The organism is Streptomyces sp. MCA2 (assembly GCF_023544705.1).
GTDB classification, from domain to species: Bacteria; Actinomycetota; Actinomycetes; order Streptomycetales; family Streptomycetaceae; genus Streptomyces; species Streptomyces decoyicus.
In genome coordinates this window covers 113,983-343,419 of sequence record NZ_JAMJFM010000001.1, presented here as the reverse complement: position 1 = coordinate 343,419, position 229,437 = coordinate 113,983, and the positions used below count along the sequence as shown (strand labels likewise).

Sequence of the window (229,437 nt, the reverse complement as noted above, 5' to 3'; positions counted from 1 at the left end):
GGTATGGGCGCGAAGGCCTTCGGGAACTTCGGCGGTTCCGGACGGGAACGCGCCCGCAGGCGGGGGCAGGGCCAGCTGGAAGCCCAGGTCCTGGCCGCGCTGCACCACTCGCCGGTACCGGCCACCGCCGCCTGGGTGCAGGAACGGCTCGGCGGCGACCTCGCGTACACGACCGTGATGACGATCCTGTCCCGGCTGCACGCCAAGCAGGCCGTCACCCGCGAGCGCTCCGGCCGCGCCTACGTCTGGACCCCGGCCGCCGACGAGGCCGGGCTCGCCGCGCTGCGGATGCGCCGCGTCCTGGACGGCGAACCGGACCGGGACGCCGTACTGACCAGCTTCGTCTCCGCGCTCTCCGCGCACGACGAGCAGTTGCTCCGCACCCTCCTCGACCGCGACGCGGCCGACGGCCCCGGTGCGGCCGAAAACCTCCCGACCGCCGACGGCCCCGGCCCGGCCGGAAGCCTCCCGGCCTCCGACGCCCCGGCCGCCGCCGAGGAGCCCCACCCGGCCCCGGCCCCCGGCCGGCACCACCCCTCGGACGAAGCACGCGGAGGCTGACCGGTGGGCGTCTTCGTGTTCCTGCCGCTCGTCCTGCCGCTCACCGCGCTGCCGATCGCCCGGCTCGCGGAGCAGCACCTCCACCCGCGGGCCACCACCCGCCTGCTGACCCTGCTCGCCGCCGTCCTCGGCCTGTGCAGCACGCTCTGCCTGGGCCTGCTGGTGGTCGTCGGCACCGCCCAACTGCCCGGCAATCCGCTGCCCGACGGCTGGTCGGACCCGGAAGTGCGGGCCGCGGTCCCGTTCGCCGAGGTCGCCGGTGTCGCCGCGATCCCCTTGCTGGCCGCCGCGCTCCACGCCTGCGGCGCCGCAGTGCGCCGCCACCGCCGCATCCGGTCCCGTGCCCACCGCGCGCTGGACGTGCTGCCGGCCGGCGCCGACCCCGCGGTGCTGCCGGACGACGATCCCTACGCCTACGCCGTGCCCGGCACCCCGGCCCGCCCCGGACGCCCCGCCAGGCCCGGCCGGATCGCGGTCTCCCGCGGCATGCTGCGCTGTCTGGACGGTGCCGAGCGGCAGGCGCTGTTCGCTCATGAGCGCGCGCATCTGCACTGCCGCCACCACCGCTATCTGCTCGCCGTCCGCCTGGCCGGCTGCGTCAACCCGCTGCTGCTGCCGCTGCGTTCCGCGGTGGCCTTCGCCACCGAGCGCTGGGCGGACGAGGAGGCGGCGCAGGTGGTCGGCGACCGGCGGCTGACCGCCCGCGCGGTGGGCAAGGCGGCGCTGGTCGCGCGGCCCGCGCCGCAACCGGGGCTGGCGCACTTCGCGGGGCCCGAACCGGGGCCTGTGCCGCGCCGGGTGGCGGCGCTGCTCGGGCCCGTACCACCGGCCCGTCACTGGCCGCCGGCCCTGACCCCGGCCGGACTGGCGGCCCTGGTCGCCGCGGCGGGCACGGCCGCCTCCGCACTCTCCGCGCTCAACGCGGCGGTAGCGCTGTTCGTTGTTCTGAAGGCAGCAACGCCGCTCTAGGGGCACACTGACCCTTGACCCTCACCGGGCCTGCGCGGCGCACCGCGCTGTGTGCCGTCCGTACCAGGCAACTTCTACAACACTGTAGAACTTCCCGGTAGAGTGGCGCGCACAGGCGCAACAGGCGCGGCCAAAGGGGGAGATGGCGACGAGGTGCGGACTCCTGACCTGGGACTGCCCGCCTCCAGAGGCGGAGGTGCGATGGGTCTATCAGCCGGTGGAGGTCCAATACCCGGACGGCGGATGGCGGTTGGGCCGGATCAACGCCTGGTGGACGGACGGCGCGGGCGAACTGTGGTGCCGGCTGCGCACGTTGCCCGGCGGTGCGTGTGCGCAGTGGCTGCGTTACGACCCCGAGTCCATCCTGCTGCTGACCAGCACCGGCACCTGACCCGCCGCCTCCGGCCGGCACCGCCGGCCGCCGCTGCCGCGCCCTCCCTCGTAGAGCAGCACGCGCATCACCAGCATCAGAAGGACCAGAAGGGCCATCGGCGTGCATGACAGGCAGACGCACCAGCAGACGGCCCGGCGGGGCACCGGCGAGACACCCGGAGCGTCCCGCGCCACCGGCGACGCCTCCCGCGAGTCCGGCACCCGCTCGCGCCGCAAACCGTCCGGCGGCTCCCGCGGATCCGGCGACGGCAACGGCTCCGGCTCCGGCCGGACGGGCGGTACGGGCGGGACAGGCGGTACGGGCAAGCTGCGGATGACCCGCCGCGGCCGCATCCTCGCCTGGACCGGCGGCACGCTCGGCGTGCTGCTGCTCGGCACGGCCGGCGTCGGGGCGTGGGTCTACCAGCACCTGGACGGCAATATCCGCGGTGTGGACATCGGGGTCGACGGCGCCCGGCCGGTCAACCTCAGCCCCGGCTCCAAGAACATCCTGGTCGTCGGCTCCGACAGCCGCGCGGGTGCCAACGCCAAGTACGGCAGGAACCTCACCACCATGCAGTCGGACACGCTGATGGTGCTGCACATCGCCGCCGACCGTAAATGGGCGACCGCGCTGTCCTTCCCCCGCGACTCCTGGGTGCAGATCCCGGCCTGCACCCGCGGCAACGGCTCGAAGTCGTCCCCGCACCACTTCAAGATCAACGAGGCGTTCTCGATCGGCGGTGACTCCGGCAGCATCCGCAAGGCCGCGGCCTGCACCATCAAGACCGTCGAGAAGAACACCGGGCTGCGCATCGACCACTTCACCTCGGTCGACTTCCAGGGCTTCAAGGGCATGGTCAACGCGCTGGGCGGCATAGAGGTCTGCCCTCAGCACGCCATCCACGACAAGAAGGCCCATCTGGACATGGACGCGGGCTGCCAGAACGTCCGGGACGAGAAGGCGCTCGGCTACGTCCGCACCCGCTACAGCGTCGGCGACGGCTCCGACCTCGGCCGCATCGGCCGCCAGCAGGAGTTCATGAAGGCGCTGGGCGCCAAGGCCCAGTCCAAGCTCACCAGCCCCGGCGAGCTCTACGACTTCCTGGACTCGGCCACCAAGTCCATCACCACCGACAACGCCCTGGCCGGCGTCAAGCCGCTCTACGACCTGGCCGCGACCGTCAAGGACATCCCCACCGACCGCCTCACCTTCCTGACCGTCCCCAACTACTACCGCGAGGCCGACGTCCCCACCGACAAGGCCAATGTGGTCTGGCAGTATCCGCAGGCCGGTCAGCTCTTCAGCGACCTCGCGCACGACCACGAGATCGGCGCCGCCGGAAAGAAGAAGCTCGCCGAGGCCGCCAAGAACCCGGTGACCGCCCGCTCCGTACAGGTCCGCGTCCTCAACGGAACCGGTGCACCCGGCCGGGCCGCCTCCGCCGCCGACCAGCTGCGCAAGCTCGGCTTCACGGTCGTCGCCACCGGCAACGCCCCGGCGACGGACAGGACCACCGTCACCTACCCGGCGGCGCTCAAGACACAGAGCGCGGTCCTCGCCTCCCGTCTCCCCGGCACCAAGGCCACGGAGTCGGCCGGGGCGGCACCGGGCGCGGTGACGCTGACGATCGGGCCGGATTTCCCGGCGGACATGCCTTAGAAAGGTCCTCTAAGGCTTGCGGGCCGAGTGCGGGAACGATGGCGCATCACTGCTTCGGTGTTCCCGCAGCGTGCTGTGCAATACCGCCGTTGCCCGTTCCTGGACGTGTCCACATAGGCCCGGGAGCACCCGGAGCGCAGGCATCGGCCGAGCCTCGCTCCCCCTTCCCAGCACAGGACGAAGGCAAGGCCGCCGGCGGTGACCGCCTTGACCCGGGAGAGCAGATCGGCCGAGTCGGGCACGAAGTGAAGATGGGGCTGAAGCCCGTCATGGGTGGTCACCCATGGGCGAATCGTCGCCGCCGCCAGCAGGTCGTTCACCGCTGAGCACTGCTCGGCGGGGTCGCCGGAACCAAAAGCGCGGGCCAATTGGTCTCGCCAGCGTCGAAAGCCGTCCACATCGGCCGCGACGACTTCCGGGTGACGAATCCCGTGCGCCTCGAACAGCTGCTGAATGCTCGTGGCGCTCATCTCGGGAAGATTGATCAAATCGGCCGACAGCACGGCCCCGAGACGCCCGTAATCGTTCTGCTTCACGTGGCCTTCTCCGGCGTTACGCGACCCCTCGGTGCGCGGGCAGGCGATGTCCCCCCGGGCTCACCTGGATCAGCTGAATGTCGGAGCGGGCAACGAACCAGCCCCTGGTGTGGCACCACAGGTACCGCACCATGCCCTCGGATGTGGAGTGTTCTGATACCGGCCGGCAGGAATCGGAGGAGAGGCCACATGCGGGACACCACCACGATTCACCCGGCAGATCTGGGATTCGCGCCATGTCCGCCAGGGTGCGGTCATGGGTCAAATACATTCAACCATTACATCTGCGGCACGGACCGGGCTCAGCGGACGGCCCGCGCGAGACGGGCACGACGCCCTTCACGAGCCCGCCCGCCGGACGGCGGCCGCTGCGCCGACGTCCCTCAGACGCGCAGCCGTTCCACCGGCCGGGCCGTGTGCACCTCGATGTCGTGCGCGGCCCGTTGCAGCAGCTGGTGGCTGAGGTCGGACATCGCCCGCGCCACCGCCAGCTCGTCCCCGATGGCCGGGACGTTCTCGTCGGCGGGGTTGCAGCGTGCCGCTCCCTCGCCGACCATCTGTCCGCCGTCCTTGCCGCGCAGCCTGGCCTCGGCCCGGACCTCGCTGTCGGTCTCGGTGATGCTGATCTCGGCGTTCCATGTCTTCGTGGCAGTCACCGGAAGCCTCCTCGTCCGCCCCCATAAGCAGCCCATGTACCGCCCCCACAAAAATCCTCGCACCGGCCTCCGCGGCCCGCACCTGGGGCACACCACACCTCGGTCCGGGGGATTTCCCCATGGTGGGGCCGTACCCGCCGCCCTAGCCTCGTCGTGGCGGGGAAGCGGGCGGGGGAGCCCCCTCGCCGCACCAACTACCGAGCTTTCCGGGGGAATTCATGCGCAAGCGCGTCCGCTACATCGGGGTCCTCGCGATGGCCGCCGTCGGGGCATGCGGCATCAGCGCCTGCGGAGTGCTGCCCGGCAAGACCTTGAAGGACGACGCCGAGGTGTCGAAGAAGATCACGGCCATCCGGCTGGACAGCACCTCCGGCGGCCTCACGGTGCACGGCGGCAAGGGCGGCGGCAGGGTCTCGGTCCACCGCTCGGTGCGGTACCACGGCGAACGGCCCGAAGGGGACACACACCGGATCGAGGACGGGGTGCTGGTGCTCGGCGGCTGTGGCGAGGACTGCTCGGTGAACTACACGGTCGAGGTGCCGAAGGGCATCCCGGTCAGCGGTGAGACCTCGTCCGGGGCGGTGGATCTGAGCGGGGTGGGCCCGGTGAAGGTGACCACCAGCTCCGGGGACATCGACCTGGACGGGGTCGCCGGCGCGGTCGACGCACGGACCTCCGACGGCCAGATCACCGGACGCGGCCTGTCGGGCAGGCGCATCACGGCGCAGACCTCCAACGGGGAGATCGATCTGACCCCGGCCGTCGCCCAGAACATCCGGGCGCGGACGTCCAACGGCACCATCACCCTGCAACTGCCGAAGGGCCCGTACCGCGTCGCCGCCCAGACCAGCAACGGCGACAAACACCTGGGCATCGCCCAGGACCCGGCGGGACGCTTCCAGCTGGACCTGACCACCAGCAACGGGGACATCACCGCAAAGCCCGTGTGATGCCGCGGCATCACACGGGCCCGGGAGAGCGCTGACCAGGACGGCATCCCGCCCCGGCCGGGGCGGCGCGGCCCCTGCGTCAGTCCTCCCCCTCCAGCTCCCCTTCGGTCTCCAGGAACGCCTGGCGCAGCGCCGCCAGCGTCTCCGCGTCCGGCTTCTCCCACATGCCGCGGGACTCGGCCTCCAGGAGGCGCTCGGCGATGCCGTGCAGCGCCCAGGGGTTGGCCTGCTGGAGGAAGTCGCGGTTCTCGGGGTCGAGCACGTAGGTCTGGGCGAGCTTGTCGTACATCCAGTCGGCGACCACGCCCGTGGTGGCGTCGTAGCCGAACAAGTAGTCCACGGTCGCGGCGAGTTCGAAGGCGCCCTTGTAGCCGTGGCGGCGCATCGCCTCGATCCAGCGGGGGTTGACCACCCGGGCGCGGAAGACCCGGGAGGTCTCCTCGACGAGGGTGCGGGTGCGGACCGTCTCGGGACGGGTGGAGTCGCCGATGTACGCCTCGGGGGCCTTGCCCTTGAGCGCCTTGACCGTGGCGACCATGCCACCGTGGTACTGGAAGTAGTCGTCGGAGTCCGCGATGTCGTGCTCGCGGGTGTCGGTGTTCTTGGCGGCGACCGCGATGCGCTTGTAGGCGGTCTCCATCTCGTCCCGGGCCGGGCGGCCCTCCAGACCGCGGCCGTAGGCGTAGCCGCCCCAGACGGTGTAGACCTCGGCGAGGTCGGCGTCGGTGCGCCAGTCGCGGGAGTCGATCAGCTGGAGCAGACCCGCGCCGTACGTCCCCGGGCGAGAGCCGAAGATGCGGGTGGTGGCGCGCCGCTCGTCGCCGTGCTCGGCCAGGTCGGCCTGGGAGTGGGCGCGCACGAAGTTGGACTCCGCGGGCTCGTCCAGGCCGGCGACCAGCCGTACGGCGTCGTCGAGCAGGCCGATGACGTGCGGGAACGCGTCCCGGAAGAAGCCCGAGATGCGCAGCGTGACGTCGACACGGGGGCGGCCGAGCTCGGCGAGCGGGATCGGCTCCAGTCCGTTGACCCGGCGCGAGGCGTCGTCCCATACGGGGCGGACGCCCAGCAGGGCGAGGGCCTCTGCCACGTCGTCGCCGCTGGTCCGCATCGCGCTCGTGCCCCACAGGGACAGCCCGACCGACTGCGGCCAGTCGCCGTTGTCGGAGCGGTAGCGCTCCAGGAGCGAGTCGGCGAGGGCCTGACCGGTCTCCCAGGCCAGACGGGAGGGAACGGCCTTGGGGTCGACGGAGTAGAAGTTACGGCCCGTCGGCAGAACGTTGACCAGGCCACGGAGCGGGGATCCCGAGGGGCCCGCCGGGACGAAGCCGCCGTTCAGCGCGTGCACGGCGTGGTCGATCTCGTCGGTGGTGGCGGCGAGGCGCGGGACGACCTGGCGGGCGGCGAAGTCGAGGATGTCGGCGACCGCGGACGAGTGCCCCTCGGCGACAGCGGACACCGCCGCCGGGTCCCAGTCCGCGTCCTCCATCGCCTGGACCAGGCCGCGGGCGGTGGCCTCGGCCTCGTCGGCCGTCGTACGGGTCGCGGCGGACTCGTCGAGACCGAGTGCCTCGCGCAGACCGGGCAGGGCGGACGTACCGCCCCAGATCTGGCGGGCGCGGAGGATGGACAGGACGAGGTTGACGCGGGCCTCACCGGCCGGGGCGCCGCCCAGGACATGCAGACCGTCGCGGATCTGGGCGTCCTTGACCTCGCACAGCCAGCCGTCGACGTGCAGCAGGAAGTCGTCGAAGCCGTCGTCGTCCGGGCGGGCCTCCAGGCCCAGGTCGTGGTCGAGCTTGGCGGCCTGGATCAGCGTCCAGATCTGGGCGCGGATCGCGGGCAGCTTGGCCGGGTCCATGGCGGAGATCGCCGCATACTCGTCGAGCAGCTGCTCCAGGCGCGCGATGTCGCCGTAGGACTCGGCGCGGGCCATCGGCGGCACGAGGTGGTCGACGAGGGTGGCGTGCACCCGGCGCTTGGCCTGGGTGCCCTCGCCGGGGTCGTTGACCAGGAAGGGGTAGACGAGCGGGAGGTCACCGAGGGCGGCGTCCGGGCCGCAGGCCGCGGACAGGCCCGCGTTCTTGCCGGGCAGCCACTCCAGGTTGCCGTGCTTGCCCAGGTGGACCATGGCGTCCGCGCCAAAACCGCCGTCGTCCGCGGAGGCCGCGATCCAGCGGTACGCCGCCAAGTAGTGGTGCGAGGGCGGCAGATCGGGGTCGTGGTAGATCGCGATCGGGTTCTCGCCGAAGCCGCGCGGCGGCTGGATGAGGATGAGGAGATTGCCGCGGCGCAGGGCGGCCAGCACGATGTCGCCGTCGGGGTTGCTGCTGCGGTCGACGAACATCTCGCCGGGCGGCGGCCCCCAGTGCTCCTCGACGGAGTCCCGGAGCTCCTGCGGGAGCGTGGCGTACCAGCGCTTGTAGTCGGCGGCCGGGATACGGACGGGGTTACGGGCGAGCTGCTCCTCGGTGAGCCACTCCTGGTCGTGGCCGCCGGCCTCGATGAGGGCGTAGATCAGCTCGTCACCGTCGCCGGACACCAGGCCGGGAACCTCTTCGGTGCCGAAGTCGTAGCCGTCGGCCTGAAGGCGGCGCAGCAGGGCGACGGCACTGGCCGGGGTGTCCAGGCCGACCGCGTTGCCGATCCGGGAGTGCTTGGTCGGGTACGCGGACAGCACCAGCGCGAGGCGCTTCTCGGCGGCCGGGATGTGCCGCAGCCGGGCGTGCCGGACGGCGATGCCGGCGACCCGGGCGGCGCGCTCGGGGTCGGCGACGTACATCGGCAGACCGTCCTCGTCGACCTCCTTGAAGGAGAACGGGACGGTGATCAGCCGGCCGTCGAACTCGGGGACCGCGATCTGCGAGGCGGCGTCCAGCGGCGACAGCCCCTCGTCGTTCTCCTCCCAGGCGCTGCGCGGCCCGGTCAGGCACAGGGCCTGGAGGATCGGTACGTCGAGGGCGGCCAGCGCGCCCGCGTCCCAGGACTCGTCGTCGCCGCCGGCGGAGGCCTCGGCGGGCTTGGTGCCGCCCGCGGCGAGAACCGTGGTGACCAGGGCGTCGGCGGCCCGCAGCTCCTCGATCAGCTCCGGCTCGGGGGCGCGGAGGGAGGCGACGAACAGGGGCCGGGCGCGGCCGCCCGCCGCCTCGATCTGCTCGCACAGGGTCCGTACGAAGCCGGTGTTGCCGCTCATGTGGTGGGCGCGGTAGTAGAGCACGGCGACCAGCGGGCCGGTCTCGTTGCGGGCTTCCCACTCCAGCGGGCCCCAGGACGGCGCCGGGGCCGGCGGGTCGAAGCCGTGGCCGGTCAGCAGCACCGTGTCGGAGAGGAAGCGGGCGAGCTGGTCGAGGTTGGCGGGCCCGCCGTGCGCGAGGTAGGCGTGCGCCTCGGCCGCGATGCCGACCGGGACCGTCGACTGCTCCATGAGCTGGGCGTCGGGGGCCTGTTCACCGGTGAGCACGACGACCGGCCGGTGCTGGTCCTCGGCGAGCAGCACCTCCAGGCCCTCCTCCCAGGCACGGATGCCGCCGAGGAGGCGTACGACGACGAGGTCACAGCCCTCCAGCAGCGCGGGCAGTTCGGCGACATCGAGCCGGGCGGGGTTGGCGAGCCGGTACGGCACGGGACCCGTGGCCGCGCGGGCGCTGAGCAGGTCGGTGTCGGAGGTCGACAGCAGCAGAAGCATGCGAGCGCAGGCCTTCCTCGGGGTGTCCGCGCCCCGGGTGGTCGTAAGGACGGCGGGAGTTCCTGGCTCGCCCGGCGGTTTCCGGGTTCACAGTGGCGGGACCGCGCCGGATTCTCACCGGGCTTCCTCCCTAGGGCCGTAGGACCCTGCGCCGTCGCTGGCGTCGGTGGGCCAGCCGACCCACCGACCTGCATAGTAAGGGCTGTGGACGGCCGAGGTAAGCGGGCCTCCGGGCAGGCCGGACCGGTGCGGGGGCGCGCACGCCGCGGGCCGGGCGCCTGGCCGGATCCGGCCCGGATCGGCGCCCGCCCCCGTGGGTATGCTCGCGGCCATGCCGCCCTCCCCCTCGACACGGCCCCAGGCCGCCGCACCGCCGCTGCGCGACCGCGGTGACGCCTGCCCGGGAGCGCTGCGGCTGCACCGGGCCGCCGACGGCCATCTCGCCCGAATCCGGCTGCCCGCCGGAGATCTGACGGTTCGTCAGGCTGCTGCCCTGGCCGATGCCGCGGACCTGCTCGGCGACGGCCATCTCTCCCTCACCTCCCGCGGCAACGTCGAGCTCCGCGGCCTCGCGGAGGGCTGCGGCGGCCGGCTCGCCGCGCTGCTGCGCGACGCCGGCCTGCTGCCCTCCGAACGCCATGAACGCATCCGCAACATCCTCGCTTCCCCGCTGGCCGGACTGGACCGCCACACCCCTTCTGACGTGCGACGGTGGGCCCGTGAGCTGGACGCGCTGCTCTGTGCGAGCGAGTCCGCGACCGCCCTCTCGGGCCGTTTCCTGTTCGTGCTGGACGACGGGCGGGGCGATGTGGCGGCGCTCGGCGGAGATGTGAGCTTGCTCGCAGAAGCAGAAGCAGACGCAGAACCGGGAGCGGCCGGGGACCGGTCCGGCCCGGCGGGCGGCGCCCTGCTGCGGGTCGGCGACGATCCGGCGGCGCTGCGGATCGCAGGACCGGACGCTCCGCGTGCCGCGCTCGCCGCCGCCGAGGCCTTCCTGACCGCCGCCGCGGCGAGCGGCAGCGGCGCCTGGCGGGTCCGCGAACTCCCCGACGGACACGGCCTGACGGCCCGGGACGTGGCGGCGGCACTGCGGTCGGCGGGCATCCGGGCCGCTTTTGTGCCCGAGGCTCCCGCACCCGGCACCCGCACCTCCCCGCCGTACGCGGACTCCGCCGCCCCCGGCATCGTCGAGGGCCCCGACGACGACCGCGCGCTCTCGGTCCTGGCGCCGCTGGGCCGGCTGTCGGTGACCCAATGGCGGCTGCTGACCGCGATCGCCGCCGGCGACGGCTCGGGGGCGCTGCGCCTCACCCCGTGGCGCGGCGTCGTCCTGCCCGGACTGCCGGCCGCCGCGGCACCCCGCCGGCTGGCGGAGCTGACCACCGCCGGACTGATCACCGACCCGGCCTCTCCCTGGCACCGGCTCGGCGCCTGTACGGGCCGCCCCGGCTGCGCCAAGTCCCTCACCGACGTACGCGCCGACGCGACGGCCGCGCTCGCCGCCGGCGCGGCCGTCCCGGACGGACTGCCCACCGGCCCCGCCCCCGAGGGCCTCCCCGTGTACTGGTCCGGCTGCGCACGCCGCTGCGGTCACCCGCACGGCACCTGGATCGACGTACTGGCCACGGCGGAGGGCTACCGGGTAGCACTGGTGGGACCGGACACCGCACCGGACACCGCACCGACCGCCGCACGCACCGCGGCACCCCCGCCCACGGCTCCGGCCCCGGCCCCGGCCCCATGAACCACAGCAACCCCAAAGCCCCATGCCCTGGCCCATGAACCACCCGAGCCACCCGAGCCACCCGAGCCACCCGAGCTATGCGAACCACCCGAGCCATGCGAACCACCTGAATTACCCGATCCAGCCGATCCACCCGATTCATGTGAACCACCGAGCCCTCCCGCACCCGACACCCCCGAGGCCAGAGTGACCGCGTTCGACTACGAGAAGGACGGTGCGGCGATCTACCGCCAGTCCTTCGCCACCATCCGCGCCGAGGCGGATCTCGCCGGGCTGCCCGCCGACGTCAGCCAGGTAGCGGTCCGGATGATCCACGCCTGCGGCATGGTCGACCTGGTACGCGATCTGGCCTTCACCCCCGACGTGGTGGCAGCCGCCCGCAAGGCGCTGCACGCCGGTGCGCCGATCCTCTGCGACGCCAACATGGTCGCCAGCGGCGTCACCCGTAAGCGGCTGCCGGCGAACAACGACGTGCTGTGCACGCTCGCCGACCCCTCCGTCGCCGACCTGGCCGCCCGGATGGGGACGACCCGCAGCGCCGCGGCCCTGGAGCTGTGGCGGGACCGTATGGAAGGCGCCGTGGTCGCGTTCGGCAACGCCCCCACCGCCCTCTTCCGGTTCCTCGAAATGATCGAGGAGGGCGCGCCCCGCCCGGCCGTCGTGATCGGCATACCCGTCGGCTTCATCGGCGCCGCGGAGTCCAAGGACGCGCTGATCGCCCACCCGTCGAAGCTGGACCACATCGTGGTGCGCGGCCGTCGTGGCGGCAGCGCCATGGCCGCGGCCGCGATCAACGCCATGGCAAGCGAGGAAGAGTAAGCGTGAGCGAGCAGCAGGCAACCGGTGACGGCAGCGTCGCGAACACGGCCGGCCCTGGCCGCCTCTACGGGGTCGGCCTCGGCCCCGGCGACCCGTCCCTCATGACGGTCCGGGCCGTCCAGGTGATCGACCGGGCCGATGTCATCGCCTACCACAGCGCCCGCCACGGACGCTCGATCGCGCGCTCCATCGCCGCCGAGCACCTGCGCGCCGACCACATCGAGGAGGCGCTGGTCTACCCGGTCACCACCGAGTCGACCGACCACCCCGGCGGCTACCGGGGCGCCCTGGACGAGTTCTACGAGTCCGCGGCGGCCCGCCTCGCCGCCCACCTCGACGCCGGCCGCACCGTCGCCGTCATCTCCGAGGGCGACCCGCTCTTCTACGGCTCCTACCAGCACATGCACAAGCGGCTGGCCCACCGCTACCCGACCGAGGTCATCCCCGGCGTCACCTCCATCAGCGCCGCCGCGGCCCGCCTGGGCAAGCCGCTCGCCGAGGCCGACGAGGTCCTGACGATCCTCCCCGGCACGCTCCCGGAGGAAGAACTCACCGCCCGTCTGGCCTCGACCGACACCGCCGTCGTCATGAAGCTCGGCCGCACCTTCCCCACCGTCCGCCGCGCCATGGAACGCTCCGGCCGCCTGCCGGAGGCCCACTACGTCGAACGTGCCACCATGCCCGGCGAACGCACGCAGATGCTGACGGACATCGACGCCGAGACGGTCCCGTACTTCTCCGTCACCGTCGTCCCCAGCCGCATCGCCGACCTGCCACCCGCGACGATCACCTCGCCCGTCAGCGGAGAGGCCGCCACCCCGCCCGACGACACCGACGAGCTGCTCGCCGCACCGGACGGGACGGGCAAGCCGGCCGCATCGCCCGACGGCCGCGGTGAATTGGTGGTCGATGAAGCGGTGGCCGGTGAAGCGGTGGCCGGTCAGGTGGTGGTCGTCGGCACCGGCCCCGCCGGCCCCCTCTGGCTGACCCCCGAATCCCGCGGCGCCCTCGCCGCCGCCGAAGACCTCGTCGGCTACACCACCTACCTGGACCGCGTCCCGCTGCGCCCCGGCCAGCGCCGCCACGCCTCCGACAACAAGGTCGAGTCCGAACGCGCCGAACTCGCCCTCGACCTCGCCCGGCGCGGCCGTCGGGTGGCCGTGGTCTCCGGCGGCGACCCCGGCATCTTCGCCATGGCCACCGCCGTCCTGGAGGTCGCCTCCCAGGACCCGTACCGCGCCATCCCCGTACGCGTCCTGCCGGGCGTCACCGCCGCCAACGCCGCCGCCGCCCGCGCCGGCGCCCCGCTCGGCCACGACTACGCGGTCATCTCCCTCTCCGACCGCCTCAAGCCCTGGGAAGTCATCGCCGAACGCCTCCACGCGGCGGCCTCCGCCGACCTGGCCCTCGCCCTCTACAACCCCGGCTCCCGCAGCCGCACCTGGCAGGTCGGCAAGACCCGCGAACTCCTCCTGGAACACCGCGCCCCCGACACCCCGGTCATCCTCGCCCGCGACATCGGCGGCCCCGAGGAATCCGTCCGCACCGTCCGCCTGGCCGACCTGGACCCGCTCCAGGTCGACATGCGCACCCTCCTGATCGTCGGCTCGTCCCAGACCCAGGCGGTACGGCGCGACGACGGCACGGAGATCGTGTGGACACCGCGGAGGTACCCGGAGAAGTGAGCCGGACGGCTGCCCAGTCCGCGCTTAGTCCAGACACCTGAGGTACTGCCCGAACCTGTCGAAGGTCGGGCAGTTCCCGTGCCTGCCGTGCGGCGAGGCGGGGCCGGACCTTCGAATGCGTTACCGGGACAGTTTCCTCTCCCGCGGCTGACGCCCCTGCTTGCCCGAACGCTCTTCGTGGCCGGCCCGGACTCGCCCCGCCTTGACTGCCTTGACCGCAGTCTTCGGCGTCGGCGCGACCGGCCGGGCCTTCAGGAGCTGCGATACCCGTTGGAAGGAGACACCGAGGACACGACCGGCGTCCCGTTGGCTCAGTGACTCGGTCAAGGTGGCCGCGGCTTCCTGCATGGCCTTCTGCGCGGCTTTCCTGGCGTCCTCGGCGTCCTTTTCGGCCTTCTCCGCAGCCTTGAGAGCCTGCACTGCCTCCTTGGGCAGCACCGGCTCGATCTCTACCTCGACATCCTCGATCTCGACATCAAGCATGACGGCAATGGCTTCACGGGCTGCCTCATCGGCCTTGTCGAGGCGTTTGGCCTGGCTGAACACCCCCGGGAGGTCAGGGACCTCCAAGGCCCACCAATCACCCGCGCGGCGCGCTGTGACGCGGTAGGCGGTCATCTCCACCACCCTTCTCCGAGCTCCGGTTCGAGCGCCTTACAGATTCCCTGGCCGGTGAGTTCGTTGATTTCGGTGTGCTTGGGGATCACGACGCGCGTGCTGCCGCACACCCAGGTTTGGTGGCTGCCCTTCTGGCGAACCAGGTCGAAGGCGACGCCTCGGGGTTTGGCTGCGTCCCTGATCTTTTTGATCAGGTCCCTGTACTTCATAAGTGTAAGTCCAATGAAACTAGACACGTCAAGTCAAGCATGAATAGACAGACCTTCTCTTGTTGCGCCCACCGCGCGGGATTCCTCGCACCGAAGCGGCCCGGCGACAGGGGCAGACCGTGCACATGGAGACGATTCAACTGGCGGATATCTCACGGCAGTTGTTGTCAGACTCTCGCCGTGAGCTCGGCCTGGCCTTCGACCGGCCTGCCGACCACGGGACTCCTCTTGATCACGTTGCCCGGCGGGGCGACGTGATCAAGAGGAGGGTGCGGCCGGTCAACCGAGCCGGCCGTCCTTCACGCCGCCTATGAAGCCTGACCAGGCAGCGACTGGGAAGAGCAGCACACCACCGGTCGGGTTCTTACTGTCACGGACCGGGACGACGCCGGGGAAACCATCGGAGACCTCAACACAGTTGTCGGCTCCGCCATCGCTGTAGCTGCTCTTACGCCAGGCAACGCTTGCCAGGTTGGGGATCGTCTTCATGGTCTGCTGTCCTCCACTCGCCTCAGTGGAACTGGTCAGCCGTCACGCCACCTATGAAGGCCGACCAAGCTGCGGCCGGGAAAAACAGCACACCGCCGGTCGGGTTCTTGCTGTCGCGGACCGGGACTGCACCGGGGAAACCATCGGAGACCTCAACACAGTTGTCGGCTCCGCCATCGCTGTAGCTGCTCTTACGCCACACGGCGTCGACCAGGTCGCTGGCTGTCTTCATGGTCTGCTGTCCTCCACCAACTGCTCGATGAACGCTGCTGATTCAGACGGCGAGAGGGCCTCGTCGCGGAGCCGATCGTAGGCCAGGCGATATGGCTCAACCTCCTCTGGCTCTTCGATCAGTTCACCCGAGCTGTTGCCTTCGAGGTAGGCAACGGCCCCACCGTCCGCCATCCACAACAGCCAGAGCGAACCACCCACCAGGCTATGCACTCCGGCAGAGAACGGAAGGATCTGAATGGTCATGTGCGGGGACCTGGCAGCCTCCAAGATCCGCACCAGCTGGTCATGCCAGATGACAGGGTCGCGCACCGGCCGTCGAAGCGCCGACTCGTCGAGGATGACCCGAACGTTCGGCGGTCGGTGACGTTGCAGCAACTCCTGTCTGCCCAGTCGGGCAGCGACGTTCTCTTCGATCTCGTCGGGGCTTATGGGCGTTGTCACCGACGACAGCACCACTCGGGCGAAGTCCTCGGTTTGCAGCAACCCAGGGATGGCGCTCGCGTATGTATGCAGGATCGTCGCCTTCGCCTCCAGCTGCATGAACTCCCGGTACTTGTCCTTGAACGCATCCAGCCGTGCCAGCCCCCACAACCGCACCAGCAGCCCGCCCGTGCCGTACGTCCGGTCCAGGGCCTGCATGACCGGCAGCTTCGAGAGTCGTTCGCCGGTTTCCAGGCGGTGCAAGTAGGTGCGGTCGTACTTGATCTCGTCGGCCAGCCGGGCCAGCGACCTGCCGGACGACTCCCGTAACCGGCGGAGTTCACATGCAAGGACCCAACGGGCCGAGCCCTCGTCCTCGGAATTCTTTTCGACCATTCGCCAATTCCCCCATCCCCCTGTTGTCCCGTTCCGACGGCAACGCCAACTCCCTGTCGGAGGCGGCTTGTTGTGACGACTCTAGAACTGCGAAAGGGCTTTGGCAGCCCAGTCAGGACTCGAACGGAGAAGAGGAATGGGAATGGCGGAGCGCAGTCCGGCGGCCGGGAAGATCAGGGACGCGGAGCAGGCGTGCGGCGAGCTGCGGACGGCGCTGAAGGCGGCAGACATCACCCTGCCGTCGCTGGCCGTGGACGTGGTCTCGCTGGCGGAGCACTTTCCGCGGCCGCTCGTGGAGCTGGGCCGCTGCACCCCCGAAGTCGCACGCCGGCTCGCGGACGCGGTGCGGACGTGCGCCCCATGAGCGAGGACAAGGAGAAGGGGGAGAAGGGTGATTCCACGACCGTCCGTGATCCGAGCGGCGACGACGAGCCGAACGACGCGCCAGAGGAATCCGTAACGCCGCCGAGAATGAGCCGAAGCCGCGGAGAATTAGCCGAAAGGGTCCGCGAGGCCAATTACCTCAGCGTGAATTGGCCTCGCTGAAAATGCGGTGGACCCAGTTGGCGGCCTCGTCCGGACCTGCCACCACCGGCACCCCCTCCGGCACCGGCGGCCGCTGTACGACCACCACCGGCACCCCCGCCTCCCGCGCCGCCGTCAGCTTGGCGGCGGTCGCGGCGGCACCGCTGTCCTTCGTGACGAGGACGTCGATGCGGTGGGCGCGGAGCAGCTCCCGTTCGCCGTCCAGGGTGAAGGGGCCGCGGTCCAGGAGGGTGGTCATCCGGGGCGGGTACGGGGGCTCGGGGGCGTCGACCGAGCGGACGAGGAACCAGAGGTCGGTGAGGTGGGCGAAGTGGGAGAGGCCCATCCGGCCGGTGGTGAGGAAGATGCGGGTGCCGAGGGCGGGGAGGGCGGCGGCGGCCTCGTCCAGGGAGGTGACCTGGTGCCATGTGTCGCCGGGTCCCGGCACCCAGCCGGGCCTGCGGACGGCGAGCAGGGGAACATGGGCGGTGGCGGCGGCCTGGGCCGCACTGCAACTGATCGTGTCGGCGAAAGGATGGGTGGCGTCGATGAGCGCGTCCACCGCGTGCTCGCGCAGCCAGCGGGTGAGGCCCTCGGGGCCGCCGAACCCTCCGATGCGTACCTCCCCGGCGGGCAGCCGGGGCGCGGCGACCCGGCCGGCGAGCGAGGTCGTCACGCGCAGGGACGGCTCCGGTGCCAGGCCGGCGGCCAGGCGGCGGGCCTCCGTCGTACCGCCGAGGATCAGTACGTGGCGCGGCGGGCGGGCTGCGTCGGGCATGGGATGTGGGTTCCTCCGTGGCTGAAGCGCAACCGCAGGGTACGGGCAAGGCCGCCGGAGGGCGTAGCGCGCAGCTCGCGCACACCGGGCTGCGGCACGGCTGGACGACCGGTGCCTGTGCGACGGCGGCGAGCACGGCCGCGTACACGGCGCTGCTCGGCGGCGAGTTCCCGGATCCGGTGACGATCACGCTGCCGAAGGGGCAGACCCCGGCCTTCGCGCTGGCGGTGGAGGAGCTCGCGCCGGGGCGGACGGCCGCCATGGCGGGGGTGGTGAAGGACGCGGGCGACGATCCGGATGTGACGCACGGGGCGCTCGTCCGGGCCACCGTGCGGGCGCTGCCCGCCGGATCGGGGGTCGTCTTCAAGGCCGGTCCGGGGGTCGGGACCGTGACCCGGCCCGGCCTGCCGCTGGACGTCGGTGAGCCGGCGGTCAATCCCGTACCGCGGCAGATGATGCGGGAGCATCTCGCGGAGGTCGCCCGGCGCCACGGCGGCGGGCCGGGGGCGACGGCCGACGTCGAGGTGGAGATCTCCGTCGATCACGGGGAGGAGATCGCCCGGAGCACCTGGAATCCGCGGCTGGGGATTCTGGGCGGGCTGTCGATCCTGGGGACCACCGGGATCGTCGTGCCGTATTCCTGCTCGGCCTGGATCGACTCCATCCGGCGGGGCGTGGATGTGGCGCGGGCGGCCGGACGGCGGCATGTGGCCGGGTGTACGGGATCGACGTCGGAGAAGGTCGCCGTCGCCCTGCACCACCTGCCCGAGGACGCGCTGCTGGACATGGGCGACTTCGCGGGGGCGGTGCTGAAGTACATCCGGCGCCATCCCGTGGAGCGGCTCACCATCTGCGGCGGGTTCGCCAAGCTGTCCAAGCTGGCGGCCGGGCATCTGGATCTGCACTCCGCGCGGTCCCAGGTCGACAAGGGGTTCCTCGCGGAACTCGCCCGGCGGGGCGGGGCGGACGAGGCGCTGGCGGGGGCGGTGGCGGAGGCCAACACGGGCCTGGCGGCGCTCCAGTTGTGCGCCGCGGCGGGCGTCCCGCTGGGGGATCTGGTGGCGGCGACGGCGCGTGACGAGTCGCTGGCCGTGCTGCGGGGCGCGCCCGTCGCGGTCGATGTCATCTGTATCGACCGGGCGGGGATGGTGGTGGGACGGGCGGAGCCGCGGGGGCCGGGGGACACCGGCCAGGGAAGCCCTCTCCGTTGAAGGGCTCCCCCACCTCCGCACCTGTCAGGTGCGCAACCCGTACCGGTTCGCCGCACAGTCGTTGCCGCGGCCGGTGAGTCTGCCCAGCACCGTGCCGAGGGCACAGGTGGTCAGCCGGAGCGGGTTGTCGCGGAACCCGGGGCGGCTGGAGCGGCCTTCCCGGCGCTCGCTCATCCGGCTCGGCTGGTCGGTCATCCGGCCCGGGCTGTTGTGCATCCACGGCGAGCTGTCGTGCCGCTGTCCCGGGGTGTCCGTCGCCTGCGCGACATGCTCCCTGCCGTCGGCACCGGCGACATTGCCGCCGAAGAGCGTCAGCAGGACTGCGGCGCCGACCGCACCGGCGGCCAGTCTGGTACGCATCGTGGCGTACTCCTTTGCTTCGGCCCCCCTTGGGTGTCGCAGCTTCCTTACCGGCCCCCGGGAGCCGAGTAACGGACATTCACCCCGATGCGGTCATACAGTCATACGGACGGTCCCGGGAGGCCTACGGACGGGCGATGGGGCGCGCGTAGCGGAAGCAGCGCCTTCCGGTACGGGACTCCACCGAAAGCACGGACGCAGGGGAATTCATTCGCTTCTGGCGGCCTAAAGGATGTTTCAGGGCTCGGCATAAATCTATGACCCGCGTTACGCGGAAAATGCAGACATCTCCTGCCATCACGCTCGGCGGTGGGCACTCGGCGCACCCGGTCCGCGGATTCACCCGAGGACCCCAAGGGGGCATGACGGCCCATTCCATGACCGTTGTCCCGCAGCTGCCACGCAAGGGGGCCGTCCACAGGAATCGGGCAAAGCCGCACGTCAGGGCGGCCGTTGCGGCACATTTCAGGCCGGTGAAAAATCTGGCGATAAGTTGCCGCGAAACCACGTGCCGTGATTGCATTTCATGAACACACGGACGCCATTACGGGTGTCACATTCCCGGTGCCGGGCGACCGTGTTGCGGCCGGATTACCCAGCCACAATTCGGCCTGCGTTGGTTGAAAAAATCCACAGCTTTTACGGGAAGGTCACATCATGCGCAACGGCTTCACCCCTGCCGCCACGGAGATTTCCGACAGCGAGCTGGAGAACATCGCCGGTGGCATCGCCGGCGCCGGTGCCAACGCGGGCGCCGAGATCGCCGGGCACGGCGCCAACCTGAACGTCGGCGGCTTCGTCGGCGGCGGCGCGTCGATCTCCCCCGAGGGCGTCAGCGCGCAGCTCTCCGGCTCCGCCCTGGCCTCGGTGCAGACCAGCGGTCTCTGAGAGCTGAGACCGAAGGGGAACCTGCTCCCCCGGCGGCGCGGCCGCCCACGAGCAGGACGCACCGGAACCCCGGGACCTCCCGTCCCGGGGCTTTGGTGCGTCCGGACTCAGGGAGTGTCCGCGGGCGCGGGGTCCTGCACACCGCACCCGCCGTGCGGCCGCTCGCGGTCCGCCGAATAGAGATGGCTGTCGCGGAACTGCTCGGCGCCCAGGGTGCGGCCGACCATGATGACGGCCGTACGGACCACGCCCGCGGCCTTCACCTGGCCGGCGATGTCGGCGAGGGTGCCGCGCAGCACGAGTTCATCGGGGCGGGAGGCCATGGCGACGACGGCGGCCGGGCAGTCGGCGCCGTAGTGCGGCAGGAGTTCGGCGACGACCCGGTCGACGTACATGGCGGCCAGGTGGAGGACCAGCAGCGCGCCGCTGCTGCCCAGCGTGGCGAGGTCCTCGCCCTCGGGCATGGGGGTGGCGCGCTGGGCGACGCGGGTGAGGATGACGGTCTGGCCGACGGTGGGGACGGTCAGCTCGCGCTTGAGGGCGGCGGCCGCGGCGGCGAACGCGGGGACGCCCGGCACCACCTCGTACGGCACCCCGGCCGCGTCCAGCCGGCGCATCTGCTCGGCGACTGCGCTGAAGACGGACGGGTCGCCGGAGTGCAGCCGGGCGACGTCGTGGCCCTCCTCGTGGGCGCGCACCATCTCGGCGGTGATCGTGTCGAGGTCCAGCTGAGCGGTGTCGACGAGCCGGGCGCCGGGCGGGCACTCGGCGAGCAGCTCGCGCGGCACCAGGCTGCCCGCGTAGAGGCAGACCCCGCAGGAGGCGAGCGTACGGGCACCGCGCACGGTGATCAGGTCGGCGGCGCCGGGACCTGCGCCGATGAAGTGGACGGTCATGGTTGCTCGGTCTCCTGGGGGAGGGAGGACGGGGACGGGGAGACGGTCTGCGGCTTCACGGCCGACCACTGGGTGACCGGCATCGCCTGCCGCCAGCCCGTGAAGCCGCCGACCGGCACCGCATGGGCGACCGCGAGCCGGACCAGTTCGCCGCCGTACTGCCGGTAGTGGTCGGCGAGCAGCGCCTCGGACTCCAGCGTCACGGTGTTCGCGACGATCCGGCCGCCCGCCGGCAGCGCCTCCCAGCACGCGGCCAGCAGACCGGGGGCGGTCAGCCCGCCGCCGATGAACACCGCGTCCGGCGTCGGCAGACCCTCCAGCGCGGCGGGCGCGGGACCGTGGACGATGCGCAGCGCCGTTACGCCGAGCGAGGCCGCGTTACGGCCGATCCGCTCGGCCCGTACGGCGTCCCGCTCGACGCTGACGGCGCGGCAGCTGCGGTGCGCCCGCAGCCACTCGATGGCGATGGAGCCGGAGCCGCCGCCGATGTCCCACAGGAGTTCACCGGGGGCGGGCGCCAGCGCGGCGAGGGTGGCGGCGCGGACATGGCGCTTGGTGAGCTGGCCGTCGTGTTCGTAGGCGGCGTCGGGGAGGCCCGGGACGGTGGACAGGGGCGGGGTGCCGGGCGCGCGGCGGCAGTCGAGGGCGATGACGTTGAGGGGGTCGGCGGGCGGGGCGTCCCAGCCGTCGGCGGTGCCCTCGGCCGTCCGTTCACGGTCGCCGCCGAGCTGCTCCAGTACGCGCATACGGGTCGGGCCGAAGCCGTGGGCGCGCAGCAGGGCGGCGACCTCGGCGGGGGTGCCGGCCCCGGCGGACAGCACCAGCAGGCGGTGGCCGTCGTACAGCGCGCGGGCCAGGTTCTCGGTGGGCCGTCCGACGAGCGTGATGACCTCGGTGTCCTCCAGCGGCCAGCCGAGCCGGGCGCAGGCGTAGGAGACGGAGGAGGGGTGGGGGAGGATGCGGAGCCGAGGCTCCCCCTGGGCGGCCGCCGGCTCTTCCGCCAGCACCTCGGTCAGGGTCCGCCCGATCCCGTAGAACATCGGGTCGCCGCTGGCCAGCACGCAGACCCGGCGCCCGGCGTGCGCGGCCAGCAGTCCGGGGACGGCGGGGCGCAGGGGCGCGGGCCACGGGACGCGCTCACCGGCGCACTCCTCGGGCAGCAGCGCGAGCTGGCGGGGGCCGCCGATCAGCACCTCGGCGGTCCACAGGGCCTGCTGGGAGGCGGCGGGCAGTCCGTCCCAGCCGTCGGCCCCGATGCCGACGACGGAAAGGGGTTCAGGAGCGGCCGGGGCGGGTGGTGCGGGGCTCACTGCCGAGTACCTCAGAGGTCGGGAGGGGCCGGTCCCGGGAAGGGGCGCCGGTCCGGGGGACGGGAGCCGAACTTTACTGACCGGTCGGATCGCACGGTCCCGCTGCCCCCCACGAACCGCAGGCAGGCGGCCGCCCGGACCGGGCCGGACCCCGTCACCTGCCGCGCGCGCTCACGCCAGCAGCGCGATCAGGAACTGCCCCGCGAACAGAAACGCCGCGCAGAAGCCCACGCCCGCCGGGAACCACTGCCAGATGCCGCGCGGGGAGTCGAAGCAGACCAGGTAGCCGAGGACGGCGACCACGCCGGTCAGCGCGCCCAGCCAGAAGGGGAGGCCCTCGTGGTGGGTGGACAGGAGGGCGACGGCGGCCAGCAGGCCGAGCACCGCCAGGATCTGGCCCTTGCCGGGTGCGGGCCGCGCGGTCTCGCCCGTAGCACTCATAGCGCCGGATGCTACCCGGGCGCGGGGGCCTCGACGGCTTCCCACGCCAGCCGGAAGCGGACATCCCAGCTCCGTTTCCCGCGCCAACTCCGCTCCGCTTCCGCACCGCTCTGACCAGGGACGATAGGCCGTTTGACGGTAATGACAACGGTCACCGATGCAGCCTTTGGATCTTTGCCCGAAGTGCGGTTTGCTTCGCACGAGGAGCCAGGAAGGAGCGCGCCCATGACCGAGCACGCCCACAGCCACGGGCACAGCCACGGGCACAGCCACAGCCATGCGCACGGGGTCGCACCGGACGCCGACCGGCGCTGGCTGCGCAGCGCGCTCATCCTGCTCACCGCGTACATGGCGGTCGAGGTCGTCATCGGTGTGGTGGCGCAGTCCCTGGCACTGATCTCGGACGCCGCCCACATGCTCACCGACGCGGTCTCGATCGTGCTGGCCCTGGTCGCGATGCGGCTGGCCGCGCGGCCGGCGCGCGGCGGCTACACCTACGGGCTCAAGCGCGCCGAGATCCTCTCCGCGCAGGCCAACGGCATCACCTTGCTGCTGCTGTCGGTCTGGCTGGCGTACGAGGCGGTCGAGCGGCTGATCTCGCCGCCGAAGGTGACCGGCGGGCTGGTGCTGGTCACCGCGCTGGCCGGGATCGTGGTGAATCTGATCTGCACCTGGCTGCTGTCGAAGGCCAACCGCTCCAGCCTGAACGTCGAGGGCGCCTACCAGCACATCCTCACCGACCTGTTCGGGTTCGTCGCCACCGCCGTCGCCGGTCTGATCGTGCTGACGACGGGCTTCGAGCGGGCGGACGCGATCGCCTCGCTCGTGGTCGTCGCGCTGATGCTGCGGGCCGGTACGGGGCTGGTGCGCGAGTCCGGACGGATCTTCATGGAGGCCGCGCCGACGGGCGTCGACCCGGACGCCCTGGGCGAGCGGCTGGCCGCCACGGACGAGGTCGTCGAGGTGCACGATCTGCACATCTGGCTGATCACCTCGGGGCAGCCTGCGCTGTCCGCGCACATCCTCGTGGCGCCCGGCGGCGACTGCCACAAGGTCCGCCGCAGTCTCCAGGAGCTGCTGAGCGGCGAGTACGGCATCGGCCACGCCACCCTCCAGGTCGACCACGTCGGCGAACAGGGCTCGCCCGACGACGTCCTGACGCTGGGCCCGCGGCCCGACACCGGCCCCGGCACCGGCCCGGAGGAGCAGACCGGCCATTGCGAGGACGCCCATGGCCCGGTGCACCGGTCGGGGCCGCATCGGCGTTGAGGGACGGGGCCGCCCGCCCTCACTCGGGTGAACCCGGCCGGGGAGGAGCCCGCCTGCCGCCGGTGACGGGGGCCGCGGTGCTCGGATGACGGCATGAGAACCGCCGTTGTCTGCGCGCTGCTGTGCGCCGCCACGCTCCCCGCTCCGTCCGCCGCCGCGTCCGCCCCGCAGGCCCCGCCCGCCGTCTCGGTCACGGTGGCCGTCACCGACGGCCGGGACGACGCCGAGTCGGGCAAACGTCTCGACTACCGCATCACCGTGCACAACATGGGCCCCACCGAGGTCCGCGGGGCCCGCATCGAACAGGACATGCCGGCCACCACCACCTCCGCCACCGCGCCCGGCGGCACCGTCGAAGGGCATGAGGTGGGTGAGCAGAAGGTGGTCTGGCGCGCAGATCTGCCCGCGCACGACATCCAGGTGTTCACCGCCTCGGCCGTACTCGGCGCCCGCACCGGACCCACCGCCACCGCGGCCCCCGGCACCCTGCGCGCCGCCGCCACGGTCTGTGTCTACGTGGGCGATTCCTACACCCCCACGGCCTGCTCGGGCGATCTGGACGACTTGCCGGAGACACACGCCGAGGCCGGGGGCGGCGACGGCTGGATGTGGTGGGCGGGGGCCGCCGCGACCGCTGCCCTGTTCGGACCGGGAGTGGTGCGGGCGGTACGGCGGCGGCGCGCCGCGCAGCCGCACTGAGGGCGGCGGGCGCGGGGTCGGTCGGCCGCCGCCGGAGCCGGAGCCGGAGCCGGAGCCGGACCGTGCCCGGTCACCCGTGGGCACGGTCCGGAACCGCGGCGCCCGGTCACCCATGCCCACGCCCGGAGCCGCGCGCCCGTTCCCGGTGCGCACGCCCGGAGCCGCGCGCCCGTCCGTGGTGGGCATGCCCGGTCACCCATTGGCACCGGCCCCGCTCGCGGGCGGCCGGGGTTCGCACTTGCCTGGGAGATGGCCGTAGGGCGCACGTCTTGTGGGTCTCCCCGGGCCCGGCCGAGCCATGGGACGCGCCGCAGTCCGCCGCCGGGCAGGAGGGACCAGACGCGATGGCAGCGAGCGCCCCCGTATGCCAGGACGGGCGGATGACGGAGCGGGAGCGGTCGCCGCGGCGGCGTGGGCGCGCGGTGGCCGGCGGGGTGCTGCTGCTGATGGGGGCGTTGCTGCTGCCGTTGAGTCTGGCCGCCACCTGGGCGCGGGCCGAGCTGACCGAGACCGACAGCTATGTGGCGACGGTGGCGCCGCTGGCCGGGAATGCCGCCGTCCAGGACGCGGTCGTCGACGATGTGACGAACGGGGTGATGGCCCATGTCCGGCTCGACGGGCTGCTGCGTGCCGTACCGCGCGCCGAGCGCCCCGCGCTGCGGAAGCACTTCACCCGCGGTATCCGCGAATTCGTGGACAAGCAGGTGCGGCAGGTCGTCACCGGCCGCCACTTCCCCTCGATGTGGAACGGGGTGCACCGGACCGCCCACCGGACCCTGGACGGGAGCCTGACCGCGTCCGGCCGCTCCGCGGTCACCCTCGATCTCACACCGGTCGTGGAGCGGGTCACCCACCAGCTGTCCCGCAACGGGATGGGGCTCGACATCCTGCGCCGGGTGCCGCGGGCCGGGGTGGAGATCGTGCTGCTGAAGGGCCCGGACGTGCCGCGGATCCGGGCCGTCTACAAGGTCGTTCACACCGGTGCGCTGCTGTTGCCGCCCGCCGCGGCGCTTTGCCTGGCCGGCGGGCTGCTGCTGGTGCGGCAGCGGCGGCGGGCGCTGATCTGTACGGGGCTGGGGTGCGCGGCGGCCGCCGCCCTGCTGGCCGTTGCGCTCGCGCTGGTCCGCAGCCGTGCCCTGGACGCGCTGCCCGCGGTGATCTCCCGGCCCGCCGCGGGCGCCTACGCCGATGCGCTGACCGGTCCGTTGCGCACCGGGGTCTGGCTGGTGGCCTGCGCGGGCGCCCTGACCGCGGCGCTGGCCGCCGCGGGGCCGCCGACGGCGCGGGCACTGCTCCTACGACGGTTCGCCCGCGCCGCCGACGGCCCTTGACCCAGGGCCCTGGCTCCAGGCCCCGGTTCGGGCCCCGACGGCCGCTCGGACCCGCTCAGACCGCCAGGACCGTCTTGCCCTGTGCCCGGCCGGTGCGGCTGGCCTCCAGGGCCTCCGGCGCCTCTTCCAGGCCGACCTCGCGTCCTACGAGGACCGTCAGACGGCCCGCGTCGACATGGCCGGCGAGGATCTCCAGCAGCTGTGGGGAGGGACGGTTGACGAAGTTGAAGCCGCGCAGGTTGTGCTCGGTCAGCTCGTCGGCGTCGGCCGAGCCGATGAGCGAGACGGCCGTCCCCCCGTCGCGTACGGTCCGGGTCAGCCCGGCGAACTCAGCGGGGCCGCCGATCATGTCGATCAGCACATCGACACCGTCCGGATGGGCCGCGAGCACCTGGTCGGCGAGCGGACCCGCGGTGTGGTCGACGGTCTCCGCGGCGCCCAGCGTGCGCATCAGCTCCGCCTTGGCCGGGCGCGCGGTGGCGATCACCTCGGCGCCGCGGCCGGCCGCCAGCTGGGTGGCGAAGGTGCCGACGCCGCCGGTCGCGCCGACGATCAGTACCCGCGTGCCCTCGGTGACCCGGGTCTCCTCGACCAGGTTGTATGCGGTCATGCCGGCCGTCGGCAGCGCCGCGGAGGTGGCGTAGGTGACGCTGCGGGCGGCGTGCGCGAGGCGGCTCTCGTCGGTGACGGCGAGTTCGCAGTACGAGCCGCCGCCCTGCTCCGGCCGCTGGAACTGGCCGAACACCGCGTCGCCGACGGTGAACCGCCGTACACCGTCCCCGATCGCGAGTACCTCGCCCGCCCCGTCCGACCCGAGGACGAGGGGGAAGCCGACCGGCATGGCATCCCCGAACATGCCATCGGCGATCTTCCAGTCGACGGGGTTGAGTCCGGCGGCGGACAGCCGCACCAGAACCTCACCGGGCCCTGGTTCGGGCTGTGGCAGATCCATGAGCTGCGGCTTTTCACCGAATGCGCTGACTGCTACGGCTCTCATCGTGGCGTTCCCTTCCACCCTTCCGACCGGTGGCCGAAGTGGATCGTAAGCACGCCGGTGGGGCCGGACGCGGCAGGAGGAGAGGCGGTGCGGCGGAAGCAACTCGTACGGCCCCTCACCCCGGGGCTGTCCGGCCCTCCGTTCGGCACGGTGCGGCCGTACGGGCACCCGGCCCGGCCCGGCGGTCCGCGCCGTCGGCGTCCCGTGCCCCGTTTCGCCCCGCTCCGGACGCCGGCCGGCTCCAGCGTGGTGAATTCCCTCGTCCGCGGGGAGCGATGAAGGGGGATTGCGGCACCGAAAGGTCCGCCTCGGGTAGATATGACGCCATGCGCGTACTGGTGGTGGAGGCCGAGGAGTTGCTCGCGGACATGATCGCCGCGGGACTGCGGCGTGCGGCGATCGCGGTGGACATCGTCCACGACGGCCGCGCGGCGCCGACCGCACTGCGGCTCGGGGCGTACGACGTGCTCGTCCTGGACCGCGATCTGCCCGGCCTGCCCGGCGACGAGATCTGCCGGCAGATGGCGGAACAGGGGCTGCCCACCCGGGTGTTGATGCTCACCGCCCCCCGCACCGCCCGCGCACGCGTCGAGGACCCGGGGCCGGGCGCCGACGACCATCTGGCCAAGCCGTTCGTCCACGAGGAGCTGCTCGCCCGGGTGCTGGCGCTGGGCCGGCGCGCCCGTCCCGCCCTTCCGCAGGTCATCGAGCGGGCCGGCGTCACCGTCGACACCGCACGCCGGCTGGCGGTACGCGACGGCCGGCCGCTGGCGCTGTCCCGCACGGAATTCGGTGTGCTGGAGGTGCTGCTGCGCGCCCAGGGCGCGGTGGTCAGCGGCGACGAGCTGATCGAGGAGGTCTGGGAGGAGCACACCACCTACCGCACCAACGCCGTACGCGTCGCGCTCGGCAAGCTGCGCGCCAAGCTCGGCGATCCCCCGGTGATCGAGACCGTGCCGGACGCCGGGTACCGACTGGGCGACGGGGCGGGGACGGGCGGCGAGGCGGGGGTGGGCGGCGCGTCGGAGGCAGGCGTGCGGCCGGGAGCGGTCTGACGGCCCGTAACTCATCCCGCCCGCCCGACCGCCCACCCGATTGCCCGCATGACGGGTCCGGTCCCGGGCCGCGGGATTCAATGGCGCAATGATCCGGTTCGACTCCGTCACCAAGCGTTACCCCGACGGGACCACCGCCGTCGACGACCTCTCCTTCGAGGTCGGTGCGGGTGAGTTGGTGACCCTGGTCGGACCGTCCGGCTGCGGCAAGACGACGACCATGATGATGGTCAACCGGCTGATCGACCCCACCCACGGGCGGATCTACGTCGACGGCTCGGATGTCGCGGGCGTCGATCCCGTCGAACTGCGCCGCAGCATCGGCTATGTCATCCAGCAGACCGGTCTCTTCCCGCATCGCACCGTCCTCGACAACACCGCGACCGTGCCCGTTCTGACCGGCTGGAAGAAGGCCAGGGCACGCGAGCGGGCCGCCGAACTCCTGGACCTGGTCGGCCTGGATCCGGCCGTCTACGGCTCGCGCTACCCCGAGCAGCTATCCGGTGGTCAGCGTCAGCGGGTCGGGGTGGCCCGTGCCCTGGCCGCCGACCCGCCGGTGCTGTTGATGGACGAGCCGTTCGGTGCCGTCGACCCGGTCGTCCGCGACCGGCTACAGAAGGAGTTCCTGCGGCTTCAGGCCACCATGCACAAGACGGTGCTGCTGGTCACTCATGACATCGAGGAGGCCATCCGGCTCGGCGACCGGATCGCGGTTTACGGGGAGGGCCGGATCGAGCAGTACGACACCCCCGCGAGCGTTCTCGGCGCCCCCGCCACCCCGTACGTCGCCGAATTCGTCGGCACCGACCGTGCGTTGAAGCAGCTCTCGGTCACCGGTATCGACCGCGACGACCTCGAACGCCCGCCGTTCGTCCGGCTCGGTGAACCCGCCGCGGGCGCCGCGACCCGGCTGCGGGCCGAGGGCGCCCGCTGGGCGGTGGTGCTCGACGAGGAGGGCGAACTGCACGGCTGGGTGGGCACGGAGGAACTGACCGGAGTGGAGGGCACGGTCGCCGATCACGCCCGCCGCATGGAGGCCTGGGTGCCGGTGACCGGCACCCTCAAGGCGGCCTTCAGCGAGATGCTCAAACACGACGCCGGCTGGATCGCGGTCCTGGACGGTCACCGGTTCCTGGGCGTCCTCACCCCGACCACGCTCCATGAGGCCCTGCGCCGCACCATCGACTCGGACGAGCGCGGGGTACCGCGGGAGCGGGCCGAGGTGGATTCGGTTCCTACGCAGTGAGCTCGCGGGGAGGGGCGGGGTGTTTCACGTGAAACGCCCGCCCTGCCTGGCTGCGCGGCGTTTCACGTGAAACACCCCGCCCGCACCGGCGGAGGTCAGCCCTTCGGCAACAGCCCTTTGGACCGGAGGTAGTTGAGGGTCACCTCCGCCGGGAGCCGCCGCCAGCTGTCCACCTGCTCATTGAGGTGCGCCAGGTCGGCCGTGGTCAGGACCTTGTTGAGGCGGTTGAGCGCGGCGGCCGCCCGTGCGCTGCCCACGCGGGCGCGATTGACGACGGGGACGACGTAGTCAGCGTTCTGGAGCTTCTTGTCGTCGGTGAGCAGCACCAGGCCGAACTGGTCGAGGGTGGCATCGGTGCTGGTGGTCAGCACCATCTGGTCCTGCCCGTTCTGCACCGCCTGCTTGGCGGGCGTGGTGCCGACGCCCTTCGGGTCGATGGCGGTGATGTTGATCCCGTACCGCTTCTTGAGCCCCGGCGCGCAGAACGGCCGCTGCACACACTCATCGCCCGCCGCGAGACGCACCGGCAGCTTGGCGCGGCCCAGGTCGCTGAGGGTCTTGAGGTGGTGTGTGCGGGCGTAGGCGGCGCTCACCGCGAAGGCGTTCTGGTCGACGGCCCGGCCCGCCGGGAGGACGGTCAGGCCGCGGGGACCGGCGAGCTTGCGCAGCGCGGCCATGGTGGCGTCGAGGTCCGGCGAGGCGACCGGGGGCGCCTTGGACCCCTTCTTCTTGGCGTTGAGCCAGTCCGCGAAGGTCGCTGCGTACTCGGGGACGACATCGATCTGCCCGGCCTCCAGGGCGGGTTCGTAGAGCTCGCGGTTGCCGACCGTCAGGACACGGGTCCGGTATCCGGCGTGGTCGAGCAGCGCCGCATACATCTGGGCGAGCAGCTCGCTCTCCGTGAAGCCCGCCGAGCCGATGGCCAGATCGTGGCTGTCGCCGGGGGAGGCGGTGATCGCGGAGCGGGTCTCCAGGGAGGGCCCGGTGGTACAGGCCGGGAGCGCGACGGCCAGGAGGACCGTGAGGGCCGCCGTCACCGCCGCCCTCACCGGATCCGTCCCCGCGCCCAGTCCGGTGCGCACCGCTGCGCCAGCTCGAAGACGGCCTCCATCAGCAGCGCGAACACCGCGACCAGCACCGCACCGGCGACCACCTGGGGGGTGCTGGCCAGGTTGAACCCCGCGGTGATGATCCGGCCGAGGCCACCGCCGCCCACCAGCGCGGCGAGCGTGGCGGTGGCCACCAGCTGGACCGCGGCGATCCGGATGCCGGTCAGGACCAGCGGAAAGGCGAGCGGCACCTCGACCCGCCACACCAGCTGCGTCCCGGTCATCCCCATGCCCCGCGCGGCCCGCACCACGTTCTGGTCCACCTCGCGCATCCCGACATACGCGTTGGTCAGCAGCGGCGGGATGGCGAACAGCACCAACGCGATGATCGTCGGCCACTGGCCGTACCGTCCGATGGGGGTGAGCAGAAGCAGGACCAGCACGGCGAAGGTCGGCACCGCACGCCCGATGTTGGCGAGGTTGACGGCCAGCGCGCCACCGCGGCCGAGGTGGCCGAGGGTCAGCGCGACCGGCAACGCGATCAGGGCGCTGATCACCAGGCAGGAGAAGGTCAGCACGAGGTGCTGTTCGAGGCGGTGCCAGACACCGTTCTCACCGGACCAGTTGGCGGCGGTGGTCAGCCAGGTCCACACCGCCGACAGGGTGTTCATGTCCGCCGCCCTGGGGCTGTGACCAGCCGCTTCACTCCCGCCGTGGCCCGGTTTCGCCCCCGTGTCCGCCGGCCGGCCCGGCGCCAGGGAGTGAGCAGCCGTTCCGCGCCGAGCAGCAGCAGATCGAAGACGATCGCGATGATCACGCACAGCACGGACGCGGTGAGCACCTGCGCCTTGAAGAACGAATTCATGCCGGCGTAGATGAGGTTGCCCAGCCCGCCGTAACCGACGATCGCACCGACGGTGGTGAGCGCGACCGCCGAGACGGTGGCGATCCGCAGCCCGGCCATCGCGGCGGGTACGGCCAGCGGCAGCTCGACGGTCAGCAGTTGGCGCATCGGCCCGTACCCCATGCCCCGGGCGGCTTCCTTGGCCTCGGCGGGGACACCGTCCAGCCCCGCCAGGATGTTCCGTACGAGCAGGGTGAGGGAGTACAGGGCGAGGCCCACCACGACGAGGGTGGCCGACAGCCCGTAGACCGGCAGCAGCAGCGAGAACATCGCCAGCGACGGGATGGTGTAGATGACCGTGGTGATGCCGAGCACCGGTCCGACCGTCCAGCGCCTGCGGCGGGCCAGCAGCGCCAACGGGACCGCGATCACCAGCCCGAGCGCCACCGAGATCACCGTCAGCTGGATGTGCTGGCCGGTCGCGTCGAGCAGGATCTGCCGACGGGTGCTCAGGTAATCGCCGCAGATCCAGTCGTTGCGGGCCAGACAGTCGTCCGGCGGCGGTGCGGTCACGGTACGAGTCCACCCCGGCGGGGGCGGGGTGTCGCGGCGGGCGCGTCCGATCGGGGGTGACCGCGGACGGCCTGCGCCGAGAGCCACCCGGCCCGCCCCTTTCCCCCTCCTCCCCACGTACACCGCCACGTACACACGCCGCGTACACATCTCACGTATACATGCAGTGTGTACTCCCTATGTATAGTTCCCTCGAGTCCATTCGACCGCTGTGACCGAGGGTGGGCGCGACACGGCGATGCCTCGTGCGCGCCGGCTTCGCCATGCGCAAAACCGCAGGTCATGGGCTCACCATCCATGGCCCGCGTCCGAGGAGACCCCACATGCCGAAGCAGACTCCCGCGGCCCGCCGCACGTCCATAGCCGGGCTGCTGGCGGCCACGTCCCTGGCCCTGGCCCTCAGCGGCTGCGCCACCTACGACGTCACCGCCCCTGCCGACGCCCGCGCCGACGCACCGGCGGCCGCCGTCCAGGCGAAGGACGCCCAACTCGCCGCGGCCAAGGGCGCGAAGAACGAGGACGGCAAGAACGAGGACGCGAAGGGCTCTCAGGGCGGCGGGCAGGCCACGGGCCCCGGCGGGGCCGGTGACGTCGACTGCCGCAAGGCCAAGTGCGTCGCGCTCACCTTCGACGCGGGCCCCAGCGAGAACACCCCCCGCCTGCTGGACATCCTCAAGAAGGAGAAGGTGCACGCGACCTTCTTCATGCTCGGCGAGAACCACGTCGACAAGCGCCCCGCCGAGGTGAAGCGGATCGACGCCGAGGGCCATGAACTGGCCAACCACACCTGGTCGCACCAGATCCTGACCGACATCGAGCCCGCAGAGGCCGAGCGCGAGCTGTCCCGCGTCCAGGACGCCGTCCGCAAGATCACCGGCAAGACCCCCCGGCTGATGCGCCCGCCGCAGGGCAGGACCGATGAAGAGGTCTCCAAGATCAGCAAGGACCTCGGCCTGGCACAGGTCCTGTGGAGCGTGACCGCCAAGGACTACCAGACCAACGACTCGGCCCTGATCACCAAGCGGGTGCTCGAACAGACCGAGCGCGACGGCATCATCCTGCTGCACGACATCTACAAGGGGACCGTGCCGGCCGTCCCCGGCATCCTCAAGGAGCTGAAGAAGCGCGGCTACACGGTCGTCACGGTCTCCCAGCTGCTGTCCCCGGCGAAGGCCGAGCCGGGGATGGTCTACCGCCCGTAGCGCCCACGGCGCCCGAACGGGGGGGCGGGCGCTACCGGACGGGAGTCAGGGGCAGGGGAGGGAGACGGGGCTACGGGCGGGGAGCCACAGGCACGTGAGGGAGCGGGTGCTACAGGGCGGGCGGAACCGGACGACGGAGGCCCGGTTCCGCCCGTCGGAATCCGCGCCCCGTCACCCCGCCCGGACCTTGGAGGCCCCGGCCTGCCCGACCGGCGCCTTCCCGCTGAGCCGGTGCCACCAGTGCCGGCGCCGCGGATGCACGGCGCGGCCCAGCCGGCACCCCAGCAGCAGATAGCCGATCAGCGCGCCGGCGCAGTTGAGGATCACATCGTCGATGTCGAACGCCCGGCCGGTGATCAACGCCCCCTGCACCAGCTCCACCAGCAGCATCACCAGTGCGGTCGCCACCCCGACCCGGAGCAGCCCCCGCGCCTTGGGCAGCAGCACCGGCAGCAGCACCCCGAACGGCGCCCCCAGCACGACGTTGCCGCCGAGCTGCTTGACCGTGTCGGCCAGGTGCGGCTGCCCCAGGTAGCTGCGGATCGAGTCGCCGGGGCGGAGGTTGGGATGGGTCAGCGGCACCGAGGCCGCCGACGGGGTCAGCGTGACCCGCGCCAGCGCCACCGCGAACGCCACCATCGCGGCGAAGGCCAGCACCAGCAGAAGGATCCGGACGGCCAGCGGGGCCCGCGCGGCCACGGGGGACCACGCCGCCTCGTCGCCCTGTTGCGTACGCGCCATGAGGTCACTCCCCGGTGTGCGAGATGCGCAAGTGCGCCCGATGGGAGGTTCGGTTACCCGGGGTTCGACGAATCATGTGGCAGGCGCGGGGCAGCCACCCCGCCCACCGCATCGGGCAGCCGGACGGGCCCACAGCCCTACGGTGCGCAGTGCCCACCTCGGCCGGCGGCCCCGGCCCCAGCCGCACCGCACACAGCAGGGGCGCCGGATCACTGCTCCGGCGCCCCTGCTCGACTCACTCGCGGCTCACCCCTGGGGGCGCTCCGCCTCCACCCGCCGGCGTCCCTTGTCGTCGGACGCCGACGGCGCCTTGGACGGCCCGGTCCGCCCCGGGGCGCCGCCCTTGCCCGCCCCGGGTCCCTGCTTGCGCGGCGGGGCGACGGCCTGGGTGTCCTGCGGGAACGTCAGCTGCTGGCTCTGCCACTCCAGGGCCGGCACGACCTCGCGCCGCCAGGTCGCGAACTGGTGACTGCCCTGCGGCAGGATGATCGAGTCGACCGTCATCGGCGACTTCGCGGCGTGGAGGAACTTCATGGTCTCGCCGTAATCCGCCTCGCCCTTACGGCTGCTGGCGACCAGCGCGGAGATCTGCGGCACGGGAAGGTTCTTCAGCCGCCACAGCAGATCGTGCTCGCGCTCGCGCTGGGCGCCCTCCGGGCCCGGACCGAAGAGGCTGCCGGTGGTCAGATCGTCCTTGATCGCGTAGTCCCCGGAGAGCGAGACCGCCGAGGTGTAGGCCTTCGGGTTGCGCATCGCCAGCTGCAACGAGCACGTACCACCGGACGAGTACCCGAACGCACCCCAGGCGCTGGGGTCGTGGCCCACCCGGTAGGCGGACTTCATGGCGTCCGGCAGATCCTTGGTGAAGAACGTCTCGGCCTGCGGCCCGCCCGGCACATCCACGCACTCGGTGTCCCGCGGCGGCGCGATCGTCGGCCGGACCATCACGATCACGGTCGGCTGCATCCTGCCCTGCGCGATCAGCTTGCCCGCGTTCTGCGGCACCTGGAGGTGCTGCGCAAGGTTCATGATCCCGCCGGGGTAGCCGCTGATCACGACCATGACGGGGAACCGCTGCCGGCGGAACTGCTGCTGGAAGTACTGCGGCGGCAGATAGACGAAGCCCGGGTTGATGGCCCGCGAGCGGCGGCCGACGATCCGTACGGACTCGACCTTGCCCACCTTGTCGACGGGTCCCTTGGGCAGCCCGGTCACCCGATCGAGGCCCTGCGGACCGGCCGGCTGGACCAGTCCGCCCTTGATGTTGCCGACCGAGGCGTACTGCCCGCCGCCCTGACTCACGGACACCGGGGCCTTGTCGTTGTTGCCCAGCAGCTCGTCCCAGTTGCCGTAGAACTCGAAGTTCGTGTTCACGGCGAGGGCGAGCGCGCACACGATCGACACCTGGGTGACCATGATGGCGCCCAGTCTGCCCAGGACGGGGCGCACGCCGCGCCGCGACAGCCGCGGCCAGAGCCACACCGTGGCGGCGACACAGGCCACCGCCAGCACGATCACCGTGTACTCGAGCGACTGACTGGTCAGCCCCATGCGCCCACATCTCCCGTCACCCTCGTAAGGGTTCTTGCCTTCTTAACGGCCGCCTAAGGCACAACGGACGGCTCTGGACAATGGTCACCGGAGAAGACGGGCACACCTGCGCAACGGATACCTGAGCGACTCAGTTCTTACCCAGCTCTTGCCACATCGTTTCCCCGGCGTGATGTGGGGAAGGGGCTCACGACCGTGGACGGGCCGGAGAGCCCGCGGGACGGGGAGCCGGTCCCCGCCCCACGAGCCCCCGGTGTCCCTCAGATCCCGATGTCCCGTCCGTCCTCGCGCCACACGCTCACCACGGAAGGCCGGACCAACTCGCCTTCCCCGTCCGGCCATTGCGACGCGGGCTTCTCCACACTCGCCCCGTCCACCTCACCCGGGTGCTGCACCGCGACCATCACCCGCCGCTCCTGCACGACCGGCCCACAGGTCTCGGCCCCGGTGGGCACCGTCAGGAACTGCTTGACCTCGCCCCGCCGTTCCCCGGCGGTCGCCACCCCGAACAGCCCGTCATGGCTGCCCAGCGCATTCCCGTCCGTCGATATCCACAGATTTCCGTGCACATCAAAGGTGAGGTTGTCCGGGCAGGAAATCGGGCTGACCTGGTCCTTGGGGAATCCGCCGAAATAGGTGGCCGGGTCCTCCGGATCACCGCAGACGAGGAAGAGCCGCCAGCGGAAACGGTCCGCCGCCGGATCGTCGCCCCGCTCGCTCAGCTCCAGGATCTGCCCGTGCTTGTTCCCGTTCCGCGGATTGACCTCGTCGGCCGGAGCCTTGCCGGTCTTCCCCCGGTCGCTGTTGTTGGTCAGCGCGATGTACACCCGCCCCGTGCGCGGGCTGGGCTCGACATCCTCCGGCCGGTCCATCTTCGTGGCGCCCACCTTGTCGGCGGCGATCCGGGTGAAGACGTACACCTCTTCCGCCGTCATCCCCGGTACATACGAGGTGTCTCCGCTCGCCAGCGGAATCCACTCCCCCGACCCGTCGAACGCGCCGTCCTCCGGCAGCTTCCCGGAGCCGTCGATCTCCCCCGCGCTGTCACCGCTGAACTTGGCGGCATACAGCGTGCCCTCGTCGAGCAACGTCCGGTTGTGCTCCCGCGCGGCCCGCGTATTCCCCCGCTTCATCCGCTTGTGGGAGACGAACTTGTAGAAGTAATCGAACTTCTCGTCATCGCCCATGTACAGGACGGGCCGGCCATCGGCCGTCAGCCGCGGTTCGGCGGCCTCGTGCTTGAACCGTCCCAGCGCCGTCAGCTTCCGCGGCGTCGCGTCCGGGTCGTACGGATCGATCTCCACGACCCATCCGAACCGGTGCACCTCATTCGGCTCACGCGCCACATCGAAGCGCTGGTCGAACCGCTCCCACTTGCGCTGGCTCGCCCCGCCGGTGATCCCGTACCGCTTGAGCCGGGCGGCCGCCGTCGGCTCGGTGACGCTGCCCCCGTTGGCGAAGTACTGGTTGAAGTTCTCCTCGCCGGAGAGCACCGTCCCCCACGGCGTGATGCCGCCACCGCAGTTGTTGAGCGTCCCGAGGATCCGGGTTCCCTCGGGGTCGGCGGACGTCTTCAGCAGGTCGCTGCCCGCGGCCGGACCGCTGACCTCGAACGGCGTGGTGCCGGTGATCCGCCGGTTGAGCCGGTGCCGGGTCACCGCCGTCAGCCGGCCGCTGCGCTGCTCCTCCTGTACGACCAGTACGGACAGCCCGTGCGCCGCCCAGCCGATCTCGGCCTGCTCGCGCGTCGGCGCCTCCGCGTCGTATCCGGCGAACATCAGCTGTTCGTCCGTGTACTCATGGTTGATCACCATCAGCTGCCGGTGCCGCTCGTCCGGCACGTCCAGCACGGCCATGTAGTCGTTGTTGTAACCGAACTGCCCCGCCTGCGCCTTCGCCGACTGCCGGTCCGGATCGAAGGCCGGCGCCCCCCGCAGAATCGGGTCACCCCACCGGATGACGACGTTCTGGGCATGGCCCTCGGAGACGACCACCGCGTCGGCCGTATTAGGCGGCACGGTCGCGAAACGCAGCCCGCGCGCCGCCCGGTGGCCCTTCCCGCCGCGGGATTCCCGGCCGCGCCCCTGCGCCGCGACCGCCGGTGGCGCCACCGCCCCGTCCACCACGCCGCCGGCCGCCGCCGCGACCGTCACGACCGCGGCGGCCCGCACCATCGAACGCCGCGACAGCGCGCCCGCGATGACATCGCCGACATAGTCGTTGCCGCTCACATTCGGCGTCTCATGGAAACAGGCGTCACCACAGCGGTACCGGCACGTCATGGCCGAACGCCCGCCAGGATGCGAGCCGATCAGCGGCAGGAACTTGCGCACACTTCCCCCTCAGTAAGGCTGCGGAACGCACGACGGCGTCCGGTTCGCGATTCGCGAGGTGCGATTCGCGGTGACGCTAAGGGGGCCGCCCCGCCGTATGACGACGCAAACATGAACTCCCGGCGAATCCCGGGATACGACAGGCCCGCGCGGCACCGTACGGGCGGTCAACAGGCTCTTGGGGAGGGTCAGGACGGCCCGGGGAGAGGGCCCGGGGAGGGGGCCTGAGGAGAGCCGGGGAGTCGGTGCGTATTGTCCGGGGCACACGATGCGTACCGTCAGGGCCGGTCGTTGCGTACGGGACGGTCCGTGGGCACGTCCCGTCGGGGTAGGCCGTACGGACTGCCGTGGAGGTTTTGCGGACGGCCGAGGAGGTTCTGAGACGCCGCGGAGGCGGTACGGACGGCCGCACAACGCCGTACGCAGGGCGAACGCACCCGGGCCAGGCCAACCAAAACCCTCCGCCCCGGCAACACCCCCGGATGGCCCACCACACAAGGCGCGGGGTCCCACGATGAGGCCGGTGTCGGCCGCTACCCTTACGTATCCGTCCTGGTCAGGGACATGTCTGTGCTTCACGGACATACGCCGCACCCACCACACGCAAGAGAGGTTCGCCGATGGGCATTCGGAGTCTGCTGCGCAACGCTTTCGGTCGCTCCAAGGCGACCCGTGAAGAAACCGGCGCGGCCCCGAGCGGCGCCGACAAGCCGGAGTCCGCGACCATCCCGGAGGCTCGCGAAGAGTCCGTCCCGGCCGCCACCACCCCGGAAGCCGAGGTCCCGGCCGCGCGAACGGCCCCTAAGGAGACCCCCGACACCGACCCGGCACCGACGACCGCGACGCTGCCGGCACAGGGCGGCCCGGCGGACCGGGGCGACCGTGCGGCGGAGACCTCCACGGCGCGGGCGGACGAAGCCGCGGCCGAGGCTCCCGCGACGGCCGAGCCGTCCGCCGCCGAGCCGTCCGCCGCCGAGCCGGTCGCCGCCGAGTCGGTCGCCGCTGAGCCGTCGGCCGTCGAGGCGACCGAAGCGGCCGAAGCGGCCGAAGCTGCCGAAGCTGCCGAGAAGCCCACCGCGGACACCGCCAAGGACAAGGCGACCGAGGACAGCGGCAACGACAAGGACGAGCCCGCGGCGGTCGAGCCCGCGGAAGAGGCCTCCACGGTCGCCGCCCCGGCCACCTCCGACACCGTCTCCGACCTCGTGAGCCAGGCCTTCGACAACCCGGGCCAGGCGTCGGCGGCTGCCGCCGAACCGGCCGCCGAGTCCACGGAGCCGAAGCCGGAGCCCGAGGCGGAGCCGGTGGCCGAGGCGAAGGTGACGGCTGAGGCGGACGTGACGGCTGAGGTCGTCGCCGAGCCGGTGGTGGAACCGGTGACGGAGCCGGTGGCCGAGCCCGCGGCGGAGGCCGTCGCAGAGCCCGAGGACAAGGCAGTGGCCGAGGCCAAGGCTGACGCCAAGGCCGTTGCAGAGCCGGCGGCCACCCCCGAGCCGGAGGCCGCCCCCGAGCCGGAGGCCGCCCCCGAGCCCGTGGCCGAAGCCGAGGCGAAGGCTGAACCCACCGCAGAGCCGGTGACCGAGCCCGTGACCGAGCCGAAGCCCAAGGCAGAAGACCAGCCCAAGGCAGCGGACGACGCCAAGGCCGCGGCCTCCCTCCCCACCACGGCCCCCGCGCTCCTCAGCCTCTACAAGTCCGCCGCCGCCACCCTGGACAAGCACGGCCTCGCCACCCAGCGCGCCGCCGTCTACCTGGTCCTCGACCGCTCCGGCTCGATGCGCAACTACTACAAGGACGGCACGGTCCAGAACCTCGCCGAGCAGGCCCTCGGCCTCGCCGCGCACTTCGACGACGACGCCACCGTCCCCGTCGTCTTCTTCTCCACCGACATCGACGGCACCGCCGAGATCGACCTCACCAACTACGAGGGCCGCATCGCGGAACTGCACGCCGGTCTCGGCCACATGGGCCGTACGAACTACCACTGGGCCGTCAACGCCGTCATCGAGCACTACAAGAAGTCCGGCTCCACCGCCCCGGCCTTCGTCATCTTCCAGACCGACGGTGCCCCGACCTCCAAGCCGGCCGCCGAGAAGGCGCTCTGCGAGGCAGCCGGGCTCCCCCTCTTCTGGCAGTTCATCGGCTTCGGCGACCCGGACGCCAAGGGCTTCGACTTCCTCCGCAAGCTCGACGACCTGGCCGTCCCGGAGAAGCGCGTCGTCGACAACGCCGGATTCTTCCACGCCGGCCGCGACCCACGTGGCCTCTCCCACGACGAGCTCTACCAGCAGCTGATGGTCGAGTTCCCCGAGTGGCTCGCCGAGGCCCGCACCGCGGGCATCATCAAGGACAACTGACCGCTCCTCCACCCCCGTTACGACACCTCACCGGCCGCGGCCGGGCCCCCGCGGCCCGACCGCGGCCGGTGTCGTGTGCGCACACGACAGGCCACGCGCGGAGCGAGCCGCAGACCCCTTCGCGCGACAGGCCCCCGCCCTCCTCACCACAAGAGGCGAGCCCCCGCCCCGCTCCCTAGGCTGAATGGGTGAAGCGCTCCGTTTGATCCGGTTGCTCCCGGTGTGGGCGGCTGGGGGGCCGGGGTGGCCGTACCAGCCGAGCGAGGCGGGTCGTGATGAGTGACGCGAGCCAAGAGGGAGGCCCCGCTACCCCTCCCCGTTCCCGTACTCCCCGTTGGGCCGCGCGGGCGGAGCCGGATCCGCGGCGCTGGTGGGGGCTCGTGGTGATTGCGATTGCGCAGTTGATGGTGGTGCTGGACGCGACCATCGTGAATATCGCGTTGCCGTCGGCCCAGCGGGACCTGGGGATGTCGGACGCGAACCGGCAGTGGGTGATCACCGCGTACACGCTCGCGTTCGGCGGGCTGCTGCTGCTCGGCGGGCGGATCGCCGACCTGGTGGGACGCAAGAAGACCTTCATGATCGGGCTGGTCGGCTTCGCCATCGCGTCCGGGCTGGGCGGTGCGGCCACCGGGTCCGGGCTGCTGTTCGGGGCGCGGGCGCTACAGGGCACCTTTGCGGCGCTGCTGGCGCCGTCCGCACTGTCCTTGCTGACCACGACGTTCACCATCGGAAAGGAACGGAGCAAGGCCTTCGGGGTCTACGGGGCCATCGCGGGCGGGGGCGCGGCGATCGGGCTGATCGCCGGCGGGCTGCTGACCGAATACCTGGACTGGCGCTGGTGCCTGTATGTGAACATCCCGATCGCCGTGCTCGCCCTCATCGGCGCTGCCGTCTTTCTGCATGACAAGCCCGAGCCAGGGCGCGTCCACCTGGACGCTCCGGGCGTGGTCCTGGGGTGCGGCGGTCTGGTCGCGATCGTCTTCGGGTGCAGTGAGGCGCAGCCGCGGGGCTGGGGGGACGGGCTGGTCCTCGGGTTGCTGGTGGGGGGTGTGGTGCTGCTGGGCGTCTTTGCGTGGTGGCAGACCCGGGCGCGGCATCCCCTGCTGCCGTTGCACATCGTGCGGGACCGCAATCGCGGCGGCGCCTTCCTGACCATGGCGCTGGCGGTCATCGCGCTGTTCGGGATGTTCCTGTTCATGACCTACTACCTACAGACCGTGCTGGGGTATTCACCGGTCAGGACCGGCGTGGCCTTCCTGCCGATGGTGGTGGCGATCGTCGTCGGCGCGACACAGATATCGGCGCGGCTGCTGCATCGCATCCCACCGCGGTTCCTGATGGTCCCGGGCGCCCTGCTCGCCTCCACGGGGCTCTTCACGCTGACGTTCCTGACGGCCGAGCCCGCCTACGTCTCGCATGTGCTTCCGGCCATGCTGCTCGTCGGTCTCGGCATGGGCCTGACCTTCATGCCGGTGATGGCGACGGCCACCTCCGGGGTGGCACCGCACGACTCCGGCGTCACCTCGGCGACCGTCAACACGGCACAGCAGGTGGGCGGTTCGATCGGTACGGCGCTGCTGAACACGATCGCGACCTCGACGAGCGCCGCGTACATCGCGGATCACCTGGCGGACGCGGCCCGGAAGAGCGGGGGCTCGGGGCTCACCCCGGCGGCGCGGGAGGCGATCGTGAAGAGCGGGGTGGTGGACGGGTTCACCGTCGCCATCGGGGTGGGGTCGGCGATCATGCTGCTGGCCGCTCTCGTCGCCGGACTGCTGGTCAACGGCCGGGCCCCGAAGCGCGGCCAGGCGCCGGCGGCGGACAGTGCGGCGTCGGCGGACGCGGCGGTGTGAGGGCGGGGCGGGAGCACGCCTCCGGGGCGCGGGGCACGGGCCGGGCACGTACGGGCGAGGCCCGGGAGTCGGGCCCCGGCGGCCCGGTCCGTAGGGTGCGGTACGGGGCGGTGGCCCCCGGAAAGCACGCGCAGCCACCCCCACCCCGTCCAGTACGATATTGACGTTCCGTAAAGCAAATCCTCACTCACCGTAGCGACTTGGGAGCAGCCGGCAATGGCTCGACACCTCATCACCAGCGCCCTTCCGTATATCAACGGGATCAAGCACCTGGGCAACATGGTGGGGTCCATGCTCCCGGCCGATGTGTATGCGCGGTATATGCGGCAGCGCGGGCACGATGTCCTCTACATCTGCGCGACGGACGAGCACGGCACCCCGGCCGAGCTGGCGGCGAAGGACGCGGGGCAGTCGGTCGACGCGTTCTGCGCCGAGCAGCACGACAAGCAGAAGGCGATCTACGAGGGCTTCAGCCTCGGCTTCGACCACTTCGGGCGGAGCTCGTCGCGGGAGAACGTGGAGCTGACGCAGCACTTCGCGCGCAAGCTGCACGAGAACGGCTTCATCGAGGAGCGGGCGATCCGCCAGGTCTTCTCGGTCGCCGACGACCGCTTCCTGCCGGACCGCTACATCGTCGGTACGTGTCCGCACTGCGGCTACGACAAGGCGCGCGGCGACCAGTGCGAGAACTGCACCCGGGTGCTCGACCCGACCGACCTGATCGACGCCCGCTCGGCGATCAGCGGGAGCGGTGAGCTGGAGGTGCGCGAGACCAAGCACCTCTTCCTGCTCCAGTCGAAGCTCCAGCACGAGGTCGAGGGCTGGCTGGACGGCAACGGCAGCAAGGAGTGGCCGACGCTGGCCTCGTCCATCGCGCACAAGTGGCTGACCGAAGGCCTCCAGGACCGGGCGATCACCCGTGACCTGGACTGGGGCGTTCCGGTGCCGGCCGATGTGTGGCCGGAGCTGTCGGCCGAGGGCAAGGTCTTCTACGTATGGTTCGACGCGCCGATCGAGTACATCGGCTCGACGAAGGAGTGGGCGGACGTCGACCCGGAGAACCGCGACTGGAAGTCGTGGTGGTACGAGGCCGATGACGTCCGGTACACGGAGTTCATGGCCAAGGACAATGTGCCGTTCCACTCCGTGATGTTCCCGGCGACGCAGCTGGGCACCCGCGAGCCGTGGAAGAAGGTCGACTTCCTCAAGGCCTTCAACTGGCTGAACTACTACGGCGGGAAGTTCTCCACCTCCCAGCAGCGCGGCATCTTCACGGACGCGGCGCTGGAGCTGCTGCCGGCCGACTACTGGCGTTACTTCCTGATCGCCAACGCCCCGGAGTCGGACGACACGTCCTTCACCTGGGAGCTGTTCTCGGCGTCGGTCAACAAGGACCTGGCGGACACCCTCGGCAACTTCGTCAACCGGGTGCTGTCGTTCTCCCGGAAGCGGTTCGGTGACGAGGTGCCCGCGGGCGCCGAGGCCGGTGCCGCGGAGCAGAAGCTGGGCGAGGAGATCGCCGGACTGCTGGCGGAGTACGAGGGCCACATGGAGGCCCTCCAGTTCCGCAAGGCGTCGGCCTCGCTGCGTGCCCTGTGGAGCGCGGGCAACTCCTACCTGGAGGAGAAGGCCCCGTGGCTGGAGATCAAGACCGACAAGGACGCGGCGGCGCTGACCCTGCGTACGGCGATGAACCTGATCCATCTGTACGCGGTCCTCTCCGAGCCGTTCATCCCGGCCTCGGCCAAGGCGATGCGGGGGGCGTTCGCCCTGGAGAACGACACCGCGGTGTGGGTCTCCCCGGAGGAGGCGAAGGCGCTGGCCTCGGTGCCGGCCGGGACGCCCTTCACGGTGCCGCCGGTGCTCTTCGCGAAGATCACCGAGGAGGACCTGGAGTCCTACCGCGAGCGCTTCGGCGGCGCGGAGCAGTAGACCCGGCCCCACCCGGGCCCCGCTGCCGGCCGGAGCGCCGGAGCGGTAGGCCCGTCCGAGCCGAAGCGGTAGGCCCGTCCGAGCCGAAGCGGCAGGCCCGTCCGAGCGCGCGCGTGACCGCGGCGCGGACAAGCTGAGGACCGCCCGCGCGCCCGTCCAGCCCTTGCGGCAGGACGGGCGCGCGCATGTCCGGGCGGCGGCGGACGGCCGCCGGGCGGGTCCTGGCTCAGTGCCGGGCGGGCCGGGCGGATTTGGTGGGCCGGGCGGGTTTGGTGCGCCGGGCGGGTTTGGTCGGCCGGTCGGGCCGGGACACATAGGCGCTCAGCGAGGTGAAGTCCGGCACCGCCGGCAGGGCCACCCGCCGCCAGCCACGGGCGTAGGCCGGCGGCTTGTGGCCGCCTGCCACGACGACGGCGACCGGGCGGCCCGCGCCCAGCCGGGCCAGGCCCGCGGGGGTGATGGTGGCGTCGTGACCGGCGGGCTGACGGGACGCACAGCCCGTCCGATAGGCCACCCGTACCGCTTCCTCACCGCTCACCACACAGGGCGGGCGGACGCCGGCCGCGCGCAGCGACGTGGTGATCCGGTCGATCCCGGCCTGGGAGCGTGCGGTGCTCCGCACCATGTTGTGCGCGATCGCCAGTTGGATGGCCTCGTGGCCCGTCAGCACGAGGACGAGAAGGGCCACCGCCCAGGCCTGCCCGTGGCGCGGCAGACGGGTCAGCCAGTACAGGAACCAGGCGGCGGGCATCATCAGCAGCGCGTAGGCGGGCAGCAGGAACCGCGGAGCGGCGTAGTCCACCGTCAGGAGGTAAGGGGCGGCGAGGCAGAGACCGACCAGCGCCGGGAGGATGACGGGGGACGGTCCGTACCGGTGCAGCGGGCCACGCGGGTCGCGGAGGCGCACCACGGACCAGGCGGGACCGGAGCCGTACCGCCCGTCGGCGGGCCCGGGGTCGCCCGCCGGGTCCGGTACGAGGCTGCCCGGCCGGACGGGCGCCAGCCCGAGGGGGTGCCAGGCGCCGCTGCGCGCCGCAGGCCCGTACCCGTGCAGCGCACCGTGGGGCTCGCGCACGCGCAGCACCGCCCGCACCGCTCCGGCGACCGCCAGCGGCAGCACCAGCCACCACACCGCCGTCACCGGATGTTCCCAGGTCAGATGGCAGGGGCGGCACAGCGTCTTGCCCTGGAGTGCCCGTGCGTGGTCGTCGAAGGACAGATGCCAGCCGAGGCCGCCCTGGATCTGGCCGGCCCGCCGCAGCCGCGCCAGAAGGCCGCCGTAGGACAAAGACGCCTCCACGGCCCACTCGGCGCACCCCAGGGCCAGGCCGGCCGGCAGCGCCAGCAGCACGGCGGGGCGCCGCCAGGCCGGTACACACAACGCCGCGGCGAAGAGCGGCACGGCCAGCCAGACGGCGTCGGTGGGGCGCATCAGGGCGGCCACGGCCACCGCGGCGGCGAGCCCGGCGGCCGCGCCCCGGTCGGCGCGCGGGGCCAGTTGGCGGGACGGCTTCCGTACGGCCCGCAGGAAGCAGCCGGTGGCGGCGAGCGCGGCGTAGGCCACCCACAGGTTGGGCATCGCCTGCGGACCGTAGAAGAGCGTGATCCACAGACCGGCGAACAGCGCACCGCCCAGGGCCGGTACGGGGGCGGGCAGCAGGCGCCGCCAGATGCACAGGATGAGCAGGAGCGCGACGCCGGAGAGCACCGCCAGGTAGCAGTGCAGCACGGTGGCCGAGGTCGTCAGGGCGGCCACCGGGGCGAGGAGGAGGGTGACGCCGCGGGCGCGCGGGGCGCTGAAGAACGAGGCCGGCGCATGAGGGTCGACCTGGCTGACGTACACCGTCTCGTCCCATCCCAGGCCGGGGGTGACGAGGGCGGAGGCGAGCAGGCAGGCGGTGAAGACGGCGGCCACGGCGGTGAGCCACCACAGATCGCCGGCCGGGAGGGGCCGCGTCGCATGGGCCGGCGGCCCCAGGGCGGACCTGGCGGAGAGGAGACTGGCTTGCTGCATGGGCACCACAGTGCGGGCCGTGCCGGGGCCCGGCCACAGGAGTGCGGCGGTCGGGGCATGCGGGCCGTGCCGGGGCCCGTTCCGGCGCGCACCCCGCGGCCGTCCGGCCAACACCAAACGGGCCGGGGCGGCGTTTCACGTGAAACGCCGCCCCGGCCCGTTGTGGGGCGGTATCGCCCCTGGGTGCCTACTTCGCCTGCGGCTTGCGCAGAGTGAGGTGCAGCTCCTTGAGGCGCGCCTCTTCGACCTCGCTCGGGGCGCCCATCAGCAGGTCCTGGGCGTTGCCGTTGAGCGGGAAGGCGATGGTCTCGCGGATGTTGGGCTCGTCGGCCAGCAGCATGACGATGCGGTCGACGCCGGGGGCGATGCCGCCGTGCGGCGGGGCGCCGAACTTGAAGGCGCGGAGCATGCCGCCGAACTCCGCCTCGACGGTCTCCTTGTCGTAACCGGCGATCGCGAAGGCCTTGTACATGACCTCGGGCTCGTGGTTACGGATGGCGCCGGAGGACAGCTCGGTGCCGTTGCAGACGATGTCGTACTGCCAGGCCAGGATGTCCAGCGGGTCCTTGGTCTCCAGCGCCTTCAGGCCGCCCTGCGGCATGGAGAAGGGGTTGTGCGAGAACTCGATCTTGCCGGTGTCCTCGTCCTTCTCGAACATCGGGAAGTCGACGATCCAGCAGAAGCGGAACTCGTCCTCGACGAAGCGGCCGACGCGCTTGGCGGCCTCGACACGGACCGCGCCCATGATCTTGGAGACCTCGTCGAACTCGCCCGCACCGAAGAAGACGGCGTGGCCCGGCTTGAGGTCCAGGGCGGCGACCAGCGCCTTGACGTCGTCCTCGGTGAGGAACTTGGCGATCGGGCCGCTGAGCGCGTTTTCTTCGCCCACGCGGACCCAGGCCAGGCCCTTGGCGCCCTGCTGGACGGCGAAGTCACCCAGCTGGTCGAAGAACTTGCGCGACTGGTCGGCGGTGTCCGGCACGGCGAGGGCACGGACGTGCTTGTCGGCGAAGGCCTTGAAGCCGGAGCCCGCGAAGACGTCGGAGACATCGACCAGCTCCAGCTCGGCGCGCAGGTCCGGCTTGTCGGAGCCGTACTTGAGCATCGCCTCGCGGAACGGGATGCGCGGGAAGGGGGAGGTGACCGTGCGGCCGTTGCCGAACTCGGTGAACAGCTCGGTCATCAGCTTCTCGACGGGCCCGAAGACGTCTTCCTGCTCGACGAAGCTCATCTCGATGTCGAGCTGGTAGAACTCGCCCGGCGAGCGGTCCGCGCGGGCGTCCTCGTCGCGGAAGCAGGGCGCGATCTGGAAGTAGCGGTCGAAGCCGGCGATCATCAGCAGCTGCTTGAACTGCTGCGGGGCCTGCGGCAGCGCGTAGAACTTGCCGGCGTGCAGACGTGAGGGGACCAGGAAGTCGCGGGCGCCCTCGGGGGAGGTCGCGGACAGGATCGGGGTCGCCATCTCGTTGAAGCCGAGGGTCACCATCTTGTGCCGGATGGCGGAGATGACGGCGGTGCGCAGCATGATGTTGCGGTGCATCCGCTCGCGGCGCAGGTCGAGGAAGCGGTACTCGAGACGCTTCTCTTCGTTGACGCCGTCGTCCGCGTTGATCGTGAAGGGGATCTGGTCGGCGGCGCCGAGCACCTCGACCTCGGAGACCTCGATCTCGATCTCACCCGTCGGCAGATCGGGGTTGACGTTGTCGGCGCCACGCGCGCTGACCTTGCCGTCGATACGGACGACGGTCTCCTTGGTCAGGGAGCCGAGGGCCTCGTTGGCGGGGGTGCCGGGGCGGGCGACGAGCTGAACGAGACCGTAGTGGTCGCGCAGATCGATGAAGAGGATGCCGCCCAGGTCACGTCGATTGTGCAGCCAGCCGCTGAGGCGGACGTCCGTGTCGACGTCCGCGGCTCGGAGCTCGCCGCAGTTATGGGACCGGTACCGATGCATCGCTCATCCAAGTCGTCGCGAGTCGAGGTGAGGAGTTGTCGGGAGAGGGAGAGGAAAAGGAGTACGGGCTCGGATGCCCGGTCGCTCTCCCCGTGGATCACCCGAAAGGCCACCCCAGGATTGACATAACCGCTCCAGGTTACCGTCCCGGCCCGCACGTCTTCGTTGACATATACGCATCAGCGTCGCCCGGGGCCGGGTGAGGCTTCCCGACTGGGACGATGGTCACGTCCGGCTCGCTGGTCGGGCCCCTCCAAAGGCACATAAAGTGATGCAATGCGCACCGAGGATCTCCTGGCCGCCATCGCGACCGGCCTGTGGCGCTGGGACAACGCATCGGGACGGGTGACCCTCGACGCCGAAGCGGCCCGGCTGCTCGGGCTGCCCGCCGCCCCGGTGGAGCTGACCGAGGCCGCGGTGCGCTCCCGCTTTCATCCCGTCGACTTCGCCGAGATCAACGGGATCGTGCAGCTCGCGGTCGCCGAGAAGACGCTCGCCGAGGCCCGGCTGCGCATCGTGGACGAGCGCGGGCGGGTGCAGCGCATCGTCCGCACCCGCTCCCGCCCCCGGACCGTCGACGGCGGTTTCGAGCTGGTCGGCACCCTTCAGGAGGTGCCCGAGCCACAGCCCGGGACCTCCGCGGCGCACACCCCGATAACGGGCGACTGGCGCCGTTCGCGCGAGGCGTTCCTGCTGGACGCGGGCCGGGGACTGGCCGAGGCGCGGTCCACCGCCGAGGTACTGCGGGTCGCCGCCGGACTGTCGATGCCCGGCTTCATGCCGGACGGGCTGGCGGTCTTCGGCATCGAGGGTGACCGGCTGTCGGTGATCGGCCATCACGGCCACCATGCCGACGACGAGCGGCCGTTCGTCGCCATGACGCGGGAGACCGAGTACCCGGCCGCCGAGGTCATCCGCACCGGCCGGGCCATCTATCTGCCCACGCCCGAGGACTACAGCCGCCGCTACCCCGCCACCTGGCCGCTGGCCGCCCGCTTCCGCCGTACGTCCTGGGCGTTCCTGCCGCTGGTGAACGCGGGCCGGACGATCGGCGCCTGGATGGCGGCGTTCACCCAGCCGGTGGCGTTCACCCCCGACGAGCGCTCGGTGCTGACCACCGTCGCCCGGATGCTGGCCCAGGCGCTGGCCAGGGCCGGTGTGCAGGAGGAGCAGCAGGAGCTGGCGCTGGGGCTCCAGCGCAGCATGATGCCGACCGTGCAGCCGGACATCCCGGGGATGACGGTCGCGGCCCGCTATGTCCCGACCGGCGGCGGGCTGGAGGTCGGCGGCGACTGGTACGACATGATCCCGCTGCCGTCCGGGCGGATCGCGCTGGTCATCGGGGATGTCCAGGGGCACGACGTCCGGGCCGCGGGCCTGATGGGACAGCTGCGGATCGCGCTGCGGGCCTATGCCTCCGAGGGCCACCACCCCGACGCGGTGCTCTCCCGCGCCTCCCGGTTCCTGGCCGGGATCAACGAGACCGAGTTCCGCGGCCACGGCGAGGACCAGCGCTTTGCGACCTGCCTCTACATCGAGGTGGATCCGGCGACGGGACTGCTGGACATCGCGCGGGCCGGCCACCCCGACCCGGCGATCCGGATGAGCGACGGCACGATGCTGGTCCGGCCCACCGCGGGCGGGCTGCCGCTGGGCATCGTCCCGGACACCGACTACCCCACCACCCGGTTCGTCCTGGAGCCCGGCGAGACCATGATGGTGTGCACCGACGGACTGATCGAGACCGGCGGCCACGATCTGGAGACCGGCTGGGCGCGCCTGCGCGACATCCTCGAGGCGCATGAGCCCGGCGAGGACGACGAGGGCCTGGAACGGCTCGCCGACGCCCTGGTCCAGGCCGTGCACGGGCCGTCCTCGCACCACACCACCGGGCCGCTGGTGGACCGCCGCGAGGACGACATCGCCGTACTGCTGCTCCGCCGCGAGGGCGACAGCTGCGGGATCGGCACCGGCGGTCTGCTGGCCCCGCAGCCCGTACGGCGCACCGTGCTCTCCGTCGCGCAGGCCGAGCCGGAGCGGATAGCCGAGGCGCGCCGTCAGGTCCGTGAGGTGCTGCACGACTGGGCCGACCCGGACCAGGTGGACTCCGCGGTGCTGATGGTCTCCGAGATGGTCACCAACGTCCTGCTGCACACCGACGGGGACGCGCTGCTGGTCGCCGAGATCACCGGCGAGCGAGGCGCCCGGCGCATCCGCGTCGATGTCGCCGACAGCAGCGACGAGTTGCCGCACCGCCGCTGCCCCGGCGAACTGGCGTCGTCGGGGCGCGGTCTGCTGCTGCTGGAACTGCTGGCCGGGGCGTGGGGCGTGGATCCGCGCGGGGACGGCAAGTCGACGTGGTTCGAGCTCTACGAGGACGCGGGGGACGCGGCGGGTCCGGTGTCACCGGAGTCCGGGCCCTCGGCGTAGTACGCCCGCAGCTCCTGGAGCACGCCGGTGACGGCGGCGGTCAGCGGTACGGACAGCAGCATGCCGAGGATTCCGGCGACGCTGGCGCCCGCGGTGATCGCCAGCAGCACCGTCGCCGGATGCATATGGACCGTACGGCTCTGGATCATCGGCTGGAGTACATGCCCCTCCAGCACCTGCACGGCCAGGACGACGCCGAGCGCCCAGAGCGCGATCACGAAGCCGCGGTCGGCCAGCGCCACGAGGACCGCCACGGCGCCGGAGATGAAGGCGCCGAGGTAGGGGATATAGGCGCCGACGAAGACCAGCGCACCCAGCCCGACGGCGCCCGGCACCCGAAGGATCAGCAGTCCGACGGTGATGCAGATGGCGTCGATCAGGGCGATGAAGGTGGTGCCCCGCATAAAGCCCTCGATGGACTGGAAGCCACGGCGGGCCATCCGCTCCAGCTGCGGCGCTGAGCTGCCCGGCGCCCAGCGGTTCAACGTGCGCACGGCCTTGTGGGAGTCGCGCAGGAAGAAGAAGGTCAGCAGCAGGGCCAGGACCGCGGCGGCGAGGAACTGGCCGACCGCACTGACACCGGTCAGCAGCCCCGAGGCCGCGGTGCCGCCGAACTTGGTGACCAGCCCCTTGGACTTGGAGGCGAGATCGTCGAGCGAGGCACCGGCCGCGCCGAAGTGCTGGGAGAGGTCCTTGGCGGCTTGTCGGAGCGAGGAGACGATCTGGTCACCGGTATCGACCAGCGCACTGATGACGATGTATCCGGCGCCGCCGACCACCAGCAAAAGGACGGCACAGGTCAGCCCGGCCGCCAGCGAATGATTGAGCTTCATCGCCACCAGCCGCCGGTAGAGCGGTCCGAGCAGCCCGCTGCCGAGCAGCGCCAGCAGTACGGGCGTGACCGCCGCGCTCAGTTCGACACACAGCCACACCACGAGGGCCACCACGGCCGCGATCAGCAGCCCCAGCAGACACCAGGCCCCGGCACGGCGGGCCTGGACCGGCAGCAACGGCTGTGCGGGCAGTGGCCGTTCAGGCTCGGCGCCGCGCCCTTTTCCATCCGAGTCGTTTTGCACCCGGACAGTCCACCACGGCCGAAGGCCCGGGGCGCGGACCCCGAAACGGGTCAAGGGCGGTGTTTCACGTGAAACACCGCCCTTGCCGCCGACACGGCGTCAGTGCTCGCCCGCGGGGATCTTCCCGAGCCGGCCGGCCTGGAAATCCTCGAAGGCCTGGGCCAGTTCGGCATGGGTGTTCATCACGAACGGGCCGTAATGCATCATCGGCTCGCGGATCGGCTGCCCGCCCAGCAGCACCACCTCGAAGTTCGGGCTGCGCGACTCCTGGGACTCGTCCGCCCGGATCGTGATCGAGTCTCCGGTGCCGAACACGACCGCCTGCCCCATCCGGAACGGGCGGCCCTCCGCACCGGCCGAGCCGCTTCCGGCCAGGGCGTAGGCGAGGGCGTTGAAGTCCTTGCGCCAGGGCAGGGTGAGCTCGGCGCCCGGGTTCACCGTCACATGCATCATCGTGATCGGCGTATGCGTGATGCCCGGACCGCTGTGGCCGTCGATGTCACCGGCGATCAGCCGCAGCAGCGCGCCGCCGTCGCCGGAGGTCAGCAGCTTGACCTGGCCGCCACCGATGTCCTGGTAGCGAGGGGCCATCATCTTGTCGCTCTTCGGCAGGTTGACCCACAGCTGGAGGCCGTGGAAGAGACCGCCGGACATGACGAGCGACTCCGGCGGCGCCTCGATGTGCAGCAGCCCCGAGCCGGCCGTCATCCACTGGGTGTCGCCGTCGTTGATGACGCCGCCGCCGCCGTGCGAGTCACGGTGCACGAAGGTGCCGTCGATCAGATACGTCACCGTCTCGAAGCCGCGGTGCGGGTGCCAGGGCGTGCCCTTGGGCTCTCCGGGCGCGTACTCCACCTCGCCCATCTGGTCCATCATGATGAACGGGTCGAGGTGCTTGTAGTCGATGCCGGCGAACGCCCGGCGCACCGGGAAGCCCTCGCCCTCGAAGCCGCTGGGAGCGGTGGCAACGGCCAGCACGGGACGGGTGTGTGCCGCGACGGGCGCCGCCACACGCGGCAGGGTCAACGGGTTCTCTACGGTCACTGCGGGCATGACGGCCTCCTCGGTCGTTCGCTCAACTTAGTTGAATGGTGAACAACCTGCAAGGCGTGCGGCATTCCCGCGCGTATTTCCGCAGGTCGAAGGGGTTGGCCCGGACCGGCTCGGGCGCCGGACCGGCACACACATCGGGCCGGCCCCCGTCCGGGACCGGCCCTCGCATCAGCCGCCGGGGCGGCCATCAGCCATCTGCACAGCAGTGGCGGTCAGCCATACATACGCCGCATCGCGAAGTCGACCATCTGCTCCACGGCCTTCGCGTCGAAGACCATCCGGTGATCACCTTCCATGTCGAGGACGAACCCGTAGCCGGTCGGCAGCAGGTCGAGCACCTCGGCGCCGGTGATCACGAAGTACTTGGACTCCTTGCCCGCGTACCGCCGCAGCTCCTTGAGGGAGGTGAACATCGGGATCACCGGCTGCTGGGTGTTGTGCAGCGCCAGGAAGCCGGGGTTGTCGCCGCGCGGGCAGTAGATCTTGGACGTGGAGAAGATGCCCTGGAAGTCCTCGGCCGACATCGAGCCGGTGGTGAAGGCGCGCACCGCGTCGGCGAGGGAGGGCGGGGACGGCTCGGGATACAGCGGCTGTTCGCCGTAGCCCCCGGGGGCCGCTTGCTGCGGCGGGGGCGGCGCTCCGTACTGCTGCTGCCCTGCACCCGCGTTCTGGTCGTAGCCGTACATGCGCCACAGCGTACTGAGTCGGCGATTCGCCGGGGGACGCTCGTCACAGATGGGCGGTAGGGGTTGATTCTTATTACCGGTGGGTAGCATCATCGTAGGTACTTGCTACTTGCTGGTATTTGCGTTTGAGGTCCTCCCTCCCGAACCCTTACGGAGCCGTATCCATGGGGCACTACAAGTCGAATCTCCGCGACATCGAGTTCAACCTCTTCGAGGTGCTCGGCCGTGACAGCGTGTACGGCACCGGACCGTTCGCGGAGATGGACGTCGACACCGCCAAGAGCGTGCTGTCCGAGATCGCCCGGCTTTCCGAGAACGAGCTGGCCGAGTCGTTCGCCGACGCGGACCGCAACCCCCCGGTCTTCGACCCGGACACCAACACCGCGCCGGTTCCGGACACCTTCAAGAAGAGCTACCAGGCCTTCATGGACGCCGAGTGGTGGCGTCTGGGCATCCCGGAGGAGCTCGGCGGCACCACCGCGCCCCGCTCCCTCCTGTGGGGCTTCGCCGAGACGATCCTGGGCGCCAACCCGGCCGTGTGGATGTACGCGTCCGGCCCCGCCTTCGCCGGCGTCCTCCACGAGGAGGGCACCGAGGAGCAGCACCGCATAGCCCAGCTGATGGTGGACAAGCAGTGGGGCTCCACGATGGTGCTCACCGAGCCGGACGCCGGTTCGGACGTCGGCGCCGGCCGCACCAAGGCCGTGCAGCAGGCGGACGGCACCTGGCACATCGAGGGCGTCAAGCGCTTCATCACCTCCGGTGAGCACGACATGTCCGAGAACATCGTGCACTTCGTCCTCGCCCGCCCCGAGGGTGCCGGTCCGGGCACCAAGGGCCTGTCGCTCTTCATCGTGCCGAAGTACGACTTCGACTGGGAGACCGGCAAGCTGGGCGAGCGCAACGGCGCCTACGCCACGAACGTCGAGCACAAGATGGGCCTGAAGGCCTCCAACACCTGCGAGATGACCTTCGGCGCCAACCACCCGGCCAAGGGCTGGCTGCTGGGCGAGAAGCACGACGGCATCCGCCAGATGTTCAAGATCATCGAGTTCGCGCGGATGATGGTCGGCACGAAGGCCATCGCCACCCTCTCCACCGGCTACCTCAACGCACTGGAGTACGCCAAGGAGCGTGTGCAGGGCCCGGACCTGGCGGCCTTCACCGACAAGACCGCCCCGCGCGTCACCATCACCCACCACCCCGACGTGCGCCGCTCGCTGATGACGCAGAAGGCGTACACCGAGGGCATGCGCGCCCTGGTGCTCTACACCGCCACGGTCCAGGACGAGATCCTCGTCAAGGAGGCCGCGGGCGAGGACGCGAGCGCCGCGATCCGCCTCAACGACCTGCTGCTGCCGATCGTGAAGGGCTACGGCTCGGAGAAGTCCTACGAGCAGCTGGCGCAGTCGCTCCAGACCTTCGGTGGCTCCGGCTACCTCCAGGAATACCCGATCGAGCAGTACATCCGGGACGCCAAGATCGACACCCTCTACGAGGGCACCACCGCGATCCAGGGCCAGGACTTCTTCTTCCGGAAGATCGTCCGCGACCAGGGCCAGGCGCTCACCGCCCTCTCCGACGAGATCAAGAAGTTCCTCGCCGACAACACCGGCGGCGAGGAGCTGGAGCAGGCCCGCGGCGAGCTGGCCAAGGCCGCCGCCGACCTCGAGGCGATCGTCGGCGCCATGCTGACCGACCTCGCGGCGACCGAGAAGGACGTCAAGTCCATCTACAAGGTCGGCCTGAACACCACCCGCGTGCTGATGGCCTCCGGCGATGTCGTCATCGGCTACCTCCTGCTCAAGGGTGCGTCGGTGGCCGCCGAGAAGCTGGCCGGCGCCTCGGCGAAGGACAAGCCCTTCTACACCGGAAAGATCGCCGCGGCGAAGTTCTTCGCGCACAACGTGCTGCCGGGTGTCGGCGTCCAGCGCGGTCTGGCCGAGTCCGTCGACCAGTCGCTGATGGAGCTCGACGAGGCCGCCTTCTAGGAGCATGTTCCGCGGCCCCGCCGCGGCGGCCGTTCTTAGACATCTCTCAGATTGGCCGTTCAGACTGATGGTGCCCGCCTCTCTTCCCCCGGAGAGGCGGGCTTCGTCATGTCCGGTCCGCGGTCGCACCGGCCGCCATGACCGCGCGGCACGTACGCCGGGGACATCGGCCCGGAATCCCGGAATCCCCCGCTCCAGAGGGCTTTCCCGTCCCGAATACGGAAATCCTGGCCGGAAGGGAGCGGAGTCACGATGCATGCGCACGGGGAATGCGGCGTCCGGCTCCTTATGCTGAATCCATGACCAACTCCGCCCGCTTCGATCGCGGCCACACCGACGACCTCATGTCCTTCCTCGCCGCCAGCCCGTCCCCCTACCACGCGGTGGCGAATGCGGCGGAGCGGCTGGAGAAGGCCGGGTTCCGGCAGGTCGCCGAGGTCGACGAATGGGACGGCGGGACCGGCGGAAAGTATGTGCTGCGCGGCGGCGCGATCATCGCCTGGTACGTCCCCGAGGGCGCAAGCGCCTCGACTTCGTACCGAATTGTCGGTGCACACACAGACTCTCCCAATTTGCGCGTCAAACCGATTCCGGACACCGGCTCCCGGGGCTGGCGGCAGATCGCCGTCGAGATCTACGGCGGCACGCTGCTCAACACCTGGCTCGACCGCGACCTGGGGCTGAGCGGGCGGGTGACGCTCGGTGACGGCAGTCACCGGCTCGTCCATGTCGACCGGGCGTTGCTGAGAGTGCCCCAGCTGGCCGTGCACCTCGACCGCTCGGTGAACGCCGACGGCCTGAAGCTGGACAAGCAGCGCCATATGACGCCGATCTGGGGCCTGGGCGAGGTGGCCGAGGGCGATCTGATCACCTTCGTCGCCGAGGAGAGCGGCATACCGGCCGACGACATCAAGGGCTGGGACCTGATGATGCACAGCATCGAGGCGCCCGCCTACCTGGGCCGCGACCGCGAGCTGGTCGCCGGCCCCCGGATGGACAACCTGGTGTCCGTGCACGCCGGCACGGCCGCGCTCACCGCCGCGGCGGCCGCCGGGAGCGAGCTGACCAGCATTCCGGTGCTGGCCGCCTTCGACCACGAGGAGAACGGCAGCCAGTCCGACACCGGCGCGGACGGGCCGCTGCTCGGCACGGTGCTGGAGCGCTCGGTCTTCGCCCGCGGCGGCTCGTACGAGGACCGGGCGCGGGCCTTCGCCGGCACCATCTGCCTGTCGTCCGACACCGGGCACGCCGTCCACCCCAACTACAGTGAACGGCACGAGCCGGGCCACCACCCGATGCCCAACGGCGGGCCGATCCTCAAGGTCAACGTCAATCAGCGCTATGCCACGGACGGCAGCGGACGGGCCGTCTTCGCGGCGGCCTGCGAGCGTGCCGAGGTGCCGTGGCAGAGCTTCGTGTCCAACAACTCGATGCCGTGCGGCACCACCATCGGGCCGATCACCGCGGCCCGCCACGGCATCGCCACCGTCGACATCGGCGTTGCCATCCTGTCCATGCACTCGGCACGTGAGCTGTGCGGCGCCGAGGACCCGTATCTGCTGGCGAACGCCCTGACGGCCTTCCTGGAGGGCTGAGTTGGAATTCTCACTGCTCGGTCCGATCGCCGTGACGACCGGCTCCGCGGAGCTGGCGCTCGGCCCCGCCAAACGGCGGAGTGTGCTGGCGCTGCTGTTGTTGCAGCCCAACACCACCGTCCCACTGGAGCAGTTGATCGACTCCCTGTGGGAGGAGGAACCGCCCGAACACGCCCGTACGGTCGTCCAGGGGCATGTCTCGCGGCTGCGCGCCACGCTCGCCGAGGGCGGCGCGGAGGCGTACGGCATCGAGCTGGCCACCCATGGCTCGGCCTATCTGCTGCGGCTGCCGGAGGAGCTGATCGACGCCCACCGGTTCGGTGAACTGGTGGCGCTGGCGCGCCCCGAGGCGGCGCCGGCCGATGCCGTACCGCTGCTGCGCGAGGCGCTGGGGCTGTGGCGCGGGCCCGCGCTGACCGGCACGGTCACCAGTCCGCCGTTCGCGGCCGCCGCACACGCCCTGGAGGAGCGCCGGCTGACGGCCGTCGAGGCGCTGGGGCGGGCGCACGGCACGCTCGGCGAGCACGAACAGGCCGCGGCCATCCTCTACTCCGCGGCCGTCAACCACCCCTTGCGGGAGGGGCTGATCGCCGGGCTGATGCGCGCGCTGTTCCATACGGGGCGGCAGTCCGACGCGCTGGAGTGGTTCCACCGCACCCGGCGGCTGCTCAACGAGGAGCTGGGTGTCGACCCCGGCGAGCGGCTGCGGGGCGCCTACGAGGAGATTCTGCGGGCGGAGGCGGCCGGCGGGGGACGGACGGGCGCGGCGAAGCCTGCGGGCGGGACGCGCGGAACGGGCGGCCCTTCCGGTGGGGCGTCTTCCAGTGGGACGTCTTCCGGAGACGGCCGGTCCGGAACTTCCGGAGACGGTCGTTCCGCAACGGGCAGTGGAGCACGGCCCGTTGACGGTACGGCTCGGGCGGCCGTACAGGGGAGTGCCGGCACGGACGGTGCGCGCGGTGATGCGGGTGCACCAGATTCCGACGGGACGAGGCAAGGAACACCGGCCGGCGGCCGTGGCGGGTCCGGCTCCGGGCGGACCGGTGCATCGCCGCGGCTGCTGCCCCGCCCGCCGGCCCGCTTCCTGGGCCGGGAGGACCAACTCGCCGCGCTGACCACGGTGCTGACAGACGGTACGACCGGCGAGAGCCCGCTCGCGGTGGTGGCCGGACCGGCCGGCGTCGGCAAGACCGCCTGCGCCGTTCAGTGGGCACATCTGTATGCCGGATCCTTCCCCGACGGGCAGCTCTTCGCCGATCTGCGCGGCTTCGGCGAGGGCGACGAGGCGGCGCCGGCCGAGATCCTGGGCGACTTCCTGCTGGCGCTCGGCACTCCACCGGAGCGGGTGCCGAGTTCGGCGCAGGCCGCATCGGCGCTGTTCAGGTCGCTGGTCGCGGAGCGCCGACTGCTGGTCGTCCTCGACAATGCGCGCAGCTCGGCCCAGGTACGGCCATTGCTGCCCGGCGGTCCGCACTGCGCCACGGTCGTCACCAGCCGCAGCCGTCTCGACGGCCTGGTCGCCACCGACTGGGCCCGGCCCGTCGGTCTCCAGACGCTCGGCCACGAGGAGGGCGCGGCGCTGCTCGGCGCCATGCTCGGCCCGGACCGGGTCGCCGAGGACCCGGCCGCCGCGCGGGAACTGGTCGACCTGTGCGACGGTCTGCCGCTGGCGCTGCGGGCCGCGGCGGCCCAGCTGACCGCCCGGCCGCGCTGGCGGCTGGCCCGGCTGGCGGCCGCGCTGCGCGACGAACGGCGGCGGCTGGCGCTGCTGTCGGCGGAGGACACCGGCATCGCGGCGGCGCTGCGGATGTCCGTCGCCCGGCTGTCCGCGGACGACGCACGGCTGCTCAGCGCGCTGGCCACCAGCGCGGACGGGCACCTCAACGCGTCGCTGGCGGCGGCGCTCGCCGGGTACGACCCGGAGCGCACCCAGGACGGTCTGGACCGGCTCACGGAGATGCACCTGGTGGACGAAGAGGCCACCGACGTCTACACGATCAGCACGCTGACGCAGCTGTTCGCACGGGACGAGCGCGGTGAAGGCGGCGAGAGCGACACGGGCGGAACGGGCGACGGGAGCTAGGGTCTGGGCCTGTCGTTCGGATCAGGCCCTGGGGGAGTGGCGGCCGCGGCTGAGCCGTGGCCGGCCTACCCCTCCCGGCGCGGGGGAACGTTAGGCGCACGTTAGTGGCACGGCAGCGGCGGGCGGCAACCTGGTGGTCAGGCCGGAGGACAACTCACCGGCCGGACCGCAGGACGTACCGCAGCCGCGGCACGGACCACCGACCGGGGGAGACCGGACATGCCGCGCAGCCATACCCGCTCCGAGGCCGTCGTCGAGACGGGCGCCGGCACCGCCACCGGTGTTCCTCCCCGTACCGTCCGCCGCCGGACGCTGCGGATCGCCGCGGCCGGACTCACCGCCGTCGCCGCCCTCGGCCTCACCGCCTGCGGCGGCCAGGACAACCCCCTCCAGACCAGCGCGGCCAAGCCGTTCCACCCGGTGCACCGGGACTCCGACGCCCCGGCCGCGAGGGTTGAGGGTGCCGCCCCGGACGGCGCACGGACCGGCGGTGGCCGGACGGAACAGCTCGCCGCGGGACACGGCGGCAACGGCACCCGGGCGGACGTGGGGACGAGGGCCACTGAGGCGAGCACGAACGGCGCGGGCAAGTCCGCCGACGCCCCCGGCGTCCGGCACCGCGCCTGCGACGCCGCGAAGATCCGCATCGTCGCCGCGCCGCTGAACCGGCCGGTCAACCACCTGCTGGTGAAGGCCACCAACACCTCCGGCGCCACCTGCGACCTCTACTTCGCACCGTATCTGCGGTTCGACGCGGCGCAGTCCCCGCTCCCCGAGCTGCCGGACAGCAAGCCCCAGGCCGTGGTCACCCTCGCCCCCGGCGAGTCCGGCTACGCCGGCGTGCTGACCTCGTCCGCCGACGGCTCCGGCCGCAACGGCCGCACCGTGACCTCGCTGTCGGTCAGCCTCCCCGGCCGTGACGGCAAGGGCAGCATCGGCGGCTCGGCGGCGGTGGCGCTTCCCCTCGGCTCGGTGTACCTCGACGACAGCGCCTGGGTGACCTACTGGCAGTCGGACGCGAGCGAGGCAGCGGCCTGGTGAGCCGCGCCCGGTGCTCCGCCGTCCGGCCGACTGACAGCAACTGAGCGACTGACACCTGCCGAGCGTCCTCCTGGCAGACCGTCACCCACCGATCCCGTCCCACGCCGTCCGATGCCGTCCGATCCCACGACGCCGTCCGATGCCGTCGACGGAGATCCACCCTGAACCAGGGCGCCCGCATCCCCCAGCGGGCGCCCTTTCCCCTGTCCGGCGTCCCGTCATGTCTCGCACAGCGGCCCGCTCTGTCCCGGCATTCTCGTATCTCCGCAGGTCGCAGCCGTTCGACGGGTCGGGACATCTCATGGGACGAGGAACCTCCGGCCGACGCCCGATCCCCGCTCGACGATGGATTCCGTCGCCGCGACCAGACCATCCGGCGGCTCAGCCATCGGCCAACCGGCCGCCTACGGAGGGGAATCGGCATGTACGAGCACAGCAGCACGCACCCGGCGGACACCACGCCCCCCGCGCACCGCGCAGCACCCACGCGCCAGAAGAATTCCCCGTTCCGCAGGACCGTCCTGCGGACGTTCCTGCCCGCGGTCGCCGCCGCCGGCCTCGGCGTCGCCGGGTTCGCGGGGCCCGCCCACGGCAGTGAGGCAGGCTCCGCGGCGGCCGCCGGCGGGCACTCCGCGACCGCCGCCAAGCTCTCCCGCGACTCCTCCGCCACCGGCTCCGCTCTCACCGCCCGCACCGGTTCCGTGAAGCAGGCCGCGGCTGCGGACTTCCGGACATGGGGCACCCGTTGGACAGTGCACGCCACCGCGGACGCCAACTCCCCAGCCGTCGGAATGATCAACAAGACGGCGCCGGGACAGGACCGGATCACTGCCGACTACCAGGTCGACACCGGACACAAGGTGTGCGAGGGCAATACCTGCTCTACGTTCATGGCGCACCTCACCGGGCCGGTGTCCGGCTTCCTCAGCGTGGTCGCGGTGGACATCCCGCAGGACCGGCTGCCGGGTGTACCGGTCCAGGGCGGCGGCGGGCAGCCGCAGCCCGGTGGCTCGCGTCAGGAGATGCTCCACCGCGCCGCCACCTGGCTGACCGCCAACAACGGTGCTCAGGTGCCGTACAGCCAGTCCAAGGTCTGGAAGGACGGATACCGCCAGGACTGCTCGGGCTATGCGTCGATGGCGCTCGGGCTGCCGACGCCCGGAACCAACACCGTGGGCCTGGCCACCAACCGCAACCTCACCCGGCCCCTCTCACTGGGCGAGCTCAAGCCTGGTGACCTGCTCATCGACGCGGCCGGCGACAACAACACCCGGCATGTCGTGATCTTCGAGAAGTGGAACAACGACGCGCACTCCTCGTACACCGCCTACGAGCAGCGTGGCGACCACGGCACCGACCACCGGACGCTGACCTACGGTCTGCCCGGCGGCGACGCCGAGTTCAAGCCCTACCGTCCCGTGAAGTTCGGCGACTGACCCGGTCCGGGACACGAGATCCGACGGAGGATCTCACGCTGTTTCACGTGAAACGTCACCGTCTGGTCCGGGCCCGATCCGGATCGTGTCACGAGGGGCACTTCCGCCACAGGGGAGCGGAGGTGCCCCTCGCGCGCGCATGTCCGCTGTGCTGAAATGCGAGACGTGCCTGGCAATCAGAACCACGGCGCTCGTGTCCGCCGTAAGCCGTTAGCCCCTCTGCCCGACGAACTCTCCGGCCCGATGCGGGACTTCGTCGCCGCTCTGCGCCGTATGCATGGCGAACTCGGCTACAGCCTCAAGGAGCTGGAGGGCCGGCTGCCCGCCAGCCGCTCGTCCCTCTCGCGCTATCTGCGCGGTCAGAGCCTGCCGGACGAACGGTTGTTGGTGCAGTGGTGCAAGCTCTCCTTCACCGGTGAGGACCGGCTGCCCGCCCTGGTCGAACTGCTGCATCGCGCCCTGGAGGCGGCGGATGCGGGCGAGCGGGGAGCGGCGGACGAGGCGACGGAGCGGGACGCTGCGTCCGCGGAGGTGCCGCGGGCCGACGCCGGGGACGGGTCCGACACCGGGGCCGGGGACGGGGACGGGGCCGGGGACGGGGCCGACGCGGAAGCCGGGGCCGGGTCGACGGCCGGGAGGCGTCGGGTGCGGCCGGTGCTCGCCGCGCTCGGGGCCGCCGTGGTGATCGCCGCAGCGGCGCTGGCCGTACCGGCGCTGACCGGCGCGGACGGGGCGACGGACGACGGCGACCGCCGGGCGCAAGGCTCGCAGGCCGAGGCCCCGGCTACCGGTTCCGCCCGGATCACCGTCCACAACGTCGAACGGAACTGCCAGCACCGGCGCACCGAGAACTGCGCACTCGGCCTGGCCGGCGACCCGTACCGGCCCTACCGCCGCTCCAACATCGTGGGCCATGTCCGGCACGGCGACGTGCTGCACGCCGTCTGCCGGATCGCCGACGGAGTCACGGTCACCGACGAGGTGGGCGGGCACAGCAGCATGTGGTTCCGGGTCGATCACGACGGCACGCAGGTGTGGGTGCCGGGCATCCGCATTCGCCCGGAACAGCTGGAGAACACCGAGCTGCCCAGCTGCCCGGACTGATCTTCGACGGCTGTCGCGGAACGGTCCCGACCCGCCCAAAAGCTGATCTTCACGCCCTCTCCACGGGCCGTTTTCGACCCTGCATACCCCCTCTGACCTGCGATGACGCGCCATCGGGCCAAGGCGCGGCGGACCCGCCCTGGCGCATTGCCCGGCAATGGATATCGTGGCCGTGCCATGACAGCCACGCCACGCTGATTGCAGCAACCCACGGGGGGAACCACCCATGACCGCACGCCGCTCCCGCAGCCGATCCGCCGCGTACGCCGCGCTGGCCCTCGGACTTGCCGGTTCGCTCGCCCTGACCGGCTGCAACAGCCACTCGTCGAAGAAGTCGAAGAAGTCCTCCTCGTCGAAGTCGAAGATGTCCTCCTCGTCGTCCTCGAAGAGCAAGAAGCGCAGGATCATCGGTGGCGGCGCGGCCGCGGCGGGAGCGGGCACGGCGTCGCGGCGGGTCCCCGACTGCTACCCCAGCACGTACAAGGTCACGTTCTCCCAGCAGACCGGCCCGAAGAGCCATGTGGCGGTGAAGTTCAAGAACTCCACCAGCCGCGACTGCAAGCTCTACAACGCGCCGCTGCTGCGCTTCAACAACGCCAAGACCCCGCTGCCCCTCCTCCAGGGCACGCCCGGCCACCTCGACGGCACCCGCATCACGGTGCCCGCCCACGGATACGCCTACGCGGTCATCCCGACCAACACCGCGGCCACCAAGGGCGCCGAACAGAAGTCGGTGACCATCGACTTCATGGGCATCTCGGCGAGCTCCGTCACGCACGGTCCGGTCACCGTCAACTTCGCGGAGAAGCGGCTGCACATCTCCGTCGGCAAGAGCAAGGTCACCAACTGGAGCTCGAGTATTCACGGGGCCCAGTTGGCGGGCGGCGTCGGAAACTAACCCGCCGACGCCTCGCCCCGCCCACCGGGCGAACTCGTCCCGGGCCCGGCCGACGGGCCCGGGGTCCCGCTCCTACTCGGCGTCCAGCCCTGCCAGGACGAGCCCCAGCCGGGCCACCCCGCCCTCGGCGATCTCGACCGGCACGCCCCAGTCCTGCTGGTGCACATGGCAGGCCGGGTACTCGATGTCCGGGTCGTCGTCGCAGGACGCGGCCATCGCCGAGACATGCAGCACGCCCTCGGTCACGCCGTCCGCGAGGAGCAGATCCCGTGCGAGATCGGTGCCCGCGCCCGCGCCGTCGGCGAGCAGCTCCGGCGGCGTCGCGCTGACCAGCAGTCGCGTGGAGGGGCCGTAGCGGGTGTCGAGCTTCTGGCCCGCCGGGGCCTGGAAGACCACATCGAGCCTTAGCGCGCCCGGGGCGACCTCGGTGGCCGCGCGCTGGGTGCGGTGCGCCACCGACTCGACGCGGATCGCCTCCTCGGGCAGCCGCAGCCGGGTCAGCCGGTGCCGCGCCGACTCCACCACCACGATGTCGTCGTCGACGAGCACCGCGTCGGACGGCTCGCGCAGATCCGTCGCCAGCGTCGTCACCTCGCCGCTCGCGGGGTCGAAGCGGCGCAGTGCGTGGTTGTAGGTGTCCGCGATGGCGACCGAGCCGTCGGGCAGGGCGGTCACGCCCAGCGGGTGCTGGAGCAGCGCCTGGCCGGCGGCGCCGTCGCGGTGACCGAAGTCGAAGAGACCGGTGCCGACGGCCGTACGGACGACGTATCCGTCGCCTTCCTCGGCGGGCTCCACCCAACGGACCGCGCTGGTCTCCGAGTCCGCGATCCACAGCCGGTCGCCGGCCGCCGCGAGCCCGGACGGCTGGGCGAACCACGCCTCCGCGGCCGGGCCGTCCACCAGGCCCTCGTTGGTCGTGCCGGCCGCGACCTCCACCGTGCCGGCGGCCGGGTCGTAGGTCCACAGCTGGTGCACCCCGGCCATCGCGATCCACAGCCGGTCCCGCCACCAGGCGATGTCCCACGGCGAGGAGAGGTCCACCGCACGCGCCGGTCCGGAGGTCGGCGAGCCCTGCCACCACTGCTTGCCGGTGCCGGCCACCGTCTCCAGCACGCCGGTTTCCGGATCGAAGACGCGCACGGCGTGGTTGACGGTGTCCGCGACGGCCACCCGGCCGTCGGGCAGCAGCGCCAGGCCCTGCGGCTCGTTGAAGGAGTCCGCGGTCAGCCCGCGCTCGCCGGTACCGATGCGGCGCAGCACCTGCTCGCCGTCCGCCGCCAGCTCCACCAGCTGATGCCGGGTGGTGTCCGAGACGAGGAAGCTGCCGCCCGGCAGCCGGACAGCCTTGCCGGGAAAGCGCAGATCGGTGGCGACGGGCTCCGGCGGCACGTACGGGCCGTCACCGCGCCGCAGCGTCCCCTTCGCGCCGTGCTCGGCCTCCAGCTCTTCGACGAGCTTCTCGATGGCGTGCGCATGGCCCTCGCCGGCGTGCTGCGCGACGACATACCCCTCGGGGTCGATCACCACGAGCGTGGGCCAGGCGCGTACCGCGTACTGCTTCCACGTGGCGAGCTCGGGATCGTCCAGGACCGGGTGCTCGACGCCGTAGCGCTCCACGGCGTCCACGACCGCCTGGTGCTCGGCCTCGTGCACAAACTTCGGGGAGTGCACACCGATGATCACGACCGTGTCGCGGTGCCGCTCCTCCAGCTCCCGCAGCTCGTCCAGGACATGCAGACAATTCACACAGCAAAAAGTCCAGAAATCTAGCACGACGCAGCGACCTCGAAGATCGGCAAGCGTGAGGTTCTTTCCGCCCGTGTTCAGCCAGCCGCCCTTGCCGACCAGCTCAGGGGCGCGGACGCGGGCCCGGCGGGGCGTCGGCTGTTCCTGGTTACTCATAGGATCCAGGATGCACCGGGTGTCTTCGAGGGACGGACGCGGGCGGGTGTGACCGCCACGACATGCAAGGAAGCCCCTGTCACGCGCCACGAGGCAGCGCATGACAGGGGCGGTTGGCTACGCCCTCACCGCTCCGTGAGAACGGCACCCCAGCTAAGGGGCGGACCGGGGCGGGAGCCTGAGCGCGTCCACTCAGTCCGGGCACGTCTGCCCGCGCTCGGGGCTTGTCCGGTCGGAGGCGTCGCCAGTCCGGTTCGCTGAGCCGTGTCGCTTGGCATCCGTCAGCGGACCGGGGTTCTATCTCACCTGAAACTCTCTGTGGTGAGGGTGGGGCCGTCGGCATCGTCAGTCGGCCTGGTGTCCAGTGGCAGGGCATCCAGCAGCTTGCCCGCGTCGCCGATCCGGAAGGCTCCCAGATGCACGTACGCACGTCCCGCAGCGGTCACCTGGGGGCGCACCTGTGCCACCTGCGTCTCCGGGATTCCGGCACGCATAAGGGCAGCTCGCAGTAGTGCCGCGATGTGCTCCGCCTCCGCACGGGCGCTCTTGTACCCGGCCATGGGCATCACGAGCGTCGCCCCTTCTTGTGCGGGTGCCGCCGGATCTCGACATTCACGTCTGAGACCTTGGACATGTCTCGCCGGGCATGCGCCTCGTTGCGCTCGCTGGCCAGCGCGCTGCACACGTCACAGTCGGGCACCGGTTCCGGGCAGGCTTCCAGTCTCAGCGGGAGTTCAACGGGTGGACTGGAAGAGGTGGTTGGGTTGGTCATGGGGTCGTCCCCTCGCACGTCTTGGGGGAGTGATCGTCTCGCCGCTCACCGGGACGCAGGAACCTCGTACGTTTCCCACTTTGGGACGTCCCACGGGTGCTAGAACGTCCCTAGCGACGTCCAGCAATGCGGGGTGACACTGACCATGCCGAACGAACGTCTACGGGCTGTCATGGCGGCGGGCGGGTGGACACATACCAGGCTCGCCGAAGTAACCGGGGTAGATCCCAAGTCAGTTGAGCGCTGGGTCAACCTCGGACGCACCCCAAGGCGAGTAACGGCGCTGAAAGCCGCTGAAACCTTGGGGGAAGACGTGCACGCACTGTGGCCATCCCTGCGACAGGCACGAGCGGCGCGAGCGGTGAGCCCTGAGCTGGTCGCGCTGTACGACAAGCGCGCAGACCTCCCCGTATCCGTCTTTGTAGATCTCCTCGCAGAAGCGCGGGAACGCATCGACGTCCTGGTGTACGCCGCCGTGTTCCTACACGAGGCATACCCCCGGCTGAACGACCTTCTCCGGGAGCGCGCCGCAGAAGGCTGCGCTGTCCGTATCGCCCTCGGCGACGCCGACAGCACGAACGTTCAGCAGCGAGGCGCGGAAGAGAAGTTCGGGCACGGAATCGAGTCCCGGTGCCGACTCGCACTCATGCATTACCGGCCCTTGCTCGGGGTGGCCGGCATCGAAGTGCGGACCCATGGAACGACGCTCTACAACAGCCTGTACCGCGCAGACGACCAGGTCTTGGTCAACGCCCATGTGTGGGGTGTAAACGCGTACGGGGCACCCGTATGGCACCTACGGCGCCACACCGACGGAGGCATGTTCGACACCTACACGGACAGCTTCAGCGCCGTATGGGAGACCGCCCGGCCCGTGGAAGGCTGAGCCCATGGCACGGACCGAGTTCTACGACGATCCCGATGCGCCCGAGCCCAACAGCCTCGTCGTTGCGGCCTCCGCCGTTGTCACCGACGAAGCGGGGCGCATTCTGCTCCAGCGACGGCGGGACAACAACCTATGGGCCTTGCCAGGGGGAGGCATGGACATGGGCGACAGCTTGCCCGGATGCGCCGTCCGGGAGGTCAAGGAAGAAACCGGACTCGACGTAGAGATCACAGGACTCGTCGGCACCTATACCGACCCAAAGCACGTCATTGCCTACAGCAACGGGGAGGTACGCCGACAGTTCAATGTGTGCTTTACGGCTCGCGTCGTGGGTGGAGCGCTGGCCATCTCCGATGAGAGCACGGAAATCCGTTTCGTGGAGCCCGGCGAGCTGAACGCCCTCCCCATGCACCACACTCAGCAACTTCGGATTCAGCACTTTCTGGAGCAGCGATCAACGCCCTATCTCGGTTAGGCGTGCAGGCGAAAGCCCTTGATCCTGGGCCTTCACCAGCTCCGGCCCGTCGCTCGTGTTGCGCCGACGGCGCTGGTCACTGCGCTTCGGGACAGGGCCGGGCATGTACCACCTCCAACAGAGCGGGAAAGGTGAGCCGTTCCCACTCCGTTACGGGGCCGTCAGAGCCGGTGGGGGCCGAGCTAAGCGCCTACGGGACCTCAACTCGACATGGGTCGAAACCGGGCGCAGACTTGAGTTAGGTGTCTTCGCGTCCGGTTGGGGATCGTGACATGAAGAAATCACGCAAGTGCCTAGCTGCGAGAGCTAGACGCCTCGCGAGGCTACACCTTCCCCTTGCGGTCGTAGGTCAAGGAGACAGGCGCCGTATCCGTCCGCAGGGAGAAGGAAAATGCCTTATCCCGAATGGGGAGAGACCGACTTCATACCCCTAAATCTCATAGTAGATCGGGACAATGAGGCGCGTTGCCCAAACCACCCAAAGATCCGGCTAGTTGATTACCGGCCGTTTGACGACGCCATTGAATTGACCTGGAATCAGTATGACTTGAATGAGTGGAAGGGTATCGACGATCATACCCACGGCAACGCCTTCAACGTCCAGCGACTTCTTTGCCAGACACTTCCTTCGGAACACCTATGTGCATACCATTTGGGGCGAGGCATGGCGGCAGTAGCCCTTGAGGTTATCGGATTTCCTTGCGCCCAGTACGCGCCCCTGGTAGCTCCGATGTGTAAGTTGATGGAGAGGGTTACGCTCGGGGCGCCGCCATCCTATATCTCCCAAGCCCAAGGGGTATTCACGGACTTCATGGCGGCGGAAGAAAGCGGCGGAACCCAGGGGTTTGCTGCTCGCTACAGAGCAACTGAACCCGTCGTTAAGAAGAAGGTCCCCTGGTGGCAGAGGTAGCCAGTAAGCGTATTGGAGTGGTGGGCGAGTGGCGACGACTCATTCCCTGCTGATCAACGCCTGTGAGAGGGACAACCGCAGCGTGGAGATTTGAAGTCTTGGAGGCTGAGCCATGCAACCAACCTGCACCATCTGTGAGCGACCTACTGACACACTCCTCTGCCTCCGGGGAGGTGGCAAGTGGCTGACAGGCGTCCTGAACGAGCTAGGAGTCCCCCTCAATAAGGCCACATTCATGATCAGTAGGCTTCTTGACTGCGAACCCAGCGAGGTTTTCAACCATCGAAAGTATGAAGATTTGCCACTGCTCTGCTGTCACAAATGCGCAAAGTACGGTGATTTCCCAGCCCCTGAACCCATTGGCATTCCCAACCCCACTATCCTTTGCCAGCCCGACGACTGGGAATAAAGGGGGGCTCCACATGGGTCCGTCACCGGTCGTCGGCCAATGACCAGCCGGAACACTGGCCACTGACGACCTTCAAACCCGTACACCATCCGGGCTGCTATACGCTTGCGGTCCAGCGTGACGCCATGAGGGGGGGCACCCCCAGGGGCTACGCCGTGAGCGTGACCTTCGTGATCGCTGCGGGGTGCGGGTAGCCGAAGCCGACACGCATCGTGCCGCGTACGGCGACCTGGTCGGACTGGAAGTACGCGTCCGCGCTCAGGTCCACCTTCACGTCACGACGCAGCACGACGAACGCGCGGTCCTTGGGCAGGCCCCACACGGTGCCCTGGGTGACCGCCTGGGACACGTACACGGGTACGCCTGCGATGACGCGGCGGGTCGGCGTGGTCGGATCCGAACCGAGCAACGGCCGGTTGCTGCCCGTCTGCTCCTTGAGCTGGGCCAGGGCCAGCGCGTCCGTGGGGTGTGCGGTGAAGCTGGTCAGCGTGGCGCCAACGGTCTCGGCCTGGGCAATGGCCTCAAGGAACGGGTCCAGGCTGGCCCACTTCTTGCCTCCGGTCACGATGGTGGCGCCAGGCACGTCCTCCAGGCCACGCGGCGCAGGGGCGGGCAGGCTGCCGAAGAACGCGGCGTCCACCTGGCGGGCAATCGAGCGGGCCAGGCCGTCCCCGACGATCTGCGCGGCCTGCGGGTTGGAGTCCTCCGCCAGCTCCGAGGAGACAACCGTCAGTCCGGCGACCTTGGCGGGAGTGACGATCTCTTCCCCAAGGGTGGCGTCCTCAACGGGGATGTCGTCGCCCTCGCGAGTCCAGGCGGCGCCCGCGTCCTCCTTCACGATCGGCAGGTGGGTGCGGGTAGCGTCCGTGGTCAGCTGGGTAGCGACCTGGAACGCCACCGATCCGGCCTGCACGGGCTGAACGATCAGCGCCGCGTACTGATCGGGGGTGATGCCTCCGGCACCGGGGGCAGTGGTGAACATGCTCAACTAGGTTTCCGTTCCTCAGAGTTCGCCGTAGTGGCGGCCGTTGCGGCGCTGCTCACGGGCCCGCCGGAACGCGTCCGCCCAGCTGGTCGGGCGTGGGCTCTCGTTCGGGCTGAGCCCGCCCCGGCCGAGGTGAACGTGTCCGGGCGCCGGGCTTGTGCCCCGCTCGTGTAGCGCGACGCTTAGAACGCGGGCGCGTTCCTCCAGCTCCGCCGTGGGGACGTTGCCGAAGGTGCGCAGGATTTCGAGGGTCATGTAGGGATAGCGGCGGGCAAGATCCTGGATTGTGCCCTCCCGCTCCCGTGCCGCCTGCTCCTGCTCCAACTCAGCAATACGCGCGGTGAGTTCGGCGAGGTGGGCGTCCGGGGCGGTGCCTGTGTCCTGGGTGGCCTGCGGCGGGTTGGTTTCCGGGGCGCCGCGGGGCGGGACTTCCGACTCCATCGCGGGGCTCGGCGTGGCCTCAGTCGGTGAAGACAAGGGCGTCCTCCAGGCCGCTGATCGGGGACAGTGCGCTCTCGGCATCCTCGGCGGTGAGCAGTCCATCGCGCTGCCCGCAGATGGTGCGGGCCTTGAGGTCCTGCGCGGCCTGCTGGCGCTTGTCGGCGTAGTAGCGCAGCGTTGTGGCGTCGCGGATCTCAGCTGCCGACCAGACCAGGTCGGACAGGGCGGCGATGTAGCAGCGGGACAGGTTGATGCGGTTGCGGATCTCGTGCGTGTCCAAAGGAGCTCCTTTCAGATGCCGGATCAGGGTGGAGCGGGTGCGGTGCCGATGCACGGCGCATGGTCCGCTCCACCCCTGTAGGTACGGCGTTACGCGGCCTGATCCCCGGTGTCGGCGCGGCGCTGGCGGTAGCGGCGGGCCCGCTCGGCGGCGAGACGACGCCTGCGCTCGGTCTTGCACCCATCGCACACGGTGGGCCACTTTCGGCGCTGCGAGGCCGGACGCCGCACGGTGAACTCCTGCCCGCACTCCAGGCAATCGGCCGTGTAGTGCTTGACGCCTCCGGCCAGAGTCACTGTGCCGCCGGCTGTCTCGTAGCGACGCGGTTCCGTGTCGGCGCGGAGGCGTACCTCCCGCTGCCGCAGCAGGGCCACGTGCAGGCGGGGGTCCATGCGGTCCACGGTCACCTCGGGATAGGGCTGGGCGAAGTCCAGGCGCCGTCCCGCTCGGCGGATCTTCTCCCCTCTCTTGCCCTGCGCGGGGTTGGGTGCGGTGCCCCTGAGCGGGTGGAAGGCGGCACCGTGCAGGTCGTCTCCGCGTGCGGACACGGCCCGGTGGTCGGCCCGTATCTCCGCCGCGCCCTCGTCGCCGACACCGGTCCACGCCAGATGCGCCATGGCATCCTCCTGTGACGTTGGGTCGTAGCGATGTTCGTGGCCGTCCGCGATCAGCGGGACGCCGTATTCCTGTTCTGCCTGGCGGGCCAGGGCCGCGTACAGCTTGGGTGGCACGATCGCCACGGGTTTCCTCCAGGGCATGCGAAAGGCCCGCCAGGGATCAGCGAGCCTTGAGGTCGATATGGGGTTGTCGCAGCAGCGGGGTGGACGCCCTGGGCGCCTTCGGCGCCGAGTGCCGAAACCTCTCCCAACACGCGTATGGGGAAGGTCTGGGAAATGGACACTTGAGGTGTCCATGAGTCCTGGCGTTCTGGGCTGCGCCGCCGCTGCGGGGGTGCAGGAGTTACGCGGGCTGACCGAAGATGTCGGCCTTCTTGGCGCTCACGCCGACCACGCCTCGCTTGCCGCCCTGCTTGCCGGTCTCCGCGTTGAAGTGGCGGGCAATCGCCTTGGACCACGCCTGCGGGCGACCTGGTAGCCGGGGCTGCTGGGCCTCGCCACGCTGCTTGATCGCCGCGCTTGTCACAAACCCGCCAGCCTCGGCCTGGAAGTTGGCTTCCACCCAGTCGGAGAAGGGGTCGGACTCCTGGCGGTACTCGTCGGTGGCCAGGGTGACCCGCTCCGACTCGTTGAGCCCGTGGTGCCACCAGTCCACCGCCCCGCGCACCACCCATGCGGCGATGCCCTCGGCCTCCTGCGCCAGGCGTTCCTTCAGTCCCGGGTCCTCACGGCCCACGAACGACTCGTCCCACGGGACGCAGCGAAAGCGCCGCCAAATCCCGTCATCAGTGCCCCGGATCGTCGGCTTGTCATTCCCGGACATGATCAGCAGGCCGGTGGGTGTGAAGTCGTAGGCGGGCTTGTACTTCTGGTTCGCGGTCATCCGGTCAGCGGCCGTGAACAGCTTGATGAACGCCTCGTCTAGGCGCGCGTCCGTCATCTCGCTGGACAGCACCAGACGAGCCCCATGGAGCTTGGCGACCAGGGAGCCGTTCCGGCCGTGGCGCTGCTTCTCCCAGAACTCCGCTTCCTGCGCCGTGGTGATCGCCGCGAATACCTTGCCCAGGGTCTCGGTGAACACACCCTTGCCATTGCGGCCGGAGCCGTAGAAGAACGCCAGGCACTCCTCCCGCGTGTATCCGCTGATCGCGTACCCGGCCAGGCGTTGCAGGAAGGTGTGCATCTGCGGATCGTCCGGGTGGCTGGACTCCAAGAACGCCTCCCATTGCGGGCACGGCGCATCGGGTTGATAGTCCACTGCGACCAGCCGTGTCACCAACAGCGTCGGGTCGTGGTGGTACCACTCACCGGTGGTCAGGTTCACCGCAACGTTGCGGAAGGCCATCACGTTCGGATGGGCGTCCAACTCGTCCACGCGTCGCCGGATGCCTGGCATCGACTGAAGTTCGGTCAGCGCCGCCGTGATGCAGCGCGAGGTGCGCAGGGCACGCGCCGCGTCGATGTAGGCGTCGGCGCCACCGCTGGCGGCGTAGGCCAGGAGACGGTCCGACACCTCATGGACCATGCTGCGGGCCACCGAGTCGCGGGTGGAGTCGTTGACCCAGACCCGACCGTCCCACGCGTACCAGCCCGGCCCCTCCACGTAGATCAGCCGGCCAGCGACCTGGTCAGCAAGGAACTTAGCCCGGTCCACGTCCGTGCCGTCCTTGAGCGTCAGCGACGGCAGAAGCTCCGGGGCAATCTCCGGCGTGGCCAGCCTCATGCTCCGCCCTCCCATCGTCCGGTCACAGCAGCGAGGTAGGCATCACGACCGACGACGATGCGTCCTCGCAGGTCAGAGAGGGTGAGATCCTTGTTGCCGGTGTTCAGCCAGCCGCCCTTGCCGATCAGCTCGGGGGCGCGGACGCGTGCACGTGAAGCCATGTGCACATTCAACGTCACTCCGGTGCGTGCGCATTCCGCAGGTCCCCGCGGGAACACGTCAGCCATGCAGCAATCTCCCGGGGGGCCGCCCCCGCACTCGGGCAAGTACGTGGTGCGCGACCGCATCTTCGGCATCGGCGACGACTACTGGATCGACGACGAGCACGGGCGGCACGCCTTCCTCGTGGACGCGAAGGCGCTGCGGCTGCGGGAGACCTTCGAGCTGAAGGACACCGAGCGGCGGGTGCTGATCACCATCCGCAAGAAGATGCTCAGCCTGCGCGACACGATGACCATCGAGCGGGACGACCAGCCGCTGGCCACGATCAAGCGCAAGCGGCTCTCGCTGCTGCGCAACCACTACCGCGTCGAGCTGGTGGACGGCACCGAGCTGGATGTCAGCGGAAAGATCCTGGACCGGGAGTTCGCGGTCGAGTACGACGGCGAACTGCTCGCGGAGATCTCGCGGCGCTGGCTGACCGTGCGCGACACCTATGCGGTCAATGTCGTACGGGACGACGCGGACCCGCCGCTGCTGATCGCCGTCGCGGTGTGTGTGATCCGGCTGGCGGAGCGGGAGCACGGGGACGACTGACGAGCGGCCTTCCCGGCCGCACGCCGCACCCCTCTGCGGCCCGGAAACATCGGCCTACGATGGTCATCCGAAAGCACTGCCGGGGTGCCCGTGCGCAGCGTAACTTAACTGCACAGACAGCAGCCCGCGTACGAACCGTCCGAGGGGTCCCGTGACCGTCCATCCCAGCCTTCAGTCCTCCATCGATGCCTGGACTCACTCCATAGAAGCGATAACCGAGCTGGTCACTCCGCTCGTCGAAGGCGAGTGGAACAGGGCGACGGGCCTCCCAGGATGGTCCGTTCGCGATGTGGTCTCCCATGTCATCGGCCTGGAATGCGAAATGCTGGGCGACCCGCGGCCGATCCACACGCTGCCGCGCGACCTCTACCACGTACGCAGTGAGTCGGCGCGGCGCATGGAGGTGCAGGTCGACGTCCGCCGGCACCACACCGCGCCGGAGATGATCAGCGAACTCGAATACACCGTCATCCGCCGCTCGCGGCAGCTGCGCAACGAGTCCCGCCAGCCGGACGCCGTGGTGCGCAGCCCGCTCGGCGAGGACCGTTCGCTGGAATTCGTGCTGCAACAGCGGGCGTTCGACGTCTGGGTACATGAGCAGGACCTGCGCCGGGTGCTCGGCAAGCCCGGCAATCTCGACTCCCCCGGCGCGTATGTGACGCGCGATCTGCTGGTGAAGGTGCTGCCCGGCATCGTCGCCAAGAGGGCCCAGGCGCCCGCCGACTCGGCGGTGGTCTTCGACGTCAGCGGGCCGCTGGAATTCCTGCGCACGGTCCGCCTCGACGCCGAGGGCAATGCCACGATCGACGGCAGCGTCTCGCTCGGCCCGACCGTGACGCTCGCCCTGGACTGGGACACCTTCCACCAGCTGGCCTGCGGCCGGGTCCGTCCGGCGGCCGTCGCCGAGCAGGTCAAGATCGACGGTGATCATGAGCTGGCCCAGGCGATCCTGGACAACTTCGCCATCACGCCATAGCGGGGAGGGCCCGGCGGTGTCCCGGCGAGACGCCACGCCACCCGATGCCCTGACCCTCGGCCGGCCGGCACACGCGGAGTGGGCCCCGGAGTTGAGCCGTTTCACGTGAAACAGCGCTGTCCGTTCCACGTGAAACGGACCGGCCGCCGACCACCCCGGCTCCCCGGGCCTCAGGCCGGCACGTGCACCGCCTCGACGCGGCTGACGACCAGCCGCTCGCGCTCGCGCCGTGCCGCGCGCCGACGCAGCCGCAGAATCTGAGAAACGCCGGTCGCTTCCAGGACGAAGACCGAGGCGAAGGCGATCCGGTAGTTGTCGCCGGTCGCGTCCAGCAGGACGCCGACGGCGAGCAGGGTCGTCATCGAGGCCGTGAAGCCGCCCATGTTGACGATGCCGGAGGCGGTGCCCTGGCGCTCCGGCGGGTTGGCGGGCCGCGCGAAGTCGAAGCCGATCATCGAGGCGGGGCCGCAGGCGCCCAGCACCGCGCACAGCGCGATCAGCAGCCCCATCGGCGCATGATCGGCCGGCCAGCACAGCACCATCGCCCACATCAGGGCTGTGGCGCCGACGGTGCCCAGTGCCAGCGGGGTACGGGCCGCGTGATGGCGGGCGATGATCTGGCCGTAGACCAGGCCCACCGCCATGTTGGAGAGCACCACGAGGGTGAGGAGTTCACCAGCGGTGCCACGGGACAGGCCCTGCGCCTCGACGAGGAACGGCAGGCCCCAGAGCAGCAGGAACACCATCGCGGGGAACTGGGTGGTGAAGTGCACCCACATGCCCAGCCGGGTGCCGGGCTCACGCCAGGCGTCCATGATCTGACGGCGCACGAATCCGGCGCCGGTGTGCTCGGCGGAGGCGGGCGGCGGCTCAAAGCCCTTGGGGTGGTCCTTGAGGAAGAGCAGCAGTACGACCAGCACGACGATGCCGCCGGCAGCGCTGGAGGCGAAGGTCGGAGTCCAGCCGAAGGTGTGCAGGAAGCGGGCGAGGACGAGCGTGGAGATCAGATTGCCCGCCATCCCCACCAGCGCGGCGATCTGCGCAATCATCGGGCCGCGGCGGGCCGGGAACCACCGGGAGCCCAGCCGCAGCACGCTGATGAAGGTCATCGCGTCCCCGCAGCCGAGCAGTGCCCGCGAGCCGAGCGCCATGGCGTACGACGAGGAGAGGGCGAAGCCGAACTGGCCGACGGTGTAGAGCACCACGCCGAGGGTCAGCACCTTCTTGGGGCCGAGCCGGTCGACCATCAGGCCGACGGGGATCTGCATCCCCGCGTACACCAGCAGCTGAAGGATGGAGAACGTCGACAGCGCCGAGGCGTTGATGTGGAAGCGCTCAGCGGCGTCCAGGCCGGCGACGCCGAGGCTGGTGCGGTAGGTGATCGCCACGAAGTAGACCGCAACGCCGATGCCCCAGACGGCCATCGCCTTACGGCCGCCGGGCGGATCGGCGGGCAGCGGCCGGGCGGAGCCGCCGCCTATGCCGGAGCTGCCGGCGCAGTCGGGACCACCGCTCATCGCACGTCCCCCTGCGCGAGATTACGGACCCAGCTGACGTGCCGGTGCACGGCGTCGGTGGCGGCGTCCGCATCCCCTGCGCGCAGGGCTTCGAGGATCTCCGCATGCTCGGTGATGTTCTTGGCGATCCGGTCCGGGTGGGCATGCATCACCGCGACGCCCATCCTCAACTGACGGTCGCGCAGCTGCTCGTAGAGCCGGTCCAGGATCTGATTGCCGGCGCTGCGCACAATGGCGGCGTGGAAGGCGCGGTCGGTGACGGAGACGGCGGCCAGATCACCGGATGCGGCCTGCTCCCGCATCGTCTCCAACAGCTCGGTCAGCTCGCCGGTCAGCGCCTCGCTCACGGGCACCGCCTTGGCCGCGGCATGCTTCTCCACCAGCAGCCGGGTCTCGACGACATCGGCGATCTCCTGCGCGGAGACCGGCAGGACCAGCGCGCCCTTCTTCGGGTAGAGCTTGATCAGCCCCTCGACCTCCAGCCGCAGCAGCGCCTCACGGACCGGCGTCCGCGACACCCCCACGGCGTCGGCCAGCTCACCTTCGGTGAGCAGCATCCCGCCCTCGTAGCGGCGGTCCAGGACGGCGTCCTTGATGTGCGCATAGACCCGCTCGGCGGCGGGCGGCTGCTTGGCGGCGGGCACTCTGGCAGGAGCGGTGGGCGTGGCGGCGGAGGGCATGCACACAGGATAGATACAACAGGTATGCACACGGCAGTCCATTTCGCGATGCGGACAACGGTGCGGGCATTTGCCCTGGTAGGGGCGCTATCGGCGGCGCCCCCACGGCTGAACGGCGGCCGGGCGGCGAGGCGGGCCCCGGCCGGCCGCCGCCCGGCCGCGTGCTCAGCCCGGCATCCGCCCCTGGGCGATCAACCGGTTCACGACCTGTGCGTGGGCGGGGGCACAGCGCTCACGCGCCTCCCGGCGGTCGAACCAGGCGAACTCGGCGATCTCCCGGCCGGGGGCCGGTGCGATGTCCTGCGGCCCGCCGGTGAAGCAGGTCATATGCAGCCGCCGGCCGCCCTTGCCATGGGCGACGTCATGGATGACGAACGCCTCCGACAGCTCCTCGGCGGGCACCACCAGGCCGAGTTCCTCGTGGAGCTCACGCGACAGCGCCTCCCGTGCGGTCTCCCCGGGCTCGTACTTGCCGCCCGGGAGGTAGAACGTGTCATTCCCCCGTGTCCGTACGCTCAGCAGCCGCCCGTCGCGCAGATGCAGCCAGCTCACCGACTTCAGCGGCGCGGCACGCTCCAGGGCGATCAGCGGATGGCCGGTCTCCTCGTCCGTCCGCCGCCCCCGCTCCGTGAAGCCCAGGTGCGCGTAGAAGCGGCGGGCCCGGCCGTTGTCCTCGAAGACCTCCAGGGCCAGCGCCCCGTGCAGCGCCGCCGCATGCTCCAGCAACTCCCGCCCGGCGCCGCCCCCTTGGGCCTCCGGTGCCACGAACAGTCCGCCGACCTCGGCCCCGGGACCACCCCCGTCGCCCGCCCCGGGGCCGCCGTGCAGCAGTCCGAGCAGCCCGATGACGCTGCCCGCACGCTCGGCGACCCAGTTCTCCGCCTGGACGAGGTACACCTCGCGGAGGATCCGGGCCCGCTCCCCCTCGCCTTCCCCGTCGATGAACGGGTGCGCCTGCCGCACGGCCCGGGACCACAGATCGGTGACCACGTCCTGGTCGGAGGCCCGATAACGCCGAATGATCATTTCGCTGCTCATTTCGCCGACCGTAAACACCACGGCCGAGGGCGGCAAACCCTTTCCGCGCCGGGCCCAGGACTCTGCCGAAAGGGGGACCGCAGAGGGATGTCGGGTCCGCCTCAAGTCTGACAAGAGTCCATACCTGCCGCGTACGGCCCGGCGCGGATCCCATGGGTGAATAGAGGCAGGGAGCCGGGGAGGCTCCCACATCCAAGGGGAGTTGACCATGCAGCCCAGGACGAACGCCGGCCGCCGTACGCGGAACACCGTCGTGCTGGCATTGATCGTCGCCGGCCTGTGGGCAGGCGTCGCACTGACCCGCGGCGCCTCACACCCCGACGATTCCGTCCCGGTCGGGCCGGTGGCACACTTCAGCCGCGCGGTGGAGCTCATCCGCGGCTGACCGGGGCGCCGGGCGCCGCGGTCAGCCGTTATGCCTTCCGCGGCTCACCGCGATAGGTGCCGAACGACCAGAGGTTGCCCTCGGGATCGCGGGCGCCGAAGCCCCGCGAACCGTACTCGGTGTCGGTCAGCTCATCGGTGATCTCCGCGCCGGCCGCTCTGGCGCGGGCACACAGTTCGTCGGGGTGCTCGGTGACGACATAGGCCCCGAACGTCCCCGGCCGCAGCGGCCAGCGGTCCTCGTCCGCGTCCTTGACGGAGCCGAGCATGATCCCGCCGCCTTCCGGCCAGGAGAGCTGGGCGTGCTCGACGCGCTCGCCCTCCCCGTAGACCACGGTCTCCTCGAAGCCGAACGCGTCGACCAGGAAACGGATCAGCGCACGGGCGTCGCGGGCCCGCAGCGTCGGCCATACCTGGGGTGCGGGGGCGGTGTCGGACAGGTTCTCGGGCATGGTGGCCGGACCTCCTAGGTCGGACAGGCGACCCCTGGTGAGCCGCTGCCCTCAGCATTCCCCGATGGCATCCCCGGGAGCTTGGACGTTTCGGAACTCCTCGGCGAGCCATTGGCTGGGCGGGCAGCCGGCCGGCGAGCGGAACTCCCGGGCGAGATGGGCCTGGTCGAAGTAGCCGCAGCGCACGGCCAGATCGGCCAGCAGCGGCGGGGTGTCCGAGCGGGCAGCGTCACCGAGCAGCCTGCGGGCCCGGTCGAAGCGGATGACCCGCGCGGCGGTCTTGGGCGTCAGGCCGGTTTCCTGCCGGAAACGGGCGGTCAGATGGCGGGTGCTCCAGCCGACGTCCTCGGCGAGCGTCGCCACCGGTGCGGCGCCCCGTGACCGGGCCAGCAACCGCCAGGCGCGGACGACCTCCGGCACCGGGCCGGCGCCGGGGCCGCGTGGTTCCTGCGACAGGCAGCGCAGCAGATAGGTGTCCAGCAGCGCGAACCGCTCCGGCCAGCTGCGGGCCGACCGCAGCCGTTCCCCGAGGTCCGTGCCCTGCTGCCCGAGCACCGCATCCGCGGGAAGGTCGATGCTTGCCAGCTCTGCGGCGGGCAGCCCCAGCAAGGCGCGGGCGCCCAGCGGATGCAGCCCGACCTGGATGCCGGACTGACGGCCCTGGTGGGTTATCAGTGCGGGGCCGGTGTGCAGACCACCGATGAGGGTGCCGTAGGTGCCGGGGGCCTGCCCGGGGTCGGGGTGGCCGGCCAGCGTGAGCGGCTCGTCGAGAGTGAAGATCAGGGTCAGCCGTGGCGAGGGAAGCCCACGGTGCCGCCCCGGTGGGACCCCGGCCTGCCGGTATCCGGCGTACGAGCTGACGTACGGCCGGAGCGGCGGAGCGGGGCGGGCGAGCGGGTGCTCGTCCACGAGGCCGGGGCGGTCCCGAGGCGGCGTTTCACGTGAAACACCACTCCGAACCGCCCGGCCCCGCATCCTGGCTCATCCCCAGGTGATCAGACGCTTGGGCCGTTCCAGCACGGCCGCGATGTCCGCGAGCAGCTTGGAGCCCAGCTCGCCGTCGATGAGCCGGTGGTCGAAGGACAGCGCGAGGGTGGTGACCTGGCGCGCCTTCACCTTTCCCTTGTGGACCCAGGGCTGGAGCTTGACCGCACCGAAGGCGAGGATCGCCGACTCCCCCGGGTTGAGGATCGGCGTACCGGTGTCGACGCCGAAGACGCCGACATTGGTGAGGGTGACCGTGCCGCCGCTCATCGCGGCCGGGGAGGTCTTGCCCTCGCGGGCGGTGGCGACCAGCTCGCCCAGTTCCTCGGCGAGACGGGGGAGCGTCTTGACTCCGGCGTCCTTGATGTTCGGGACGATCAGCCCGCGCGGGGTGGCCGCCGCGATCCCGAGGTTGACGTAGTCCTTGTAGACGATCTCCTGACGCGCCTCGTCCCAGGAAGCGTTGACCTCCGGGTGGCGCTTGATGGCGACCAGGAAGGCCTTGGCGACGAGCAGCAGCGGGTTGACGCGCAGCCCCGCCATGTCCGGATCCTGCTTGAGATCCTGGACGAGCTTCATCGTGCGGGTCACATCGACGGTGATGAACTCCGTGACATGCGGCGCGGTGAAGGCGCTGTGGACCATCGCCTGCGCGGTGGCCTTGCGTACGCCCTTGACCGGCACCCGCCGCTCGCGGGCGGCCGCATCGACGAGGCCGGGCTCGGGGGCAGCCGCCGGGGCGGAGACCGGCGCGACGGCCTCGGCCGTGGCGGCCGGGGACGGCGCCGCCGCCGGGGCGGCGGCCGCATGGACGTCCTCGCGGGTGATGATGCCGTCCGGCCCGGTGGGGGCGATCGCTGCCAGGTCGATGCCGAGGTCCTTGGCGAGCTTGCGCACCGGCGGCTTGGCCAGCGGCCGCCCGGCGACCCCGGCACCTGCGCCGTTCGCGACCGGGGCCACCGGAGCGGCCGCGGGTGCGGCGGGAGTGATCGCCGGGGCGGCCGTCGGTGCGGGGGCGGCCCGCCCGTTCAGCTCCGCCTGGAGCGCGGCGCTCGCGGGCTCCGGCTGGGCCGGCACCGCCGCCTGGGGCTTGCGCGCCCGGCGCTTGGTCGAGGACGGCGCGGCGCCGTAGCCGACCAGCACCGCCTGCCGGCCCTGCGGCTCGGCGTCCTCCGCCTCGGACGCGGCGGCCTGCTGCGGCGCCTGCTGTGCCGCAGGCGCCGCTGCGGGCCCGGCTCCGGGATCGGTGTCCACGGAGATGATGACGGTGCCGACATCGACGGTGACGCCCTCGCCGAAGTTCAGCTCATGCACCACCCCGTCGTAGGGGATGGGCAGTTCCACGGCGGCCTTGGCGGTCTCGACCTCACAGACGACCTGGCCATCGGTGACGGTGTCGCCCGGCTTGACGTACCACTTGAGGATCTCGGCCTCGGTGAGCCCCTCGCCCACGTCGGGCATCTTGAACTCGCGGAAGCGCTGAGCATTGGCGGTACTTGCAGTCATGGTCACGAACTCTCCTCAAACCCTCAGTACGCCAACGCACGGTCGACGGCGTCGAGCACCCGGTCCAGCCCCGGAAGGTACTCGTCCTCCAGACGGGAGGGCGGATACGGGGAGTGGAAACCGCCGACCCGCAGGACCGGGGCCTCCAGGTGGTAGAAGCACCGCTCGGTGATCCGGGCGGCGATCTCCGCACCCGCACCGAAGAAGACCGGGGCCTCGTGGACGACGACCAGCCGGCCGGTCTTCTGCACCGACGACTGCACGGTGTCGAAGTCGATCGGGGAGAGCGAGCGCAGGTCGACGACCTCGAGCGACTTGCCCTCCTCGGCCGCGACATTGGCGACGTCCTGGCAGACCTTGACCATCGGGCCGTAGGCGGCCAGCGTGAGGTCGGAGCCGGTCCGGGCGATCCGGGCCTTGTGCAGCGGGTCGGGGATCGACTCGGTGTCCAGCCGCGACTTGTCGTGGTAGCGGCGCTTGGGCTCGAAGTAGATGACCGGGTCGTCACCCGCGATGGCCTGCTGGAGCATCCAGTAGGCGTCGGAGGAGTTCGAGGGAGAGACGATCTTGAGGCCCGCGACATGCGCGAACAGCGCCTCGGGGGACTCGGAGTGGTGCTCGACCGCACCGATGCCGCCCGCGTACGGGATGCGGATGACGACCGGCACCTTGACCTTGCCCAGCGCACGGGCGTGCATCTTCGCGAGCTGGGTGACGATCTGGTCGTAGGCGGGGAAGACGAAGCCGTCGAACTGGATCTCGACGACCGGGCGGTAGCCGCGCAGCGCCATACCGATCGCGGTGCCGACGATGCCGGACTCGGCCAGCGGGGTGTCGATCACCCGCTCCTCGCCGAAGTCCTTCTGGAGGCCGTCGGTGACACGGAAGACGCCGCCGAGCTTGCCGACGTCCTCGCCCATGACGAGGACCTTGGGGTCGGCCTCCATGGAGGCACGCAGCGACTCGTTGATCGCCTTGGCAATGGTGATCTTCTCGAAGACGGCCATGGTCAGTTCCCCTCCGCGACGGCATCGGCGTCGGCGAACGACGCCTGGTACGCGGCGAACTGCGCGCGCTCCTCATCGACGAGCGCATGCCCGTCGGCATAGACATTCTCGAAGATCGCCATGTCGTCCGGGTCGGGCATGGCACGGACGGCGTCGCGGACCCGCTTGCCCAGGGCCTCGCTCTCCTCGTCGATCGAGGCGAGATACGCCTCGTCGACCAGGCCCTCGGCCTCCAGGTACGTCCGCAGCCGCAGGATCGGGTCCTTGGCCTCCCAGGCCGCCCGCTCCTCGTCCGCCCGGTACTTCGTCGGGTCGTCGGAGGTGGTGTGCGCGCCCATGCGGTAGGTGAACGCCTCGATGAGCATCGGGCCCTGGCCGGTGCGCGCCCGCTCCAGCGCCGCCTTGGTCACCGCCAGACAGGCCAGTACGTCATTGCCGTCGACCCGTACACCGGGGAATCCGTAACCGCGGGCGCGCTGGTAGAGCGGCACCCGGGTCTGCTTCTCGGTGGGTTCGGAAATCGCCCATTGGTTGTTCTGGCAGAAGAACACGACCGGGGCGTTGTAGACCGCGGAGAAGGTGAAGGATTCCGCGACATCTCCCTGGCTGGAGGCGCCGTCACCGAAATAGGCGATGACCGCGGAATCCGCGCCGTCCTTCTGCACTCCCATCGCATAGCCGGTCGCATGCAGTGTCTGCGAACCGATGACGATCGTGTAGAGGTGGAAGTTGTTGGTGTTGGGGTCCCAGCCGCCGTGATTGACACCGCGGAACATGCCCAGCAGATTCGTCGGGTCGACGCCACGACACCACGCCACACCGTGCTCGCGGTAGGTCGGAAAGACATAGTCGTCGTCGCGCAGCGCACGGCCGGAGCCGATCTGGGCGGCCTCCTGGCCCAGCAGCGAAGCCCACAGACCCAGTTCGCCCTGGCGCTGGAGAGTGGTCGCCTCGGCATCGAACTTCCGCGTCAGCACCATGTCGCGGTAGAGCCCGCGCAGCTCGTCGGCGGAAAGATCGATCGAGTAATCCGGGTGCTCGACCCGCTTGCCTTCGGGGGTCAGCAGTTGTACGAGCTCGTCCTGCTCCGCCTGCTCGGGCCCACCGGAGTTCCGGGTCTTGGCCGGGGACGCCTTCTTGGCCGACGTCGCCTTTTTGGCGGTGGTGCGCTTGCTGCTGCCGCGGGCGTTTTTCCGCTGCGCAGTGCCTTCCACGGTCACGTGCTGCTCCTCCGTCTGTCCGGCCCCCGGGGTCCGCCGGTGGCCGTATTGCGGCTCACCCGGTATCCGATACGGCGCACGGGGTGTGTGCGAACGCGGCCGGATCCGGGTGGAACAAAGCTCCCGGACAGTGGCCTGCTCATTGCACGTTACCCATTGTCAAAGCCGAAGTGGAAACGGCGCTGACCTGCGATTTTGCTTGGATTTCCAAGTAAATCGCTAAGGCTTGGAACAACTCCTGGTCACAGCGTTGCAGGCCGCCGGGACAACGGCACGTTATATCGCTGACCTGGAGCACGGGAAGGGTTGATGTGTGAGACTGGTGAGGTGCGCGAAGACGGAAAAATCACGGTATTCCTGCTCGATGACCACGAAGTGGTCCGGCGTGGCGTCCACGAAATGCTCTCGGTCGAGGACGACATCGAGGTGATCGGCGAGGCGGGTACCGCCGCAGATGCCCTGGTCAGGATCCCGGCGACGCGTCCCGACGTCGCGGTGCTCGATGTCCGGCTGCCGGATGGGAGCGGTGTCGAGGTCTGCCGCGAGATCCGTTCGCAGGACGAGGACATCAAATGCCTGATGCTCACCTCGTTCGCGGATGACGAGGCCCTTTTCGATGCGATCATGGCCGGTGCGGCCGGATATGTCCTCAAGGCCATTCGGGGCAACGAACTGCTCTCCGCGGTACGCGACGTGGCGGCGGGCAAGTCGCTGCTCGACCCCGTGGCCACCGCCCGGGTGCTGGAGCGGCTGCGCGACGGCAACGCCCCGAAGGGCGACGACCGGCTGGCGAGCCTCACCGACCAGGAACGCAGGATCCTCGATCTGATCGGCGAGGGAATGACCAATCGCGCCATCGGCGAACGGCTCCATCTCGCCGAGAAAACGATCAAGAATTATGTCTCCAGCCTGCTGTCCAAGCTCGGCATGGAGCGCCGTTCCCAGGCCGCCGCGTATGTCGCGCGGATGCAGGCGGAACGCCACTGAAACAGCGGGTCGGCACAGAGGAACCGGTAACGCTCCGCCCGGCTCATGGCGATTCAGGACCATCGTCCCGGCCCCTCGGGGCTGCCGGCCCCTACTTGCCGACCGGACCCACCCGGCAAGGTGGTGACATGCCCACCGACAACTACCGTGCCATCGAGCTGTTGAGCCGCACGCCCTACGGGCGCGTCTCGGCCAGTCGGCGGGCGCTGCCCTTCACCACCGTCACCCGCCATCTCATCCTGGACGGGCGGCTGATGCTGCGGCTGCACCGCGGCTACGACTACCACCAGGCCCTGGACGGCAGCGTGGTCGCCTACGAGGCCGACAACGTCAACAGCGGTGAGCGCGACACATGGTCGGTGCAGTTCACCGGCACCGCCCAGGTCGTCGAGCCCACCCCGGCCGAGCGCGAGCTCTTCGGCCGCACCCCCCTGCTGGCCGACGGCGTCCCCTTCGACCCGGTGTTCCTGCGCATCGAGCCGGAGTTCGTGACCCTGCACTACCTCACCGATGTGCCGGTCTTCCGCTATGCGCACTCTGCGTAAATCCATGCGGTACACCCACTCCGACGGGCGCAGTTGATCTAACATCTGGCGCGTGCTGCGCTCATCTGTAGTCCGGACGGCGGCGACGCCCGACAGAGACACGCTCGGATCCCTGCTCCGCCACTACACCGGTGCCGGCGCGCCGCTCTCCTGCGAACCCGTCGCCGAGGGCCTGCTCAACCATGGCTACTTCCTCGCCACCACGCGCGGCCGCTACTTCCTCAAACACCACCTCGACGGCGACCGCGCCGCCCTCACCCGCCAGCACCGCGCCGGCCGCCGGCTCGCCGCGCTCGGTCTGCCAGTCGCCCCGCCCGTCGCCGACGCGGACGGCCGGACCGTCACCGTCCTCGACGGCCGCTGCTACGCCCTGCACCCCTGGGTCGAAGGCCACCACCTGGGCGGCGCCGCCCTGACCCGCGGCCAGTCCTGGCAGCTCGGCGCCCTGCTCGGGCTCGTCCACACCGCGCTGGAACAGGTCATGGCCGACGAGCCGCATCCGCCCCGGCCACCGTGCGCGGACGCCGCCGCCGACCCCGAGCGGACCTTCGAGATGATCGACGAGCTGCTGGCGCTGGCCCGCGGCGCCCGCCCGCGCACCAGCTTCGACGAACTCGCCGAACACCGTCTGCTGGAGCGCCGCGCCCTGCTCGCGCAGCATGCGCACCATCGCCCGGCCCCGGGCGCGGAGCCCCCGGCGGGCTGGGTGCACGGCGACTTCCACCCGCTGAATGTGCTCTACCGCGACGCGGAGCCGACCGCGATCGTCGACTGGGACCGGCTGGGCGTCCAGCCCCGCGCCGAGGAGGCGGTACGCGCCGCCGCGATCTTCTTCGTCCGCCCCTGCGGCACGCTGGACCTGGCGAAGGTGGCGGCGTACGCGGGCGCCTACCGCAGGGCCTGCGGAGCGGGGGCCGATGAGCTCGCGGCAGCCGTCCACCGGGTGTGGTGGGAGCGGCTGAACGACTTCTGGATGCTCACCTGGCGCTACCAGCTGGGCGACCGCCGCACCGATCCGCAGTTCCCGGCGGCGGCCGCACTGGCCGTGTGGTGGACCCGCGAGTACCGGGCCGTACGGAACGCCTTCACCCGCTGAACCGGCGCGCGGGGCGCCGGTCAGCCGGTGATACCGAGTCCGGTCAGCCGGTCGTACCGAGTGAGGTGCCGCTGTCCGTGCCGCTGCCGGCGGTGGCCCCGCTGTCCGTGCCGGTGCTCGTCCCGCCGTCGGCGGCGCCACCGTTCGCGGCACCCCCGTCATCGGTGCCACCGTCCGTGGGACCGCCGTCGGTCGTCCCACCGGTGGGGTCGGTGGACGGCTCAGGCGTCGAAGGCTCCGGCGACGACGGCTCCGAGCTGGGCGACTGCGAGGTCTCCGGCGTGCTGGGCTCCTCGGGCGGCGGCTGGCTGTACGTGCTGTCGTCCTCGCCCGTATCGCCGGGGTCGGTCTCCGGGATGCTGGGCTCCTCCGAAGGCGACTCGCTCGCCTTGTCGTCCTTCGTCGGCTTCGGCGACTGCGACGTGGGGGTCTCGTGCTTTGTGTCCTGACCACCGGTGTTCTGCATCGCGTAGGCCACACCCATGGCGATGGCGATCACCGCGAGCGCCGCGATCAGCCAGACCTTGCCGCGGCCGCCCTTGGCCGGCCGGGGGCCGCCGTCGAAGCCGCCGTCGTCGTCCCGCATTCCGGACGTCAGAATCGGCTGCGCCGTCGTGCGGCCGGCGTCGGAGTGCGGCAGCGCGGTGGTGGCCGCGGTGCCCATGGGGCTGTGACCGCCCTCGTGCAGGGCGACCGGGCCGGTGTTCCAGGTGCCGGTGTGGCCACCCTGCTCGTGCAGCATCTGGAGCGAGTACTGGACCAGGCCGCGCATCTCCTCGGCGGACTGGAACCGGTCGTCGGGGTCCTTGGCCAGCGACCGCATGACCAGGCCGTCCAGCTCCGGCGGCACCGCATTGGCGACCCCGGACGGCGCCACCGGCATGTCCTGGACGTGCTGGTAGACGACGGACAGCGGGGTCTCGCCGGTGAACGGCGGCCGCAGCGTGAGGAGTTCGTAGAGCAGACAGCCGGTGGCGTACAGGTCGGAGCGGGTGTCGACGGTCTTGCCGAGCGCCTGCTCCGGGGAGAGGTACTGAGGGGTGCCCATGACCATGCCGGTCTGGGTCATGGTGGACGCGGCGCCGTGCAGGGCGCGGGCGATACCGAAGTCCATGACCTTGACGGCGCCGCTGTTCGTGATGATCACGTTCGCGGGCTTGATGTCACGGTGCACGATGCCGTGCTGGTGGCTGTAGGCCAGCGCCTCCAGCACACCGGAGACGATGATCAGCGCCTGGTCCGGCGGCGGGGCATCGGCGTTGAGCAGCAGATCGCGGATGGTGTGGCCCTCGACCAGCTCCATCACGATGTACGGCACGGTGTTGCCGCCGACCAGGTCCTCGCCGGAGTCGTAGACCGCCACCACCGCGTGGTGGTTCAGCCCGGCCACGGACTGTGCCTCACGCGTGAAGCGGGCCTTGGAGACCGGGTCCTCGGCCAGGTCGGCGCGCAGCAGCTTCACGGCGACGGTCCGGCCGAGACGTACGTCCTCGGCCGCGAACACCTCCGCCATGCCACCGCGGCCGAGCCGATGCGTGAGCCGGTAGCGGCCATCGCCGACCAGCCCGCCATTGCCCCACATCTCCGGTGCGTCGGGGATATTGGAGCCGGTGGCGTCAGGATCGGACGGGCCCTGTGGGCTCTGCGTCGGTGCCATCGGTCCTCGCCGTCGAATCGATCCGCATGAGAGCGGTAGGGTCATCGGTCTTCGCTAGAGCACGCTACAGGTTCCGCGGCACCCGCCGGTCCGTCGTGGACCGGCCATCGAACCTGCCGAGAGCCAAGAGTCGCAAGTTCACCAGGGGTGATCGGGCGCGCAAAAGTCTCATGGCCGTGACGGGATCTTGCACATCTGGTCACGGAACGGGCACACAGCTTGACGTGTCCGAGGCCTGGGGCAGACTTGGCTGCGGAATTCCAGATTTTGATCGCTCTACGTATGTAGTGCGCCTAGGGGGAAGCGGAACGATGAGTCAGGACGGCACTCAAGGCCAATTCGAGGGCCGTTCGGTCGGCGGAGGACGTTACCAGCTTCGTGATCTTCTGGGCGCCGGTGGCATGGCCTCCGTGCACCTCGCCTACGACAGCGTGCTCGACCGCGAGGTCGCGATCAAGACCCTGCACACCGAGCTCGGTCGCGAGCAGGCCTTCCGTGAGCGCTTCCGCCGCGAGGCCCAGTCCGTGGCGAAACTCACGCACACCAATATCGTCTCGGTCTACGACTCCGGTGAGGACGAGCTCGACGGCGGCATGGTGCCGTACATCGTCATGGAGTATGTCGCGGGCCAGCCGCTGCGCTCCGATCTGGACAACGACATTGCGCAGATTGGCGCGATGCCGACGGAAAAGGCCTTGAAGATCACGGCCGATGTCCTGGCCGCGCTCGAGGTCAGCCATGAAATGGGCCTGGTCCACCGCGACATCAAGCCCGGGAACGTCATGCTGAACAAGCGTGGCGTCGTCAAGGTCATGGACTTCGGCATCGCCCGCGCCATGCAGTCCGGTGTGACGTCGATGACGCAGACCGGCATGGTCGTCGGCACTCCGCAGTACCTGTCGCCCGAGCAGGCCCTGGGCCGCGCTGTGGACGCCCGCTCCGACCTCTACTCCGTCGGCATCATGCTCTTCGAGCTGCTGACCGGTCAGCTGCCGTTCGACGCGGACTCGCCGCTCGCCATCGCCTACGCCCATGTCCAGGAAGAGCCCCCGGTCCCGTCGAGCATCAACAGCTCGCTGCCGCCGGCCGTGGACGCGCTGGTGGCCCGGGCGCTGAAGAAGAATCCCAACGAGCGGTTCCCCACCTCCGAGGCGATGCGGGACGAGTGCCTGCGGATCGTCGGGTCCGGGCAGTCCGGTGCTACGCCGCTGATCATCGGCGAGGGCCCGAAGGCGCGCACCAGCGGCGCGTCGGTCTCGTCCGCGGTGTTCCCCACCGCCTCCGGCAACCTTCAGACCCCGGCCCCGCCGAGCGTGCAGCAGCCGTATCAGCCGACGCAGGCAGTCGGCTTTGGCCCCTCGACGCCCCCGCCGCCGAACAACGCCTACCCGACGCCGGCGCCGAACAACGCCTACCCGACGCCGGCACCGGGTCCCATCCCGGGCCCGGCACCGTTCAACTCGGGCGGCTTCCAGCCCCCGCCGGCCTACACCCCGCCGCCCGTGACGGCCTCGATGCCGTCGGCCGGTGGCCCCGGCCCGCGGAAGAGCAACACCGCGGTGATCGTCGTCTCGGCGATAGTCGGCGTGGTCGTGGTCACCGCGATCGCGATCGGCATCGGTCTGAGCGCCGGCTCCAGCGACGACAACGGCGGGGATGTCACCCCGACGTCGGCGTACTCCGACACCTCGACGCCGTCGCCCACCGAGAGCGTCCGGCCCGAGGACAAGTCGGCGACGATCCTGGCGTCCGAGTGCACCAACCCCACCAAGAGCTACAGCGACAAGGGCAAGATCCTCATCCCGTCGTTCCGCTTCAAGAACCTCGACTCGGTGAAGAAGTGCATCGAGGCCGCGGGCTGGAAGTACAAGGTCGTCGGGCAGGAGGACAGCTCGATCTGGGGTAAGAACACCGTCACGAATCAGACCCCGGCCGCCATCAGCTGGTGGTACCCGAGCAAGTCCGACACCATCGAGCTGACCGTCTCGACCGGCCGCAGCGGCTGACGCCATACGGCCCACGGGCCTCCCGTGGACAGCGGAAGGGGCCGGCACGCGGAATGCGTGCCGGCCCCTTCCGTCTTTGTCAGCTGGTGCCGTACCCGCGCGCGGATGCGCCGGCTCGACGGTGCATGCCCCGGGGACAACGCCAGGGGTGTCTCCCTGGAGGTACGGGCTAGAGGTACGGGCCCGAGCGGGCGCCGCCCTGACCCGGGTGCCCCTCCTCGGCATCCATCGGAACGGCGCCGGGCGGAAGGGCACGGCGCATCGATTCCAGCTGGGCGCGGGCGGCCATCTGCTGGGCGAACAGCGCCGTCTGGATGCCGTGGAAGAGGCCCTCCAGCCAGCCCACCAGCTGGGCCTGGGCGATCCGCAGCTCCGCATCCGTCGGCACCGATTCATCGGTGAACGGCAGCGACAGCCGCTCCAGCTCTTCGACCAGCTCGGGCGCCAGCCCGTCCTCCAGCTCCTTGACCGAGCTGGAGTGGATCTCCTTGAGCCGGACCCGGCTCGCCTCGTCCAGAGGAGCGGACTTCACCTCCTCCAACAGCTGCTTGATCATGCTGCCGATGCGCATGACCTTCGCAGGCTGTTCGACCATGTCCGTCACGGGGGTCTCGCGGGACTCGTTGTCGTCGTCCCCGCCACCGGAGCCGGTGCTGCCGAGTGCCATACCGTCCGGACCGACGACCAGGACGTGCGAATTCTCCTGCGACCGTTCATTCATCGGCATATCCATGCCGCCATTCTCTCGTACGAGGGGTCATGAAGGGTGGTGCCCCTGAGAGAAGGTGATCCACCCTTCTGGGCGGCCCCGGCTGCCGTGGTTTCACGTGAAACAACGGATTCCCACCGTTTCACGTGAAACCACCGAAAAATCAGCTCCGACGCAGCCGAAGGGCGAAGAAGGCCAGACCCAGACCCGTCAGAGCAAGGCCGGCGCCCATCGGAAGGACCCGCTCGACCGGTGCGCTCGGGGCTTCCATGGCATAGGGACTCGCCGTTGCGGCCGATTCGCCATCCGTACTGTCCGGTGCAGAGCGCGCCTCCTCCGTCGGGACGGCAGGGGTCGGGAGCGGCGGCAACGCCTCGTACGGGTGCTGGATGAGCCGGTCAGCGGCCTGGAAGCGGTGCGAGGGGGACGGCCGTGCCGGGGCCCCGTCTCTCGCATGGGGTGTGGGCGCCGAGGGCTTGTGGTGCTTCGGTGACGGGGCACGCCGGCCAGGCCGGGGGTGCGCACGGTCGGCGTCGGGAGAGCTCGCCCCGGCGGACGGCCCGTGATGGCCCGGCCTCGGGTGGTACACGTCGTCGTCGCGCCCCGGGAAGGGGTACCGCGACGCGTCCGGCCCGATGAAGGAAGGGTCGAACGGGTGATGCGGGCGGTGGTACCAGCGCCCGGGCCCACGAAGCCCGCCGAAGTGGTGGTGCGAAGGCCCATGCGGGAAGCCCGGAACGGCGTCCGGCAGGCCGGGGAAGCGGGGCGGCAGCTCCGGGAGGTGCCCCGGGGCCCCCGGATGGCCGGAGTGACCATGGTGGCCCCGGCGCCCTCCGGCGCCCCGCCCGTCGCCCGCGCGGGGGTCCGCATAGTCGTCGGAGCCGTAGCCGTCGAAGTCGTCGCCGCCGGGCCCGGCCTCTTCCTGCGCATAGTCCTCCGGCTGATCGCCCGGCCGGGCGAGCTGCGGAGGGCGGTCGACCGGTGTGGCCCGCCGATCCGCAGCCGCCGCGGAGGCGGCTCCTATCGGTACGGGCAGCACGACGGCGGCCACCAACAGACCGGTGGCAATGCGCGAACGGAAACCTGGAGCGACCACAGTGCCCCTCCCGTGCCGAGCCGTCGAGTGACCACCCCAGCGTCACATGTGATGAGATTCACGGCATCTCGGGCATATCGCCCGGGTTACTCGACGGGAACGCGGGAGGGGCGGGCGCGGGCGGCGCGGGCTACGGGGCGGGGCGGCCGGGGGGGGCTCAGACCGTCAGTACGACCTTGCCGATATGCGTACTCGCCTCCACGATGCGATGCGCCTCGGCGGCCTCCGCCAGCGGGAGCGTACGGTCCACGATCGGCCGCACCTGACCGTTGCTGATCAGCGGCCAGACGTGCTCCCGTACGGCGGCGACGATGGCCGCCTTCTCGTTCAGCGGGCGGGCGCGCAGCCCGGCGCCGGTGATCGCGGCGCGCTTGGCCATCAGGGCGGCGAGATTCAGCTCCGCCTTCACCCCGCCCTGAAGCCCGATGATCGCCAGTCGTCCGCTGACCGCCAGCGCCTTGACGTTCCGCTGGAGATACTTCGCGCCGATGATGTCGAGGATGACGTCCGCGCCCTTGCCGTCGGTGGCCTTGCGGATCTCCTGGACGAAGTCCTGCTCGCGGTAGTCGATGAGGATGTCCGCGCCCAGCTCGGCACAGCGGGCCAGCTTCTCGGGTCCGCCCGCGGTGACCGCCACCCGCGCGCCGACCGCCTTGGCGAGCTGGATCGCCATGGTGCCGATACCGCTGGCGCCGCCGTGGACCAGGAGCGTCTCGCCGGGGCGCAGGTGCGCGATCATGAAGACGTTCGACCAGACCGTGCAGGTCACCTCGGGCAGCGCGGCGGCAGAGACCAGGTCCAGGCCGTCCGGCACCGGCAGCAGCTGCCCGGCCGGGACGGCCACCTTCTCCGCGTATCCGCCGCCCGACAGCAGCGCGCACACCTCGTCACCGACGGCCCAGCCGTGCACACCGGGTCCGAGCTCGATGATCCGCCCCGAGCACTCCAGCCCCGGGTAGAGGGAGGACCCGGGCGGCGGATCGTAGAAGCCCTGGCGCTGGAGCAGGTCGGCGCGGTTCACAGCGCTGGCCGCGACCTCGATCAGGACCTCGCCCTCGGCGGGCGTCGGATCGGGCACGTCCGCCCAGACAAGTGCTTCGGGGCCACCGGGCTCGGGGATAGTGATCGCTCGCATGGGCGCGAGGCTACTCGCCGTCCGCGCACGGGGCGACGGTGCGGGGGCCGACGACTACCGCCGGGTCGGCCACCGGACCCCGCATGAAGTGCGGTTATCCGGCCGTCCGCCCTCCGGGGCGACGCCGCCGCGGAGGAATCGGGGGTCCGCGGCGGGTGCTGGACATGCCGCGGTGCACGGGGTCCGCGGGCCGGTGCGGTGCTTCGGGCAGGGCATCTCGTCGCTCCGCCACCACGTGCCACTCCACCGGGTGAGCACTCCGGCATTGCCCCACCACGGCTCCCCCGCCGGCGGTATCAACGCTCCATGGTCAAGACGTCCGTTCGCATCTTCGCCGGTGCGGCAGAGCCCTGCCGCCGGTCGCCGATTCCTGCCGCGACTGCGGGCGCACGGGCGCCGGCATGCCGGAGCATGGGAGGCATGTCCCCTACGCAGACCGCCGCAGCGCACACCGTTCCGGGAGGGTCGGCCGGATGAGTGACGCGCAGCAACCGCGCCGCGAGACCGGCAGATTCTCGGTCCTCCGCTCCCTCTGGTCCCGCACACGGACCGAGGCCAAGGACGACACCGAGGCCGGCCGCTCCATCGTCCTGCCCGCCCAGGGCATGGCACCGCCGCTCCAACAGGTCCTGCGACGGCTGGTCATGGCGCTCGGGGTACTGGCCGTCACGACGCTGCTCGTCTGGTTCGACCGCGACGGATACCGCGACAACGCCCATCAGCAGGTCGATTTTCTCGGCGCGGCCTACTACGCGACCGTCACCCTCTCGACCACCGGCTACGGCGACATCACCCCGGTCAGCGACAGCGCACGGCTGATCAACATCCTGGTCATCACACCGCTCCGCGTACTGTTCCTGATCATCTTGGTCGGCACCACGCTCGAAGTCCTCACCGCACGCACCCGGCACCAGGTACGCATTCACCGTTGGAGATCCCGTATGCGAGATCACGTCGTCGTCATCGGCTACGGGACGAAGGGCCGCCACGCCATCGAGACCCTGATCGTCCAGGGCATCTCCAAAGAGAAGATCGTCATCGTCGACCCCCAGCAGACGGTCGTGGACGCCGCCAGCAGCGACGGCTTCGTGGGCGTGCACGGAGACGCCACCCGCTCCGACACGCTCACCCGAGCCGAGTTGCAGCGCGCCGCGCGCGTGGTCGTGGCGACCCAGCGCGACGACACCGCCGCCCTGGTCACCCTGACGGCACGGCAGCTCAACAAGCACGCCTCCATCGTGGTGGCGGTACGGGAGGACGAGAACGTACCGCTGCTGAAGCAGAGCGGCGCCGACCTGGTCATCACGAGTTCGAGCGCGGCGGGCCGGCTGCTCGGTATGTCCATGGCCAGCCCGAACGTCGGCACGATCCTGGAGGATCTGCTGACCTACGGGAACGGTCTGGATCTCGACGAGCGGCCGGTGACGAGGAGCGAGGCGGGCCGCTCCCCCCGCGAGCTGGAGGATCTGGTGGTGGCGGTCGTACGGGGTCACCGGGTGCTGAACTACACCGACCCGCAGGCCGCCACGCTCGAACTCACCGACCGTGTGATCACCATCAGGCAGGCGGTACCGAGCAGCTGACGGGGGAGCAGCGGACGGGAACGCCTGGCGGACCGCCGGCTGAGGGGCGGGCGGCCGCCTGGCGCACGGGGTCGTCCTACGCGCCCCCGGGGGCGGTCCAGCCCGTCGACGAAACCGGTGACCAGCCCGCTGACCAGGGCAGTTCCAGAAGTTCAAGCTCGGTGCCGCGCTCCGCGCCACCGGGCGGGACGACGGCCAGCGCATCGGCGGCGGCGATCCCGCGCAGCATGGCAGGGCCGTGGAAGTGCAGCGGCGCCGCCGTCAGACCCTGCCGTTCGTCCTCGCGGTACGCCACCGGAACGAGCCGGGTGTCCTGCGGATGCCCGTGGACGGGGGCGGCCAGCGGCGTACGGTACGGCGCGGCAGGAGGGCGGGCGGCGAGCGTACGGAGCAGCGGTTCGGCGAGCGTGACCAGGCCGGAGACGGCGGCGAGGGGGTTGCCGGGCAGGCCGACGAGATGCCGGTGCGGGGCCAGCCGGGCGAGCAGCATGGGATGCCCGGGGCGTACCGCCACGCCGTCCACCAGCACCTCGGCGCCCAGCCGGCGCAGGGTCGGGTGCACATGGTCGACCGGGCCCGACGCCGTGCCGCCGGTGGTGATCACCACGTCGGCGGTGGACTCCGCGACGGCGGCGTACAGGGTGTCGGCGTCGTCGGCGAGATGGCGCGGCGCGGCCGCCTCGACGCCCAGCGCATGCAGCCAGGGGGCGAGCATCGGGCCGAGCGCGTCCCGGATCCGGCCGTCCTGGGGCAGGCCGTGGTCCAGCAACTCATCGCCCAGGACCAGAACTTCGGCACGAGGCCGGCGGTAGGCGGTCAGCTCGTCGTAGCCGGCCGCGGCGGCCAGGCCGAGAACGGCGGGGGTCACCAAGGCGCCGGCGGGCAGCAGTTGGTCGCCGCGGCGGCACTCCTGGCCCCGCGGCCGGATGTCCTGGCCGGGCGGCGCGGGCTGCGGTGCGTACAGGCGACGGCCGCCGTCGCTCAGCTCACGGACCTCGCCGTGCTCGCTGCGCAGCACGGCGGTGGCGCCGGGCGGGATGCGCGCGCCGGTGGCGATGGGGAGGGCATGGCCGTCGTGCAGCACCTCGGTAGGCGCATGACCGGCAAGGATGCCGGGCGGGGGGCCGGCCTCGGGCGCACCGGCGGGGTGGTCGAGCCGCCAGGGGCCTGGGCCGGACACCGCCCAGCCGTCCATCGCCGAGGTGTCGAACGACGGCAGGTCGGTGAGCGCGGTGAGGGGCGCGGCGAGCGTTCGGCCGAGCGCGTCGCCGAGCGCCGAGGTCTCGGGCGCGGGCGGGCCAGGTACGGCGCGCTCGGCGATGTCCCGGGCGATGTGCCAGGGGAGGGCGGCAGGGGTGGGTCGGGGACCGGAGGCGGTGGGGGCCGGTGGGTCTTCGGGGCCGGAAGGGGCGGAGGGGCCGGAGTGCCCGGGAGGCCTGGAGGCGCTGGAGGAGCGAGAGGTGCTGGAGTTGCTGTTCCCGCAGGCTGCGGGGTCGTCCAGGGAGAAGGGGTCGTCCGGCGTGTAGGGGACGTCGCCGCCGCCTCCGGGGGTGGAGGAGCGGGGTGCCGCCGTCTCACCGGTGGCGTGCGGCACCCGCACGGTCGTGGGATCGGCCCCGGCCCCGGTCTCGGGCCGGACGCGCACCGGTGCGGCCGCGTTGGCCAGCGCGAGTGCCTCGTCGAACGGATCGCCACGTCCCTCGCCCGCCGGCTCGCCCCAGGTCGGGCCCGCCGTACCGGCCGTGCCGCCGGGCTCCCCGCCGAACGCGCCGTCGTACTCGCCGTCGAACTCGCCGTCGGTCATTCCGCGGGCTTCGTTTCGGCACCCGTGGCGTCGGCGTCCGCCGCGCCCTCGGCCGCCCAGCGGTTGGCCAGCGCGGAGGCCCGGTCGGTCAGTTCCTGCACGTCACGGCCCTGTTGGCCCGCCGCATAGCCGATCAGGAAGGTGGTCAGCGGCGCGGCCGGCCGGGCCACGCCGTGCGCCGCGTCCCGCGCGAGATCGAGAAGCGCCGCCGTGTCGACATCGAGCTCGATGCCCAGTTCGGCCTTGACTGCGGTGATCCATTCGTCCAACACGTTTCCATGCTCCCTGATACGGGCGCGTGCCGCGCTGATGTCTTCCCAGGTGTCGCAGTCGAAGGATGCCGTGGTCGTGGCGTCCGGGACCCGTTCGAGCAGCAACCCGGCCATCAGGGCACGCAGCGGCAGACCGGCCAGGGTGCCGTGCTCGGCCCGCACCCGCGCCAGCTCACGGCGCAGCGGCTCGGCCCGATAGGCGGCCACCAGCGGCTGGTCCCGCCCCGAGGCGTCCTGGAGCATCGCGCCGTCGCGGGGGGTGCGGCCGTCGCGGGGTGCGGGGCCCGCGTGAGGCGCACGGCCGTCGCGGGGCGCACGGCCCTCGTGAGGCACACGGCCCTCATGAGGCACAGAACCGCCGCCCGGCGCGGCGGCGCCGTCCGTTCGCGTCGCCGCTTCCAGGAGGCTCTGTACGGTCGCTGCGGTCAGGAACGGGAGGTCGGCGGAGAGGACGAGCACGGTCGGGGCGGTGGTGTGCCGCAGGCCGGCGTCCAGTGCGGCGAGCGGACCGCCGCCCGGCGGGTTCTCCAGGGCGTGGACGACGGCGCGGGTGGCCGGGCGCCGCGGGCCGACGACGACGGTGATCGCCGCATCGGGGCAGGCGGCGAGCACCCGGTCCAAGAGGGGACGGCCGCCGACGGACAGGGAGGGCTTGTCCGCCCCGCCGAGCCGCCGGGCCGCGCCTCCGGCCAGCACGATGGTGTCGTAGTCGGTGAGGTCGTCCACGTCTTGAGTATCGCCGGGGAGAACGGGATCACACCGCTGCCGGAACTGCGGCCGATGTCAGCTCCGCCACAGCGCACACAACCGCCACGGGTGGGGCTGCGCTCTTCTCCCACCCGTAGCGGCTGCCACGGGACTCACCGGCCGCACCGTGTCGCCGGCCTCCCTGCCGTCACAGCGCCCGAAGCAACACCGCGGGCTGTTCCACGCAGTCGGCCACGAACCGCAGGAAACCGCCGGCGGTGCCGCCGTCGCACACCCGGTGATCGAAGGTGAACGAGAGCTGCACGACCTGCCGGACGGCCAACTCCCCTTCGTGCACCCACGGTTTGGCGGCTATCCGGCCGACGCCGAGCATCGCCGCCTCGGGGTGGTTGATGATCGGCGTGGAGCCGTCCACGCCGAAGACGCCGTAGTTGTTGAGGGTGAAGGTGCCGTGCGTCAGCTCGGCCAGGGAGAGCCCGCCGGCCCTGGCGGTTTCGGTGAGCCGGGTGATCTCGGCGGACAGCTCCTCGACCGTACGGGCATGGGCGTCCCGCACGACCGGCACGACCAGGCCGCGGTCGGTCTGCGCCGCAAAGCCCAGATGGACGGCGGGCAGCCGGACGATCTCCTGGGCCTCGGTGTCGACGGTGGCATTGAGCTCGGGGAACCGTGCGAGCGCGGCCGTGGTGATCCGGGCCAGCAGCGCGAGCAGCGACACCTTGGGGGCACCCGGCACATTCATCGCCCTACGGGCGGCGAGGAGTTCGGTGGCATCGGCTTCGACCCAGCAGGTCGCCTCCGGAATCTCCCGACGGCTGCGGCTGAACTTCTCGGCGGCCGCACCGAGCATCCCCTTCAGCGGGATCCGCTCCTCGCCCGCCGCGGCACCCGCTCGCGTGGACCCGGTGGCCTTGACGGCACCGCCGGTCGCGGCCCCCGCCACACCCGTCACACCGGCACCGAGCGTCCGGTCGGCACTGCCCACCCCATGGGCACCAACCGTGGCGACCGCCCCGGCAGCCCCCATCGTCTCCCGCTCCTGCCGGGCCCGGATCGCGCACTCGACGTCCGTACGGAGAATCAGCCCATCCCGCCCGGACCCCGTCAGCTCCCGCAGATCCAGCCCGTTTTCCCGCGCCATCCGACGCACCAGCGGGGAGATGACCGCCACCGTGCGACTACCGGCATCCACCGCACCGGGCCCAACCGAACCGTTCGCCCCAGCCGTTTTGGCCGATCCGCCCACCCCCGTGGCCCCGGCTGCTCCGGTGGCACCGACTGCCCCGACAGTCGCCGCCCCGGCCTCGCCCGCGCCTGCGCCACCGGGCGCACCGTCGACCGCGCCGGTCCCGGCCGAACCGTCCGCCGTCTCTCCGGGCCGCGACACTCCCGCCATGGGCCCCGCGCCGCTCCCCGGCCGGATCCGGCGCCGCCGCGCGGCCGCCGCGCTCGTGCCGTAGCCGACGAGCACATTCCCGGACCCGGCATCCTCCGGGCCCTCCGTGGCCGGACCGGAGGCCCCACCGGAAGGCGGCGCCGAAGCCCCGGCATCGGGTGCACCACCGGGCGCACCTGCCCCGGCGCCCGGCCCCGTCCCGGGGCCGAGTCCCGCCAGATCATCGGGCACGGCCCCCACCGCGACCGTCACCAGCGGTGCCCCCACCGGGACTTCTTCCCCCTCCTCGCCGAAGCGGGCGGTCACCACGCCCCCATACGGGCACGGCACCTCCACCATCGCCTTGGCGGTCTCGACCTCCACCACCGGCTGGTCGATGGCCACCACCTCGCCGACCTCGACCATCCAGTGCACGATCGTCGCCTCGGTGAGGCCTTCCCCCAGGTCGGGCAGGGTGAATTCGCGGACCACGGCCATCACTCACCACGTCCCTCGGTCCAGTCCGACTCCCACTGGAGGCGGGCTACGGTGTCCAGAATCCGGTCCACGCCCGGCAGATGGTGCCGTTCCAGCATGGGCGGCGGATACGGGATGTCGAAGCCGGCGACGCGCAGGACCGGCGCCTCCAGGTGGTGGAAGCAACGCTCGGTGATCCGTGCGGCGATCTCCCCTCCGGGACCGCCGAACCTGTTGGACTCGTGCACGACCACGGCCCGCCCGGTCCGCCGCACCGACGCGCAGACCGTGTCGTCGTCGAACGGCATCAGCGAGCGCAGATCGACCACTTCCAGGTCCCAGCCCTCGGAGCGGGCTGCCTCGGCGGCCTCCATGCAGACCGGGAGCGACGGACCGTAGGTGATCAGCGTGGCACTGCTGCCGCGGCGCCGGACCGCGGCCCGGCCCAGGGGCGCGACCTCGGTGGGTGCGTCGGGCGACCAGTCGGCCTTGGACCAGTACAGCCGCTTGGGCTCCAGGAAGACGACGGGGTCGTCGGAGGCGATGGCCGCACGAAGCAGCCCGTAGGCGTCCTCGACGGTCGCCGGGGTGACGACCTGGAGCCCGGGGGTGGCGAGGTAGTACGCCTCGGAGGAGTCGCTGTGGTGCTCGACCCCGCCGATGCCGCCGCCGTACGGGATGCGGATGGTCAGCGGCATCGTCAGCGCGCCGCGGGTGCGGTTGCGCATCTTGGCGACATGGCTGATCAGCTGCTCGAACGCCGGGTAGGCGAAGGCGTCGAACTGCATCTCGACGACCGGCCGCAGCCCGTACATCGCCATACCGACGGCGGTGCCCAGGATGCCGGCCTCGGCGAGCGCGGTGTCGGTGCAGCGGTCCTCGCCGAACTCCTTGGCGAGGCCGTCGGTGACCCGGAAGACGCCGCCCAGGGCGCCGACGTCCTCGCCCATGACATGGACGGACGGGTCGTCGGCCATGGCGTCGCGCAGCGCGCGGGTCAGCGCCTGCGCCATGGTGGCGGGCTTGCGCGCGGTCGCCGGAGCGGTGGTCGTCATGGCCTGGCCTCCTCGGCGGAGCCGTCGGCGCCCGCTGCGTGCTCGGTGTGCCCGTCGGCCTCGGCGTCCAGCTCGGCGCGCAACTGTGCCGCCTGGGCGCGCAGTTGGCTGGTCTGCTCGGCGAATACGTGCGTGAACAGGTCCATCGGGTCCAGCTCCGGGTCGGCGTTCATCCGCTCCCGGAGGTCGGCCGCCAGCTGCTCGGCCCCGTCCCGGGTGGCACCGACGAATGCGTCGGTCAGCAGATCGCGGGCTGCCAGCTCGTGTTCCAGAAGGGCTATCGGGTCGTGCGCCCGCCAGGTCTCGACCTCGGCGTCGCTGCGGTAGCGGGTGGCGTCGTCGGCGTTGGTGTGCGCCTCGATGCGGTAGGTGACGGCCTCGATCAGGGTGGGGCCGCCGCCCCTGCGGGCCCGTTGCACGGCGTCGGTGAGCACCTCGTGCATGGCAGGGGCGTCATTGCCGTCGACCAGTCGGCCGGGCATGCCGTATCCGACCGCCTTGTGGGCGAGGGAGGGCGCGGCGGTCTGCTTGGCCAGCGGCACGGAGATCGCGAAGCCGTTGTTCTGGACGAGGAAGACCACCGGTACCTGCCAGACCGCCGCGAAGTTCAGCGCCTCGTGGAAGTCGCCCTCGCTCGTGCCGCCGTCGCCCACCATGGCCAGCGCCACCACCTCGTCGCCCTTGAGGCGGGCGGCGTGCGCCAGGCCCACGGCATGCGGGAGCTGGGTGGCGAGCGGGGTGCACAAGGGGGCGATGCGGTGCTCGTGCGGGTCGTATCCGTTGTGCCAGTCGCCTCGCAGCAGGGTCAGCGCCTGTACGGGGTCGAGGCCGCGGGCCACGGCGGCGAGGGTGTCGCGATAGCTGGGGAAGAGCCAGTCCCGGTCTTCGAGCGCCAGCGCCGCGGCGATCTCGCAGGCCTCCTGTCCGGTGGAGGACGGGTAGACCGCCAGGCGTCCCTGCCGGGTCAGGGCCGTGGCCTGGGCGTTGTACCGGCGGCCGCGCACCAGCTGGGTGTACAGCCGGGTCAGCAGTCCGGAGTCGATCTTGGCCGCGGCGTCCGTACCCAGGAGGCGGTACGGCTCCTCGTCGGGCAGGAGGGGCGCGGGGTCGACGCGCGGTCGCCAGGCGGGCGGCGGGCCGGCCAGGCCGCTCTTGTTCCTGCTGCTGCCTGGCTGCTCAAGGACCGTCATGTCGAGCACCTCCTCGTGTCGAAGGGGTGGCGCGATGCGCCTCATGTGGGTGGTGGGCGGACGGCGGGTGGGCAGGATGGAATCGGCCAGGGCGGGTACGCCCTGCCCTACCGATTGTTCGGTCGCCGATGCATTTTGGCTACAGGCGGGCTCAGCCTGTGGACAAACGGTTCTCCACAGCCTGAGATGAAGCCAGGGCGTCCACGAAGGGGAGGCGGGACCATATGCCGGACGAACAGATGGCCAATTCCGGCGGGCAGCCGCCCGCGGCACCCACCCCGCCATCGCCGGCCGCGCGCCCGCTCGACACCATCGACCGTTCGATCCTGCGCATGCTCCAGACCGACGGCAGGGCGTCGATACGCTCCGTGGCCGAGCGGGTGCATGTCTCGCGCGCCAATGCCTACGCCCGGATCAACCGGCTGATCGACGACGGTGTGATCCGCGGCTTCAGCGCCCTCATCGACCAGGAACGCGCAGGTCAGGGCGCCTCCGCCTACATCACGCTGAAGATCGTGCAGAACTCCTGGCGGACGGTGCGCAAACAGCTCACGGCGCTGCCGGGGGCCACCCACATCGCGCTGGTCAGCGGCGACTTCGATGTGCTGCTGCTGGTCCACACCAAGGACAACCGCGAGCTGCGGGAGCTGGTCCTCACCCGCATCCAGTCGATACCGGAAGTGCTCAGCACCCGCACCCTGCTGGTCTTCGAGGAGACCGACCTCGGCCCCGAGGAGGGATGACCCGCCGGCGGGTGGCGGAGAAGGCCCCCGCGGGACGCGGACGCCTCAGGGACGCCCGGATCAGCGGCTGGCTCAGGCACCGGATCAGCGCCCGGACCAGGCTCCGCCCGGTCAGGGTTCCACACAGGTCGGCGCGAGCGCGGATCAGGCCTTGCGCAGCCCCGCGAACGCCGTACGCACCACGGCCTCGGCGACCTCGTCACGGCTCACCGCGCCGCCCCGCCCCGGCCGGTACCACTCGACAATCGAGTTGATCATGCCGAAGAGCAGCCGGGTGGCCAGCCGGATGTCCACGTCGTCCCGGAGGTCGCCGGCGGCGGCTGCCTGCTTGAGCAGATCGGAGACCTCGTGGTCGAACTCCCGGCGGCGCTCCATGGCCCACCGCTCGGTGTCCGTGTTTCCGCGCACCCGCAACAGCAGCGTCACGTAAGGGAGTTCGTCCATCAGCACCTCGGCCACGCGGCGGGTGACGTGCTCCAGCCGCTCGATCGCCCGCCCCTGGACGGCGCCCGGCTCCTCCAGCACACCGAACAGCCCGTCCAGGGCCCGGCTTATGGCGCGGTGCAGCAGCTCTTCCTTGCTGCGGACATGGTGGTAGATCGAGGACTTCGAGATGCCCGCCGCCTTGGAGAGGTGCTCCATGGACGTGCCGTCGTAGCCGCGCTCGATGAACACCTCGACGGCGACCGCGAGCAGCGAATCGGGCGTATAGGTGTCGCGCTTGGCCATGGTCATGATTAGAGCACCTATTTCTCGAGGTCTGCACGGCGCCGCAGCGCCCAGGACGGTACGTAGCGTCCACCGGCGTTCTGGTGATGCATCGAGTCCAGCAGATCCCACGCCCACTGGGCGCCGAGCCGCTCGGCCCACTCCATGGGGCCGCCGGGATAGTTCACGCCCAGCCGCATGGCCGTGTCGATGTCCTCGGGACTCGCGACCCCGCGGGCCGCGGCGTCCACCGCAAAGTCGATGATCATCGCGATCGTCCGGGCGACGATCATCCCCGGTACGTCCTCGACCACGCTGACCTGCTTGCCCATCGCCTGGAACAGCCCGACGGCCTCCGCGAGGTCCGCCTCGGAAACCGCCTCCGAGGCCGCCAGGGCGATCCGGGTCGCGGCACGGTAGTCCAGGGAGAGATCGAAGCGGATGTACTTCCCGTAGACGTCGGACGTCGCCGGATAGCCGTTGGTCAGCGCCAGACAGGCCCCACCGGGCAGCCGGAGGAAACCCTCCGACTGCCCCGGTGTCCGGTCGCGGGTGATCTTGATGCCCGCCTCCTCGATGAGCTCGCGCAGCACCACCGCGGGGCCGGGCAGCTTCGCGTGCAGTCCGACGGACCCGGGCGCAGGACAGGCCTCCGCGGTCCGCGGTTCGGGCCGCCGGGCGCCCTCGGAGTAATCGAACCAGCCGCGGCCTGCCTTACGGCCGTGCAGCCCGGACTCGACCAGCCGGCGCTGCGCCAGGGAGGGGGTGAACTTCGGGTCCTGGAAGAATGCCTGCCATACGGAGTGGGTGACCGCCTCGTTCACGTCCTGCCCGATGAGGTCGGTCAGCTCGAAGGGCCCCATCTTGAAGCCGGCACCGTCGCGCAGCACCGCGTCGATGGTGGCCGGGTCGGCGACCCGCTCCTCGTAGGCACGCAGAGCTTCGGCGTAGAAGGGGCGGGCGAGGCGGTTGACGACAAAACCGGGGGTGTCCGTGCAGCGCACCGGCTGTTTGCCCCAGGCCGCGGCGGTCTCGTACGCGGTCGTGGCGGCGGACTCGTCGGTGGCGAAGCCGCTGATCACCTCGACCAGGGGGAGCAGCGGCGCGGGATTGAAGAAGTGCATGCCCACGCAGCGGCCGGGGTGGCGCAGCCGCCCCGCGACCGCGGTCACGGACAGCGAGGAGGTGTTGGTGGCCAGGAGGCAGTCCGCCGCCACGATGTCCTCCAGGGCGGTGAACAGCTCCTGTTTGGCGGGGAGTTGCTCCAGGATCGCCTCGATGACCAGTGCGGCGTCGGCCAGCTCCGCGAGGGCGGTGGCGGGGGAGAGGCGCTCGCGGGCGGCGTCCCGCTCGTCCGCCGAGATCCGGCCTTTCTCGACCAGCCGGTCCAGCCGGCCCCCGATTGCCTCAGCGGCTTGTCCGGCGCGCCCGGCGGCGGTGTCATAGAGGCGTACGCGATGACCGGCGACCAGCGCCACCTGCGCGATGCCCTGTCCCATGGTGCCGGTGCCCACCACTGCCACGGTGCTGCTGGTTGCGAGAGCCGTCATGCCAGCTGATCCTTCCCGACCGACTTTTCCACAGGCTGGCCGGGCCCTCTTGCCCCGACCGATCGTTCGGTTACTCTAACTCCGTTGCCCTGTCCACTCCCAGCCCCTATCCGCTCTCCGCCCAGCTCGACGAGGAGTTGGTCATCGATGGCCGCCGAAATGACCGCAGCGCGTCCGACCACAGCGCAGTTGATCGAGAAGCACCGCCCGACCCTCGACCAGACGCTGGAGGCGATCCGCACCCGCGCGTACTGGTCCCCGCACCCCGAGCACCCGAAGGCGTACGGCGAGAGTGCCGCGCCCGACGGGCTGGCCGCCTTCGAGGCACTGCGCGGCCGGCGGTTCGAGCTCGACCAGCCCGGCACGGACGACTGGACGGGCGAGGAAGTCTCGCCGTACGGCCTGAAGCTGGAGATCAGCTATCCGCATCCGGACGTGGACGTGCTGCTGCCGGCCATGCGCGCCGCACTCCCCGCCTGGCGGGACGCCGGTCCCGAGGCGCGCGCGGCGGTGTGCCTGGAGATCCTGGCCCGGATCAGCGCGCGGACCCACGAGTTCGCGCAGGCCGTGATGCACACCAGCGGCCAGGCCTTCATGATGGCGTTCCAGGCGGGCGGACCCCATGCCCAGGACCGCGGCCTGGAGGCGGTGGCGTATGCGTACGCCGAGCAGGTCCGCACCCCGGAGCAGGCGCCCTGGTCCAAGCCGCAGGGCAAGCGCGACCCGCTCGAGCTGTCCAAGAGCTTCACGGCCGTACCGCGCGGCGTCGCCCTGATGATCGGCTGCAACACCTTCCCGACGTGGAACGGCTATCCGGGCCTGTTCGCCTCTCTGGCGACCGGCAACCCCGTGCTGGTCAAGCCGCATCCGCGCGCCGTGCTCCCGCTGGCGCTGACGGTCAAGGTGGCCCGCGAGGTGCTCACCGAGGCCGGTTTCCCCGCCGACCTGGTGTGCCTGGCCGTGGACAAGCCGGGCGAGGGGCTGGCCAAGACACTGGCCGTCCGTCCCGAGGTCCGCATCATCGACTACACCGGCTCGACCGCCTTCGGCGACTGGCTGGAGACACACGCCCGGCAGGCGCAGGTCTTCACGGAGAAGGCCGGCGTCAACACCGTCGTCATCGACTCCACCGATGATTACAAGGGCATGCTCAGCAACCTCGCCTTCTCCCTGTCGCTCTACAGCGGCCAGATGTGCACCACCCCGCAGAATCTGCTGATCCCGCGCGACGGCATCACCACGGACGCCGGGCCGAAGTCGTACGACGAGGTCGTCAGCGATCTCGCGGCCGCGGTGAACGGGCTGCTGGGCGACGATGCGCGGGCCAACGCGCTCCTGGGCGCCATCGTCAATCCGCAGGTCAAGGAGCGGATCGACGCGGCCGCCGGGCTCGGCGAGGTGGCGCTGGCCTCCCGTGAGGTGGCCAACCCCGAGTTCCCCGGGGCCACGGTCCGGACGCCGGTGATCGTCAAGCTGGACGGCGCCAAGCCGGACTCCGAGGCGGCCTATCTGTCGGAGTGCTTCGGCCCGGTGTCCTTCGCGGTGGCCGTCGATTCCGCGGCCGACGCGGTGGATCTGCTGCGGCGCACGGTCCGCGAGAAGGGCGCCATGACGGTCGGCGCGTACACCACCTCCGCCGAGGTCGAGCAGCTGGTGGAGGAGGCCTGCCTGGAGGAGTGCGCCCAGCTGTCGCTGAACCTGACCGGCGGCGTCTATGTGAACCAGACCGCGGCGTTCTCGGACTTCCATGGCTCGGGCGGCAACCCGGCGGCCAATGCCGCGCTGTGCGACGGCGCCTTCGTGGCCAACCGCTTCCGCACGGTGGAGGTACGACGGCAGGTATGACCGGTGCCGCCGGGGCCCGGGACATGCTCCTGGGCCCCGCGCCGGGCGGCCGACGGGTCATGGGCTCCGTCAGAGGCCGTCCGGCCCTCCGATCCGCGCATGGCGGCCGATCCAGGCATGCATCGCGATGGCGGCCGCGGCCCCCGCGTTGATCGAGCGGGTCGAGCCGAACTGCCCGATCGAGCAGGTCAGCGAGGCATGCCGGCGCGCCTCCTCGGTCAGCCCCGGCCCCTCCTGGCCGAACAGCAGCACACACCGCCGCGGCAGCTCGGTCGTCTCCAGCGGCACGGAACCGGGGAGATTGTCGATCCCGATGATCGGCAGCTCCTCGGCCGCCGCCCAGGCGGTGAGGTCCGCGGTGTCCGGGTGGTGGCGGACGTGCTGGTAGCGGTCGGTCACCATCGCGCCGCGCCGGTTCCAGCGGCGCTGCCCGACGATATGGATCTCCTTGGCCAGGAACGCGTTCGCGGTCCGCACGACCGAGCCGATGTTGAAGTCATGCCCCCAGTTCTCGACGGCCACATGGAAGTCATGACGGCGGGTGTCGAGGTCGGCGACGATCGCCTCGCGCTTCCAGTAGCGGTAGTGGTCGACCACATTGCGGCGGTCGCCGTTCGCGAGCAGCTCGGGGTCCAGACGGTCGTCCTGCGGCCAGGGTTCCGGGTGCGGTCCGACGCCGATCTGGGTCCCGTACCCCTCGTCGTACTGGAGGGGCTCGGCGGGGGCGGTTTTCTCGCTGCTCACCCCACGAGCGTATGGCCACCGCCGCCGTGCTCCGTACGAGCCTCCGGCTCACCGCCTCCGGCACCCTCGGCCGGCCGGCCCGGACCGCCGCGCGAGAAGAGCCGTTTGCGCAGGCCGGAGACGCGGGCGGAGAGCCAGGTCAGGAAGTTCGTCGGCAGGAAGACCGCGTCGGCGGCGACCATCGCGAGCGAGAAGAACGGCAGCCCGAGCAGGAACGCGATCGAGAGGTGCTCGCAGATCATCGCGACCAGCAGCACATTCTTGAGCCGGCGGTTGAAGAGCGTGAACGGGAAGGCGACCTGCACGATCACCGTCCCGTAGGTGATCAGCATGACGATCACCCCGTTGCTGCCCAGCAGCTCGGACAGCGCCGGCCAGGGGGAGAAGTAGTCCAGGTGCATCGGGTAGTAGACCGCGGTGCCGTCCTGCCAGCGAGAGCCCTGGATCTTGTACCAGCCCGCCGTGGCATAGATCAGGCAGACCTCGATCATGATCACCAGCAGTGCGCCGTTGTGGGCGAGCTTGGCGAGGGTGTCCAGGACGATGCGCGGCTCGCCGGGCGCATACCGCTGCACCGCCCACCACACTCCGTGCGTCAGCCACAGGCCCCACAGCACCAGGCTCCAGCCGATGTGCGGGACCGGGCCGCCCTCGGACCAGTCGAGGCCGTAGTTGCCGCTCAGCTGGGCCACGGCCAGGCCGAGGCCCAGCACGGCCCACAGGATGATGCCGGGGAGATCGCGGGAAGCGGTGGGGGTGCCGCCGCTCTCGTCCCCACCGGACGCGGATGCGGCGGCCGCTGCCCGCTTCGCACGGCGTGCGTCCAGCGACCAGACCTGCCCGCACCGGGTCAGCACGAGATACATCGACATCAGGTGGATGACGTTGTCGCCGCCGTCCCCTATGAAGATGCTGCGGTTCTGAAGCGAGATCACGCCCACCATGAAGAGCACCGACATGGTGCGGGTGCGCCAGCCGAGCATCAGCAGGGCGCTGGCCACGATGGCGACGAGATAGACGCACTCGAACCAGCCGCGACTGTCGGACCAGGGCAGGACGGAGAAGGCGTGGTTGCCGTCCAGGAGCCGGCGCGCCATGTCCAGGCTCCAGGGGCTGTCGGGCCCGTAGAGCACCGCGCGGTGTGGCCATTCACGCAGCAGGAACAGCAGCCAGGTCGCCGAGAAGCCGATCCGGATCACGGCGGTCTGGTACGGGGCCAGCGCACGGCTGGTGACCCGCCCGAAGCCGCGTCCGATGGCCCGCTCGATACGGGTCTCTTCGTAGGGGGCGGGCTCCTGGGGCGTCTGCGGTGCCTGCGCCTGCTGAGGCAACTCGGCCGACTCGGGCGCCTGCGCGGACTGCTGTGAGTCTGGGGCCTGCTGAGCGCCCGGGGTCTGCTGAGGCTGGTGGGGCGTCGGTGAAGTCACTGGTTCTTCGCCCCCTTGGGCAGGTCGTCTGCGGTGACCTGCCACCAGGGCAGCACGCGGTACACGGGCTTCTCGCTGATCTTCTCCGAGCTCCACGGCGGCGGGCGGACCGCCGTCGTCTGCGAGCGGACCTGGATCTGCTCGACCCGGCCGCCGCCCTTCGTCCACTCGCCGTCCATCCGGAGCATCACGATCCGCCGGATATAGCGCTCGGACAGCTCACCGCGCAGGCCGACGGGGCGGTTCTGCGCGTTGTGGGTGTTGAGGAAGAGCTCCCAGCCGCGGCGCAGCTGGTTCTGCTGGGTGTGACTGGGCAGCGGGTTGTGGAGGATGGCCTGGCCGTCGCGAGCGGTCAGACCGGTCCACCCGGTGGTCCGCACGGTGCCGTCCTCGGTGCGCAGCTGTGCACGGACCTGGACCGCGATGTTCTGCTGGAGGGGATTGGGTGCGAACAGCTTCCAGTTCTGTTCGTACTCGGGATAGACGTAGTCGCTGATCAGGGCGCCCTGCTGCTTACTGAGCGTGTTCGACGGCGCGACATGCAGGAACATCATGGCGAGATGAATCGCGACGATGACTGCGATGGCACAGGCCGCCACCCCTATGACGATCCGCGAGGGCAGCGAGAGCGCGGACAATGGCCGCGATTCGTCCCCGTATGACTGCATTCCCGCCCCGTTCCAAGAATCCATGCGGCTGACTCCGCTTCGGAACCGTACCTACGCGGCCGCACCGGGCACACCCTTCCCCTGGTTATCCACAGGCTTGACACCCGCGGTCCGCCCACTCACCATTGAACCGAACGATCGGTCGGTCGGGAGCGAGGGGGTACCACATGACGACGATCGCGCCGGAAGAGACGGCTCGTGAGGCCGTATTCGACGCCACCGTGGCCGCGGACGAGCGCATCGAGCCGCGGGACTGGATGCCGGACGCCTACCGCTCGACGCTCGTGCGCCAGATAGCGCAGCATGCCCACTCCGAGATCATCGGCATGCAGCCGGAGGGCAACTGGATCACCCGGGCGCCGTCCCTGCGCCGCAAGGCGATCCTGATGGCGAAGGTGCAGGACGAAGCCGGTCACGGCCTGTATCTCTACAGCGCCGCCGAGACCCTGGGCACCGGCCGCGACGAGCTGCTCGACAAGCTGCACTCCGGCCGTCAGAAGTACTCCTCGATCTTCAACTACCCGACCCTGACCTGGGCCGATGTCGGAGCCGTCGGCTGGCTGGTGGACGGCGCGGCGATCACCAACCAAGTCCCGCTGTGCCGGTGTTCGTACGGCCCCTATGCCCGCGCGATGGTCCGCATCTGCAAGGAGGAGTCCTTCCACCAGCGACAGGGCTACGAACTCCTGCTGACCCTCAGCCGCGGCACCGACGCCCAGCACGCCATGGCGCAGGACGCGGTGAACCGCTGGTGGTGGCCGTCGCTGATGATGTTCGGCCCGCCGGACGACGAGTCGTCGCACTCCGCGCAGTCCATGGCCTGGAAGATCAAGCGGCACTCCAACGACGAGCTGCGCCAGCGCTTCGTGGACATCTGCGTCCCCCAGGCCGAGGCCCTCGGGCTCACCCTCCCCGACCCGGACCTGACGTGGAACGACGAGCGCGGCCACTGGGACTTCGGCCCGATCGACTGGGCCGAGTTCCGCGAGGTCCTCAAGGGCAACGGCCCCTGCAACGAACAGCGGATCAGCCGCCGACGGCAGGCGCACGAGGAAGGCGCCTGGGTGCGCGAAGCAGCCGCCGCACACGCGGCCAAGCACGGGAAGGCCACCCGATGACGACACCACGCCCCGCCGAAGCCCCCGGGGCCGCCGCAGGGACGGCCGCCGGGCCCACCGACTGGCCCCTGTGGGAGGTCTTCGTCCGCAGCCGCCGCGGCCTCTCGCACACCCACGCCGGCAGCCTGCATGCGCCGGACGCCGAGATGGCACTGCGCAACGCCCGCGACCTCTACACCCGCCGCTCGGAGGGCGTCTCCCTGTGGGTGGTGCCCTCCGCCCAGATCACCGCCTCCTCGCCGGACGAGAAGGACGCCTTCTTCGAGCCGGCCGGTGACAAGCCCTACCGCCACCCGACCTTCTACGAGATCCCGGACGGGGTGCATCACCTTTGATGAACGTCACCGCCACCCCGGCCCTGCCCCTCGGGGACGACGCGCTGGTCCTCTCCCACCGCCTGGGCGAGTGGGCCGGACACGCCCCGGTCCTGGAGGAGGAGGTCGCGCTGGCCAATATCGCGCTGGACCTGCTCGGTCAGGCCCGTGTGCTGCTCTCCCTGGCCGGTGATGAGGACGAGCTGGCCTATCTGCGCGAGGAACGGCAGTTCCGCAACCTCCAGCTCGTCGAGCAGCCCAACGGCGACTTCGCCCACACCATCGCCCGCCAGCTCTACTTCTCCACCTACCAGGAGCTGCTGTTCGGCCATCTCGCCGCAACGGAGAGCGAGTTGGCGCCGCTGGCCGGGAAGGCCGTCAAGGAGGTCGCCTACCACCGCGACCACGCCCATCAGTGGACGCTGCGCCTGGGCGACGGCACCGACGAGAGCCATGCCCGGATGCAGCGCGCCGTCGACGCCCTGTGGCGCTTCACCGGAGAACTGTTCGAGCCGGTGGAAGGACTGGAGACGGTGCCCTGGCCGGCCCTGCACGAGAGCTGGACCGCGCGCATCACCACCACCCTGGAAGAAGCCACCCTCACCGTCCCCGAAGGCCCCCGGCACGGCGCCTGGACGGCCAGCGGGGGCCGGCAGGGCCTGCACACCGAGTCGTTCGGACTGCTGCTCGCCGAGATGCAGCACCTCCACCGCAGCCACCCGGGGGCGACATGGTGACCACCACCGCCCTCGAAGAGGAACTGCTGGCGCTGGCCGGCTCCGTTCCCGACCCCGAGCTGCCGGTGCTCACCCTCGCCGAACTGGGCGTGCTGCGCGGGGTGCAGCTCACGGCCCCCGGCCGGGTCGAGGTGCGGCTCACCCCCACCTACACCGGCTGCCCGGCCATCGAGGCGATGTCGGCCGACATCGAGCAGGTGCTGCACGACCACGGCATACCCGAGGTCGAGGTCCGTACGGTCCTCAGCCCGCCGTGGACCACGGACGCGATCACCGCCGAAGGCCGCCGCAAGCTCGCCGAATTCGGGATCGCACCCCCACGCCCCACGGGACCGGCCGGCGGACCGGTCGCCGTCGACCTCACCATCCGCTGCCCGAACTGCGGATCGACCGACACCACCCTGCTGAGCCGGTTCTCCTCCACGGCATGCAAGGCACTGCGCCGTTGCGAGTCCTGCCGCGAACCCTTCGACCACTTCAAGGAGTTGTGATGTTCCACCCGCTCCAGGTCCGGGAGATCGAGCGGCTCACGGACGACGCGGTGGCCGTCACCTTCGAGGTCCCGCCCGAGCTGCGCACGACCTTCCGGCACACCCCCGGGCAGCACATCGCGCTGCGCAGAGCGGTCGACGGCCAGGAGATCCGCCGCACGTACTCCATCTGCACCCCGGCCACCGACCAGCCCGTATTGCGCGTGGGCATCCGCCTCGTCGAGGACGGCGCCTTCTCGACCTACGCGCTCAAGGAGCTGGCCGTCGGCGACACGGTGGAGGTCATGGCCCCGGCCGGCCGGTTCACCCTCGAACCACGCTCCGGCCATTTCGTCGGCATCGTCGGCGGCAGCGGCATCACCCCCGTGCTGTCCATCGCCTCCACCCTGCTCGAGCGGCAGCCGGACGCCCACTTCTGCCTCATCCGCAGCGACCGCACGGCGGCATCGACGATGTTCCTGGAGGAGGTGGCCGATCTCAAGGACCGCTATCCCCAGCGCTTCCAGCTCATCCATGCCCTCTCCCGCGAGGAACAACAGGCCGGCCTGCCCTCCGGCCGGCTGGACGAGACCCGGCTCCGCTCCCTCCTGCCCGCGCTGCTGAAGACCGACTCCATCGACGGCTGGTACCTCTGCGGCCCCTACGGCCTGGTCCAGGGCGCCGAACGCGCCCTGCGCGCGCTCAACGTGCCCCGCACCCACATCCACGAGGAAATCTTCCACGTCGACAGCGGCACCCCGACCGCCCCCGCCGCCTCCGCCCCCGCGCACAGCACCGTGACCGCCACTCTCGACGGCCGCTCCGGCAGCTGGCCGGTCCACGACAGCGAGTCGCTGCTCGAAGCGGTCCTGCGCAACCGCGCAGACGCCCCGTACGCCTGCAAGGGCGGCGTCTGCGGCACCTGCCGCGCCTTCCTGGTCTCGGGCGAGATCCGCATGGACCGCAACTTCGCCCTGGAAGCCGAAGAGGTCGACGCGGGGTACGTCCTGGCCTGCCAGTCCCACCCGGTCACGGAGAAGGTCGAGCTGGACTTCGACCGATAGCACCGATCCGGGCGGGCGCCCGGCCCGACGAGCCGGCCGGCCGACCGGCGACACCACCCGGTCTCCACCCGGTCGCGGCCCGGCCATCACCCGGTCGCGGCCCGGTGGCCGCCCGTTCGCGGCCCGGTCGCCACCAAGTCGCGGCCCGGTGGCCGCCCGGCTCCCTGCCGGGACCGGGCCCGCAGGCGGCCCGCTGCCGGTCGCTGCCGGTCGCTGCGCCGGACGTACCGGCAGTGGAAGCCGAGCCGGCCCAACAGCTGCGACCGCAGCCGATCCGAGCCCGTTCCCGCCCCGCTCCACCTGCTTCCCCCCCCCGGCCTCCGCAACTCACGCCTCCGCAACTCACTCGGAACTCCCCCCAACTCCCCAACTTTCTCCCCCTTCCGCCGTTTCCGCCGTTGCCGCCATTCCCAATTCCTGGAACCTGTTCTACCTTGACGCATCGTCAGTTCGAGGCGCCGCGTGGGAGGACAGAGCAATGGACTTCACCTTCACCGAGGAGCAGCAGGCCGCCGTCGAAGCGGCAAGGGCCGTCTTCTCGGGGGTCGCTCCGGACAGCGTGCCCAGCCCGGCGCTCACCCCCGGTGCGGTCGCCGACGACTTCGACCGCGCGCTGTGGCGCAAGCTCGCCGACGCCGATCTGCTGAGCCTGCCGATCGCATCCGAGTACGGCGGCGCGGGCCTGGACCCGATCGCGCTCTGCCTCGTGCTCCGCGAGGCGGCCAAGGTGCTGGCGCGGGTACCGCTGCTGGAGTCAGGCGCCGCCGCGCTCACCCTCCAGAATTACGCGGCCGACGAGCTGCGTGCACAGGTGCTCCCCCGGATTGCCGCCGGGGACCTCGTCGTGACCGTCGCCGCCGCCGGCCGCACGGGGCACGAACCGGCCGAACTCGCCGTGGATGCCCGCCAAGAGGGTGCCGACTGGATCCTCGACGGCGCCCAGACGGCCGTCCCCTGGGCCCAGGTCGCGGACCGGATCCTGCTCCCCGCCCACACCCCCGAAGGCCACGCCGTACTCGCCCTCGTCCCCCGCACCCACCCGGGCGTCACGCTCGACGAGCAGACATCCACCAGCGGAGAGCGCCATGCCGAGGTCCGGTTGGATTCCGTCCGCGTCAGCGCCCAGGAAACGATCACCGACCCAGCCGCCTGGGAGTCGCTGCGCAATGTTCTGACCACCGGCACCTGCGCACTCGCGCTGGGCCTCGGCGAGCGCGTCCTCACCATGACCAGCGACTACACCAGCAAGCGCGAACAGTTCGGGTTCCCGGTGGCCACCTTCCAGGCCGTCGCGGTCCAGGCCGCCGACCGCTTCATCGACCTGCGCGCCATGGAAGCCACGCTCTGGCAGGCAGCCTGGCGCATCACCACGGATGCCGCCGGCCCGCTACCGCCCGCCGGCGATGTCGCGGTCGCCAAGATCTGGGCCGCCGAGGGCGTGCGCCGCGTCGTCCAGACCGCCCAGCATCTTCATGGCGGCTTCGGCGCCGACACCGATTACTCGCTGCACCGGTACCACGCCTGGGCCAAACAGCTGGAGCTCTCCCTCGGCCCTGCCGCCGCCCACGAGGAGGCCCTCGGCGACCTGCTCGCGGCACATCCGCTGGGCTGAGGGGAGAGGCAGGAGGCCGAAGGCAAGCAGGCGGAAGACACAGCGGGCGTCCGCTTCACCAAGACCCTGCCATCGACCCGCCCGGCCACGCGGGCCGCCCGGCCACGCGGCCTCCCGGGGCTCCCGGGGCTCCCGAGCTAGACGACCGCCCCGGAGCCGCCCTTGCCATCCGATACGGGGCGGCCGGCGGCCTCCCAGGCCTGCATGCCGCCCGCGACGTTCACCGCGTCGACGCCCTGCTGGATCAGATACTGCGCCACCTGCGCCGAGCGCCCACCGACCCGGCACAGCACGTACACCTTGCCGTCCTCGGGTGCCGCCTCGGTCAACTCACCGTAGCGGGCGACGAATTCGCTCATCGGGATGTGCAGCGCGCCCTCGGCATGCCCCGCCTCCCATTCATCGTCCTCACGCACATCCAGGAGGAAGTCCTCCGACGTGAGAGCGTCGACACCGACCGTGGGCACAGAACCGAATTGCATGGATCCGACGCTACCCGACCAGCTGCGCCAGGTACGTCTCGCGTTCCGCGACATCGGCGAGCAGCTTCTCGGCGATCTCGTCCAGGAGCGCGTCCGGGTCCTCCGGCGCCATCTTGATCATCGCGCCGATCGCGCTCTCCTCCAGTTCGGAGGCCATGGCAGCCAGCAGCTCCTTGCGCTCGGCCAGCCACTCCAGCCGGGCGTAGAGCTCCTCGCTCTCACTGAGCCGCTCCTCGGCCGGCACCGGACCGGTCTCCCACTCCTGGGCGAGCTCCCGCAGCACCGCCACATCACCCTTGCCGTACGCCGCGTTGACCCGCGCGATGAACGCGTCCCGCCGCGCCCGCTCCGCATCGTCCCGCGCCAGGTCCGGATGGGCCTTGCGCACCAGGTCGCGGTAGACCTTGCGGGCCTCCTCGCTGGGCCGCACCTTCTGCGGCGGCCGCACCGACTGCTCGGTGAGCATCGCCTGTGCCTCCGGGAACAGCCCGTCCGAGCCCATCCAGCCGTGGAACAGCTCCTCGACCTCCGGCATCGGCAGCACCGACGCACGCGCCTCCTGCGCCTTACGGATGTCGTCGGGAGCACCCGTACGTGCCGCCACCGCCTCCGCGATCTGTGCGTCGAGCTCGTCCAGCCGCGCGTACATGGGGCCGAGCCGCTGGTGGTGCAGGCGGGAGAAGTTCTCCACCTCCACCCGGAAGGTCTCCACCGCGATCTCGAACTCGATCAGGGCCTGCTCCGCGGCCAGGACCGCCTTCGCCAGCCGCCGGGTCGCCTCGTCCTGAGCCGCCTGCTCACCCGGCGTGGGGCCCGTCTCGGCGCCCGTGGCGGTGCCCGGCTCAGCGCCCGTTTCGGCTCCCGGCTCGGCGCCTGCCCCGGCCTCGGCGGTGGTCGTATCGCCCTGAGCCCCTTGGCCGGCGCCCACCCCCTCGGGGCCCCCGGCCTGATCGTCCGAGCCGCCGCCGTGCCCGAGCCCGGCGCCCTGACCGCCGCCGCGGGCGTCCGGTGCCTGCGGGTCGGCCGGGGCGTCCGGGGTGCCCGGCACGTCCGGTCGGTGCTGACCGTCCTGCGTGTTCTCCGCGTGCGAGTTCGTCACCCGGTCAGCGTACGGCCCACGCCAGGCCCGGCCCTCCACGGCATTCCCTCGTTTCCTGCCGGGTCGACGGCCCGGCCACGCGCCGCCCCCTCACACCCCCGTCTCCGCCGCGATCCGCCCGTTCTTCACCGCTGTGGCCAGCTCCGCATGGTCCGCTTCCGTACGGTCCGCGTAGGCGACCGCGAATTGCGCTAGAGCCTCGTCCAGCTCCTCGTTCTTGCCGCAGTACCCGGCCAGAAGGCGCGGGTCGGCGCTGTGCGCATGGGCGCGGGCCAGGAGAGCGCCGGTCATGCGGGCATAGTCGTCCATCTGATCGCCGGAGAGCTGCGCCGGGTCGACGCTGCCCTTGCGGTTTCTGAACTGACGGACCTGGAAGTGCAAGCCCTCACGCCGGCCGTTCGCCACGGTCGCGCCGCCACCCAGCGACGCCGCGTCCTGCACCGTCGTCCAGCCCAGCAGAATGTCGCTGACCACCTGCATCCGGCGCTGCCCGAGCACCACCCGGCGGCCCTCGTGCACCATCGCCGGCACCGGGAAGCCCGCCCTCGCCACGAAGGACGTCAGCACCGAGGCACGCGCCTCCTTCACCTGGAGGACAACCGGCTCGCCCCGGTGGTCCAGCAGCAGCACCACATACGACCGCAGGCCCACGCTGCCCGTGCCGACCACCCGGAAGGCCACGTCGTGCACCGCGTGCCGAGCCAGCAGGGGCAGCCGGTCCTCGGGGAGCGTCTCCAGATAGCCGGTCAGGGACGCGGCGACGGCTGCGGCCTCCGCATCCGGCACCCGGCGCAGCACGGGCGGAGCGTCCACGAACCGGCGGCCGCCGTCCTCCGTCCGCTCCGTCGCCTTCGCCGCGAACCGCGCGCTGGTGTTCTTGCGCGCCTTGTCCGCGACCAGCTCCAGCGTCCCCACGAGGTCCTTGGCGTCGGCATGCGAGACCAGCGCCTCGTCGGCGATCGCGTTCCACGCCTCGGTCACCGGCATCTTGGCCAGCAGCCGCATCGTGCGCCGATACGCGCCCGCCACGTCCTGCGCCGCCCTGCGACAGTCGTCCTCGCCCGCGCCCGCCTCCCGGCCCGCCAGCACCATCGACGTCGCGAGCCGCTTCACGTCCCACTCCCACGGCCCGTAGAGGGTCTCGTCGAAGTCGTTGAGGTCGATGACGAGCTTGCCGCGGGCGTCGCCGTAGAGTCCGAAGTTGGCGGCGTGGGCATCGCCGCAAATCTGGGCTCCGATGCCGGTCACGGGGCCTGCCGTGAGGTCATACGCCATCAGGCCCGCGGAGCCGCGGAGGAAGGCGAAGGGGCTCGCGGCCATCCGGCCGACCCGTATCGGCGTCAGCTCGGACAGCCGGCCGGCATTGGACTCCTCGACCGCCGCGACCGCATCCGGCCGCCCGGCCGCGATCGACAGCCCGGCCTGCTCGGCACGCGGAACGCGCTCCCGCAACGCCCGCCCTGCGGCCTTGGGCGACGATCCCTGCGCCTCCGCCTTCGCGAACCCCGGTACGTACGGCACACGCGGCATAGCGGGCCACCTCCCCCTTCACGACCTGCGTTCTTGTGTCCCTGTCCGCTGCATTCACCAGCCCGCCGGGCGCTCTCGGCCCGCCGACGAGCAATGACGTTACCGAGATCCCGGCACATCCCGCAGAGCCTGTGGATAACTCTTCGGCCCCAGACCTCGACCTCTCCGAACCCAGCACGCCCACCACCCGCTACACGCCCACGGCCTCCTCCATCTCCATCTCCACATCCGCCCTCGCAGCTTCATCCACGTCCGCCGCCCCCTCACACGCTTCCGTCCCCGCTCCCCCTGCGGCCCGCGCCGACCGCACCGTCGTCCGGCCGTCCCGCTTCGACGTCGGCTCCGGCACCGTCGCCGCCACCGCGGCCGCCGCCACCGCCGCGGCGTTGGCCGCCGCCTCCGCCTCCGCGGTACGCCGCCGCTTCTCGGCCGGCGCCGCCACACCGACCATCAGCAGGCCGGCGACCAGCCACCACACCAGCGTCCAGACATGCCCCGACAGGCCGTAGTTGTCGAAGTAGACATGGCTGCGGGTGCCCTCCACGAAGCCCGCGCCGTTCCAGAAGGAGTGCAGCGCCGCGAAGAATCCGTTCTGCATCTCGGGGCGGAAGATCCCGCCGGAGGAGGTGAAGTTGAGCATCACGAAGAGGGCCATCACGCCGAGCGTGGTCCAGCGCTTGAGGAAGGTGTGCAGACCGGTGCCGATCAGCAGAATGCCGGCGGAGTAGAGCCAGGCCATGGCCCACAGGCCCCGGAGGCCGTGGTCGACGAGGTGGAAGACCGGACCGGCGAACGCCGTCCCGATCAGGCTGACGACGAAGGACGTGCCGATCGCCAGCGCCGCCCGCCACCGGACCGGCAGGACGGCCCCGGCACCGCCGATCACCGCGACCGAGGCGTAGGAGCCGATGCTGATCGCGACCAGCAGGAAGAAGATCCCCTGACCGGTCGGGTCGTCCTCGGCGGTCGGCGCCACGTCCGTGACCTTCAACGGGGCGCCCTGGTGCGCCGCGATCGGGGTGAAGACCTTCTGTACGACGGAGGCGCTGGTGTCGGAACCCGCGCTCGCCACCAGCAGCTCGGGCACCGGCTTCGACGGGCCCGCCGCTGCCCCCTCTGCCCCCGCTGCCCCCTCGGCGCCGGCTCCACCGGACGAACCCTTCGCCGCCCCGGTCGTCGCACCCTTCGCAGGGATCACATACGCACCGAAGATGTCCTGGTGCTTGAGCCGGTCGACCGCCGCCGACCGGTCGCCGACGGTCCGGACCTCCAGGTCACCGCCCGCCTTGTCGTTGATCGACTGGGCGAGCAGCTGTGCGCTCTGGCCCGATCCGACGATCGCGACGGGCAGCTGGTGCGGCGCGGGGTTCGCAAAGGCGCCCAGGTACGCCAGGCCCATCCCGATGCACATCAGCAGCGGGGTGATCAGGTGCGTCAGGACGTGACGCAGCCCGGCGGAGTGGGGGGAGCGCGCGGAACGGTGGCCGCCGTGCTGCTCACTCCGGTGGTCGGGACGTCGGACCGTACTCATGGGGCAGGCCTTCTCAACTCGTCGGCTCAGTTGTCGCCACCAGTGGCCGGAACCAGTAGTTGGCTAATGCAACTCTCAATCCACGTTGTACTATACAACTACCTCTACGAAAGGCAACCCGTGGCCCACCGCGACGACTCCGTCGAGACCATCCAGCAGGAGATGACCGCGTTTGCCCGCCGGGCCCGCGCGGCCGCCGCCCGGATGCACCCCGAGCTGTCACTGGTCTCCTACACCCTGCTGGCGCACCTCGATGACCAGCAAGGATGCCGCGCCACGGACCTCGCCGCGCATTACTTCCTGGACAAGTCCACGGTCAGCCGGCAGATCGCCGCACTGGAGAAGCTCGGCTTCGTCGAGCGCCGCGTCGACCCGGAGGACCACCGCGTCCAGGTACTGCACCCCACCGAGAAGGGCGCCCAGGTACTCGCCAACGTCACCGCCAGCCGCCGCCAGGCGTTCCACGAGCGGCTGGCCGACTGGGACGAGGACGACCTCGACCGCTTCGCCACGTATCTGCTGCGCTACAACGCCGCCCAGGAACGGCTGGGATAGGAAACCGGCCGACGCGGCGGCGAAAACCAGCCACGGCAGGGGCCACTGAAACAGCTACGGAAGCGATCGCCGAAGCAGCCACGGAAGGGGCCGCCGCCCCGCCCACGGAACCACCGCCGAAGCGACCACCGAAGCAGCCACCGGCGCCCCGCCCCCACCCCGGCCCCCGCGCCCTACTTCCGGAACTGCTCCGGACACTGCCCGCCGTCGGCAAGGTAGGTCTCCGCCCAGCGCGCCAGCTCCTTGAGCGCGGGCTCCATCGCCAGACCGGCCTCCGTCAGCCGGTAGGAGACGCGCAGCGGCGGGCCCGGATCCACCTCGCGCACCAGGAGGCCGGTCCCCGCCAGCTCCATGAGGCGGTCGGAGAGCATGCGCTCACTGATCCCGGGGATGGCCCTCCGCAGATCGGCGAAGTGCACGGGGGCCGGCATCAGGGTGGCGACGATCAGCCCCGTCCAGCGCTTCCCGAACAGCTCGAAGACCCGCGTCATGCCGCCGTCGACCTGCCTGCACGTCGCCTCGCCATGGTCCGCCATACAGCCAGGATACCGCCCTGACGTTGGCTACTATAGAAAAGTAAGTCCCTGTGTTATTAATAGGGACGTACGGAATTCAACCAGTGGCCGCGCACCGCCCGGCCGCGTACCGAAGGACCGATCCCCATGGCCACGCTTCTGCTCATCGACTCCTCCCTCTTCCCCGAGGGCGGCTCCGCCTCCCGCTCGGTCACCGCGGCCTTCCGCAAGGCCTGGGAGGAGCAGCACCCCGACGGCACCGTGATCCACCGCGACCTGGCCGCCGACCCGCTGCCGCATCTCGACGGCGTCGGCGCCTCCGCCGCTTTCTCCGACCCGGCCGGCCACACCCCCGAGCAGCAGGCGGCCTTCGCGTTGCGCGTGCAGCTGGCCGAGGAGCTGGAGCAGGCCGACGCGATCGTCATAGCCGCGCCGATGTACAACTTCACGATCCCCTCCACGCTCAAGGCGTGGCTCGACCAGGTGATCATCATGGGGCGCACGGCGGGCGAGCAGCCGTCCGCCAAGGGCACCCCGGTCACCGTCGTCGCCAGCCGCGGCGGTTCGTACGCGCCGGGCACACCCCGTGAGTCCTTCGAGTACGTGCAGAACTACCTGGAGGCCGTGCTCAACGGCGGGATGGGACTCGACGTCGACTTCATCGTCCCCGAGCTGACCATGGCCCCCAGCAACCCGGCGATGGCCGAGCTGGTCCCGCTGTACGAGACCTCCCGCGACAAGGCCCACGAGGACGCGGCGGCCAAGGCCAAGGCCCTCGTCGAGCGTCTCGCCGCCTGAGGGAGCCCCAGCGGCCCGCGAGCGCTCCGGCGCGGCCGGGACCGCCCGGCAGCGCCACCCCGCCGGTGGGTGCGGCCGCACACCGCGCGCCCGCACCCACCCGCACGCGCCCGCCCCGGGGACACCGGCCACCCGGTCCACCCACCGCACACCCGCACACCCCCGGGCCCGCGCCCGTTCCACCCCGCCCCTCACCCCACGCCACGCCACAGGTCAGCGCCCCTCCCGCACCGGCCCGCTCCCCACCCCCACCGTCACCAGCGCCCCCACCGCGAGCGCACCGCCCAGCCACATCACGCCGACCACGCCCCAGCCGTCCGCGGCCCGCCCGCCGGCCAGCGCACCCAGCGCGATGGCCCCGTTGAACACCGCCACGAACAGGGCGGACACCGCCTCCCGGGCGGCCGGCGCGGCCGCCATCAGCCAGCTCTGGGTGCTGACCGAGACGCCCCCGTAGGCCAGCCCCCATACGGCGACCAGGGCCGCCGCGCCCGGTACCCCCGCGCCACGCCCCAGCAGCGGCAGCAGCAACACCGCTCCCGCGAGCACCCCGCAGATCACCAGCAACGCCGCCCGCGGCGAGCGCGCCGCCCCGGCACCGGCCGCGAAGTTCCCGGCCAGGCCCGCGACGCCGAAGGCCAGCAGCAGCGTGCTGATCTGCCCCGCCCCCGCGCCGGCCACCTCCTCGAGCACCGGCCGCACATACGTGTACGCCGCGAAGTGCCCCGTGACCAGGAACGCCACCACCAGGAGCCCGGTCCGTACAGGCGCGTCGCCCAGCAGTCCCAGCACGCCCTTCAGCCGCACCACGGTGGCCTCCGGCAGCGGCGGCAGCAGTACGGCCAGCGCGATGGCCACCGCCCCGCAGACCGCGGCCATCGCCACGAACGACGTGCGCCAGCCGCCCAGTTCGCCCACGAAGGCACCGGCCGGCACCCCCAGCACCGAGGCCGCCGCGACCCCACTGAAGACCAGCGAGGTCGCCGCCGCCACCCTCCGCGCGGGCACCAGCCGCACCGCCAGCCCCGCCGCGATCGCCCACACCCCGCCCATCCCCAGCCCCACCAGCACCCGCGCCGCCAGCAGCACCCCGACATTCGGCGCATACGCCGCGAGGAGGTTCGCCACCGCCAGCGCGCCCGTCAGAACGGCCAGCACCACCCGCCGGTCCCGTCTCCCCACCAGCAGCGTCACCAACGGCGCCGACACCGCGGCGACCAGCCCGGTGACCGTCAGCGTCAGCCCCGCCGTCCCGTCCGAGACCCGCAGCTCCCGGCCGATCGGCGTCAACAGCCCCACCGGCAGCATCTCCGACGTCACCACCGTGAACGTCGCGGCCGCCAGCGCCCCCACCGCCGGCCGGCCCCCCCCCCCCCTCCGCCCCAACTCCCCTGCTCGCGCCGCCGCTTCGGCCGTCCGCGCCGCCGTGCCACCCTCGATGTCCGTCATGCCCCCAGCCAACGCCCGCGCCCCCCGGGGGAACAACGGCCAACTCCTCACCCTTCTATGAGCAGGACTCATCGATCCACCGCCGACGCCCTCGAAGGACACCCATGAGCGGCCCGCCCGCCACGACCGCAGGACACCGCGCCCCCGGCCTCGAACTCCGCGAGCTGGAGTGCTTTCTCGTGCTCTCCGAGGAGCTGCACTTCGGCCGTACCGGCGAGCGTCTGTACGTCTCGCAGAGCCGCGTCAGCCAGCTCCTGCGCGCCCTCGAATCCCGGATCGGCGCCCGGCTCGTGGACCGCACCAGCCGCCGCGTGCGCCTCACCCCGCTCGGTGAGCAGTTCCGTACGTCCCTGCGCCCCGCCTACGAGGCACTGCGCGCCACCGTGGACAGCGCCCGCAGCGCCGCCCGCGGCATCGAGGGCCGCCTGACGATCGGCTTCCAGGGCACCGCGGACGACCGGATCATGCAGGCCATCGACCTCTTCCACCGCCGCCACCCGGGCTGCGCCACGGAGATCGTCGAGATCCCGCTCTGCGACCCCTTCGGCGCGCTGCGCAGCGGAGCGGTCGATGTCGCGGTCACGCTGCTGCCGGTGACCGAGCCCGGTCTCACCCTCGGCACGGTCTTCTCCGCCCAGCAGCAGACCCTCGCCGTCTCCGTACGGCACCCGCTGGCGTCCCGCGCGGAGATCGACGCCGAGGAGCTCGCCACCGTCGCGCTGATCTCCCCGGATCTTCCCGCACCCGCCTACTGGCGCGCGGCCCATGCCCCGGCCGCCACCCCCGGGGGCCGCCCGATACCCGCCGGCCCCGCTGTCAGCACCCTTCAGGAGGGCCTGACCCTCGCCGCGGCCGGCCGCGGCGGCATGCTGCTGTGCCGCCCCACCGCCGACTACCACGGCCGCCGCGACCTCGCCTTCGTCCCCGTCACCGGCCTGCCGGACTCCGTCCTGGGACTGGTCCACCACACCGCGCGGGAGACGGCCCGGGTGCACGCCTTCCGTACGGCCGTGACGGAGGCCACGGAGGGGGTCGGCACCGCGGCGCGGGCCGCGGATGCCGCACATGTGACGTAGACCTCAAGTGATCCCGGCCGAGCGGGCCGTCCCGCGCGGACGCCCCGCGCCCGTGACATACACAACAGCGTGACGAACACGACAAAAGACCCCCGGTCTCCGGATTTCTCCGGAGACCGGGGGTCTCATCTGTGCGCGAGGGGGGAGTTGAACCCCCACGCCCTTTCGGGCACTGGAACCTGAATCCAGCGCGTCTGCCTATTCCGCCACCCGCGCATGGGTGCTGCCGGTTGATTCTCTCACGTGATCCGGGCTGTTCCGTCCGGGTCTTGTGCGAGCGCCTGCCGACATCCAGAACATTAGCACGCTGACGGGGGTGCCTTCACACGCCTTTTCGCCGGTCCCCGCACCGCGGCAGACCCGGGCGGCACCCCTCCGTGCCTCGGTCATTCGCCGAGCACTGCCCAAAGGGTTCACACTCGCGGTAGCCGCCACAGGAGCGGGGCAGCCCGGCCCGCCTCCGTGCCGGCCGCCCAGGTCCGGCACCGCCCGATACCCGACTCCGGCCCCCGCCCGGCGGGAGAGGTCGGCGGTTGCGGGACACTGTCTGCGGGGCACATCTACGATCGCAGTGCACGAGCAGTGGGCAAGGAGCAAGCAAGCACCGGGCAACCCTGTGAGGGGCGACACTCGTCCTCAAGGCGGGAAAGGGGAACCAGCCGATTTCCCTACGCGTGGATACGATCAGTAAGCAGTATCAGGACGACTCGATCAGGACGACCCCGTCGAAGACTGAGGAAGGAGGTGCCCCGTGGGAGTACTGAAGCGTTTCGAGCAGCGTCTCGAAGGTCTCGTCAACGGCACCTTCGCCAAGGTGTTCAAGTCCGAGGTGCAGCCCGTTGAGATCGCCGGCGCGCTACAGCGCGAGTGCGACAACAACGCCACCATCTGGAACCGCGACCGCACGGTCGTCCCCAACGACTTCATCGTCGAGCTGAGCACGCCCGACTACGAGCGGCTCAGCCCCTACAGCGGGCAGCTCGGCGACGAGCTCTCGAGCATGGTCCGCGACTACGCGAAGCAGCAGCGCTACACCTTCATGGGCTCCATCAAGGTCCATCTGGAGAAGGCCGACGATCTCGACACCGGCCTGTACCGCGTCCGCAGCCGCACGCTCGCTTCCAGCTCGTCCCAGGACGCCCCGGCGGCGGCCGACCGGAGCGCCGCGGCGCCCCGCGGCAGCAGTCCCGGCGGCGGCCACGTGAGCCCGCCCCCCATGCCTTCGTCCCCGCCTCCCGGCGGCGCGCAGCCCGTACCCCGTACGGCACCGCCCGGTGCAGGACCGCAGCCCGCCGCGCAGACCAGGCGCTGGATCGAGATCAACGGCAACCGCCACCAGATCTCGCGCCCCACTCTCGTGCTGGGCCGCAGCACCGACGCTGACGTACGGATCGACGACCCGGGTGTCTCCCGGCGTCATTGTGAGATCCGGGTCGGAACGCCCCCCACGATCCAGGATCTGGGTTCCACGAACGGCATCGTGGTAGACGGGCAGCACACCACTCGCGCTACTCTCCGCGACGGCTCGCGGATTGTCGTGGGCAGTACCACCATCGTTTACCGGCAAGCCGAAGGGTGAAGCGGGGGCAATGTCAGAGCTGACCCTCACGGTCATGCGGTTGGGTTTCCTCGCCGTACTGTGGCTGTTCGTCATCGTGGCCGTTCAGGTCATTCGCAGCGATCTGTTCGGCACGCGTGTCACACAACGCGGTGCCGCCCGGCGCGGCGGACAAGAAGCGCGTCCGCAGCGTCAGGCTGCGCCACCGCAGCAACAGCAGCGCCGCCAGGAAGGCGGCCGCGGCAACAATCGTCAGCGGCGCGGAGCACCCACCAAGCTGGTGGTCTCCGAGGGCTCGCTGACCGGCACCACCGTCGCCCTCCAGGGCCAGACCATCTCTCTGGGCCGTGCGCACGACTCCACGATCGTGCTGGACGATGACTACGCGTCCAGCAGGCATGCCAGGATCTACCCGGACCGTGACGGCCAGTGGATCGTCGAGGATCTCGGTTCCACCAACGGCACGTATCTGGACCGGACCCGGCTGACGACCCCGACACCGATTCCGCTGGGAGCCCCGATCCGCATCGGCAAGACCGTCATCGAGCTGCGGAAGTAGTACGACAATGAGCGAGCGGAGCGAGCGAGCCGCGACGGTCCACTCGGCGGACCCGGGCGTGCTCCCGACCGGAGGGTGGGCAGTGTGGCTCGACGAGACCGGCTGTACCCCGAGCCGACGGGTGAGGTGCACATGAGCTTGTCACTGCGCTTCGCCGCCGGATCGCACAAGGGCATGATCCGCGAGGGCAACGAGGACTCCGGCTATGCCGGACCACGACTGCTCGCCATCGCCGACGGCATGGGCGGCCAGGCCGCCGGTGAGGTCGCCTCCTCCGAGGTGATCTCCACACTCGTCCAGCTCGACGACGACGTCCCGGGCTCCGACCTCCTCACCTCGCTGGGCACGGCCGTCACACGCGCCAACGACCAGCTGCGGGTGATGGTCGAGGAGGACCCCCAGCTGGAGGGCATGGGCACGACCCTGACCGCCCTGCTGTGGACCGGGCAGCGGCTCGGCCTCGTCCACGTCGGCGACTCGCGTGCGTACCTGCTGCGCGACGGCGTGCTGACGCAGATCACCCAGGACCACACGTGGGTGCAGCGGCTGGTCGACGAGGGCCGGATCACCGAAGAGGAAGCCACCACCCATCCGCAGCGGTCGCTGCTGATGCGGGCGCTGGGCAGCGGCGATCATGTCGAGCCCGATCTGTCGATCCGTGAGGTGCGGGCCGGCGACCGGTATCTGATCTGCTCGGACGGACTGTCCGGGGTCGTCAGCCACCAGACGCTGGAAGAGACCCTCGCCAGCTACCACGGGCCGCACGAGACGGTGCAGGAGCTGATCCAGCTCGCCCTGCGCGGTGGCGGACCCGACAACATCACCTGCATCGTCGCCGACGTCCTGGACGTCGACGGCAACGAAACGATGGCGGGACAGCTCAACGACACCCCGGTCATCGTCGGCGCCGTCGCGGAGAACCAGAACCAGCTCAGCGACCCCAGCACGATGCAGACCCCCGCCGCCCGGGCCGCCGAACTCGGCCGGGCGGGCGGGCAGCCGTCCGGTCCCGGTGGCGCCTTCGGGCCGCCCGGCAGCGGTGACCAGGACGTCGTCGGGCCACCGCAGGGTTCGTTCGGCGCGTTCATCGACGAGGACTTCGTCAAGCCCCGCCGGCGCGGAAGGTGGATCAAGCGGTCGCTGTTCATCGCGCTGGCGCTGGCCGTCGTCGGCGGTGGGTGCTACGCGGGCTACAACTGGACGCAGACCCAGTACTTCGTCGGTGCCAAGGACAACCACATCGCGCTCTACCGGGGCATCAGCCAGGACCTCGCGTGGATAAAGCTCAACGGCGTGGACGAGGATCACCCCGAGATCGAACTCAAGTACCTGCCGCCGTACCAGCGCAACCAGGTCAAGGAGACGATCGCGGTCGACAGCCGCACGCAGGCGGGCGAAAAAGTCACCGAGTTGAGTCAACAGGCCAATGCCTGCCGTACTAAGGAGCAGCGGGAGGCCGCCGAGCGCGAGGCGGCGCGCCACCCGGGCAAGGGACAGGCGGGCACGCCGGCCAAGCCCGGTTCGCCGTCCAAGCCCGGCTCGTCGTCCAAGCCCGGTTCTCCGTCCGGTTCGCCGAGCGCCAGTTCCGGTTCCGGCGGCAAGGCGGGCAACGCGAGCGGTGCCGGCACGGCCGGCACGCTGGCGGCGACCGTGACTCCGAAACCCACACCGACCACCAGCCAGGCCCCCTCCGAGGAGCAGCAGAAGCTGGAAAGAAATTGCAGCACCCAGCAGTGAGGTCGTAGGGGGCCGTAGATCTTATGAGCAGCACCACCAACACCACCACCATCGGCACCATCGGAGCCCCGAGCCGCCGCAACACCGAGCTGGCAATGCTCATCTTCGCGGTGCTGATTCCGGTGTTCGCGTACGTCAACGTCGGTCTGGCGAAGGACGGTTCGGTGCCGGCCGGTGTGCTGGGCTACAGCCTGGGACTCGGCCTGCTCGCCGGCGTCGCGCATCTCGTCGTCCGCAAGTGGGCGCCGTACGCCGACCCGCTGATGCTGCCCATCGGCACCCTGCTCAACGGTCTGGGTCTGATCTTCATCTGGCGGCTGGACCAGGAGCCCTCGCTCGGCAAGGCGATGGCGCCCAACCAGTTGATGTGGTCGACCCTCGGCGTCGCCTTCTTCCTCGCCATCCTGATCTTCCTCAAGGACCACCGCGTCCTCCAGCGCTACACCTACATCTCGATGGTGGTCGCGCTGGTGCTGCTGGTCGCGCCGATGTTCTTCCCCGGTGTGAACGGCGCAAAGATCTGGATCTCGATCCCGGGTCTCGGCTCGCTTCAGCCCGGTGAGTTCGCGAAGATCATCATCGCGATCTTCTTCGCCGGCTATCTGATGGTGAAGCGGGACGCGCTGGCGCTGGCCAGCCGCCGCTTCATGGGCCTCTACCTCCCGCGCGGCCGTGACCTCGGTCCGATCCTCGTCATCTGGGCGCTGAGCCTGATGATCCTGGTCTTCGAGACCGACCTGGGTACCTCGCTGCTGTTCTTCGGCCTGTTCGTCGTGATGCTGTACGTGGCGACCGAGCGGACCAGCTGGATCGTCTTCGGTCTGCTGCTCAGCGCGGGCGGCGCGGTCGCGGTGGCGACGTTCGAGTCGCACGTCCAGGTCCGTGTGCACAACTGGCTGAACCCGCTGGAGCTGCTCGACGGCGGTGTCACCGAGACCGCCCAGGCCATGTACTCCTTCGGCTCCGGCGGCATCCTCGGCTCCGGTCTGGGCCAGGGCTACTCCCGGCTCATCCTCGGCATCGCGCCGAAGAGCGACTACATTCTCGCCACGGTGGGCGAGGAGGTCGGGCTCGCCGGGCTGATGGCGATCCTGCTGCTGTACGGCCTGCTGATCGAGCGCGGTATCCGTACGGCGCTGGCCGCCCGCGACCCGTTCGGCAAGCTGCTGGCGATCGGCCTGTCCGGCGCCTTCGCGCTCCAGGTCTTCGTCGTCGCCGGTGGTGTGACGGGCCTGATCCCGCTGACGGGTATGACGATGCCGTTCCTCGCCCAGGGTGGCTCGTCGGTGATCGCCAACTGGGCGCTGATCGCGATCCTGCTGCGGATCAGCGACACCGCGCGCCGCCCGGCGCCGGCCCCCGCTCCCTCCACCGACGCCGAGATGACCCAGGTGGTCCGCCCGTGAACAAGCCCCTGCGCCGGGTCGCGATCTTCTGCGGCCTGCTCGTCCTCGCTCTGCTGGTCCGCGTCAACTGGGTGCAGTTCGTCCAGGGTGACGCGCTCAAGAACGACCCGCACAACCGCCGGGTCGCCATCGAGCGCTACAGCACACCGCGCGGCAACATCATCGTGGACGGCAAGGCCATCACCGGCTCCACGACCACCGACAGCGGCGACTTCAAGTACAAGCGCACGTACAAGAACGGCAAGATGTGGGCGCCGGTCACCGGCTACGCCTCGCAGGCCTTCGACGCCAACCAGCTCGAGAAGCTCAACGACGGCATCCTCAGCGGCACCGACGACAGGCTCTTCTTCAGCCGCACGGTCGACATGTTCACCGGCAGCAAGCAGAAGGGCGGCAACGTGGTGACCACCCTCGACGCCAAGGCCCAGAAGGCCGCCTTCGAGGGTCTCGGCAAGCAGAAGGGCGCGGTCGCCGCGATCAACCCGGAGACCGGCGCGATCCTGGCCCTGGCCAGCACCCCGTCGTACGACCCGTCCACCTTCGCCGGGATGAGCAACAAGGACGCCGAGGAGTACAGCGCGCTCCAGAAGAAGGCCGACCCCGACGAGCCGATGCTCAACCGGGCACTGCGCCAGACCTACCCGCCCGGCTCCACGTTCAAGGTCGTCACGGCCTCGGCGGCGCTGGAGAACGGGCTCTACAACGGCGTCGACTCCAAGACCCAGTCGCCGCTGCCCTACACGCTCCCCGACACCTCGGGTATCGAGCTGAAGAACGAGGGCAACATCCCCTGCGAGAACGCCACCCTGCGTGAGGCGCTGCGGGTGTCCTGCAACACGGTGTTCGGCAAGATCAGCGCGGACCTCGGCAACAAGAAGATGAAGGCCGAGGCGGAGAAGTTCGGCTTCAACGACCCGGGAATCAACACTCCGGTCCGCGCCTCGGAGAGCATCTTCCCCAAGGACAACCGGCCGCAGAACGCGATGGCGGGCATCGGCCAGGCCTCCAACCGCGCCACGCCGCTCCAGATGGCCATGGTCGCCTCGGCGGTCGCCAACGGCGGCAAGCTGATGAAGCCGTACATGGTCGACAAGCTGGTGGCGCCGAACCTCAACGTGGTGCAGCAGCACACGCCGCAGGAGATGAGCCAGCCGCTCAGCCCGGAGAACGCCGGGAAGGTCCAGAGCATCATGGAGACCGTGGTCAAGGAGGGCACCGGAACCAACGCCCAGATCCCCGGCGTCACCGTCGGCGGCAAGACCGGTACCGCGCAGCACGGCGAGAACAACAAGGACAACCCGTACGCCTGGTTCATCTCCTACGCGAAGACCGACAAGGGCACCCCCGTCGCGGTCGCCGTCGTCATTGAGGGATCCGACACGCTTCGCGACGACATCGCCGGCGGAAAGCTTGCCGCTCCGGTCGCAAAGCGCGTCATGCAGGCGGTACTCGAAGGCGAGAAGTGACTCGGGTCATGCCAATACCGGTCACGTATCAGGTTGCGGCTCCGGCCCGGTCCGGTACGGCGTGCCGGGTACGGTATGCCCGGACAGCACACCGCCGGACCACACACCGGTGCGGTCGGGACTGACGGAGAGGGCTGGAGAAGCTTATGGAAGAGCCGCGTCGCCTCGGCGGCCGGTACGAGCTGGGCTCGGTGCTCGGCCGCGGTGGCATGGCCGAGGTGTACCTCGCGCATGACACCCGCCTGGGCCGCACCGTAGCTGTGAAGACGCTGCGGGTGGACCTCGCCCGTGACCCGTCCTTCCAGGCCCGGTTCCGCCGTGAGGCCCAGTCGGCCGCCTCGCTGAACCACCCGTCGATCGTCGCGGTCTACGACACCGGCGAGGACTACGTCGACGGTGTCTCGATCCCGTACATCGTCATGGAGTACGTCGACGGCTCCACGCTGCGTGAGCTTCTGCACTCCGGAAGAAAGCTGCTGCCCGAGCGGTCGCTGGAGATGACCACCGGTGTCCTCCAGGCGCTGGAGTACTCCCACCGGGCCGGCATCGTCCACCGCGACATCAAGCCGGCCAACGTCATGCTGACGCGCACCGGCCAGGTCAAGGTCATGGACTTCGGTATCGCCCGCGCGATGGGCGATGCCGGGATGACGATGACGCAGACCGCGGCGGTCATCGGCACGGCGCAGTACCTCTCGCCCGAGCAGGCCAAGGGCGAGCAGGTCGACGCCCGCTCCGACCTGTACTCCACCGGCTGTCTGCTCTACGAGCTGCTCACCGTGCGGCCGCCGTTCGTCGGTGACTCACCGGTCGCGGTGGCCTATCAGCATGTCCGCGAGGAGCCGCAGAAGCCGAGCAACTTCGACCCCGAGATCACGCCGGAGATGGACGCCATCGTCCTCAAGGCGCTGGTCAAGGACCCGGACTACCGCTATCAGTCGGCCGACGAGATGCGGGCCGACATCGAGGCGGCGCTGGACGGCCAGCCGGTCGCGGCGACCTCCGCCATGGGCGCGGCGGGCTACGACCAGGACCAGCCGACCACCATGCTGCGGCCGCAGGACCCGGCCGGCCAGACCTCCATGCTCCCGCCGATGAACCCGGACGACGGGGGCTACGGCTACGACGATCGCGGCGACCGGCGCCGTGGTGGCGGCCAGAAGAAGAGCAACACCTCGACGATCCTGCTGGTGCTGGCCGCCGTCCTCGTCCTGGTCGGTGCGATCTTCATCGGCAAGGCGATGTTCAGCGGCAACAACAAGGGCGGCGGCACGACGCCGGTGCCCAACCTCGTCGGCAAGACCCTCAAGGAAGCCAAGGCCTACGGGCGGAACGGCACCTTCAAGGTCGCCGAGGGCGGCCGCAAGTCCTGCGACAACGTCAAGAAGGGCCAGGTCACCTCCCAGGAGCCGGCAGCCGGCAGGGAGATCGACAAGAACGAGACGGTGACCGTCACGCTGTGCTCGGGTGCCACCAAGGTCACGGTTCCGGACGTCAAGGGCCTCACGTTCCAGAAGGCGGCCGACGAGCTCGGCCGCAAGGGCTTCGACAAGGTCAAGCAGACCCAGAAGGTCTCCGACCGCACGCCCGGCACCGTGATCGACCAGGACCCCCCGGGCCAGAGCGAGGCGACCAAGAACACCGAGATCACGCTGACCATCGCCCAGGAGTCCCCCAAGCGGAACGTCCCGGACGTCAAGGGCCAGGCCTTCGAGGCCGCCGAGAAGCAGCTGAAGGACAACGGCTTCGAGGTCAGCAAGACCGAGCAGGAAGTCACCGACCCGAACCAGGTCGGCAAGGTGCTCGACCAGAGCCCCCTCGGCAACACCCAGGCCAAGATCGGCTCCACGGTGACTCTCACGGTCGGCAAGGCAGGGGCTCAGACACCGGTCCCGGGTGTGGTCGGCCGGACCCTGAAGGAAGCGAAGCAGGCGCTCCAGCAGGCCGGGTTCACCAACATCCAGCTCGTCGGCGGCAGTTCGCAGGACGACAATGCCCGCGTGATCAACCAGGACCCGCAGCCGAACACTCCGTCGGACCCCAAGACCACCACCGTGACCCTGACGACCGTCGGTAGCGGCGGCAACGGCAACGGGGGCAATGACAACGGCGGCATCTTCGGCGGACCGTTCGGAGGCGGCGACTAGCGGTCCCCGTACGGAAGCAACACGGAGCCCCGGCAGCCTTTTCCAGGCGGCCGGGGCTCTCGTCTTACCGTTTACCGTGCCTCTCGTGCGCCGAGCCTGCGCTAGCGGAGTTCCTTCGGCGGCGTGCGGTCCGCGTCGACCTTCTCGGTGCGCTCCAGCTCGCCCCAGACGACGTAACGGTAGTTCGAGGTGAAGACCGGGGTGCAGGTCGTCAGGGTGATGTAGCGGCCCGCCTTGTGCTTGCCGGATTCCTTCGGGATGTCGTCGAGGACGTCCACGTTGTACTTCGAGGTCTCGGGCAGCGTCGCGAAGACCTTGTAGACGTACCAGGTGTCCTTGGTCTCGAAGACGATCGGGTCGCCGTCCTTGAGCTTGTCGATGTGATGGAACTTCGCGCCGTGGCCGTCACGGTGCGCGGCGAGGGTGAAGTTGCCCTTCTTGCCCTTCGGCAGCGCCGACTTGACCGGCTTGGTGTAGTAGCCGGCCACCCCCTCGTTGAGGATCTCGGAGTCGGTGCCCTTCTCGACCAGTACCTCGCCGTTGTTCATCGCCGGTACGTGCAGGAAGCCGATGCCGTCCTTGGTGTCCAGCTTCCCCGGCCCCTTGGGCCCGCTGTCCGCCCAGTGCTGACGCACCTGGTCGCCCTGCTTGTGCGCTTCGCGGTCGGCGAGGACGTTGGTCCACCACAGCGAGTAGGCGACGAACAGGCCCAGGATCAGCCCGGCGGTGATCAGCAGCTCGCCGATGACGCTGATGACGGCGGCGATGGTCCTGCGCACACGGCGCGGCTTGACTGGCGGTGCGGACCGGTCGCACTCCTCGTCGGTTCCGGTTGCGGTCACCGCGTTGCACCCCTCTTATGTTGGCTCAGCCGGCGAGCGCATCCGGTTTGCCCTTGCTCCGCGGCCGCTCGTCGACCATTTTGCCCCAGACGATCATCCGGAAGGTACTGGTGAACTCCGGAGTACATGTCGTCAGGGTGATGTAGCGGCCGGGCCCGGTGAATCCCGAACCGGGCGGCACGGGGCCGATCACGCTGGTGTTGCTCGGAGACGTCTGCGGGAGGATGCTCTCCATCTCGTACGTGTAGTACGAGCTCTTCGTCTCAACAACGATCTTGTCGCCCTTGGTGAGGCGGTTGACGTAGCGGAACGGCTCACCATGAGTGTTGCGATGGGCCGCCACCGCGAAGTTGCCCTTCTTGTCCCAGGGCATCGCAGTCTTGATCCCGCTGTTCTTGTCGTAGTGCCCGACCATGCCGTGGTCCAGCACCTTGTGCTTGTCGATCCCCTCGGCTATCGGCGCCTTCACATCCAGCTTGGGGATATACATGATCCCGAAGCGCTCGCCGTCCGCGAGATTCTTCTTCTCGCCGCCGCCCTTGTCCCACTCGTGCTGAAGGGTGTTGGCGGCGCCGCCCGCCTCCTGCTCGGCCATCACATTCGTCCACCACAGCTGATAGGTGACGAACAGCAGCATCAGCACGCCGAGGGTGATGAACACTTCGCCCAGCGCGCGGCTGGCGATCAGGCTGGGGCTGTCCTTGGCGGCTCGCGCGGCCTGCCGGGCCTCCAGCCGGGACATGGGGGCGGGCGCCGCTTCAGATGCGGTCGCAGCAGCCTCTGTGGTGGCGGCCGCGCCACTGTGGCGTCCGCGCCTGCCACCCCGCTTGGCGGCCCCCTGAGCGGCCTTCCGCCGGGCCGCTCGCCCTCCGGAGGCCGGGTTCGCCGCATCCGACGTCTCGGTTTCACGTGAAACCGAGCCCTCGGTTTCACGTGAAACGGTCTCGCCGCCGGGCTCCTCGGCCTGACGCAGCGCCATGGTCTCGTTGTCGTCCAGCCACGGCGTGGGGGCAGCTGCCGTGGCCGGAGCGGGACGCACGGCCGGCGCGGGGGCAGGCGGTACCGGTGCCTCCGGCGCGGCATAGGTCTGGGGTATCGGGTCGGTCGACGCGGGGCGGGAGTCATGGCCCGAGCCATATCCCTGGCCGTAGGCGGCCGTCTCGGCGCCGTACGACGGGCGGTCCGGCGGGGACGGGCGTTCCGGTTCCAGATGCGGGCGGAACCACGGAGAGCCCTGTCCCCCGCCCTCCTGAGCCGCCTTGCCCCGCCGTCGCCCCCGGCCCGGCTGCCCGTACGCACCGGGCGCGGGCGCCGGTGAAGCCTGGCCCGGCAGCGGATCGTTCAACGGGTCGTCGAGCTGCTCCACCGCCGCCTCGAACGCATCGGGGTGCCGGTACGGATCCTGTCCGTGCGGCTCCTGCGGCGCGTACGACTGCTGCGGGTCGTTCGGCTCGTAGGATCTCCCTTCACGCTCGGGGCGTAGGTCGGTCACGTGCCGGCCTTGCCGACCACCGGGGCCAGCCCCGTAGAGCGCTCCACCGCCCCCTTGTCGCCGCACTCGACGAGCCAGTTGGCGAGCATCAGGTGCCCCCACTCCGTCAGGACCGATTCGGGGTGGAACTGCACGCCCTCGACCGGAAGTTCGCGGTGCCGCAGGCCCATGGCGATCCGTCCGCCGGGGGCGTCCTCGGAGACCGTCCAGGCGGTGACGACCAGCTCGTCGGGGACGGTGGCCGTTTCGACGGACAGGGAGTGGTAGCGGGTGGCGGTGAAGGGGGACGGCAGACCGGAGAAGACGCCGGCGCCTTCGTGGGTGACGAACGAGGTCTTGCCGTGCAGCAGCTCCGGCGCACGGTCCACCACGCCGCCGTACGCGACGGCCATCGACTGCATGCCCAGGCACACTCCGAAGACCGGGACGCCGGTCTCCGCGCAGTGCCGGACCATGTCGACGCAGACGCCGGCCTGCTCGGGGGTGCCGGGCCCTGGCGACAGCAGCACTCCGTCGAAGCCGTCCTGAGCGTGCCGCGGCGCGACCTCGTCGTTGCGCAGCACCTCACATTCGGCACCCAGCTGGTAGAGGTACTGGACGAGGTTGAAGACGAAGCTGTCGTAGTTGTCGACGACGAGAATCCGTGCGGTCATCGGACGGCTGCCATCCCTTGGTCGACAGTGACGTCATTGAAGGGGAGCAAAGGCTCCGCCCACGGAAAGACGTACTGGAAGAGTACGAAGACGACCGCCAGCGCGAGCACCAGTGAAATCAGCGCCTTCACCCACGTGTTGCCCGGCAGATGCCGCCAGATCCAGCCGTACATGCTGTCGCTGTCCCCTTGCCGATGCCGATGACGATGTCGATTGCGACACCAGAGTAAGGGGCGAGGGCGGGCACAGGTGGGTCAGCCGGTCAAAGCCGATGGCCTTCCCTGCGCCGCGGGTTGGGTGGAATCCAGGTGTGCCCAGGCGATCAGCCGGTGGCTGTGGCCCCATTCCGGCTCGCAGGTGGTCAGCGTGAGATAGCGTCCGGGGCCGTTGAAGCCGGATTTCCGCGGTACGGGGTCGATCACCCCGATGTCGGCGGGCAGCGTCGTATAGGGCCGGTTGTCGATGCGGTAGGTGAACCAGGTCGTACCGTCGGTCAGCACCACGGCGTCGCCGGGGCGCAGCCGTGGGAAGTCCTTGAAGGGGTCGCCGTAGGTGCGGCGGTGGCCGGCCACGGAGAAGTTGCCGGTCCGGCCCAGGCGCGCGGTGCGGTCGTAGTGGCCGAGGCCGCGCTTGAGGACGTCGGTCGCGGTGCCTTCGAGCACGGGCTTGGCCCAGTCGGCTCCCAGGCGTGGGATGTACATGACGGCGAAGGAAGCGCCCGGTGCGTAGCGGCGGGGCGGCTCGGCCGGTGTGGACGTGCTGCCGGGGACCGGCTTCCGGTCGGGGGTCTGCTCGCCGCCGGGGCCGGTGACGGAGCCCGTGGACCACTGGTCCTGGAGCTTGCCGATCTCGCCGTCCATGGCGTTATCGGCCCGTACGCCGGTCCAGAAGAGGACATAGACCACGAACAGCACGATCAGCGCGCCGACGGTGACGCAGATTTCGCTGAGCGTCCGCACGATCCATCGCACCGCTGTCCGGCCCCGCAGCGTCATCCTGCCCCGCCCCTCACGCCGCCCCGCGGCGTGCGGGCTACGGCTTCACAGGCTGTGCGTAGTGGAGATCCACTGTGCCGGAGTAGCCGGGAAGAGTCACCGCTTCGTGCTGGTCGACTTTCCAGCCCAGGCCGTAGGCGTTCACGTACTGGAGGTAGTTCTGGATGGCGGGGGAGGCCGTCAGCGCGTTGGTGAGGGCCTCGCGGTCGCCGACGGCGGTGACCTTGTACGGCGGGGAGTAGACCCGGCCCTGGAGGATCAGGGTGTTGCCGACACAGCGCACCGCGCTGGTGGAGATCAGCCGCTGGTCCATGACCTTGATGCCCTTGGCGCCGCCCTGCCACAGGGCGTTCACCACGGCCTGGAGGTCCTGCTGGTGGATGACCAGGTCGTTGGGCTGCGGCTCGGGCACGCCGGGGATCTTGGCGGCGGCGTTCGGCGGGGCGTCGGTGAGGGTGACCGTCACGCCCTGGCCCTTCACCGGCTTGGTGCCGGCACTCTTCTCCAGCCCCTTGACCTTGGCTTCCTCGGCCTTGGAGTGGCCGTTGTCGCGCCGCGCGAGGGCGTCGACATCCTGCCGCAGGGTGGCGTTGCGGTCGTCCTGGGAGCCGTTTTTGTGGCTGCGTTCCTGGATGAGGTCGGACAGCCGCAGCATCGAGTCGTCCGAGCGCAGATTCGTGCCCCGCGCGGTGTCGAAGCTCAGCCAGAACAGCAGTCCGGCGAGCGCGAACACAATCAGGGTGAGAAACCGCACGGGCCGCAGACGGGGACGAGTGGGGCGGTCGGGGGAGTCAGCGGAATTGCTCAACGTACCCTTACTCCTTACGGCGCCGCGGAAGCACTACGCTAACGGACGCCCGGGAAAAGGAATCCGCTCCCCACCGCGTCCGTGCCCCGGCACACATCTCGTACCTCCCCGCGGATGGGGGCACCGCCCGCTCGAGCCTGGTCGAGGGCGGGGGAGCAGCGCATCGACAGGAGAGTTCCTCGTGCCGAAGTCACGGATCCGCAAGAAGGACGACTTCACGCCGCCGCCGGCGAAGACCACCAACCTGAAGATGAGCTCAGGCCGCGGGTGGGTGGCGCCGCTGATGCTGGCGATGTTCCTGATCGGTCTGGTGTGGATCGTGATGTTCTACGTGTCCGAGGGCGATCTGCCGATCGCGGCCATGGGCAACTGGAACATCGTGTGCGGCTTCGGCTTCATCGCGGTGGGCTTCGGCGTATCCACCCAGTGGAAGTAGCGCAAGCCCTGCCCAAGGCCATCCACACGGTTATCCACAGCCGGGGAAAACTTCAGAAGATCTGTGGATAACCTTCCGGAGGTTGACGCCGGTGTGATCGGCGGCACCCCCGCCCGGCCTGCGTCTGCCCGCATCCTTACTGGGGAAACGCAGGTCAGGGCGGTCCGCCACGGACGTCCCGCACAGCATGCACAAGATCGGCCACGCACTGTGGACAACTTGACGCGACGGGCTCCTCAGGCCACCAGATCAACGGTCCGTACCCACACCACCGCACCGACCGCGAGCAGCGCGACCACACACGTCGCGGCCTGCACCAGGGTCCGGCGGTCACGCGGCGCATGCACCATCCCGAACGCCACCGCGGCACCCACGACCAGGCCGCCGACATGGGCCTGCCAGGCGATGTTCGGCCACAGGAACGTGAAGACCAGGTTGAGGCCGAGCAGGATCAGCACCGGCTTCATGTCGTAATTCAGCCGCCGCAGCAGTATCGCCGTCGCCCCGAGCAGCCCGAAGATCGCGCCGGACGCACCCAGCGAGGGCTGGTTCTGCGCGGCGAGGAGATACGACAGCGCGCTGCCCCCCAGGCCTGAGAGCAGGTAGAGCGCGGTGAACCGCAGCCGGCCGAGCGCCGCTTCCAGGGGCGGCCCCAGCCACCACAGCGACAGCATGTTGAAGGCGATGTGCGCGATCTGCTGGTGCAGGAACATCGCGGTCAGCAGGCGGTACCACTCGCCCTCGGCGACGCCGACGAGCTCGCCGCGCCCCGGGTCGAAGGCGAGCCCGAGCAGATCGAGCCGGTTGACCAGCTCGTCGCCGGTCGCCAGCACGGCGACGAAGACGGCGAGGTTCAGGCCCAGCAGGATCTTGGTGACCAGCCGCGGATCGGCCGCGATCGTGCCGCCCGCGATCGTGCGCGGCGCCGTCGCCTGCGGCGCATGGCCGGTGCCGCTGCCGCCGCGTACACAGTCCGGGCACTGGAAGCCGACCGAGGCGCTGACCATGCACTCGGGGCATATCGGCTTGTCACAGCGGGTACAGCGGATGCCGGTCGGGCGATCCGGGTGGCGGTAGCAGCCCGGCAGGCCGTCGTTCCCCTGCGCGTCCTGCGGCTTCTGTGGGCTGCCTGGCACCTGGTCCATCCGTCCCCTCGTCCTCTTCTCCGTCCGGGCGCTTCCACGCTCCACCCGCTCGCCCGGCCCTGGACGAGCCTCGCGCCCCGCCTGATGTACGACCGGGCGGGGCGCAATGGTTCCCCGGACCTGGCCGGGGCGCAAGAGGCTGCTCAGCGGGTCTCGACGACCACCGACTCGATGACGACGTCCTGGACGGGACGGTCGGTGCGCGGGTTGGTCTGGGTGCCGGCGATGGCGTCGACGACCTTCTTGCTCGCCTCGTTGCTGACCTCACCGAAGATGGTGTGCTTGCCGGTCAGCCACGCGGTCGCCCCGACGGTGATGAAGAACTGCGAGCCGTTCGTGCCCGGACCGGCGTTGGCCATGGCCAGCAGGTACGGCTTGTTGAAGGCCAGGTCGGGGTGGAACTCGTCCCCGAACTCGTAACCGGGGCCACCGGTGCCGTTGCCCAGCGGGTCGCCGCCCTGGATCATGAAACCGCTGATCACCCGGTGGAAGACGGTGCCGTCGTACAGCCGGTCCGTGGACTTCTTGCCGGTCGCCGGGTGGGTCCACTCCCGCTCACCCTTGGCGAGCTCGACGAAGTTCTTGACCGTCTTGGGTGCATGGTTCGGCAGGAGCCGAATCTCGATGTCGCCCTGATTCGTCTTCAGGGTGGCGTAGAGCTGCTCAGCCACGATCTACCTTCCATAAGTCTTCGCTGACGGTTCCCGATCCTCGCACGGACCGGCCCTCCAGTCGTCCGACCACGGCCCCGCACAGAGCTTCGCGCCGCTTTTCACCCTCGCCCGGCCACGACCGCCCCCACGAGCCGCACACGGCTTCGCGCGCATCGGCCGGCCCTCGTTTCCTGACATCTTTCGTGCTGATTTCCTGCGCCCGGAGCGGCAAATCGTGGCATTGTCGTCAAGAAGGCTCCGGAAGGTCCGCAATGACCCGGATGCCCGCTCGCACATGCCGTACGGCGCATGAGCGGGCATGATCTTCAAACGGGTGGACAGGCGACACAGCAGACATGGGGGACCAGCCCCCCAAGCCCCGGACACGCCACCGAGGAGGAGGATCCCGTGACCCGCAAGGACAGCGTGCGCGCCGCGACCGGTACGGCCAAGGACAGCGTGCGGCACGCCGCGGAGGTGGTAGCTCCTTATGCCGGTACGGCCAAGGACGCCGCCGTGCATTTCGCTCACGAGGCCCGGACGCGAGCGGCTCCCAAGGTGGCCGAGGCCGCCCACCAGGCACGTGCGCAGTACGACACCCATCTGCACCCTCGCATCGAGCACGCCCGTGGCACGCTGCCGCCCAAGGTGGACGCGGCCGCGACCCGGGCGGCCTGCCGGACCCGTAAGGCGGCCCGCCAGGCAGCCGACTACACGGCACCGCGGCTGGAGCACGCCGTGACCCACGCGCGTGCCGCGGCCGAACCCGTTCGCGAGGAAGCGCTGGCCCGCGGTACCGCCGCGCTCGCCGCACTCCGCGGCCAGGTGACGGCCGCCGAGATCGCCAAGCTCCAGAAGAAGCACAGCCGGCGGGCCAAGTGCGGCAAGCTCGCCAAGCGCCTCGCCGTGCTGGGCATCCTGGCCGGCGGTGCGGTCGCCGCCTGGAAGTGGTGGGACAAGCAGGCCAACCCGGACTGGCTGGTCGAGCCGCCGGCCCCCACCGAGGTCAGCGACCGCGGACGGCTGAGCGCGGTCGACGGCAGCGAGGGCGCCTCGCTCGACCCCGACGTCCAGGCCAAGCAGGCCGAGGCGGAGGCCGACGAACGCGGCGGCGGCACCACGACCTGACCCGCCCACCGCAGGCACTTCACCGGGCCGTGTCCCCACCCCGTACGAGGGGCGGTGGGCACGGCCCGTTCGCATGCGGATCGGCGACACCGCACGAGGCGCACGCGCCAACGCTCCGTCAGGACACACGAAAGCCCCCTGACCAGCGGCTACGCGGATCGGAAGGGCTTTGGGAGTGGAGCCTAGGGGAGTCGAACCCCCATCGCTACCTTCCTGACCTGCGGAAACGCCGGGGAAACAAGGGCGCATTCACCGTATGTCCGGCGGCCGTGAGCCGTTCTGCGTCCTGACGCCTGTTCACCTCGGATACGGAAGCAATGGCCACCCGGACAAGATCGTCGACCACACCAGCGCGCAGGAGCGATGCGTTCTCATGTGGTGAGAACGAGTAGGTGGGTGGCTGCGGTATTGGTCAGTGGCCGCAGCGAAGTTCTTGTGCCCGGCGAGGCGGGCGAGGCTGACGGCAAGGTTCCGGAAGGCGGCCGTAGCACAGGGCGCGTTGCCGGTCCGGACGTGGGAAGTGTCATCGTTGTAGGTGACATCTCGGACGTGGTGCCAGCCTCAACTCCCCAGTTTCCTCAAGTGATCCGAGCAGTGGAGCGGCATCGGCGAGGCGGGCGGGGCGCTGGTGACGCCGACTTCGGCATAGCAGTGGGTTTTGCCCAGCCTTGGGTGCACCGAATCCACCCTCAAACTCCGCGCCTCAAAGACAACAGCGAATTCGACGCGTACGGAGCCTGCCACGTCACCCGCAAGGGTGAATGCCTCTGTCAGGCTTGCCGCAACCCCTGACAACGACGAGGCCGCAGCCCGTAAGAGCTGCAGGCTCGTCGCCTCACGCGCGGTTGCAGAACCGGGGGCCGTAGAGACGTGCAGTCCTACGAGGAGCCTTTCAGCGCTTCTCCCCATCGAACGCTGGCACCGACACGCAGGATGGAGCGCTGGTAGATGCGGCCGGCCAGTACAGCCAGCCCGCCGGCAGCCGCAATCATCAGCAGTGCGGCAAGAATATTGGGCCACAGCCCCGCGGCGTGGACGCTCACCTGCAGGGGCATGACCAACATGGAGAAGGGCGGGATGTACTGGAGAATCCCCACCCACGCCGCGTCAAGATCCTGGGATGCCGCGACAGCGACACCGAAAGGCACCATGGTCGCCATGAGGATCGGCATGACGGCGCTTCCGACTTCCTCAGCGCGCGATACCAGGGATCCAGCGGCCGCGAAGAGAAAGGCGAAGAACAGGAAACCGAGCACGAACCAGCCGACCGCTGCCAGGACGACAGCCGTGGCCGGAAACTGTGCCGGAAGCACGTGGCCGTATTCGACGGCAACCCCGACGGTCGCGCCCAATATCGCTAATTGTAGGACGGCTGCTGCGCCTATGCCAAGCACCTTCCCCACCATGAGTCGCAGAGGGGTGAGCGTCGCTAGCAAAACCTCGACCACTCTGGTTGATTTCTCTTCCACGACACCTTGGGCAACCATCGTTCCATAGCCGAAGAGTTGAAAGAAAAGGATAGTCACGATTCCGATAGCCGCGCCCAGCATTGCTCCGCTTTGACCGCCGGAAACCTTCTGAACCTGCGGAAGAGACGCAGTAACGTCAGCCTGGTATCTCTTCACATCAACGTGCTGATTCTTCAAGGCTTGACCGGTCGCCCACTGCCGGGCGACGGCTTCCACTGCGCCACGTGCCTGAGGGCTGGTGCCCTCCCGCACAATGATGGTCGTGCGAGCCTTATCCATTATCACGGCGGCGTCGGCTTGGCCGTTGGATACGTCCTGCCGGGCGGACCGCGAGTCCGATATGTTCCGCCATTGAACACCATGATTACTGGTGGCCAGCGAGGATGCCGATATCCCGCTGACGGCGACAGTCGCCTGTGGCTCCTCTTTGCCGGATGTCCCGAAAAAGAAGAGTAGCCCCAGGATGACGGCTACGTTCACCAGGGTTCCGATAATGAAACTTCGGTTTGCGATGCGAGCGACGATCTCACGCTTGGTGACAAGGAGTACTGCCGCAGTTGCGGAGGATCGGCCTGTGTCGTGTAGCTGGCTCATGCCGATTCCTCCTCGGCTGCGTCGCTCACATATGAGCGGAACATTTCTGTCAGGGTGGTCTCTCTGCGATGCCAGGTACGTAGCTGCCCTGCTTTTATCGCGGCGTGGAGGAGTTCAGTATCGTCGAACCCGAGCGGAGTCCCGATGACTGTGCCAATTCCCTCTTGACGCCATGAGATGCCGTCAACCCCTGCTGCCCAGCCTTCCGTCGCGCCATCGATCTCGACGTACAGTTCAGTGGAGTCGCCGCGCATGCCGGCCACTGTTCCACAGGCCACCATGGACCCGGACCGCACTATGCCGACCCGGTCACAAAGCCTTTCCACCAGGTCCAGCTGGTGACTGGAGAAAAGTACCGGAACTCCTTCCGATGCCTTTTCGGTGAGGACGTCGCTCATGGTGTCTACTGCGATCGGATCCAACCCGGAAAATGGTTCATCGAGAAGGAGGGCTTGCGGTCCGTGGATCAAGGCTGCGGCAAGCTGCACTCGCTGCTGGTTACCCAGGCTGAGGGAATCGATGGTCTTGTTGCGGTGCTCCGCTATTTCCAGTCGTTCCGTCCATAAGTGCATCGCCTGAACTGCTTCGCCACGGGCAAGTCCATGCAGCTGGGCCAGGTAGACCAACTGTCTGGAGACAGTCATCTTGGGATAGAGACCCCGCTCTTCCGGCATGTAGCCGAAGGATGCCCGCGAGGCCGATCCCACTGGCCGCCCGCGCCACCGAACCTGACCATCGTCAGCACGGAGAACCCCGACCGCGATGCGCATCGTCGTGGTCTTTCCCGCCCCGTTGCCGCCCACGAAGCCGAATATTTCGCCAGGCCGCACAGCGAAGGTCATATTGGAAAGGGCAATGGTATCACCGTACGACTTCGACAGGGAGTCGAACTCCAGCCCTGCTGGATCTTTCATATGTTGGCACTTCCTTGCCCCGCCGCGCTTCCGCCCCGTGGCTGTTTCCAGCGGAGCCGCTGGCCGCCACGGACAGGCATGGCGCGGCAGGTCATTGATGGTTGATATAGTTGGTGCGAGATATCCCTAGGATGCGGCAGAACCTCGAAACACTGATCCCGCATTCGTGCCGTATGGTCTCAAGGTCTGCATAGGGATAGCGTGGTGATCCACCCCCTGCTTTCGGGCTCTCAGCTGGATATACACTTCACCCAGTGCTGTTTTGAGCTCCGCTATCTGGGCGTGAAGTTTTCTTTCACGTTCACTGCTTTGCCGGTCTCCACCCGCAAGCCCCTGGCTTCCGGAAGCGATAAACTGTCGCTTCCAGTTTCCGACGGCTTGTTCGGATACTCCAGCTTCACGGGCCGCCTGAGAGACCGTGATGTCACCCGAGAGCACTCGCAGGACGAGGGCGGCCTTCCCTTCGGCAGGCATTGCTGGTGGGCGTGCCACTTTTTTCTCCTTCTGTTTTTCGGTAGGACGAAAACGCAGAAAGGAATCGAGGAGCCCGTGAGGGTTTTCCTGGCACGACGTAAGCTCCAGAGAGAGCTAAGCCAGGCTGGCGCGGCTGTGACCCCCGGGTCACCCCACCAAAGCCATGCCGATGCGCCCTCAGGGCATCCGCTCGCTTTGTGGTGCCACTGGAGGCGGAACCCTGTCCGCGGACAGGCCAAAAGGACATCGAAGCCCTGTCCGCTGACTCGTCGTCAGTTTGTTTGTGCATAGGCGCAACACTGCAAGCAGCGCAGACGGCACTATCCATAATCAATTCCCCGTTGCGTCTTCGTTTCCTGGCATCAAATGCCAAGGACGGCTTCGCTGTTGCTCCAGATGGTCAGTCTTGAGCAGTGATGTCACTTTACACGGCCGATCAGCGATGATGTCCAGGCCCTACCGCGCACTAGGTCACTTCTTAAGGATCATAAAACCGACCGCCATGCACGTTCTCCCTCATCGTGCGGACTACAGTTCCCGACCCTGTTCAGCGAAGCTTGGATCGCCATTAATCCACCCTCCTCAATGAGGCGTTGGCCGCCTATCAGGAGCACGCCACGTGTGAGTGGCGGAGATGCTTCTGGCCGGCCTGGGGGTTTCGTGGTAGTCGAGTTGATTGATGACTGCGCACACATAGAACAGGTCAGCATCCACTTACGCCATGCCCGGCAGAGATAGGGGCGTGGGCGATCGGACGAGGGTTGGCTGCGTTGACATTGCCGACCTTTCGCGAGGTTCCGTTGAACGCTCCCTACTACCGGCGCCTTGGATTCACTGAGGTCAGCTCAGAGTTGCTCACACCGGGGCTGCAGAGGGTCATCGCCGACGAGAGCGCCTTCGGCATCGATCCGGCGACACTGATGTGTATACGACGCCCACTGATCACCGGCCCTGACATGTGATGGGCTCGGGCCAAGCCGTCCCCTTCGGATCATTCGGACAGTTGTCCGCGTACGTCGCTGACTGATGAACAACGTGCTCGAATCAAGCCACTTTTACCTGATCGGACGCCGAGGCGGGACGGCCGCCGGCGAGATCATCGCCAGGTGATCGAGGCGATCGCCTGGAAGTACCGCACCGGTTCGCCCTGGAAGGACCTCCCCGAGCAGTACGGTTCGCAGAAGGGCGTCCACACCCGGCTGCGGAACTGGACCATCGTGGGCACCTGGGAAGAGGCCTTCGTCGCCCTGCTCGCCCAGGCCGATACAGATGGCGACCTTGGCTGGATCGTGGCAGTGGATTCCACCATCGTCCGAGCTCATCAGCACGCCGCTGGGGCCCGGGGAAAGGGGCCCCAGACAGCGAGCCGCACCACCATGCCTGGGGCCGGTCCCGTGGTGGACTGACTGCGGAGATCCACTTGGCTGCCGACAGCCACTGCCGACCGTCGGCTTTCTCCTCACTCCTGGCCAAGCAGGAGACGCTCCCCGGGTTCCATCACGTCATGGCCGCTCTGCGGGTTCCGCGACCGCTTGGGCGACCGTGTGTGCGGCCTGACGCAGTGCTTGCGGACAAGGCGTACTCGTCCCGCGCCATCCGCAGCCACCTACGCCGGAGACCCCCGCGCGGTGATCCTGCAGCCCGCCGATCAGATCGCCACGCGCACGCGCTGAGGCCGTGTGGGCGGCAGATCACCGGCCTTCGACCGCGACGTCCACACACAGCGAAACACCACCCAACTCATTCGGTGGCGAGGTCTGACCACCCGCTACGACAAGACCGCCACCGTCTACCGTGCCGCACTTCACCCCGCAGCCATCCCCGTCTGGGCTGCCAGGTGATCCGAAAGGATTCCCCTAGGCACATACTTGCCTAGGAGGAAAATATGTGTCAGCGTGTCAGGCATGAGTCAGACACCCTCTCGAGCTCAAGCCGATCTCGACATGGCGCGCACCGCCCGACAGGCCGCGCAGGCGCCGGGCGACCGGCCGGCATGGCAGCCACCCGTTGCCGGCGTACTTTTCGCCGGCGGATTCACCTTCTTCGCCCTGTTCGACTCGCAACCGCGTGCATGGGCATATCTGGCAGGGGGATTCGCCTGTCTGATTGCCTTCCTCGTGGTGATGACGTCCTTCAGCCGAGGTGGCGGCATCACCGTGTGGCCAGCCGGCTCCTACCGTCAGCGAGCGATGCGGCAGCTTCCGGCCCTCGGTGCGGTGGTCGCCGGAGGAGCCGCAGGGCTGGTCTTCGACCTATCCATCGGGCTGGTGGTAGCCGGTGTTGGGCTCGGCGGTCTGACGTGGGCGCGGATGGCGCACACCCGGAATCGGGTGCCCGCGTGAGTGCCAGTGGCCCCGCTCCGCGTTTGGAGGCGGCGATCCAGCACCCGTCTAGGCTCGCTCTGGTGTCATTCCTGTCCGGCTGCGCGGAAGCGGACTTCAAGACGGTGAGGGACCGACTGTCGCTCTCCGACTCCGCGTTGAGCAAGGCAGTGTCGACTCTCGAGGCCGAGGGCATGGTCAAGGTCAGGAAAGGTCATGTCGGCAAACGGCCTCGCACGTGGGCTTCGTTGACCTTCGATGGCAGGAAGCGATTGGCCAGTCACTTGGCTGCTCTGCAACACATCGCCGAGCAGGCTCGCAGCCAGGGCTCGGAAGCCGAATAACCGCCAAGAGCCGCCGTGCCGCCGCAACGCGGGAGATCGGTTGCGGTGACACGACGGCTGGACATGGGCAGGGCGGTGGTGTTCAAAGCCCGAAGGGGAGCGCTGCCGATTCAGATCAGGGCCATTGAGCGGCGCAAGCGCACTGCCGTTACGGCTGTGGGGGCCGCCGACTTGCCCTCGGCGGCCCCCACTTCAATGACTGACGTCAGCAGCCCGCACCGTGCGTGACGGAGACGCTGGTGATCACACCGCTAGCGGCGGTGAGGGAGAACGCGGCGCACTCCGGGGAGGACGCGGTGATGATCGACGGCGTGGTCGCCGGGGCCTCGCCGCCAGCCGAGGCGCCGAAGTCGCCGGCGTTGGTGTATGCGGTGTAGCCGGAGATGAGCTGGTCTGCAGTGTTCATGAGGAAACCTTTTCCATGCGTCGGATAGTGGAACAGCGGCCCTGGTGAGGCATGTCGGACCACCACTGTGGGGAGTTGCAGCGGAAGGTCAGCAGCCGATGTGCGCCGTGGCGCTGATGCTGGCGCCGGAGATCATGCTCGCGGCAGCGCCGCACGGACCGGTCGAGGTCGCGACCACACTCAGGATGGACGGGGTGGTGGCGGGCGCCTGACCGCCGGCGGAGGCGCCGAAGTCCGCGGCGTCCGTGTAAGCGGTGTAGCCGGAGATGAGCTGGTCTGCAGTGTTCACTGCGTTTCCTTTCGGGAAACCGATAGATAGCGACAAAGCCGGAACCCGGATCGCACCCCGTTCCTGCTTTGCTGCATTCATTTCATCAGGGTCGGGACGGCCATGAGCAGGGAAAATAACCGTACGCTTTCCACTGCGAGGCTCTGACCTGCAGATTCACTGGAACACCCAAAGAAAAGAGGCCTGTTCACTCGCGAACAAGGAACGACAACAACCCCTGTAATGAGTGTCAACACATTACAGGGGTTGTTGTCGTCATAGATATAGCTCAGCGACCCGGCAGGCCGCTACGGGCGGTGGCTACGACCTGCTCGGCTCATTTCCGCACTCACTCGATCCCATACCTCCAACTCCGCCCGTGCTTCTCGTAAACCGACTTCCAAGTCGGCCGCCTCGGCCGCAAGGACACTCTCACGTGCATTTCCACCGACCTCTGCGTTGAGCCCGCGCAGAGCATGGGTCATGAAGAGTTGAGACCATTCGTAAAGACACTGCGGACACACCTGCAAGCGTCGGCACACCGCCTCGGCCGATTCCGCACCCGAGAGATACCTCAGCACGGCCAGCCTTCTCAACGCCACTGGTGCACTGCGGCAGTCAACCACTTTGCCGGCTAGACAAGCCCGATAGCGGCAAGGGCCGGGGAAGCAACGTTTCTCGCACAATTCGCCGGGTCGATACCCGCGTCCATGAACGACTCCTCGATCGTCGCCGAGAGGCTGGGGCCGTCGAGCCCGACGGCGTGTTTGACCAACGCCTCGGCAAGGGCACCACTGCGATGCTCTCCGAAGCTGAGGGCCCGCATTCCGGGGCGGGAGTCCTGGGGCTCCCACGCTGCGGCGACTCCCGGTGCAACGTTGTGGGTGAACGGGGAGGTGTCAGCTCCCAGGCCCTCCATCGCGGAGACGCGAGCGGCCACTGCTGGGACGACGCGCCAGGCTGGCGGCCCCAGGTAGACGACGAGGGCATCGCGGCGCGGAAACATCCGCGGGGACGAAGTGATCTTCGCGCGGTAGGGAAGCTGATGCTCCTCCAGAACAGAGAGCGCTGCGTTCCACACCGACGGTGCGGCATCGGGTGACGTCACGTGGATGTACAGACGCAGCAGATAGCTACCGGACGCGGTGCCGGCTGAGCCGTCGGTGAGGAAGAAGCCCGTCGACAGCGCGGGGCGAGCGGCCGGCAACCGCACCGGAGCTGACGCCGGCAGGGGATCTGGCAGAGGGCCGGTGAGGTTCCCCGCCGGCAGGAAGACCCGCAGTCCGTCGACAGTGGCCAGGAGCGTGCTCTCGTCCACCCTCTCGTTAATCACCGCTGAGGCAAGGGTCGTGCGATGGGGCATCGCATCAGCCAACAGCTGGTCGAACTGAGGGTCACGGAGCGTCCGTGGGCGGCTGGATTCGGGCTTGTCCCGTCCTACGTGCACCGTCTGGTAGAGGATCGGCCCCAGCCGCTGGGCAAGCTGGTGAGGGGAGTCAGCCGTGATGTCCTCGCCGCCCACGGTGGCGCTGAGTCCATCGTCGGCCACCTTGATGCCGTCGACGGCCAGGGACAGGAACGGCGCGAGCGCGTCGGATGTGGTGATCAACGAATTTCTCCCAGTCCCAGGACGTCGACATAGCTTTCGGGCGCCAACAGGACAGTTCGACCGATACCGGCGCAGGCTCGGTCCGCTGCGAGAACACGGCCTCCGGCCATCCCCGTGGCGAACATCCTGTCGAACATGTGCCAGCCGGCGTAGGCCGCGGCGCGTGCGACAAAACCCTCGTCGGGAGCCGTGGTGCGGGTGGCCTGGTAACCGGTCCAGAACGCCCTCATCAGCGGTTGGAAGCGATCGAGCGCCCGTGCGCCGACGGTGAGGATCTCCTGGTGGGAGGTCTGGTGCCCGAAGGTGAAACCAGGCTCCTCACCGAGTGCCTTGGGGATGCCCCGCATGGCGAAGTAGAGCCACTCGCCGACGAAGGCACCGACATCACGGGCGGGGTCTCCAAGGCGGAATTCTTCCCAGTCGGTGAGGTAGAGGCGGTCTCCGGAGACCAGGAACTGATCCAGCCGCATGTCTCCGTGAATCGCACACTTGCCCTGAAGATCGCTCTCCAGAGTGCGCACACGGTCCAGGGCCTGCAAGAGCTCCTCGTCGGATTGGATGAGGCGCCAGGTTTCCAGCTCCCCGAACGTCGCGGCGGTGAAGGCTGACAGCGGCAGGGCGTGGAGTTTGTGCGTGGCCGGGAGCGGGTGAGGAGAGGTGTCGAGCAGGGGGGAGTCGGTCGGAAGGCTGTGGAGCGTGCCAGTGATCCGGCCGGCGCGCAGGCTGAGCGCCTCGTCGAAGCTGTCGTCCGCGGTCAGCTCAGCGCCAGACCGCGCATCCTCAAGCAGCTCGAAAGCGACGAGCAGAGACTCTTCATCGGATCCGAGGAACCGGGGTCCGAGCAGTGCGTCGTTTTCACCTCGGCTGGTGAGTGATTCAAATGCAAGCAGGCGCTCGAAGCGCCGCCTGGCGTCTTCCGGGGACGGCCCCGTGAGGCGCTTGACGAACACCCGGGCGCCGCTGGTTGTGGGGCCGGACCAGTTGTCGTTGCGGCCGACATGGGACGAGACGTCCTCCACGTCGAAGGTGCCGAGACCGAGCCTGTTGAGCAGGTCGGTAACTTCCGGAGCCGTCTCCAGTTCCAAGGGGTCGTAGCGGGCCCGGGTGGGCTTCCGTCCCGTAACTGCCATTCCGTCTTCAATCGTCACACGGCAGAATGCTAAAGAAGAATGCCACCAATGAACAGATGGAAACTTTTCAAGTTTTTTTGTTTCTTTTTCTGGACGCCCACCGGAGGCTCCAACCCGCCCACCGGACACGGCTTCCGGCTCGCCGGCGTCCGCGAGTGCTTGGGGTGGGCGGTCCGCAATGCGATGGGGTGCCGTGCCCGAACCTCCGCAGGAATCCTCAAGACCAAAGAAAAAGATCCTGTTTATTAGTTTTCCGAGCCCGCCCGACCTAGGGTCATTCCATGCCCCGCTCTCCTGTGCACCGCTCAACGCTGCCCAACGGTCTCCGACTGGTCGTACAGCCCGTGGACGGCACGACGTCTGTGGGAATCGCGGTCCATTACGACGTGGGTTTTCGCTCCGAACCGTTGGGGCGCACGGGTTTTGCCCACCTTTTCGAGCATGTGATGTTCCAGGGAAGTGCCCGCGTCGGACCAGCCGATCACTTCCGCTACGTGCAGGCTGCGGGCGGTACTGCCAACGGCTCGACGCACCAGGACTACACCGACTACTACCAAGTGGTTCCGGCACAGGCACTGGAGCGCGTGCTGTTCCTGGAAGCAGACAGAATGCAAGCTCTTCGCATCACCGAGCAAACGCTGTGCACACAGCGGTCTGTGGTGAAGGAAGAGATCCGACAGACCGTCACGGACAAGCCCTACGGGGGTTTCCCGTGGACGGTTCTTCCTTCGGTTCTCTACAGCACCTTCCCAAACGCGCACAACGGTTACGGCGACTTCGACGATCTCGACGCAGCCACCGCTGCCGAATGCCGCTCCTTTTTCCACAATTACTACGCGCCCGGCAACGCGGTGGTCACCATATGCGGGGATGTCATTCCGCAGCACGCCTTCGACATGGTCGACCGATACTTCGCTGGCATTCCCGCTCGGCCGGCTCCTGCCCCTGCGGCCCTCGCGGAACCGATGCCCACCGGGCAGCGCTCGGCGGTACACACCGACCGGCACGCGACCCTGGCTGCGACAGCTATCGGTTACCGCATGCCGGATGCGGCAACGGACCTGACGGGCTACCTCGCACACATGGCCCTCAGCGAGATCCTGACCGGCCGCGACACCTCCCGGCTCAAGCACCGACTCGTCCATCGCGACGCACTCGTGACCGATATCAGCACCAGCTGCGGTCTGTTCGGCCCACTACGCGCCAGAGACCCGGAGACCTTCATCTGTGTAGCGATGCACACCCGGCAGACGCCCACCGAACGTGTGCTTGCAGCCATCGACGACCAGATAGCCGACCTGGCCACCTCGGGCCCGTCCGACCGTGAACTCGTGCAGGCCAATGCATTGACCTCGGCAGCCGTCTGGCGTGGCTTCGACGACCTCGTGACCCGCACCAGGGCTCTCGGCGCCTATGAGCTGCTGTTCCGCCGTCCGCAGCTCGTCGAAGACCTCGGGTCCTTGCTCGCCTCCGTCACCGCATCCGACGTGGCAACTGCCGCAGCCGCTCTCCAGCCTGAGCAACGAGCCGTGCTCAGCCTCGACGCCCGAGGAGGCGACGCCCGGTGAACCGCTTCGCTCCCATGCCCGAAGTAGGCCCACCCACGCCGCTGCGCCTTCCTCCGATGGCGGATACGCGTCTGCCGTCCGGACTGCGAGTGGTGGCTGCCCGCTACCCGTCCATCCCGATGGCCGAGCTGCGCCTGGCCATTCCACTGGCCCCCCGTACCTCCCACGAGGCCGCAGTCCATGAGGTGCTGGCAGCCACCCTTCTGCAGGGAACTGCGAGCCGTAGCCATCGCAGCATCGTCGAAGCCCTTGCTGTGACGGGTACCACGTTGTCTGTCGGTCGGACCTCCAGGTGGCTGGTCCTGTCCGCTTCCGGTCCCGCGAGCGCCATGCAGCCGCTGCTGACCGTCCTGTCCGACGTCCTCACCAGCGCCCGGCATAACGACGAGAGGGTCGAAGCGGCCTGCGGCCGTGCCCACAACCAAGTCCTCACCACGCGTCAGCAACCGCACGTGATGGCTTCCGAGGCGCTTCTGGGCCACCTGTACGGAGAGCTGCCCCAAATGGAGGACGTTCCGCAGGTCGCGGCACTCCGGGGTGTCACCGGCGGTGATGTCAGGGCCGCCCACCAAGCGAACGTCCGTCCCGACAGGGCTGTGCTGATAGTGGTGGGTGACATCGACCCGCACCAGGCGGTAGCCGGCGCCTGCGCAGCGCTCCAGCCATGGGCTGCGGGAGGGACGACACTTCCTGCCCCCTGCAGGCCCGTGATCAGCCGTCCCGGAACGGCGTGGATCCGTCGTCCCGGCGCGACTCAGTCCCAGATCCGGCTGATACGCCCCACTATTTCGCGCAACGACCCACAGTACGCCGCACTGACCCTGGCCAATGTGGTGTTTGGCGGGTACTTTTCCTCCCGCCTGGTCGCCGAACTACGTGAACGCCGTGGTCTGGCCTACCGTTGTGAAGCCAGCTTCCGCGACCACCTCGACCAGCTCGTCATCGCTGTCGAGGCAGATACCGCCACGGCGTCCGCGCCGCACACCCTGCAAGGCATCGAGCAGCAGTTGCGCAACATGGCGGAGCACCCTCCGAACTCTTACGAGGTCACGGCTGCGCGGCAGTACGTCACGGGAATGACGGCGCTAGCTGCATCCTCGCAACAGGCTTGGGCCGGCAGCCTTCTCCTGACGCTCACCCTCGGGCAGGAACCGGACCGCATCGCTCAATTCCTCGAGCATCTGACAGGCGTGGGGGATGACGAGGTGGCGGCTGCAGCCGCCCGATTCTACTGCCCCGACGACTACCACGGCATTGTTCTCGGCGATACCGCCGCCCTCTCGGAGACGGACATACCTCAGTGATCTCCCCGCCCACGACGAGTGTCGTTTTCCCCCTGCAAGCCACCGAGCTGTCCAAGGTCACGCTCTTCGCGCGCCTCCTGCAGGACCGCGGGTTCGGACGGCTGTGGCTGGGCCAGTCCCTCGGCATAGAAACGCATCACATCTTCGCTGCCCTCGCGGGGGCCGGCATCCACATCCCCTTCGGATCCTCCGTGGCGCTGGCACCCCTTCGGCACCCTTACGACGCAGCAATGCAGGCGCGGTCGATCGCCCAGCTGTCCGGACTGCCCTACGTCGCCGGCATCGGTCCGGGAGCCCCGGAGTTCCAACGCATGGTCCGGCCGGCGCCTCTGCCCAAGCCGGTGACGGCCACCCGCGAATACCTCAGCACCATGCGAGGTCTCCTCTCAGGGGAGACCGTGGATACCGACACCAGTGAGTACGGTACGCACACCGCTCTCACCTCGATGAGCCATCCGCACGTCGAACTGGGCATGGGAGTGCTGCGCCCTGCCATGGCCAGGGCGGCAGGGCGGGTAGCTGACGTGGCCATTACCTGGCTGACACCTCCCTCGTTCATCAGCGAGGTCATCGTCCCCGCGCTGCACGAGGGCGCCGAAACAGCGAGCCGCCCCCGACCGCGCGTGGCCACCGTCGTCCATGCCGCTGTCTCACGACCGGGGCGCGACATGGCACATGTGGCCTTCGCCGGCACCAGCTCCCACATGAGTGCCGCCCACTACACCGCCATGCTGCGTCAAGCAGGCATTCCGGCTGACCCTTCCGATCCGCAGGGTGGGGCCAAGTTGCTCGTGGACACAGGCACCTACGTCACGGGCTCCCCAGAAGAGATCGCCGAGGGGCTGAACCGCTACCGCAGCCACGGAGTGGACGAAGTCATCATCAATGTCTGCGGTGTCCTCAACGCCCACGGCCTTGGCGCGGCCATCAGGGATCTCACGGACATCCTCGCCGCTACGGATGCCCGCCATGCATGAGACCAGCGCCCATGTGGCTGTCGTTCCTCCCCATCCCGGGATGAGCATCACCACGGGCAAGGCCGACGCCACGACCGCGGCCCCCATGCTGCAGGTCACCGCTGCCGTGAAAAGCCTCCGCACCGCCCCGAGGAGCCAGGAGGACCGGGAGGGCGCAGCGTGAACACACCGGTCCTCGTTGATGCCTTCGCCACCGGCTTTCAAAAGACCCGCATCTACAGACTTTCGCCGGACACTTTTGTCTGGGACCGCCGGCCCGGTGCAGACCGCTCCACCGCAATGGAGGCCCCCGACCCGGCCACCGGTCGACTTCTGACGAGTCTGGCCCCGTCTACCGTGCAACTGAGCCTTCCCGTCGCCAAGAACGGAGGCATGCACTACACCGCCCCGGCAGCAGTGTCCGTCGCCATGCTGCTGTGGGCGGACGTATCGCCAACAGCACACACGAGACTGGCCGCAGCGCTGGAAGGTACCGGCGGACTTCTCCGGCTCATCCACACCCGTACACCCCCGCTGGACGGCCGGACCGGTCCCAGCGGGCCAGCCCGGTTGTCTTCGTGGATGGACAGCGGTGCAGGACCCCGCAGCGCTGCCACGCTGCACCGTGACCTCCGCAGAAAGCTCGGCGAAAGACGCTGGACGACAGTGCGCGATTGGTGCGAGGAGCTGACGCTACGGCGTAGTTGCGATGTCCTGCTTCACGGCGCACCCAGCACCGGATCACTCATCCCGGGCCCACAGGGCGACGACGGCGTGCTGCTCACCGGTGAGGACATCAACCGTGGCTCTGCCACCTTCGACATAGGCTGGCTGCTCGGCGAGTTCCTGGAGCTCAGGATGACGGCACAACACCACGGTGCCGCCAAGCCGTGGCTAGCCGAACTCCCCCGCGCCCTCATGGCCGGATACGGCCCAGCCGGCAGTGACACCGCGATCGGCCGCGCCGCCGTTCTGCGCATCATGACCCATGCCCACGACTTCTCAGCGTACGTGGGCTGGCATTCCGAACTCGACGTGTACGGGGCCTCTCTGCCCCGCTACATCGACAGCGACGGCCAAGCCGCCGTCGACGGCTCAGCCTGACACCGCACGAAAGGTCACCACCGCCATGCGTACCACGCGCCACCTCAACCTCGTCGTCCTGCGCGAGACCGATGACGTTCGCACGGCTCTCGAAGCAGCTCTCGCCCAAGCCGACGCCACCGATGCGCCCGGGCTGCGCCGTGCCCTGGAAGTACTGCACAGCGTCGTAGATGAGGGAGATGACGCACTCAAGATCCGCTGGGCCCGCCAGAGTCTGGAACAGGCAGGGATTCCCGCAGGCGACACCAGCACCCGTGCCATCAAGGCACTGCGCACTGCCGTGCCACACCTCGGCCTGGCCGAAGCAGTGGAACTCGTCCAGCTCGCCGCCAAGCATTGAGATGAGGCAGCACAACCTCGCGGCCGCCCCTGCCCCTCTCCGATTCCACACCGACATCCTCGCCCCCGTGGACGCACGCCATGCCTGAGACCACTCCCGCCGCTGTGCCGGCGCCTCCCGCCTTCACCGCCCGTCGCCTGCTGTACATCGGCACCGGGGCACTCAACGTGATGTTCATGCCCACCTGGCTGAACTGGCTGCGTACCTCCTACCCGGACCTGGAGATCCGCACGGTCATGACCCGCTCCGCCGAGCGGTTCGTCACCCCCCAGGCCGTCGCTCTGTTCGCCGGGCATCCGCCAGAGCGCGACGAGTGGACCGACGAGCTGGAATCCACTGCGCCGCACGTGACGATGGCCGAATGGGCCGACACGGTCATCGTGCACCCCGCCACCTTCCACTTCACCAGCCGATTCGCCCTCGGCGCCGCCGACACCCCCACCCTCCTGGCACTGCAGTGCACCAGCGCCGCCATCGGTATTGCCCCGGCGCTGCCCCCTGGAGCCGTCACTTCTTTCGCCTGGGCCCAGCACACCACCGCCCTAGCCCAGCGCCGGAACGTCACCGTGGTCGCCCCCCAGCGCGGCATCAGCGTCACCACGGGCAAGCATGATGCTTCCCCTGCTGCCCCTTTGACCGAGGTGATCGCCGCCGTCGAGGAGCTCCGCGCCCGGCTGGCGCCCGGCCACTCCGCGGAGGCCTGAGCATGACGTCCACGGTCGTCGATGAGTTCGCCACAGGTTTCCAGCGCACCATCATCTGCTTGCACCCCGACGGCACATACCAGTGGGAACGCAGTGCCGGTCCGGACCGCCCCGCCCCGCTGTCCGCCCCAAGTCTCGCTACCCGCCAAGCACTGGAACCTGTGCGCACCCCCGCCGTCAGCCTCCGAATACCTGAGGCCTCCCCCCACGCCCTGACCTACATCGCGCCGGGACCGCAATCCGTGGCCCGGCTCCTGCAGAGCCGCCTCCTGCCCCTCCAGGCCCGTTCGCTCGCCGAGTTGCTGCGGGACACCGGTGCACTGCTGCGCCGGCTGCACGCCCACGCTCCCGCTGACGCCGCCGCACACCCGGCGCCTACCGGCGTGACTCGGCTGGCACGGTGGATGGAAAACGGGACCGGCCCACGCGCCGCCGCTCTGCTCCACGCCGAGATGCTCCAGTGGCTGGGCGAGCACCGCTGGTCCCGTGTCCTGGCCTGGTGCCGGACCACGACCCGGCTCTCCCCCCACGACGTCCTCCTGCACGGCGCGGCGAGCATCGGGTCTCTGTTACCCGGCACAACACCGGGCGAGGCCGTCCTCCTCACTGGCGAAGACGTCACCCGGGGCCCGGCAACCTTCGATGTGGGGTGGCTGCTCGGCGAGTTCCTGGAACTGCGGATGCTCGCGGCGCAACGCCAGGCCGAGATGCCCTGGCTGCACGACCTTCCCGCCGCCCTCCTGTCCGGCTACGGCCGCGAGCTGGACCCGCAGGAACTGGGACGCTTCGCGGTCCTGCGCATCATGACGCACGCCCACGACTTCGCCGCCTACATGGGCTGGCACTCCGAACTCGCCGTCCACACCTCCACCTTGCCCCGCTATATCGACACCGAAGGCCGCGCCGCCCTCGACGGCACGGCCTGACGGGAGAAACCACCAATGCCTCGTACACGCCACCTGAACCTCGTCGTCCTGCACGACCTCAGCTCCGCCCGCGCCGCCATCGAAGAGGCGGCCGCTGGTGCGGACAGCAGCGAGGCCCCCGGGCTGCGCCAGGCCCTGCACATCATCGACACCGCCTCCCACAGCGACGAAGACATCAAGATTCAGTGGGCCCGGCAATACCTCGAAAAGGCACAGGTACCCGCGGGGGATACCAGCCCCCAAACGATCAAGGCCCTGCGCCAGGCCGCCCCCGAGCTTGGCCTTGCCGAAGCCGTGGAACTCGTCACGCTGGCGGCACAGCGGTGACAACGTCCCACGACACTGCACCGGACCGCACCATCAGCATCGGGGCCGACCTCCTGCATCGCAGGAGACTTCAGCTCGCGATCGCTGGCCTCCTGGCCGTCGTGGCTACCGTCGCGACCCTGGCCGTGCCCCTGGCGGTCAAGGACATCATCGTCGCGTTCGGCCAGGAGAAGTCCGTCACCCGTCCGGCCGTGCTCATGGGTGTCGCCGTCCTCGGCGGCGCCGCGGCTTCCGCCGTTTCGGGGTACCTGCTCGCTCGCATCGGTGAGCACATGATCCTGCGGGTGCGGCGCCGCATCATGGATCACACCTTGCAGCTGCCGCTGTCCACGGTCCGTTCGCACGGCACCGGGAACCTAGTATCCCGCATCACCTCCGACGCGCTGCTGCTGCGCGCCGTGGTTGATGTCGGTGTTGTCCAACTGCCCATCGCGGCCCTGACAGTGGTCTTCACTCTCGTCATCATGGCCATCCTCGACTGGGTGCTCGTCCTGATCACCGTCGTGTCCTTTGCGCTCGCCGGTGCTGCGATCGCGCTGGTCCTCATCAAGGTCCGCCGCAACGCCATCGAGCAGCAGGAAGCCATCGGCGATCTGGCCCAGCGGTTCACCGCACACCTCGCCGCCCTGTCCACCATCAAGGCCTACCGCGCAGAAGGACGTGCCGGAAAGCACCTGGGGGACACCGCCCGGCAGCTGACCGGCACCTCACTGATCGGCGCCCGCCTGCAGTCCCTGATCACCCCGACCATGAGCTTGGGGCAGCAGATTGCGCTGGTGGCCGTCATTATCGGAGGCGGGGTACGCATCTCCAACGGCTCTCTCGACACCCCTGACTTCGCCGCATTTCTGCTCTACCTTCTACAGCTCGTGGCCCCCGTCACACTCGTCGCCACAGGCGTCGGACGCCTGCAGGCCGGACTGGCCGCCCGCGGCCGCTTCAACGAACTCCTCGCCCTCGCACCCGAGAGCGATGCCGACACCCCAAGTACGACCGCGCCGCAGCCCACGGCCGCGGCCGCGGCCGTCGAATTCATCCAGGTCTCCTACGCCTACGCCGGCACGCCGGTCCTCCACCAACTTTCCTTCTCGGCCCCGCGCTCCGGCATCACCGCCATCGTCGGCCCCTCGGGCGCAGGGAAAAGCACAGCCCTGGCCCTCATCGACCGCCTCATGCACGCCGACGCCGGCCATGTGCGTGTCCTGGGCCATGACGTACAGGACTGGCCCTTGGCCGAACTGCGCGGCCGAGTCGCCTACGTCGACCAGCAGTTCACCCTGCTCGAAGGGACCGTGCGCGAAAACCTCCAGCTCGGACGCACCGAGGAGGCCAGCGAACCGGACCTGCAGGCAGCCTTGAGCGCCGTCGGGCTGCGCGAGGACATCGCGGCCCTGCCCGAGGGCCTGGACACCGAGCTGGGCAGGGAGAACGACCTCTCGGGCGGGCAGCGCCAACGGCTGGCCCTCGCCCGCGCCCTGCTCACCGACTCCGACATCGTGCTCCTCGACGAGCCCACCTCCCAGTTGGACAGCATCAACGAGAAGCGATTCCGTCATGCGGTGGATCAGCTCGCCGCGACCCGCGCGGTCCTGGTCGTCGCACACCGCCTTTCCACCGTGCAGCACGCAGACCATGTGGTAATGCTCATCAAGGGCACGGTCGCCGATGCCGGCACCCACCACCAGCTCATGGACCGCTGCACGCCCTACCGCGAGCTCGTGACCAGCCAAAGCCTCGAAGCCGCACCGACCGCCGCCTAGCTGTATTGACCCGCAGAGCGCCCGACCCCAGCGGAGCCGTCGTCATCGAAGCTCACAACCCCGCCGTGGTACACAGCACGCACCAGGACAGGAACCGCGAATCCCTGGTTCGAACACGGCAAACCGGCCCGGCTGACCTCGTACGACGAGATTGACGCCTACGCCCGCAACGCGGGCCTCACACCGGATACCCGGTGCGGCAACTGGCAGGGCGCAGAGTTCACCGATGCCCATCCCATGAGCATCTCCGTGTACCGGAGGCAGCTCTTGCCCGTCCGGCGCGCACAACGTCCCGCTCTCGTCCGGTCAATGCCGTATTGCGCCGCTCTCGTCAATCAGTCCTGCTCGCCTCCGGGGACAGGAAAGAAGTAACAACGGCTCCTCCCGGCCGCCCCTGCACGCAGAACCACTCGTCTCCGGCGCCGGCCGGGCAACCGGCGGTGCTCCGCTTTGCGCTGTCGGCAAGACCATCCGACTCGGCAAGCAAGCACATCGCTCAAGGCCGGCAGCGGTGCCTCCCGTCTTCCCCCTGACGGGGGCGCGCCGCTGCTGCTGCGAGCAACCCGGAACCCGGGGAGCCCGCAACAGGCCACGTTCCATCCCGACACCGGACTGGCTGCACTCCGTTACAGCCCTCACGATCCTGCTGAATCTCGGGCTCGTCCCCGCCCCGGGCGGGGCCCGCCTGGTCGGCCCTCTCGCCGCCGCGGGCTCGAACCCGGCGGGCAGAGCCGTGACGCTGCCTTGCTCGTCCCACTCGCCCTCGATCTGCTGGTCTGGGTGCCGATGCTGGCCCTCACCGGCCCCGCCCGGCTGTGGGACCCCGCCGCCTGCGGCTGCTCTCCGCCGCCACCCAATGCGTCACCACAGGACGGCGCCGCGTCCTCCCCCTGGCGGCACACTGGCCCTGGACCAATGTGATCGCCGCTGCCTGCAACGGCTCGCGGCCCTGCCCGGCTCACCAGCGTCTTCCCATCCCTGCGAGCAGTCCACCCGCCCGGAACCGCGCAACCCGGCGCCCACTCGACGCGACAGCCGGCCCGCTGACGTACCCACCATCAGGCCGAACAGCCGAAACGGCCCGCCAGAGAAGCCGACGGGCCGCTACGAAACATTGACGCTAAATGAACCCCACACCCCAGAATTTGGAATGAAACCCTGCCACAGCGCGGGGCCCCGGTCCCGGCCTCGCCATACCCCGGGAACCACTACAGTGACGCAAAACAACCAGCAATTGCGTGATCGGCGTCCTCCGCACCCGCACCTCACACCATCGGAGCAGATCCACATTTACTCGTCGAGCGCCGCGGCACAGGAGCGCTTTCAGCAGCCCTTGTCGTAGGTGAGAGCGATGGAACCGGCGACGCTGGTAAGGCACACGTGCGACGACGTCGTGACCGTCGGCGTGGTGGCAGGGCTCTGGCCCTCTGCAGACGCACCGAAGTCGGCAGCGTCGGTGTAGGCGGTATACCCGGCAATGAGCTGGTCGGCGTTCTCCATCGGAGATCCTTTCGCCTTGTCCAATTGATAGTGACCGGAAGACGAGTGTTCCGGCGTTTGAAATTTCACCACGCTGAGAACGGTCACAGTGAAAGAGAGGAACGAGTTTCTTGCCCTCATTCGCATCTGACCTGTGGCTTCTTGTGGAATCGGCAAGTAACAACGCTCGTCGTTCGCCCGGCTGGTACGAGTCGTCACTGACAATGGTTCGCTCACGGACGAGGAATTCGTCTCACTGGCGGTGCTGCCGGCGGCCGGCCACGAGACCACCACCAACTTCATCTCCGCCCTGGCGCTCCTCCAACACCCAGCCTCGCCGGCTCCACGGTACGAACCGAAGAACCGGACGCTGCGAGTGGGCTGCGGCGCAGGAGTTCCCGAAGATCAGCGCGATCGGCCGGATCGCCGCCTCCATCTCCCAGGCCAGCCGACCCGGATATGCGCCGGAGCCCACGGGCTGGCGATCACGAAGTGCGCCAGCGACTGCGGTTCCCGTCCTCCCGGGGCTGGGAGGTCATCGGCTCGACCGACTTGTGCAGCGCCCCGGCACAGCCGCCGAGCACCCGGAGATCCACGGGGGAGCCGGGGCCCCTACAAACCCCCGAAAAATCGGCCATAAGGACCCCCGCCAGTATCGCCATGTCAACACGAGAAATCCGAAAAAAAGACCCCTCTAACCGCGTTTCCGCAGGTCAGAGGGGTCTGATCACGTGGAGCCTAGGGGAGTCGAACCCCTGACATCTGCCATGCAAAGACAGCGCTCTACCAACTGAGCTAAGGCCCCTTCGCCGACCAGGGTACCCGGTGTCCGGCCGCTTTCCCGACCGGGTATCGCCGCGCACCGTCGCTCTCCGTAGGATGCTTCGCGAGATTCGCGGCAGCGAAGCGACCGGGGAGACAGGGGAGACGGTATGGACGCAGCACAGCAGGAAGCCACCGCACGGGCCCGGGAACTTCAGCGCAGTTGGTACGGAGAGCCTCTGGGTGCGCTGTTCCGCCGTCTCATCGACGATCTCGGTCTCAACCAGGCCCGGCTCGCCGCTGTGCTCGGTCTGTCGGCCCCGATGCTGTCGCAGCTGATGAGCGGCCAGCGCGCGAAGATAGGCAACCCGGCCGTGGTGCAGCGGGTGCAGGCGCTGCAAGATCTGGCCGGCCAGGTCGCCGACGGCAGCGTCAGCGCCGGCGAGGCCACCGACCGCATGGAGGAGATCAAGAAGACGGCGGGGGGATCGGTGCTCAACAACACCGCACAGCAGACGTCGTCGACGGGGGCGACCACGGTGCGGCGCGTGGTGCGGGAGATCCAGTCGCTGCTGCGGTCGGTCTCCGACGCCGGGGACATCATCGATGCGGCGAACACCCTCGCCCCCGCTCACCCCGAACTGGCAGAGTTCCTCCGGGTCTACGGTGCCGGTCGGACCGCGGACGCGGTCGCCCACTACGAGGCGCACCAGAGTTAGCCACAGGGGACGTTGCGAGTTCAGAAGGCGGACGGGGCGCAATGGGTGAGATCTTCGCCGGTCGGTATGAACTGATCGACCCGATCGGACGGGGTGGGGTGGGCGCGGTCTGGCGCGCCTGGGACGCCCGGCGCCGCCGCTACGTTGCCGCCAAGGTGCTGCAACAGAGCGACGCGCACACACTGCTGCGCTTCGTCCGTGAACAGGCCCTGCGGATCGACCATCCGCATGTGCTGGCCCCGGCGAGCTGGGCCGCGGACGACGACAAGGTGCTGTTCACCATGGATCTGGTGAACGGCGGCTCGCTGGCGCATCTGATCGGGGATTACGGCCCGCTGCCGCCGCGGTTCGTGTGCCTTCTGCTGGACCAGCTGCTGGCCGGGCTGACCGCGGTGCACGCGGAGGGCGTGGTGCACCGGGACATCAAGCCGGCGAACATCCTGCTGGAGGCCACCGGTACCGGCCGGCCGCATCTGCGGCTGTCGGACTTCGGCATCGCGATGCGCAAGGGTGAACCGCGGCTGACCGAGACCAACCTCGTGGTGGGCACGCCCGGTTACTTCGCACCGGAGCAGCTGCTGGGCGCCGAACCGGACTTCCCCGCGGACCTGTTCGCGGTCGGCCTGGTCGCGCTCTATCTGATCACCGGCACCAAACCGGACGCCGACGGCCTGATCCAGCACTTCTCCCGGCACGGCATCCCGAACGCGCCCGAGGGGGTGCCGGAGCCGCTGTGGCAGGTGCTGGCGTCCTTGGTGCACCCCGACCCGGAAGCCCGGTTCAGGACGGCCACGGGGGCGCGCAAGGCCGTCATCGCGACGGTGGAGTTGCTGCCGGACGCGACGATCGAGGAAGAGATCGTCGAAGTCTTCGACCACATAGGCCCGCTGCCGGCCGGCTTCGGGCCCGACGGCCCGCTGCGTACCAAGGATGCCGACGGCCCCGCGACGGCCGGCGCCACCGCAGGCACGGCGACCACCGGGCACCTCTCCATGTCGGACACCGGCAGCTTCCAGCTCGCGCCGCCGGAGCCGAGCATCGCGTCAGGGCCGGGCACCTCGTCGGGACCGGGCACCTCGGCGACGCCCCCGCCGATGCCGGTGCCGGACGGTTCGGCTGCCGGCCAGGGCGGTTCGCTCACGGGGTACGGCGATAGGCCCACGGGCCATGGTGACGGGCCCGCCGGGTACGGGGGTACGCCCACGGGGCACGGCGGTTCACCCACGGGGCACGGCGGTTCACCCACCGGACACGGGAGTTCGCCCACCGGACACGGCACGCCGGGCGGACCCGACACCACGTCCGGCCGGCGCCCGATGCCTCCCCCGCCCCCGGCGCCCTCGTACGAGCCCACGGCCGCCGTCCACCCGGAGCCCGCGACCCGCCCCTATACGGCGGGCCCGCTCCCGGTGCCCGGACCGGCCCTGGGCGGCCCCCCTGCCGTCGCCCAGGCCGCGGCGCGGCCCGTCCCGTACAGGAAGCCGGGACCGCCCGCGAAGGTCGCGATCCCGGTGCTGATCGTGGCGTTGCTGTGCATCGCGGTCGGGGTCTGGGCACTGGTGACCGCCTGAGCGGCCGCCTGAGGGGGCGCCGTGGGGCGCACCACCAGTCGGGCCCACCCGAGCCCTCGGACGCCCGCTACCAGCCCTGTGGCCGCTCGAACTGCCCGTTGGGCTGAGCCTGTTGAGTCGTCTGTGTCGACTGTCCCGGCAGGGAGGGCTGACCGCCCGGCCCGCCCGCCGCGACCGGCCCGGCCGGCGCACCCGCCGCAACGGCCGGGGACCGCCGCGCCATCAGCGTCCACGCCCCCAGCCCCGCCAGCAGCACCACCCCCGTGCCGATGCCGGCGTAGGCCACCGTCATCAGGGTGCCGCTCTTCGCCGCCTCCTGCGCGGTCCGGCCCTCGTGCGCCGTCTCCCGGTCCTCGGGCGTGACGGAGAAGGTGTCGGTCGGCGCGGCGTAGCCGGGCCCCTCCTCGGCGGCGCCACGGACATCCACCCGGAGGGTCAGCTCCGCGCCCTTGGGGAAGTACTTCGCGGCATCGGGGTGCAGGCTGACCTCGATGTAGTACCAGCCCGCGAACCGCATCGCCCCGACCGAGTCGGCCGCGTTGAAGCGGTTGCCGTAGTCGACGGGCGCGGTGAACTGCTTCGCCGCGGCCGGCTTCCCCGTGTACGGGACGAAGCTGACGTGGCCGACCGCACCGCGCGCCGGATTGTAGACACCCAGCCCGAGCACCCTGGTGACGAACCCGGATGCCCCGGAGGACGCGTTCGGCAGCTCCGCGCTCAGGTTGAGCCGCTGTCCCCAGTCCACCGGTACGCGGTAGAACCGGGTCTCGCCCGGCGTGATCCGGTCCTTCCACACCCCGGTGTCGACCGACCCCGCGTCGTTGAAACCGGTGCCGCCCTTGGCGCTGCGCTTGGTGGCGTCCGTGCGCGGGGCCGGCGTGGTGGTGCTCCAGCTGCCCTGGCCCGGCTGGGCGGGGGTGTTGCCCTTGAGCGGGGGCTCGTCGAGGTAGTTCAGTTCGAGCGGCCAGGAGTCGGGGCCGGAGGTCGCCGAACCCTCGCGAGTGATCACCAGGTAGTACGGGCCGGCCTTCTGGCACTCCGTCCGGTCCGCGCCGATGCGACGGGTGGCGTAGTCGGCCAGCGGATACGCCATGCCGCCGCCGTTGAAGGTCGGGCTGGCTCCCGTGCCGCAGGTCGTACCGTCGCTGTCCTGGACGCTGATGGTCAGCTTGTCGCCGTAGTCCTCGACCTTGGTGCCGGGCTTGGGCGCCGCGACGGCCGAGAAGTACGCGCTGGTCCTGTCGTCCAGGGTGACGGCGTAGTGCTTCTGCTCGCCGCGCTTGATGGAGTCGGTGTGCAGTCCGGGCTCGAGCTGCGGCGCATCCGCGGTGCTGGCGGCGCCCTTGACCGCCGTGGCGCCGTCCCCCGTCCGGTAGCCGGGTATGGACTCGGCCGAGGCCACGCCCACCGTCCCCGGCAGAATCGCCACCACGGCGAGCGCCGCCAGTACGGCCATGCCCCTGTTCGTCGTGCGCCCCGTCACCACGAGCCACCCCTCATCGGATCGGAATTCCCGGCGCCGGCCTGCGGCTTCCTGCGAGCCCGCCCGTAGGCCACCGCGAGACCGGCCAGCAGCAGTACGCCCACTCCACCGATGGCGACGGCCACCACACGTCCTGTGGACCATCCTCCACCGCCATCGGGCGTGCCGTCCGCCGAGCGCCCGGAATCGCCCGGGGAGACCTCGGCCCGGACGGCGGACGCCCCGGCCTGCGGGCCGCTCTTCTCCTGGCCCAGCACCGCGATCCGCAGCACCACACCGATCTGCGGGTGCTGCGCGATCTCGGCGGCCTTGGCCCCCAGCGTCACCGCGAGGTAGAAGTCGCCGTTGCGGTGCACGGGGACGACATCGGGGTGCGTCTCGTAGCGATTGGTCCAGGCGACTGGGACCGTCCCCATGCTGAGCGACGCCGGCCGCCCGCTGTAGGACACCTGAGGACTGAACTGGCCGGTACCGCTGCCGACCGGCGCGCGGAACGGTGTGTAGACCTGGGTGCCGCCGTAGGACGTATGCGCGCTGTAGCCCTTGACCGTCGGCTCGTTGGCGAACTCCACGTCGTAGCGCAGTTGCTGACCCCAGCCGACCGGCACCTTGTACCAAAGGGTCTGCGCCGGCAGGACCTTGTCCCGCCAGACGCCCTGGTGCAGCGTACGGGCGTCATTGAAGCCGGTGCCGCCGGTGACGTCCTGGGGCGCGGTGGTGGGCAGCGAGGCGTCCTTGCCGCCCGCGCCGTACTCCGGCTCCGACTGTGCGGGCGTGATGCCCTTCTTCAGCGGATGTTCCACGTGAAACGTCAGCTCCATCGGCCACCGGGCGGTGTCCGACCCCTTGGCGGCCTTGCGCTCGACGACCAGCCAGTACCGCCCGGCCTTGTCACATCCGCCGTTGCCACCCTGCGTGGGGATACGGCTGACGCCCGAGGTCAGCGGTGTCGCACCCTCGTGCTGCCCGAACCTCTCGGAGGTGGAATCACAGGAGCCGGCGGTGCCGTACGCGATCCGGGTGCGCAGCATGTCGAGGGAGTCGACGGCCGCGCCGGTCTGGGGCACCACGGTCGCCGAGAAGTCGGCCGTCGAGACGGCATCCAGGCCGGCGGCGTAGTACCGCTCCTCGTTGGGCCCGATGGTGTCCAGATACTGCCCGGGGGCGATGCCGGGTGCACCGCCTGGGGTCGTCGTCCCGCGGATCTGCTTGCCCTTGAAGCGGTAGCCGCCCGCGGAGAGTTGGCCGGCCCGCTGGAGCTGGCGGGCGAGCGCCCTGGCGTCCGGGGCGTCGTAGTACCGCCCGTTTCCGGCCTTCGCGATGCACTCCAGCTGTGCGCGGGCCCTGCCCGCCACCTGGAAGCCGATGGCATCGATGTGCAGACCGACGCCGGACGCGGCGAGTTGGGCGGCCACCTTGCAGGGCGGCGGCGCCTGGCAGTTGTCCTCGCCGTCGGAGATCAGCAGGATCGTGCGCTTGCCGGTCGCTCCGCCGGCGGGCCGGGGAAGGTCACCGGCCGCCTTGCGCAGGGAGAGCCCGATGGGGGTGTCGCCCTTGGGCCGGACGCCCGCGACGGCCCGCTTGAGGCCCGCCCGGTCGAGGGCGCCGACCGGCTGGGCGAGCCGGGTGTCGTCACAGCCCTTGGCCTTGTCGGCACCGTAGACCCGCAGGCCGGTGGGGTAGCCGTCGGGCAGGGCGTCGGCGACCGTGCCGACGGCCTTACGGGCGGAAGCGATCCGGGTGCTGCCGGAGCCGTCGTCCCCGGCCATCGAGCCGGACGAGTCGAGCACCATCACCATCCCGGTGCCCTCGGCGGCCTGGGCCCGGGCCGGTGTGGTCGCGGTGGCCTGAAGTGGCCCGACGGTCAGGGCCAGCAACAGCCCCCCGAGCAACGCCACCGCCCCTCTGCACGGTCGTTGTGCCATGTCCTGGTTCCCCCTGTGCCCTGCCGGTCACCTCAGAATTTGCTACCGCAATCTACTGATGTGCGATAGCAAACTCAAGAGGGCTGCCGTCACGGTCCTGCAACGAGATCCAGCCACCCTGACACGACCTGCGGCACCCCGGAACCGGACCGCCCCGCCCGCCCCCGGACGCACGAAACCCCGATCACCCAGGGGCAATCGGGGTCCGTACGAACGAACTGTGGGGGGTATCAGACACCCGAACCTGCGGGCACGGAGTCGGTCGCCTCCGTCCACAGATCCTGCTCGGCGCGATCCGCCTGGATCTGGCGGTACACGAGGAGCCCGCCGATGGCGGCCAGTGCGACCAGGAGAAGCTTCTTCACCGCGCGACCTCGTCTTTCGTTGACGTAGGGGACCTATGTCGGCCGATGATACACACCGGCCGATACCGATCGGTTACCTAGCTCGCAGTCGGCAACACCTCGTCCGAGGCATGGCCCGCGAGCCAACTTCCGCCTCCGTACAACGAATCGGCCCGGCCGGGGAGTTCCCCGGCCGGGCCGATGGTGCGGTGCGGCTACCAGGACTTGAACCTGGGGCCTCTTCCTTATCAGGGAAGCGCTCTAACCGTCTGAGCTATAGCCGCGCGTTCGCTGCACCGAAAGATTAGCGCACTTCAGAGGCGTTCCCAAAATCGGTTCCGGGGGCCTCCCGAACGCCCTCCCGTGAGGAGGTCACTCGTCCTCGGCGAGGGTGAGCTCCACACCTCCGACGAAGCCCGCCGACAGGTTGTAGATGAAGGCGCCGAGCGTGGCCAGCGCGGTCGCCAGCACCACGTCGATCACCGCGATGATCGAGGTGAACAGCAGTACCCGCGGCAGCGAGAGGAACGACTGGAGATCGAATCCGGCCCCGTCACTGGAGCCGGTGGCCTCGCTGATCGTCCCGCCGACCGTGGAGAAGACGCCCATCGCGTTCATGACCATCCACAGCACCGCGGCGGCCACGACCGTGCAGATGCCCAGCGCGATGGAGAGCAGAAAGCTGACCTTCATGACCGACCACGGATCGGCGCGTGCCACCCGCAGGCGGGCCTTGCGGGTCCGCGGGGCCGTACTGGCGCCCGTACGCGGCCGGCGCACCGCCTGCCCGCCGCTCTGCCCACCACCGGCGGGATACGCCTGAGGCGGCTGATACGGCTGCTGAGAGCCGCTCTCGGCCTGCCCCTGGGACTGTTGCCGGGGCTGCGGCTGCGGCTGACGGGTATCGGTCACGGGTCCCCCCTGGTGCGAGCCCTCGTCTCGGGGGCCGGTGTCAGAAACAGCGGAGCCACGGGCGCTGTCATCCGTCACGGTTGCGGGTCCGGACGGGGAATCCTTCCCGGCTCCCGGTCCACCCGCTGTAGCGCCCGTGGCTCCACTCACGACCTACTCCTCGTGCTACTCCGCCGCGGGCTGCTCGCCCTCGGTCTCCGTGGGCACGGTCCCCTCGGCCGCTTCGGTCTCGTCGGGCGTCTCGCCCCCGTCGACCTCTTCGGCTTCACGACCGGCCTCGGCGTTCCATGCGATGCCGACGACGGCATCACGCTTGCCCAGGTTGATCAGTTGGACGCCCATGGTGTCACGGCCGGTCTCCCGCACCTCGTTGACCCGCGTACGGATCACGCCACCGCCGAGCGTCACCGCGAGGATCTCGTCGGTCTCCTCGACGACCAGCGCGCCGACCAGCGAACCCCGGTCCTCCACGATCTTGGCGGCCTTGATGCCCAGACCGCCGCGGCCCTGGACGCGGTACTCGTCGACCGCGGTGCGCTTGGCGTAGCCGCCGTCCGTGGCGGTGAAGACGTAGGTGTTGGCGCGAACCACGTTCATCGAGAGCAGCTCATCGCCCTCGCGGAAGCTCATGCCCTTCACACCGGAGGTCGCCCGGCCCATCGGGCGCAGCGCATCGTCGGTCGCCGTGAAGCGGATCGACTGGGCCTTCTTGCTGATCAGCAGCAGGTCGTCGGTCTCCGACACCAGCTCGGCGCCGATCAGCTCGTCGTCCGTGCCGTCCTCCTGCTCGCGCAGGTTGATCGCGATGACACCACCGGAGCGCGGCGAGTCGTAGTCCTTGAGCGGCGTCTTCTTCACCAGGCCGGCCTTGGTGGCGAGCACCAGGTACGGCATGGCCTCGTAGTCGCGGATCGCCAGGATCTGCGCGATCTGCTCGTCCGGCTGGAAGGCGAGGAGATTGGCCACATGCTGCCCTCGCGCGTCCCGCCCCGCGTCGGGGAGTTCGTACGCCTTGGCGCGGTAGACCCGGCCCTTGTTCGTGAAGAACAGCAGCCAGTGGTGGGTCGTGGAGACGAAGAAGTGGTCGACGATGTCGTCTTCCTTGAGCTTCGTGCCCCGTACGCCCTTGCCGCCGCGCTTCTGCGAGCGGTAGTCGTCGGTCTTCGTCCGCTTCACATAGCCGCCACGGGAGATCGTGACGACGATGTCCTCCTCGGCGATCAGGTCCTCGATGGACATGTCGCCCTCGAAGGGCACCAGCTTGCTGCGCCGGTCGTCGCCGAACTTCTCGACGATCGCGGCGAGTTCCTCGCTGATGATCTGGCGCTGCCGCTCCGGGGAGGCCAGGATCGCGTTGTACTCGCTGATCTTGCGCTGAAGCTCGTCGTGCTCGGCTGTGATCTTCTGGCGCTCCAGGGCGGCCAGCCGGCGCAGCTGCATCTCCAGGATCGCGTTCGCCTGGATCTCGTCGATCGTCAGCAGGCCCATCAGGCCCTCGCGCGCCACGTCGACCGTCTCACTGCGCCGGATCAGCGCGATGACCTCGTCGATGGCGTCCAGCGCCTTGAGCAGACCGCGCAGGATGTGCGCCCGCTCCTCGGCCTTGCGCAGCCGGAACTTCGTCCGGCGGACGATGACCTCGATCTGGTGCGTCACCCAGTTGCGGATGAACGCGTCCAGGGAGAGCGTGCGCGGCACCCCGTCGACCAGCGCCAGCATGTTCGCGCCGAAGTTGGTCTGGAGATCGGTGTGCTTGTAGAGGTTGTTGAGGACGACCTTGGCGACCGCGTCCCGCTTGAGGACGATGACCAGGCGCTGGCCCGTACGCGAGGAGGTCTCGTCGCGGACGTCCGCGATGCCGCCGACCTTGCCGTCCTTCACCAGGTCGGCGATCTTCTGCGCGAGGTTGTCCGGGTTGACCTGGTACGGCAGCTCGGTGACCACCAGGCACTGGCGGTTCTGGATCTCCTCGACCGCCACCACCGCGCGCATCGTGATCGAGCCGCGGCCCGTGCGGTAGGCCTCCTCGATGCCCTTGCGGCCCACGACCAGGGCACCCGTGGGGAAGTCGGGGCCCTTGATGCGCTCGATGAGCGCCTCCAGCAGCTCCTCGTTGGAGGCCTCGGGGTGCTCCAGCGCCCACTGGGCACCGGACGCGACCTCGCGCAGGTTGTGCGGCGGGATGTTCGTCGCCATACCGACCGCGATACCGGCCGAGCCGTTGATCAGCAGGTTGGGGAAGCGCGCCGGCAGGACCGTCGGCTCCTGGTTACGGCCGTCGTAGTTGTCCTGGAAGTCGACGGTCTCCTCGTCGATGTCCCGGAGCATCTCCATGGACAGCGACTTCATCTTGCACTCGGTGTACCGCATGGCCGCCGCCGGGTCGTTGCCCGGGGAGCCGAAGTTGCCGTTGGAGTCCACCAGCGGCATCCGCATCGACCACGGCTGCGCCAGACGCACCAGGGCGTCGTAGATCGAGGAGTCGCCGTGGGGGTGGTACGTACCCATGACGTCGCCGACGACGCGGGCACACTTGTAGAAGCCCTTCTCGGGGCGGTAGCCGCCGTCGTACATCGCGTACAGCACGCGGCGGTGCACCGGCTTGAGGCCGTCCCGCACATCGGGCAGCGCACGCGAGACGATGACGGACATCGCGTAGTCGAGGTAGGAGCGCTGCATCTCCGTTTCGAGCCCGACGGGCTCGACGCGCATCCCCACGCCTTCGATGGCGGCAGGGGCGCCCTCGGCGGTCACGCCGTCCGGGGTCACAGGGGGGTTCTCGTCGGCCATGCTGGTTCAAAGTCCTTTCGAGCTGCGGCTGGTATACGGGCCGACAGGGCTCAGATGTCGAGGAAGCGGACGTCCTTGGCGTTGCGCTGGATGAACGAGCGGCGCGCCTCGACGTCCTCGCCCATCAGCACGGAGAACAGGTCGTCCGCACGGGCCGCGTCGTCCAGCGAGACCTGACCGAGGACCCGGTGGTCGGTGTCCATGGTCGTGATGCGCAGCTCCTCGGCGTTCATCTCACCGAGACCCTTGAACCGCTGGATCGAGTCCTCGCGGATCCGCTTGCCGTTCTGCTTGCCGAGCTCGATCAGCGCGTCCCGCTCCGGGTCGGAGTAGGCGTACTCGAAGTCGTCCCGGCCCCACTTGATCTTGTACAGCGGCGGGCGGGAGAGGTAGACGTGCCCGGCCTCGACCAGCGGCCGCATGAAGCGGAAGAGGAACGTGAGCAGCAGGGTGTTGATGTGCTGACCGTCGACGTCGGCGTCCGCCATCAAGATGATCTTGTGATAGCGGAGCTTCTCGATGTCGAAGTCCTCGTGCACGCCCGTGCCGAACGCCGAGATCAGCGCCTGGACCTCGTTGTTCTGGAGGATCTTGTCGACCCTGGCCTTCTCGACGTTGAGGATCTTGCCTCGGATCGGCAGGATCGCCTGGTACTCCGGGTTCCGGCCGGACTTGGCCGAGCCGCCGGCAGAGTCACCCTCGACGATGAAGATCTCGCACTTGGTCGGGTCGTTGGACTGGCAGTCGCTCAGCTTGCCCGGCAGCGACGCCGTCTCCAGCAGGCCCTTGCGGCGGGTCAGATCGCGCGCCTTACGGGCCGCCACGCGCGCGGTCGCGGCCTGGATGCCCTTGCGGATGATGTCCGCGGCCTCGTTGGGGTTGCGGTCCAGCCAGTCCGTGAGGTGCTCGTAGACCACCTTCTGGACGAAGGTCTTCACCTCGGTGTTGCCCAGCTTGGTCTTGGTCTGGCCCTCGAACTGCGGCTCGGCGAGCTTGACCGAGATGATCGCCGTCAGGCCCTCGCGGATGTCCTCACCCGTGAGGTTGTCGTCCTTCTCGCGCAGCAGCTTCTTGTCGCGCGCATAGCGGTTGATCAGGCCCGTCAGCGCGGCGCGGAAGCCCTCTTCGTGGGTACCGCCCTCGTGGGTGTGGATGATGTTCGCGAAGCTGTAGACACCCTCGCTGTACTGGGTGTTCCACTGCATCGCGAACTCGACCGAGAGCTGGCGCTCCTTGTCCTCGGCCTCCACCGCGATCACCGTCGGGTGCACCAGCTCGCCCTTGCGCGAGTTGAGGTACGTCACGAAGTCGACGATGCCGCCCTCGTAGTGGTACCGCACCGAGAGCGGCTTGCCCTCCTCGTCCACATGGTCCGGGCGCTCGTCCGTCAGCGCGATCGTCAGACCCTTGTTGAGGAACGCCATCTCCTGGAAGCGCCGCGACAGCGTCTCGAAGCTGTACGTGGTGGTCTCGAAGATGTCGGGGTCGGCCCAGAACGTCACGGTCGTGCCGGAGTCGTCCGTCGCCTCGTGCTGGGCGAGCGGCGCGGTCGGCACACCGAGCTTGTACTCCTGCGTCCAGCGGTAGCCGTCCGTGCGGACCTCGACCGCCACCCGCTGCGACAGCGCGTTCACGACGGAGACACCCACGCCGTGCAGACCACCGGAGACCGCGTAGCCGCCGCCGCCGAACTTGCCGCCGGCGTGCAGCACCGTCATCACGACCTCGACGGCCGGCTTGTTCTCCGACGGCACGATGCCGACCGGGATACCGCGGCCGTTGTCGACGACGCGGACGCCGCCGTCCGCCAGGAGCGTCACCGTGATGGTGTCCGCGTGGCCCGCCAGCGCCTCGTCGACGGAGTTGTCGACGACCTCCTGCACGAGGTGGTGCAGACCACGCTCGCCCGTCGAGCCGATGTACATGCCAGGGCGCTTGCGGACCGCGTCCAGGCCTTCGAGGACGGTGATCGCACTGGCGTCATACGACTTCTCCACCGCGGAGTCGCCCATGGCGCCGGCAGGAACCCCCTCTTCAGTAGAAGCCGTGTTGTTCTCGTTGAGGTCGCCGGAGTCGGCCACGAAGCGCCCTTTCTGGCACAGCACGAGCCCTTCCGCGCCTGTGGGATTCACCCCTGGGAAGACAGGCGGGAGCGGCTGCGTCGTTCGACATGTTCCGCGAGTGGGCGGGATTGCCATCAGTCTACCGGTAGCGCTGACACTCATGGGGGTTTGCAGGCACCTGAGTCGTCATGTGCCGCCCTGAACTGGCGTCCGCCGACTCCCCATATTCGAGAAGGGGCCTCAGGACGCTCAAGCGGGCACTCAGCGCTTCCGGCTGTCAACCGGCGGCTACCGTGAGCGGGGTCTCACCCGCCTCACCCGTATAGGGGGTGCGCGGGGCTCAGCCGTAGGTGTCGCCGGGGCCCTTGCTTCCCGGGGCCCGCAGCGATCCGTACCGGCGTGCGGGGCCTCCCGGACCGAGCACCTTGAGCATCTTCACGGTGCCGTGGCCCAGGTCCTCGTTGAGGCGGGCCACCAGCGTCGGAGCCAGCAGCCGCAGCTGCGTCGCCCAGGCCGTCGAATCGCACTGGACGGTCAGCACCCGTGCGTCCTCGTCGTACTTCTGCGGCTCACAGTGCTGGGCCACCTCGGGCCCGACCAGCTGCGGCCAGCGCCCCATCACCCCGCCGACCGCGGCCGGGGTCTCCCAGCCGCGCTCCGTGATCAGCCGGTTGATCGCCGCACCGAGCGGCAGCGGATCGCGGCCGTCGGCCCGTGCGCCCGAGCGCAGCCCGCCGCGCCTGGCCTGCTTCTTCTGCTGGGCTGCCGCGCCCCGCGCCCGCGCCTGCTCCTTCGCGGCCACCAGCGCCTGCCGGGCCAGGTCCACGCCGGAGAGCTCCGGAGGCTTGGGCCGCTCGGGCTGCTCCTCGCTCACGGATTCACCTTCTCCGCGGCGCCGTCGGACACCGCATAGCGCGCCCCGGCCAGGACGCCCGGCACATCGTCGTCCACCGCGGCGGTCACCAGCACCTGCTCGCCCGGGGCCACCAGCTCCGCCAGCCGCTCGCGGCGCCGGGCGTCCAGCTCGGCGAAGACGTCGTCGAGCACGAGCACCGGCTCGTTGCCCTCGGCGCGCAGCAGGTCGTACGAGGCCAGCCGCAGCGCCAGCGCATACGACCAGGACTCGCCATGGCTGGCGTAGCCCTTCGCCGGGAGCTGCCCCAGCTTGAGCACCAGATCGTCGCGGTGCGGGCCGACCAGCGTCACCCCGCGCTCGATCTCTCCCTTACGGGCCTCGCCGAGCGCCGCCAGCAGCACGCCGTACAGCTCCTCGCGGGTCGTGGCGTCGGCCATCGCCTCGCCCGCCGAACCGCGGTACTCCAGCGCCAGCGGCCCGCCGCCCGGCGCCAGCTGCTCGTAGGCCTTGTCCGAGAGCGGCTGGAGCGTGGCGATCAGATCGAGCCGCTGGGCCAGCAGCTCGGCGCCCGCGCGGGCCAGATGCTGGTCCCAGACGTCCAGCGTCGACAGATCCATCTGCCGCCCGCCGTGCCTGCGCGCCAACGCCGCAGTTTTCAACAGGGTGTTGCGCTGCTTGAGGACGCGGTCGTAGTCCGAGCGCACCCCGGCCATCCGCGGCGAACGCGCGGTGATCAGCTCGTCCAGGAACCGCCGGCGCTCCCCCGGATCCCCCTTGACCAGCGCCAGATCCTCCGGCGCGAACAGCACCGTCCGGACGATCCCCAGCACATCCCGCGGCCTGACCTGGGAGGAGCGGTTGATCCTGGCGCGGTTGGCCTTGCCCGGATTGAGCTCCAGCTCGACCAGCTGCTGCCGCTCGCCCTGGACGACCGCGGCCCGGATGATCGCCCGCTCGGCGCCCATCCGCACCAGCGGGGCGTCCGAGGAGACCCGGTGGCTGCCGAGCGTGGCGAGATAGCCGACCGCCTCGACGAGATTGGTCTTGCCCTGGCCGTTGGGGCCCACGAAAGCCGTGACGCCCGGATCGAGCGGAACCTCGACCCGGGCGTACGAGCGGAAGTCGGCGAGAGACAGATGCGATACGTGCATTGCTGGGCGCCGACCTCTCCGGCTGCTGCGTGCTGGTGCTGCCTGTTGCTTGTGGTTGCTGTGGTGCTGCTGGCTACTTCTTGCCCTCGACCGCGTGGCCACCGAACTGGTTGCGCAGCGCGGCGATCATCTTCATCTGCGGCGAGTCGTCCTGGCGGGACGCGAACCGCGCGAAGAGCGAGGCCGTGATCGCGGGCAGCGGCACGGCATTGTCGATGGCGGCCTCGACCGTCCAGCGGCCCTCACCGGAGTCGGCGGCGAAGCCGCGCAGCTCGTCGAAGTGCTCGTCGGCGTCGAGGGCGTTGACGGCCAGGTCGAGCAGCCAGGAACGGATGACCGTGCCCTCCTGCCAGGAGCGGAAGACCTCGCGCACGTCGGTGACGGAGTCGACCTTCTCCAGCAGCTCCCAGCCCTCGGCATAGGCCTGCATCATGGCGTACTCGATGCCGTTGTGGACCATCTTCGCGAAGTGGCCGGCGCCGACCTTGCCGGCGTGCACCGAGCCGAACTTCCCCTCGGGCTTGAGGGCGTCGAAGACCGGCTGCACCTTGGCGACATCGTCCTTGTCGCCGCCGTACATCAGCGCATAGCCGTTCTCCAGGCCCCAGACGCCGCCGGAGACGCCGCAGTCGACGAAGCCGATGCCCTTGGCCTTCAGCTCCTCGGCGTGCTTCTCGTCGTCGGTCCAGCGGGAGTTGCCGCCGTCCACGACGATGTCACCCGGCGAGAGCAGCTCGGCCAGTTCGTCGATCGTGGACTGGGTGGCGGCACCGGCCGGCACCATGACCCAGACCACCCGCGGACCCTTGAGCTTGTCCACCAGCCCCTGAAGGCTGTTGACATCCGCCACGTCGGGGTTGCGGTCGTATCCGATGACGGTGTGGCCGGCGCGGCGAATGCGCTCGCGCATATTGCCGCCCATCTTGCCGAGACCGACGAGACCGAGCTCCATCAGAGACCCTCTTTGCACGTAGTCGTTGCTGTTCGTACCCGAGTCCGAGCCTACGCCCGCAGGTCCGTGCACACCTGTGGGCTCAGCCGCTCATCAGGGGCTCTTCAGCCGGTCGCCGCAAGGCCTGTGGCCAGGGCGCTGTCCGGTGTCCGCCGGACAGCGGTCCCTTGGCCGTACGGCCGTCAGCCGGAGAGCCGCACGGGCATGATCAGGTACTTGTACGCGTCGTCCGCCTCGGCATCCTTGGCCGGCCGGCCGCTCAGCAGCGCGGGCTTGGTCGAGGTCGTGAAGGACAGCTGCGCCACCGGGGAGTCGATGGCCGACAGGCCCTCCAGGAGGAAGCCGGGGTTGAAGGCGATCGAGATGTCGTCGCCGTCCAGGTCGGCGTCGACCCTCTCCACAGCCTGTGCGTCGTCGCTGGAGCCGGCCTCCAGGATCAGCACACCCTGCTCGAAGCTCAGCCGGACCGGAGTGTTCCGCTCGGCCACCAGCGCCACACGCTTGACGGCCTCGACGAACGGGGCGGTCTCGATCACGGCGACCGAATTGAACTCGGTCGGGAAGAGCGTGCGGTACTTCGGCAGGTCGCCTTCCAGCAGACGCGTCGTCGTCCGCCGCCCGGCGCCCTCGAAGCCGATCAGGCCCTCGCCCTGGCCGGAGCCGGACAGCGCGAGCGTGACGGTGTCGCCGCTGCTCAGGGACTTGGCGGTGTCCAGCAGCGTCTTGGCGGGGACCAGCGCGACGGCGGAGGCGTCCGGGCTCTCCGGCTTCCACAGGAACTCGCGCACCGCGAAGCGGTAACGGTCGGTGGAGGCCAGGGTGACCGTGTCGCCCTCGATCTCGATCCGGACGCCGGTGAGCACCGGGAGGGTGTCGTCACGGCCGGCGGCGATGGCGACCTGGGCGGCAGCGGCGGCGAAGACCTCACCGGGGACGGTGCCGGTGGCGGTGGGCATCGTCGGCAGGGCCGGGTACTCCTCCACAGGAAGCGTGTGGAGTGTGAACCGCGAGGAGCCGCAGACGACGGTGACCCGTACACCGTCGGTGGAAATCTCCACCGGGCGGTTGGGGAGCGCACGGCAGATGTCGGCGAGCAGCCGGCCGGAGACGAGGACCGTGCCTTCCTCTTCGACCTCGGCGTCCACCGAAACCCGCGCGGAGACCTCGTAGTCGAAGCCGGAGAGGCTCAGCGTGCCGTCCTCCGTCTTCAGCAGCAGGCCCGCGAGGACGGGCACCGGCGGACGGGCCGGGAGGCTCTTGGCCGCCCAGGCCACTGCCTCCGCGAGTACATCGCGCTCCACCCGGATCTTCACCGGAAACCGCCTCCTGCTGTTGCTGGCTCTTCGCCCTGCTGGCCTTCGTCGTCGGCTGGGTTGCCGGAGACCAGTCTGACGCACGCCACCGACAGTCGGTGCGGCTCGGGGTCAAGTCGGCTCGACCGGTGGCGGACGGTCGGCGGCCAACTTGTGCACAGGCCCCGTTTCCGAACGAGTTCCCCGGTAGATATCCGTGGTCGTAGTAGTAGGGGCTGTGGAAACCGTGGACAACTGCTTTTGCGCAGGTCAACCCGGATTTTTTGTCCACTGCCCCTGTGGGTGGCGGTCGTGGATAAGCCGGCGGTTCTGTGGACCGCCAGAAGTTCTGCACACCCGATGCACAGGAGACAGGTACTTCTCCCCAGTGCCATCCCCAGCTTTACCCACGTTCCCCACAGCCCAATCAATCACCTTGGTGTGACCGCTTTCACTCGGCCCGGTGAGAGCGGGTGTTGCGTTGCCGAACAGTGGACAGCGGTGTGGAGAAGCTCGGGATTGCTGGGGACAACAGCGGCTTGCCTGTGGGCGGGCGGTGGACAAGACGCGGCCCCTCCTGTGGACGAATCTTCTGTCCACACCCTGTGGAGGAGGGTTGGTCACAAATCCACACGCGGTTGACCTCCTCCGATGCCCCGTCAGAACACCGGCCTGTGGATCCCACAGGGATAACTTTCCCCTCCCCAGGATGTGGACGGAAGATTCTTGCCCAATCTGTGGAGAGAAGCCGTGACCGGCCGCGGAATCGAACACGGGCGGCGCGCTCCACAGGTTTGGGACGGCGTCGGGACGGATCGGACCGGGGACGGAGAGGGCGCGGAAGAGCCTCGGAACGGTTCGGAACGGGTTCGGGAGACGTCCGTGGACGCGTGCGGAGGCGCCCAGGAGGGCTTGAGGGCCGGCGCGGGAGGAGACGGGGAGGCATGAGGAGCGCGTGGGAGGCACGGGAGGCCCGACGGGCAGGCCCTTCCCACGGCCGCGCCCCGTACGGCGAAGGGCGCTCCGGGAGCGGATCCGGAGCGCCCTGGGACGTCCTGCGGTGGCGACGGGCCGGCGGTGGCCGGCCTCAGCCGTTCTTGATGCGGTTGGTCAGCTCGGTGACCTGGTTGTAGATCGAGCGTCGCTCGGCCATCAGCGCGCGGATCTTGCGGTCGGCGTGCATCACGGTCGTATGATCCCGGCCGCCGAACTGCGCGCCGATCTTCGGCAGCGAGAGATCGGTCAGCTCGCGGCACAGATACATGGCGATCTGTCGGGCGGTCACCAGCACCCGGCTGCGCGACGAGCCGCACAGGTCGTCGATGGTCAGCCCGAAGTAGTCGGCGGTGGAGGCCATGATCGCGGTCGCGGTGATCTCCGGCGCGGCATCCTCACCACCGGGGATCAGGTCCTTCAGCACGATCTCGGTCAGCCCGAGGTCCACCGGCTGCCGGTTGAGCGAGGCGAACGCGGTGACCCGGATCAGCGCGCCCTCCAGCTCACGGATGTTGCGCGAGATCCGGGACGCGATGAACTCCAGCACCTCCGGCGGCGCGTTCAGCTGCTCCTGCACCGCCTTCTTGCGCAGGATCGCGATCCGGGTCTCCAGCTCGGGCGGCTGGACGTCGGTGATCAGGCCCCACTCGAAGCGGTTGCGCAGCCGGTCCTCCAGGGTGACCAGCTGCTTGGGCGGCCGGTCACTGGAGAGCACGATCTGCTTGTTCGCGTTGTGCAGCGTGTTGAAGGTGTGGAAGAACTCCTCCTGCGTCGACTCCTTGCTCGCCAGGAACTGGATGTCGTCGACCAGCAGGATGTCCATGTCGCGGTAGCGCTTGCGGAACGCGTCCGCCTTGCCGTCGCGGATGGAGTTGATGAACTCGTTGGTGAACTCCTCCGAGCTCACGTACCGCACCCGGGTGCCCGGATACAGGCTCCGCGCATAGTGCCCGATCGCATGCAGCAGGTGGGTCTTGCCCAGCCCCGATTCCCCGTAGATGAACAGCGGGTTGTACGCCTTGGCCGGGGCCTCGGCGACGGCGACCGCGGCGGCGTGCGCAAAGCGGTTCGAGGCACCGATGACGAAGGTGTCGAAGAGGTACTTCGGGTTCAGCCGCGCGGTCGGCTCACCGGGGCCGGTCGCCGGCGCGGGCTGCGCGGCGAGCGGGCTGGGCGCACCGCTGGGCGCGGGAAGCATGCTGCCGGGACCGCCCGTGCGGCCGTTGTGCCCGCCGGGCTGGTGCTCGGAGAGGTCGCGCCGCGGCTGGTCATAAGGGGAGCGCGGACCGTCGGAGTGCTGCGGCGGCCCACTGCGGTCGGGCGCCTGCCCGCGGTAGTCGTTCTGCCGCTGCTGATGCTGCGATACATGGGACGACGGCGAGGCGTACGGGTCGCGCTCGGGGAAGCCGCCGAGGTGTTGCTGCTGCCAGCCGTAGTCGTCGCGCGGGCCGGGGCCGCCGGCCATGTGGGAGGAGTGCTGCGGCCAGCCGCCGGGCTCGTGCCGCGGCTGCTGATAGTCCGGGTAGGCGGGCCGGACGCCGGGCAGATCGTCGCCCTGGTGCCCGTAGCCCTGCCGGTTGTCGCGCCGGTTGTCGTGCCGGGCTTCGTAGCCGTCGTAGGCATCGTGCTGCTGTGGTGCCTGATGCGACGGCTGATGGCGCGGGGCGTGCTGCTGGGGCGACTGGTGCTGCGGGGACTCATGCTGGGGCGCGGGCGGTGCGGACTGCGCCGGGGGCTCCTCGGCGGAGTCGTCGACGGTGATCGCGATCCGGATCGGGCGGCCGCACTCATGGCTGAGGGCCTCCCCGATCAGCGGCGCCAGCCGGCCTTCGAGCACGCCCTTGGCGAATTCATTGGGAACGGCGAGCAGCGCGGTGTCGGCGACCAGTGCCAGCGGCTGGGTGCGCTTGAGCCAGTCCTGGTCCTTGGGCTTGAGGCCGTCGGCCTCCGCACGAAGGAGATGGTCGAGCACGCGCGGCCACACTGCGGCAAGATCGGCAGGTACATCAGCCACGGGGCACGCTCTCTCAGCAGTCCCACGAATGTGTGATTCTCAGGACGGGCGGGAAGGAATCGGAGTTCAGCCACGGTAGTCAGGGCGGGCCTGGTGATTCAAGTTGTTGTCCACAGGCTGTGCATAGTGTGTCCTGACAAGCGGCTCGTCGGCGCTGCCGAGAAGCCGGTTTGACCGGATGGCGTAGCCGCGCGTACCGTGACCAGGTCGAGTTGTCGATGGCTGCTGCCGCCTGCCTCCGATGGGCAAAGATCACGCTCGAGTGATCGTGTAGCGGTGCACTTAGGCGTTGCGAGCTACTCGTGGGCGCACGGTGACAGCCAGTCGACGCCCCACATTTGTCTCTGCTGAGGCAACAAGCATTTCTGGAGCCCCCGAGTGAGCAAGCGCACCTTCCAGCCGAACAACCGCCGCCGCGCGAAGACCCACGGCTTCCGTCTGCGCATGCGGACCCGCGCCGGCCGCGCGATTCTCGCGACCCGCCGTGGCAAGGGTCGCGCCCGCCTGTCGGCCTGAGCAGCCTGAACCTAGGTCCATGACGTGCTGCCTACCGAGAATCGGCTGAGGCGGCGCGAGGACTTTGCGACCGCGGTACGCCGGGGACGCAGGGCCGGGCGCCCGCTCCTTGTCGTTCATTTCCGCAGCGGTGCAACGGACCCGCACGGGTCGGGGGAAAGTGTTCCCTCGGCACGTGCGGGTTTCGTCGTGAGCAAGGCAGTGGGCAACGCTGTCGTGCGCAACAAGGTCAAGCGCAGGCTCCGGCATCTCGTGCGCGACCGGCTGGACCGGCTGCCCGCCGGTAGCCTGGTTGTCGTACGGGCCCTGCCCTGCGCGGGTGATGCAGATCACGACCAGCTGGCCCGCGACCTGGATGCCGCCCTTGAGCGGCTGCTGGGAGGGGTGCCGAGAGGCTGCAATCCCCCGGGGGCTGCGACCGACGGCGGATGCGCCGCGGGCCCCCGGAACCCCGGACGGGACCCGGGAGGGAGCGCACAGTGAAGTACCCGCTGCTGCTTTTGATCAAGATCTATCAGTGGACCATCAGCCCCCTGCTGGGACCGGTCTGCAAGTACTACCCGTCGTGCTCGCACTATGGCTACACGGCCATCGACCGGCATGGCGCGGTGAAAGGGACTGCGCTGACAGCTTGGCGCATCCTGCGATGCAATCCGTGGTCGCTCGGTGGCGTCGACCACGTCCCTCCCCGGAAGCGTCCGGTTTGGCATCAGCGGCTGAGGAGCCGCCTGGGCGGGCCCACCGTCCCTGAGCCTGTCGCCCAGCCCGAGACTCAGCCCAACGCCCAAGGAGCCTGATTCGTGGACACGATCCTCGGTCCCCTCTATATCGCTGTTTCCTGGATCATCGTCCAGTTCCACTCGTTCTACAGCCTCATCTTTGACAGGGACAGTGGCGCGGCGTGGGGTCTGTCCATCGTCTCGCTGGTGGTGCTGATCCGTATCTGCCTGATCCCGCTCTTTGTGAAGCAGATCAAGTCGACGCGGAACATGCAGGCGCTCCAGCCGAAGATGAAGGCGATCCAGGAGCGCTACAAGAGCGACAAGCAGCGCCAGTCCGAAGAGATGATGAAGCTCTACAAGGAGACGGGCACCAACCCGCTCTCGAGCTGTCTCCCGATTCTGGCCCAGTCGCCGTTCTTCATCTCGCTGTACCAGGTGCTGAACCACATCGCCCAGAACAAGGTGGTCGGTGTCATCGACCAGCCGCTTCTGGAGAGCGCGCAGAAGGCCCACATCTTCGGTGCGCCGCTGGCGGCGAAGTTCATGGACAGCGCGGAGAAGATCCAGAGCCTGGGTGCTTCCGTGGTCGACGTCCGCGTGGTCACGATCATCATGATCGTTCTGATGTCGGCGTCGCAGTTCTACACGCAGCGCCAGCTGATGACCAAGAACGTCGACCTCACGGTGAAGACGCCGTTCATGCAGCAGCAGAAGATGCTGATGTACGTCTTCCCCATCATGTTCGCCGTCTTCGGCATCAACTTCCCCGTCGGTGTGCTCGTCTACTGGCTGACCACCAACGTGTGGACCATGGGCCAGCAGATGTTCGTCATCCGTCGTAACCCGACTCCGGGCAGCAAGGCCTTCGCGGAGCGCCAGGAGCGGCTGCGGGCCGCGGGCAAGATCGTCGAGGACCCGGCCGAGATCGCCGCGAAGCAGGCCGTCGAAGAGGCGCGCCAGAACCGCCAGCAGCCCAAGCGCCAGACGAAGTCCAAGCGGCAGACCGGCGGCGCTCCGGCCGGCGGTGCGCAGAACCGTACGCGTGCCGGATCGGCGTCGGGTGGCACGGACGCCGATCAGGGTGCTGCGAAGAAACAGTCGCTGGAGAAGAAGGACGCGCAGGACGGCAAGGAGAAGGGCGGCGCCTCCGGGTCCCGCACCACCAAGTCCGGACAGCGCAAGGGCCAGCAGCGCCCCAAGCACCCGTCGAAGAAGTAAGAAGGAGTCCTTTCGTGACGGACACGACCCCTGCCACCAAGGGCACCGACACCATGACCCGCCTGGAGCAGGAAGGCGAGATCGCGGCCGACTACCTCGAGGGTCTGCTGGACATCGCCGACCTCGACGGTGACATCGACATGGATGTCGAGGCCGACCGTGCCGCTGTGTCGATCATCAGTGACTCGACCAGCCGTGACCTCCAGAAGCTGGTGGGCCGCGACGGTGAGGTGCTGGAGGCCCTTCAGGAGCTGACCCGGCTGGCCGTTCACCGTGAGACCGGTGACCGCAGCCGTCTGATGCTGGACATCGCCGGCTTCCGGGCGCGTAAGCGTGAGGAGCTTGCGGAGATCGGTGCGAAGGCGGCCGAGGAGGTCAAGGGCACCGGCGAGCCGCTGAAGCTCGACCCCATGACGCCGTTCGAGCGCAAGGTCGTCCACGACGCGGTGGCGGCGGCCGGGCTCCGGAGCGAGTCCGAGGGCGAGGAGCCGCAGCGCCGAGTGGTTGTCCTCCCGGCCTGACCGCTCAGCGCTCCCGTTTTCTTTGGCCCCGTCTGCTCGCAGGCGGGGCCAAAAGTTGTCAGCGTTCTGTGTTATCCCGGGGGCGTAACCCGGGTTCCCGGCAGGAAAAGCAGTCCAGAGGAAGGGCGGTTCCCGTGACGGAGGAAGCAGCGGAGCTCCCTCCTGCGCCGCAGGCGGCGGAGGAGGTTTTCGGCGAGCGCTTTCCGGAGGCTGTGCGGTACGGCGAACTGCTCGCCGACGCCGGGGTGAAGCGTGGGCTCATCGGCCCGCGTGAGGTGCCACGGCTGTGGGAGCGGCATCTGTTGAACTGCGCGGTGCTCTCCGAGGTGGTGCCCGAGGGTGTCTCGGTCTGCGATGTGGGCTCGGGGGCCGGGCTGCCCGGTATCCCGCTGGCTCTGGTGCGGCCGGACCTGAAGATCACGCTGCTGGAGCCGCTGCTGCGGCGGACGAACTTCCTCCAGGAGGTCGTCGAGCTGCTCGGACTGGATCATGTGACGGTCGTGCGCGGGCGGGCCGAAGAGGTCATGGGCCAGCTTCCCCAGGTGCATGTGGTGACGGCGCGTGCCGTGGCCCCGCTCGACCGGCTGGCCGGCTGGGGCGTTCCGCTGCTGCGTCCTTACGGCGAGATGCTGGCGCTCAAGGGTGATGCCGCGGAGGAGGAGCTCAAGGGAGCCCGGGCCGCGCTGAGCAAGCTCGGCGTGGTGGAGACCTCGGTGGTGCACGTGGGTGAGGGCATCGTGGATCCGCCCTCGACCGTCGTGCGGGTCGAGGTGGGCGAGAGCCCCGGCGGTGTGCGCTTTGCGGCCAAGCGCGCGAAGGCGGCTCGGGTGGGCCGTGCGTCGAGGGGGCGCCGGCGCTGACGTCCTGGTGCCGGAGCCTTGCAGGTCGGCATGGAGGCACCAGTTTTCCGTTCCGCGAGGGAGTGGAACGTGCGAATTTCGTAAATGCCATCAAAACGACACAAGACGGAGTGTCGCGGCTAATTCAGGCGCGACGCTGGCATCGTGTTTCACGTGAAACGTCGTTCTCTGCTGCAAGGGATCATCGGTCGCGGTCGTGCGGCCGCAGCGCCGCGCGACCGTAGACCCACAAGGGTCAGCGAAGTATCCACAGAAGTGGATTCGTCCACAGGAGAACGGACCTCACTGGTTCACGACACCGAAAGCATGGCAGGCTCTGAACACTGTGAGCCTGATGTCGAGGAGAGTGAATCCGTGCGGTCCGACGCCAACATCGCGGGACCGATGACCGATCCGGTCCCCGGTCCCCGTAGCGAGTCGTTCGGGGACGACGTTTCACGTGAAACGCCGCCCCCGATGGATGACACCCCGATCGGTCGTGCAGCTCAGCTGGCGGTGGAGGCACTTGGCCGCGCGGGCGAGGGGCTGCCCCGGCCTGAACAGACGCGGGTCATGGTGGTTGCCAACCAGAAGGGCGGGGTCGGCAAGACCACGACCACGGTGAACCTGGCAGCCTCATTGGCTCTGCACGGTGCCCGGGTTCTGGTGATTGACCTCGACCCGCAGGGCAATGCGTCGACGGCGCTGGGGATCGACCATCACTCCGAAGTGCCCTCCATCTATGACGTGCTGGTGGAGAGCAAGCCACTCTCCGACGTGGTGCAGCCCGTCGCGGATGTGGAGGGTCTGTTCTGTGCGCCCGCCACGATCGATCTGGCCGGTGCGGAGATCGAGCTGGTCTCGCTGGTGGCGCGTGAGAGCCGCCTGGACCGGGCCATCAAGGCGTATGAACAGCCGCTGGACTACATCTTCATCGACTGTCCGCCCTCGCTCGGCCTGCTGACGGTCAACGCTCTGGTTGCCGGCGCCGAGGTGCTGATCCCGATTCAGTGCGAGTACTACGCGCTTGAGGGACTGGGGCAGCTGCTGCGGAACGTCGATCTGGTGCGGGGGCATCTCAACCCCGAGCTCCATGTATCGACGATCTTGCTCACCATGTACGACGGGCGCACCCGGCTGGCCTCCCAGGTCGCCGACGAGGTGCGCAGTCACTTCGGCCACGAGGTGCTCCGTACGAGCATCCCCCGCTCGGTGCGTATCTCCGAGGCACCCAGCTATGGGCAGACAGTGCTCACCTATGACCCGGGATCCAGTGGCTCGCTTTCCTACCTCGAAGCGGCCCGAGAGATCGCGTTGCGTGGGGCCCCGCAAACCGGAGGCCAGGGCCTCAGCGTCAACTATGAAGCACAGCACAGCATCTCGGAGGGGACTCAGTGAGTGAACGACGTAGAGGCCTGGGCCGTGGGCTCGGTGCGCTGATCCCCGCGGCACCGCAGAGCACGGACAATGCAGGGTCGGCGGGACAGGGAGCGGCGTCACCGTCGTCCGCACCGGTCTTGGCTCCAGAGCGAGGAGTAGCGGCCGCCAAGGTGACCTCGCTGCCGGCGCACGGTGTTTCACGTGAAACGGAAGCACCGGCCGGAGCGGAGCCACCGTCGGCGGGTGTCTCCGCGGTGGCAGGAGCGCACTTCGCCGAAGTGCCGCTGGATGCGATCAAGCCGAACCCGCGGCAGCCGCGTGAGGTCTTCGACGAGGACGCCCTTGCCGAGCTGGTCACCTCCATCAAGGAGGTGGGCCTGCTCCAGCCGGTAGTGGTCCGGCAGACGGGGCCGGGGCGGTACGAGCTCATCATGGGCGAGCGCCGCTGGCGGGCGTGCCGTGAGGCCGGCCTGGAGAAGATTCCCGCGATCGTGCGGGCCACGGACGATGAGAAGCTGCTGCTCGACGCGCTTCTGGAGAACCTCCACCGGGCACAGCTCAACCCGCTGGAAGAGGCAGCCGCCTACGACCAGTTGCTGAAGGACTTCAAGTGCACGCATGACGAGTTGGCCGACCGGATCGGGCGTTCGCGTCCGCAGGTCTCCAACACGCTGCGGTTGCTGAAGCTCTCGCCGTCCGTGCAGAAGCGGCTTGCCGCCGGTGTGCTCTCCGCAGGACATGCCCGCGCGTTGCTCTCCGTGGAGGACTCGGAAGAGCAGGACCACCTTGCGCGCCGCATCGTCGCGGAGGGACTGTCGGTCCGTTCCGTCGAGGAGATCGTGACCCTGATGGGGTCGACACCCACGAGCGCAAACAAGGCCAAGGGGCCCCGTGCGGGTACCCGGGTGTCCCCCGCGCTCACGGGTCTGGCTTCCCGGCTTTCCGACCGCTTTGAGACCCGGGTGAAGGTCGATCTGGGGCAGAAGAAGGGAAAGATCGTCGTCGAGTTCGCTTCGATAGACGATCTGGAGCGGATCCTCGGCACGCTTGCCCCTGGTGAGGGGCGCGTCCTGGGCCAGTCGCTGGCCGAGGAGAGCAACGAAGAAGAGTGAGCTGACGCTCTCGGCTCCTGGGCGGGCCGTGTTCCGGAGCCCATACCGGAACACGGCCCGCCCTTTGCTCTCTTGCGGTACCCGTGCCCGTAAAGGGTGGATACGATGCGTTCAGGTATGGCACGCATCCATCTGGAGACACCTCACACCGAGGAGAGAGCCATGCAATCGGTGAGCCGCACCGGACTGTTGGCAGCGGGGTTCGGCCTCGCAGCCGTCGGAGGGTTCGTTGGTGGTCTGCTCAGAGAGCAGGCGGCGCTGACGGCGCTTCGTGGTGTGGCAGGCGAGGGAAGTGAGGACCTGGTTCCATGGGCCGTCGGCTCGTACCGCTCACGTTGGACAACCTTCCGGACCTCCCCAAGCGCTGCCGCTCCTGTGTCTTCTGGGAGCTCGACCCCGTCAGCGGCGAGGCCGCGGTAAAGGCGGGTCGCCCCGAGCTCGAGAAGGAAGCCTGGATCTCGGCAGTACTGCTGGAGTGGGGGTCCTGCGGACGGGTCGTCTATGTCGATGAGGTGCCCGTCGGGTTCGTGATGTACGCCCCGCCGGCGTATGTGCCGCGCTCCACGGCTTTCCCCACCAGCCCGGTCTCGCCGGACGCGGTGCAGCTGCTGACGGCGTGGCTGATCCCCGGCTACCAAGGTCAGGGGCTGGGGCGGGTGATGGTCCAGACGGTCGCCAAGGACCTCATCCAGCGCGGCTTCAAAGCCATCGAGGCCTTCGGCGATGCACGCTGGAGCGAGCCGGCGTGTGTGCTGCCCGCCGATCATCTCCTCGCGGTCGGCTTCAAGACCGTACGGCCCCACCCCCGCTTTCCTCGGCTGCGCCTTGAGCTACGGACCACGATTTCGTGGAAGGAAGATGTCGAGCTGGCGCTCGACCGCTTGCTGGGAGCCGTCCAGAAGGAACCCGCCCTGCGGCCGCTGTGAAGCACGCGGTTTCACGTGAAACAGAGAACGGGCTCGCCCCCTTGATGGGGCGGGCCCGTTTTCCGTGAAACGTCGTAGCGCGACTCAGGCGAGGTAGTCCGCCAGGTCGCGCTCGATCGCGGCCTTCGGCTTGGCACCGACGATGGTCTTCACGACCTCGCCGCCCTGGTAGACGTTCATGGTCGGGATCGACATGACGCCGTACTTGGCGGTGGTTGCCGGGTTCTCGTCGGTGTTCAGCTTGGCGATGACGATCTCGTCGTGCTCGGCGGCAATCGCCTCCAGGGACGGGGCGACCTGGCGGCAGGGACCGCACCAGGTGGCCCAGAAGTCCACGAGGACGGGCTTGTCGCTCTTGAGGACGACCTCTTCGAAGTTGTCGTCCGTGACGGTCACCGTGGCGCCGGCCATGGCAGTCTCCTTACTGGGGTGGGTGGTGGGAAAGCTGGGTGCGGATCAGACGGTCGCGGTCTTGTCCGGCTCGGACGCCTCGCTGTCCGACAGCGCAGCGAGGAACCGCTCGGCGTCCAGGGCGGCGGAGCAGCCCGTGCCGGCTGCGGTGATCGCCTGGCGGTAGGTGTGGTCGACAACATCGCCGGCGGCGAAAACGCCCTGGAGGTTGGTCCGCGTGCTGGGCGCATCGACCTTGAGGTAGCCCTCGTCATCGAGCTTCAGCTGACCCTTGAAGAGCTCGGTCCGCGGGTCGTGGCCGATCGCGATGAAGAGGCCGGTGACGGGGAGCTCGGAGGTCTCGCCCGTCTTGCGGTTGCGCAGCGTCAGACCCGACAGCTTGCTCTCGCCGTGGATCTCGGCGACATCGCTGTCCCACACAAACTTGATCTTCGGGTCGGCGAAGGCACGCTCCTGCATTGCCTTGCTGGCCCGCAGAGTGTCACGGCGGTGGACGACCGTGACCGACTTGGCGAAGCGGGAGAGGAAGGTGGCCTCCTCCATCGCGGTGTCGCCTCCGCCGATGACGGCGATGTCCTGGTCCTTGAAAAAGAACCCGTCACAGGTGGCGCACCAGGAGACGCCACGGCCGGACAGCTCGTCCTCGCGGGGCAGCCCGAGCTTGCGGTGCTGGGAGCCGGTGCTGACGATCACGGTCTTCGCCCGGTGGACATTTCCAGCGGTGTCCGTGACGGTCTTGATCTCCTCGGAGAGGTCGACCGAGACAATGTCGTCCGGCACAAGCTCGGCGCCGAAGCGCTCCGCCTGGGCGCGCATGTTGTCCATGAGGTCCGGCCCCATGATGCCGTCGCGGAAACCGGGGAAGTTCTCCACGTCGGTGGTGTTCATCAGCGCGCCTCCGGCGGTGACGGCACCTTCGAAGACCAGCGGCTTCAGGGACGCGCGGGCGGTGTAGAGCGCTGCGGTATAGCCCGCGGGCCCGGAGCCAATGATGATCACGTTGCGGACGTCGCTCACGGGTGTCTTCCTTGTCTCTGCCGACTGCTTGCTGGGGCTCTCGGAACTCTCACCCCACCCAACGGATCCTACGGGCCGAGCATTCCCGGAGTGTCACAGCGCACTTCTCGTCGCTCAGTCTCGCTGGTACGAGTGAGACAGCAGGACCTTTCCGGGAGCCAGCGGCGTGGCGGAGACGCAAGAGGAACTGACGACATACGCGGAGACGCGCTTCGGATCGGACGGGTTCGGCAGCACCACGAGGTAGGCGTCCGTGCCCTGATATTGAGTGTGGCTGGACGCGAGCGGGGTCTCCGTACGCTTGATCCCGAGGCGGACACACGACGGGATGGTGTCGGCACCGCCGCGCATCGTCGACTCCGGAGAGGTTCGCGTGCCGATCTCCGGGGATTTGTGCGAGCCCTTTGACGCCAGCAGATCGTGGACATGCGATCCCAGGCTGGCGGCGGTCAGGCCGGCCGCACGATCCGTGGTCGCTTTGGGAGTGACGGTGGCCCGGTCAGGACCTTTCGCCTGGGTGCCGTCGACGGCTGCGTTCTGGATGAGCAGGCCGCCGAAGCTGAAGACCGCCGCAGCCGCAGCGCTACCGAGCAGAATCCGGGGCCAGCGCCGTGCACGGGACGCGCGCCCGCCGGGTGACTGGCGACCCGGCCCGGACGAGCCCCGGGGCCGCCCGGACGGCCGGGCGGGCGGCGTGGCCCGGCGGGGCAGCTCGTCGGTTTCACGTGAAACAGCGACGGGGAGGGTGGCTGTTTCACGTGAAACAGCCACGGCGCCGCTGGGGGCGGTGGCATCCAGCAGCGCCTCGGCGGCAAGGGCGGCATCGATGCGACCGGCCACGTCGGCAGGCATCCGGAGTGGACCGGGGAGAGTGCCGAGCAGCGCCCGGATCTCCTCCAGGGATGCATAGACGTCATCGCACAGCGGGCAGCCGGCGAGATGCTCACGTACATCCGCGCTGCGGGAGGGAGAAAGCAGCCCGTCCGTGAGGTCGGAAATCTCGGAGACTTCCGGGTGCTCACCTGTGGGGTGCTCACCCGTGCCGGTCGTCGACGTCACGCTCGCCCACCTCCGCCCTTCACGGCACCTGTGTCCTTCGGCCCTGCCGTCGGTGGGACGGATGTCCCCTGCGCCCGGTTCCTTCCCCCGCTCGCGGGTTTGCTATCCCCGTTGCCGGCGCGCAGATGGGTGACCAAGGGGAGGAGCCGAGCGCGGCCCCGTGCGCACCGGCTTTTCACCGTGCCGGTGGGGATATCGAGGATCGCCGCGGCTTCCGCGACGGGGTAGCCCTGCATATCGACGAGGACGAGCGCGGCACGCTGCTCCTCGGGAAGGGTGCGCAGGGCGCTGAGCAGCTCCCGGTGCAGGTCCTGGCGCTCGGCGGGTGCCGCGGCGGATTCCTCGGGCTCGAGAAGCTGCTCCAGCCGCTCGGTCTCGGCAACGGGCGAGGTGCGCCGAGAGGCGGCTTTACGGGCCCGGTCCAGGCAGGCATTGACCGTGATGCGGTGCAGCCAGGTCGTCACGGCGGACTGCCCGCGGAAGGTGTGGGCCGCGCGATAGGCGGAGACCAGGGCGTCCTGGACGGCGTCGGCGGCCTCTTCGCGGTCGCTGAGGGTGCGCAACGCCACTGCCCAGAGCCGGTCACGATGGCGCCGGACGATCTCCCCGAACGCGTCGGGGTCGCCCTTTACGTGCAGGGCAAGGAGATCGGCGTCGGTTGGTATCGAAGCCTTGTCGCTGTCGGTGGACACGGGCCCCCCGGCCGTAGCTGCCTGATCTCGGTCCAATTGAAGCCCGCCAGGTCATGAATGTAAATGCTGTCGAAAGGCGGCGGTGAGCAGGCAGGTGGCCGATATGCGCCGTTCTCACATGGGCGTTCCGCACAGCAGCAGCGCTCAAGGGTGTGGGGCTCCGGTCCGCATACCGGACCGGAGCCCCACCACTGTCCTGGACGGTCGTGCCGCCTCACCACCTGCTCAGCTGGTGAAGGACACCTCTGTCACACCCTGCCGGTACCCGGCGCCGGTATACCCGTCACCTGGCGCATACGGCATCGCGGTGAGCCATACGACGACGTAGCGCGCCTTTTCCGGCTGCTTCAGCTTGACCTTGGCCGTCGAGTCCGCGGTCCTGCCCGTTCCGAGCTTCCGCATGGAGCTGAGCGGCTCGGACGGGGAGAGCGAATTGGCTGCGTAGAGCGTCACGGTGGTGTGATCGCCGGTGTAGTGCAGACCGATCGACGCGCCGCTTATCTGCTGCTTCGAACCGAGGTCGTAGACGAGGCCCACGCCCTTCTTGAAGGCCGGGTTCAGATCAGGGCCCTCGTGGTAGCCCTTGCTGCCCCAGTAGGTGCTGGGGTTCCCGTCATAGGTGTCCTGCGCCTGATTCGCGTGCTGCGGCTGGCCGTCGGGGTAGTACTCACTACCGTCCACGATCTTGATCGGCTTGCCTTGGGGCTTCTTGGCCCCGCCGTTGCTCGGCTGCGAGTTGCTCGGGTCGTCCTGGTCCTTCTCCCGCTTGAGCAGGGTGTCTGCCAGCTGCCAGCTGCCCAGTCCCAGCGCCGCGATGAGCAGCGCGGAGACCGACCACTTGAGCGCCCGGCCGGTGCGGCTCTGCAACGGGGGCGGCGGAGTGGCGACAGGCTGCGTCGCCCGGGGCGACTGCGCGGCCTGCCCCGGCGACTGCCGGTAGCTGCCCTGCTGGAATCCCGTGCGCTGGTACGGCGGAGGTGTGGTGAAGGAGGTCTCCGGAGGCCGGATACGCGGCACGGCCGCGACGGCCTTGGCCAGCTCCTCCGGGGTGGTGCACGGCTGCTCCTGGCGGGAAGCCGTGGCGCCATCGTTGATCAGGGCACGCATGGCGAGCTCGGACAGCCCGCGGTGAACGCCGGCCCGCACCTGGTCGGGCGCGATGAGTCCGACGCCCTTGGGCAGGCCGGTGAGGCCATGGGCATCGTTCTCGTACGGCCAGCGCTGCGTCAGCGCGGCATAGAGCAGCGCACCGATCGCCTCCGTGTCCGTGCGCTGCGGGTGCTCGCAGGTGATGCCGCGCAGCGCCGCCATGACGGCCAGCCCGCGGATGCGGTACTGCCCGGACTCCGTACGCAGCACCGAACCGGGCGTGATCCGCAGATGGGACAGGCCCTCGCGGTGCGCGGCGGCCATGGCCTGGGAGACCTGGCTGACGAGCTGGTAGGCGTCGTGCGGCTCCAGGGGGCCGTTCGCGAGCACCGTGGTGAGCTCGGTGGCGTCCGGCAGCCACTCATGGACCACGTAGACGAGGTCGTTCTCCTCCACGGCGTCCAGGACCTGGACGAACCGGGGGTCACCCAGCAGTGCCGAGGAACGGGCGGCGGACAGCACCGGCCGTGCCCGCGGGTGGTCGGCGGGCAGGATATGCACGCCGACGGCGCGGCGCAGCTTTTCGTCGACCGCGCGCCAACTACTGAATCCGTCCAGACGGGTGACGCACTCCTCGAGGCGGTAGCGTCTGGCAAGCTTGTGGCCGCTGTGCAGCTCCGGTGGCTCGGCTTCGATCGCCGCGGCACACTCCTCATCGGTGCCTGCGGCGTCCTTTTCCCCGCCGGATACCTTCTCGGCCTTAGCACCGTCGTCCGTGGCCTTACCCGCCTTGGCGGTCAGCGGTTCCTCACCGCTCGTGTCAGCCACGTCGACGGCAGCCGTGCTCCGTTCCGCCACCGTCGTTCCTGCCTCCCCATCCGTTGCAGGCTCAATGAGCCAAGACAATTGTGCCCACAGTCCGCCACTATGCACGACACACGGTGGCAGTCGATGGTTGTGCTCAATCAACGCCCAAGCTTCGACCGGACCATGCCGACCAGGGCGTTCAGTTCCTCAATGCGCATTTTGCGTGCAGCTACGTAGAACACGGCCAGAAGTGCGGCCGAGCCGGCGACCAGAGCGGCCAGCGACCCGAGGAATCCGCTGCCGAGCGTCTGCATGATCCCGTACACCGCGGCGCCCGAGGTGATCGTGGCCGGGATGCTGGCGCCCGCCAGCCGTGCGTAGGTCCGGACGACATGAGCGGTGTCGAGGTCGCCGTCCATGCGCTTGCTCAGACGGCGCCAGGCCACACCCACGCCGATGATGTACGCCAGGCCGTAGGAGGCCGCCATGCCGACCACGGCCCACTGGGCGGGCAGGACCAGGAAGCAGAGACCGGAGGCCGCGGCGTTGACGGCGGCGACGATCACCGTGTTGTAGAAGGGGGTGCGGGTGTCCTCGTACGCGTAGAAGGCACGCAGGACGACGTACTGCACCGAGAACGGGATCAGCCCCACACCGAAGCCCATCAGCATGTAGCCCATCGGGATGCCGGCGCCGGACGAGCCGTAGACCAGCGTGCACAGCGGGATGCCGAGGGAGAGGAAGCCGAACGAGATCGGGACGATGGCGACGGCGGAGGTGCGCAGGCCCTGCGAAATGTCGTCGCGGACGGCTCCGGTGTCACCGTCGTGCGCGGACCGCGCCAGCCTCGGCAGCAGCGCGGCCATGACGGAGACGGTGATGATCGCCTGCGGCATGTTCCAGATCAGCTGTGCGCTGGCGTAGGAGATGAAGCCGGTGCCCGGGTGTCCCTGGTCGTTGGCGGTGTTGCCGGCCCAGGTGGAGAGCTGGGTGACGACGAGCACGCCCGCCTGGTTGGCGAGCACGAACAGCACGGTCCACTTGGCGAGCTTGGCGGCCTTGCCCAGGCCGTGGCCGCGCCAGTCGAAGCGCAGCCGGAGCTTGAAGTCGGCGTCGCGCAGGTACGGGATCATCGCCAGCGCCTGGACGACGAGCCCGAGGAGGGTGCCGATGCCCAGGAGCCGGATGCCCTCGTCGGGGATGGTGGTGACGCCGATGTGCGAGGTGTTCGCCGTGCCGTAGACCCAGATGAACAGGCCGAAGGTGGCGATCATGACGATGTTGTTGAGGACCGGGGTCCACATCATCGCGCCGAAGCGGCCGCGGGCGTTGAGGATCTGTCCCATCACGACATGCAGACCCATGAAGAAGATCGTGGGTACGCAGTAGCGGGTGAACGCGACGGCGACCTCGTTGGCCGCCGGGTCACGGGAGATGTCGAAGGAGACCAGTTTCACCAGGAGTGGCGCCGCCACGACCGCCAGCACCGTCAGCGCGCCGAGAATCACGATGACCAGCGTCAGCAGCCGGTTGGCGTAGGCCTCGCCGCCGTCGTCGTCCTCCTTCATCGCGCGCACCAGCTGCGGGACGAAGACGGAGTTCAGACCGCCGCCGATGGTCAGGATGAAGATCATCGTCGGAAGCTGGTAGGCGACCTGCCAGGAGTCACCGAGCACGGCGCCACCGAGGGCCGCGACGATCAGCGCCGAGCGGACGAAGCCGGTGAGACGCGACACCATCGTGCCGGCAGCCATGACCGCGCTGGACTTCAGCAGGCCGGAGGCGCGGCCGCCGGAGGGCTTGCCGGCCGCCGCCACGGGGGCGGGCTCCGGCTCCGGCGCGGGCTGGTGGGGCACGGCCTCCGGTCCGGGCGCCGTACCGGTCACCGGGGGGCCCATCGGGGCAGGAGCGGGGTGCCGGCCCTCGTAGGACTGCTGGTCCCGGTAGAGATGCGCGAAGGCGTCGGGCTCCGGACGCTCGTCGGCGGCCTGGGTGATCAGGTCGTCGACACCCACGAACTGTGTCGTCGCGGCGGCATCGCCGTACGGGAGATTGCGGGTCGGGCCCTGCGGCTCGGGCGGCGGGGGCGAGGCCCACAGCTGCGGGTCGGGCGTGTGGCGGCCCGCGGCAGGCTGCTGGTAGAGCGGATGCGGGGGCCGGCCCGGGGGCGGCGGGGGGTGCGCGGCGCGGTCGTAGAGCGCCTCGGTCACCGGATCCTGGGCCGTCGGGTCCTGTGCGCGGTGCGGGTCATTGCGGTAGGCGTCCTGGACGTAGGGGTCCTGGACGTAGGGATCCTGGTCCGCGGGCGGCGGGGGCGTCGGAGGGACCGGCCCCGTGGGGTCGCCATTGGCGCCCCGGCCCCGGTCACCGTCGTACGGCGCATTCATCGCTGCCCCACCTCATCCGTCGCCGGCCATCCGGCCCCGCCATCTATCAACGGTCCACTTTCTCACCTGAGCCGGACGGGTCGGAGCTTTCCGATCCGGTGTCCGGCGTGGGGTCACTCGGCTGCTCCGGCTCGTCGCCGTCCGTGCCGCCGTTGTCGCCATCCGTGCCTGAACCGTCATCGGGCTCGTCGCCGTCGGACCCGTTCTCGGTCCGCCGGGCGGCCGCCCGCTTGCGCTGAAGATAGATCCGTACGCCGGCGAGCACGAGCAGCAGCACGCCGCCCGCGATGACGAGCATCACCGTGGCGGTGATCTCCGTGACGTTCACTTGGAACATCATCGGCTCACCGTAGGGCTTTCCGTCCGCCGTGTAGAGCTGGGCGGTCACCCATGCCCGGCCATTGGCGTTCGCGGTGGTGTCGAACTTGAACGACTGGCTGTGCCCGCCGTCCACCGTGATCTGCTGCGACTTCCCCGCGTCCAGACGGTTGGGCTGGGACGAGGTCAGCTTCAGCGTCATGTCCTTGACGCCCTGGACCAGGTTGTTCTGCACCGTCACCGGAATCGTGGCGCTGCGCCCGGAGAGCGTCGCCCCCGACTTCTGGATCAGGCGAACCTTCTTGGTCAGACCGTCGAGGTAGTTGCCTACGGAGTGCCGGAACGTCTTGGCGCCGGTGGCGTTGCCCCGCCACTCCGTCGACATCTCCCGCATCATGGCGTTGCCGAACGGGGTCACCACGCGCTCCGGCTGGGCCAGGATCACCTGGAAGTCGTCCAGCGCGGACTGGGTGCCCTGGATCTGCCGGAAGGCGCTGACGGGGAGTTCCTGCCTGCGCAGTGAGGACGGGTAGGCGGCGCCGCTCGGCACATGACGGGTGGCGGCACGGTCGGGCTTGGCCTTTGCCGCGCCGGCGAGGTTCAGCGACTGGGTCCAGCTCCCGGAGTCGTCCAGACTCCGCAGGGCGGTGGCCATGGCGTGGGCCTGGCTGACCGAGGGCATGCGCTGCGGCGCGACGACGATGCTGCGCTGCCGGCCGGGGTCCTCAAGGTTGATCATCTGGGTCTGGGCGAGGAACTCCTGGACCGCATGGGTGGAGTTTCCGGCCTTCGACATATCGCCTTCGAACGCCCGCGAGAGCTGCGCGTCCGCGACGACTGCGGTGTTGCCGCCGCCGATGGGGCGGGCCGCCGTCGGGGTGTAGGGCAGCCTGTCGGCGTCCCGCAGGCTGTCGCTGCGGGTGATCACGTTGTGCGCACCGGCCGAGGTCGCGACATCCACGATGGACGAGTCGACCGCGCCGTCGACGGGCCAGGCGAAGTCCGTGCGGGGCTTGACTCCGAGGATCGTGTCCACGGTCTTGTCGGCGAGGTCGGTGGCAGGGCCGAGGTGGCTGAGCGCGCTGGGCACGCCCTTGCCGTGGTGGGCGAGCGAGGCCAGGTCGGGGTCGGCGAAGGGCAGCGCGACGACCTCGTGCGTCTTGACCGCTTCTTCGAGGTCGTGCAGCCACTGCTTGGCGACGGCCTGGTTCTTGCCCATGGGCCCGTCCGGGCCGTCCACCCGGTACGACTTGGTCATCGCGTCGACGGTGGCGAGCAGGTCGGGATCGATGACGAAGGTCACCGGCAGGTTCTTGCCGAGCGCGACCATCTGCTGGAGCCGGCCTCCCGGCGCGAGCTCGGCAGCGAGGTCATCGTTGCGGAAGACCGGCGTCTGCTGAGCGTCGGCATCCGTCTCGGCGGTGAGATGAGTGGGGGAGATCAGCGGCCACATGTACGTGAGCTGGGTCTTCTTGTCGGCATTGGCCGTCTGCCAGGGCAGGAACGTCCGGTCGAAGCCGAGGACCTGTCCGTACGGCGCGGCCTGGGAGCGCCCTGACAGAGAGATGCCGATCGGGTACACACCGCTATCGGTGAGCTTGAGGTCCTTGACCGGCACGCTGAGGCTGAAGGGGCGGCTGACGCCGGGCTCCAGCTTGCCGATCTTGTCGGTGTGCCCCTTGATCTCCTCACCGTCCGTACTCGGCTGATAGCCGGTACGACGGGACGCGTTCTCGATGGAGCTACGGCCGCCGAGCGCGGATCCATGGTGCATTCCGACATGCGCGTCCGTGATCGTGCTGCGGCCGTCGTTGGTGAGCGTGCCGGAGACGGTGACCGTGTCGCTCTTGGAGGGAGCTGACGGGGACATGGAGTCGATGGTGACATCGACCGTGCGGGAGCCCGTCGGGGCCGCCTGGGCGGACGAGGCATGCGGAACCTGGAGCAGCCCCATGAGAAGGAGCACTCCAGTGAGCAGTGTCACGGTCCTTCGCAGCCATCGACCACGCGGCCGTTCAGTCCCCTGGAACCCTGCCGCCTCGGCCACGCGCTCGCCCGTCCCTCGTCGTCGTCAGTGGTCGTTCGGAATGTGCGTCCACGAATGGTAACGAGACCCGCTGCGACGAAGTGCCAGGGACTGCTCCACATGATCGCGGCCCCGGGGGGCCCGCGCCCAGCCCGTCCCCTTTATTACGTGACGCCTTGCACTGCGCGGCCACGTACCCTGTTTTGTTGTGCCGAACGCCAACAATGACCTCCCCGCCCCGATCGCCGAGCGGACCCCGCAGTCGACGAACGCGCTGAACCATGTCCAGCGACGTGCCGTGAGCGAGCTGCTGAGGGTGTCCCCCGTCGCGGATGACCTGGCCCGTCGATTCCAGGAGGCCGGGTTCACACTTGCCCTGGTCGGCGGCTCGGTCCGGGATGCGCTGCTGGGCCGGCTCGGCAATGACCTGGACTTCACCACCGATGCCCGCCCCGAGGACGTTCTGAAGATCGTCCGGCCGTGGGCGGACGCGGTCTGGGAGGTCGGCATCGCCTTCGGGACGGTCGGCTGCAAGAAGGAATCGTTCGACATCGAGGTCACGACCTACCGCTCCGAGGCGTACGACCGCACCTCCCGCAAGCCCGAGGTGTCGTACGGCGACACCATCGAGGACGACCTGGTGCGTCGGGACTTCACGGTGAACGCCATGGCGGTGCTGCTGCCGCAGAAGGAGTTCGTCGACCCGCACGACGGCCTGGAGGACCTGGCCGCGCGCGTGCTGCGCACGCCGGGGACGCCGGAGGAGTCGTTCTCCGACGATCCGTTGCGGATGATGCGCGCGGCCCGCTTCGCCGCCCAGCTGGATTTCGAGGTGGCCCCCGAGGTCGTCGCTGCGATGAAGGCGATGTCGGACCGCATCGAGATCGTCTCCGCGGAGCGTGTGCGGGACGAGCTGAACAAGCTGGTCCTTTCCGCGCACCCGCGTGAGGGGCTGCGGCTGCTCGTCGAATCGGGTCTGGCCGACAAGGTCCTGCCTGAGCTGCCCGCGCTGCGGCTGGAAAGTGATGAGCATCACCGGCACAAGGACGTCTACGAGCACTCGCTGACGGTCCTGGAGCAGGCGATCGACCTCGAAGAGGACGGGCCCGATCTCGTGCTGCGGCTGGCTGCCCTTCTGCACGACATCGGCAAGCCCCGGACGCGGCGCTTCGAGAAGGACGGCCGGGTCTCCTTCCACCATCACGAGGTGGTGGGCGCGAAGATGACCAAGAAGCGGATGACCGCTCTGAAGTACTCCAACGACATGGTCAAGGACGTCTCGCGTCTGGTGGAGCTGCATCTGCGCTTCCACGGTTACGGGACGGGCGAGTGGACGGATTCCGCGGTCCGTCGGTATGTGCGAGATGCCGGCCCGCAGCTGGAGCGGCTGCACAAGCTGACGCGTTCGGACTGCACCACTCGCAACAAGCGCAAGGCCAGCGCCCTGTCGCGCGCCTACGACGGGCTCGAGGAACGCATCGCGCGGCTGGAGGAACAGGAAGAGCTGGAGTCGATCCGCCCAGACCTGGACGGCAACGACATCATGCAGATTCTGGGCATCCGTCCGGGGCCCGAGGTCGGCAAGGCGTACAAGCAGATGCTGGAGCTCCGGCTGGAGCACGGGCCCATGGAGCGGGATGCAGCGGTCGCCGCTCTGAAGGAGTGGTGGGCCACGCAGGGCTGATGTTTCACGTGAAACAGGCGGTTGGCGAGCCGCCATGTTTCACGTGAAACGTGGGGCGGTGTTTCACGTGAAACACCGCCCCACGGCTTATCCAGCGCTTTCGGGGCGCGCTACTTCGCCGAGGTCAGACAGAGCACCATGTGCGTGTCGGCCCGCCTGCGACGGTGCACGCTCTTGGTGTACGCCGATTCGTTCGCGGCGCACACGGACGGGTCCGAGGTGTCCTCGTGCACCGCGGACACCTTGTACTGGGCGTCCGAGGTGCCGCAATCCACCACCTCGAGGCCGTCGTCGAGTGCACTGCTGGACTTCTTCACGCAGTCGCCGACCTCGGCGCTGCCCGCGTCGTTCATGCTGCTGATCCAGGCGACCCCGATGAAGACCAGCCCGATGACGACGACGATGCCCTTCAGGATCGCCTTGGGGGAACGGGTCTTGCCGGGCCGCGGCGGCGGTACGGGAGCTCCGCCCTGCATGAAGGGCTGCTGTGGCGGCGCGGGGTAGCCCTGCTGCGGCTGTCCGTACGGAGCCTGCGGCTGCTGGGGGTAGGCGTATCCGCCCTGGGGCTGGCCGTAGGGGGCCTGGGGTGCCGGCGGCGCCTGCGGGTACGGGTTCTGTCCGTAGGGCTGCCCGTACGGCTGCTGTCCGTACGGCGCCTGGCCGTATGGCGCCTGCCCATATGGTTGCTGGCCCTGCGGCGGCGTGGTCATGGAACTCCCCCGATATTGATGTGTACAGGCTCGTGTAGGACGTGCGTAAGGTATCTGGTCCCGGCGCCGCGTCGCAGGGCCTGGGCGCCACGAGACGTCTAGCCACGTCCCCAGCGGAGAACCGCCGCGACGGTGACCGCATAGAGCACGGTCACGACGCCGAGCAGAGCGGCCGATCTTCCGTCAGGGGGCAGCATGAGGGCGGCGACCGCGGCGGCACCGACGAAGGCGACATTGAAGAGCACGTCGTAGATGGCGAAGATCCGGCCGCGGAAGGCGTCGTCGACCGACGACTGGACGATGGTGTCGGTGGAGATCTTGGTCCCTTGGGTGCCGAGGCCGAGTACGAACGCGGCGGCCAGCATCGGGCCCGGCGTGAAGAACAGCCCAAGAGACGGCAGCAACACGGCGCCTATCGCGGCACAGCAGGCGATCCAGCCGAACGCGGTGAGCCGCCCGACGGCCCAGGGCGTGACCACAGCGGCCGCGAAGAAGCCCGCTCCTGACACCCCGACGGTGATGCCGAGCAGGGCCAGGCCCTCCGACTCGGTGCCGGACCAGAGGTACCGGCACAGCATCAGCACCATGACCGTCAGGGCTCCGTAGCAGAAACGGATCACGGTCATCGCGATCAGTGCGCGGGCCGGGGTGCGCCGCTCGGCGAGGTGGCGCAGCCCGTCCACCAGCCCTCGAACCGTGCTCAACAGGGCTTCCCGGAGGTGTGGTTGGAGGCCCGCGGGGTCGGGGCCGAGCAGCTGCGGCGCCATGCGCAGCGCGGTGAGAGCCGAACAGAAATAGAGGGCCGCGGCGAGCAGCACGACATACGCGTCCACATCCGAGCCGGCCAGCCGGACGGCGAAGGCGAGCCCGCCGCCGGCCGTCGCGGCGAGCGTTCCGGCGGTGGGGGTCAGGGAGTTGGCCATGACCAACTGCTGTTCACCGTCGACCACGCGCGGCAGCGCGGCGGAGAGCCCGGCCAGGACGAAGCGGTTCACGGCGGTCACGGCCAGGGCCGAGGCGTAGAAGAGCCAGTCGGGGACCTTCGACACGATCAGTGCTGCCGTCCCCATGGCCAGCAGGGTGCGCAGCAGATTGCCGTAGAGCAGGACCTGACGGCGCCGCCAGCGGTCGAGCAGCACGCCGGTGAACGGCCCGAGGAGGGAGTACGGAAGCAACAGGATCGCCATGGCGGAGGCGATGGCCGCGGGCGAGGTCTGCTTCTCGGGCGAGAAGACGACGAAGGTGGCGAGCGCGACCTGGAACACTCCGTCGGCCCCCTGGGACAGGAGCCGCGCGGCAAGGAGCGAACGGAAGTCGCGCAGCCGGAGGAGGACGCGCAGGTCGCGCACAGCATGCATGGGGCACAGCCTCACACAGCCCGCAGGCCCCCGGGTGGAATACCCGGGGGCCTGCGCAGGGGAGGGAAGTCGGGCGTCTCAGCGCTCGACTTCGCCGCTGATGAACTTCTCGACGTTCTCCCGTGCCTCGTCGTCGAAGTACTGCACCGGCGGGGACTTCATGAAGTACGAGGACGCGGAGAGGATCGGGCCGCCGATGCCCCGGTCCTTGGCGATCTTCGCGGCGCGCAGGGCGTCGATGATGACACCCGCGGAGTTCGGGGAGTCCCAGACCTCGAGCTTGTACTCCAGGTTCAGCGGGACGTCACCGAAGGCGCGTCCCTCGAGGCGGACATAGGCCCACTTGCGGTCGTCCAGCCAGGCCACATAGTCCGAGGGGCCGATGTGGACGTTGTCCTCGCCCATCTCGCGGTCGCGGATCTGGGACGTGACCGCCTGCGTCTTGGAGATCTTCTTGGACTCCAGGCGCTCGCGCTCGAGCATGTTCTTGAAGTCCATGTTGCCGCCGACGTTCAGCTGCATCGTGCGGTCCAGGATGACGCCCCGGTCCTCGAAGAGCTTGGCCATCACGCGGTGCGTGATCGTGGCGCCGACCTGCGACTTGATGTCGTCACCGACGATCGGGACACCGGCCTCGGTGAACTTGTCCGCCCACTCCTTGGTGCCGGCGATGAAGACCGGGAGGGCGTTGACGAACGCGACCTTGGCGTCGATGGCGCACTGGGCGTAGTACTTCGCGGCGTCCTCGGAGCCGACAGGGAGGTAGCAGACCAGGACGTCGATCTGCTTGTCCTTGAGGACCTGGACGATGTCGACCGGCGCCTCGGGGGACTCCTCGATGGTCTGGCGGTAGTACTTGCCCAGGCCGTCGAGGGTGTGGCCACGCTGGACCGTCACGCCCGCGTTGGGCACGTCGCAGATCTTGATGGTGTTGTTCTCGCTGGCGCCGATGGCATCCGCGAGGTCGAGCCCGACCTTCTTGGCGTCGACGTCGAATGCCGCCACGAACTCGATGTCACGCACGTGATAGTCGCCGAACTGCACGTGCATGAGGCCGGGCACGCGGCTCTTCGGGTCGGCGTCCTTGTAGTACTCGACGCCCTGTACCAGCGAGGCGGCGCAGTTGCCCACGCCGACGATGGCTACGCGAACCGAACCCATTCCGGTTGCTCCCTGTGTTCTCGATGAGGGCCTGCACAGCAGAGCCTCATGTGGTGGTGTCATCGGACGGATCCGGCCGGGAACCACCCCGGTGCCGGGGCAGGCCGCCCGTATCTCCTGACTGGTTCTTCTTGTCCTGCGCTGCGGGACCTGGTGGGCGCTGATCGCGCCCGGCGCGCTCACTCTCGATGAGCTCGTTCAACCAACGCACTTCGCGCTCCACGGACTCCATGCCGTGCCGCTGTAGTTCGAGGGTGTAGTCGTCCAGCCGCTCGCGGGACCTGGCCAAGGAGGTGCGCATCCTCTCGAGGCGCTCCTCCAGCCGGCTGCGGCGGCCCTCCAGCACTCGCATCCGCACGTCGCGCGAAGTCTGGCCGAAAAACGCGAAGCGGACGCCGAAGTGCTCGTCCTCCCACGCATCCGGTCCGGAGTGGGCGAGCAGTTCTTCGAAGTGTTCTTTGCCCGCTGCGGTCAATCGGTAGACGATCTTGGCTCGGCGACCCGTCAGCGCCGCGGGGGGTACGTCCTCCGGGGAGCCGTCCGTCTCCTCGATGAGCCAGCCGCTCGCGACCAGCGCCTTGAGGCAGGGGTAGAGGGTGCCATAGCTGAACGCACGGAAGACCCCGAGCGAGGTATTGAGCCGTTTTCGCAGCTCATAGCCGTGCATCGGGGACTCGCGGAGCAGGCCGAGGACGGCGAACTCGAGGATGCCGGAACGTCTGCTCATCCTCCGCCTCCTGGGTCCTGTGCGTTCTTTATGCCGTGCTGATGTATCGACTCGATACATCCAGACGATAGATCGGTCGACTGGGTGGAACAAGAGGGGGCACGGTGAACGGCATCACATCACCGAATCGTTCTCATCAACCTGACTGATTTGGAGTGAATTTCAACACTGGGCAGGTTTTGGCCGTGCGTAGTCTGTGCGGCATGCAGACTGCCGGGAACCGTGGGCCAATATCTGGCGTCCCTGTCCTCGGTGTAGTGCGGCTCGCGCCTCAGGAGCGAGTCGTGCATCGGGGGGACCTGAAGACAACTGCCGCCTTCAGGCGACGAGATAGCGCGCCTGCCCGAGGAGTATTCGTTCCATGAGCGAGCACCGTCGCAAACCGCCACAGCCGCAGAGTGGCGGACGTGCCGCGGCCCGACGCGCCGCACAGCAGCCACCGGGGCGTCGAACCGCCTCTTCGCGTGGCTCCGCAGCCAATCCTGCCTCGCACTCCGAGCCGACTGGTCATGAGCCGCGGCAAGGAGGGCGCGCCGAGGCCCGCAGAGCTTCCCAGCGCAGCGGCCGCCGGCGGGCGTCCGAGGCGTCCGAGATGTCCGGAGCGGCTGCCGGAGGCGGCGCCGGTGGCCGTGGCGGTGGAGGCCGGCGCGGCGGTGGTGGCGGTGGCCCCGAGGGGGGCCGCGGGCGCGGTCGTGGCGGCGGAAAGCCGGCCAAGAAGCGTCTGATCGACTATCCGCGTGCCAACCGTGTCGGGTGGCGGCGCTTCGTGCCGTCCTGGAAACAGGTCACCACCCTGTGCGTCGGTTTCATAGGGCTGATCGTGGGCGCCTCCGGCGTCGCGCTGGCCCTGGTGAACGTGCCCAGCGAGAGTGACGCCGCCAAGTCGCAGAACAACGTCTACCTCTGGTCCAACGGCAAGGTCATGGCGCGTGACGGTGAGACGAACCGGCAGAACGTCACGATCAACGAGATTCCGCGCTCGATGCAGAATGCGGCCATCGCTGCGGAGAATGCGTCGTTCCGAACGGACTCGGGCGTGGACCCGATGGGCATCGCGCGTGCCGTGTTCAACATGGCGAAGGGCGGCTCGACCCAGGGCGGCTCGACCATCACCCAGCAGTACGTGAAGAACGCCATGCTGAGCCAGCAGCAGACCCTTGACCGCAAGTTCAAGGAGCTGTTCATCGCGATCAAGGTCGGCTGGTCGAAGAACAAGGAGCAGATCCTCCAGGGCTATCTGAACACCAGCTACTACGGTCGCGGGGCTTACGGGATCCAGGCAGCGGCTCAGGCGTACTACGGAATCGACGCCGAGAAGCTGGATGCGAACCAGAGCGCCTTCCTGGCCACCGTGCTCAAGGGCGCGGACCTGTACGACCCGGCGGGCGGCACTAGCCCGGGAGCCACGCGGGCGGCGAACACCAAGCGTGCCGAGGCACGGTGGTCCTGGATTCTCGACCGGGAGGTCGAGAACCACCTGTTGTCGAAGACGCAGCGGGAGAAGTACCGGGGCAACTTCCCCAAGCCGCATCTGCCGAAGCCGGTGGCCAGCAAGGGTGGCCAGATCGGCTACATGATGGACACCGCGAAGAAGTACGTGCTGAAGCACGCGGGTCTCAGCGAGGCGCAGTTCGACAAGGGCGGCTACACGATCCGGACGACCTTCGACGCGAAGAAGACCACTCAGCTCGAGGGCGCGGTCAAGAAGGTCAACAAGCGGTACATCGACCCGGAAAAGCGCGCCAAGGACAAATACGTTCAGTTCGGTGGCGCCTCCGTGGTGCCGGGCGACGGCAAGATCGTCGCCCTGTACGGCGGTGAGGGCTACGACAAGGGGCACTTCAGCAACAACGCCGACACCTTCGGCGTACCGGTCGGCTCGACCTGGAAGCCGTTCGTGCTCGCAGCGGCGATGGAGAACGGAACCGCCCGTAGCGGCGGGCCGCTCTCACCGGACAGCCGCTACAACGGCGATGACCACCTCAAGGTGAAGGACGCCGAAGGCCACTACGTTACGAAGCGGGACAACACGCCCTTCTTCCAGGAAAACGAGAGCAACCATCCCTGGGGCTACATCCCCTTGACCAAGGCGATGGAGCAGTCCGTCAACACGCCGTTCGTGCAGCTCGGCATGGACGTCGGGATGAGCAAGGTCCGCGACATGGCGGAGGCTGCTGGTATCTCGCCGGCCAGCTTCGACAAGAACCTGAACCCGTCCTTTGCGCTGGGTACCTCCACGCCGAGTGCGATTCGAATGGCCGATGCCTACGCGACCTTCGCCCAGTCGGGAACGAAGGTGGAGCCCTATTCGGTGACCAAGGTGACGTTCCAGGGTGAAGACCTGACGGGCTTCGACAAGCCCAAGCAGGAGACGGCGATGCAACCCAATGTCGCCAACAACGTGACCAAGGTGCTACAGAACGTCATCAAGAACGGTACGGGCAAGCTGGCCAGCCGGCTGAACATGCCGGCAGCGGGCAAGACCGGCACCACCGACGAGAACAAGTCGGCCTGGTTCGTCGGCTACACCAAGCAGCTGTCGACTGCCGTCACGATGTTCCGTGAGGACGCAGGGAATCCGCGTCAGCTGTCCATGAACGGTGTCGGTGGCTTCGACTCGATCCACGGTGGTGCACTGCCCACCGAGGTGTGGACCGAGTACATGCTCCAGGCGATGAAGGGCGTTACGCCGGAGACCTTCCAGCCCGCTACGCCCATCGGGCAGAAGGTGGACGAGGCAGGTATGCCGACGCCGACGCCGACGCCCACGCCGTCGGACTCCCCGTCGGAGTCTCCTTCGGAGAAGCCGAGCGATTCCGCTTCCCCGACGAACTCTCCCAGCCCGAGCCCGACAGACACCTGTTCTCCCTGGGACGTCAACTGCAAGAACAGCGGCGGGACGAGCAACGGCGGAGCTAACGGCGGAGGACCGGGCGGACCGGGTGGACCGGGCGGTGACACCGGTGGCACGAGTCCGACACCTGATCCGACGGATGCGAACGGCGGTGGCGGCCTGTTCGGCGGCCCCAGCGGCTGACGGCCGTTTCACGTGAAACGCTGAATGTTTCACGTGAAACACGGAGCCACGAAGCCCCCGCCCGGCTTGACCGGGCGGGGCTTCGCCGTCTTCTGGACAGGGTCGTACGGCAGGATGGGCCCATGACGAGCGTGCGACGAGACGAGTCGGTACGGCCGACCAGGCGGGATGAGGTGGGGGCGGCCGGCAGCGAGCTGATCGGCGGGCCGATCGGCCGACGCGCACTGCTCGGGACGCATTGGCTGACGCCGGTTCGGATCATCGCGCTCATCGCCATCGGCATGTTCGCACTGGGCATGGTGCAGAAGCTGCCCTGCTACAACGGTGGCTGGTTCTTCGGCGCCACGAGCCAGTACACCCACGCCTGCTACTCGGACATTCCCCATCTCTATGCGGGGCGGGGCTTCGCCGAGGGGCTGATCCCCTATTTCGACCGGTTGCCCGGCGATATGGAGTACCTCGAGTACCCCGTGCTCACCGGCGTCTTCATGGAGGTCGCCTCCTGGATGACACCGCACGCCGGGGGGATCCAGCACCGCGAACAGATCTACTGGCTGGTCAACGCCGGCATGCTGATGATCTGCACCGCTGTCATCGCGGTGTGTGTGACCCGTACCCACCGGCGACGCCCCTGGGACGGTCTCCTGGTCGCCCTGGCACCGGCCGCCGCCCTGACCGCCACCATCAACTGGGATCTGCTGGCGATCGCCCTGACGGCCGCCGGGATGCTGATGTGGTCCCGCAGTCGCCCGCTGGCGGCCGGCATCCTCATCGGCCTGGCTACCGCGGCGAAGCTGTATCCGGTGCTGTTGCTGGGCCCCTTGTTGGTGCTGTGCTGGCGCGCGGGCACCTGGCGCGCGTACGGGAGAGCGGCGGTCGGCGCTGCGGCCTCCTGGCTCGTGGTGAACCTGCCGGTGATGATCACGCACGATGCCGCGGGATTCCACATCCGGGAGGGCTGGGCGAAGTTCTACACCTTCAGCCAGGAACGACCCATCGACTTCGGTTCCATCTGGCTCCTGATCTCGCAGCGCACCGGCAACCCCCTGGAGAACGCCAATACCTACGCCACGCTGCTGATGATCGTGGGCTGTGGCGCCATTGGCCTGCTGGCCCTCTATGCGCCGCGCCGTCCGCGCTTCGCGCAGCTGGCCTTCCTCGTCGTCGCGCTGTTCATCCTCACGAACAAGGTCTACTCGCCGCAGTACGTCCTGTGGCTGACCCCGCTCGCCGCGCTGGCCCGGCCGCGCTGGCGGGACTTCCTGATCTGGCAGGCCTGCGAGGTCATGTACTTCCTGGGGATCTGGATGTACCTCGCCTACACGGGAAGCGGCGACAAGCACCAAGGCCTGCCGCTGGAGGGCTACCAGCTGGCCATCGTGCTGCACCTCGTGGGCACGCTCTATCTGTGCGCCGTGGTCGTACGGGACATCCTGATGCCGGAGCGCGATGTGGTCCGCAGGGACGGGGACGACGACCCCTCGGGCGGAGTCCTGGACCGCAGCCCCGATGTGTTCGTGCTCGGCCGGGCCCATCACCGTCCCCGGCACGCGGTGCACTTCGAGGGGGCGCCACAGGTGCGCTGGGGCGCCGTACGGGAATGAGCCGGCCCCTGACCCGCCACGCCAAGGGCCCGGTGCCGCAGAGAACGTCTGCGGCACCGGGCCCTTGGCGTGTGTCCGAGCAGGCGCTCGGCCGGTTCAGCGGTCCACGATGCGGTCGAACTGGGTGGTGGTGTGCCGCAGATGGGCCACCAGTTCCTCACCGACCTGCGGCTGCGGTGCGTCTCCCGGCACGAACAGGATCGACACCTGCATGTGCGGCGGCTCCGCGAACCAGCGCTGCTTCCCGGCCCACACATACGGCGCGAGGTTGCGGTTGACGGTTGCCAGGCCGGCCCGGGCCACGCCCTTGGCGCGCGGCATCACGCCGTGCAGTGCCTTGGGCGACTCCAGGCCGACACCGTGCGAGGTGCCGCCGGCCACCACGACCAAGTAGCCGTCGGAGGCCGCCTTCTGCTGGCGATAGCCGAAGCGTTCGCCCTTGGCGACCCGGGTGACATCGAGCACCGAGCCGCGGTACTCGGTGGCGTCGTGGTCGCCGAGCCACAGCCGCGTGCCGATCCGCGCGCGGAACCGTGTCTGGGGGAACTGCTGCTGGAGACGGGCGAGTTCATCGGCCTTGAGGTGGCTGACGAACATGGTGTGCAGCGGGAGTCGGGCGGCGCGGAGCCGGTCCATCCAGCCGATGACCTCCTCGACCGCGTCGGACCCGTCGGCGCGGTCCAGCGGCAGGTGCAGCGCGAAGCCCTCGAGCCGGATGTCCTCGATGGCCGCGGCCAGCTTCGGCAGATCCTCCGGCTTGACGCCATGGCGCTTCATGCTGCTCATGACCTCGATGACGACCCGGGCGCCGACCAGGCCGCCCACGCCCTCGACCGAGGAGACCGAGCGGATCGCCCGGTCGGGCAGCGGCACGGGCTCCTCGCCGTGGCGGAACGGTGTCAGAACGAGCAGGTCGCCGCTGAAGAAGTCCTTGATGCGGGCCGCTTCATAGGTCGTCCCGACCGCGAGAATGTCGGCGCCCAGGCGGGTCGCTTCATCGGCGAGGCGCTCATGGCCGAAGCCGTAACCGTTGCCCTTGCAGACCGGGACCAGCCCGGGGAACTGCTGGAAAACGCTCTGGTGATGCGCCCGCCAGCGCGCGGTGTCGACGTAGAGGGTGAGCGCCATGGCCGGGCCCGGAACCTTTCTCGTGGCTGGTGTGTCAGGAGTACGGACGGTGCGGTGAAGCGGTCAGCGGCGCGCCATGTACATGTCGAACGCCTTGTGCAGAAGCTTGTTGAGCGGGAAGTCCCACTCGCCGAGGTACTCCGCTGCCTGCCCGCCTGTGCCGACCTTGAACTGGATCAGGCCGAAAAGGTGGTCGTTCTCGTCCAGCGAGTCGCTGATGCCGCGGAGGTCGTAGACCGTGGCGCCGAGCGCATAGGCGTCCTGGAGCATCCGCCACTGCATCGCGTTCGAGGGACGGACCTCACGTCCGATGTTGTCCGAGGCGCCGTAGGAGTACCAGACGTGCCCGCCGACGACGAGCATGGTCGCCGCGGAAAGGTTCACGCCGTCGTGGCGCGCGAAGTACAGCCGCATGCGGTTGGGATCTTCGGCGTTGAGGGCCGTCCACATGCGCTGGAAGTAGCTGAGCGGCCGCGGCCGGAAGTGGTCACGGATCGCGGTGATCTCGTAGAGGCGCTGCCATTCGGCCAGGTCGTCGTAGCTTCCCTGGACGACCTCGACGCCGGCCTTCTCGGCCTTCTTGATGTTGCGGCGCCACAGCTGGTTGAAGCCCTTGTGGACCTCCTCCAGCGACCGGTCGGCCAGCGGCACCTGGAAGACGTAGCGGGGCTGTACGTCGGCGAAGCCGGCGCCGCCGTCCTCGCCCTGCTGCCAGCCCATACGGCGCAGCTTGTCGGCCACCTCGAAGGCACGCGGCTCGATATGCGTCGCCTCGACGTCCCTCAGCCGCTTGACGTCGGGGTTCTGGATGCCGGCCTTGATCGCCTGGGCGTCCCAGCGGCGGATGACCACCGGCGGGCCCATCTTCACGGTGAAGGCACCCTGCTGCTTGAGATGCTTCAGCATCGGCTGGAGCCAGTCCTCCAGATTCGGCGAGTGCCAGTTGATGACCGGCCCCTCCGGGAGGTACGCCAGGTAGAGCTTGACCTTGGGAACCTGTCGGTAGAGCACCAGGCCGGCGCCCACCATCTCGCCGCTCGCGTCGAACCAGCCCAGGCTCTCCGCCCGCCATTCGGACTTGACGTCCGCCCAGGCGGGGACCTGCATGTGGCTGGCCGCGGGCAGACTCTGGATATATGCCAGATGCTGCTCTCGGCTGATGGTCCTCAGGGTCAGGCTCATGCGGGGCGCTCCTCGGCAGGTGTGTCCCCTCGGTCGGGGCTCCGGCTCTCGCGCCGAAGCCTACTGTGACCACGGAGCGCCCCGTCTGGGCCATACGGGCCGGGGCCCCGTATGCCGCATCGGCTAGCCGATAAGGCCCCCGAAGAGGCCGCCGTGAGCCAGGCCGAGGTAGAAGCCGACGGCCGCTGCCCCGAGGCCGATGATCAACAGGAAGCGTTCGCCTGTCGTCGACGAGATGAACTGTCCCCACAGGCCGGTGCCGATTCCGATCAGGCCGGCCCAGGAGCTGATCAGGTGCAGGCTGGGAGAGAGCGTGGTGAAGATGGCGATCGCGCCGAGGACCACGGTCACAATGGCGATGGTGTTCTCGACGGGATGCGCCTTGCCGTCGCTGTTGAGAAGCGAGAGCAGACTGCGCTGGGTCCGTGCTGCCTGTGCCATGCGGCACCTCCGATGACAGGGCGGCGCACTGTAACGCCGCTCACACCCGTTGTGTTCCAGATTGAGGGGTGCACCGGGCGGATTTCAACCGGAAGGCTTCAGGCAGGTACTCTGTACGGTCTGCGCCCATGTCTGCCCGGATGACCCGGACGGGCTCGGCGCGGAACGCATACGACCCTCCTGCCACGGAACGACCGTGGCCGCTGAGTCCAAAGGAGGTGGGTTCTACATGCGTCACTACGAGGTGATGGTCATCCTCGACCCCGATCTCGAGGAGCGCGCTGTCTCCCCGCTGATCGAGAACTTCCTCTCCGTTGTCCGTGAGGGCAACGGAAAGGTCGAGAAGGTCGACACCTGGGGCCGTCGTCGTCTCTCTTACGAGATCAAGAAGAAGCCCGAGGGCATCTACTCGGTCATCGACCTGCAGGCCGAGCCTGCGGTCGTCAAGGAGCTCGACCGTCAGATGAACCTGAATGAGTCGGTCCTCCGGACCAAGGTCCTTCGTCCCGAGACCCACTGAGCGCGCAAGCGCCCAGCGGTAACCGGGTCCGAGTAGCAGCAACACCAGCAGCCAGCAGCACACCCGCCGAGAGGTTCCCCTAATGGCAGGCGAGACCGTCATCACGGTTGTCGGCAATCTTGTCGACGACCCCGAGCTGCGCTTCACCCCGTCCGGTGCGGCGGTCGCGAAGTTCCGCGTCGCGTCCACTCCCCGCACTTTCGACCGCCAGACCAATGAGTGGAAGGACGGCGAGAGCCTGTTCCTGACCTGCTCGGTGTGGCGTCAGGCGGCGGAAAACGTCGCCGAGTCCCTGACGCGGGGTACCCGCGTGGTCGTCCAGGGCCGCCTCAAGCAGCGGTCTTACGAGGACCGCGAGGGCGTGAAGCGCACGGTCTACGAGCTCGACGTCGAGGAAGTCGGCGCGAGCCTCAAGAACGCCACAGCCAAGATCACCAAGACCAGCGGTCGTGGTGGCCAGGGCGGCGGCTTCGGTGGCGGTCAGCAGGGCGGCGGCCAGGGTGGCGGCGGCTGGGGCGGCGGCCCCGGCGGCGGCCAGCAGGGTGGCGGCGGTGCTCCCGCCGACGACCCGTGGGCGACCAATGGTCCTGCCGGCGGCTCCGGTGGCGGTCAGCAGGGTGGCGGCGGTGGCTGGGGCGGTAGCTCCGGCGGTGGCTACTCGGACGAGCCGCCCTTCTAGGTCCGTACAGCTGGCTCGATTCCGCGCGGTTTCACGTGAAACCGCGCAGCGAAGCGGCCAGGGGCCTTGAGGGCGTCAGCACAAACTTCTTGAACTCATTGGAGAGAGATAATGGCGAAGCCGCCTGCTCGCAAGCCTAAGAAGAAGGTTTGCGTGTTCTGCAAGGAGAAGATCTCCTACGTCGACTACAAGGACACGAACCTGCTGCGGAAGTTCATTTCCGACCGCGGCAAGATCCGTGCCCGCCGGGTCACCGGCAACTGCACTCAGCACCAGCGTGACGTCGCCACGGCTGTGAAGAACAGCCGTGAGATGGCGCTGCTGCCCTACACGTCCACCGCGCGATAAGGGAAGGGTGACCGAATCATGAAGATCATCCTCACCCACGAGGTCTCCGGCCTCGGCACCGCCGGCGACGTCGTTGACGTCAAGGACGGGTACGCCCGTAACTACCTGGTCCCGCGTGGTTTCGCGATCCGCTGGACCAAGGGTGGCGAGAAGGACGTCGAGCAGATCCGCCGCGGTCGCAAGATCCGCGAGATCGCCACGATCGAGCAGGCCAACGAGATCAAGGGCCGGCTCGAGGGCGTCAACGTGAAGCTGGCCGTTCGCGCCGGCGACGCGGGCCGCCTGTTCGGCTCCGTCACCCCGGCCGACGTCGCCTCGGCGATCAAGGCCGCCGGTGGTCCGGACGTCGACAAGCGTCGTGTCGAGCTCGGTTCGCCGATCAAGACCCTGGGCGCGCACCAGATCTCCGTGCGTCTGCACGCCGAGGTCGTTGCGAAGCTCGGCGTCGAGGTCGTCGCCGCGTAAGCGCAGCACCACGCCGAAGGGCCGCATCCCGTCCGGGGTGCGGCCCTTTGCCGTGTGCGGGTGCCGACGGCTCGCTGTCAGTCCTCGTCCTGGGCGCGCTTGTAGAGCTTGACGACATCGTCGTCGAAGTACGCGGCGTAGGAGACATCGTCCACGTCACCGCCGCCTTCATGGCCGCCGAGAACGCCGATGACCGTGCCGGTGTGGCTCCTGGGGTCGTAGTCGGCCAGCCAGGGGCTGCCGCTCGTACCGCCCTCGAAGTCGCTGCACTTGATACGGAGCTGGGTGCTGCTGTACTTCGTGGTGCGGTTCTGGCAGGAGATCGGGGTGTCACGGCTGGTCGGATAGCCGGTGATCTTGACCTCGTTGTCGAAGCCGCGGTCGATGCCGAGCGTGTTGCCGCCCAGCACGTCCTGGATCTGCTTGCCGTTCTTCTTGTCGAGCACGAGGAAGGCGATATCGAGATCCTCGTCCTGCGACTTGGCCCAGCGGTCGTCGATGACCACCTTCTTGACCTTCCACAGGCCGGTCGGCTCTTTGCCGTTGCGGTAGTCGGGCGCGAAGACAAGATCGTCGACCGTGGTCTCGGCGTCGGGATCGAAGGCACAGTGGGCCGCGGTGATGAGCATGTTCCGGCCCGGACTCTGCACCACGCTCGCGGTGCAGAAGTGCTCGCCGGTGTCGTCCTTCTCGAAGACCGCGCCGACGCGGGCGTTCTGCTCGGTTCTGCGCGGGGTGTACGCATTGCCGTTGTCGGCCGGGGCCGTCGCGGCCGGGTCCTGGTCCTGCGGATCTTGGCCGGCTTCGCCGGACTTGCCGAAGCTGCTGCGGCCACCGAGGGCGCTTTTGCTCGTATCGGCTTCCTCCGAGGCGTAGCCCACCACGGCAGCGGCCATGCTGACGACGAACGTCAGGGGCAGCACGGACTTCCTGGCAAACGAGCGCACACGGTCATTATCGGCACCCGTTGCGTATTGCGGGAGGTCCTTCAGCGAGAGGCCCCGGTCACAATCCATCGGCCCGAGCGGGTGCGCAGCCACAGGGTGAGCATGCGGACGGTCATCATGAGTGCCATCGCCCACCACAGCGCGATCAGTCCGCCGCCGAGGACAGGTACGGCCAGCGCGGCCGGAGCGAACAGCGCCAGCGTCACCACCATGGCCCGGGCGAGATACGGCCCGTCCCCCGCACCCATGAGCACGCCGTCGAGGATGAAGACGATCCCGGAGACCGGCTGTGTCACGGCCACGACCAGGAGCGTGCTCATCAGCGGGCCCTGCACGGCGGGGTCGGAGGTGAACAGCGGGATGAACAAGGGGCGGGCGAGGGCGACCAGCACGCCGAGGACCAGGCCGGAGGCGATGCCCCACTGGACCATGCGCCGGCAGGCGGCCCTGGCACCGTCGCGGTCCTCCGCACCGAGGTACCGGCCTATGATGGCCTGCCCGGCGATGGCGATCGCGTCCAGCGCGAAGGCCAGCAGGGACCACAGCGTGAGCACGATCTGGTGGGCGGCGACCTCGGCGTCGCCGAGCCGGGCGGCGACGGCGGTGGCGATCATCAGCACAGCGCGCAGCGAGAGCGTACGTACCAGCAGCGGGACCCCGGCCTGGGCCGAGGCACGGATCCCCGCGGCGTCGGGACGCAGTGAGGCGCCGTGCCGTCGCGCACCGCGGATGACCACGACGAGGTAGACGGCGGCCATCCCGCACTGGGCGATGACCGTGCCCCAGGCGGACCCTGCGATGCCGAGCCCGGCGCCGTATACCAAGGCGACGTTGAGTGCGGCGTTGGCGGAGAAGCCGCCGATGGCGACATGGAGCGGGGTCCTGGTGTCCTGGAGCCCGCGGAGAACACCGGTCGCGGCCAGCACGACGAGCATCGCGGGGATGCCGAGCGCGCTGATGCGCAGATAGGTCGTGGCGTACGGGGCAGCGGTACCGGAGGCACCGAAGGCCTCGACGAGCCAGGGGGCGGTGGGCAGCACGGTCGCGATGACGGCGGCGCCGAGCAGCAGGGCGAGCCAGATACCGTCCATGCCCTGGCGGATGGCGGCGGGCAGATCGCCAGCGCCGACCCTGCGGGCGACCGCGGCGGTGGTGGCGTAGGCGAGGAAGACGAAGACGGAGACGGCGGTGGTGAGCAGGGCGGCGGCGACACCGAGGCCGGCGAGCTGGGGAGTGCCGAGGTGGCCGATGACGGCGCTGTCGACCATGACGAAGAGAGGTTCCGCGACCAGTGAACCGAACGCCGGCAGGGCCAGGGCGATGATCTCGCGGTCATGGCGGCGGTCGGTGCGCCGCGGGGTCGCGGGAGCCTGGGTCATGCGCTCAATGTAATCGTCCACAGGTAAGAGATGCAAACCCCTTGCAGTCCTTACTTTCCGCTGTGCGGAGTTGCCTTCCCTGTGCCGTTTGTCGCGATCTTGAATCGCAAGTGAAAGTTTTTCTCCCCCACAGCCTATGGATGAGAAAGGTGCAGGTCAGCTCGGTGGGGGTGGCGCGATTGTGTGCTTGTCCACAGAAGTTTCCCCCGGGCCGTGCACAGGATCCGGGGACTTCTCCACAGCTGTAGGGCGGTCATCCACATGGCCTGTGGATAACCAGATTGGCGGACGGTGCCCACGGGCCTACCGTGGTCCGGCACCCGCCGCCTGTTCCGGCCTGAGAAATCGTCCGAACTCGACGCGCCGTAACCGGAGTCGGGCGTCTCGATTGTCAGAGCTGTGCCGTAAGAAAGAACAGCACAGCAAGGTCCGCGTCGCGGACGGGAGGAGGTGCCGGGGTGAGCATTCCCGAGCCCATGGAAGACCCCTGGGCGGACTCCGGTCCCAGCGACCTGCTGCCGGCCGCGCGCTCCCGGCGAGGCGAGGGCAAGGGCCGCGGCCGCGGCGACCGCCAGGAGCGCGACGACGACGGCGGCGGCGGCTCCTGGAACGGCGGTTTCGAGCGGGTGCCCCCGCAGGACCTGGACGCCGAGCAGTCCGTGCTCGGCGGCATGCTGCTGTCCAAGGACGCGATCGCGGATGTCGTCGAGGTCCTCAAGGGCGAGGACTTCTACCGTCCCGCCCATGAGCTGGTCTACCAGGCGATTCTCGATCTCTACGCCAAGGGCGAGCCGGCCGACCCGATCACCATCGCCGCGGAGCTGACCAAGCGCGGCGAGATCGCGCGGGTCGGCGGCGCCTCGTATCTGCACACCCTCGTCCAGTCCGTACCGACCGCCGCGAACGCCGAGTACTACGCCGAGATCGTCCATGAGCGTGCGGTGCTGCGCCGTCTCGTCGAGGCCGGCACCCGCATCACGCAGATGGGATACGCCGCGGACGGCGATGTCGACGAGATCGTCAACAGCGCCCAGGCGGAGATCTACGCCGTCACCGAGCAGCGGACCAGCGAGGACTACCTTCCGCTCGGCGACATCATGGAGGGCGCCCTCGACGAGATCGAGGCGATCGGCTCACGCCAGGGCCAGATGACGGGCGTGCCCACGGGCTTCACCGACCTGGATTCCCTGACGAACGGCTTGCACCCCGGCCAGATGATCGTGATCGCGGCCCGCCCCGCCATGGGTAAGTCGACCCTTGCGCTGGACTTCGCGCGGGCCTGCTCGATCAAGAGCAATCTGCCGAGCGTGATCTTCTCGCTGGAAATGGGGCGCAACGAGATCGCGATGCGTCTGCTGTCCGCCGAGGCGCGGGTCGCGCTGCATCACATGCGTTCCGGCAGCATGACGGACGAGGACTGGACGCGGCTGGCGCGCCGGATGCCGGACGTCTCGGCCGCGCCGCTGTACATCGACGATTCGCCGAACCTCTCGATGATGGAGATCCGCGCGAAGTGCCGCCGGCTCAAGCAGCGCAACGAACTGAAGCTGGTGGTCATCGACTATCTCCAGCTGATGCAGTCCGGCGGCTCGAAGCGCGCCGAGAGCCGCCAGCAGGAGGTCTCGGACATGTCCCGAAACCTCAAGCTGCTGGCAAAGGAGCTGGAGCTCCCGGTCATCGCGCTCTCCCAGCTGAACCGTGGCCCCGAGCAGCGCACGGACAAGAAGCCGATGGTCTCCGACCTCCGTGAATCCGGTTCGATCGAGCAGGACGCCGACATGGTCATCCTGCTGCACCGCGAGGACGCCTACGAGAAGGAGTCCCCGCGGGCCGGCGAGGCCGACCTGATCGTGGCGAAGCACCGTAACGGCCCCACGGCGACGATCACGGTCGCCTTCCAGGGCCACTACTCACGGTTCGTGGACATGGCGCAGACGTGAGGGGGGCCTGGTAGGGCCTCGGCCTCCTCGCCCCGGGCGATCCGTGCCGTGGGCGGCGAGCTTCTCCCGCGTCCGCAGTGCAGAGTGCGCGAAGGGTGCAACAACGGCGATATCCGGACCGGTTCTCCTGAAGCGGGCGCCGCGACACGCGTCCCGCTGCGATGCTCCGGGCATGTCTGCTCTATCTGCCGAGGCTTCCTGGCCCGCCACCCTCTGTACGTCCAGGCTGTTGCTGCGTCCCGCCGAAGCCGGCGACGTGCACGCGTTCACCCGGCTGTGGACGGACCCGGAGGTCCGGCGCTTTCTCGGCGGGCCGGTCGCCGAGCAGCAGCTCGCCCTCTACCAGCAGCATTTCGCGGGACGGCCGTATGTGTTCAGCGTGACCACCCGGGACGAGGCCGTCGTGGTCGGCTCGGTGTCGGTCGAGGCGGATTCCCGGTTCGACGGCCGGCGGGAAGTGTCGTACGCCTTTCTGCCCGAGTACTGGGGCCGTGGATACGGCTGTGAGGCCGTGGCCGTCGTCGTCGGCTGGGCTCTGGAGGCCATCCCGTCACACGATCCCTCGGCCGTCGCCGTCACCCAGGAAGCCAACGTCCGCTCGCGCCGGCTTCTCGAATCCATCGGCATGCAGCCGGTCGACAGCTTCGTGGAGTTCGACGCGCCCCAGGTGATGTACTCCGCCGGCCCTCAGTGGTCCGCGCCGGCCGGTGAGTCCTCACCGGCCGGCGCGGACGAAGGCGAAGGAACGGCCGGTGGCGGGCCCGCCGGCCGGTGACCGCCGTCAGGGCGCCACGGTCAGCACGATCTTGCCGGTGGTGCGGCCGGTCTCGCCGAGGGTGTGCGCCTTTGCGGCCTCCTCGAGCGGTACGACGGTGTCGACGGCGACCCGCAGCTTTCCGCTGTCCACCAGGCCGGCGACGGCCTGTAGCCCGGCCCGGTCGGGCTCGACGAGCATGAACCCCGCACGGACCCGTGCCTCGCGCGCCTGTGCGGCCGGGAAGGTGTCGTCCAGCGGCAGGATCGAGACCAGTGTGCCGCCGGGGCGCAGGGTGCGCAGCGAACGGGCGCCGTAGTCGCCGCTGATGGTGTCGAGGACGATATCGACGTCGCGCACCGCCTCCGCGAAATCCTGCTGGGTGTAGTCGATGAGTTCATCGGCGCCCAGGCCGCGCAGGAAGTCGTGCTTGGCCTGCCGGGCGGTGCCGATGACGTACGCGCCACGGGACTTGGCGATCTGCACGGCCAGATGGCCGACGCCGCCCGCCGCGGCGTGGATCAGCACCCGCGCGCCCGGCTGGACCTGCGCGGTGTCGACCAGGGCCTGCCAGGCGGTCAGCGAGGCCAGCGGGAGTGCGGCGCCCTGGATGTGATCCAGGCTCGCCGGAAGGTGCGCGAAGTGGCGGGCGGGGGCGGTGACGTACTCGGCGTAGGCCCCGGCGGGGTGCGGGAAGCGGGGCATGCCGAAGACCTTGTCGCCCGGCGCGAAGAGGGTCACGCCGAGGCCGACCGCCTCCACCACGCCCGAGACGTCGAAGCCCAGGGTGAACGGGGCCTTGGCGCCCGTCATGAACGCGCCCTGGGAGCGCGACTTCCAGTCGGTCGGGTTGACGCCCGCGGCGTGCACCCGGACCAGGATCTCCGTCGGGCCGGGCACCGGCCGGTCGGTGGTGATCATCTTGAGGACGTCGGGGCCTCCGGCGGTGTCCTGGCTGACGGCTCGCATCTGCGGGGTCCGGGTCTCGGACATGGTGTCTCCTTCGTACGGTGCCTACGGCGGTGACCGGGCATCCGCGGCGCTGGTCGGGCGGGTTTCCCGGGGGTGCTGTCAGCTTTCCGTGGCGGCCGGGGGCCCGGCGGTGTCCTGATGGCCAACGTTTGAAAGAATCGGGTCATGCATCGCGTCGGTGTTCTCGCCCTGGACGGTGTCGTCCCCTTCGAGCTCGCTATCCCCGCGCGGATCTTCGGGGCCGCGCACGGCGCCGCCGGAGAGCCGCTCTACTCCGTCGTCACCTGTAGCCCGGACGGGCGCCCGGTGCGCGCGGAGGCCGACTACGAGATCGCGGTCGCCGAGGACGCCTCCGTCCTGGCGAGCGTGGACACCGTCGTCGTCCCGCCGTCCCGCGCGCTGGCCACGATCGCCGAGGACGGCCGGCTGCCCGATGAGCTGCGCAAGGTGCTGGAGTACATCCGGCCCGGCACCCGGATGGTGGCCATCTGTACCGGCGGGTTCGTACTGGCCGCCGCCGGGATGCTCGATCACCGGCCGGCCACCACCCACTGGCAGGAGGCCGCGCAGCTGCAACGCCTCTTCACGACCGTACGGGTCGATCCCAATGTGCTCTTCGTCGACGACGGCGATGTCCTGACCTCTGCCGGAGCCGCCGCCGGTGTCGACCTGTGTGTGCACATCGTGCGCCGTGACCACGGCAGCGCCGTCGCCAATGAAGTGGCCCGCGCGTGTGTGGTGCCGCCCTGGCGGGACGGTGGCCAGGCCCAGTTCATCCGGCTGCCCGTCCCCGCACCGTCGACGGGCGGCACGGCGGCCACCCGCGCATGGGCCCTGGAGCGTCTCGGCGATCCGCTGACCCTGACCGCCCTCGCCGCGCACGCCCGGGTCAGCGTGCGCACCCTCACCCGGCGCTTCCGCGACGAGGTCGGCATGAGCCCTGGTCAGTGGCTCGCCGGCCAGCGCATCGAACGGGCCCGGCATCTGCTGGAAACCACGGACTGGTCCATCGACCTCGTCGCCCATCACGCGGGTTTCGGCACCGGGACCTCGCTGCGCCAGCATCTGCACAGCGCCGTGGGGGTGTCGCCGCAGGTGTACCGGCGGACGTTCCGGAGCGCTGCGGAGCTGACCGCCTGAAGAGCGGCGGGCGGATCGCGGTCTTTGACCTTCAGGCTGCTTGAAGCTCCACAATCGCGTTCATGGAGGACACCGAAGAGCTGTTGACCATCGGCGCGTTTGCGCGGCGGGTGGGGCTCGCGCCGAGTGCCCTGCGGTTCTACGACGACTGCGGGGTGCTGCGTCCCGCGCGGGTGGATGCCGTGACGGGGTACCGCCGCTACGGGGCGGGGCAGGCGGAGCGGGCGGTGAAGGTGCGGCAGTTGCGTGCGGCGGGGCTGCCGCTGGTGGATGTCGCGGTCGTACTGGATGGGCCCGAGGACGCGGCGCGCGGTGTCCTGCGCACTCATCTGGAGCGGACGCGGCGGACGGCGGACGAGGCGCGGGCAGTGGTCGAGGGGTTCCTGCGGGAGGCGACCGGCGCGGCGGAGCACCGCGGGAGCTGGGTCCGGGTGCGGGTGGGCGGGGCCGAACTCGCCAGTGCGGTACGGCAGGTGGCGCCCGCGGTCGCGACCGGGGCGGACCGGGAGGAATTTCCGGTGCTGGGGTGTGTGCTGCTCGAACTCGTCGACGGCGAGGTGCGATGGGTGGCGACGGACCGCTATCGGCTGGCGGCGCGGGTGCTGCGACCGACGGCGTTCGAGGGCGGGCCGCGACGGATGCTGATCGGCGCGGATACGGCGCGGGACCTGGCGGAATGGGCTGTACGGCAGGTGACGGTCGAGGTGGAGTGCGCGGCGGACGCAGCCGCGGTCCGGTTGCGGAGCGGGTCGGACCGGCGGGAGGTGCCGGAGGGAGCCGCTGGGGATCCCGGCGCGTATCCGGACTACCGGCTGCTCCTGGAGGGCCTGGAGACGGGGCGGCATCGGGTGATCGCTGACCGGACGGGGCTGCGGGACGCGGTGACCGGGCGGGTCGGAGCGGTGTCGTTGTCGGTCGGAGCGGGGTATGGGGAGGCGGCTGACGTGGGTGGCTCGGGGGAACCGGACACCGTGGAGGACACGGTGCGGCATGAGGCCGGGCAGATGCTGGAGGTGGCGGGCGGCGGGCGTGAGCCCGTCCGGATGCGGGCGGTGCGCACGGGGCCGGCCCTGCGAATCGCCTTCGATCCAGCCGTGCTGGTGCCTGCGCTGGAGGCCGGAGTGGGGCCGGATGTGCTGCTGGAGATCACTTCGGCGGACCAGCCCGTCGTCGTCCGCTCTGCCGACCAGGGAAGTTTCACGACATGGGTGATGCCGGTGCGCGAGGGTGCCGGTGCGGGTCGTTGCGACACCGCTCGCGCCGATGACTGAGCCGACGGGACCGGGGACTGGCAGCCATGGCTGATGAGGGGAGCGGGCCGGTGGATCCGGAACTGCCGGTGGTGCGGCTGTGCGTGGAGGGGATGCGGGCCGAGGCGGACGGGCAGGCCGGCAGGGCGCTCGGCCTGTTTCAGCAGGCCTGGGAGATCGCTGCCGATGATTACGAGGCGTGTATCGCCGCGCACTATCTCGCACGGCACCAGAACTCGCCCGAGGAGACGCTCCGTTGGAACCAGGAGTGTCTGGAGCGCGCCGACCGGGTGGGCGACGAGCGGGTGGTCGGGTTCTATCCGTCGCTGTACGTGAACCTGGGGCAGGCCTGTCGGCGGCTTGGCCGAACGGCCCTGGCACACTCCTATTTCGTGCGGGCCGCCGAGCGGGTGGGTGAGGCCCCCGAGGGGCAGTACGGCGACTGGAACCGGTTCGCGATCGCGGAGGGCTTGCGGGAGACGGCTTCCGAGCCGGCCGTGGAGGTCATTGAGGGAGAGGACGCAGCCGGCGGGGATATCGCGCGGCGGCACCTCGACGCGGCGGTCGACGGGCAGGTGCGGGAGCTGGTGGCGCGGTGGTGTGCGCGGGCCGATCTCATGGCTTTGGCGCTGACGCTCCCCGCCTATCTCGGATACCTCGGAACGGAGGGGGACCGGGTGCGGCTGCGGTCTGCGCTGCACATGGTGCACGCCGCGCGCCGGCTGCCGGACGACGAGCAGACCGAACTGGGCGCCGTGATCGGTGCGGCGGCGCTGGAGTGATGCGGCGAGGATAGGGCCCGGCCGTGTCGGATCCGCCGTTGAGGAGAGTGCCATGACCATCCCACTGCCCACGGAGTCCCATGAGTCCGGACCGGCCGGCCACGGGCCGGCGGCGGGCGCTGCGCCCGCCGCGTTCGCGGAGCTGTTGCCGCAGACCCGAAGGGCGTTGCTGCACCGGCTGGCGGTCGGGCAGGCCGAGGGGCGGGCGCCCTCTCTGACGGGTGCGGTCGTCCGCGGGGGGCGAGTGGTGTGGACGGGTTCCCGGGGCTCGGTGGAGGGGGAGGCACCGCACGACGATGTGCAGTACCGGATCGGTTCGCTCACCAAGACCTTTGTCGCGGTGCTGGTATTGAGGCTGCGGGACGAGGGATTGCTGCGGCTGGAGGACCCGGTCGGCAGGCACCTGGACGGGTCTCCGGTGCCCGAGGCGACGATCGCCCAACTGCTCGCGCACAGTTCGGGGCTGGCGGCCGAGACCCGAGGTCCGTGGTGGGAGCGGACCGCGGGCGAACTGCGGCCCGAGCAGGCGGATCTCTTCGACGAGCGGCCGCAGCGGCTCCCCGCCGGACGGCGCCACCATTACTCCAACCCTGGCTATGCGCTGCTCGGCGCGCTCGTCGAACGGCTGCGGGGCGGTAGACCGTGGGACGAGGTGCTGCGGAACGAAGTGCTGGAACCGCTGGGCATGGGGCGTACGACGCTGCGGCCGGAGAGGCCGCACGCGAGGGGCTGGGCGGTCCACCCGTGGGCCGACGCCGTGCTGCCGGAGCCGGCCGAGGACACCGGCTTGATGGGCCCGGCGGGGCAGTTGTGGTCGACGCTCCAGGATCTGTGCCGGTGGGCGGCGTTTCTGCTGCGGGGCGACGGACGGGTGCTCAGCGCGTCGAGCTTGGCCGAGATGCGGACACCGGCCGTGCCGCCGGAGGTGAACGCCTGGGACGCGGGGTACGGACTGGGCGTTCAGCTCGTACGTCGGAAAGGCCGGCTGCTGGCCGGGCATGTCGGCTCGATGCCCGGGTTTCTGGCGGCGCTGTGGACCGATGCCGAGGAGGACATCGCCGGGGTCGTGCTCGCCAATTGCACCTCGGGCCCGGCGGTTGCCGCCCTCGCCGCCGATCTCACCGGGATCGTGAGCGAGCACGAGCCCCGGATCCCCGAGCCCTGGCATCCGCTGCCCGGGCCGCTGGATCCGGAACTGCTGGCGCTGACCGGGCCCTGGTATTGGGGCGCGAACCCGCACATCCTGCGGCTGCGGGACGGGCGCGGGCTGGAGCTCACGCCGCTGTCCGGGACGGGGCGGTCCTCGCGTTTCCGGGCGGAGAGGGACGGCACATGGACGGGGCTGGACGGCTATTACGCGGGCGAGACGCTGCGGGTGGTGCGGGACGAGGAGGGGTCGGTCAGCCATCTCGATCTGCATACCTTCGTGTTCACCCGCGGACCGTACGAGCCGTCGGCACCGGTGCCCGGTGGAGTGGATCCGGAGGGTTGGCGGGTGTGAGGCCCGTACGGCGGGGGCGCGGCCCGCGGACGTACAGTCGAACCAGATGTCAGGAGCCGCGCCGAGTCGGCTCGCTACCGCTGGAAGGCCCTGTGACTGCCGTGTCTGATCCGACCGCGAACGCCGCCCCGGACCTGCTCGACCTGCCTCCGCTCACCGCGGCCCACTTCGCGCGGATCGAGGACAAGGTCGCGGCCCTGATGCACACCCGCTGCGATGTCGTGGCGATGCAGGGCGAGGCGCTGCTGCCCCTGGAGGCCTGTATCCGCTCCGCCGTGCGGCCCGGCAGCACCGCGCTCAACATCATCACCGGCCCGTACGGCGAGACCTTCGGAGGCTGGCTGCGCTCCTGCGGGGCCGATGTGGTCACGGTCACCGCGCCGTTCACGGGTGCGGTCGGCCCGCGGCAGGTGGCGGACGCCTTGCAGGAGCACCCCGAGATCGACTTCGTGAGCCTGGTGCACGCGGAGGCAGCCACCGGCAACACCAACCCCGTCGCCGAGATCGGTGCCGTGGTGCGGGAGCACGGCGCGCTGCTGATGCTGGACGCGGTCGCCTCGGTCGGCGCCGAGCCGCTGCTCACCGACGAGTGGGGCGTGGACCTGTGCGTGATCGGCGGGCAGAAGGCGATGGCCGGGCCTGCCGGGGTGTCGGTGGCGTCCGTCAGCGCTCGTGCATGGGAGCGGATCGCCGCCAATGAGCAGGCTCCGCGGCGCTCGTACCTCTCGCTGCTTGACTGGAAGGAGCGCTGGATCGACGGCGGCCGCACGGCACTGCCGCATGCCCCGGCGCAGCTGGAGATGCTCGCTCTGGAACAGGCGGCGGACCGGATGAACGCCGAGGGGCTGGATGCGGTCATCACCCGGCACCGGGCGGCGGCTGCGGCGACCAGGGCCGGTGTGCGGGCGCTGGGCGGGCTCGCTCCCTACGTCGTGCGCGACGAGGACGCGGCGCCGGCGGCCACGACGCTCCGTGCACCCGAGGGAGTGGACGCCCGGGAGATCGTGACCGCCGCGCTCGCGGTGGACGCGGCGGTGCCGGTGCAGGCCGCTGCCGGAGCGCTGGCCAAGGAGATGATCCGGGTGAACCACTATGGCCGGGCTGCTGACCGGGCGGTGGTCACGGCCTCGCTGGTGGCGCTGGCGGGCGGGCTTCGTGCGCTGGGGGTTTCCGTGGATGCCGAGGGTGCCGCCCTGGCGGCGGGTGCGGCATGGGACGCGGTGGCCGCAGGCTGAGGCGAGCCGGCGCCCGGCCGTAGGGCGCGTTGTCGTGGTGGGGTCGTGTTTCACGTGAAACACGACCCCACACGTGTGTCTGGACGTGGCGTCGTCGTTTCACGTGAAACACCTGTGCCCGCGGGTCCGCCCCTCGGGGCTCGGTGTTCAGCAACCTCCGTTACGTACAGGGGAGTTGGCTGCCGCGGAAGCAGGAGAGGGCGAGGTGCCGTACGGCCGCAGAGGTGGCGTCGGCGGCATTGCGGCTGACCACGACCTCGTCCGTCGTCTGTTGTCCGTCAGGAGCAGTGCGGTGGCGTGCTCCGGCCTCCGGCCTCCGGGCTCCGGCGGCAGGCTGGACGCGAAGACGCCGTATGCGCCGTCGCTTGCGGGCCTCGGCGCAGCGGTCAGGTCATGCCGAGGGTCTTCGGCGGCTGTTCAACGCTCTTCGGTGGCTCTTCGATGGCTCGCACGTCCGTGCCGGTATCGGTCGTCGTCGGTCCGTTCCCCCGACACCGCGTGTCCGGGTCATTTAACGATCATGCTTGAAGCCTCCCGTAGAATCGGAACGAGCGACCCGTTTACAAGGGCGGCACGCGCGCACCGGATGTCGACGTTTTTCGGGAGGCCGGCGGTGGTCGAGGGTGGTGTCATGTCGTCCCGTGCGGATGCGCGGCGCAACAGGGCTCTGGTGCTCCAGGCGGCTCGATCCGCCTTCGAGGAACGGGGGTTGGGGGTTCCCCTCGGAGAGATTGCGCGCCGGGCGGGTGTCGGTGCGGGCACCGTCTACCGCCATTTTCCTTCCAAGGAAGCCCTGTTCAGGGCGACGATCGTGGAGCGAATCGAGCTTTTCACCGACACCGCGAGGGACTTGGCCGAGGTGCCGGACCCCGGCGCGGTGTTCTTTCGCTTCCTTTCCTCCGTGGTGCGGCTCGCGTCGCGGAACAAGGCGTTGTGTGACGCGCTGGAAGCGGCCGGCGCCGGTCGTTTCGAGCCGTCGCCCGGGGTCGGGCAGGACTTCGACGATGCGCTGGAAGTGCTGCTCAGGAGGGCCCAAGAGGCAGGTGACGTACGGCAGGACGTCGGGATAACGGACCTCAGGGTCCTGCTGGTGGGGTGTCTTTCGATGGAGCGGGCCAGGGCGGGAAACGGTGTGGAGGCCGGGGTGCCGGACCGGATGACGGCGCTGATGTGCGATGCGCTGCGGCCGGAGCGCGCGGTAACGAAACTGCCGGTGGAGCCGGTGAAACGTAACGAATCGCGGTGTGAGCTGTGTGGCACGGCGATCACGGCGGCGCGCATGGGGCGGCCCGCCCGCTACTGCGGTGGCGCATGCCGGCAGAAGGCACACCGGGCACGGGGACGTACCCGGCAGACGTGATCAGACGTCGCCGTGTGCCGGCCGGTGCATCGCTCAGAGCTGGAGCTTGAAGCCCAGGTGGGAGGCCTCGAACCCGAGGCGCTCGTAGAAGCGGTGCGCATCGATGCGGGTCGCGTCCGAGGTGAGCTGCACCATCTGGCAGCCGAGCGTGCGGGATTCCGCGACCGCCCACTCGATGAGCTGGGTACCGAGGCCGCTGCCGCGCTCGTCGCGGTGGATGCGCACCCCTTCGATGATGGAGCGGGTGGCGCCGCGCCGGGACAGACCGGGGATGACCGTGAGCTGGAGCGTGCCGACGGTCCGTCCCTCGCGGACCGCGACGATCTGGTGCTGCTTCGGGTCGGCGGCCAGCACCTCGAACGCGGCGCGGTACGGAGCCAGGTCGTCCGGCGATTCGCGGGTGGCGCCCAACGGGTCATCGGCGAGCATCGCGATGATAGCGGGCAGATCGGCCTCGGTCGCGCGGCGTATCTCGATATCGCTCATGGGCGCGACCTTATGCCGTGTGATCGCGGGGGCGGCAGGCAGGCAGCCGTGCCGCCCGTCAGCCGTCGGCCCGCCCCCGTCCCCGTCCCCGTTCGTCCGCATCACCCCGGCGCTACTCCGGCGGCGCGAGCGTTTCGACGGCGGTGACGAGCGGTGCCAGCTCGGGGCGCTGGGCGGCGTCCTGGAGGGCTTCACGCAGGGCGCCGTCGTGGGTGGGCCGGGCCTCCACCAGGAGCGTGAGGCCATCGGGCGTCACGTTGGTGTAGATGCCGCGCCGGTCGTCGGGGCACAGGTAGCGCGAGAGCAGCCCCCGCTCCTCGAGCCGCGTGACCAGGCGGGTCGTGGCGCTCTGGCTGAGGACCACGGAGTCCGCGACCTGGTGCATCCGTAGATGACCGCCGGGCCCGTCGTGCTGCTCGCTGAGCACATTGAGGACCGAGAACTCACGGACGCTGAGGTCGTGGCCCGTCTGGAGGGCGCGTTCGATGTGCGACTCGATACGGCCGTGCAGGGCGGAGAGCGCGCACCAGCCCTGAGCCAGTCCGGGGGCGGGCGCCGGCGGGCAGCCGGGGGCAGTCGGTGCTGCCGGCTGCGGTGCCTCCACCGTCTGCTGAGTCTCCTGCTTCTCCCGCGTCTGCTGCGTCATCGACGACCTCCTCATGGGCGCACCTCATGGGCGCACCACCAGGATAGGACACTTTCGAAATATACGGCGCTTGCAGCTAACCCGCGTCTGCAATTATTGTGTACGCTCGTAAGGAACGAACGCAATGATGTGAAGGGATCCGCCATGCCTCTCGCACTCCTGGCTCTTGCCATAGGTGCCTTTGGGATCGGAACGACCGAGTTTGCGGTCATGGGCCTGCTGCCCGACATGGCGGCCGGTTTCGGCGTCTCGATCCCACTCGCCGGATACGCGACCACTCTCTACGCCCTCGGCGTGGTCATCGGGGCGCCGCTGATGACCACCCTCGGCACCCGCTTCACCCGCAAGCAGATGCTGATGCTGCTGATGGGCCTGTTCATCGTGGGCAACCTGCTCACGGCCGTCGCACCCAACTTCGGGATCATGCTGGCCGGACGGATCGTTGCCGCGTTCACGCACGGTGCGTTCTTCGGCATCGGCGCGCTCGTCGCCGCCGACCTCGTCGCGCCCGAGAAGCGGGCCACGGCCATCTCGCTGATGTTCAGCGGCCTGACCATCGCCAACGTCGTGGGTGTACCCGCCGGCACCATGCTCAGCCAGCAGTTCGACTGGCGCACCACGTTCTACGCGATCACCGCGCTCGGTGTGATCGGCCTGCTCGGCATCGTCAAGCTGGTCCCCGCGCAGCGGGCGAAGGCGGCCTCTCCGATAGGCAGCGAACTCGCGGTCTTCCGCAATCCGCAGGTCGGTCTCGCGATGCTGATGACGATCCTGGGCTTCGGCGGTGTCTTCGCGGCCGTCACGTACCTCGCCTCGATGATGACCGAGGTCACCGGCTTCGCACCGTCCTCCGTGATCTGGCTGACGGCCATCTTCGGCCTCGGCATGGTCGGCGGAAACCTGGTCTCCGGTCGCTTCACCGACCGCGCCATGATGCCGATGCTGTTCGTGTCGATGACCGGTCTGGCGCTCTCGCTGGCCGCGTTCAACTTCACCGCGCACAACAAGATCGCCGCCATCGTCACCATCGCGCTGATCGGCATCTTCGGCTTCGCCACCGTGCCGCCGCTTCAGAAGCGGGTGATGGACCAGGCGGCCGCGGCGCCCACCCTCGCCTCGGCCGGCAATATCGCGGCCTTCAACTTCGGCAACGCGCTGGCCGCTTGGCTCGGCGGGATCGTGATCTCGGCCGGCCTCGGCTACACCGCGCCCAACTGGGTCGGGGCGCTCATGACTGCCGCGGCGCTGGGAGTGGCGATATTCGCCTCCGCTCTGGAGCGGCGTCAGAAGGGCCGTGGCCGCGTGGTGGCCGTCGGCGGATCCACCGTGGCCGCCGAAGAGCCCGTAGCAGCGGCGCACAGCTGACGGACCCGACGCCCCTACCGCCCGCCCCGCATCAGCGGTGCTACGAGCACCAGCAGACCAACGCGTACCAGCAGACCAACGAGCACCACGAGCGCGCCACGCATCACGAGCGCAGCACGCTCCACCAGCACCACTACACCCCCAAGGAACACCTCTCATGAGCACCACCACCCCTGCCACGCCCACCCCCACCTCCACCCCCACCGTCCGTCCCCTCACCACCCGCGATGCCGAGGGCCTTATCGAGACCTCCGTCCGTGCCGCCGAGGGGCTCGGCGTACGGGGCAGCGTCACCGTCCTGGATGCGGGCGGCCATCTGCTCGGCTTCCGGCGCGACGACACGGCCGTGCTGATCTCAGGGGAGACCAGCACCCGCAAGGCGTACACGGCACTCCAGTTGGACGCCCCCACCGCTGACCTGGTCGAGCTCGTACGGCCCGACGGGCTCTTCCACACGCTTCCCACGGCGTTGGACCGGCCGCTGCTCTTCCTCGCGGGTGGTGTGCCGCTCCACCGGGACGGCCGGCTGATCGGCGCGATCGGCTTCGGTGGTGGTGCCCCCGAACAGGACCACCGGATCGTCACCGAGGCGATAGCGGAGGCCGACCTCGCCTGACGGCGGCTCCGCACCAGGGCCGGTTCGTAAGCCCCGCCCTAAGGGCAAACGGCGGGGCGTCGCGGACACGCCCTAACGGACGCCCGCGCCCTTGATGCCGCTCCTTCGCGCCCGGTCGGCGCGGGCCTCGGCCGACTGTGCCTCGCGCAGTCGGCTGCCGCGTCTGGTCAGTCCCCAGGGCTTGAGGACGGAGATCGCGGTGATGAAGAGATAGGTGGCCGTGGCGACCGCCGGTGCGACGACGAGGCTGATGTCCGGGGTCGGGGTGCCCGCCGCGGCCTGGGCGGCCAGGTCGTTGATACCGGGCCGCAGGGAGAAGACCGACAGCAGCACGGTGATGAGCGTCAGCCAGAACTTGAGGTGGACCCAGCGGTGCCTGGCCAGCCCCCAAGCGGTGCGCAGCGACAGCACCAGCCCGCTGACCAGCGAGACCAGGGCGACGGGGAGGACCAGCCAGTCACCGAAGACCTTCATCGCCCGGTAGGCGACGCCTGCCATGTCGGGGGATCCGGTGGTGTAGCCGGTGATGCCGAGCGCGAGCAGCCCGAGAGTGAGACCGAGCCAGCTGACGGAGACGGCGACGTGAACGACGAGGAGAGCCCGGCGGGCGGGGCGGCTGAGCTGCTGCATGGGTTCCACGGTGGCGACCCGGGCCCCGCGGTACATCTGCCCACGGGAGTATCCGCTCGTACGCGGGCTTGAGTACGTCCCCAATACGTCCCTGATACGTCCCCAGTACGTCGGTATATCCCCCGGTACGTCCCCGAAGTGCGGTGCCGGCATCTTCCGTCTCCGGGACCCGACAGGGCGAGCGCGGCCGCACCCTCGCCCGGCCCCGGGAACCGTGCGCACCGGTCGCACCCTCCTGCGGGCCCGCCCGCGCTTTTCGCCACCGCGCGTCCTAGGCTCCGGGGCATGGGCAAGCTGCATCTGTTCGATATGGACGGGACTCTGCTCCATGGGTCCGCGGCCGCCATCGAGATCTCCCGGCAGCTCGGGCTGGACCGGGAGATTGCCGAGCTGGAACGTGGATTTGCCGCGGGTGAACTGACACCCCCGCAGTTCGCGCAGCGGGCATGCGATCTATGGGCCGCCGAGTTGACCGAACTCATGGTGGCCGCGGCTTTTGACGGCGCACCATGGCTGACCGGAATCCGGGAAGTCTGGGCGGATATCCGGGCGCGTGGGGAACGCTGCGCGGTGATTTCTCTCTCGCCGGGTTTCTTCGTCGAACGGCTGCTGCCGTGGGGAGCCGACGCGGCGCATGGTTCCCGCTGGCCCGCGTTGCCGTTCCGGGAGGCGGTGGAGCCGGCCGGCATCCTCTCGGCGGCGGCGAAGGTACGTATCGCTGATGAACTCTGTGTGCAGTACGGACTGACCCGAGCCGACTGCGTGGCATACGGCGACTCCATGTCGGACACCGAACTGTTCGCGGCAGTCGGGCAGTCCGTGGCCGTGAATGCGGATCACCATGTCAGTGGCCTTGCCTCATATGTGTACGCGGGCGGTGATCTGCGTGAGGCATACGAGCTGGTGCGTACTGGCCAGTAATTACGCGCTTTCTCCGGCGGATTCGTCCGCTGTGTGCGCTGAAAATGCACTCTGTGGGGAGGATCACTGTTATCGGAGGAGCCGCGCGGAGTGTTCCAAGATCAGGGCTTGTGGTTTTAACT

General features: G+C 69.8%; 207 protein-coding genes, 3 tRNA genes, 3 pseudogenes and 1 riboswitch. Of the genes and pseudogenes, 101 read left to right on the top strand and 112 right to left on the bottom strand.

Annotated features, from left to right (window positions below; translation table 11 throughout):
- Positions 1–3 precede the first annotated feature (3 nt).
- From M8I34_RS01575 to M8I34_RS01560, 4 genes are all read left to right on the top strand, one after another.
- On the top strand, positions 4–561 hold the full coding sequence (locus M8I34_RS01575) for a BlaI/MecI/CopY family transcriptional regulator (RefSeq protein ID WP_250047469.1): 558 nt from the start codon (positions 4–6) through the stop codon (positions 559–561).
- 3 nt (positions 562–564) lie between these two features.
- Positions 565–1,530, top strand: a complete 966-nt coding sequence (locus M8I34_RS01570; protein WP_250047468.1) for a M56 family metallopeptidase — start codon at positions 565–567, stop codon at positions 1,528–1,530.
- A 142-nt stretch (positions 1,531–1,672) separates the two neighbouring features.
- Entirely contained in the window at positions 1,673–1,921 is a 249-nt protein-coding gene (locus tag M8I34_RS01565) for a hypothetical protein (protein WP_250047466.1), read from the top strand.
- Positions 1,922–2,236: 315 nt separating this feature from the next.
- Complete coding sequence (locus M8I34_RS01560; protein WP_250047540.1) at positions 2,237–3,565, top strand: LCP family protein; 1,329 nt, start codon at positions 2,237–2,239, stop codon at positions 3,563–3,565.
- Here M8I34_RS01560 and M8I34_RS01555 read toward each other — a convergent pair.
- Together M8I34_RS01555 and M8I34_RS01550 are read right to left on the bottom strand one after the other, a co-directional pair.
- Complete coding sequence (locus M8I34_RS01555) at positions 3,562–4,101, bottom strand: CGNR zinc finger domain-containing protein (RefSeq protein ID WP_250047465.1); 540 nt, start codon at positions 4,099–4,101, stop codon at positions 3,562–3,564. The genes M8I34_RS01560 and M8I34_RS01555 overlap by 4 nt on opposite strands.
- Positions 4,102–4,484: 383 nt before the next feature.
- Positions 4,485–4,757: a DUF1876 domain-containing protein gene (locus tag M8I34_RS01550; protein ID WP_250047464.1), complete on the bottom strand. Its 273-nt coding sequence runs from the start codon at positions 4,755–4,757 to the stop codon at positions 4,485–4,487.
- Positions 4,758–4,975: 218 nt separating this feature from the next.
- Between M8I34_RS01550 and M8I34_RS01545 the strand changes: the two genes are divergently transcribed.
- Positions 4,976–5,707, top strand: coding sequence for a DUF4097 family beta strand repeat-containing protein (locus tag M8I34_RS01545; protein WP_250047463.1), 732 nt, complete (start codon positions 4,976–4,978; stop codon positions 5,705–5,707).
- A 79-nt stretch (positions 5,708–5,786) separates the two neighbouring features.
- Here the strand turns inward: M8I34_RS01545 and cobN are convergent, their stop codons facing one another.
- Complete coding sequence (gene cobN, locus M8I34_RS01540; RefSeq protein WP_250047462.1) at positions 5,787–9,389, bottom strand: cobaltochelatase subunit CobN; 3,603 nt, start codon at positions 9,387–9,389, stop codon at positions 5,787–5,789.
- 37 nt (positions 9,390–9,426) lie between these two features.
- Positions 9,427–9,554, bottom strand: a riboswitch (cobalamin riboswitch).
- A gap of 166 nt (positions 9,555–9,720) precedes the next feature.
- Between cobN and cobG the strand changes: the two genes are divergently transcribed.
- From cobG to M8I34_RS01525, 3 genes are all read left to right on the top strand, one after another.
- On the top strand, positions 9,721–11,133 hold the full coding sequence (gene cobG / locus M8I34_RS01535) for a precorrin-3B synthase (RefSeq protein WP_250047461.1): 1,413 nt from the start codon (positions 9,721–9,723) through the stop codon (positions 11,131–11,133).
- 186 nt (positions 11,134–11,319) lie between these two features.
- A complete protein-coding gene (locus tag M8I34_RS01530; RefSeq protein ID WP_250047459.1) occupies positions 11,320–11,952 on the top strand; it encodes a precorrin-8X methylmutase in 633 nt (210 codons plus the stop codon).
- 2 nt (positions 11,953–11,954) lie between these two features.
- Complete coding sequence (locus M8I34_RS01525) at positions 11,955–13,637, top strand: precorrin-2 C(20)-methyltransferase (RefSeq protein WP_250047458.1); 1,683 nt, start codon at positions 11,955–11,957, stop codon at positions 13,635–13,637.
- Positions 13,638–13,757: 120 nt separating this feature from the next.
- On the opposite strand, the gene M8I34_RS01520 is transcribed toward M8I34_RS01525, so the two are convergent.
- From M8I34_RS01520 to M8I34_RS01500, 5 genes are all read right to left on the bottom strand, one after another.
- On the bottom strand, positions 13,758–14,255 hold the full coding sequence (locus tag M8I34_RS01520) for a type II toxin-antitoxin system HicB family antitoxin (RefSeq protein WP_250047457.1): 498 nt from the start codon (positions 14,253–14,255) through the stop codon (positions 13,758–13,760).
- Positions 14,252–14,464 (bottom strand): type II toxin-antitoxin system HicA family toxin, encoded by a 213-nt coding sequence (locus tag M8I34_RS01515; protein WP_244413681.1) that lies wholly within the window; start codon positions 14,462–14,464, stop codon positions 14,252–14,254. Before M8I34_RS01515 ends, M8I34_RS01520 begins: the two co-directional genes overlap by 4 nt.
- A 279-nt stretch (positions 14,465–14,743) precedes the next feature.
- Positions 14,744–14,953: a DUF397 domain-containing protein gene (locus tag M8I34_RS01510; RefSeq protein WP_250047456.1), complete on the bottom strand. Its 210-nt coding sequence runs from the start codon at positions 14,951–14,953 to the stop codon at positions 14,744–14,746.
- Positions 14,954–14,975: 22 nt separating this feature from the next.
- Positions 14,976–15,185: a DUF397 domain-containing protein gene (locus M8I34_RS01505; RefSeq protein WP_250047455.1), complete on the bottom strand. Its 210-nt coding sequence runs from the start codon at positions 15,183–15,185 to the stop codon at positions 14,976–14,978.
- Positions 15,182–16,003 (bottom strand): helix-turn-helix transcriptional regulator, encoded by an 822-nt coding sequence (locus M8I34_RS01500; RefSeq protein ID WP_250047454.1) that lies wholly within the window; start codon positions 16,001–16,003, stop codon positions 15,182–15,184. Before M8I34_RS01500 ends, M8I34_RS01505 begins: the two co-directional genes overlap by 4 nt.
- Positions 16,004–16,139: 136 nt before the next feature.
- On the opposite strand from M8I34_RS01500, the gene M8I34_RS01495 reads away from it, so the two are divergent.
- The gene (locus tag M8I34_RS01495) at positions 16,140–16,367 is read left to right on the top strand and encodes a hypothetical protein (RefSeq protein ID WP_250047453.1); all 228 of its coding nucleotides are present in this window, start codon (positions 16,140–16,142) and stop codon (positions 16,365–16,367) included.
- Positions 16,368–16,526: 159 nt separating this feature from the next.
- Here M8I34_RS01495 and M8I34_RS01490 read toward each other — a convergent pair whose 3' ends face one another.
- Complete coding sequence (locus tag M8I34_RS01490) at positions 16,527–17,306, bottom strand: cobalt-precorrin-6A reductase (RefSeq protein WP_250047452.1); 780 nt, start codon at positions 17,304–17,306, stop codon at positions 16,527–16,529.
- 17 nt (positions 17,307–17,323) lie between these two features.
- Between M8I34_RS01490 and M8I34_RS01485 the strand changes: the two genes are divergently transcribed.
- On the top strand, positions 17,324–18,517 hold the full coding sequence (locus M8I34_RS01485; RefSeq protein ID WP_250047451.1) for a cobalt-precorrin-5B (C(1))-methyltransferase: 1,194 nt from the start codon (positions 17,324–17,326) through the stop codon (positions 18,515–18,517).
- Between the two features lie 24 nt (positions 18,518–18,541).
- Here the strand turns inward: M8I34_RS01485 and M8I34_RS01480 are convergent, their stop codons facing one another.
- Positions 18,542–18,877 (bottom strand): hypothetical protein, encoded by a 336-nt coding sequence (locus M8I34_RS01480; protein ID WP_250047449.1) that lies wholly within the window; start codon positions 18,875–18,877, stop codon positions 18,542–18,544.
- Between the two features lie 657 nt (positions 18,878–19,534).
- On the opposite strand from M8I34_RS01480, the gene M8I34_RS01475 reads away from it, so the two are divergent.
- A complete protein-coding gene (locus M8I34_RS01475) occupies positions 19,535–19,765 on the top strand; it encodes a hypothetical protein (RefSeq protein WP_250047445.1) in 231 nt (76 codons plus the stop codon).
- 107 nt (positions 19,766–19,872) lie between these two features.
- On the opposite strand, the gene cobM is transcribed toward M8I34_RS01475, so the two are convergent.
- The 3 genes from cobM to M8I34_RS01460 all read right to left on the bottom strand — a co-directional run bounded on the left by cobM (position 19,873) and on the right by M8I34_RS01460 (position 22,412).
- Positions 19,873–20,661 (bottom strand): precorrin-4 C(11)-methyltransferase, encoded by a 789-nt coding sequence (gene cobM, locus M8I34_RS01470; protein ID WP_250047443.1) that lies wholly within the window; start codon positions 20,659–20,661, stop codon positions 19,873–19,875.
- Positions 20,658–21,971: a precorrin-6y C5,15-methyltransferase (decarboxylating) subunit CbiE gene (gene cbiE, locus M8I34_RS01465; RefSeq protein WP_250047441.1), complete on the bottom strand. Its 1,314-nt coding sequence runs from the start codon at positions 21,969–21,971 to the stop codon at positions 20,658–20,660. The genes cobM and cbiE overlap by 4 nt, the downstream gene beginning before the upstream one ends.
- A 171-nt stretch (positions 21,972–22,142) precedes the next feature.
- Positions 22,143–22,412, bottom strand: a complete 270-nt coding sequence (locus M8I34_RS01460) for a hypothetical protein (RefSeq protein ID WP_250047438.1) — start codon at positions 22,410–22,412, stop codon at positions 22,143–22,145.
- 225 nt (positions 22,413–22,637) lie between these two features.
- On the opposite strand from M8I34_RS01460, the gene M8I34_RS01455 reads away from it, so the two are divergent.
- The 3 genes from M8I34_RS01455 to M8I34_RS01445 all read left to right on the top strand — a co-directional run bounded on the left by M8I34_RS01455 (position 22,638) and on the right by M8I34_RS01445 (position 25,711).
- Complete coding sequence (locus M8I34_RS01455) at positions 22,638–23,681, top strand: cation diffusion facilitator family transporter (RefSeq protein ID WP_250047436.1); 1,044 nt, start codon at positions 22,638–22,640, stop codon at positions 23,679–23,681.
- Between the two features lie 93 nt (positions 23,682–23,774).
- Entirely contained in the window at positions 23,775–24,380 is a 606-nt protein-coding gene (locus M8I34_RS01450; RefSeq protein WP_250047433.1) for a hypothetical protein, read from the top strand.
- Between the two features lie 344 nt (positions 24,381–24,724).
- Positions 24,725–25,711, top strand: a complete 987-nt coding sequence (locus M8I34_RS01445; RefSeq protein WP_250047430.1) for a hypothetical protein — start codon at positions 24,725–24,727, stop codon at positions 25,709–25,711.
- Between the two features lie 55 nt (positions 25,712–25,766).
- Here the strand turns inward: M8I34_RS01445 and M8I34_RS01440 are convergent, their stop codons facing one another.
- On the bottom strand, positions 25,767–26,708 hold the full coding sequence (locus M8I34_RS01440; protein WP_244413667.1) for an NADP-dependent oxidoreductase: 942 nt from the start codon (positions 26,706–26,708) through the stop codon (positions 25,767–25,769).
- Between the two features lie 326 nt (positions 26,709–27,034).
- Between M8I34_RS01440 and M8I34_RS01435 the strand changes: the two genes are divergently transcribed.
- Positions 27,035–27,763 carry a response regulator transcription factor gene (locus tag M8I34_RS01435; protein ID WP_250047429.1) on the top strand — a complete coding sequence of 243 codons (729 nt, stop codon included), beginning with the start codon at positions 27,035–27,037 and terminating at the stop codon, positions 27,761–27,763.
- A gap of 88 nt (positions 27,764–27,851) precedes the next feature.
- Positions 27,852–29,009, top strand: a complete 1,158-nt coding sequence (locus M8I34_RS01430; RefSeq protein WP_250047427.1) for a betaine/proline/choline family ABC transporter ATP-binding protein — start codon at positions 27,852–27,854, stop codon at positions 29,007–29,009.
- 95 nt (positions 29,010–29,104) lie between these two features.
- Here the strand turns inward: M8I34_RS01430 and M8I34_RS01425 are convergent, their stop codons facing one another.
- The 3 genes from M8I34_RS01425 to M8I34_RS01415 are packed head-to-tail and all read right to left on the bottom strand — an operon-like array spanning position 29,105 to position 31,475.
- Positions 29,105–30,091 carry an ABC transporter substrate-binding protein gene (locus tag M8I34_RS01425; RefSeq protein WP_250047425.1) on the bottom strand — a complete coding sequence of 329 codons (987 nt, stop codon included), beginning with the start codon at positions 30,089–30,091 and terminating at the stop codon, positions 29,105–29,107.
- Positions 30,055–30,729, bottom strand: coding sequence for an ABC transporter permease (locus M8I34_RS01420; RefSeq protein ID WP_250047422.1), 675 nt, complete (start codon positions 30,727–30,729; stop codon positions 30,055–30,057). Before M8I34_RS01420 ends, M8I34_RS01425 begins: the two co-directional genes overlap by 37 nt.
- Positions 30,726–31,475 (bottom strand): ABC transporter permease, encoded by a 750-nt coding sequence (locus M8I34_RS01415; protein WP_250047420.1) that lies wholly within the window; start codon positions 31,473–31,475, stop codon positions 30,726–30,728. The genes M8I34_RS01420 and M8I34_RS01415 overlap by 4 nt, the downstream gene beginning before the upstream one ends.
- 323 nt (positions 31,476–31,798) lie before the next feature.
- On the opposite strand from M8I34_RS01415, the gene M8I34_RS01410 reads away from it, so the two are divergent.
- On the top strand, positions 31,799–32,677 hold the full coding sequence (locus tag M8I34_RS01410; RefSeq protein WP_250047418.1) for a polysaccharide deacetylase family protein: 879 nt from the start codon (positions 31,799–31,801) through the stop codon (positions 32,675–32,677).
- 171 nt (positions 32,678–32,848) lie between these two features.
- Here the strand turns inward: M8I34_RS01410 and M8I34_RS01405 are convergent, their stop codons facing one another.
- The 3 genes from M8I34_RS01405 to M8I34_RS01395 all read right to left on the bottom strand — a co-directional run bounded on the left by M8I34_RS01405 (position 32,849) and on the right by M8I34_RS01395 (position 37,302).
- Positions 32,849–33,418 (bottom strand): VanZ family protein, encoded by a 570-nt coding sequence (locus M8I34_RS01405; protein ID WP_250047416.1) that lies wholly within the window; start codon positions 33,416–33,418, stop codon positions 32,849–32,851.
- Positions 33,419–33,664: 246 nt separating this feature from the next.
- Positions 33,665–34,969, bottom strand: a complete 1,305-nt coding sequence (locus tag M8I34_RS01400; RefSeq protein ID WP_250047413.1) for an esterase family protein — start codon at positions 34,967–34,969, stop codon at positions 33,665–33,667.
- A gap of 260 nt (positions 34,970–35,229) precedes the next feature.
- Complete coding sequence (locus M8I34_RS01395; protein ID WP_250047410.1) at positions 35,230–37,302, bottom strand: PhoX family phosphatase; 2,073 nt, start codon at positions 37,300–37,302, stop codon at positions 35,230–35,232.
- Between the two features lie 620 nt (positions 37,303–37,922).
- Between M8I34_RS01395 and M8I34_RS01390 the strand changes: the two genes are divergently transcribed.
- The 3 genes from M8I34_RS01390 to metG all read left to right on the top strand — a co-directional run bounded on the left by M8I34_RS01390 (position 37,923) and on the right by metG (position 43,447).
- Positions 37,923–39,659: a VWA domain-containing protein gene (locus M8I34_RS01390; protein WP_250047408.1), complete on the top strand. Its 1,737-nt coding sequence runs from the start codon at positions 37,923–37,925 to the stop codon at positions 39,657–39,659.
- A gap of 380 nt (positions 39,660–40,039) precedes the next feature.
- Complete coding sequence (locus tag M8I34_RS01385; protein WP_250047403.1) at positions 40,040–41,515, top strand: MFS transporter; 1,476 nt, start codon at positions 40,040–40,042, stop codon at positions 41,513–41,515.
- A gap of 216 nt (positions 41,516–41,731) precedes the next feature.
- Positions 41,732–43,447, top strand: a complete 1,716-nt coding sequence (gene metG / locus M8I34_RS01380; protein ID WP_250047402.1) for a methionine--tRNA ligase — start codon at positions 41,732–41,734, stop codon at positions 43,445–43,447.
- Between the two features lie 226 nt (positions 43,448–43,673).
- Here the strand turns inward: metG and M8I34_RS01375 are convergent, their stop codons facing one another.
- Together M8I34_RS01375 and aspS are read right to left on the bottom strand one after the other, a co-directional pair.
- Complete coding sequence (locus M8I34_RS01375) at positions 43,674–45,461, bottom strand: hypothetical protein (RefSeq protein ID WP_250047401.1); 1,788 nt, start codon at positions 45,459–45,461, stop codon at positions 43,674–43,676.
- A 187-nt stretch (positions 45,462–45,648) separates the two neighbouring features.
- On the bottom strand, positions 45,649–47,412 hold the full coding sequence (gene aspS, locus M8I34_RS01370) for an aspartate--tRNA ligase (protein ID WP_244413653.1): 1,764 nt from the start codon (positions 47,410–47,412) through the stop codon (positions 45,649–45,651).
- A 276-nt stretch (positions 47,413–47,688) separates the two neighbouring features.
- Here aspS and M8I34_RS01365 point away from each other — a divergent pair, with 276 nt between their 5' ends.
- Positions 47,689–49,842 carry a SpoIIE family protein phosphatase gene (locus M8I34_RS01365; RefSeq protein WP_250047399.1) on the top strand — a complete coding sequence of 718 codons (2,154 nt, stop codon included), beginning with the start codon at positions 47,689–47,691 and terminating at the stop codon, positions 49,840–49,842.
- On the opposite strand, the gene M8I34_RS01360 is transcribed toward M8I34_RS01365, so the two are convergent.
- The 3 genes from M8I34_RS01360 to M8I34_RS01350 form a co-directional block, all read right to left on the bottom strand.
- Positions 49,782–50,918 carry an AI-2E family transporter gene (locus tag M8I34_RS01360; protein WP_250047398.1) on the bottom strand — a complete coding sequence of 379 codons (1,137 nt, stop codon included), beginning with the start codon at positions 50,916–50,918 and terminating at the stop codon, positions 49,782–49,784. The two genes, M8I34_RS01365 and M8I34_RS01360, sit on opposite strands and share 61 nt — an antisense overlap.
- A gap of 99 nt (positions 50,919–51,017) precedes the next feature.
- Entirely contained in the window at positions 51,018–51,971 is a 954-nt protein-coding gene (locus M8I34_RS01355) for a pirin family protein (protein WP_250047396.1), read from the bottom strand.
- A gap of 212 nt (positions 51,972–52,183) precedes the next feature.
- Positions 52,184–52,657, bottom strand: a complete 474-nt coding sequence (locus tag M8I34_RS01350) for an SseB family protein (RefSeq protein ID WP_030075592.1) — start codon at positions 52,655–52,657, stop codon at positions 52,184–52,186.
- 164 nt (positions 52,658–52,821) lie between these two features.
- Here M8I34_RS01350 and M8I34_RS01345 point away from each other — a divergent pair, with 164 nt between their 5' ends.
- The 7 genes from M8I34_RS01345 to M8I34_RS01315 all read left to right on the top strand — a co-directional run bounded on the left by M8I34_RS01345 (position 52,822) and on the right by M8I34_RS01315 (position 62,805).
- Entirely contained in the window at positions 52,822–54,648 is a 1,827-nt protein-coding gene (locus M8I34_RS01345; protein WP_250047393.1) for an acyl-CoA dehydrogenase, read from the top strand.
- Positions 54,649–54,947: 299 nt separating this feature from the next.
- Positions 54,948–56,243, top strand: coding sequence for a M18 family aminopeptidase (locus M8I34_RS01340; protein WP_250047387.1), 1,296 nt, complete (start codon positions 54,948–54,950; stop codon positions 56,241–56,243).
- Between the two features lies 1 nt (position 56,244).
- On the top strand, positions 56,245–58,326 hold the full coding sequence (locus M8I34_RS01335) for a BTAD domain-containing putative transcriptional regulator (RefSeq protein ID WP_250047386.1): 2,082 nt from the start codon (positions 56,245–56,247) through the stop codon (positions 58,324–58,326).
- A gap of 219 nt (positions 58,327–58,545) precedes the next feature.
- The gene (locus M8I34_RS01330; protein WP_250047385.1) at positions 58,546–59,367 is read left to right on the top strand and encodes a DUF4232 domain-containing protein; all 822 of its coding nucleotides are present in this window, start codon (positions 58,546–58,548) and stop codon (positions 59,365–59,367) included.
- A gap of 422 nt (positions 59,368–59,789) precedes the next feature.
- Positions 59,790–60,803 (top strand): hypothetical protein, encoded by a 1,014-nt coding sequence (locus M8I34_RS01325; protein WP_250047384.1) that lies wholly within the window; start codon positions 59,790–59,792, stop codon positions 60,801–60,803.
- A 165-nt stretch (positions 60,804–60,968) separates the two neighbouring features.
- Complete coding sequence (locus tag M8I34_RS01320; protein ID WP_250047383.1) at positions 60,969–61,907, top strand: helix-turn-helix transcriptional regulator; 939 nt, start codon at positions 60,969–60,971, stop codon at positions 61,905–61,907.
- A gap of 226 nt (positions 61,908–62,133) precedes the next feature.
- Positions 62,134–62,805, top strand: coding sequence for a DUF4232 domain-containing protein (locus M8I34_RS01315; protein ID WP_250047382.1), 672 nt, complete (start codon positions 62,134–62,136; stop codon positions 62,803–62,805).
- 72 nt (positions 62,806–62,877) lie between these two features.
- Here the strand turns inward: M8I34_RS01315 and M8I34_RS01310 are convergent, their stop codons facing one another.
- The 3 genes from M8I34_RS01310 to M8I34_RS01300 form a co-directional block, all read right to left on the bottom strand.
- Positions 62,878–64,707 carry an NHL domain-containing thioredoxin family protein gene (locus M8I34_RS01310; RefSeq protein ID WP_250047381.1) on the bottom strand — a complete coding sequence of 610 codons (1,830 nt, stop codon included), beginning with the start codon at positions 64,705–64,707 and terminating at the stop codon, positions 62,878–62,880.
- A 302-nt stretch (positions 64,708–65,009) separates the two neighbouring features.
- Positions 65,010–65,273, bottom strand: a complete 264-nt coding sequence (locus M8I34_RS01305; protein WP_250047380.1) for a hypothetical protein — start codon at positions 65,271–65,273, stop codon at positions 65,010–65,012.
- Positions 65,273–65,479, bottom strand: a complete 207-nt coding sequence (locus M8I34_RS01300) for a hypothetical protein (protein WP_250047379.1) — start codon at positions 65,477–65,479, stop codon at positions 65,273–65,275. The genes M8I34_RS01305 and M8I34_RS01300 overlap by 1 nt, the downstream gene beginning before the upstream one ends.
- Positions 65,480–65,624: 145 nt before the next feature.
- Between M8I34_RS01300 and M8I34_RS01295 the strand changes: the two genes are divergently transcribed.
- From M8I34_RS01295 to M8I34_RS01285, 3 genes are all read left to right on the top strand, one after another.
- Positions 65,625–66,365 (top strand): helix-turn-helix transcriptional regulator, encoded by a 741-nt coding sequence (locus M8I34_RS01295; RefSeq protein ID WP_250047378.1) that lies wholly within the window; start codon positions 65,625–65,627, stop codon positions 66,363–66,365.
- Positions 66,366–66,369: 4 nt separating this feature from the next.
- Positions 66,370–66,840, top strand: coding sequence for an NUDIX domain-containing protein (locus tag M8I34_RS01290; RefSeq protein WP_250047375.1), 471 nt, complete (start codon positions 66,370–66,372; stop codon positions 66,838–66,840).
- 391 nt (positions 66,841–67,231) lie between these two features.
- Positions 67,232–67,750 carry a hypothetical protein gene (locus M8I34_RS01285; protein ID WP_250047373.1) on the top strand — a complete coding sequence of 173 codons (519 nt, stop codon included), beginning with the start codon at positions 67,232–67,234 and terminating at the stop codon, positions 67,748–67,750.
- Positions 67,751–68,307: 557 nt separating this feature from the next.
- Here the strand turns inward: M8I34_RS01285 and M8I34_RS01280 are convergent.
- The 6 genes from M8I34_RS01280 to M8I34_RS01255 all read right to left on the bottom strand — a co-directional run bounded on the left by M8I34_RS01280 (position 68,308) and on the right by M8I34_RS01255 (position 72,366).
- Complete coding sequence (locus M8I34_RS01280) at positions 68,308–69,141, bottom strand: phage major capsid protein (protein WP_250047372.1); 834 nt, start codon at positions 69,139–69,141, stop codon at positions 68,308–68,310.
- Between the two features lie 21 nt (positions 69,142–69,162).
- Positions 69,163–69,621: a hypothetical protein gene (locus M8I34_RS01275; RefSeq protein WP_250047371.1), complete on the bottom strand. Its 459-nt coding sequence runs from the start codon at positions 69,619–69,621 to the stop codon at positions 69,163–69,165.
- Positions 69,605–69,865: a hypothetical protein gene (locus M8I34_RS01270; RefSeq protein WP_250047369.1), complete on the bottom strand. Its 261-nt coding sequence runs from the start codon at positions 69,863–69,865 to the stop codon at positions 69,605–69,607. Before M8I34_RS01270 ends, M8I34_RS01275 begins: the two co-directional genes overlap by 17 nt.
- Before the next feature lie 89 nt (positions 69,866–69,954).
- A complete protein-coding gene (locus tag M8I34_RS01265; RefSeq protein WP_250047367.1) occupies positions 69,955–70,605 on the bottom strand; it encodes a hypothetical protein in 651 nt (216 codons plus the stop codon).
- Positions 70,606–70,825: 220 nt separating this feature from the next.
- Entirely contained in the window at positions 70,826–72,205 is a 1,380-nt protein-coding gene (locus M8I34_RS01260) for a phage/plasmid primase, P4 family (protein ID WP_250047366.1), read from the bottom strand.
- Positions 72,202–72,366 carry a hypothetical protein gene (locus tag M8I34_RS01255; protein WP_250047365.1) on the bottom strand — a complete coding sequence of 55 codons (165 nt, stop codon included), beginning with the start codon at positions 72,364–72,366 and terminating at the stop codon, positions 72,202–72,204. The genes M8I34_RS01260 and M8I34_RS01255 overlap by 4 nt, the downstream gene beginning before the upstream one ends.
- A 64-nt stretch (positions 72,367–72,430) precedes the next feature.
- On the opposite strand from M8I34_RS01255, the gene M8I34_RS01250 reads away from it, so the two are divergent.
- Together M8I34_RS01250 and M8I34_RS01245 are read left to right on the top strand one after the other, a co-directional pair.
- A complete protein-coding gene (locus M8I34_RS01250; protein WP_250047363.1) occupies positions 72,431–72,961 on the top strand; it encodes an LURP-one-related/scramblase family protein in 531 nt (176 codons plus the stop codon).
- Between the two features lie 151 nt (positions 72,962–73,112).
- Positions 73,113–73,937 carry a maleylpyruvate isomerase family mycothiol-dependent enzyme gene (locus M8I34_RS01245; RefSeq protein WP_250047362.1) on the top strand — a complete coding sequence of 275 codons (825 nt, stop codon included), beginning with the start codon at positions 73,113–73,115 and terminating at the stop codon, positions 73,935–73,937.
- Between the two features lie 170 nt (positions 73,938–74,107).
- On the opposite strand, the gene M8I34_RS01240 is transcribed toward M8I34_RS01245, so the two are convergent.
- The 3 genes from M8I34_RS01240 to M8I34_RS01230 all read right to left on the bottom strand — a co-directional run bounded on the left by M8I34_RS01240 (position 74,108) and on the right by M8I34_RS01230 (position 77,172).
- Entirely contained in the window at positions 74,108–75,361 is a 1,254-nt protein-coding gene (locus M8I34_RS01240; RefSeq protein ID WP_250047539.1) for a nitrate/nitrite transporter, read from the bottom strand.
- Between the two features lie 89 nt (positions 75,362–75,450).
- Positions 75,451–76,134, bottom strand: coding sequence for a GntR family transcriptional regulator (locus M8I34_RS01235; protein ID WP_030987999.1), 684 nt, complete (start codon positions 76,132–76,134; stop codon positions 75,451–75,453).
- Between the two features lie 165 nt (positions 76,135–76,299).
- Positions 76,300–77,172, bottom strand: coding sequence for a GNAT family N-acetyltransferase (locus tag M8I34_RS01230; RefSeq protein ID WP_250047360.1), 873 nt, complete (start codon positions 77,170–77,172; stop codon positions 76,300–76,302).
- Between the two features lie 208 nt (positions 77,173–77,380).
- On the opposite strand from M8I34_RS01230, the gene M8I34_RS01225 reads away from it, so the two are divergent.
- Complete coding sequence (locus M8I34_RS01225) at positions 77,381–77,557, top strand: hypothetical protein (protein ID WP_199812759.1); 177 nt, start codon at positions 77,381–77,383, stop codon at positions 77,555–77,557.
- A 28-nt stretch (positions 77,558–77,585) separates the two neighbouring features.
- Here M8I34_RS01225 and M8I34_RS01220 read toward each other — a convergent pair whose 3' ends face one another.
- The 5 genes from M8I34_RS01220 to pdhA (M8I34_RS01200) form a co-directional block, all read right to left on the bottom strand.
- The gene (locus M8I34_RS01220) at positions 77,586–78,008 is read right to left on the bottom strand and encodes a VOC family protein (RefSeq protein ID WP_250047358.1); all 423 of its coding nucleotides are present in this window, start codon (positions 78,006–78,008) and stop codon (positions 77,586–77,588) included.
- A 51-nt stretch (positions 78,009–78,059) separates the two neighbouring features.
- Positions 78,060–78,917 (bottom strand): helix-turn-helix domain-containing protein, encoded by an 858-nt coding sequence (locus M8I34_RS01215; RefSeq protein WP_250047356.1) that lies wholly within the window; start codon positions 78,915–78,917, stop codon positions 78,060–78,062.
- 72 nt (positions 78,918–78,989) lie between these two features.
- On the bottom strand, positions 78,990–80,498 hold the full coding sequence (locus M8I34_RS01210; protein ID WP_250047355.1) for a dihydrolipoamide acetyltransferase family protein: 1,509 nt from the start codon (positions 80,496–80,498) through the stop codon (positions 78,990–78,992).
- Positions 80,499–80,521: 23 nt separating this feature from the next.
- Positions 80,522–81,505 carry an alpha-ketoacid dehydrogenase subunit beta gene (locus M8I34_RS01205; protein ID WP_030075611.1) on the bottom strand — a complete coding sequence of 328 codons (984 nt, stop codon included), beginning with the start codon at positions 81,503–81,505 and terminating at the stop codon, positions 80,522–80,524.
- A gap of 2 nt (positions 81,506–81,507) precedes the next feature.
- Entirely contained in the window at positions 81,508–82,725 is a 1,218-nt protein-coding gene (gene pdhA, locus M8I34_RS01200; protein WP_250047353.1) for a pyruvate dehydrogenase (acetyl-transferring) E1 component subunit alpha, read from the bottom strand.
- Positions 82,726–83,052: 327 nt separating this feature from the next.
- On the opposite strand from pdhA (M8I34_RS01200), the gene M8I34_RS01195 reads away from it, so the two are divergent.
- The 3 genes from M8I34_RS01195 (at position 83,053) to M8I34_RS01185 (ending at position 85,353) form a co-directional block, all read left to right on the top strand.
- Positions 83,053–83,712, top strand: coding sequence for a response regulator transcription factor (locus M8I34_RS01195; protein WP_308371716.1), 660 nt, complete (start codon positions 83,053–83,055; stop codon positions 83,710–83,712).
- A gap of 128 nt (positions 83,713–83,840) precedes the next feature.
- A complete protein-coding gene (locus tag M8I34_RS01190; protein ID WP_250047348.1) occupies positions 83,841–84,257 on the top strand; it encodes a pyridoxamine 5'-phosphate oxidase family protein in 417 nt (138 codons plus the stop codon).
- A gap of 52 nt (positions 84,258–84,309) precedes the next feature.
- Positions 84,310–85,353, top strand: coding sequence for a phosphotransferase (locus tag M8I34_RS01185; RefSeq protein WP_250047345.1), 1,044 nt, complete (start codon positions 84,310–84,312; stop codon positions 85,351–85,353).
- 43 nt (positions 85,354–85,396) lie between these two features.
- On the opposite strand, the gene M8I34_RS01180 is transcribed toward M8I34_RS01185, so the two are convergent.
- Positions 85,397–87,010 carry a protein kinase gene (locus M8I34_RS01180; RefSeq protein ID WP_250047343.1) on the bottom strand — a complete coding sequence of 538 codons (1,614 nt, stop codon included), beginning with the start codon at positions 87,008–87,010 and terminating at the stop codon, positions 85,397–85,399.
- Between the two features lie 311 nt (positions 87,011–87,321).
- Between M8I34_RS01180 and M8I34_RS01175 the strand changes: the two genes are divergently transcribed.
- The gene (locus tag M8I34_RS01175; RefSeq protein ID WP_250047340.1) at positions 87,322–89,016 is read left to right on the top strand and encodes a protein kinase; all 1,695 of its coding nucleotides are present in this window, start codon (positions 87,322–87,324) and stop codon (positions 89,014–89,016) included.
- A 169-nt stretch (positions 89,017–89,185) separates the two neighbouring features.
- On the opposite strand, the gene M8I34_RS01170 is transcribed toward M8I34_RS01175, so the two are convergent.
- From M8I34_RS01170 to M8I34_RS01160, 3 genes are all read right to left on the bottom strand, one after another.
- On the bottom strand, positions 89,186–89,749 hold the full coding sequence (locus tag M8I34_RS01170) for a bacterial proteasome activator family protein (RefSeq protein ID WP_284049789.1): 564 nt from the start codon (positions 89,747–89,749) through the stop codon (positions 89,186–89,188).
- Between the two features lie 139 nt (positions 89,750–89,888).
- Positions 89,889–90,821, bottom strand: a complete 933-nt coding sequence (locus tag M8I34_RS01165) for a hypothetical protein (RefSeq protein WP_250047337.1) — start codon at positions 90,819–90,821, stop codon at positions 89,889–89,891.
- Between the two features lie 157 nt (positions 90,822–90,978).
- A complete protein-coding gene (locus tag M8I34_RS01160) occupies positions 90,979–91,956 on the bottom strand; it encodes an NAD(P)H-quinone oxidoreductase (RefSeq protein ID WP_244413611.1) in 978 nt (325 codons plus the stop codon).
- A 473-nt stretch (positions 91,957–92,429) separates the two neighbouring features.
- On the opposite strand from M8I34_RS01160, the gene M8I34_RS01155 reads away from it, so the two are divergent.
- Complete coding sequence (locus M8I34_RS01155; protein ID WP_250047335.1) at positions 92,430–93,539, top strand: TrkA family potassium uptake protein; 1,110 nt, start codon at positions 92,430–92,432, stop codon at positions 93,537–93,539.
- 76 nt (positions 93,540–93,615) lie between these two features.
- On the opposite strand, the gene M8I34_RS01150 is transcribed toward M8I34_RS01155, so the two are convergent.
- The 5 genes from M8I34_RS01150 to pdhA (M8I34_RS01130) all read right to left on the bottom strand — a co-directional run bounded on the left by M8I34_RS01150 (position 93,616) and on the right by pdhA (M8I34_RS01130) (position 100,420).
- Positions 93,616–95,343, bottom strand: a complete 1,728-nt coding sequence (locus tag M8I34_RS01150) for a molybdopterin molybdotransferase MoeA (RefSeq protein ID WP_250047333.1) — start codon at positions 95,341–95,343, stop codon at positions 93,616–93,618.
- A complete protein-coding gene (locus M8I34_RS01145; RefSeq protein ID WP_250047331.1) occupies positions 95,340–96,341 on the bottom strand; it encodes a DUF6457 domain-containing protein in 1,002 nt (333 codons plus the stop codon). The genes M8I34_RS01150 and M8I34_RS01145 overlap by 4 nt, the downstream gene beginning before the upstream one ends.
- Positions 96,342–96,510: 169 nt before the next feature.
- Complete coding sequence (locus M8I34_RS01140) at positions 96,511–98,196, bottom strand: dihydrolipoamide acetyltransferase family protein (RefSeq protein ID WP_250047330.1); 1,686 nt, start codon at positions 98,194–98,196, stop codon at positions 96,511–96,513.
- Entirely contained in the window at positions 98,196–99,230 is a 1,035-nt protein-coding gene (locus tag M8I34_RS01135; protein ID WP_250047327.1) for an alpha-ketoacid dehydrogenase subunit beta, read from the bottom strand. The genes M8I34_RS01140 and M8I34_RS01135 overlap by 1 nt, the downstream gene beginning before the upstream one ends.
- Complete coding sequence (gene pdhA / locus M8I34_RS01130; RefSeq protein WP_250047326.1) at positions 99,227–100,420, bottom strand: pyruvate dehydrogenase (acetyl-transferring) E1 component subunit alpha; 1,194 nt, start codon at positions 100,418–100,420, stop codon at positions 99,227–99,229. The genes M8I34_RS01135 and pdhA (M8I34_RS01130) overlap by 4 nt, the downstream gene beginning before the upstream one ends.
- A gap of 224 nt (positions 100,421–100,644) precedes the next feature.
- Between pdhA (M8I34_RS01130) and M8I34_RS01125 the strand changes: the two genes are divergently transcribed.
- The gene (locus tag M8I34_RS01125; protein WP_030075629.1) at positions 100,645–101,163 is read left to right on the top strand and encodes an Lrp/AsnC family transcriptional regulator; all 519 of its coding nucleotides are present in this window, start codon (positions 100,645–100,647) and stop codon (positions 101,161–101,163) included.
- A gap of 144 nt (positions 101,164–101,307) precedes the next feature.
- On the opposite strand, the gene M8I34_RS01120 is transcribed toward M8I34_RS01125, so the two are convergent.
- The gene (locus tag M8I34_RS01120; protein ID WP_244413597.1) at positions 101,308–101,898 is read right to left on the bottom strand and encodes a TetR/AcrR family transcriptional regulator; all 591 of its coding nucleotides are present in this window, start codon (positions 101,896–101,898) and stop codon (positions 101,308–101,310) included.
- Positions 101,899–101,909: 11 nt separating this feature from the next.
- A complete protein-coding gene (locus tag M8I34_RS01115; RefSeq protein ID WP_250047325.1) occupies positions 101,910–103,421 on the bottom strand; it encodes a 3-hydroxyacyl-CoA dehydrogenase in 1,512 nt (503 codons plus the stop codon).
- A 147-nt stretch (positions 103,422–103,568) separates the two neighbouring features.
- On the opposite strand from M8I34_RS01115, the gene paaN reads away from it, so the two are divergent.
- The gene (gene paaN, locus M8I34_RS01110) at positions 103,569–105,266 is read left to right on the top strand and encodes a phenylacetic acid degradation protein PaaN (RefSeq protein ID WP_250047324.1); all 1,698 of its coding nucleotides are present in this window, start codon (positions 103,569–103,571) and stop codon (positions 105,264–105,266) included.
- 69 nt (positions 105,267–105,335) lie between these two features.
- Here the strand turns inward: paaN and M8I34_RS01105 are convergent, their stop codons facing one another.
- From M8I34_RS01105 to M8I34_RS01095, 3 genes are read right to left on the bottom strand one after another with little or no spacing between them, the layout of a single operon-like run.
- Positions 105,336–106,010 (bottom strand): TrmH family RNA methyltransferase, encoded by a 675-nt coding sequence (locus M8I34_RS01105; RefSeq protein WP_250047322.1) that lies wholly within the window; start codon positions 106,008–106,010, stop codon positions 105,336–105,338.
- Entirely contained in the window at positions 106,007–107,437 is a 1,431-nt protein-coding gene (locus M8I34_RS01100) for an HTTM domain-containing protein (RefSeq protein ID WP_250047319.1), read from the bottom strand. The genes M8I34_RS01105 and M8I34_RS01100 overlap by 4 nt, the downstream gene beginning before the upstream one ends.
- Positions 107,434–108,105, bottom strand: coding sequence for a DUF5819 family protein (locus tag M8I34_RS01095; RefSeq protein ID WP_250047537.1), 672 nt, complete (start codon positions 108,103–108,105; stop codon positions 107,434–107,436). Before M8I34_RS01095 ends, M8I34_RS01100 begins: the two co-directional genes overlap by 4 nt.
- A gap of 167 nt (positions 108,106–108,272) precedes the next feature.
- Here M8I34_RS01095 and paaA point away from each other — a divergent pair, with 167 nt between their 5' ends.
- The 6 genes from paaA to M8I34_RS01065 all read left to right on the top strand — a co-directional run bounded on the left by paaA (position 108,273) and on the right by M8I34_RS01065 (position 113,420).
- Entirely contained in the window at positions 108,273–109,223 is a 951-nt protein-coding gene (gene paaA, locus M8I34_RS01090; RefSeq protein ID WP_030993377.1) for a 1,2-phenylacetyl-CoA epoxidase subunit PaaA, read from the top strand.
- Positions 109,220–109,558 (top strand): 1,2-phenylacetyl-CoA epoxidase subunit PaaB, encoded by a 339-nt coding sequence (gene paaB / locus M8I34_RS01085; protein WP_244413590.1) that lies wholly within the window; start codon positions 109,220–109,222, stop codon positions 109,556–109,558. The genes paaA and paaB overlap by 4 nt, the downstream gene beginning before the upstream one ends.
- Positions 109,558–110,274, top strand: a complete 717-nt coding sequence (gene paaC, locus M8I34_RS01080) for a 1,2-phenylacetyl-CoA epoxidase subunit PaaC (RefSeq protein ID WP_250047318.1) — start codon at positions 109,558–109,560, stop codon at positions 110,272–110,274. The genes paaB and paaC overlap by 1 nt, the downstream gene beginning before the upstream one ends.
- Complete coding sequence (gene paaD / locus M8I34_RS01075; RefSeq protein WP_244413588.1) at positions 110,268–110,765, top strand: 1,2-phenylacetyl-CoA epoxidase subunit PaaD; 498 nt, start codon at positions 110,268–110,270, stop codon at positions 110,763–110,765. The genes paaC and paaD overlap by 7 nt, the downstream gene beginning before the upstream one ends.
- Positions 110,765–111,808: a 1,2-phenylacetyl-CoA epoxidase subunit PaaE gene (paaE, locus tag M8I34_RS01070; RefSeq protein WP_250047317.1), complete on the top strand. Its 1,044-nt coding sequence runs from the start codon at positions 110,765–110,767 to the stop codon at positions 111,806–111,808. Before paaD ends, paaE begins: the two co-directional genes overlap by 1 nt.
- Before the next feature lie 478 nt (positions 111,809–112,286).
- Positions 112,287–113,420 (top strand): acyl-CoA dehydrogenase family protein, encoded by a 1,134-nt coding sequence (locus tag M8I34_RS01065; protein ID WP_250047316.1) that lies wholly within the window; start codon positions 112,287–112,289, stop codon positions 113,418–113,420.
- Between the two features lie 137 nt (positions 113,421–113,557).
- Here M8I34_RS01065 and M8I34_RS01060 read toward each other — a convergent pair whose 3' ends face one another.
- From M8I34_RS01060 to M8I34_RS01045, 4 genes are all read right to left on the bottom strand, one after another.
- Complete coding sequence (locus M8I34_RS01060; RefSeq protein ID WP_030075641.1) at positions 113,558–113,902, bottom strand: rhodanese-like domain-containing protein; 345 nt, start codon at positions 113,900–113,902, stop codon at positions 113,558–113,560.
- Between the two features lie 10 nt (positions 113,903–113,912).
- The gene (locus M8I34_RS01055; RefSeq protein WP_250047315.1) at positions 113,913–115,001 is read right to left on the bottom strand and encodes a hypothetical protein; all 1,089 of its coding nucleotides are present in this window, start codon (positions 114,999–115,001) and stop codon (positions 113,913–113,915) included.
- Positions 115,002–115,091: 90 nt separating this feature from the next.
- The gene (locus tag M8I34_RS01050) at positions 115,092–116,531 is read right to left on the bottom strand and encodes a DUF2252 domain-containing protein (RefSeq protein ID WP_250047314.1); all 1,440 of its coding nucleotides are present in this window, start codon (positions 116,529–116,531) and stop codon (positions 115,092–115,094) included.
- A 190-nt stretch (positions 116,532–116,721) separates the two neighbouring features.
- Complete coding sequence (locus M8I34_RS01045) at positions 116,722–118,062, bottom strand: ABC transporter permease (protein ID WP_250047313.1); 1,341 nt, start codon at positions 118,060–118,062, stop codon at positions 116,722–116,724.
- 120 nt (positions 118,063–118,182) lie between these two features.
- Between M8I34_RS01045 and M8I34_RS01040 the strand changes: the two genes are divergently transcribed.
- Positions 118,183–118,617 carry a MarR family winged helix-turn-helix transcriptional regulator gene (locus tag M8I34_RS01040; protein WP_250047536.1) on the top strand — a complete coding sequence of 145 codons (435 nt, stop codon included), beginning with the start codon at positions 118,183–118,185 and terminating at the stop codon, positions 118,615–118,617.
- A 173-nt stretch (positions 118,618–118,790) separates the two neighbouring features.
- Here M8I34_RS01040 and M8I34_RS01035 read toward each other — a convergent pair whose 3' ends face one another.
- On the bottom strand, positions 118,791–119,153 hold the full coding sequence (locus M8I34_RS01035) for a helix-turn-helix domain-containing protein (protein ID WP_030993359.1): 363 nt from the start codon (positions 119,151–119,153) through the stop codon (positions 118,791–118,793).
- Positions 119,154–119,279: 126 nt separating this feature from the next.
- On the opposite strand from M8I34_RS01035, the gene M8I34_RS01030 reads away from it, so the two are divergent.
- Positions 119,280–119,930 (top strand): FMN-dependent NADH-azoreductase, encoded by a 651-nt coding sequence (locus M8I34_RS01030; RefSeq protein WP_250047308.1) that lies wholly within the window; start codon positions 119,280–119,282, stop codon positions 119,928–119,930.
- Positions 119,931–120,143: 213 nt separating this feature from the next.
- On the opposite strand, the gene M8I34_RS01025 is transcribed toward M8I34_RS01030, so the two are convergent.
- Positions 120,144–121,379 carry an MFS transporter gene (locus tag M8I34_RS01025; protein ID WP_250047306.1) on the bottom strand — a complete coding sequence of 412 codons (1,236 nt, stop codon included), beginning with the start codon at positions 121,377–121,379 and terminating at the stop codon, positions 120,144–120,146.
- A 104-nt stretch (positions 121,380–121,483) separates the two neighbouring features.
- Between M8I34_RS01025 and M8I34_RS01020 the strand changes: the two genes are divergently transcribed.
- Positions 121,484–122,455 carry a LysR family transcriptional regulator gene (locus M8I34_RS01020; protein WP_250047304.1) on the top strand — a complete coding sequence of 324 codons (972 nt, stop codon included), beginning with the start codon at positions 121,484–121,486 and terminating at the stop codon, positions 122,453–122,455.
- 132 nt (positions 122,456–122,587) lie between these two features.
- On the opposite strand, the gene M8I34_RS01015 is transcribed toward M8I34_RS01020, so the two are convergent.
- A tRNA-Leu gene (locus tag M8I34_RS01015) sits at positions 122,588–122,671 on the bottom strand.
- Between the two features lie 535 nt (positions 122,672–123,206).
- Between M8I34_RS01015 and M8I34_RS01010 the strand changes: the two genes are divergently transcribed.
- From M8I34_RS01010 to pknB, 6 genes are all read left to right on the top strand, one after another.
- Positions 123,207–124,034 carry a DUF3662 and FHA domain-containing protein gene (locus M8I34_RS01010; RefSeq protein WP_250047303.1) on the top strand — a complete coding sequence of 276 codons (828 nt, stop codon included), beginning with the start codon at positions 123,207–123,209 and terminating at the stop codon, positions 124,032–124,034.
- 10 nt (positions 124,035–124,044) lie between these two features.
- On the top strand, positions 124,045–124,572 hold the full coding sequence (locus M8I34_RS01005; protein WP_030075663.1) for an FHA domain-containing protein: 528 nt from the start codon (positions 124,045–124,047) through the stop codon (positions 124,570–124,572).
- A gap of 132 nt (positions 124,573–124,704) precedes the next feature.
- Positions 124,705–126,309, top strand: coding sequence for a PP2C family serine/threonine-protein phosphatase (locus M8I34_RS01000; protein WP_250047301.1), 1,605 nt, complete (start codon positions 124,705–124,707; stop codon positions 126,307–126,309).
- Between the two features lie 23 nt (positions 126,310–126,332).
- Entirely contained in the window at positions 126,333–127,715 is a 1,383-nt protein-coding gene (locus M8I34_RS00995; protein ID WP_250047298.1) for an FtsW/RodA/SpoVE family cell cycle protein, read from the top strand.
- Positions 127,712–129,181, top strand: a complete 1,470-nt coding sequence (locus M8I34_RS00990; protein WP_250047297.1) for a penicillin-binding protein 2 — start codon at positions 127,712–127,714, stop codon at positions 129,179–129,181. Before M8I34_RS00995 ends, M8I34_RS00990 begins: the two co-directional genes overlap by 4 nt.
- 146 nt (positions 129,182–129,327) lie before the next feature.
- The gene (gene pknB / locus M8I34_RS00985; RefSeq protein ID WP_250047296.1) at positions 129,328–131,328 is read left to right on the top strand and encodes a Stk1 family PASTA domain-containing Ser/Thr kinase; all 2,001 of its coding nucleotides are present in this window, start codon (positions 129,328–129,330) and stop codon (positions 131,326–131,328) included.
- Between the two features lie 101 nt (positions 131,329–131,429).
- On the opposite strand, the gene M8I34_RS00980 is transcribed toward pknB, so the two are convergent.
- The 6 genes from M8I34_RS00980 to M8I34_RS00955 all read right to left on the bottom strand — a co-directional run bounded on the left by M8I34_RS00980 (position 131,430) and on the right by M8I34_RS00955 (position 136,118).
- Positions 131,430–132,170 carry a class E sortase gene (locus tag M8I34_RS00980; protein WP_250047294.1) on the bottom strand — a complete coding sequence of 247 codons (741 nt, stop codon included), beginning with the start codon at positions 132,168–132,170 and terminating at the stop codon, positions 131,430–131,432.
- A gap of 25 nt (positions 132,171–132,195) precedes the next feature.
- A complete protein-coding gene (locus tag M8I34_RS00975; RefSeq protein ID WP_250047292.1) occupies positions 132,196–133,662 on the bottom strand; it encodes a class E sortase in 1,467 nt (488 codons plus the stop codon).
- The gene (locus tag M8I34_RS00970) at positions 133,659–134,315 is read right to left on the bottom strand and encodes an aminodeoxychorismate/anthranilate synthase component II (protein ID WP_030990550.1); all 657 of its coding nucleotides are present in this window, start codon (positions 134,313–134,315) and stop codon (positions 133,659–133,661) included. Before M8I34_RS00970 ends, M8I34_RS00975 begins: the two co-directional genes overlap by 4 nt.
- The gene (locus M8I34_RS00965) at positions 134,312–134,488 is read right to left on the bottom strand and encodes a hypothetical protein (RefSeq protein ID WP_006604449.1); all 177 of its coding nucleotides are present in this window, start codon (positions 134,486–134,488) and stop codon (positions 134,312–134,314) included. Before M8I34_RS00965 ends, M8I34_RS00970 begins: the two co-directional genes overlap by 4 nt.
- 81 nt (positions 134,489–134,569) lie before the next feature.
- Positions 134,570–135,310: a class E sortase gene (locus tag M8I34_RS00960; RefSeq protein WP_250047291.1), complete on the bottom strand. Its 741-nt coding sequence runs from the start codon at positions 135,308–135,310 to the stop codon at positions 134,570–134,572.
- Between the two features lie 37 nt (positions 135,311–135,347).
- Positions 135,348–136,118 carry a DUF881 domain-containing protein gene (locus tag M8I34_RS00955; RefSeq protein WP_030990554.1) on the bottom strand — a complete coding sequence of 257 codons (771 nt, stop codon included), beginning with the start codon at positions 136,116–136,118 and terminating at the stop codon, positions 135,348–135,350.
- A 181-nt stretch (positions 136,119–136,299) separates the two neighbouring features.
- On the opposite strand from M8I34_RS00955, the gene crgA reads away from it, so the two are divergent.
- Positions 136,300–136,554, top strand: coding sequence for a cell division protein CrgA (crgA, locus tag M8I34_RS00950; RefSeq protein ID WP_018092078.1), 255 nt, complete (start codon positions 136,300–136,302; stop codon positions 136,552–136,554).
- A gap of 236 nt (positions 136,555–136,790) precedes the next feature.
- On the opposite strand, the gene M8I34_RS00945 is transcribed toward crgA, so the two are convergent.
- Positions 136,791–137,699, bottom strand: a complete 909-nt coding sequence (locus tag M8I34_RS00945; RefSeq protein WP_250047290.1) for a rhomboid family intramembrane serine protease — start codon at positions 137,697–137,699, stop codon at positions 136,791–136,793.
- A 143-nt stretch (positions 137,700–137,842) separates the two neighbouring features.
- Positions 137,843–138,370, bottom strand: coding sequence for a peptidylprolyl isomerase (locus M8I34_RS00940; RefSeq protein WP_030075689.1), 528 nt, complete (start codon positions 138,368–138,370; stop codon positions 137,843–137,845).
- A gap of 390 nt (positions 138,371–138,760) precedes the next feature.
- On the opposite strand from M8I34_RS00940, the gene M8I34_RS00935 reads away from it, so the two are divergent.
- A complete protein-coding gene (locus M8I34_RS00935) occupies positions 138,761–139,480 on the top strand; it encodes a DUF5324 family protein (RefSeq protein ID WP_250047289.1) in 720 nt (239 codons plus the stop codon).
- An 878-nt stretch (positions 139,481–140,358) separates the two neighbouring features.
- On the opposite strand, the gene M8I34_RS00930 is transcribed toward M8I34_RS00935, so the two are convergent.
- From M8I34_RS00930 to M8I34_RS41565, 3 genes are all read right to left on the bottom strand, one after another.
- Positions 140,359–141,543: an ABC transporter permease gene (locus M8I34_RS00930; RefSeq protein ID WP_250047287.1), complete on the bottom strand. Its 1,185-nt coding sequence runs from the start codon at positions 141,541–141,543 to the stop codon at positions 140,359–140,361.
- Positions 141,540–142,457 (bottom strand): ABC transporter ATP-binding protein, encoded by a 918-nt coding sequence (locus M8I34_RS00925; protein ID WP_250047285.1) that lies wholly within the window; start codon positions 142,455–142,457, stop codon positions 141,540–141,542. The genes M8I34_RS00930 and M8I34_RS00925 overlap by 4 nt, the downstream gene beginning before the upstream one ends.
- A gap of 126 nt (positions 142,458–142,583) precedes the next feature.
- Complete coding sequence (locus tag M8I34_RS41565) at positions 142,584–142,931, bottom strand: transposase (RefSeq protein ID WP_250047535.1); 348 nt, start codon at positions 142,929–142,931, stop codon at positions 142,584–142,586.
- A 1,019-nt stretch (positions 142,932–143,950) separates the two neighbouring features.
- On the opposite strand from M8I34_RS41565, the pseudogene M8I34_RS00915 reads away from it, so the two are divergent.
- The 3 genes and pseudogenes from M8I34_RS00915 to M8I34_RS00905 all read left to right on the top strand — a co-directional run bounded on the left by M8I34_RS00915 (position 143,951) and on the right by M8I34_RS00905 (position 145,596).
- Positions 143,951–144,772: pseudogene (locus M8I34_RS00915) on the top strand (IS5 family transposase).
- Positions 144,773–144,874: 102 nt separating this feature from the next.
- Positions 144,875–145,273, top strand: coding sequence for a hypothetical protein (locus tag M8I34_RS00910; protein ID WP_250047283.1), 399 nt, complete (start codon positions 144,875–144,877; stop codon positions 145,271–145,273).
- 62 nt (positions 145,274–145,335) lie between these two features.
- The gene (locus M8I34_RS00905; RefSeq protein WP_308371697.1) at positions 145,336–145,596 is read left to right on the top strand and encodes a transcriptional regulator; all 261 of its coding nucleotides are present in this window, start codon (positions 145,336–145,338) and stop codon (positions 145,594–145,596) included.
- 205 nt (positions 145,597–145,801) lie between these two features.
- On the opposite strand, the gene M8I34_RS00900 is transcribed toward M8I34_RS00905, so the two are convergent.
- From M8I34_RS00900 to lxmK, 4 genes are all read right to left on the bottom strand, one after another.
- The gene (locus tag M8I34_RS00900; RefSeq protein WP_250047279.1) at positions 145,802–146,002 is read right to left on the bottom strand and encodes an LxmA leader domain family RiPP; all 201 of its coding nucleotides are present in this window, start codon (positions 146,000–146,002) and stop codon (positions 145,802–145,804) included.
- Positions 146,003–146,090: 88 nt separating this feature from the next.
- Complete coding sequence (locus M8I34_RS00895; protein WP_250047277.1) at positions 146,091–146,291, bottom strand: LxmA leader domain family RiPP; 201 nt, start codon at positions 146,289–146,291, stop codon at positions 146,091–146,093.
- 613 nt (positions 146,292–146,904) lie between these two features.
- The gene (locus tag M8I34_RS00890; protein ID WP_250047274.1) at positions 146,905–147,879 is read right to left on the bottom strand and encodes a T3SS effector HopA1 family protein; all 975 of its coding nucleotides are present in this window, start codon (positions 147,877–147,879) and stop codon (positions 146,905–146,907) included.
- On the bottom strand, positions 147,876–149,027 hold the full coding sequence (gene lxmK, locus M8I34_RS00885) for a class V lanthionine synthetase subunit LxmK (RefSeq protein WP_250047272.1): 1,152 nt from the start codon (positions 149,025–149,027) through the stop codon (positions 147,876–147,878). The genes M8I34_RS00890 and lxmK overlap by 4 nt, the downstream gene beginning before the upstream one ends.
- Positions 149,028–149,353: 326 nt before the next feature.
- Between lxmK and M8I34_RS00880 the strand changes: the two genes are divergently transcribed.
- The 11 genes and pseudogenes from M8I34_RS00880 to M8I34_RS00835 all read left to right on the top strand — a co-directional run.
- Complete coding sequence (locus M8I34_RS00880) at positions 149,354–150,577, top strand: pitrilysin family protein (protein WP_250047271.1); 1,224 nt, start codon at positions 149,354–149,356, stop codon at positions 150,575–150,577.
- The gene (locus tag M8I34_RS41560; RefSeq protein ID WP_250047269.1) at positions 150,574–151,881 is read left to right on the top strand and encodes a pitrilysin family protein; all 1,308 of its coding nucleotides are present in this window, start codon (positions 150,574–150,576) and stop codon (positions 151,879–151,881) included. Before M8I34_RS00880 ends, M8I34_RS41560 begins: the two co-directional genes overlap by 4 nt.
- The gene (locus tag M8I34_RS00870; RefSeq protein WP_250047268.1) at positions 151,878–152,858 is read left to right on the top strand and encodes an LLM class flavin-dependent oxidoreductase; all 981 of its coding nucleotides are present in this window, start codon (positions 151,878–151,880) and stop codon (positions 152,856–152,858) included. The genes M8I34_RS41560 and M8I34_RS00870 overlap by 4 nt, the downstream gene beginning before the upstream one ends.
- Positions 152,859–152,898: 40 nt before the next feature.
- Positions 152,899–153,021, top strand: a complete 123-nt coding sequence (locus M8I34_RS41165) for a hypothetical protein (RefSeq protein WP_284049787.1) — start codon at positions 152,899–152,901, stop codon at positions 153,019–153,021.
- Positions 153,018–153,941 carry a hypothetical protein gene (locus M8I34_RS00865; protein WP_250047266.1) on the top strand — a complete coding sequence of 308 codons (924 nt, stop codon included), beginning with the start codon at positions 153,018–153,020 and terminating at the stop codon, positions 153,939–153,941. The genes M8I34_RS41165 and M8I34_RS00865 overlap by 4 nt, the downstream gene beginning before the upstream one ends.
- A gap of 25 nt (positions 153,942–153,966) precedes the next feature.
- Positions 153,967–154,281, top strand: coding sequence for a hypothetical protein (locus M8I34_RS00860; protein WP_250047264.1), 315 nt, complete (start codon positions 153,967–153,969; stop codon positions 154,279–154,281).
- Between the two features lie 80 nt (positions 154,282–154,361).
- A complete protein-coding gene (locus M8I34_RS00855; protein WP_250047263.1) occupies positions 154,362–154,985 on the top strand; it encodes a flavoprotein in 624 nt (207 codons plus the stop codon).
- Between the two features lie 2 nt (positions 154,986–154,987).
- Positions 154,988–155,911 (top strand): phosphotransferase, encoded by a 924-nt coding sequence (locus M8I34_RS00850; RefSeq protein ID WP_250047262.1) that lies wholly within the window; start codon positions 154,988–154,990, stop codon positions 155,909–155,911.
- Between the two features lie 15 nt (positions 155,912–155,926).
- Positions 155,927–156,238: a hypothetical protein gene (locus M8I34_RS00845; RefSeq protein ID WP_250047258.1), complete on the top strand. Its 312-nt coding sequence runs from the start codon at positions 155,927–155,929 to the stop codon at positions 156,236–156,238.
- Positions 156,235–157,998, top strand: coding sequence for an ABC transporter ATP-binding protein (locus tag M8I34_RS00840; protein ID WP_308371689.1), 1,764 nt, complete (start codon positions 156,235–156,237; stop codon positions 157,996–157,998). Before M8I34_RS00845 ends, M8I34_RS00840 begins: the two co-directional genes overlap by 4 nt.
- Positions 157,999–158,748: 750 nt before the next feature.
- Positions 158,749–158,953, top strand: a pseudogene (locus tag M8I34_RS00835) (IS1380 family transposase); the annotation flags it as partial.
- 368 nt (positions 158,954–159,321) lie between these two features.
- On the opposite strand, the gene M8I34_RS00830 reads toward M8I34_RS00835, so the two are convergent.
- Both M8I34_RS00830 and M8I34_RS00825 read right to left on the bottom strand, forming a co-directional pair.
- Positions 159,322–159,780, bottom strand: coding sequence for an LxmA leader domain family RiPP (locus tag M8I34_RS00830; protein ID WP_250047255.1), 459 nt, complete (start codon positions 159,778–159,780; stop codon positions 159,322–159,324).
- Positions 159,781–160,209: 429 nt separating this feature from the next.
- A tRNA-Ala gene (locus tag M8I34_RS00825) sits at positions 160,210–160,282 on the bottom strand.
- Between the two features lie 127 nt (positions 160,283–160,409).
- Between M8I34_RS00825 and M8I34_RS00820 the strand changes: the two genes are divergently transcribed.
- Both M8I34_RS00820 and M8I34_RS00815 read left to right on the top strand, forming a co-directional pair.
- Positions 160,410–160,958 carry a transcriptional regulator gene (locus M8I34_RS00820; RefSeq protein ID WP_030075693.1) on the top strand — a complete coding sequence of 183 codons (549 nt, stop codon included), beginning with the start codon at positions 160,410–160,412 and terminating at the stop codon, positions 160,956–160,958.
- 41 nt (positions 160,959–160,999) lie between these two features.
- Complete coding sequence (locus tag M8I34_RS00815) at positions 161,000–162,529, top strand: serine/threonine-protein kinase (RefSeq protein ID WP_250047247.1); 1,530 nt, start codon at positions 161,000–161,002, stop codon at positions 162,527–162,529.
- Between the two features lie 67 nt (positions 162,530–162,596).
- On the opposite strand, the gene M8I34_RS00810 is transcribed toward M8I34_RS00815, so the two are convergent.
- From M8I34_RS00810 to dnaA, 12 genes are all read right to left on the bottom strand, one after another.
- Positions 162,597–163,985, bottom strand: a complete 1,389-nt coding sequence (locus M8I34_RS00810) for a hypothetical protein (protein ID WP_250047246.1) — start codon at positions 163,983–163,985, stop codon at positions 162,597–162,599.
- Positions 163,986–164,008: 23 nt separating this feature from the next.
- A complete protein-coding gene (locus M8I34_RS00805) occupies positions 164,009–165,937 on the bottom strand; it encodes a VWA domain-containing protein (protein WP_250047245.1) in 1,929 nt (642 codons plus the stop codon).
- A 230-nt stretch (positions 165,938–166,167) separates the two neighbouring features.
- The gene (locus M8I34_RS00800) at positions 166,168–166,302 is read right to left on the bottom strand and encodes a DLW-39 family protein (RefSeq protein ID WP_003958712.1); all 135 of its coding nucleotides are present in this window, start codon (positions 166,300–166,302) and stop codon (positions 166,168–166,170) included.
- Between the two features lie 189 nt (positions 166,303–166,491).
- A tRNA-Ile gene (locus tag M8I34_RS00795) sits at positions 166,492–166,565 on the bottom strand.
- A gap of 88 nt (positions 166,566–166,653) precedes the next feature.
- Complete coding sequence (locus tag M8I34_RS00790; RefSeq protein WP_250047244.1) at positions 166,654–167,343, bottom strand: DUF3566 domain-containing protein; 690 nt, start codon at positions 167,341–167,343, stop codon at positions 166,654–166,656.
- Positions 167,344–167,358: 15 nt separating this feature from the next.
- The gene (gyrA, locus tag M8I34_RS00785) at positions 167,359–169,983 is read right to left on the bottom strand and encodes a DNA gyrase subunit A (RefSeq protein ID WP_250047242.1); all 2,625 of its coding nucleotides are present in this window, start codon (positions 169,981–169,983) and stop codon (positions 167,359–167,361) included.
- 50 nt (positions 169,984–170,033) lie between these two features.
- Positions 170,034–172,088: a DNA topoisomerase (ATP-hydrolyzing) subunit B gene (gene gyrB, locus M8I34_RS00780; RefSeq protein WP_308371755.1), complete on the bottom strand. Its 2,055-nt coding sequence runs from the start codon at positions 172,086–172,088 to the stop codon at positions 170,034–170,036.
- A gap of 298 nt (positions 172,089–172,386) precedes the next feature.
- Positions 172,387–172,920, bottom strand: a complete 534-nt coding sequence (locus M8I34_RS00775; protein ID WP_250047241.1) for a DUF721 domain-containing protein — start codon at positions 172,918–172,920, stop codon at positions 172,387–172,389.
- Positions 172,917–174,053 (bottom strand): DNA replication/repair protein RecF, encoded by a 1,137-nt coding sequence (gene recF, locus M8I34_RS00770; RefSeq protein ID WP_250047240.1) that lies wholly within the window; start codon positions 174,051–174,053, stop codon positions 172,917–172,919. The genes M8I34_RS00775 and recF overlap by 4 nt, the downstream gene beginning before the upstream one ends.
- A 73-nt stretch (positions 174,054–174,126) precedes the next feature.
- Positions 174,127–175,005: a phosphogluconate dehydrogenase (NAD(+)-dependent, decarboxylating) gene (gene gnd, locus M8I34_RS00765; RefSeq protein WP_244413549.1), complete on the bottom strand. Its 879-nt coding sequence runs from the start codon at positions 175,003–175,005 to the stop codon at positions 174,127–174,129.
- Between the two features lie 182 nt (positions 175,006–175,187).
- The gene (dnaN, locus tag M8I34_RS00760; protein ID WP_030075713.1) at positions 175,188–176,318 is read right to left on the bottom strand and encodes a DNA polymerase III subunit beta; all 1,131 of its coding nucleotides are present in this window, start codon (positions 176,316–176,318) and stop codon (positions 175,188–175,190) included.
- Positions 176,319–177,384: 1,066 nt separating this feature from the next.
- Entirely contained in the window at positions 177,385–179,307 is a 1,923-nt protein-coding gene (gene dnaA / locus M8I34_RS00755) for a chromosomal replication initiator protein DnaA (protein WP_308371684.1), read from the bottom strand.
- Between the two features lie 378 nt (positions 179,308–179,685).
- On the opposite strand from dnaA, the gene rpmH reads away from it, so the two are divergent.
- The 9 genes and pseudogenes from rpmH to M8I34_RS00710 all read left to right on the top strand — a co-directional run bounded on the left by rpmH (position 179,686) and on the right by M8I34_RS00710 (position 186,541).
- Entirely contained in the window at positions 179,686–179,823 is a 138-nt protein-coding gene (rpmH, locus tag M8I34_RS00750; protein ID WP_030354375.1) for a 50S ribosomal protein L34, read from the top strand.
- Between the two features lie 24 nt (positions 179,824–179,847).
- Positions 179,848–180,216, top strand: a pseudogene (rnpA, locus tag M8I34_RS00745) (ribonuclease P protein component); the annotation flags it as partial.
- Positions 180,217–180,302: 86 nt separating this feature from the next.
- Positions 180,303–180,620, top strand: coding sequence for a membrane protein insertion efficiency factor YidD (gene yidD / locus M8I34_RS00740; protein ID WP_006604423.1), 318 nt, complete (start codon positions 180,303–180,305; stop codon positions 180,618–180,620).
- A gap of 3 nt (positions 180,621–180,623) precedes the next feature.
- Positions 180,624–181,763, top strand: a complete 1,140-nt coding sequence (gene yidC, locus M8I34_RS00735) for a membrane protein insertase YidC (protein WP_250047238.1) — start codon at positions 180,624–180,626, stop codon at positions 181,761–181,763.
- A 53-nt stretch (positions 181,764–181,816) separates the two neighbouring features.
- Positions 181,817–182,284, top strand: a complete 468-nt coding sequence (locus tag M8I34_RS00730) for a R3H domain-containing nucleic acid-binding protein (RefSeq protein ID WP_284049814.1) — start codon at positions 181,817–181,819, stop codon at positions 182,282–182,284.
- Between the two features lie 134 nt (positions 182,285–182,418).
- Entirely contained in the window at positions 182,419–183,144 is a 726-nt protein-coding gene (gene rsmG / locus M8I34_RS00725; protein ID WP_244419828.1) for a 16S rRNA (guanine(527)-N(7))-methyltransferase RsmG, read from the top strand.
- 306 nt (positions 183,145–183,450) lie between these two features.
- Positions 183,451–184,521 carry an AAA family ATPase gene (locus M8I34_RS00720; RefSeq protein WP_279614459.1) on the top strand — a complete coding sequence of 357 codons (1,071 nt, stop codon included), beginning with the start codon at positions 183,451–183,453 and terminating at the stop codon, positions 184,519–184,521.
- Positions 184,518–185,615, top strand: a complete 1,098-nt coding sequence (locus M8I34_RS00715; protein ID WP_250047234.1) for a ParB/RepB/Spo0J family partition protein — start codon at positions 184,518–184,520, stop codon at positions 185,613–185,615. The genes M8I34_RS00720 and M8I34_RS00715 overlap by 4 nt, the downstream gene beginning before the upstream one ends.
- Positions 185,616–185,923: 308 nt before the next feature.
- The gene (locus M8I34_RS00710) at positions 185,924–186,541 is read left to right on the top strand and encodes a GNAT family N-acetyltransferase (protein ID WP_030075726.1); all 618 of its coding nucleotides are present in this window, start codon (positions 185,924–185,926) and stop codon (positions 186,539–186,541) included.
- Positions 186,542–186,625: 84 nt separating this feature from the next.
- On the opposite strand, the gene trxA is transcribed toward M8I34_RS00710, so the two are convergent.
- The 7 genes from trxA to M8I34_RS00675 form a co-directional block, all read right to left on the bottom strand.
- Entirely contained in the window at positions 186,626–186,952 is a 327-nt protein-coding gene (trxA, locus tag M8I34_RS00705) for a thioredoxin (protein ID WP_030615259.1), read from the bottom strand.
- Between the two features lie 45 nt (positions 186,953–186,997).
- Positions 186,998–187,969: a thioredoxin-disulfide reductase gene (gene trxB / locus M8I34_RS00700; protein ID WP_030990590.1), complete on the bottom strand. Its 972-nt coding sequence runs from the start codon at positions 187,967–187,969 to the stop codon at positions 186,998–187,000.
- Between the two features lie 114 nt (positions 187,970–188,083).
- A complete protein-coding gene (locus M8I34_RS00695; RefSeq protein ID WP_250047232.1) occupies positions 188,084–189,028 on the bottom strand; it encodes a zf-HC2 domain-containing protein in 945 nt (314 codons plus the stop codon).
- Positions 189,025–189,720: an RNA polymerase sigma factor SigM gene (gene sigM, locus M8I34_RS00690; RefSeq protein WP_250047229.1), complete on the bottom strand. Its 696-nt coding sequence runs from the start codon at positions 189,718–189,720 to the stop codon at positions 189,025–189,027. Before sigM ends, M8I34_RS00695 begins: the two co-directional genes overlap by 4 nt.
- Before the next feature lie 225 nt (positions 189,721–189,945).
- Positions 189,946–191,667 (bottom strand): serine/threonine protein kinase, encoded by a 1,722-nt coding sequence (locus M8I34_RS00685; RefSeq protein WP_250047228.1) that lies wholly within the window; start codon positions 191,665–191,667, stop codon positions 189,946–189,948.
- 107 nt (positions 191,668–191,774) lie between these two features.
- Positions 191,775–194,003, bottom strand: a complete 2,229-nt coding sequence (gene murJ / locus M8I34_RS00680; protein WP_250047227.1) for a murein biosynthesis integral membrane protein MurJ — start codon at positions 194,001–194,003, stop codon at positions 191,775–191,777.
- Between the two features lie 46 nt (positions 194,004–194,049).
- Positions 194,050–196,305 (bottom strand): DUF6049 family protein, encoded by a 2,256-nt coding sequence (locus M8I34_RS00675; protein WP_308371682.1) that lies wholly within the window; start codon positions 196,303–196,305, stop codon positions 194,050–194,052.
- A gap of 250 nt (positions 196,306–196,555) precedes the next feature.
- Between M8I34_RS00675 and M8I34_RS00670 the strand changes: the two genes are divergently transcribed.
- On the top strand, positions 196,556–198,031 hold the full coding sequence (locus tag M8I34_RS00670; protein ID WP_250047223.1) for a CCA tRNA nucleotidyltransferase: 1,476 nt from the start codon (positions 196,556–196,558) through the stop codon (positions 198,029–198,031).
- Between the two features lie 110 nt (positions 198,032–198,141).
- Here the strand turns inward: M8I34_RS00670 and M8I34_RS00665 are convergent, their stop codons facing one another.
- The 4 genes from M8I34_RS00665 to M8I34_RS00650 all read right to left on the bottom strand — a co-directional run bounded on the left by M8I34_RS00665 (position 198,142) and on the right by M8I34_RS00650 (position 201,987).
- Positions 198,142–198,741 (bottom strand): hypothetical protein, encoded by a 600-nt coding sequence (locus M8I34_RS00665; RefSeq protein ID WP_250047222.1) that lies wholly within the window; start codon positions 198,739–198,741, stop codon positions 198,142–198,144.
- A 98-nt stretch (positions 198,742–198,839) separates the two neighbouring features.
- Positions 198,840–200,099 carry an MFS transporter gene (locus M8I34_RS00660; protein ID WP_250047221.1) on the bottom strand — a complete coding sequence of 420 codons (1,260 nt, stop codon included), beginning with the start codon at positions 200,097–200,099 and terminating at the stop codon, positions 198,840–198,842.
- A 78-nt stretch (positions 200,100–200,177) separates the two neighbouring features.
- Complete coding sequence (locus M8I34_RS00655; RefSeq protein ID WP_250047220.1) at positions 200,178–201,260, bottom strand: inositol-3-phosphate synthase; 1,083 nt, start codon at positions 201,258–201,260, stop codon at positions 200,178–200,180.
- A 46-nt stretch (positions 201,261–201,306) separates the two neighbouring features.
- On the bottom strand, positions 201,307–201,987 hold the full coding sequence (locus M8I34_RS00650; RefSeq protein ID WP_244419819.1) for a PadR family transcriptional regulator: 681 nt from the start codon (positions 201,985–201,987) through the stop codon (positions 201,307–201,309).
- 361 nt (positions 201,988–202,348) lie between these two features.
- On the opposite strand from M8I34_RS00650, the gene M8I34_RS00645 reads away from it, so the two are divergent.
- Positions 202,349–205,024 carry a transglycosylase domain-containing protein gene (locus M8I34_RS00645; RefSeq protein WP_284049784.1) on the top strand — a complete coding sequence of 892 codons (2,676 nt, stop codon included), beginning with the start codon at positions 202,349–202,351 and terminating at the stop codon, positions 205,022–205,024.
- Between the two features lie 122 nt (positions 205,025–205,146).
- A complete protein-coding gene (locus tag M8I34_RS00640) occupies positions 205,147–206,628 on the top strand; it encodes a glycosyltransferase family 87 protein (RefSeq protein ID WP_250047215.1) in 1,482 nt (493 codons plus the stop codon).
- A 96-nt stretch (positions 206,629–206,724) separates the two neighbouring features.
- Here the strand turns inward: M8I34_RS00640 and M8I34_RS00635 are convergent, their stop codons facing one another.
- The 3 genes from M8I34_RS00635 to M8I34_RS00625 form a co-directional block, all read right to left on the bottom strand.
- Positions 206,725–207,756, bottom strand: a complete 1,032-nt coding sequence (locus M8I34_RS00635) for an alanine racemase (protein ID WP_250047213.1) — start codon at positions 207,754–207,756, stop codon at positions 206,725–206,727.
- Positions 207,757–207,819: 63 nt separating this feature from the next.
- On the bottom strand, positions 207,820–208,938 hold the full coding sequence (locus M8I34_RS00630; protein ID WP_250047211.1) for a peptidoglycan bridge formation glycyltransferase FemA/FemB family protein: 1,119 nt from the start codon (positions 208,936–208,938) through the stop codon (positions 207,820–207,822).
- Positions 208,939–209,061: 123 nt separating this feature from the next.
- Entirely contained in the window at positions 209,062–209,379 is a 318-nt protein-coding gene (locus M8I34_RS00625) for a hypothetical protein (RefSeq protein WP_250047209.1), read from the bottom strand.
- A gap of 229 nt (positions 209,380–209,608) precedes the next feature.
- Here M8I34_RS00625 and rpsF point away from each other — a divergent pair, with 229 nt between their 5' ends.
- From rpsF to rplI, 4 genes are all read left to right on the top strand, one after another.
- Complete coding sequence (rpsF, locus tag M8I34_RS00620) at positions 209,609–209,899, top strand: 30S ribosomal protein S6 (protein WP_006604399.1); 291 nt, start codon at positions 209,609–209,611, stop codon at positions 209,897–209,899.
- A gap of 82 nt (positions 209,900–209,981) precedes the next feature.
- On the top strand, positions 209,982–210,578 hold the full coding sequence (locus M8I34_RS00615) for a single-stranded DNA-binding protein (protein ID WP_244419814.1): 597 nt from the start codon (positions 209,982–209,984) through the stop codon (positions 210,576–210,578).
- A 111-nt stretch (positions 210,579–210,689) separates the two neighbouring features.
- Positions 210,690–210,926, top strand: a complete 237-nt coding sequence (gene rpsR / locus M8I34_RS00610) for a 30S ribosomal protein S18 (protein ID WP_003978893.1) — start codon at positions 210,690–210,692, stop codon at positions 210,924–210,926.
- An 18-nt stretch (positions 210,927–210,944) separates the two neighbouring features.
- Positions 210,945–211,391 (top strand): 50S ribosomal protein L9, encoded by a 447-nt coding sequence (rplI, locus tag M8I34_RS00605; protein WP_159481920.1) that lies wholly within the window; start codon positions 210,945–210,947, stop codon positions 211,389–211,391.
- A gap of 77 nt (positions 211,392–211,468) precedes the next feature.
- Here rplI and M8I34_RS00600 read toward each other — a convergent pair whose 3' ends face one another.
- A complete protein-coding gene (locus M8I34_RS00600) occupies positions 211,469–212,338 on the bottom strand; it encodes a serine protease (RefSeq protein ID WP_250047208.1) in 870 nt (289 codons plus the stop codon).
- A gap of 41 nt (positions 212,339–212,379) precedes the next feature.
- Positions 212,380–213,717, bottom strand: a complete 1,338-nt coding sequence (locus tag M8I34_RS00595) for an MATE family efflux transporter (protein ID WP_250047207.1) — start codon at positions 213,715–213,717, stop codon at positions 212,380–212,382.
- A gap of 476 nt (positions 213,718–214,193) precedes the next feature.
- Here M8I34_RS00595 and dnaB point away from each other — a divergent pair, with 476 nt between their 5' ends.
- Positions 214,194–215,657: a replicative DNA helicase gene (gene dnaB / locus M8I34_RS00590; RefSeq protein ID WP_250047531.1), complete on the top strand. Its 1,464-nt coding sequence runs from the start codon at positions 214,194–214,196 to the stop codon at positions 215,655–215,657.
- A 172-nt stretch (positions 215,658–215,829) separates the two neighbouring features.
- Entirely contained in the window at positions 215,830–216,432 is a 603-nt protein-coding gene (locus tag M8I34_RS00585) for a GNAT family N-acetyltransferase (RefSeq protein ID WP_250047206.1), read from the top strand.
- A 6-nt stretch (positions 216,433–216,438) separates the two neighbouring features.
- Here M8I34_RS00585 and M8I34_RS00580 read toward each other — a convergent pair whose 3' ends face one another.
- On the bottom strand, positions 216,439–217,404 hold the full coding sequence (locus M8I34_RS00580; protein ID WP_250047204.1) for an NADP-dependent oxidoreductase: 966 nt from the start codon (positions 217,402–217,404) through the stop codon (positions 216,439–216,441).
- A 144-nt stretch (positions 217,405–217,548) separates the two neighbouring features.
- Here M8I34_RS00580 and M8I34_RS00575 point away from each other — a divergent pair, with 144 nt between their 5' ends.
- The 6 genes from M8I34_RS00575 to M8I34_RS00550 all read left to right on the top strand — a co-directional run bounded on the left by M8I34_RS00575 (position 217,549) and on the right by M8I34_RS00550 (position 224,651).
- Positions 217,549–218,523, top strand: coding sequence for a GlxA family transcriptional regulator (locus tag M8I34_RS00575; RefSeq protein ID WP_250047202.1), 975 nt, complete (start codon positions 217,549–217,551; stop codon positions 218,521–218,523).
- Positions 218,524–218,585: 62 nt separating this feature from the next.
- The gene (locus tag M8I34_RS00570) at positions 218,586–219,794 is read left to right on the top strand and encodes a MerR family transcriptional regulator (protein WP_250047200.1); all 1,209 of its coding nucleotides are present in this window, start codon (positions 218,586–218,588) and stop codon (positions 219,792–219,794) included.
- A 50-nt stretch (positions 219,795–219,844) separates the two neighbouring features.
- On the top strand, positions 219,845–220,555 hold the full coding sequence (locus M8I34_RS00565; RefSeq protein ID WP_250047198.1) for a hypothetical protein: 711 nt from the start codon (positions 219,845–219,847) through the stop codon (positions 220,553–220,555).
- Positions 220,556–220,607: 52 nt separating this feature from the next.
- A complete protein-coding gene (locus tag M8I34_RS00560; protein WP_284049783.1) occupies positions 220,608–222,056 on the top strand; it encodes a serine hydrolase domain-containing protein in 1,449 nt (482 codons plus the stop codon).
- Between the two features lie 92 nt (positions 222,057–222,148).
- Entirely contained in the window at positions 222,149–223,291 is a 1,143-nt protein-coding gene (locus M8I34_RS00555; protein ID WP_250047197.1) for an aminotransferase class V-fold PLP-dependent enzyme, read from the top strand.
- Between the two features lie 631 nt (positions 223,292–223,922).
- Positions 223,923–224,651, top strand: a complete 729-nt coding sequence (locus M8I34_RS00550; RefSeq protein ID WP_250047196.1) for a TetR/AcrR family transcriptional regulator — start codon at positions 223,923–223,925, stop codon at positions 224,649–224,651.
- 33 nt (positions 224,652–224,684) lie between these two features.
- Here the strand turns inward: M8I34_RS00550 and M8I34_RS00545 are convergent, their stop codons facing one another.
- Together M8I34_RS00545 and M8I34_RS00540 are read right to left on the bottom strand one after the other, a co-directional pair.
- On the bottom strand, positions 224,685–225,137 hold the full coding sequence (locus tag M8I34_RS00545; RefSeq protein ID WP_030990646.1) for a GNAT family N-acetyltransferase: 453 nt from the start codon (positions 225,135–225,137) through the stop codon (positions 224,685–224,687).
- A 112-nt stretch (positions 225,138–225,249) separates the two neighbouring features.
- Positions 225,250–225,783: a MarR family winged helix-turn-helix transcriptional regulator gene (locus tag M8I34_RS00540; RefSeq protein ID WP_244419804.1), complete on the bottom strand. Its 534-nt coding sequence runs from the start codon at positions 225,781–225,783 to the stop codon at positions 225,250–225,252.
- Between the two features lie 144 nt (positions 225,784–225,927).
- Here M8I34_RS00540 and M8I34_RS00535 point away from each other — a divergent pair, with 144 nt between their 5' ends.
- The gene (locus tag M8I34_RS00535; protein WP_250047191.1) at positions 225,928–227,148 is read left to right on the top strand and encodes an MFS transporter; all 1,221 of its coding nucleotides are present in this window, start codon (positions 225,928–225,930) and stop codon (positions 227,146–227,148) included.
- A 157-nt stretch (positions 227,149–227,305) separates the two neighbouring features.
- On the top strand, positions 227,306–227,764 hold the full coding sequence (locus tag M8I34_RS00530; RefSeq protein ID WP_250047190.1) for a heme-binding protein: 459 nt from the start codon (positions 227,306–227,308) through the stop codon (positions 227,762–227,764).
- Between the two features lie 72 nt (positions 227,765–227,836).
- Here M8I34_RS00530 and M8I34_RS00525 read toward each other — a convergent pair whose 3' ends face one another.
- Entirely contained in the window at positions 227,837–228,394 is a 558-nt protein-coding gene (locus tag M8I34_RS00525) for a DUF2269 domain-containing protein (protein WP_250047189.1), read from the bottom strand.
- Positions 228,395–228,679: 285 nt separating this feature from the next.
- Here M8I34_RS00525 and M8I34_RS00520 point away from each other — a divergent pair, with 285 nt between their 5' ends.
- Positions 228,680–229,315 carry an HAD family phosphatase gene (locus tag M8I34_RS00520; RefSeq protein ID WP_250047186.1) on the top strand — a complete coding sequence of 212 codons (636 nt, stop codon included), beginning with the start codon at positions 228,680–228,682 and terminating at the stop codon, positions 229,313–229,315.
- The last annotated feature ends 122 nt before the right edge of the window (positions 229,316–229,437 follow it).

Coding starts and splice junctions, on each gene's coding strand:
- M8I34_RS01340 (WP_250047387.1), top strand. CDS start 54,948: ATGACCAACTCCGCCCGCTTCGATCGCGGCCACACCGACGACCTCATG.
- M8I34_RS01290 (WP_250047375.1), top strand. CDS start 66,370: ATGGCACGGACCGAGTTCTACGACGATCCCGATGCGCCCGAGCCCAAC.
- M8I34_RS01345 (WP_250047393.1), top strand. CDS start 52,822: ATGGGGCACTACAAGTCGAATCTCCGCGACATCGAGTTCAACCTCTTC.
- M8I34_RS01435 (WP_250047429.1), top strand. CDS start 27,035: ATGCGCGTACTGGTGGTGGAGGCCGAGGAGTTGCTCGCGGACATGATC.
- cobM (WP_250047443.1), bottom strand. CDS start 20,661: ATGACCGTCCACTTCATCGGCGCAGGTCCCGGCGCCGCCGACCTGATC.
- cobG (WP_250047461.1), top strand. CDS start 9,721: ATGCCGCCCTCCCCCTCGACACGGCCCCAGGCCGCCGCACCGCCGCTG.
- M8I34_RS01405 (WP_250047416.1), bottom strand. CDS start 33,418: ATGGCGCGTACGCAACAGGGCGACGAGGCGGCGTGGTCCCCCGTGGCC.
- M8I34_RS00585 (WP_250047206.1), top strand. CDS start 215,830: ATGTCTGCTCTATCTGCCGAGGCTTCCTGGCCCGCCACCCTCTGTACG.
- paaB (WP_244413590.1), top strand. CDS start 109,220: ATGACGACACCACGCCCCGCCGAAGCCCCCGGGGCCGCCGCAGGGACG.
- M8I34_RS01325 (WP_250047384.1), top strand. CDS start 59,790: ATGTACGAGCACAGCAGCACGCACCCGGCGGACACCACGCCCCCCGCG.
- M8I34_RS00930 (WP_250047287.1), bottom strand. CDS start 141,543: ATGAGCCAGCTACACGACACAGGCCGATCCTCCGCAACTGCGGCAGTA.
- M8I34_RS01480 (WP_250047449.1), bottom strand. CDS start 18,877: ATGCGTACCAGACTGGCCGCCGGTGCGGTCGGCGCCGCAGTCCTGCTG.
- M8I34_RS00665 (WP_250047222.1), bottom strand. CDS start 198,741: ATGACCACGCCGCCGCAGGGCCAGCAACCATATGGGCAGGCGCCATAC.
- pknB (WP_250047296.1), top strand. CDS start 129,328: ATGGAAGAGCCGCGTCGCCTCGGCGGCCGGTACGAGCTGGGCTCGGTG.
- M8I34_RS01510 (WP_250047456.1), bottom strand. CDS start 14,953: ATGAAGACGATCCCCAACCTGGCAAGCGTTGCCTGGCGTAAGAGCAGC.
- M8I34_RS01520 (WP_250047457.1), bottom strand. CDS start 14,255: ATGACCGCCTACCGCGTCACAGCGCGCCGCGCGGGTGATTGGTGGGCC.
- M8I34_RS01150 (WP_250047333.1), bottom strand. CDS start 95,343: ATGACCGACGGCGAGTTCGACGGCGAGTACGACGGCGCGTTCGGCGGG.
- M8I34_RS00900 (WP_250047279.1), bottom strand. CDS start 146,002: ATGAACACTGCAGACCAGCTCATCTCCGGCTACACCGCATACACCAAC.
- M8I34_RS01235 (WP_030987999.1), bottom strand. CDS start 76,134: ATGCCCTCCGCCGCCACGCCCACCGCTCCTGCCAGAGTGCCCGCCGCC.
- M8I34_RS01230 (WP_250047360.1), bottom strand. CDS start 77,172: ATGAGCAGCGAAATGATCATTCGGCGTTATCGGGCCTCCGACCAGGAC.
- M8I34_RS01240 (WP_250047539.1), bottom strand. CDS start 75,361: ATGGCCGTCTGGGGCATCGGCGTTGCGGTCTACTTCGTGGCGATCACC.
- rplI (WP_159481920.1), top strand. CDS start 210,945: ATGAAGATCATCCTCACCCACGAGGTCTCCGGCCTCGGCACCGCCGGC.
- M8I34_RS01045 (WP_250047313.1), bottom strand. CDS start 118,062: ATGAGTACGGTCCGACGTCCCGACCACCGGAGTGAGCAGCACGGCGGC.
- trxA (WP_030615259.1), bottom strand. CDS start 186,952: ATGGCCGGCGCCACGGTGACCGTCACGGACGACAACTTCGAAGAGGTC.
- M8I34_RS01095 (WP_250047537.1), bottom strand. CDS start 108,105: ATGCAGTCATACGGGGACGAATCGCGGCCATTGTCCGCGCTCTCGCTG.
- M8I34_RS00650 (WP_244419819.1), bottom strand. CDS start 201,987: ATGAGCAGACGTTCCGGCATCCTCGAGTTCGCCGTCCTCGGCCTGCTC.
- M8I34_RS01350 (WP_030075592.1), bottom strand. CDS start 52,657: ATGTACGGCTACGACCAGAACGCGGGTGCAGGGCAGCAGCAGTACGGA.
- M8I34_RS01430 (WP_250047427.1), top strand. CDS start 27,852: ATGATCCGGTTCGACTCCGTCACCAAGCGTTACCCCGACGGGACCACC.
- rpsF (WP_006604399.1), top strand. CDS start 209,609: ATGCGTCACTACGAGGTGATGGTCATCCTCGACCCCGATCTCGAGGAG.
- M8I34_RS00925 (WP_250047285.1), bottom strand. CDS start 142,457: ATGAAAGATCCAGCAGGGCTGGAGTTCGACTCCCTGTCGAAGTCGTAC.
- M8I34_RS00550 (WP_250047196.1), top strand. CDS start 223,923: ATGTCGTCCCGTGCGGATGCGCGGCGCAACAGGGCTCTGGTGCTCCAG.
- M8I34_RS01170 (WP_284049789.1), bottom strand. CDS start 89,749: ATGGATATGCCGATGAATGAACGGTCGCAGGAGAATTCGCACGTCCTG.
- M8I34_RS01285 (WP_250047373.1), top strand. CDS start 67,232: ATGCCTTATCCCGAATGGGGAGAGACCGACTTCATACCCCTAAATCTC.
- M8I34_RS00995 (WP_250047298.1), top strand. CDS start 126,333: ATGAGCAGCACCACCAACACCACCACCATCGGCACCATCGGAGCCCCG.
- dnaB (WP_250047531.1), top strand. CDS start 214,194: ATGGAAGACCCCTGGGCGGACTCCGGTCCCAGCGACCTGCTGCCGGCC.
- M8I34_RS01400 (WP_250047413.1), bottom strand. CDS start 34,969: ATGGGGCTGACCAGTCAGTCGCTCGAGTACACGGTGATCGTGCTGGCG.
- M8I34_RS01460 (WP_250047438.1), bottom strand. CDS start 22,412: ATGAGTGCTACGGGCGAGACCGCGCGGCCCGCACCCGGCAAGGGCCAG.
- M8I34_RS01120 (WP_244413597.1), bottom strand. CDS start 101,898: ATGACCATGGCCAAGCGCGACACCTATACGCCCGATTCGCTGCTCGCG.
- M8I34_RS01475 (WP_250047445.1), top strand. CDS start 19,535: ATGCGCAACGGCTTCACCCCTGCCGCCACGGAGATTTCCGACAGCGAG.
- M8I34_RS00810 (WP_250047246.1), bottom strand. CDS start 163,985: ATGGCCGTACTGGCGGCGCTCGCCGTGGTGGCGATTCTGCCGGGGACG.
- M8I34_RS00965 (WP_006604449.1), bottom strand. CDS start 134,488: ATGTACGGCTGGATCTGGCGGCATCTGCCGGGCAACACGTGGGTGAAG.
- M8I34_RS00645 (WP_284049784.1), top strand. CDS start 202,349: ATGAGCGAGCACCGTCGCAAACCGCCACAGCCGCAGAGTGGCGGACGT.
- paaA (WP_030993377.1), top strand. CDS start 108,273: ATGACGACGATCGCGCCGGAAGAGACGGCTCGTGAGGCCGTATTCGAC.
- M8I34_RS41165 (WP_284049787.1), top strand. CDS start 152,899: ATGAGCATCACCACGGGCAAGGCCGACGCCACGACCGCGGCCCCCATG.
- paaE (WP_250047317.1), top strand. CDS start 110,765: ATGTTCCACCCGCTCCAGGTCCGGGAGATCGAGCGGCTCACGGACGAC.
- M8I34_RS00655 (WP_250047220.1), bottom strand. CDS start 201,260: ATGGGTTCGGTTCGCGTAGCCATCGTCGGCGTGGGCAACTGCGCCGCC.
- M8I34_RS01220 (WP_250047358.1), bottom strand. CDS start 78,008: ATGCCCGAGAACCTGTCCGACACCGCCCCCGCACCCCAGGTATGGCCG.
- M8I34_RS01490 (WP_250047452.1), bottom strand. CDS start 17,306: ATGCCCGACGCAGCCCGCCCGCCGCGCCACGTACTGATCCTCGGCGGT.
- M8I34_RS01330 (WP_250047385.1), top strand. CDS start 58,546: ATGCCGCGCAGCCATACCCGCTCCGAGGCCGTCGTCGAGACGGGCGCC.
- M8I34_RS01365 (WP_250047399.1), top strand. CDS start 47,689: ATGCGCACCGAGGATCTCCTGGCCGCCATCGCGACCGGCCTGTGGCGC.
- M8I34_RS01355 (WP_250047396.1), bottom strand. CDS start 51,971: ATGCCCGCAGTGACCGTAGAGAACCCGTTGACCCTGCCGCGTGTGGCG.
- M8I34_RS00820 (WP_030075693.1), top strand. CDS start 160,410: ATGGACGCAGCACAGCAGGAAGCCACCGCACGGGCCCGGGAACTTCAG.
- M8I34_RS01125 (WP_030075629.1), top strand. CDS start 100,645: ATGCCGGACGAACAGATGGCCAATTCCGGCGGGCAGCCGCCCGCGGCA.
- M8I34_RS01515 (WP_244413681.1), bottom strand. CDS start 14,464: ATGAAGTACAGGGACCTGATCAAAAAGATCAGGGACGCAGCCAAACCC.
- M8I34_RS01050 (WP_250047314.1), bottom strand. CDS start 116,531: ATGCCGCGTGTGCCGTACGTACCGGGGTTCGCGAAGGCGGAGGCGCAG.
- M8I34_RS01205 (WP_030075611.1), bottom strand. CDS start 81,505: ATGGCCGTCTTCGAGAAGATCACCATTGCCAAGGCGATCAACGAGTCG.
- pdhA (WP_250047326.1), bottom strand. CDS start 100,420: ATGACGGTCCTTGAGCAGCCAGGCAGCAGCAGGAACAAGAGCGGCCTG.
- M8I34_RS01140 (WP_250047330.1), bottom strand. CDS start 98,196: ATGGCCGTGGTCCGCGAATTCACCCTGCCCGACCTGGGGGAAGGCCTC.
- M8I34_RS00560 (WP_284049783.1), top strand. CDS start 220,608: ATGACCATCCCACTGCCCACGGAGTCCCATGAGTCCGGACCGGCCGGC.
- M8I34_RS01310 (WP_250047381.1), bottom strand. CDS start 64,707: ATGAGTAACCAGGAACAGCCGACGCCCCGCCGGGCCCGCGTCCGCGCC.
- M8I34_RS01440 (WP_244413667.1), bottom strand. CDS start 26,708: ATGAGAGCCGTAGCAGTCAGCGCATTCGGTGAAAAGCCGCAGCTCATG.
- M8I34_RS01375 (WP_250047401.1), bottom strand. CDS start 45,461: ATGCAGCAAGCCAGTCTCCTCTCCGCCAGGTCCGCCCTGGGGCCGCCG.
- M8I34_RS00540 (WP_244419804.1), bottom strand. CDS start 225,783: ATGACGCAGCAGACGCGGGAGAAGCAGGAGACTCAGCAGACGGTGGAG.
- M8I34_RS00635 (WP_250047213.1), bottom strand. CDS start 207,756: ATGGCGCTCACCCTCTACGTCGACACCGCGCGCTGGCGGGCGCATCAC.
- M8I34_RS01065 (WP_250047316.1), top strand. CDS start 112,287: ATGGACTTCACCTTCACCGAGGAGCAGCAGGCCGCCGTCGAAGCGGCA.
- M8I34_RS00845 (WP_250047258.1), top strand. CDS start 155,927: ATGCCTCGTACACGCCACCTGAACCTCGTCGTCCTGCACGACCTCAGC.
- M8I34_RS00595 (WP_250047207.1), bottom strand. CDS start 213,717: ATGACCCAGGCTCCCGCGACCCCGCGGCGCACCGACCGCCGCCATGAC.
- M8I34_RS00630 (WP_250047211.1), bottom strand. CDS start 208,938: ATGAGCCTGACCCTGAGGACCATCAGCCGAGAGCAGCATCTGGCATAT.
- M8I34_RS00660 (WP_250047221.1), bottom strand. CDS start 200,099: ATGCATGCTGTGCGCGACCTGCGCGTCCTCCTCCGGCTGCGCGACTTC.
- M8I34_RS01295 (WP_250047378.1), top strand. CDS start 65,625: ATGCCGAACGAACGTCTACGGGCTGTCATGGCGGCGGGCGGGTGGACA.
- paaC (WP_250047318.1), top strand. CDS start 109,558: ATGAACGTCACCGCCACCCCGGCCCTGCCCCTCGGGGACGACGCGCTG.
- M8I34_RS00525 (WP_250047189.1), bottom strand. CDS start 228,394: ATGCAGCAGCTCAGCCGCCCCGCCCGCCGGGCTCTCCTCGTCGTTCAC.
- M8I34_RS00535 (WP_250047191.1), top strand. CDS start 225,928: ATGCCTCTCGCACTCCTGGCTCTTGCCATAGGTGCCTTTGGGATCGGA.
- M8I34_RS01155 (WP_250047335.1), top strand. CDS start 92,430: ATGAGTGACGCGCAGCAACCGCGCCGCGAGACCGGCAGATTCTCGGTC.
- M8I34_RS00545 (WP_030990646.1), bottom strand. CDS start 225,137: ATGAGCGATATCGAGATACGCCGCGCGACCGAGGCCGATCTGCCCGCT.
- M8I34_RS00520 (WP_250047186.1), top strand. CDS start 228,680: ATGGGCAAGCTGCATCTGTTCGATATGGACGGGACTCTGCTCCATGGG.
- M8I34_RS01455 (WP_250047436.1), top strand. CDS start 22,638: ATGACCGAGCACGCCCACAGCCACGGGCACAGCCACGGGCACAGCCAC.
- M8I34_RS01160 (WP_244413611.1), bottom strand. CDS start 91,956: ATGCGAGCGATCACTATCCCCGAGCCCGGTGGCCCCGAAGCACTTGTC.
- M8I34_RS01135 (WP_250047327.1), bottom strand. CDS start 99,230: ATGACGACCACCGCTCCGGCGACCGCGCGCAAGCCCGCCACCATGGCG.
- paaN (WP_250047324.1), top strand. CDS start 103,569: ATGGCCGCCGAAATGACCGCAGCGCGTCCGACCACAGCGCAGTTGATC.
- M8I34_RS00625 (WP_250047209.1), bottom strand. CDS start 209,379: ATGGCACAGGCAGCACGGACCCAGCGCAGTCTGCTCTCGCTTCTCAAC.
- M8I34_RS00575 (WP_250047202.1), top strand. CDS start 217,549: ATGCATCGCGTCGGTGTTCTCGCCCTGGACGGTGTCGTCCCCTTCGAG.
- M8I34_RS01255 (WP_250047365.1), bottom strand. CDS start 72,366: ATGGCTTCACGTGCACGCGTCCGCGCCCCCGAGCTGATCGGCAAGGGC.
- M8I34_RS00945 (WP_250047290.1), bottom strand. CDS start 137,699: ATGGACCAGGTGCCAGGCAGCCCACAGAAGCCGCAGGACGCGCAGGGG.
- M8I34_RS01560 (WP_250047540.1), top strand. CDS start 2,237: ATGACCCGCCGCGGCCGCATCCTCGCCTGGACCGGCGGCACGCTCGGC.
- metG (WP_250047402.1), top strand. CDS start 41,732: ATGGCTCGACACCTCATCACCAGCGCCCTTCCGTATATCAACGGGATC.
- M8I34_RS01250 (WP_250047363.1), top strand. CDS start 72,431: ATGCAGCAATCTCCCGGGGGGCCGCCCCCGCACTCGGGCAAGTACGTG.
- M8I34_RS00570 (WP_250047200.1), top strand. CDS start 218,586: ATGGAGGACACCGAAGAGCTGTTGACCATCGGCGCGTTTGCGCGGCGG.
- M8I34_RS01260 (WP_250047366.1), bottom strand. CDS start 72,205: ATGAGGCTGGCCACGCCGGAGATTGCCCCGGAGCTTCTGCCGTCGCTG.
- rpsR (WP_003978893.1), top strand. CDS start 210,690: ATGGCGAAGCCGCCTGCTCGCAAGCCTAAGAAGAAGGTTTGCGTGTTC.
- M8I34_RS01060 (WP_030075641.1), bottom strand. CDS start 113,902: ATGCAATTCGGTTCTGTGCCCACGGTCGGTGTCGACGCTCTCACGTCG.
- cobN (WP_250047462.1), bottom strand. CDS start 9,389: ATGCTTCTGCTGCTGTCGACCTCCGACACCGACCTGCTCAGCGCCCGC.
- M8I34_RS00910 (WP_250047283.1), top strand. CDS start 144,875: ATGGCGCGCACCGCCCGACAGGCCGCGCAGGCGCCGGGCGACCGGCCG.
- M8I34_RS01500 (WP_250047454.1), bottom strand. CDS start 16,003: ATGGTCGAAAAGAATTCCGAGGACGAGGGCTCGGCCCGTTGGGTCCTT.
- M8I34_RS00720 (WP_279614459.1), top strand. CDS start 183,451: ATGGCAGGCTCTGAACACTGTGAGCCTGATGTCGAGGAGAGTGAATCC.
- M8I34_RS01005 (WP_030075663.1), top strand. CDS start 124,045: ATGTCAGAGCTGACCCTCACGGTCATGCGGTTGGGTTTCCTCGCCGTA.
- M8I34_RS01035 (WP_030993359.1), bottom strand. CDS start 119,153: ATGGCGGACCATGGCGAGGCGACGTGCAGGCAGGTCGACGGCGGCATG.
- M8I34_RS01175 (WP_250047340.1), top strand. CDS start 87,322: ATGAGTCAGGACGGCACTCAAGGCCAATTCGAGGGCCGTTCGGTCGGC.
- M8I34_RS00960 (WP_250047291.1), bottom strand. CDS start 135,310: ATGACGCTGCGGGGCCGGACAGCGGTGCGATGGATCGTGCGGACGCTC.
- M8I34_RS01300 (WP_250047379.1), bottom strand. CDS start 65,479: ATGACCAACCCAACCACCTCTTCCAGTCCACCCGTTGAACTCCCGCTG.
- M8I34_RS01305 (WP_250047380.1), bottom strand. CDS start 65,273: ATGCCCATGGCCGGGTACAAGAGCGCCCGTGCGGAGGCGGAGCACATC.
- aspS (WP_244413653.1), bottom strand. CDS start 47,412: ATGCATCGGTACCGGTCCCATAACTGCGGCGAGCTCCGAGCCGCGGAC.
- M8I34_RS00530 (WP_250047190.1), top strand. CDS start 227,306: ATGAGCACCACCACCCCTGCCACGCCCACCCCCACCTCCACCCCCACC.
- M8I34_RS01505 (WP_250047455.1), bottom strand. CDS start 15,185: ATGAAGACAGCCAGCGACCTGGTCGACGCCGTGTGGCGTAAGAGCAGC.
- M8I34_RS01495 (WP_250047453.1), top strand. CDS start 16,140: ATGGGAATGGCGGAGCGCAGTCCGGCGGCCGGGAAGATCAGGGACGCG.
- M8I34_RS01315 (WP_250047382.1), top strand. CDS start 62,134: ATGACCGCACGCCGCTCCCGCAGCCGATCCGCCGCGTACGCCGCGCTG.
- recF (WP_250047240.1), bottom strand. CDS start 174,053: ATGCACGTATCGCATCTGTCTCTCGCCGACTTCCGCTCGTACGCCCGG.
- M8I34_RS00815 (WP_250047247.1), top strand. CDS start 161,000: ATGGGTGAGATCTTCGCCGGTCGGTATGAACTGATCGACCCGATCGGA.
- M8I34_RS01190 (WP_250047348.1), top strand. CDS start 83,841: ATGCCCACCGACAACTACCGTGCCATCGAGCTGTTGAGCCGCACGCCC.
- M8I34_RS01180 (WP_250047343.1), bottom strand. CDS start 87,010: ATGGCACCGACGCAGAGCCCACAGGGCCCGTCCGATCCTGACGCCACC.
- M8I34_RS01025 (WP_250047306.1), bottom strand. CDS start 121,379: ATGACGGACATCGAGGGTGGCACGGCGGCGCGGACGGCCGAAGCGGCG.
- M8I34_RS01390 (WP_250047408.1), top strand. CDS start 37,923: ATGGGCATTCGGAGTCTGCTGCGCAACGCTTTCGGTCGCTCCAAGGCG.
- M8I34_RS01450 (WP_250047433.1), top strand. CDS start 23,775: ATGAGAACCGCCGTTGTCTGCGCGCTGCTGTGCGCCGCCACGCTCCCC.
- M8I34_RS00830 (WP_250047255.1), bottom strand. CDS start 159,780: ATGAAGTTGGTGGTGGTCTCGTGGCCGGCCGCCGGCAGCACCGCCAGT.
- M8I34_RS41565 (WP_250047535.1), bottom strand. CDS start 142,931: ATGCCTGCCGAAGGGAAGGCCGCCCTCGTCCTGCGAGTGCTCTCGGGT.
- M8I34_RS00730 (WP_284049814.1), top strand. CDS start 181,817: ATGACCCGCCTGGAGCAGGAAGGCGAGATCGCGGCCGACTACCTCGAG.
- paaD (WP_244413588.1), top strand. CDS start 110,268: ATGGTGACCACCACCGCCCTCGAAGAGGAACTGCTGGCGCTGGCCGGC.
- M8I34_RS00640 (WP_250047215.1), top strand. CDS start 205,147: ATGACGAGCGTGCGACGAGACGAGTCGGTACGGCCGACCAGGCGGGAT.
- M8I34_RS01445 (WP_250047430.1), top strand. CDS start 24,725: ATGGCAGCGAGCGCCCCCGTATGCCAGGACGGGCGGATGACGGAGCGG.
- M8I34_RS00580 (WP_250047204.1), bottom strand. CDS start 217,404: ATGTCCGAGACCCGGACCCCGCAGATGCGAGCCGTCAGCCAGGACACC.
- M8I34_RS01545 (WP_250047463.1), top strand. CDS start 4,976: ATGCGCAAGCGCGTCCGCTACATCGGGGTCCTCGCGATGGCCGCCGTC.
- M8I34_RS01280 (WP_250047372.1), bottom strand. CDS start 69,141: ATGTTCACCACTGCCCCCGGTGCCGGAGGCATCACCCCCGATCAGTAC.
- M8I34_RS01410 (WP_250047418.1), top strand. CDS start 31,799: ATGCCGAAGCAGACTCCCGCGGCCCGCCGCACGTCCATAGCCGGGCTG.
- M8I34_RS01420 (WP_250047422.1), bottom strand. CDS start 30,729: ATGAACACCCTGTCGGCGGTGTGGACCTGGCTGACCACCGCCGCCAAC.
- M8I34_RS01565 (WP_250047466.1), top strand. CDS start 1,673: ATGGCGACGAGGTGCGGACTCCTGACCTGGGACTGCCCGCCTCCAGAG.
- M8I34_RS01575 (WP_250047469.1), top strand. CDS start 4: ATGGGCGCGAAGGCCTTCGGGAACTTCGGCGGTTCCGGACGGGAACGC.
- M8I34_RS00615 (WP_244419814.1), top strand. CDS start 209,982: ATGGCAGGCGAGACCGTCATCACGGTTGTCGGCAATCTTGTCGACGAC.
- M8I34_RS00855 (WP_250047263.1), top strand. CDS start 154,362: ATGCCTGAGACCACTCCCGCCGCTGTGCCGGCGCCTCCCGCCTTCACC.
- M8I34_RS01225 (WP_199812759.1), top strand. CDS start 77,381: ATGCAGCCCAGGACGAACGCCGGCCGCCGTACGCGGAACACCGTCGTG.
- M8I34_RS00860 (WP_250047264.1), top strand. CDS start 153,967: ATGCGTACCACGCGCCACCTCAACCTCGTCGTCCTGCGCGAGACCGAT.
- gyrA (WP_250047242.1), bottom strand. CDS start 169,983: ATGGCCGACGAGAACCCCCCTGTGACCCCGGACGGCGTGACCGCCGAG.
- gnd (WP_244413549.1), bottom strand. CDS start 175,005: ATGGAGCTCGGTCTCGTCGGTCTCGGCAAGATGGGCGGCAATATGCGC.
- M8I34_RS01210 (WP_250047355.1), bottom strand. CDS start 80,498: ATGACTGCAAGTACCGCCAATGCTCAGCGCTTCCGCGAGTTCAAGATG.
- M8I34_RS00850 (WP_250047262.1), top strand. CDS start 154,988: ATGACGTCCACGGTCGTCGATGAGTTCGCCACAGGTTTCCAGCGCACC.
- M8I34_RS01000 (WP_250047301.1), top strand. CDS start 124,705: ATGAGCTTGTCACTGCGCTTCGCCGCCGGATCGCACAAGGGCATGATC.
- M8I34_RS01020 (WP_250047304.1), top strand. CDS start 121,484: ATGAGCGGCCCGCCCGCCACGACCGCAGGACACCGCGCCCCCGGCCTC.
- M8I34_RS00805 (WP_250047245.1), bottom strand. CDS start 165,937: ATGGCACAACGACCGTGCAGAGGGGCGGTGGCGTTGCTCGGGGGGCTG.
- M8I34_RS01030 (WP_250047308.1), top strand. CDS start 119,280: ATGGCCACGCTTCTGCTCATCGACTCCTCCCTCTTCCCCGAGGGCGGC.
- M8I34_RS00970 (WP_030990550.1), bottom strand. CDS start 134,315: ATGACCGCACGGATTCTCGTCGTCGACAACTACGACAGCTTCGTCTTC.
- murJ (WP_250047227.1), bottom strand. CDS start 194,003: ATGAATGCGCCGTACGACGGTGACCGGGGCCGGGGCGCCAATGGCGAC.
- M8I34_RS01115 (WP_250047325.1), bottom strand. CDS start 103,421: ATGACGGCTCTCGCAACCAGCAGCACCGTGGCAGTGGTGGGCACCGGC.
- M8I34_RS00710 (WP_030075726.1), top strand. CDS start 185,924: ATGGGCCGTCGGCTCGTACCGCTCACGTTGGACAACCTTCCGGACCTC.